Origin of the sequence: Pimelobacter simplex (genome assembly GCF_900114845.1) — a bacterium.
GTDB lineage: Bacteria > Actinomycetota > Actinomycetes > Propionibacteriales > Nocardioidaceae > Nocardioides > Nocardioides simplex.
Genome location: NZ_FOUK01000004.1, coordinates 166,318 through 390,087 on the forward strand (window position 1 = coordinate 166,318; position 223,770 = coordinate 390,087).

226 protein-coding genes, 3 tRNA genes and 2 riboswitches (2 of these 231 cut by a window edge) are annotated in these 223,770 nt (G+C 72.0%); of the genes, 116 read left to right on the forward strand and 113 right to left on the reverse strand.

The window, feature by feature from the left end:
• Together BM223_RS17585 and BM223_RS17590 are read left to right on the forward strand one after the other, a co-directional pair.
• Positions 1 to 352 carry the 3' portion of a TetR/AcrR family transcriptional regulator gene (locus tag BM223_RS17585; protein ID WP_052139173.1) on the forward strand. Its footprint begins 218 nt before the window's first position, so the window shows 352 of its 570 coding nt (coding positions 219–570); the start codon falls outside the window, past its left edge; it ends in the stop codon at positions 350 to 352.
• A gap of 46 nt (positions 353 to 398) precedes the next feature.
• Complete coding sequence (locus BM223_RS17590) at positions 399 to 914, forward strand: hypothetical protein (RefSeq protein WP_141267436.1); 516 nt, start codon at positions 399 to 401, stop codon at positions 912 to 914.
• Between the two features lie 12 nt (positions 915 to 926).
• Here the strand turns inward: BM223_RS17590 and BM223_RS17595 are convergent, their stop codons facing one another.
• From BM223_RS17595 to BM223_RS17635, 9 genes are read right to left on the reverse strand one after another with little or no spacing between them, the layout of a single operon-like run.
• The gene (locus BM223_RS17595; RefSeq protein WP_038682827.1) at positions 927 to 1,154 is read right to left on the reverse strand and encodes a DUF4287 domain-containing protein; all 228 of its coding nucleotides are present in this window, start codon (positions 1,152 to 1,154) and stop codon (positions 927 to 929) included.
• A complete protein-coding gene (locus tag BM223_RS17600) occupies positions 1,151 to 1,804 on the reverse strand; it encodes a GrpB family protein (RefSeq protein ID WP_038682830.1) in 654 nt (217 codons plus the stop codon). Before BM223_RS17600 ends, BM223_RS17595 begins: the two co-directional genes overlap by 4 nt.
• A gap of 9 nt (positions 1,805 to 1,813) precedes the next feature.
• Positions 1,814 to 2,710, reverse strand: a complete 897-nt coding sequence (locus BM223_RS17605; protein WP_038682832.1) for an alpha/beta fold hydrolase — start codon at positions 2,708 to 2,710, stop codon at positions 1,814 to 1,816.
• 2 nt (positions 2,711 to 2,712) lie between these two features.
• A complete protein-coding gene (locus BM223_RS17610; protein WP_038682834.1) occupies positions 2,713 to 3,381 on the reverse strand; it encodes a response regulator in 669 nt (222 codons plus the stop codon).
• Between the two features lie 24 nt (positions 3,382 to 3,405).
• On the reverse strand, positions 3,406 to 4,692 hold the full coding sequence (locus BM223_RS17615; RefSeq protein WP_038682836.1) for a sensor histidine kinase: 1,287 nt from the start codon (positions 4,690 to 4,692) through the stop codon (positions 3,406 to 3,408).
• Positions 4,689 to 5,645 carry an acyltransferase family protein gene (locus BM223_RS17620; RefSeq protein ID WP_038682838.1) on the reverse strand — a complete coding sequence of 319 codons (957 nt, stop codon included), beginning with the start codon at positions 5,643 to 5,645 and terminating at the stop codon, positions 4,689 to 4,691. Before BM223_RS17620 ends, BM223_RS17615 begins: the two co-directional genes overlap by 4 nt.
• Positions 5,642 to 6,598 (reverse strand): D-alanine--D-alanine ligase family protein, encoded by a 957-nt coding sequence (locus BM223_RS17625; protein ID WP_038682840.1) that lies wholly within the window; start codon positions 6,596 to 6,598, stop codon positions 5,642 to 5,644. Before BM223_RS17625 ends, BM223_RS17620 begins: the two co-directional genes overlap by 4 nt.
• Positions 6,595 to 7,752, reverse strand: a complete 1,158-nt coding sequence (alr, locus tag BM223_RS17630) for an alanine racemase (protein ID WP_038682842.1) — start codon at positions 7,750 to 7,752, stop codon at positions 6,595 to 6,597. Before alr ends, BM223_RS17625 begins: the two co-directional genes overlap by 4 nt.
• The gene (locus BM223_RS17635) at positions 7,749 to 8,372 is read right to left on the reverse strand and encodes a M15 family metallopeptidase (RefSeq protein WP_038685655.1); all 624 of its coding nucleotides are present in this window, start codon (positions 8,370 to 8,372) and stop codon (positions 7,749 to 7,751) included. The genes alr and BM223_RS17635 overlap by 4 nt, the downstream gene beginning before the upstream one ends.
• A gap of 132 nt (positions 8,373 to 8,504) precedes the next feature.
• Here BM223_RS17635 and BM223_RS17640 point away from each other — a divergent pair, with 132 nt between their 5' ends.
• Complete coding sequence (locus tag BM223_RS17640) at positions 8,505 to 9,920, forward strand: HNH endonuclease signature motif containing protein (protein WP_052139175.1); 1,416 nt, start codon at positions 8,505 to 8,507, stop codon at positions 9,918 to 9,920.
• 42 nt (positions 9,921 to 9,962) lie between these two features.
• Here the strand turns inward: BM223_RS17640 and BM223_RS17645 are convergent, their stop codons facing one another.
• The 5 genes from BM223_RS17645 to BM223_RS17665 all read right to left on the reverse strand — a co-directional run bounded on the left by BM223_RS17645 (position 9,963) and on the right by BM223_RS17665 (position 16,933).
• On the reverse strand, positions 9,963 to 12,545 hold the full coding sequence (locus tag BM223_RS17645) for a DUF4153 domain-containing protein (protein WP_038682844.1): 2,583 nt from the start codon (positions 12,543 to 12,545) through the stop codon (positions 9,963 to 9,965).
• A complete protein-coding gene (locus BM223_RS17650; RefSeq protein WP_038682845.1) occupies positions 12,542 to 13,240 on the reverse strand; it encodes a response regulator transcription factor in 699 nt (232 codons plus the stop codon). The genes BM223_RS17645 and BM223_RS17650 overlap by 4 nt, the downstream gene beginning before the upstream one ends.
• 115 nt (positions 13,241 to 13,355) lie before the next feature.
• Positions 13,356 to 14,510 (reverse strand): DUF418 domain-containing protein, encoded by a 1,155-nt coding sequence (locus BM223_RS17655; protein ID WP_038682847.1) that lies wholly within the window; start codon positions 14,508 to 14,510, stop codon positions 13,356 to 13,358.
• An 18-nt stretch (positions 14,511 to 14,528) separates the two neighbouring features.
• Positions 14,529 to 15,989 (reverse strand): polysaccharide deacetylase family protein, encoded by a 1,461-nt coding sequence (locus BM223_RS17660; RefSeq protein ID WP_052139176.1) that lies wholly within the window; start codon positions 15,987 to 15,989, stop codon positions 14,529 to 14,531.
• Positions 15,990 to 16,030: 41 nt separating this feature from the next.
• Positions 16,031 to 16,933, reverse strand: coding sequence for a sigma-70 family RNA polymerase sigma factor (locus tag BM223_RS17665; protein WP_038682849.1), 903 nt, complete (start codon positions 16,931 to 16,933; stop codon positions 16,031 to 16,033).
• 176 nt (positions 16,934 to 17,109) lie between these two features.
• Here BM223_RS17665 and BM223_RS17670 point away from each other — a divergent pair, with 176 nt between their 5' ends.
• Positions 17,110 to 17,586 (forward strand): carboxymuconolactone decarboxylase family protein, encoded by a 477-nt coding sequence (locus BM223_RS17670; protein ID WP_038682852.1) that lies wholly within the window; start codon positions 17,110 to 17,112, stop codon positions 17,584 to 17,586.
• A gap of 2 nt (positions 17,587 to 17,588) precedes the next feature.
• On the opposite strand, the gene BM223_RS17675 is transcribed toward BM223_RS17670, so the two are convergent.
• Together BM223_RS17675 and BM223_RS17680 are read right to left on the reverse strand one after the other, a co-directional pair.
• On the reverse strand, positions 17,589 to 18,080 hold the full coding sequence (locus BM223_RS17675) for a GNAT family N-acetyltransferase (RefSeq protein ID WP_038682854.1): 492 nt from the start codon (positions 18,078 to 18,080) through the stop codon (positions 17,589 to 17,591).
• A gap of 26 nt (positions 18,081 to 18,106) precedes the next feature.
• Positions 18,107 to 18,571 carry a MarR family winged helix-turn-helix transcriptional regulator gene (locus tag BM223_RS17680; RefSeq protein ID WP_038682856.1) on the reverse strand — a complete coding sequence of 155 codons (465 nt, stop codon included), beginning with the start codon at positions 18,569 to 18,571 and terminating at the stop codon, positions 18,107 to 18,109.
• An 84-nt stretch (positions 18,572 to 18,655) separates the two neighbouring features.
• Between BM223_RS17680 and BM223_RS17685 the strand changes: the two genes are divergently transcribed.
• Complete coding sequence (locus tag BM223_RS17685) at positions 18,656 to 19,033, forward strand: DoxX family protein (protein WP_038682857.1); 378 nt, start codon at positions 18,656 to 18,658, stop codon at positions 19,031 to 19,033.
• 15 nt (positions 19,034 to 19,048) lie between these two features.
• On the opposite strand, the gene BM223_RS17690 is transcribed toward BM223_RS17685, so the two are convergent.
• On the reverse strand, positions 19,049 to 19,489 hold the full coding sequence (locus BM223_RS17690; protein WP_038682859.1) for an Lrp/AsnC family transcriptional regulator: 441 nt from the start codon (positions 19,487 to 19,489) through the stop codon (positions 19,049 to 19,051).
• A gap of 80 nt (positions 19,490 to 19,569) precedes the next feature.
• Between BM223_RS17690 and BM223_RS17695 the strand changes: the two genes are divergently transcribed.
• Positions 19,570 to 20,253 (forward strand): AzlC family ABC transporter permease, encoded by a 684-nt coding sequence (locus BM223_RS17695; protein ID WP_038682861.1) that lies wholly within the window; start codon positions 19,570 to 19,572, stop codon positions 20,251 to 20,253.
• Complete coding sequence (locus tag BM223_RS17700; RefSeq protein ID WP_038682863.1) at positions 20,246 to 20,569, forward strand: AzlD domain-containing protein; 324 nt, start codon at positions 20,246 to 20,248, stop codon at positions 20,567 to 20,569. The genes BM223_RS17695 and BM223_RS17700 overlap by 8 nt, the downstream gene beginning before the upstream one ends.
• Here BM223_RS17700 and BM223_RS17705 read toward each other — a convergent pair.
• Positions 20,553 to 21,284 carry a TetR/AcrR family transcriptional regulator C-terminal domain-containing protein gene (locus BM223_RS17705; RefSeq protein ID WP_038682865.1) on the reverse strand — a complete coding sequence of 244 codons (732 nt, stop codon included), beginning with the start codon at positions 21,282 to 21,284 and terminating at the stop codon, positions 20,553 to 20,555. The two genes, BM223_RS17700 and BM223_RS17705, sit on opposite strands and share 17 nt — an antisense overlap.
• 103 nt (positions 21,285 to 21,387) lie before the next feature.
• Here BM223_RS17705 and BM223_RS17710 point away from each other — a divergent pair, with 103 nt between their 5' ends.
• Together BM223_RS17710 and BM223_RS17715 are read left to right on the forward strand one after the other, a co-directional pair.
• Entirely contained in the window at positions 21,388 to 21,765 is a 378-nt protein-coding gene (locus BM223_RS17710; protein WP_038682867.1) for a VOC family protein, read from the forward strand.
• A 48-nt stretch (positions 21,766 to 21,813) separates the two neighbouring features.
• A complete protein-coding gene (locus BM223_RS17715) occupies positions 21,814 to 22,218 on the forward strand; it encodes a hypothetical protein (RefSeq protein WP_038682869.1) in 405 nt (134 codons plus the stop codon).
• Here BM223_RS17715 and BM223_RS17720 read toward each other — a convergent pair.
• Both BM223_RS17720 and BM223_RS17725 read right to left on the reverse strand, forming a co-directional pair.
• On the reverse strand, positions 22,170 to 23,192 hold the full coding sequence (locus BM223_RS17720) for a ribonucleotide-diphosphate reductase subunit beta (RefSeq protein ID WP_218030674.1): 1,023 nt from the start codon (positions 23,190 to 23,192) through the stop codon (positions 22,170 to 22,172). The two genes, BM223_RS17715 and BM223_RS17720, sit on opposite strands and share 49 nt — an antisense overlap.
• A complete protein-coding gene (locus BM223_RS17725) occupies positions 23,189 to 25,564 on the reverse strand; it encodes a ribonucleoside-diphosphate reductase subunit alpha (RefSeq protein WP_075018686.1) in 2,376 nt (791 codons plus the stop codon). Before BM223_RS17725 ends, BM223_RS17720 begins: the two co-directional genes overlap by 4 nt.
• 153 nt (positions 25,565 to 25,717) lie before the next feature.
• A riboswitch (cobalamin riboswitch) is annotated at positions 25,718 to 25,934 on the reverse strand.
• A 99-nt stretch (positions 25,935 to 26,033) separates the two neighbouring features.
• Positions 26,034 to 26,232, forward strand: a riboswitch (cobalamin riboswitch).
• Between the two features lie 61 nt (positions 26,233 to 26,293).
• Between BM223_RS17725 and BM223_RS17730 the strand changes: the two genes are divergently transcribed.
• Genes BM223_RS17730 through BM223_RS17745 form a run of 4 tightly spaced genes read left to right on the forward strand, consistent with a single transcriptional unit; the run spans position 26,294 to position 29,802 of the window.
• Positions 26,294 to 27,298 (forward strand): ABC transporter substrate-binding protein, encoded by a 1,005-nt coding sequence (locus BM223_RS17730; protein WP_174249914.1) that lies wholly within the window; start codon positions 26,294 to 26,296, stop codon positions 27,296 to 27,298.
• On the forward strand, positions 27,298 to 28,359 hold the full coding sequence (locus tag BM223_RS17735) for an iron chelate uptake ABC transporter family permease subunit (RefSeq protein WP_052139177.1): 1,062 nt from the start codon (positions 27,298 to 27,300) through the stop codon (positions 28,357 to 28,359). Before BM223_RS17730 ends, BM223_RS17735 begins: the two co-directional genes overlap by 1 nt.
• Entirely contained in the window at positions 28,356 to 29,138 is a 783-nt protein-coding gene (locus BM223_RS17740) for an ABC transporter ATP-binding protein (RefSeq protein ID WP_052139178.1), read from the forward strand. The genes BM223_RS17735 and BM223_RS17740 overlap by 4 nt, the downstream gene beginning before the upstream one ends.
• A complete protein-coding gene (locus tag BM223_RS17745; RefSeq protein WP_200887035.1) occupies positions 29,131 to 29,802 on the forward strand; it encodes a (2Fe-2S) ferredoxin domain-containing protein in 672 nt (223 codons plus the stop codon). Before BM223_RS17740 ends, BM223_RS17745 begins: the two co-directional genes overlap by 8 nt.
• Here the strand turns inward: BM223_RS17745 and BM223_RS17750 are convergent.
• Together BM223_RS17750 and BM223_RS17755 are read right to left on the reverse strand one after the other, a co-directional pair.
• Positions 29,753 to 30,382, reverse strand: a complete 630-nt coding sequence (locus BM223_RS17750) for a 3-oxoacid CoA-transferase subunit B (protein ID WP_038682874.1) — start codon at positions 30,380 to 30,382, stop codon at positions 29,753 to 29,755. The genes BM223_RS17745 and BM223_RS17750 overlap by 50 nt on opposite strands.
• Position 30,383: 1 nt before the next feature.
• A complete protein-coding gene (locus BM223_RS17755) occupies positions 30,384 to 31,148 on the reverse strand; it encodes a CoA transferase subunit A (RefSeq protein WP_038682876.1) in 765 nt (254 codons plus the stop codon).
• Between the two features lie 132 nt (positions 31,149 to 31,280).
• On the opposite strand from BM223_RS17755, the gene BM223_RS17760 reads away from it, so the two are divergent.
• Positions 31,281 to 32,054: an IclR family transcriptional regulator gene (locus BM223_RS17760; RefSeq protein WP_038682878.1), complete on the forward strand. Its 774-nt coding sequence runs from the start codon at positions 31,281 to 31,283 to the stop codon at positions 32,052 to 32,054.
• A 30-nt stretch (positions 32,055 to 32,084) separates the two neighbouring features.
• Positions 32,085 to 32,729, forward strand: coding sequence for a hypothetical protein (locus BM223_RS17765; RefSeq protein ID WP_038682880.1), 645 nt, complete (start codon positions 32,085 to 32,087; stop codon positions 32,727 to 32,729).
• Here the strand turns inward: BM223_RS17765 and BM223_RS17770 are convergent.
• The 13 genes from BM223_RS17770 to BM223_RS17825 form a co-directional block, all read right to left on the reverse strand.
• Complete coding sequence (locus tag BM223_RS17770) at positions 32,726 to 33,742, reverse strand: enoyl-CoA hydratase/isomerase family protein (protein ID WP_052139180.1); 1,017 nt, start codon at positions 33,740 to 33,742, stop codon at positions 32,726 to 32,728. The two genes, BM223_RS17765 and BM223_RS17770, sit on opposite strands and share 4 nt — an antisense overlap.
• Positions 33,739 to 34,002 (reverse strand): hypothetical protein, encoded by a 264-nt coding sequence (locus tag BM223_RS17775; RefSeq protein ID WP_038682882.1) that lies wholly within the window; start codon positions 34,000 to 34,002, stop codon positions 33,739 to 33,741. Before BM223_RS17775 ends, BM223_RS17770 begins: the two co-directional genes overlap by 4 nt.
• Before the next feature lie 44 nt (positions 34,003 to 34,046).
• Positions 34,047 to 34,814 carry a MerR family transcriptional regulator gene (locus tag BM223_RS17780; RefSeq protein WP_038682884.1) on the reverse strand — a complete coding sequence of 256 codons (768 nt, stop codon included), beginning with the start codon at positions 34,812 to 34,814 and terminating at the stop codon, positions 34,047 to 34,049.
• A 4-nt stretch (positions 34,815 to 34,818) separates the two neighbouring features.
• Positions 34,819 to 35,607: an ABC transporter permease gene (locus BM223_RS17785; RefSeq protein ID WP_038682886.1), complete on the reverse strand. Its 789-nt coding sequence runs from the start codon at positions 35,605 to 35,607 to the stop codon at positions 34,819 to 34,821.
• Positions 35,604 to 36,356, reverse strand: a complete 753-nt coding sequence (locus BM223_RS17790; protein WP_075018663.1) for an ABC transporter ATP-binding protein — start codon at positions 36,354 to 36,356, stop codon at positions 35,604 to 35,606. The genes BM223_RS17785 and BM223_RS17790 overlap by 4 nt, the downstream gene beginning before the upstream one ends.
• 53 nt (positions 36,357 to 36,409) lie before the next feature.
• A complete protein-coding gene (locus BM223_RS17795) occupies positions 36,410 to 37,591 on the reverse strand; it encodes a DUF4185 domain-containing protein (protein ID WP_082003867.1) in 1,182 nt (393 codons plus the stop codon).
• A gap of 17 nt (positions 37,592 to 37,608) precedes the next feature.
• Complete coding sequence (locus BM223_RS17800; protein WP_052139181.1) at positions 37,609 to 38,379, reverse strand: M15 family metallopeptidase; 771 nt, start codon at positions 38,377 to 38,379, stop codon at positions 37,609 to 37,611.
• 38 nt (positions 38,380 to 38,417) lie between these two features.
• The gene (locus tag BM223_RS29810; protein WP_082003868.1) at positions 38,418 to 39,767 is read right to left on the reverse strand and encodes an MFS transporter; all 1,350 of its coding nucleotides are present in this window, start codon (positions 39,765 to 39,767) and stop codon (positions 38,418 to 38,420) included.
• Positions 39,698 to 41,038: a YcaO-like family protein gene (locus BM223_RS17810; protein ID WP_038682890.1), complete on the reverse strand. Its 1,341-nt coding sequence runs from the start codon at positions 41,036 to 41,038 to the stop codon at positions 39,698 to 39,700. The genes BM223_RS29810 and BM223_RS17810 overlap by 70 nt, the downstream gene beginning before the upstream one ends.
• The gene (locus tag BM223_RS29105) at positions 41,035 to 42,081 is read right to left on the reverse strand and encodes a CocE/NonD family hydrolase (RefSeq protein WP_052139183.1); all 1,047 of its coding nucleotides are present in this window, start codon (positions 42,079 to 42,081) and stop codon (positions 41,035 to 41,037) included. Before BM223_RS29105 ends, BM223_RS17810 begins: the two co-directional genes overlap by 4 nt.
• Positions 42,078 to 42,764, reverse strand: a complete 687-nt coding sequence (locus tag BM223_RS29110; protein WP_038682891.1) for a hypothetical protein — start codon at positions 42,762 to 42,764, stop codon at positions 42,078 to 42,080. The genes BM223_RS29105 and BM223_RS29110 overlap by 4 nt, the downstream gene beginning before the upstream one ends.
• Positions 42,765 to 42,843: 79 nt before the next feature.
• Positions 42,844 to 42,963, reverse strand: a complete 120-nt coding sequence (gene amiA, locus BM223_RS29815; protein ID WP_240532646.1) for a streptamidine family RiPP — start codon at positions 42,961 to 42,963, stop codon at positions 42,844 to 42,846.
• 82 nt (positions 42,964 to 43,045) lie between these two features.
• Positions 43,046 to 43,993 (reverse strand): ABC transporter substrate-binding protein, encoded by a 948-nt coding sequence (locus BM223_RS17825; RefSeq protein WP_052139184.1) that lies wholly within the window; start codon positions 43,991 to 43,993, stop codon positions 43,046 to 43,048.
• A gap of 82 nt (positions 43,994 to 44,075) precedes the next feature.
• On the opposite strand from BM223_RS17825, the gene BM223_RS17830 reads away from it, so the two are divergent.
• The 8 genes from BM223_RS17830 to chrA are packed head-to-tail and all read left to right on the forward strand — an operon-like array spanning position 44,076 to position 50,512.
• Positions 44,076 to 45,059: a FecCD family ABC transporter permease gene (locus BM223_RS17830; RefSeq protein ID WP_158510245.1), complete on the forward strand. Its 984-nt coding sequence runs from the start codon at positions 44,076 to 44,078 to the stop codon at positions 45,057 to 45,059.
• Entirely contained in the window at positions 45,056 to 46,048 is a 993-nt protein-coding gene (locus BM223_RS17835) for a FecCD family ABC transporter permease (RefSeq protein WP_038682893.1), read from the forward strand. The genes BM223_RS17830 and BM223_RS17835 overlap by 4 nt, the downstream gene beginning before the upstream one ends.
• On the forward strand, positions 46,045 to 46,833 hold the full coding sequence (locus BM223_RS17840; RefSeq protein WP_038682895.1) for an ABC transporter ATP-binding protein: 789 nt from the start codon (positions 46,045 to 46,047) through the stop codon (positions 46,831 to 46,833). Before BM223_RS17835 ends, BM223_RS17840 begins: the two co-directional genes overlap by 4 nt.
• Positions 46,830 to 47,492 (forward strand): nitroreductase family protein, encoded by a 663-nt coding sequence (locus BM223_RS17845; protein WP_052139186.1) that lies wholly within the window; start codon positions 46,830 to 46,832, stop codon positions 47,490 to 47,492. The genes BM223_RS17840 and BM223_RS17845 overlap by 4 nt, the downstream gene beginning before the upstream one ends.
• A gap of 18 nt (positions 47,493 to 47,510) precedes the next feature.
• Positions 47,511 to 47,876: an MmcQ/YjbR family DNA-binding protein gene (locus tag BM223_RS17850; RefSeq protein WP_038682897.1), complete on the forward strand. Its 366-nt coding sequence runs from the start codon at positions 47,511 to 47,513 to the stop codon at positions 47,874 to 47,876.
• Positions 47,877 to 47,898: 22 nt separating this feature from the next.
• Positions 47,899 to 48,399, forward strand: coding sequence for a hypothetical protein (locus BM223_RS17855; protein WP_038682899.1), 501 nt, complete (start codon positions 47,899 to 47,901; stop codon positions 48,397 to 48,399).
• 38 nt (positions 48,400 to 48,437) lie between these two features.
• Entirely contained in the window at positions 48,438 to 49,118 is a 681-nt protein-coding gene (locus BM223_RS17860) for a DUF998 domain-containing protein (RefSeq protein WP_038682901.1), read from the forward strand.
• Between the two features lie 41 nt (positions 49,119 to 49,159).
• On the forward strand, positions 49,160 to 50,512 hold the full coding sequence (chrA, locus tag BM223_RS17865) for a chromate efflux transporter (RefSeq protein ID WP_038682902.1): 1,353 nt from the start codon (positions 49,160 to 49,162) through the stop codon (positions 50,510 to 50,512).
• A gap of 129 nt (positions 50,513 to 50,641) precedes the next feature.
• On the opposite strand, the gene BM223_RS17870 is transcribed toward chrA, so the two are convergent.
• The 3 genes from BM223_RS17870 to dnaB form a co-directional block, all read right to left on the reverse strand.
• Positions 50,642 to 50,917 carry a hypothetical protein gene (locus tag BM223_RS17870; protein WP_038682904.1) on the reverse strand — a complete coding sequence of 92 codons (276 nt, stop codon included), beginning with the start codon at positions 50,915 to 50,917 and terminating at the stop codon, positions 50,642 to 50,644.
• A gap of 83 nt (positions 50,918 to 51,000) precedes the next feature.
• A complete protein-coding gene (locus BM223_RS17875; RefSeq protein WP_038682907.1) occupies positions 51,001 to 51,282 on the reverse strand; it encodes a DUF3892 domain-containing protein in 282 nt (93 codons plus the stop codon).
• Positions 51,283 to 51,567: 285 nt separating this feature from the next.
• Positions 51,568 to 52,977 (reverse strand): replicative DNA helicase, encoded by a 1,410-nt coding sequence (gene dnaB / locus BM223_RS17880; protein WP_038682908.1) that lies wholly within the window; start codon positions 52,975 to 52,977, stop codon positions 51,568 to 51,570.
• A gap of 465 nt (positions 52,978 to 53,442) precedes the next feature.
• Between dnaB and BM223_RS17885 the strand changes: the two genes are divergently transcribed.
• Both BM223_RS17885 and BM223_RS17890 read left to right on the forward strand, forming a co-directional pair.
• Positions 53,443 to 54,816, forward strand: a complete 1,374-nt coding sequence (locus tag BM223_RS17885; protein WP_075018665.1) for an MATE family efflux transporter — start codon at positions 53,443 to 53,445, stop codon at positions 54,814 to 54,816.
• On the forward strand, positions 54,813 to 55,373 hold the full coding sequence (locus tag BM223_RS17890; RefSeq protein WP_038682912.1) for a hypothetical protein: 561 nt from the start codon (positions 54,813 to 54,815) through the stop codon (positions 55,371 to 55,373). The genes BM223_RS17885 and BM223_RS17890 overlap by 4 nt, the downstream gene beginning before the upstream one ends.
• A 9-nt stretch (positions 55,374 to 55,382) precedes the next feature.
• On the opposite strand, the gene BM223_RS29115 is transcribed toward BM223_RS17890, so the two are convergent.
• From BM223_RS29115 to rpsF, 5 genes are all read right to left on the reverse strand, one after another.
• Positions 55,383 to 56,045 carry a hypothetical protein gene (locus BM223_RS29115; RefSeq protein ID WP_158510246.1) on the reverse strand — a complete coding sequence of 221 codons (663 nt, stop codon included), beginning with the start codon at positions 56,043 to 56,045 and terminating at the stop codon, positions 55,383 to 55,385.
• 97 nt (positions 56,046 to 56,142) lie between these two features.
• A complete protein-coding gene (gene rplI / locus BM223_RS17900; RefSeq protein WP_038682916.1) occupies positions 56,143 to 56,589 on the reverse strand; it encodes a 50S ribosomal protein L9 in 447 nt (148 codons plus the stop codon).
• Between the two features lie 29 nt (positions 56,590 to 56,618).
• Positions 56,619 to 56,855 carry a 30S ribosomal protein S18 gene (rpsR, locus tag BM223_RS17905; RefSeq protein WP_038682917.1) on the reverse strand — a complete coding sequence of 79 codons (237 nt, stop codon included), beginning with the start codon at positions 56,853 to 56,855 and terminating at the stop codon, positions 56,619 to 56,621.
• Between the two features lie 70 nt (positions 56,856 to 56,925).
• Entirely contained in the window at positions 56,926 to 57,498 is a 573-nt protein-coding gene (locus BM223_RS17910; protein WP_038682919.1) for a single-stranded DNA-binding protein, read from the reverse strand.
• Between the two features lie 128 nt (positions 57,499 to 57,626).
• Complete coding sequence (gene rpsF, locus BM223_RS17915; protein WP_038682921.1) at positions 57,627 to 57,914, reverse strand: 30S ribosomal protein S6; 288 nt, start codon at positions 57,912 to 57,914, stop codon at positions 57,627 to 57,629.
• A gap of 288 nt (positions 57,915 to 58,202) precedes the next feature.
• On the opposite strand from rpsF, the gene BM223_RS28510 reads away from it, so the two are divergent.
• From BM223_RS28510 to BM223_RS17930, 3 genes are read left to right on the forward strand one after another with little or no spacing between them, the layout of a single operon-like run.
• Complete coding sequence (locus tag BM223_RS28510) at positions 58,203 to 60,515, forward strand: hypothetical protein (RefSeq protein ID WP_038682924.1); 2,313 nt, start codon at positions 58,203 to 58,205, stop codon at positions 60,513 to 60,515.
• Positions 60,516 to 60,562: 47 nt separating this feature from the next.
• Positions 60,563 to 62,170, forward strand: a complete 1,608-nt coding sequence (locus tag BM223_RS28515; protein WP_158510247.1) for a phosphotransferase — start codon at positions 60,563 to 60,565, stop codon at positions 62,168 to 62,170.
• Positions 62,171 to 62,181: 11 nt separating this feature from the next.
• Positions 62,182 to 63,036 (forward strand): S-4TM family putative pore-forming effector, encoded by an 855-nt coding sequence (locus tag BM223_RS17930; RefSeq protein WP_075018666.1) that lies wholly within the window; start codon positions 62,182 to 62,184, stop codon positions 63,034 to 63,036.
• Between the two features lie 14 nt (positions 63,037 to 63,050).
• Here the strand turns inward: BM223_RS17930 and BM223_RS17935 are convergent, their stop codons facing one another.
• On the reverse strand, positions 63,051 to 65,057 hold the full coding sequence (locus BM223_RS17935; RefSeq protein WP_038682931.1) for an FHA domain-containing protein: 2,007 nt from the start codon (positions 65,055 to 65,057) through the stop codon (positions 63,051 to 63,053).
• Positions 65,058 to 65,144: 87 nt separating this feature from the next.
• On the opposite strand from BM223_RS17935, the gene BM223_RS17940 reads away from it, so the two are divergent.
• Positions 65,145 to 65,942, forward strand: a complete 798-nt coding sequence (locus tag BM223_RS17940) for a deoxyribonuclease IV (RefSeq protein ID WP_038682934.1) — start codon at positions 65,145 to 65,147, stop codon at positions 65,940 to 65,942.
• A 38-nt stretch (positions 65,943 to 65,980) separates the two neighbouring features.
• Entirely contained in the window at positions 65,981 to 67,699 is a 1,719-nt protein-coding gene (locus tag BM223_RS29120) for a PQQ-binding-like beta-propeller repeat protein (RefSeq protein ID WP_038682936.1), read from the forward strand.
• Here the strand turns inward: BM223_RS29120 and BM223_RS17950 are convergent.
• The gene (locus BM223_RS17950) at positions 67,696 to 68,091 is read right to left on the reverse strand and encodes a hypothetical protein (protein WP_052139187.1); all 396 of its coding nucleotides are present in this window, start codon (positions 68,089 to 68,091) and stop codon (positions 67,696 to 67,698) included. The two genes, BM223_RS29120 and BM223_RS17950, sit on opposite strands and share 4 nt — an antisense overlap.
• A gap of 70 nt (positions 68,092 to 68,161) precedes the next feature.
• Between BM223_RS17950 and BM223_RS17955 the strand changes: the two genes are divergently transcribed.
• The gene (locus tag BM223_RS17955) at positions 68,162 to 69,292 is read left to right on the forward strand and encodes a lipid II:glycine glycyltransferase FemX (protein WP_038682938.1); all 1,131 of its coding nucleotides are present in this window, start codon (positions 68,162 to 68,164) and stop codon (positions 69,290 to 69,292) included.
• A 1-nt stretch (position 69,293) separates the two neighbouring features.
• Positions 69,294 to 70,370, forward strand: coding sequence for an alanine racemase (locus tag BM223_RS17960; protein ID WP_038682940.1), 1,077 nt, complete (start codon positions 69,294 to 69,296; stop codon positions 70,368 to 70,370).
• A 17-nt stretch (positions 70,371 to 70,387) separates the two neighbouring features.
• Here the strand turns inward: BM223_RS17960 and BM223_RS17965 are convergent, their stop codons facing one another.
• Genes BM223_RS17965 through BM223_RS17985 form a run of 5 tightly spaced genes read right to left on the reverse strand, consistent with a single transcriptional unit; the run spans position 70,388 to position 75,971 of the window.
• Positions 70,388 to 70,861: a hypothetical protein gene (locus BM223_RS17965; RefSeq protein WP_141267434.1), complete on the reverse strand. Its 474-nt coding sequence runs from the start codon at positions 70,859 to 70,861 to the stop codon at positions 70,388 to 70,390.
• Entirely contained in the window at positions 70,861 to 72,273 is a 1,413-nt protein-coding gene (locus BM223_RS17970) for a glycosyltransferase family 87 protein (protein ID WP_052139188.1), read from the reverse strand. Before BM223_RS17970 ends, BM223_RS17965 begins: the two co-directional genes overlap by 1 nt.
• A gap of 3 nt (positions 72,274 to 72,276) precedes the next feature.
• A complete protein-coding gene (locus tag BM223_RS17975; protein WP_082003871.1) occupies positions 72,277 to 74,580 on the reverse strand; it encodes a transglycosylase domain-containing protein in 2,304 nt (767 codons plus the stop codon).
• A 24-nt stretch (positions 74,581 to 74,604) separates the two neighbouring features.
• Entirely contained in the window at positions 74,605 to 75,093 is a 489-nt protein-coding gene (locus tag BM223_RS17980) for a SigE family RNA polymerase sigma factor (protein ID WP_038682943.1), read from the reverse strand.
• Positions 75,090 to 75,971: a hypothetical protein gene (locus BM223_RS17985; protein ID WP_038682946.1), complete on the reverse strand. Its 882-nt coding sequence runs from the start codon at positions 75,969 to 75,971 to the stop codon at positions 75,090 to 75,092. The genes BM223_RS17980 and BM223_RS17985 overlap by 4 nt, the downstream gene beginning before the upstream one ends.
• A gap of 104 nt (positions 75,972 to 76,075) precedes the next feature.
• Between BM223_RS17985 and BM223_RS17990 the strand changes: the two genes are divergently transcribed.
• Both BM223_RS17990 and BM223_RS17995 read left to right on the forward strand, forming a co-directional pair.
• A complete protein-coding gene (locus BM223_RS17990) occupies positions 76,076 to 76,663 on the forward strand; it encodes a PadR family transcriptional regulator (protein WP_038682947.1) in 588 nt (195 codons plus the stop codon).
• Between the two features lie 61 nt (positions 76,664 to 76,724).
• The gene (locus BM223_RS17995) at positions 76,725 to 77,810 is read left to right on the forward strand and encodes an inositol-3-phosphate synthase (protein ID WP_038682950.1); all 1,086 of its coding nucleotides are present in this window, start codon (positions 76,725 to 76,727) and stop codon (positions 77,808 to 77,810) included.
• Between the two features lie 61 nt (positions 77,811 to 77,871).
• Here BM223_RS17995 and BM223_RS18000 read toward each other — a convergent pair whose 3' ends face one another.
• The gene (locus BM223_RS18000; RefSeq protein ID WP_038682952.1) at positions 77,872 to 78,933 is read right to left on the reverse strand and encodes a substrate-binding domain-containing protein; all 1,062 of its coding nucleotides are present in this window, start codon (positions 78,931 to 78,933) and stop codon (positions 77,872 to 77,874) included.
• Between the two features lie 105 nt (positions 78,934 to 79,038).
• Here BM223_RS18000 and BM223_RS18005 point away from each other — a divergent pair, with 105 nt between their 5' ends.
• On the forward strand, positions 79,039 to 79,452 hold the full coding sequence (locus BM223_RS18005; protein WP_052139190.1) for a MarR family winged helix-turn-helix transcriptional regulator: 414 nt from the start codon (positions 79,039 to 79,041) through the stop codon (positions 79,450 to 79,452).
• Between the two features lie 59 nt (positions 79,453 to 79,511).
• Entirely contained in the window at positions 79,512 to 80,720 is a 1,209-nt protein-coding gene (locus BM223_RS18010) for an acetamidase/formamidase family protein (RefSeq protein ID WP_141267433.1), read from the forward strand.
• Positions 80,721 to 80,773: 53 nt separating this feature from the next.
• Here the strand turns inward: BM223_RS18010 and BM223_RS18015 are convergent, their stop codons facing one another.
• The 3 genes from BM223_RS18015 to BM223_RS18025 form a co-directional block, all read right to left on the reverse strand.
• Positions 80,774 to 81,892, reverse strand: a complete 1,119-nt coding sequence (locus BM223_RS18015) for an endonuclease/exonuclease/phosphatase family protein (RefSeq protein ID WP_052139191.1) — start codon at positions 81,890 to 81,892, stop codon at positions 80,774 to 80,776.
• Positions 81,893 to 81,927: 35 nt separating this feature from the next.
• A complete protein-coding gene (locus BM223_RS18020; protein WP_038682954.1) occupies positions 81,928 to 82,416 on the reverse strand; it encodes an SRPBCC family protein in 489 nt (162 codons plus the stop codon).
• A 77-nt stretch (positions 82,417 to 82,493) separates the two neighbouring features.
• Positions 82,494 to 83,897, reverse strand: a complete 1,404-nt coding sequence (locus BM223_RS18025) for a CCA tRNA nucleotidyltransferase (RefSeq protein ID WP_082004051.1) — start codon at positions 83,895 to 83,897, stop codon at positions 82,494 to 82,496.
• Between the two features lie 198 nt (positions 83,898 to 84,095).
• Between BM223_RS18025 and BM223_RS18030 the strand changes: the two genes are divergently transcribed.
• From BM223_RS18030 to trxA, 7 genes are all read left to right on the forward strand, one after another.
• Positions 84,096 to 86,315, forward strand: a complete 2,220-nt coding sequence (locus BM223_RS18030) for a DUF6049 family protein (RefSeq protein ID WP_038682956.1) — start codon at positions 84,096 to 84,098, stop codon at positions 86,313 to 86,315.
• Positions 86,312 to 87,997: a murein biosynthesis integral membrane protein MurJ gene (gene murJ, locus BM223_RS18035; protein ID WP_052139192.1), complete on the forward strand. Its 1,686-nt coding sequence runs from the start codon at positions 86,312 to 86,314 to the stop codon at positions 87,995 to 87,997. The genes BM223_RS18030 and murJ overlap by 4 nt, the downstream gene beginning before the upstream one ends.
• 45 nt (positions 87,998 to 88,042) lie before the next feature.
• Positions 88,043 to 89,965 carry a protein kinase family protein gene (locus BM223_RS18040; protein ID WP_052139193.1) on the forward strand — a complete coding sequence of 641 codons (1,923 nt, stop codon included), beginning with the start codon at positions 88,043 to 88,045 and terminating at the stop codon, positions 89,963 to 89,965.
• Positions 89,955 to 90,638, forward strand: coding sequence for an RNA polymerase sigma factor SigM (gene sigM / locus BM223_RS18045; RefSeq protein ID WP_075018667.1), 684 nt, complete (start codon positions 89,955 to 89,957; stop codon positions 90,636 to 90,638). The genes BM223_RS18040 and sigM overlap by 11 nt, the downstream gene beginning before the upstream one ends.
• 44 nt (positions 90,639 to 90,682) lie before the next feature.
• Positions 90,683 to 91,516: a hypothetical protein gene (locus tag BM223_RS18050; protein ID WP_038682957.1), complete on the forward strand. Its 834-nt coding sequence runs from the start codon at positions 90,683 to 90,685 to the stop codon at positions 91,514 to 91,516.
• 78 nt (positions 91,517 to 91,594) lie between these two features.
• Positions 91,595 to 92,584 (forward strand): thioredoxin-disulfide reductase, encoded by a 990-nt coding sequence (trxB, locus tag BM223_RS18055; RefSeq protein WP_038682959.1) that lies wholly within the window; start codon positions 91,595 to 91,597, stop codon positions 92,582 to 92,584.
• A 48-nt stretch (positions 92,585 to 92,632) separates the two neighbouring features.
• Positions 92,633 to 92,965 carry a thioredoxin gene (gene trxA, locus BM223_RS18060; protein ID WP_038685706.1) on the forward strand — a complete coding sequence of 111 codons (333 nt, stop codon included), beginning with the start codon at positions 92,633 to 92,635 and terminating at the stop codon, positions 92,963 to 92,965.
• Between the two features lie 119 nt (positions 92,966 to 93,084).
• Here trxA and BM223_RS18065 read toward each other — a convergent pair whose 3' ends face one another.
• On the reverse strand, positions 93,085 to 93,744 hold the full coding sequence (locus BM223_RS18065; protein WP_038682961.1) for a GNAT family N-acetyltransferase: 660 nt from the start codon (positions 93,742 to 93,744) through the stop codon (positions 93,085 to 93,087).
• 63 nt (positions 93,745 to 93,807) lie between these two features.
• Here BM223_RS18065 and BM223_RS18070 point away from each other — a divergent pair, with 63 nt between their 5' ends.
• Entirely contained in the window at positions 93,808 to 95,022 is a 1,215-nt protein-coding gene (locus BM223_RS18070; RefSeq protein WP_038682963.1) for a pyridoxal phosphate-dependent aminotransferase, read from the forward strand.
• A gap of 40 nt (positions 95,023 to 95,062) precedes the next feature.
• Positions 95,063 to 95,839, forward strand: a complete 777-nt coding sequence (locus BM223_RS18075; protein WP_038682965.1) for a lysophospholipid acyltransferase family protein — start codon at positions 95,063 to 95,065, stop codon at positions 95,837 to 95,839.
• A gap of 136 nt (positions 95,840 to 95,975) precedes the next feature.
• On the opposite strand, the gene BM223_RS18080 is transcribed toward BM223_RS18075, so the two are convergent.
• The 8 genes from BM223_RS18080 to rpmH form a co-directional block, all read right to left on the reverse strand.
• Positions 95,976 to 97,016 carry a ParB/RepB/Spo0J family partition protein gene (locus BM223_RS18080; protein ID WP_038682967.1) on the reverse strand — a complete coding sequence of 347 codons (1,041 nt, stop codon included), beginning with the start codon at positions 97,014 to 97,016 and terminating at the stop codon, positions 95,976 to 95,978.
• The gene (locus BM223_RS18085; RefSeq protein WP_082004053.1) at positions 97,013 to 97,861 is read right to left on the reverse strand and encodes a ParA family protein; all 849 of its coding nucleotides are present in this window, start codon (positions 97,859 to 97,861) and stop codon (positions 97,013 to 97,015) included. The genes BM223_RS18080 and BM223_RS18085 overlap by 4 nt, the downstream gene beginning before the upstream one ends.
• Before the next feature lie 299 nt (positions 97,862 to 98,160).
• On the reverse strand, positions 98,161 to 98,889 hold the full coding sequence (gene rsmG, locus BM223_RS18090; RefSeq protein WP_038682970.1) for a 16S rRNA (guanine(527)-N(7))-methyltransferase RsmG: 729 nt from the start codon (positions 98,887 to 98,889) through the stop codon (positions 98,161 to 98,163).
• Positions 98,890 to 98,989: 100 nt separating this feature from the next.
• On the reverse strand, positions 98,990 to 99,550 hold the full coding sequence (locus BM223_RS18095) for a Jag family protein (protein WP_200887036.1): 561 nt from the start codon (positions 99,548 to 99,550) through the stop codon (positions 98,990 to 98,992).
• Positions 99,547 to 100,596, reverse strand: a complete 1,050-nt coding sequence (yidC, locus tag BM223_RS18100) for a membrane protein insertase YidC (protein WP_371861521.1) — start codon at positions 100,594 to 100,596, stop codon at positions 99,547 to 99,549. Before yidC ends, BM223_RS18095 begins: the two co-directional genes overlap by 4 nt.
• Positions 100,597 to 100,632: 36 nt before the next feature.
• Entirely contained in the window at positions 100,633 to 100,983 is a 351-nt protein-coding gene (gene yidD / locus BM223_RS28020) for a membrane protein insertion efficiency factor YidD (RefSeq protein WP_082003874.1), read from the reverse strand.
• The gene (gene rnpA, locus BM223_RS18110; RefSeq protein WP_038682972.1) at positions 100,980 to 101,369 is read right to left on the reverse strand and encodes a ribonuclease P protein component; all 390 of its coding nucleotides are present in this window, start codon (positions 101,367 to 101,369) and stop codon (positions 100,980 to 100,982) included. The genes yidD and rnpA overlap by 4 nt, the downstream gene beginning before the upstream one ends.
• A gap of 43 nt (positions 101,370 to 101,412) precedes the next feature.
• The gene (gene rpmH, locus BM223_RS18115) at positions 101,413 to 101,550 is read right to left on the reverse strand and encodes a 50S ribosomal protein L34 (RefSeq protein ID WP_075018668.1); all 138 of its coding nucleotides are present in this window, start codon (positions 101,548 to 101,550) and stop codon (positions 101,413 to 101,415) included.
• A 636-nt stretch (positions 101,551 to 102,186) separates the two neighbouring features.
• On the opposite strand from rpmH, the gene dnaA reads away from it, so the two are divergent.
• The 3 genes from dnaA to gnd all read left to right on the forward strand — a co-directional run bounded on the left by dnaA (position 102,187) and on the right by gnd (position 106,229).
• Positions 102,187 to 103,725, forward strand: coding sequence for a chromosomal replication initiator protein DnaA (dnaA, locus tag BM223_RS18120; protein ID WP_052139195.1), 1,539 nt, complete (start codon positions 102,187 to 102,189; stop codon positions 103,723 to 103,725).
• A gap of 400 nt (positions 103,726 to 104,125) precedes the next feature.
• Positions 104,126 to 105,268, forward strand: a complete 1,143-nt coding sequence (gene dnaN, locus BM223_RS18125; RefSeq protein WP_038675739.1) for a DNA polymerase III subunit beta — start codon at positions 104,126 to 104,128, stop codon at positions 105,266 to 105,268.
• 49 nt (positions 105,269 to 105,317) lie between these two features.
• Complete coding sequence (gene gnd, locus BM223_RS18130) at positions 105,318 to 106,229, forward strand: phosphogluconate dehydrogenase (NAD(+)-dependent, decarboxylating) (RefSeq protein WP_038675741.1); 912 nt, start codon at positions 105,318 to 105,320, stop codon at positions 106,227 to 106,229.
• Here the strand turns inward: gnd and BM223_RS18135 are convergent, their stop codons facing one another.
• Entirely contained in the window at positions 106,230 to 106,643 is a 414-nt protein-coding gene (locus BM223_RS18135; RefSeq protein WP_038675742.1) for a DUF2752 domain-containing protein, read from the reverse strand.
• Positions 106,644 to 106,655: 12 nt separating this feature from the next.
• Complete coding sequence (locus tag BM223_RS18140) at positions 106,656 to 107,108, reverse strand: NINE protein (protein WP_038675744.1); 453 nt, start codon at positions 107,106 to 107,108, stop codon at positions 106,656 to 106,658.
• 87 nt (positions 107,109 to 107,195) lie between these two features.
• Between BM223_RS18140 and recF the strand changes: the two genes are divergently transcribed.
• The 8 genes from recF (at position 107,196) to BM223_RS18180 (ending at position 114,995) form a co-directional block, all read left to right on the forward strand.
• Complete coding sequence (recF, locus tag BM223_RS18145) at positions 107,196 to 108,317, forward strand: DNA replication/repair protein RecF (RefSeq protein WP_038675746.1); 1,122 nt, start codon at positions 107,196 to 107,198, stop codon at positions 108,315 to 108,317.
• Positions 108,310 to 108,930 (forward strand): DciA family protein, encoded by a 621-nt coding sequence (locus BM223_RS18150; protein WP_038675748.1) that lies wholly within the window; start codon positions 108,310 to 108,312, stop codon positions 108,928 to 108,930. The genes recF and BM223_RS18150 overlap by 8 nt, the downstream gene beginning before the upstream one ends.
• A 248-nt stretch (positions 108,931 to 109,178) precedes the next feature.
• Positions 109,179 to 111,293 (forward strand): DNA topoisomerase (ATP-hydrolyzing) subunit B, encoded by a 2,115-nt coding sequence (gene gyrB, locus BM223_RS18155; protein WP_082003469.1) that lies wholly within the window; start codon positions 109,179 to 109,181, stop codon positions 111,291 to 111,293.
• Positions 111,294 to 111,419: 126 nt separating this feature from the next.
• Positions 111,420 to 114,014: a DNA gyrase subunit A gene (gene gyrA, locus BM223_RS18160; RefSeq protein ID WP_235319302.1), complete on the forward strand. Its 2,595-nt coding sequence runs from the start codon at positions 111,420 to 111,422 to the stop codon at positions 114,012 to 114,014.
• Positions 114,014 to 114,535, forward strand: a complete 522-nt coding sequence (locus tag BM223_RS18165) for a DUF3566 domain-containing protein (protein WP_052138054.1) — start codon at positions 114,014 to 114,016, stop codon at positions 114,533 to 114,535. Before gyrA ends, BM223_RS18165 begins: the two co-directional genes overlap by 1 nt.
• 95 nt (positions 114,536 to 114,630) lie before the next feature.
• Positions 114,631 to 114,704: transfer RNA gene (locus BM223_RS18170), tRNA-Ile, on the forward strand.
• A 60-nt stretch (positions 114,705 to 114,764) separates the two neighbouring features.
• A complete protein-coding gene (locus BM223_RS29820; RefSeq protein WP_235319082.1) occupies positions 114,765 to 114,890 on the forward strand; it encodes a DLW-39 family protein in 126 nt (41 codons plus the stop codon).
• Between the two features lie 32 nt (positions 114,891 to 114,922).
• Positions 114,923 to 114,995: transfer RNA gene (locus tag BM223_RS18180), tRNA-Ala, on the forward strand.
• 384 nt (positions 114,996 to 115,379) lie between these two features.
• On the opposite strand, the gene BM223_RS18185 is transcribed toward BM223_RS18180, so the two are convergent.
• Together BM223_RS18185 and BM223_RS18190 are read right to left on the reverse strand one after the other, a co-directional pair.
• Complete coding sequence (locus BM223_RS18185) at positions 115,380 to 115,826, reverse strand: very short patch repair endonuclease (RefSeq protein ID WP_335334110.1); 447 nt, start codon at positions 115,824 to 115,826, stop codon at positions 115,380 to 115,382.
• 2 nt (positions 115,827 to 115,828) lie between these two features.
• Positions 115,829 to 116,707: an NgoMIV family type II restriction endonuclease gene (locus BM223_RS18190; protein WP_200887037.1), complete on the reverse strand. Its 879-nt coding sequence runs from the start codon at positions 116,705 to 116,707 to the stop codon at positions 115,829 to 115,831.
• 97 nt (positions 116,708 to 116,804) lie between these two features.
• On the opposite strand from BM223_RS18190, the gene BM223_RS18195 reads away from it, so the two are divergent.
• Complete coding sequence (locus BM223_RS18195) at positions 116,805 to 117,944, forward strand: DNA cytosine methyltransferase (protein WP_038675755.1); 1,140 nt, start codon at positions 116,805 to 116,807, stop codon at positions 117,942 to 117,944.
• 16 nt (positions 117,945 to 117,960) lie between these two features.
• Here the strand turns inward: BM223_RS18195 and BM223_RS18200 are convergent, their stop codons facing one another.
• Both BM223_RS18200 and BM223_RS18205 read right to left on the reverse strand, forming a co-directional pair.
• Complete coding sequence (locus tag BM223_RS18200) at positions 117,961 to 118,896, reverse strand: NaeI family type II restriction endonuclease (protein ID WP_170222540.1); 936 nt, start codon at positions 118,894 to 118,896, stop codon at positions 117,961 to 117,963.
• Between the two features lie 101 nt (positions 118,897 to 118,997).
• A complete protein-coding gene (locus tag BM223_RS18205; protein WP_082003471.1) occupies positions 118,998 to 120,599 on the reverse strand; it encodes a sigma-70 family RNA polymerase sigma factor in 1,602 nt (533 codons plus the stop codon).
• A 113-nt stretch (positions 120,600 to 120,712) separates the two neighbouring features.
• On the opposite strand from BM223_RS18205, the gene BM223_RS18210 reads away from it, so the two are divergent.
• From BM223_RS18210 to BM223_RS18245, 9 genes are all read left to right on the forward strand, one after another.
• Positions 120,713 to 122,335 (forward strand): nuclease-related domain-containing DEAD/DEAH box helicase, encoded by a 1,623-nt coding sequence (locus BM223_RS18210; protein WP_052138057.1) that lies wholly within the window; start codon positions 120,713 to 120,715, stop codon positions 122,333 to 122,335.
• Positions 122,332 to 125,574: a helicase-related protein gene (locus BM223_RS18215; protein WP_038675758.1), complete on the forward strand. Its 3,243-nt coding sequence runs from the start codon at positions 122,332 to 122,334 to the stop codon at positions 125,572 to 125,574. Before BM223_RS18210 ends, BM223_RS18215 begins: the two co-directional genes overlap by 4 nt.
• Positions 125,574 to 127,445: a DUF1998 domain-containing protein gene (drmB, locus tag BM223_RS18220; RefSeq protein ID WP_038675760.1), complete on the forward strand. Its 1,872-nt coding sequence runs from the start codon at positions 125,574 to 125,576 to the stop codon at positions 127,443 to 127,445. The genes BM223_RS18215 and drmB overlap by 1 nt, the downstream gene beginning before the upstream one ends.
• Positions 127,442 to 128,542: a DEAD/DEAH box helicase gene (locus BM223_RS18225; RefSeq protein WP_038675762.1), complete on the forward strand. Its 1,101-nt coding sequence runs from the start codon at positions 127,442 to 127,444 to the stop codon at positions 128,540 to 128,542. The genes drmB and BM223_RS18225 overlap by 4 nt, the downstream gene beginning before the upstream one ends.
• Complete coding sequence (locus tag BM223_RS18230) at positions 128,539 to 130,326, forward strand: hypothetical protein (protein ID WP_038675764.1); 1,788 nt, start codon at positions 128,539 to 128,541, stop codon at positions 130,324 to 130,326. Before BM223_RS18225 ends, BM223_RS18230 begins: the two co-directional genes overlap by 4 nt.
• 25 nt (positions 130,327 to 130,351) lie before the next feature.
• Positions 130,352 to 130,837, forward strand: coding sequence for a DUF3644 domain-containing protein (locus BM223_RS30195; protein ID WP_335334111.1), 486 nt, complete (start codon positions 130,352 to 130,354; stop codon positions 130,835 to 130,837).
• Between the two features lie 36 nt (positions 130,838 to 130,873).
• Positions 130,874 to 131,269 (forward strand): hypothetical protein, encoded by a 396-nt coding sequence (locus tag BM223_RS29545; RefSeq protein ID WP_200887039.1) that lies wholly within the window; start codon positions 130,874 to 130,876, stop codon positions 131,267 to 131,269.
• Positions 131,270 to 131,410: 141 nt separating this feature from the next.
• Positions 131,411 to 132,061: a hypothetical protein gene (locus BM223_RS18240; protein WP_200887040.1), complete on the forward strand. Its 651-nt coding sequence runs from the start codon at positions 131,411 to 131,413 to the stop codon at positions 132,059 to 132,061.
• Positions 132,062 to 132,166: 105 nt separating this feature from the next.
• Positions 132,167 to 133,369: a hypothetical protein gene (locus BM223_RS18245; RefSeq protein WP_052138059.1), complete on the forward strand. Its 1,203-nt coding sequence runs from the start codon at positions 132,167 to 132,169 to the stop codon at positions 133,367 to 133,369.
• A gap of 60 nt (positions 133,370 to 133,429) precedes the next feature.
• On the opposite strand, the gene BM223_RS18250 is transcribed toward BM223_RS18245, so the two are convergent.
• Positions 133,430 to 133,687, reverse strand: a complete 258-nt coding sequence (locus BM223_RS18250; protein ID WP_141267431.1) for a hypothetical protein — start codon at positions 133,685 to 133,687, stop codon at positions 133,430 to 133,432.
• 919 nt (positions 133,688 to 134,606) lie between these two features.
• Between BM223_RS18250 and BM223_RS18255 the strand changes: the two genes are divergently transcribed.
• Positions 134,607 to 134,990: a hypothetical protein gene (locus BM223_RS18255; RefSeq protein WP_075018670.1), complete on the forward strand. Its 384-nt coding sequence runs from the start codon at positions 134,607 to 134,609 to the stop codon at positions 134,988 to 134,990.
• Between the two features lie 45 nt (positions 134,991 to 135,035).
• Positions 135,036 to 135,755 carry a helix-turn-helix domain-containing protein gene (locus BM223_RS18260; protein WP_038675769.1) on the forward strand — a complete coding sequence of 240 codons (720 nt, stop codon included), beginning with the start codon at positions 135,036 to 135,038 and terminating at the stop codon, positions 135,753 to 135,755.
• Here the strand turns inward: BM223_RS18260 and BM223_RS18265 are convergent.
• The gene (locus BM223_RS18265; RefSeq protein WP_038675771.1) at positions 135,686 to 136,090 is read right to left on the reverse strand and encodes a VOC family protein; all 405 of its coding nucleotides are present in this window, start codon (positions 136,088 to 136,090) and stop codon (positions 135,686 to 135,688) included. The two genes, BM223_RS18260 and BM223_RS18265, sit on opposite strands and share 70 nt — an antisense overlap.
• 131 nt (positions 136,091 to 136,221) lie before the next feature.
• Here BM223_RS18265 and BM223_RS18270 point away from each other — a divergent pair, with 131 nt between their 5' ends.
• The 3 genes from BM223_RS18270 to BM223_RS18280 are packed head-to-tail and all read left to right on the forward strand — an operon-like array spanning position 136,222 to position 138,672.
• A complete protein-coding gene (locus BM223_RS18270) occupies positions 136,222 to 136,908 on the forward strand; it encodes a DUF2306 domain-containing protein (protein ID WP_038675773.1) in 687 nt (228 codons plus the stop codon).
• A gap of 13 nt (positions 136,909 to 136,921) precedes the next feature.
• The gene (locus BM223_RS18275) at positions 136,922 to 138,025 is read left to right on the forward strand and encodes a sensor histidine kinase (RefSeq protein WP_141267430.1); all 1,104 of its coding nucleotides are present in this window, start codon (positions 136,922 to 136,924) and stop codon (positions 138,023 to 138,025) included.
• Positions 138,022 to 138,672 carry a response regulator gene (locus BM223_RS18280; protein ID WP_038675775.1) on the forward strand — a complete coding sequence of 217 codons (651 nt, stop codon included), beginning with the start codon at positions 138,022 to 138,024 and terminating at the stop codon, positions 138,670 to 138,672. Before BM223_RS18275 ends, BM223_RS18280 begins: the two co-directional genes overlap by 4 nt.
• On the opposite strand, the gene BM223_RS18285 is transcribed toward BM223_RS18280, so the two are convergent.
• Positions 138,662 to 139,555, reverse strand: a complete 894-nt coding sequence (locus BM223_RS18285) for an alpha/beta hydrolase (protein ID WP_200887041.1) — start codon at positions 139,553 to 139,555, stop codon at positions 138,662 to 138,664. The genes BM223_RS18280 and BM223_RS18285 overlap by 11 nt on opposite strands.
• An 89-nt stretch (positions 139,556 to 139,644) precedes the next feature.
• Here BM223_RS18285 and egtB point away from each other — a divergent pair, with 89 nt between their 5' ends.
• The 4 genes from egtB (at position 139,645) to BM223_RS18305 (ending at position 144,654) form a co-directional block, all read left to right on the forward strand.
• Entirely contained in the window at positions 139,645 to 140,928 is a 1,284-nt protein-coding gene (gene egtB / locus BM223_RS18290) for an ergothioneine biosynthesis protein EgtB (protein ID WP_038675777.1), read from the forward strand.
• Complete coding sequence (gene egtD / locus BM223_RS18295) at positions 140,925 to 141,902, forward strand: L-histidine N(alpha)-methyltransferase (RefSeq protein ID WP_052138061.1); 978 nt, start codon at positions 140,925 to 140,927, stop codon at positions 141,900 to 141,902. The genes egtB and egtD overlap by 4 nt, the downstream gene beginning before the upstream one ends.
• A 113-nt stretch (positions 141,903 to 142,015) precedes the next feature.
• Positions 142,016 to 143,623: an alpha/beta hydrolase gene (locus tag BM223_RS18300; RefSeq protein WP_052139197.1), complete on the forward strand. Its 1,608-nt coding sequence runs from the start codon at positions 142,016 to 142,018 to the stop codon at positions 143,621 to 143,623.
• A gap of 71 nt (positions 143,624 to 143,694) precedes the next feature.
• The gene (locus tag BM223_RS18305) at positions 143,695 to 144,654 is read left to right on the forward strand and encodes a hypothetical protein (RefSeq protein ID WP_038675779.1); all 960 of its coding nucleotides are present in this window, start codon (positions 143,695 to 143,697) and stop codon (positions 144,652 to 144,654) included.
• Here BM223_RS18305 and BM223_RS18310 read toward each other — a convergent pair.
• The 3 genes from BM223_RS18310 to BM223_RS18320 are packed head-to-tail and all read right to left on the reverse strand — an operon-like array spanning position 144,635 to position 146,828.
• A complete protein-coding gene (locus tag BM223_RS18310) occupies positions 144,635 to 145,429 on the reverse strand; it encodes an MBL fold metallo-hydrolase (protein ID WP_038682995.1) in 795 nt (264 codons plus the stop codon). The genes BM223_RS18305 and BM223_RS18310 overlap by 20 nt on opposite strands.
• Positions 145,430 to 145,440: 11 nt before the next feature.
• Positions 145,441 to 146,100 (reverse strand): sterol desaturase family protein, encoded by a 660-nt coding sequence (locus BM223_RS18315; protein ID WP_038675781.1) that lies wholly within the window; start codon positions 146,098 to 146,100, stop codon positions 145,441 to 145,443.
• Positions 146,097 to 146,828 (reverse strand): FadR/GntR family transcriptional regulator, encoded by a 732-nt coding sequence (locus BM223_RS18320; RefSeq protein ID WP_038675783.1) that lies wholly within the window; start codon positions 146,826 to 146,828, stop codon positions 146,097 to 146,099. Before BM223_RS18320 ends, BM223_RS18315 begins: the two co-directional genes overlap by 4 nt.
• Positions 146,829 to 146,947: 119 nt before the next feature.
• Here BM223_RS18320 and BM223_RS18325 point away from each other — a divergent pair, with 119 nt between their 5' ends.
• A complete protein-coding gene (locus tag BM223_RS18325; protein WP_141267429.1) occupies positions 146,948 to 147,742 on the forward strand; it encodes an SURF1 family protein in 795 nt (264 codons plus the stop codon).
• Complete coding sequence (locus tag BM223_RS18330) at positions 147,739 to 148,074, forward strand: DUF3817 domain-containing protein (protein WP_038675785.1); 336 nt, start codon at positions 147,739 to 147,741, stop codon at positions 148,072 to 148,074. Before BM223_RS18325 ends, BM223_RS18330 begins: the two co-directional genes overlap by 4 nt.
• A gap of 172 nt (positions 148,075 to 148,246) precedes the next feature.
• Here BM223_RS18330 and BM223_RS18335 read toward each other — a convergent pair whose 3' ends face one another.
• The 3 genes from BM223_RS18335 to BM223_RS18340 all read right to left on the reverse strand — a co-directional run bounded on the left by BM223_RS18335 (position 148,247) and on the right by BM223_RS18340 (position 149,836).
• Positions 148,247 to 148,813 carry a hypothetical protein gene (locus BM223_RS18335; protein ID WP_141267428.1) on the reverse strand — a complete coding sequence of 189 codons (567 nt, stop codon included), beginning with the start codon at positions 148,811 to 148,813 and terminating at the stop codon, positions 148,247 to 148,249.
• Positions 148,814 to 148,837: 24 nt separating this feature from the next.
• Entirely contained in the window at positions 148,838 to 149,215 is a 378-nt protein-coding gene (locus tag BM223_RS30095) for a matrixin family metalloprotease (protein ID WP_255319145.1), read from the reverse strand.
• 321 nt (positions 149,216 to 149,536) lie between these two features.
• Positions 149,537 to 149,836, reverse strand: a complete 300-nt coding sequence (locus BM223_RS18340; RefSeq protein WP_038675789.1) for a hypothetical protein — start codon at positions 149,834 to 149,836, stop codon at positions 149,537 to 149,539.
• A 158-nt stretch (positions 149,837 to 149,994) separates the two neighbouring features.
• On the opposite strand from BM223_RS18340, the gene BM223_RS18345 reads away from it, so the two are divergent.
• Together BM223_RS18345 and BM223_RS18350 are read left to right on the forward strand one after the other, a co-directional pair.
• Positions 149,995 to 150,504, forward strand: coding sequence for a peptidylprolyl isomerase (locus tag BM223_RS18345; protein ID WP_038675791.1), 510 nt, complete (start codon positions 149,995 to 149,997; stop codon positions 150,502 to 150,504).
• A gap of 19 nt (positions 150,505 to 150,523) precedes the next feature.
• Positions 150,524 to 151,435, forward strand: coding sequence for a rhomboid family intramembrane serine protease (locus tag BM223_RS18350; RefSeq protein WP_038675794.1), 912 nt, complete (start codon positions 150,524 to 150,526; stop codon positions 151,433 to 151,435).
• Between the two features lie 205 nt (positions 151,436 to 151,640).
• Here the strand turns inward: BM223_RS18350 and BM223_RS18355 are convergent, their stop codons facing one another.
• The gene (locus BM223_RS18355) at positions 151,641 to 152,147 is read right to left on the reverse strand and encodes a cell division protein CrgA (RefSeq protein WP_038675795.1); all 507 of its coding nucleotides are present in this window, start codon (positions 152,145 to 152,147) and stop codon (positions 151,641 to 151,643) included.
• 80 nt (positions 152,148 to 152,227) lie between these two features.
• On the opposite strand from BM223_RS18355, the gene BM223_RS18360 reads away from it, so the two are divergent.
• Entirely contained in the window at positions 152,228 to 153,034 is an 807-nt protein-coding gene (locus BM223_RS18360; RefSeq protein ID WP_038675797.1) for a DUF881 domain-containing protein, read from the forward strand.
• Here BM223_RS18360 and pknB read toward each other — a convergent pair.
• The 7 genes from pknB to BM223_RS18395 are packed head-to-tail and all read right to left on the reverse strand — an operon-like array spanning position 152,964 to position 162,184.
• The gene (pknB, locus tag BM223_RS18365) at positions 152,964 to 154,961 is read right to left on the reverse strand and encodes a Stk1 family PASTA domain-containing Ser/Thr kinase (RefSeq protein WP_052138063.1); all 1,998 of its coding nucleotides are present in this window, start codon (positions 154,959 to 154,961) and stop codon (positions 152,964 to 152,966) included. The genes BM223_RS18360 and pknB overlap by 71 nt on opposite strands.
• Positions 154,958 to 156,487: a serine/threonine-protein kinase gene (locus tag BM223_RS18370; protein WP_052138064.1), complete on the reverse strand. Its 1,530-nt coding sequence runs from the start codon at positions 156,485 to 156,487 to the stop codon at positions 154,958 to 154,960. Before BM223_RS18370 ends, pknB begins: the two co-directional genes overlap by 4 nt.
• A 7-nt stretch (positions 156,488 to 156,494) precedes the next feature.
• On the reverse strand, positions 156,495 to 158,024 hold the full coding sequence (locus BM223_RS18375) for a peptidoglycan D,D-transpeptidase FtsI family protein (protein ID WP_038675799.1): 1,530 nt from the start codon (positions 158,022 to 158,024) through the stop codon (positions 156,495 to 156,497).
• Complete coding sequence (locus BM223_RS18380) at positions 158,021 to 159,385, reverse strand: FtsW/RodA/SpoVE family cell cycle protein (protein ID WP_038683004.1); 1,365 nt, start codon at positions 159,383 to 159,385, stop codon at positions 158,021 to 158,023. The genes BM223_RS18375 and BM223_RS18380 overlap by 4 nt, the downstream gene beginning before the upstream one ends.
• Before the next feature lie 17 nt (positions 159,386 to 159,402).
• The gene (locus BM223_RS18385) at positions 159,403 to 160,974 is read right to left on the reverse strand and encodes a PP2C family protein-serine/threonine phosphatase (protein WP_075018671.1); all 1,572 of its coding nucleotides are present in this window, start codon (positions 160,972 to 160,974) and stop codon (positions 159,403 to 159,405) included.
• A gap of 3 nt (positions 160,975 to 160,977) precedes the next feature.
• Positions 160,978 to 161,442 carry an FHA domain-containing protein FhaB/FipA gene (locus BM223_RS18390; protein WP_038675801.1) on the reverse strand — a complete coding sequence of 155 codons (465 nt, stop codon included), beginning with the start codon at positions 161,440 to 161,442 and terminating at the stop codon, positions 160,978 to 160,980.
• The gene (locus tag BM223_RS18395; RefSeq protein ID WP_038675803.1) at positions 161,435 to 162,184 is read right to left on the reverse strand and encodes an FHA domain-containing protein; all 750 of its coding nucleotides are present in this window, start codon (positions 162,182 to 162,184) and stop codon (positions 161,435 to 161,437) included. The genes BM223_RS18390 and BM223_RS18395 overlap by 8 nt, the downstream gene beginning before the upstream one ends.
• Positions 162,185 to 162,363: 179 nt before the next feature.
• On the opposite strand from BM223_RS18395, the gene BM223_RS18400 reads away from it, so the two are divergent.
• Positions 162,364 to 162,447, forward strand: a tRNA-Leu gene (locus BM223_RS18400).
• A gap of 224 nt (positions 162,448 to 162,671) precedes the next feature.
• Here BM223_RS18400 and BM223_RS18405 read toward each other — a convergent pair.
• Positions 162,672 to 163,025, reverse strand: a complete 354-nt coding sequence (locus BM223_RS18405; protein ID WP_038675805.1) for a hypothetical protein — start codon at positions 163,023 to 163,025, stop codon at positions 162,672 to 162,674.
• A gap of 58 nt (positions 163,026 to 163,083) precedes the next feature.
• Between BM223_RS18405 and BM223_RS29130 the strand changes: the two genes are divergently transcribed.
• Together BM223_RS29130 and dcd are read left to right on the forward strand one after the other, a co-directional pair.
• Positions 163,084 to 163,362, forward strand: a complete 279-nt coding sequence (locus BM223_RS29130) for a hypothetical protein (protein WP_158510145.1) — start codon at positions 163,084 to 163,086, stop codon at positions 163,360 to 163,362.
• Positions 163,322 to 164,389 carry a dCTP deaminase gene (gene dcd, locus BM223_RS18415; protein WP_052138066.1) on the forward strand — a complete coding sequence of 356 codons (1,068 nt, stop codon included), beginning with the start codon at positions 163,322 to 163,324 and terminating at the stop codon, positions 164,387 to 164,389. Before BM223_RS29130 ends, dcd begins: the two co-directional genes overlap by 41 nt.
• Positions 164,390 to 165,026: 637 nt before the next feature.
• Here the strand turns inward: dcd and BM223_RS18420 are convergent.
• From BM223_RS18420 to BM223_RS18445, 6 genes are all read right to left on the reverse strand, one after another.
• Positions 165,027 to 166,196 (reverse strand): mandelate racemase/muconate lactonizing enzyme family protein, encoded by a 1,170-nt coding sequence (locus tag BM223_RS18420; protein WP_038675808.1) that lies wholly within the window; start codon positions 166,194 to 166,196, stop codon positions 165,027 to 165,029.
• 105 nt (positions 166,197 to 166,301) lie between these two features.
• The gene (locus BM223_RS18425; RefSeq protein WP_200887042.1) at positions 166,302 to 166,829 is read right to left on the reverse strand and encodes an HD domain-containing protein; all 528 of its coding nucleotides are present in this window, start codon (positions 166,827 to 166,829) and stop codon (positions 166,302 to 166,304) included.
• A 116-nt stretch (positions 166,830 to 166,945) separates the two neighbouring features.
• Positions 166,946 to 167,803 (reverse strand): ABC transporter permease, encoded by an 858-nt coding sequence (locus BM223_RS18430; RefSeq protein ID WP_200887043.1) that lies wholly within the window; start codon positions 167,801 to 167,803, stop codon positions 166,946 to 166,948.
• A gap of 13 nt (positions 167,804 to 167,816) precedes the next feature.
• Positions 167,817 to 168,623 (reverse strand): ABC transporter ATP-binding protein, encoded by an 807-nt coding sequence (locus BM223_RS18435; protein WP_052138067.1) that lies wholly within the window; start codon positions 168,621 to 168,623, stop codon positions 167,817 to 167,819.
• Positions 168,620 to 169,690 carry an ABC transporter substrate-binding protein gene (locus BM223_RS18440; protein ID WP_200887044.1) on the reverse strand — a complete coding sequence of 357 codons (1,071 nt, stop codon included), beginning with the start codon at positions 169,688 to 169,690 and terminating at the stop codon, positions 168,620 to 168,622. Before BM223_RS18440 ends, BM223_RS18435 begins: the two co-directional genes overlap by 4 nt.
• 530 nt (positions 169,691 to 170,220) lie before the next feature.
• On the reverse strand, positions 170,221 to 171,192 hold the full coding sequence (locus tag BM223_RS18445; protein ID WP_200887045.1) for a DMT family transporter: 972 nt from the start codon (positions 171,190 to 171,192) through the stop codon (positions 170,221 to 170,223).
• A gap of 110 nt (positions 171,193 to 171,302) precedes the next feature.
• Between BM223_RS18445 and BM223_RS18450 the strand changes: the two genes are divergently transcribed.
• A complete protein-coding gene (locus BM223_RS18450) occupies positions 171,303 to 171,779 on the forward strand; it encodes an Lrp/AsnC family transcriptional regulator (protein WP_141267426.1) in 477 nt (158 codons plus the stop codon).
• Between the two features lie 7 nt (positions 171,780 to 171,786).
• Here the strand turns inward: BM223_RS18450 and BM223_RS18455 are convergent, their stop codons facing one another.
• From BM223_RS18455 to BM223_RS18470, 4 genes are read right to left on the reverse strand one after another with little or no spacing between them, the layout of a single operon-like run.
• A complete protein-coding gene (locus tag BM223_RS18455; protein WP_082003473.1) occupies positions 171,787 to 172,218 on the reverse strand; it encodes a DUF2510 domain-containing protein in 432 nt (143 codons plus the stop codon).
• A gap of 47 nt (positions 172,219 to 172,265) precedes the next feature.
• Positions 172,266 to 172,934 carry a lysophospholipid acyltransferase family protein gene (locus BM223_RS18460; RefSeq protein ID WP_038675812.1) on the reverse strand — a complete coding sequence of 223 codons (669 nt, stop codon included), beginning with the start codon at positions 172,932 to 172,934 and terminating at the stop codon, positions 172,266 to 172,268.
• A gap of 35 nt (positions 172,935 to 172,969) precedes the next feature.
• Positions 172,970 to 173,740, reverse strand: coding sequence for an SDR family oxidoreductase (locus BM223_RS18465; protein WP_038675813.1), 771 nt, complete (start codon positions 173,738 to 173,740; stop codon positions 172,970 to 172,972).
• Entirely contained in the window at positions 173,737 to 174,303 is a 567-nt protein-coding gene (locus BM223_RS18470; RefSeq protein WP_038675815.1) for a nuclear transport factor 2 family protein, read from the reverse strand. The genes BM223_RS18465 and BM223_RS18470 overlap by 4 nt, the downstream gene beginning before the upstream one ends.
• Before the next feature lie 87 nt (positions 174,304 to 174,390).
• On the opposite strand from BM223_RS18470, the gene BM223_RS18475 reads away from it, so the two are divergent.
• From BM223_RS18475 to BM223_RS18490, 4 genes are read left to right on the forward strand one after another with little or no spacing between them, the layout of a single operon-like run.
• Positions 174,391 to 175,353: an SDR family oxidoreductase gene (locus BM223_RS18475; protein ID WP_038675817.1), complete on the forward strand. Its 963-nt coding sequence runs from the start codon at positions 174,391 to 174,393 to the stop codon at positions 175,351 to 175,353.
• Between the two features lie 2 nt (positions 175,354 to 175,355).
• Positions 175,356 to 176,912, forward strand: a complete 1,557-nt coding sequence (locus BM223_RS18480) for a long-chain-fatty-acid--CoA ligase (RefSeq protein WP_038675819.1) — start codon at positions 175,356 to 175,358, stop codon at positions 176,910 to 176,912.
• Positions 176,909 to 177,613 carry a VOC family protein gene (locus BM223_RS18485; RefSeq protein ID WP_038675820.1) on the forward strand — a complete coding sequence of 235 codons (705 nt, stop codon included), beginning with the start codon at positions 176,909 to 176,911 and terminating at the stop codon, positions 177,611 to 177,613. Before BM223_RS18480 ends, BM223_RS18485 begins: the two co-directional genes overlap by 4 nt.
• Before the next feature lie 2 nt (positions 177,614 to 177,615).
• Positions 177,616 to 178,005 carry a hotdog family protein gene (locus BM223_RS18490; protein ID WP_038675822.1) on the forward strand — a complete coding sequence of 130 codons (390 nt, stop codon included), beginning with the start codon at positions 177,616 to 177,618 and terminating at the stop codon, positions 178,003 to 178,005.
• Here the strand turns inward: BM223_RS18490 and BM223_RS18495 are convergent.
• On the reverse strand, positions 178,002 to 178,988 hold the full coding sequence (locus tag BM223_RS18495; RefSeq protein WP_075018673.1) for a winged helix-turn-helix transcriptional regulator: 987 nt from the start codon (positions 178,986 to 178,988) through the stop codon (positions 178,002 to 178,004). The two genes, BM223_RS18490 and BM223_RS18495, sit on opposite strands and share 4 nt — an antisense overlap.
• 502 nt (positions 178,989 to 179,490) lie before the next feature.
• On the opposite strand from BM223_RS18495, the gene BM223_RS18500 reads away from it, so the two are divergent.
• The 3 genes from BM223_RS18500 to BM223_RS18510 are packed head-to-tail and all read left to right on the forward strand — an operon-like array spanning position 179,491 to position 183,451.
• Complete coding sequence (locus BM223_RS18500; protein WP_235319084.1) at positions 179,491 to 181,218, forward strand: class I adenylate-forming enzyme family protein; 1,728 nt, start codon at positions 179,491 to 179,493, stop codon at positions 181,216 to 181,218.
• The gene (locus BM223_RS18505) at positions 181,215 to 182,402 is read left to right on the forward strand and encodes a thiolase family protein (protein WP_038675824.1); all 1,188 of its coding nucleotides are present in this window, start codon (positions 181,215 to 181,217) and stop codon (positions 182,400 to 182,402) included. The genes BM223_RS18500 and BM223_RS18505 overlap by 4 nt, the downstream gene beginning before the upstream one ends.
• Positions 182,399 to 183,451 carry an NAD(P)H-dependent amine dehydrogenase family protein gene (locus tag BM223_RS18510; protein WP_038675825.1) on the forward strand — a complete coding sequence of 351 codons (1,053 nt, stop codon included), beginning with the start codon at positions 182,399 to 182,401 and terminating at the stop codon, positions 183,449 to 183,451. The genes BM223_RS18505 and BM223_RS18510 overlap by 4 nt, the downstream gene beginning before the upstream one ends.
• A gap of 3 nt (positions 183,452 to 183,454) precedes the next feature.
• Here BM223_RS18510 and BM223_RS18515 read toward each other — a convergent pair whose 3' ends face one another.
• The 3 genes from BM223_RS18515 to BM223_RS18525 are packed head-to-tail and all read right to left on the reverse strand — an operon-like array spanning position 183,455 to position 186,074.
• Positions 183,455 to 184,315 (reverse strand): acyl-CoA thioesterase, encoded by an 861-nt coding sequence (locus BM223_RS18515; RefSeq protein WP_038675826.1) that lies wholly within the window; start codon positions 184,313 to 184,315, stop codon positions 183,455 to 183,457.
• Entirely contained in the window at positions 184,315 to 185,130 is an 816-nt protein-coding gene (locus BM223_RS18520; RefSeq protein ID WP_038675828.1) for a DUF1295 domain-containing protein, read from the reverse strand. The genes BM223_RS18515 and BM223_RS18520 overlap by 1 nt, the downstream gene beginning before the upstream one ends.
• 35 nt (positions 185,131 to 185,165) lie before the next feature.
• Positions 185,166 to 186,074: an SDR family NAD(P)-dependent oxidoreductase gene (locus BM223_RS18525; RefSeq protein WP_052138070.1), complete on the reverse strand. Its 909-nt coding sequence runs from the start codon at positions 186,072 to 186,074 to the stop codon at positions 185,166 to 185,168.
• A 140-nt stretch (positions 186,075 to 186,214) separates the two neighbouring features.
• Between BM223_RS18525 and BM223_RS18530 the strand changes: the two genes are divergently transcribed.
• Complete coding sequence (locus BM223_RS18530; RefSeq protein WP_038675830.1) at positions 186,215 to 187,438, forward strand: acetyl-CoA acetyltransferase; 1,224 nt, start codon at positions 186,215 to 186,217, stop codon at positions 187,436 to 187,438.
• Positions 187,439 to 187,474: 36 nt separating this feature from the next.
• Positions 187,475 to 188,992, forward strand: coding sequence for a carotenoid oxygenase family protein (locus BM223_RS18535; protein WP_038675831.1), 1,518 nt, complete (start codon positions 187,475 to 187,477; stop codon positions 188,990 to 188,992).
• A 96-nt stretch (positions 188,993 to 189,088) separates the two neighbouring features.
• On the opposite strand, the gene BM223_RS18540 is transcribed toward BM223_RS18535, so the two are convergent.
• Both BM223_RS18540 and BM223_RS18545 read right to left on the reverse strand, forming a co-directional pair.
• Complete coding sequence (locus BM223_RS18540; RefSeq protein WP_038675833.1) at positions 189,089 to 190,021, reverse strand: NAD(P)H-dependent flavin oxidoreductase; 933 nt, start codon at positions 190,019 to 190,021, stop codon at positions 189,089 to 189,091.
• Positions 190,022 to 190,038: 17 nt separating this feature from the next.
• A complete protein-coding gene (locus BM223_RS18545; RefSeq protein ID WP_038675835.1) occupies positions 190,039 to 190,833 on the reverse strand; it encodes an enoyl-CoA hydratase-related protein in 795 nt (264 codons plus the stop codon).
• Positions 190,834 to 190,963: 130 nt separating this feature from the next.
• Between BM223_RS18545 and BM223_RS18550 the strand changes: the two genes are divergently transcribed.
• Genes BM223_RS18550 through BM223_RS18560 form a run of 3 tightly spaced genes read left to right on the forward strand, consistent with a single transcriptional unit; the run spans position 190,964 to position 194,141 of the window.
• Positions 190,964 to 192,631: a class I adenylate-forming enzyme family protein gene (locus tag BM223_RS18550; RefSeq protein WP_038675836.1), complete on the forward strand. Its 1,668-nt coding sequence runs from the start codon at positions 190,964 to 190,966 to the stop codon at positions 192,629 to 192,631.
• The gene (locus BM223_RS18555) at positions 192,631 to 193,362 is read left to right on the forward strand and encodes a VOC family protein (protein WP_038675838.1); all 732 of its coding nucleotides are present in this window, start codon (positions 192,631 to 192,633) and stop codon (positions 193,360 to 193,362) included. Before BM223_RS18550 ends, BM223_RS18555 begins: the two co-directional genes overlap by 1 nt.
• Positions 193,359 to 194,141: an enoyl-CoA hydratase/isomerase family protein gene (locus tag BM223_RS18560; protein ID WP_038675840.1), complete on the forward strand. Its 783-nt coding sequence runs from the start codon at positions 193,359 to 193,361 to the stop codon at positions 194,139 to 194,141. The genes BM223_RS18555 and BM223_RS18560 overlap by 4 nt, the downstream gene beginning before the upstream one ends.
• Here BM223_RS18560 and BM223_RS18565 read toward each other — a convergent pair.
• Positions 194,128 to 195,063, reverse strand: coding sequence for a winged helix-turn-helix transcriptional regulator (locus tag BM223_RS18565; RefSeq protein ID WP_235319085.1), 936 nt, complete (start codon positions 195,061 to 195,063; stop codon positions 194,128 to 194,130). The two genes, BM223_RS18560 and BM223_RS18565, sit on opposite strands and share 14 nt — an antisense overlap.
• Before the next feature lie 174 nt (positions 195,064 to 195,237).
• Here BM223_RS18565 and BM223_RS18570 point away from each other — a divergent pair, with 174 nt between their 5' ends.
• The 5 genes from BM223_RS18570 to BM223_RS18590 are packed head-to-tail and all read left to right on the forward strand — an operon-like array spanning position 195,238 to position 200,003.
• On the forward strand, positions 195,238 to 195,996 hold the full coding sequence (locus tag BM223_RS18570; RefSeq protein WP_052138071.1) for an ABC transporter ATP-binding protein: 759 nt from the start codon (positions 195,238 to 195,240) through the stop codon (positions 195,994 to 195,996).
• Positions 195,993 to 196,709, forward strand: a complete 717-nt coding sequence (locus BM223_RS18575) for an ABC transporter ATP-binding protein (RefSeq protein WP_038675842.1) — start codon at positions 195,993 to 195,995, stop codon at positions 196,707 to 196,709. The genes BM223_RS18570 and BM223_RS18575 overlap by 4 nt, the downstream gene beginning before the upstream one ends.
• Positions 196,710 to 196,720: 11 nt before the next feature.
• Positions 196,721 to 197,620: a branched-chain amino acid ABC transporter permease gene (locus BM223_RS18580; protein WP_038675843.1), complete on the forward strand. Its 900-nt coding sequence runs from the start codon at positions 196,721 to 196,723 to the stop codon at positions 197,618 to 197,620.
• Complete coding sequence (locus tag BM223_RS18585; RefSeq protein WP_075018674.1) at positions 197,617 to 198,705, forward strand: branched-chain amino acid ABC transporter permease; 1,089 nt, start codon at positions 197,617 to 197,619, stop codon at positions 198,703 to 198,705. Before BM223_RS18580 ends, BM223_RS18585 begins: the two co-directional genes overlap by 4 nt.
• A 26-nt stretch (positions 198,706 to 198,731) precedes the next feature.
• Entirely contained in the window at positions 198,732 to 200,003 is a 1,272-nt protein-coding gene (locus BM223_RS18590) for an ABC transporter substrate-binding protein (RefSeq protein ID WP_052138072.1), read from the forward strand.
• Positions 200,004 to 200,224: 221 nt separating this feature from the next.
• Here BM223_RS18590 and BM223_RS18595 read toward each other — a convergent pair whose 3' ends face one another.
• On the reverse strand, positions 200,225 to 201,253 hold the full coding sequence (locus tag BM223_RS18595) for an acyl-CoA dehydrogenase family protein (RefSeq protein ID WP_038675845.1): 1,029 nt from the start codon (positions 201,251 to 201,253) through the stop codon (positions 200,225 to 200,227).
• A gap of 1 nt (position 201,254) precedes the next feature.
• Entirely contained in the window at positions 201,255 to 202,433 is a 1,179-nt protein-coding gene (locus BM223_RS18600) for an acyl-CoA dehydrogenase family protein (protein WP_038675847.1), read from the reverse strand.
• Between the two features lie 123 nt (positions 202,434 to 202,556).
• Here BM223_RS18600 and BM223_RS18605 point away from each other — a divergent pair, with 123 nt between their 5' ends.
• Genes BM223_RS18605 through BM223_RS18615 form a run of 3 tightly spaced genes read left to right on the forward strand, consistent with a single transcriptional unit; the run spans position 202,557 to position 206,030 of the window.
• The gene (locus tag BM223_RS18605) at positions 202,557 to 204,110 is read left to right on the forward strand and encodes an AMP-binding protein (RefSeq protein ID WP_038675848.1); all 1,554 of its coding nucleotides are present in this window, start codon (positions 202,557 to 202,559) and stop codon (positions 204,108 to 204,110) included.
• Entirely contained in the window at positions 204,103 to 204,858 is a 756-nt protein-coding gene (gene fabG / locus BM223_RS18610; RefSeq protein ID WP_038675850.1) for a 3-oxoacyl-ACP reductase FabG, read from the forward strand. Before BM223_RS18605 ends, fabG begins: the two co-directional genes overlap by 8 nt.
• Positions 204,855 to 206,030, forward strand: coding sequence for an acetyl-CoA C-acyltransferase (locus BM223_RS18615; RefSeq protein WP_038675852.1), 1,176 nt, complete (start codon positions 204,855 to 204,857; stop codon positions 206,028 to 206,030). Before fabG ends, BM223_RS18615 begins: the two co-directional genes overlap by 4 nt.
• A 3-nt stretch (positions 206,031 to 206,033) precedes the next feature.
• Here the strand turns inward: BM223_RS18615 and BM223_RS18620 are convergent, their stop codons facing one another.
• Positions 206,034 to 206,522 carry a winged helix-turn-helix transcriptional regulator gene (locus BM223_RS18620; RefSeq protein WP_052138073.1) on the reverse strand — a complete coding sequence of 163 codons (489 nt, stop codon included), beginning with the start codon at positions 206,520 to 206,522 and terminating at the stop codon, positions 206,034 to 206,036.
• A gap of 19 nt (positions 206,523 to 206,541) precedes the next feature.
• Here BM223_RS18620 and BM223_RS18625 point away from each other — a divergent pair, with 19 nt between their 5' ends.
• Positions 206,542 to 207,843, forward strand: a complete 1,302-nt coding sequence (locus BM223_RS18625) for an MFS transporter (RefSeq protein WP_038675854.1) — start codon at positions 206,542 to 206,544, stop codon at positions 207,841 to 207,843.
• Here BM223_RS18625 and BM223_RS18630 read toward each other — a convergent pair.
• Positions 207,802 to 208,488, reverse strand: coding sequence for a hypothetical protein (locus tag BM223_RS18630; protein WP_235319089.1), 687 nt, complete (start codon positions 208,486 to 208,488; stop codon positions 207,802 to 207,804). The genes BM223_RS18625 and BM223_RS18630 overlap by 42 nt on opposite strands.
• 155 nt (positions 208,489 to 208,643) lie before the next feature.
• Between BM223_RS18630 and BM223_RS18635 the strand changes: the two genes are divergently transcribed.
• Positions 208,644 to 209,537, forward strand: a complete 894-nt coding sequence (locus BM223_RS18635) for a choice-of-anchor P family protein (RefSeq protein WP_038675857.1) — start codon at positions 208,644 to 208,646, stop codon at positions 209,535 to 209,537.
• On the opposite strand, the gene BM223_RS18640 is transcribed toward BM223_RS18635, so the two are convergent.
• On the reverse strand, positions 209,527 to 211,680 hold the full coding sequence (locus tag BM223_RS18640; protein WP_038675859.1) for an MMPL family transporter: 2,154 nt from the start codon (positions 211,678 to 211,680) through the stop codon (positions 209,527 to 209,529). The genes BM223_RS18635 and BM223_RS18640 overlap by 11 nt on opposite strands.
• 137 nt (positions 211,681 to 211,817) lie before the next feature.
• On the opposite strand from BM223_RS18640, the gene BM223_RS29135 reads away from it, so the two are divergent.
• The gene (locus BM223_RS29135) at positions 211,818 to 212,978 is read left to right on the forward strand and encodes a sensor histidine kinase (RefSeq protein WP_052138075.1); all 1,161 of its coding nucleotides are present in this window, start codon (positions 211,818 to 211,820) and stop codon (positions 212,976 to 212,978) included.
• A complete protein-coding gene (locus BM223_RS29140) occupies positions 212,942 to 213,583 on the forward strand; it encodes a response regulator (protein WP_038675861.1) in 642 nt (213 codons plus the stop codon). The genes BM223_RS29135 and BM223_RS29140 overlap by 37 nt, the downstream gene beginning before the upstream one ends.
• A gap of 4 nt (positions 213,584 to 213,587) precedes the next feature.
• Here BM223_RS29140 and BM223_RS18655 read toward each other — a convergent pair whose 3' ends face one another.
• Positions 213,588 to 214,280, reverse strand: coding sequence for a hypothetical protein (locus BM223_RS18655; RefSeq protein WP_141267424.1), 693 nt, complete (start codon positions 214,278 to 214,280; stop codon positions 213,588 to 213,590).
• Positions 214,281 to 214,592: 312 nt separating this feature from the next.
• On the opposite strand from BM223_RS18655, the gene BM223_RS18660 reads away from it, so the two are divergent.
• From BM223_RS18660 to BM223_RS18685, 6 genes are read left to right on the forward strand one after another with little or no spacing between them, the layout of a single operon-like run.
• The gene (locus tag BM223_RS18660) at positions 214,593 to 216,284 is read left to right on the forward strand and encodes a sigma-70 family RNA polymerase sigma factor (RefSeq protein WP_052138076.1); all 1,692 of its coding nucleotides are present in this window, start codon (positions 214,593 to 214,595) and stop codon (positions 216,282 to 216,284) included.
• Positions 216,281 to 216,493 carry a hypothetical protein gene (locus BM223_RS18665; RefSeq protein ID WP_038675865.1) on the forward strand — a complete coding sequence of 71 codons (213 nt, stop codon included), beginning with the start codon at positions 216,281 to 216,283 and terminating at the stop codon, positions 216,491 to 216,493. The genes BM223_RS18660 and BM223_RS18665 overlap by 4 nt, the downstream gene beginning before the upstream one ends.
• Positions 216,494 to 216,548: 55 nt before the next feature.
• Positions 216,549 to 217,310: a hypothetical protein gene (locus BM223_RS18670; RefSeq protein WP_038675867.1), complete on the forward strand. Its 762-nt coding sequence runs from the start codon at positions 216,549 to 216,551 to the stop codon at positions 217,308 to 217,310.
• A gap of 58 nt (positions 217,311 to 217,368) precedes the next feature.
• The gene (locus BM223_RS18675; protein ID WP_052138077.1) at positions 217,369 to 217,977 is read left to right on the forward strand and encodes a nitroreductase family protein; all 609 of its coding nucleotides are present in this window, start codon (positions 217,369 to 217,371) and stop codon (positions 217,975 to 217,977) included.
• Between the two features lies 1 nt (position 217,978).
• Positions 217,979 to 218,443, forward strand: coding sequence for a hypothetical protein (locus BM223_RS18680; RefSeq protein WP_038675869.1), 465 nt, complete (start codon positions 217,979 to 217,981; stop codon positions 218,441 to 218,443).
• The gene (locus BM223_RS18685; protein ID WP_038675871.1) at positions 218,440 to 218,919 is read left to right on the forward strand and encodes a glutathione peroxidase; all 480 of its coding nucleotides are present in this window, start codon (positions 218,440 to 218,442) and stop codon (positions 218,917 to 218,919) included. Before BM223_RS18680 ends, BM223_RS18685 begins: the two co-directional genes overlap by 4 nt.
• Positions 218,920 to 218,988: 69 nt before the next feature.
• Here the strand turns inward: BM223_RS18685 and BM223_RS18690 are convergent, their stop codons facing one another.
• From BM223_RS18690 to BM223_RS18700, 3 genes are all read right to left on the reverse strand, one after another.
• Positions 218,989 to 221,271 (reverse strand): MMPL family transporter, encoded by a 2,283-nt coding sequence (locus BM223_RS18690; RefSeq protein WP_038675873.1) that lies wholly within the window; start codon positions 221,269 to 221,271, stop codon positions 218,989 to 218,991.
• Between the two features lie 102 nt (positions 221,272 to 221,373).
• Positions 221,374 to 221,964 carry a TetR/AcrR family transcriptional regulator gene (locus tag BM223_RS18695; protein ID WP_082003477.1) on the reverse strand — a complete coding sequence of 197 codons (591 nt, stop codon included), beginning with the start codon at positions 221,962 to 221,964 and terminating at the stop codon, positions 221,374 to 221,376.
• A gap of 50 nt (positions 221,965 to 222,014) precedes the next feature.
• Positions 222,015 to 222,710, reverse strand: coding sequence for an NAD(P)-dependent oxidoreductase (locus BM223_RS18700; RefSeq protein ID WP_038675875.1), 696 nt, complete (start codon positions 222,708 to 222,710; stop codon positions 222,015 to 222,017).
• 45 nt (positions 222,711 to 222,755) lie between these two features.
• On the opposite strand from BM223_RS18700, the gene BM223_RS18705 reads away from it, so the two are divergent.
• The gene (locus tag BM223_RS18705; protein ID WP_038675876.1) at positions 222,756 to 223,415 is read left to right on the forward strand and encodes a TetR/AcrR family transcriptional regulator; all 660 of its coding nucleotides are present in this window, start codon (positions 222,756 to 222,758) and stop codon (positions 223,413 to 223,415) included.
• Positions 223,416 to 223,495: 80 nt separating this feature from the next.
• Positions 223,496 to 223,770 carry the 5' portion of an NfeD family protein gene (locus BM223_RS18710; RefSeq protein WP_038675878.1) on the forward strand. The gene runs 223 nt beyond the window's last position, so 275 of the gene's 498 nt are visible here — the first part of the coding sequence; the start codon lies at positions 223,496 to 223,498; its stop codon lies beyond the right edge, outside the window.

Here is a 223,770-nt window from a genome sequence, read left to right on the forward strand (position 1 = left end):
CCGCACCGCCGGCGCCCACGAGGACCCGCGGGCCGCGACCGAGGCCGCCATCATCGGCCTCGCCGACCAGGCCGTCACCCACCGCCAGCGCTGGGCCGTGCTCCTCCAGGACGCCGCCGTCGAGGAGTACGTCCGCAACAACCCCGACCACGACGAGCTCTTCACCCGGCTGCGCCTGCTCCTCACCGGCCCGGATCCCACCCCGGGCACCCGGCTCCAGGTCTCCCTCTTCCTCTCCGGCCTGCTCGGGCCCGCGCAGGACCCCAGCTGCGCCGACATCGACGACGACGCGCTGCGCGCGGGCATCGTCCGGGCCGGACGCCGGCTCCTGCTGGCCGACGACGACGCCTGACCTGGCGGGGGGTTGAGCCCGCAGCGAGGCGGGCAGGATCGCGTCCATGACCGCTCCTGAGGCGTTCCCCCCGCCGCCGCCGTACGCTCCCACGCCCGCGCCGACGCCCGGGTCGGCGCCCGTCCCCCGGTCACCCGCCCGGAGCTCGATGGTGCTGCGCCACCTCGCGGGCGCCGTCATCGGGCTGGTCGTCACACCTGTCGGCATCCTGGTGTTCGACTACGGGTCGGGCAAGTACCTCCAGGAGCGCGCCCGCAACTTCGGTGACGCCGCGATCACGGGCAACCTCGTCGTGATGGCCCTCGGCGCCCTGATCCTCCTGGCCGTCGCGGCCAGCGCCCGGCTCTCCGGGCTCGGCCCGGTCCTCGCCGGTCTCGTCTGGGGAGGGCTGCCGTTCGTCTGGTACCTCGTCGACCTGACGGGCTTCTTCAAGCTGTCCCGGGACCTGCCCTCGACGTTCTTCTGGTTCGCCGTGCCGTCGTACCTGTTCCCGCTGGTGGGCGCGCTGCTCGTCGGCGCCGGGCTGGGTGGGCGCTGGCGCGGGACGGTGCGGACGACGTAGCGCCCGCCAGCGTCAGCCGCGGTCCTCGCGCAGGGTGTGCGCGACGAGAGCGTTGGCGTGCCCGTGCCCCAGCGCGTGCTCGGTCTTGAGGAAGGCGACGAGCTCGCCGTGCTTGGCGCTCGCGTAGCCGGGGTGGCTGCGCAGGACCTCCTGCCACGCGGCGATGGGTCGGCCGTACTTCTTCTCGATCGAGGGGAAGTACGACGCGGGGCCGGTGACTGCCTTGGCGGTGTCGCTCATGCCCCTACCGACCCGTCGTCGCCCGCGGACTCATCGGTCAACCCGGTGGCGGCGAACATCCGGGCGTAGATCTCGCGGACCACCCGCTCCTTGCGGGCGTTGTACTGCATCGCGTGCTCGCCGGCGGCAGTCGCGGCATCGGCCGCGGCCCGCTTGGCCTCCGCGTAGCGGGCGCACTCGTCGGGGTTGCCGCGCAGCCAGTCGCGGAACAGCCGGTGCCGGACGACCTCGGGGCTGTCCGGGCCAAACACGTGGAGGTGGCAGGCCGGCAGGCCGGCGTCCGCCCGGGGGCGCAGCAGGCGGTGCTCGAACCACCACGGCTCACGCACCCGCAGCTCGAAGCCGGCGTCCTCGAGCGCCGGCACGTACGACCTCTCGTCGCCAGGGTCGGCCACCACGAGGTCGATGTCGATCACCGGCTTCGCCGGCAGCCCCGGCACCGCGGTCGAGCCGACGTGCTCGATCACCAGTGCTCGCCAGCCGAGCACGCGGGCGACGGTCGCGGCGAGGTCGGCGAACTGGTCGGGCCAGGCGGGGTCGGGCTCGACGACCCGGACGTCCGGGCTCGGCCCGGACCCCGGCACCCACGGCGAGGCGCCCGGCGGCACCGGCGGGTCGTGGAAGGTGACGATGGCGTGGCGGCTGGGCACCGCGTCAGCCTAGGCAGCCGGGCGCGGGGCGGTGTGCCGCGCGATCGCGTCGACCAGCGCCGGCCACAGCTCCGGCGGCCGGTCGTGGCCCATGTCCGGGACGAGCAGCAGCTCGGCCCCCGGCACCAGCGCGGCCGTGCGCCGTCCCCCGCTCGGGTCGATGAGCGTGTCGTCGGTCCCGTGCACCACCAGGGTGGGGACGGCGAGGGTGGCGAGCGCGTCGGCCCGCGACCCCGCGAGGACCATCGCCGCGAGCTGGCGGGGGACGCCGGCCGGGTAGTAGGCGCGGTCCCACGCGGCTCCGGCCAGGTCACGGAGCGCCGCCGCGTCGCCGTACCGGCGCGAGGCCCAGACGAGCTCGCGATCGGCGGAGGCGACGTAGCCCTCGCGGTCGGCCGGCCGCAGGGCGAACAGCGCGGCCTGCGCCTCCGGTGTCGACTGGCCCACCTCGGGCTCTCCGGTCGACGACATCATCGACGTCAGCGTGAGCACCCGCTCGGGCCACTCGATCGCCATGGTCTGCGCGATCATCCCGCCCATCGACGCACCGACGACGTGCGCGCGCTCGATGCCGAGCGCGGTGAGCAGGCCGAGGCCGTCGGCGGCCATGTCCCGCAGCGAGTACGGCGCCATGGCCTGGGCCGCGGCGAGGTCGCCCGTGCTGACGGCGGCGATGAAGGCACCGAGGTCGACGGGCCGGTCGTCGAAGCGTGTCGACAGGCCGCAGTCGCGGTTGTCGTAGCGGATGACGTGGCGACCGCGCGCGGCCAGCAGCCGGCAGAGGTCCTCGTGCCAGGCGATCAGCTGGGCGCCGAAGCCCATCACCAGCAGGACCGGCGGATCGGCGGGGTCGCCGAAGGTGTCGTAGGCGATCGAGACGTCGGAGGAGACCTGGGCGTGCGGCACGCTCAGATTCCTACCAGCCCGTGCTCGTGAGCGAAAACGACTATTTGGACGCGGTCGCGCAGCCCGAGCTTGCGCAGGATCGCACCGACGTGGGTCTTCACCGTCGACTCGCTGAGGAAGACCTGGCCCGCGATCTCCTGGTTCGACAGGCCCTTCGCGACGGCGGCGAAGACCTCGCGCTCCTTGTCGGTCAGCGAGAGGTACGACGACGGCGGGGTCACCGCGGCCTGGAACTGGCTGTCGAGCAGCGTCGACAGGTCGGCCGGCGCGAGCACGGCGTTGCCCGCGTGGACCGTGCGGATCGCGTCGCGCAGCATCACCGGGGTGGTCCCCTTGAGCAGGAACCCGCTGGCGCCGTACCGGATCGCGGCGGCAGCGCGGTCGTCGAGGTTGAAGGTGGTGAGCACGACCACGCGGACCGGGCGCTCCCGGCGGGCCGCACGGTCGGGGAGGAAGATCTGGCGGGTCGCCTCGACGCCGTCCATCTCGGGCATCCGGATGTCCATCAGGACCACGTCGGGCACCAGCTCGTCGACGAGCCGGACCGCCTCGACGCCGTCGGCCGCGGTACCGACGATCGTCATCCCCTCCTGGGCGTTGACGATCACCCGGACGCCCTCGCGGAAGAGCTCCTGGTCGTCGACGAGCAGCACGCGGATCGGTTCGCTCACCGCCCCATCATGGCGGGCGGGGCGTCAGCGGGAGCGCATCGGGACCCACGCCGTGGCGGTGAACGTCGGCGGGTCGGTCCGGCGTCGTACGTCGAGGTGGCCGCCGACCGCCTCGAGCCGGCGCCGCATCCCGTCGAGGCCCTGGCCACCGCCTGCGGTGGCGGTGGGGGCGGCGACGGTCGGCAGCGCGGACGGTGGCGGCGGCGGAGGAGGCGGGACGGCGATCGGCTGGGTCTCGGCGAGAGGGGGCGTCTCCTCGGGGATCGCGTTCCGCACCTCGATCCGCAGGTCGCCCTCCCAGTGCCGCTCGACCAGCACCGGCCGGTCGCGCCGGCCGTGCTTGATGGCGTTGGTCAGCATCTCCTGCAGCACCCGGAAGGCGACCACCCCCAGCTCGGGCGGCAGCGGCTGCGGCGTCCCCACCTCGGTGGTGACCACCTCGTGCCCACTGGCCCGGACCCCTTCGATGAGGCTGTCGAGGTCAGCGTTCCGGGTGACCGGTGCGGCCTGCCCCCGGCCGTTGCTCGCAGTCGACGACAGCACCTGGCGGACGTCGTCGAGGGAGGAGCGCGCGGAGGTGGCGATGTTGGCCATGGTGATCTTGAGGCCCCGGGTGTCGGCGTCCTCGAGGTACTGCGCCGACTCGGCCTGGGCGAGGATCACCGCGAGCGAGTGCCCCACCACGTCGTGGACGTCGCGCGCGAGCTGGGCCTGCTCCTCACGGAGCTGGGCGATCTCCTCGGCCTGGTCGCGCTGCGCCTCGGCGGCGACCTGGGAGCGGCGGGAGTCCTCGGAGCGGGCGGCGAAGCGGAGCGCGAGGCCCAGCAGCCAGGGGGTGGCGAGCAGCGCGATGCCGACGACGGAGCCGATGACCCGCCAGTCGAAGCGGCCGGTGCGGTAGGCGTCGGCCGCGATCCCGTCGATGCCGATGATCTGCAGCGCTTGGTAGAACTCGTAGGGGCTGAGCCACAGCACGGCCACGACGGCGGCGACCGGGACCGACAGCCCGCTCAGCCAGACCGTGGGCATCCGCCCCCAGCGGGCACACCCGAAGGCGACCACGGCGAGCAGCACCTCGGTCAGCATCGGCCGGGTGCCGGTGACCAGCTGGAACAGCGCCGTCATCCACGCCACGGCCAGCGCGAGGGCCGGCTGGGCGCGGGCCAGGCCCACCGCCAGGGCGACGCCCGCGGTGACGGCGACCGCGAGCCACGCGTTGTCGTAGGTGTAGCGGTTGACCTCGGCCATACCGATCACGAACGTGGCCGCGCCGCCGGCAGCGTCCGGCAGCCACCGGGTCACGCGGTTCATGCCGGGACCTCCGCCGCCGCGGACACCGCCCGCCGCCGGTCCGCCCAGCGCTGGACCGGCTGCTCGACGTACCGCCACGACAGGGCGGCCGCCACCAGCGTCAGCAGTGCCGCGGGGAGCGCGGGCAGCCACTGGGCGAGCGGGTAGTTCCAGAGGTAGGCCGCGTAGGACACGGTGCCCAGCGCGACCAGGACGCGCAGCGGCCCGGTCACGGTGGTCCACTGCCGCCAGGCGAGGATCAGGACACCGGTGAGCGCGGCGATGGCCGGACCTCCTGCCAGGTACGTGAGGGCATGTCCCCGCAAGGGAACCACACTCAGCACCGCCAGGACGGCGAGGGCCGCGGGCGCCGCCCAGGCCGGGACGGCGAGCCGGTCGCCGTGCAGCCGGACGGCGGCGCCGACGACGAAGCAGAGCGCCCAGCTGGTGGGCAGGGAGTAGGCGAGATCGGGGTCCTCGGCGAGCCAGGCGGTCGTGGCGAGGCAGGCCAGCACGGTCGCCGCGCCCGCGACGAGAAGCGCCCGGCGCCGGCCCAGGAGCAGGAGGGTGGCCGGCCAGAGCAGGTAGAACTGCTCCTCGGTGGCGAGCGTCCACAGGTGGAAGGTGGCGTCGCTGGCGTGGCCGAACGGGAGGTTGCCCGTCCAGGTCAGTGCCCAGAGCACGGTCCAGCCGAGCTCGTCGCGGTCGCCGAGGGGGTCGAGGAGGAGCGTTACGACCACCACGCCGGCGACCAGCACCACCAGCGGCGGCACCAGCCGGATCGCCCGGCGGGCGTAGAAGTCCCGCAGCCGCGGGCCCTTCTCCAGCACCCCGGTGATCAGGTAGCCCGACAGCGCGAAGAACATCACCACGCCCACGACGCCCGCGCCCGGCGCGATGTCGGGCACCGCGTGGCGCAGGATCACCAGCCCGACCGCGATCCCGCGGAGCAGGTCGAGCCCGTCGATCCTCACCGGTGCGCGCCGCGGACGAGCTCGTCGAGAAGGTCCGGGTAGGGCAGGCCGGCCGCCGCGAACATCCGCGGCGCCTGCGAGTGCTCCGTCATCCCCGGCACCGTGTTGACCTCGTTGAGGACGGGGCCTGCGTCGGTGAGGAAGAAGTCGATCCGGGCCACGCCGGCGCAGCCCAGCGCCTCGTACGCCGTGACGGCGGCGTCCTCGAGCGCCTTGGCGTCCGCCTCCTCGACGGCGGCGGGGATCCGGAAGTCGGCGTGGCCGCCGTACTTGGCGTCGTAGTCGAAGAGGCCGTCGACGACGATCTCCAGCGCGGGCGGGACGAGCAGGCTGCCGTCGGGACGGCGCAGCACGGCGACGTCGATCTCGCGGCCGGTGACGACGTCCTCGACCAGGACCCGGTCGTCGAGCGCGAACGCCGCGTCGAGCGCGGGCCGCAGCGCCGCGGGGCGGTCGACGAGCGTGACGCCCTGGCTCGAGCCGGCGGCGACGGGCTTGACCACGACGGGGTGCGACCACGCGAGGTGCGCGGCGGTGGCGCGGGTGACGAGCCGTCCGGGCGCGGTGGCGAGGCCGACGGCCTGGGCGACGAGCTTGGTCGCCCACTTGTCCATGGCGAGCGCGCCGGGGCGGATGCCGGAGCCGACATAGGGGAGTCCGGCCAGCTCGCACAGCGCGGCCAGGGCGCCGTCCTCGCCGCGGGGTCCGTGCACGACGGGGAAGACGACGTCGCAGCCGCGCAGCACCTGCGCCGCGCCGCTGAGCCCGATCGGGCGCTGCCCGCGGTCGTGCCAGGTGCCGTCGCGGCCGATGGTCAGCGGGACCACCTCGTAGTGCTCGGGGTCGAGCGCCGCCGCGACCGACGCCGCGGAGGCGAGGGAGACGTCGTGCTCGCAGTTCTGCCCCCCGCCGATGACGGCGACCCGGGTGCGGGTTTTCAGGTCGGTCCTCATGCCAGGCTCCTCAGGTGCGGCACCGCGACCGTGCGGCGGGCCACCCGCGCGCCCAGCCCGGTGACGATCTCGTGCTCGATGGTGCCGGCCCATCCGGCCCACTCGGCGACGGTCGGCTCGCCGGCCGTGCCGGGACCGAACACGGTCACCGGCTCCCCCGCCTCCGCGCCGCAGCTGCCGAGGTCGACGACGAGCTGGTCCATCGAGATCCGGCCGACGACGGGACGCCGGGTGCCGCGGACCAGCACCTCGGCGCGGTCCGACGCGACCCGGGGCAGGCCGTCGGCGTAGCCCAGCGGCACCAGCCCCAGGTACGTCGACCCGCCGGTGCGGTGCGCGTGGCCGTAGCCGACGCTCGTCCCGCCGCGCACCCGTCGTATTTGGACGAGGGGGGCGGTGAGCGTCATCGCGGGGGCCAGGGACGTCGTCCGGGACGGGTCGATGCCGACCAGGCCGGCACCGATCCGGCTCATCGTGTGGTGGGTCCGCGGGTCGGTGAGGGTCGCCGCGGTGGCGGCGAGGTGGCGCTGGCGCGGGCGGAGGCCGGCGCCGCGGGCGACCTCGACGGCCCACGCGAAGCGGTTGCGGCCCAAGGAGTTGCAGGCATCGGCCGGGTCGTCGGCGCAGCCCAGGTGGCCCATCACGCCGACCACCTCGACCGCGCCGCACAGCTCGGCCCGCCGCGCGACCCGGCACAGCTCGGGCCAGGCCGCGGGCTCGGCGCCGTCGCGGGCCATGCCGGCGTCGACGTGGAGGTGGATCCGGGTTCGCCCGGGCGCGGCGACGACCGCGCCCAGGTGGGCCGCGCTCGGGACCGCGACCTCGACGTCCTGCGCCGTCGCGGCTGCGAAGTCGGCATCCACCGGGTTGAGCCAGCTCAGCACCGGCGCGACCAGGCCTGCCTCGCGCAGCGGCCACGCCTCGGCCAGGCTCGTCACGCCGAGCCGGGTGGCGCCGTGCGCGAGCGCCGTCCGGGCGACGTCGAGGGCGCCGTGGCCGAAGCCGTCGGCCTTCACCACGGCCATCAGCTCGCCGTGCGTGCGCGCCGCGAGGAGGGCGGTGTTGCGGGCGACCGCGGTGAGGTCGACGCTCAGCTGCGGTCCGGCCACCACGGCCGGTCCGCTCGTCCGGGGCTGCACGGCGACGCCGCTCATGCCGCCACCGCCGCGGACAGCGGCCCGTAGAGCGCGTGCGGAGCACCGGTCGTCAGCGCCCAGTAGCGGTCGCCGTGGCTCCAGTGCCACCACTCCGTCGGGTAGTTGACCAGACCCTGGTCCCCCAGCACCGCGGCGAGCAGGTCCCGGTGCGCCCGCGCGTCGGGCCCGATCCCGGCCGCGGCGAACCAGCAGCGGCCGTCGCTCTGCTCGGGGGTCGCGTCGATCGGCGTACCGAGGTCGAGCTCGTCGCCGAGGACGTCGACCAGGGTCAGGTCCACCGCGGCCCCGGCCACGTGCGGCGCGACCTCGACCGGCGCTACGAACCGGCTGCTCAGCCGGGCCAGCTCCGCGGCGTCGATCCCGGGGTGCAGCGCGCGCAGCTCGCCGTCGTACCGGGCGATGATCGCGCGCTGCTGCTCGACGGGCCGGAAGCCCTCCACCACCCGCAGCCGGACGCCGGCCGGCAGCTGCCGGTCCGCCGCGATCAGCCGCTCGGCGAGGCCGGCGCGCACCAGCGCGCCCGCCGGGGACAGCTCGCGCGGGAGCCGGACCAGCGGCTCCCCGCTCTCGGCCACGGGGACCGCGCACACACGGGGATCGGACAGGAGGATCGTCATGCCGTCCACGCTAGGAAGCGGGGAGGGGTCACCACCTCCGCCTGAGGTGCCGCGGGACGGTCCTCAGGTGCCGCACAGGTCAGTCCTCGGAATCCCTTGACGTTCGAACACATGTTCGAATAGGCTGCGCGCATGACCACCTCCACCGCGCTCGACCAGGCCACCGTCGTGGCCGAGGCCGCGAGCGCGCTGGCGGGTCTCGACCACGACCAGCTCGCGCCGGACGAGGCCGTGCTGGTCGCCGCCGAGATCGCCCGGGCCAAGGCCCTGCTCGACGCCGCCCTCCTCGAGGTGACCGCGCGGCTCGAGGAGACGGCCGCCGTCCAGGACCAGGGCTGGGCCACGACCAAGGACTTCCTCACCCACACCCTCGGCGGCCACAAGGGCAGCGGCGGAGGCCTGGTCCGCGCGACGAAGCAGCTGCGCGAGCTGCCCGACGTGCGCGCCGCGCTCCGCGCCGGCGAGGTCTCCCTCGCCCAGGCGCGCACCGTCGCCACCGAGGTCGGCACGCTGCCCCACGACCCTGAGCTGCGCGCGACCGTCGCCGGCCGCCTGCTCGACCTGGTCCGCACCCAGGGACATGACGCGAGCGACCTGCGGGCGGCCTTCCCCGACGTCGTCCGCGAGGTCGACCCGGAGCGCAGCGCGATCACGCTCGACCTCGCTCGGTCCAAGAACGAGCGCGGCGCCCACCACGCACGCTTCCTCTCCTTCGCCCCCGACCACCTCGGGGGCATGAGGATCCGCGGCTACTGCACGACCGAGGACGCCGAGCGGGTCCTGACCGTCCTGCTCCCGCTGTCCGCGCCGGTCACGACCGAGCCCGAGGCCTGCGGTGGACGCCGCATCCGTCCCGACGACCCGCTGGTCGACGCCGCGGGTCTGCCGTCCCGCCGCACCTGCCCGACTCCCGGCTGCAACCACGACGGTCGCGACCCGCGTGACCACGGGGTCCGCCTGTGGGACGCCCTGGTCGATGCGTGCCACCGGCTGTCGGCCGCCGATCTCCTTCCTCACGATCACGGCGCTCGGCCCCGGGTCGTCGTGACCATCGACCACGCGTTCCTGCGTCACGAGGTCGTCGCCGCCGGACATGCGCCCGCCGGCGATCTCGCCTCCGGGCGCCACCTCTCTGCCGCGGCGGTCCGGCGCCTCGCCTGCGACGCCGAGATCATCCCCGCCGTGCTCGGCTCCGCCAGCCGGGTGCTCGACCTCGGTCGGTCCCAGCGACTCGTCACTCCGGCGCTGTGGCAGGCGCTGGTGCTGCGTGACCGGCACTGCTCCTTCCCGGGGTGCCGTCGGCTGCCCCTCGCCTGCGACGCCCACCACGTCGTCCACTGGGCCGACGGTGGCCGGACCAGCCTCGACAACATGGCTCTGCTCTGCCGGCACCATCACCTGCTCACCCACGAGTCGCCGTGGACGGTGACCATCGACACCGCCACCGGACGGCCCACCTGGACGGGGCCGCCCCGGGTCGGACCGCAGGGGCGGGTCACCGTCGTACCCGCCCGGGCTGGACCGGGGCGGTCACCGCTCGTGGCGTGAGTGGGGGCGTCGCTGCGGCGGCTCGGCCCGGCCCGGACCCGGTCAGTCGCCGGTCGGGCAGGTCCCGATGGCCAGTGGCACCTTCGCCACGTCCCCCAGCGCATCGGAGGCCCGGGACCGGCCGAGGTTCCACTCGAGCCAGTCGTCGTCTGACCGGGTCCAGCCCGACAGCGCGCACGCTCGCTCGGTGGCCGGCAGGTCGGAGAGGACCGGGACGGCGTCGTCCGAGAGGCCGCCGAGGTAGGACCAGTCGACCCGGCCGGTCTCGTGGTAGCGGTCGAGGTTGTGCCGGGCGATCCACGCGTCGGGGTTGACCGCGGCGAGGCCGAGCAGGCCAACCGTCCCGCTGATGAGCGCGAACCGGGGCAGCCAGCCGGCCCTGAGCACGACTCCGGCGGCGATCACGGCGAGGACGAGCAGACCGAGCCAGGCCTCGAAGACGTCGACCAGCAGCCGGAGCCGGGTGAACCCGTAGGCCTCCTGGTAGACGTCCATCCGGTACATCGCGGAGGCGACCACGACGAGCGTCTCGACGCAGAGCGCGCCCAGGGCCACGCGCAACCAGAGCCGGTCGGACGGCGTCTCGCGAGGCGCCTTGCGGGCGGCGACGGCGATCACCAGCAGGGTCAGCGCGGTGGCGACGGTGAGCTGGGCGAAGCCCTGGTGGACGTACTCGGCATACGTGAGGCCGGTGGTGCGGCGCAGGTAGGCGTGGCCGCCGAAGACGACGGTGGCCTGAGCCACCAGGAAGACGGCGAACATGCCGACCACGACCAGCACGGGGGCCAGCCACTCGTAGCGGCGGGCGACCGGGCGGCTGCCGCCACCGACGCCGGCGCCGGCGCTCTCGCGCTCGATCCGCGGTGGGTTGAGGGCGAGGTAGGCCGCTGCGAGGACGGTCCCGCCGACCGCGATCGTCACGAAGCCGCGCAGGACGACGTTCTCGGCGCTGAGGTCGGGCACCACGGCGCCGAACCACTCGGCGACCAGCGCGTCGGCCGAGGCGAAGAGCGCCCCGAAGACGACGAGCCCGAGCGCCGACCAGACGACCGTTCGGACCAGCGCCGCGCCGTGACCGAGACCGGGCAGTGCGCCGAGGGTCCGGCCCAGCCATGGCAGCCCGCGCAGTCCGGCGCCGGGCCACATCAGGCCGGCGAGCAGGAAGCCGCCGAGGCTCCGCCCGCGCGTGACGCCGCAGACGCAGACCCCGGCGCCGGTGAGCAGGCAGAGCACGACGATCCACTCCGCGTCCCGGACGACGGCCGTGCCGGCGAGCAGCACGCACAGCGCGGCGCAGGTCAGCGTGAACGGGTCCCGGCGCTGCGGGCTCGCGGCGAGCACGACGGCACCCGCAGCCAGCAGGACGAGGAAGGTGCCGATGCCGAGGGCGCGCTCCGGCAGGACGAGGCCGCCGAGGAGGCCCGCGCCGAGGGCCCCCGCGAGCAGGCCGACCCGGGCCGGGACGCCGCGCTCGGGCCAGAAGGCGCCCAGCAGGTCGTCGGTCACGGGCACCGGGGCGACGGAGGCCGCCGGCCGGGACCCCGCCGCCGGCGGCGGGGGCGGGGACGGGGGCGTGGGCGGGAGCGTGGGTGCGGACACGGGAACCTCCAGAGGTCGGGGTGCGGGAGCAAGGGGGAGGTCGACGCGGACCCGGGCACCGGTGGTCCCGGGGACGGGGTCGACGAAGCCGATGGAGCCGCCGTGCAGGTCGGTCACCCAGCGGGCGATGGCGAGGCCGAGACCGGTCCCCCCGGTGCCGGCGGACGCGGCGAGGGTGCCGAAGGGCTCGAACACCCGCTCCCGGTCCTCGGCCGGGACGCCGGGCCCGGTGTCGCGGACCTCGAGCAGGTAGCGCTCGCCCTGCGCCCGGGCGGTGACGACGACGGACCCGCCGGCCGGGCTGTGCCGGGACGCGTTGTCGAGCAGGTTGGCGACGAGCTGGTGCAGCCGGGCCGGGTCGGCGGTGACCACGAGGTCCGCAGGGACCACGTGGACGTCGTACTCCACGCCGCGGCCGAGCGCCTCCGCCTCCCCGACGGCATCCGCCAGCAGGACGGCGAGCGGGACCGGCCGGGCCGCGAGCGGGGCGCGACCGGCGTCCACCCGGGCGAGGTCGAGGAGGTCCTCCACGAGGCCGCTCATCCGCTCGGCCTGGGCCAGTGCGGTGCCGAGCGCGTCGAGGTCGCGCGGGCCGACGCCGTCGACCACGTTCTCGAGGACGGCGCGCAGCCCGGCGAGCGGGGTCCGCAGCTCGTGGCTGACGTTGGCGACGAGGTCGCGGCGCTGCTTGTCGACGCCGGCCAGGTCGCGGGCCATCGTGTTGAACGCGCGGGCCAGCTCCCCGACCTCGTCACGCGAGGTGTCGGTGACGCGGACGTCGTAGTCGCCGGTCGCCATCCGCCGCGCCGCCGCGGTCATCTCGCGCAGCGGCGAGGTCATCCCGACGGCGAGCAGCTGAGTGAGGGCGAGCGCGAGCCCCACGGTGACCGGGATGCTCAGCCAGGCCGGGACGCCGCCCGCGCTCCCGATCACGCCGACGGCGGCGGCCAGCGTGGCACTGGCGGCGACGAGGAGGCCGAGCTTGACCTTGATCGAGCGGACGCCGACGAGCGGCTGGGCGCTCACGGCCGGTCGCCGCCGATCTCCAGCGCGTACCCGACCCCGTGCGCGGTGCGGACCAGGTCCGCGCCCACCTTGGCACGCAGCCCCTTCACATGGCTGTCGACCGTGCGGGTGCCGGTCGCGCCGTCCCAGCCCCAGACCTCGGCGAGCAGCTTCTCCCGGGTCACCACGGCGCCCGGGGTCGCGGCGAGGCAGAGCAGGAGGTCGAACTCGGTGGGCGTGAGGCGCACCTCGTCGTCCCCGCGCCACAGCCGCCGCGCGGGGGCGTCGACCCGGAGGTCGCCCAGCTCGAGCGCTCGTCGCCCCGCGAGCTCGGCGGCCCGGTCCACCCGCCGCAGCAGGGCGGCCACCCGGGCGACCAGCTCACGCATCCGGAACGGCTTGGTCAGGTAGTCGTCCGCCCCCACCCCCAGCCCGACGAGCACGTCGGCCTCGTCGGCGCGGGCGGTGAGCATGAGCACGGGCACCGGGCGCTCGGCCTGGATCCGCCGGCAGACCTCGTGACCGTCGTACCCGGGCAGCATCACGTCGAGCAGCACCAGGTCGGGCGCGTGCTCGGCATGGGCGGCGACGGCGCCCGGCCCGTCCCAGGCGCGCAGGACGGCGTACCCCTCGGCGTCGAGGCGGTCGGCCAGCGCCTGGTTGATGACCGGGTCGTCCTCGACGACGAGGACCGTCCGACGGCGCGCGCTCTCCATGCTCCGAGGCTACGAGTGCGCGCGGCCGGGATGCGGGGACGACGTGTGCAGGTTCTGTGCAGATCGCCGGCCGCGCCACCGGCTCAGCAGCTCGGCGGCTCAGCGACTCAGCGACTCAGCGGTAGGTCACCCGCCGGACCAGAACCTCGAACGGCCCGCGCCGCCCGCGCCGGGCCAACCCGTCGGCGAGCAGCACGGACCCGGCCCAGACCGCTGTCGCCAGCAGCGCCGTCGTCGCCACGGTGAGCCGGCCCGAGAGGTCGAGCAGGAACGGCGTGAACAAGATCGCCCACGCCACCGACTGCAGCAGGTAGCAGGTCATCGAGCGCTGCCCCGCCGCCGCGAGCGCACCGACCACCCGGCCCTGCGGCCGGCCCCGCGCCTCGAGCCGCTGGGCCACGAGCGTGACCAGCGCGGCATAGCCGAGGCCGCCCAGCACCCCGGTGGCGTCGTGCAGCGGCCCGATCAGGTCGAGCACGTCGGCGTCCGGCACTCCGGTGACGCCGGCCAGGACCAGCGCCACCGGCTGCGCCCCCAGCACCGCCACGGGTACGCCGACCGCCGCGATCGCGACCAGCGCCCGCCGGGTCTCGGCCGGCCGCTCGAGCAGCCGCCGTCGTCCGGCCCACAGCCCGAGCAGCGCCGGGCACGCGAACCCGAGCGGACCCAGCAGCGCCACGATCGCGAGGCCGACGGGCCGGTCGGTGAGCAGCGTGGCGAGGTCCGGCGGCAGCATCGACGGATCCGGCCGGTCGGTGCTCACCGACGACGAGCCCTCCGAAGGCAGCGCGTTGAGCACGAAGAACAGCGCCGCCGTCACGAGCAGCCACCGGTCGGGCCAGAACACGACCCAGGCGCCCACGAGCAGCAGCGCGCCGTACATAGCGAGGATGTCGCCCACGTAGAAGAACAGCCCGTCGATGAGCCCGACCCCGACCAGCACTGCGGCTCGGCGCCACAGCAGGTGCCGCACCTCCCGCCGCGGCCGGTCCCCCTGGCGGCGGACGATGTGCGCGACGCCGTACCCGAAGAGGAAGCCGAACATCGGGAACGCCCGGCCGTCCACGAAGGTCGAGATCGCCCACGTCACCGCGTGGTCGACCGCGGAGCCCGCGACGGGGAACCCGCCGCGGACCTCCGCGCCGGCACCGAGGAAGTAGTGCGTGTTGGCCAGCGCGATGAACAGCAGCATCCAGCCCCGCGCCAGGTCCGGCCCGAGCGCCCGCGCGGACAGCGCGATCGGCCCGCCGGTGCCGGACGTGGTGGTCACCGGCTCAGTCAACCCTGTTCAGCGCTGGGAGTACGAGCGTCCCGCTTGCGGCGTGCCGAGCAGCTCGCTCACCGTGACCAGGTGGTAGCCCTTGCGCCGCAGCAGCTTGATCACCCGGGGCACCGCGTCGACCGACGTGCGGTGGATGTCGTGCATCAGGATGATCCGCCCCGGCCGGGCGCCGCTGCGGACCTTCGCCAGGATCGGCCGCACCGCGCGGTTCTTCCAGTCGAGCGTGTCGACGCTCCACAGCACCTGGGCGAGCCCCAGGCTGCGCGCGATCCGCAGGACCCGGGCGTCGCTGGCGCCGTACGGCGGCCGGAACAGGGTGGGCTTGTGCCCGGTGACCTGCTCGACCAGGAGCTGGCTGCGGACCAGCTCGCCGCGGATCTTGCGCGGGCGCAGCGTGGTGAGCTGCCGGTGGTCCCAGGTGTGGATGCCGATCTCGTGGCCCTGCCGGGCGACCCGGGCGAGCGTCTCGGGGTAGGTCTGCACCTGCTGGCCGAGGACGAAGAACGTCGCCGGGGCGTCCGCGCGGCGCAGTACCCGCAGCAGCCGGTTGGTGTCGGAGACCGGACCGTCGTCGAAGGTCAGCGCCACGCACTTCACCTTGCGGCAGTTCACCGGCGGGCGCCCCTTGCCGGGAGCACCGGAGGTACCGGAGGTACCGGGGGTGCCGGTAGTGCCCGGCGGCGTGGGCGGGGTCGGCGTCGTGGCGGTGGCCGGCGGGGCGCTCGGCAGGTCCTCGCCGACCGGCTTCTGGCCGACGGCGGCGGCCCGCGCACGCTTGCCGTACGGCGAGAGCAGCGCCTCGGTCGCCGCGTCGTCGAGGACGACCGCGACCACGCCGCTGCTGCCGGGCGCGACGTCGTACTGGGCGAACCGGACGCGCAGCCGGCCGTCGTCGGTGAAGTCGACGTCCGGCGCCCCCTGCCGCAGGCTCGACGACACGAGCGCCGGGTCGACGTCGGGGTCCGCGACGGCCGCGAGCACGGCGGCCTCGAGCGGAGCGGTCCCCCGGACCAGCCCGGCGTTGGCGCGCAGCCGGCCGGAGGTGCGGTCGTACCACCAGGTGCGGCCGGCGGTCTCGCCGTTGGCACCGGCGAACAGGTAGCTCTCGAGCCGGACGCCGACCACCTTGTCGTCGTCCGCGACCAGGCGCCAGGCGATGTTGAGCTCGGGCGCGGCCGTGCCACCGTGCGTGTCGCCGTACTCGGCGGCGAACTCGTCGACCGTCGTCTTCACGTAGCGGTCGAGCGTCTTGCTCAGCCGCTGCGCGTCCCGCACGTGCGGCCAGCTCGCGTGGAAGCGCGGATCGTTCGAGCTCAGCGAGCGCGTCTCCACCTCCGGTTCCGCGTGCCGGTCGCGGGGCGCGGGACGAGCCGCGTCGGCATTGCACGCGGCGAGCGCCGCGACGCAGACGAGCAGCCAGGGGACGAGCAGGCCGGCGTACCGGCGACGGGGGGTGGAGTGACGCACACCCGTGAGACGCTCCAGGTGCGCCGGAGGTTGCCGCGATCTCACGTGCCCGACGCCACACCCGCAGCGCGCACCCGTTCGAGCTGCTCCGGCTCGGTGTACGTCTCGATCTCGACGATCCGCCCCGCCACCACGGTGAACGCCATGACGCTGAACAGCTCGCCGTGCAGCGTGATGACCACACCGGCCTGGCCGTTGACGAGGACCGGGTGGGTGACCCGGTCCGGGTGGGCGAACATCAGGGCGTTGCTCGCGATCCGCTCGGCACCGCGGTAGAGCGCGCCCGAGTCCGAGCGCAGGACGACGTCCGGCGCAAGGACGCCGACCAGCCGGGCGAGATCGCCGTCCCGGGCGGCGGCGAAGAAGGCATCGACGACCTCCCGCTGGCGGCGCGGGTCGTCCGGGTCGGCCGCCGCGGAGCCGCGGACCCGGCGGCGGGCCCGGCTCGCGAGCTGCCGGGTGGCGGCGGGGGTGCGCTCGACGACCGGCGCGATCTCCTCGAAGGGGACGCCGAACAGGTCGTGGAGGACGAACGCGATCCGCTCGGCGGGCCCCAGCTGGTCGAGGACGACGAGCAGCGCCAGGCCGACCGAGTCGGCGAGCAGCGCCTGCTGCTCCGGCTGGTCGAGCCGGTCGGACAGCGGGAGGTCGTCGTCCACGCGGGTGATCACCGGGTCCGGCAGCCGCTCGGCGCGCTCCTCCAGGGAGTCCTCGCGCCGGGTGGCACGCGAGCGGAGCGTGTTGAGCGCGATCCGCCCGACCACCGTCGTCAGCCAGCCGCCCAGGTTGTCGATCTCGGCGGCGTCGCTGCGGTGCAGCCGCAGCCACGCCTCCTGGACGGCGTCCTCGGCCTCGGCCACCGAGCCGAGCACCCGGTAGGCGACCGTGTGCAGGTGGCGGCGGTGCTGCTCGAAGGCCTCGGCCAGGGTGACGTCGTCGTTCACGGGGTTCCTCTCGTCGCGGGGTCACCTCCCTGACCCGCGCGGGAGCGCCAGTGTGACAGCGCCCGCCGCGAGAGATTCTTCGGGCGATCCGGTCACATCCGGGGACCCCCGCGGGTCAGGGACGTCGACAAGCCAGCACGACGCCCATGGCGACCACGACACCCCAGGAGCACGCGATGACCACCGTCCAGCCCCGCATGACCAACCCCGCCCAGGTCCTCCCCGACGCCTTCAAGGGCATCGGCAGCCTGCTGACCGCCGTCGCCAAGGGCGGCGTCCCGACCGCCACGCTCGAGCTGGTCGCCCTGCGCGCCAGCCAGCTCAACGGCTGCAGCGCCTGCGTCCAGGGCCACCTCGAGGCGCTCCAGGGCGCCGGCGAGTCCGTGGACCGCATCGTCGGCGTCGCGACGTGGGGCGAGTCGCCGTACTACGACGAGGCGGAGCGCGCCGCGCTCGCCCTGACCGACGCGCTCACCCGCCTCGCCGACCGCCACGACCCGGTCCCGGACGAGCTGTGGCGCGAGGTGACGAAGCACTACGACGAGAAGCAGGTCTCCGCGCTGATCCTGCAGATCGCGACGCTCAACCTGTTCAACCGGATCAACGTCACCGTCCGCGAGCGGGCCGACCAGCCGAGCTGGAAGCAGGGCTGAGCTCAGGCGCCGGACCACTCCGGGCGCAGCACGCTGTAGAGGTAGAGGTCCCGGTAGGCACCGTCGCGCCACTGCGAGCCGCGCGCGGTGCCCTCACGGGTGAAGCCGGCCTTCTCGAGCGAGCGCTGCTCGGCGTGGTTCGCGACGTCGGTCGCGGCCTCGACCCGGTGCACCGCGGTGTGCCGGAAGAAGAGGTCGACCAGCGCGACCTGGGCCGCGGTGCCGGCGCCGCGGCCCCGGGCCTCCGGGCGCAGCCAGATGCCGATCATCGGGTTGCGGGAGTCCGGCATCGGTCCCCACTGCTGCCAGATCCAGGTGACGTCGCCGAGCAGCACCCCCGCCCCGTCCCGGACGGCGAGCGCCCCCGGCTCGCGCAGCACGGCCGGCGGGGGACCCGATCGCGCCGGTCGCGGCCCGAAGTCGTCGAAGGGCGACTGCCCGCCGCCGAGGTGCGGCAGGTCGGCCTCGGTCACGGGATCCAGCCGGATGTCCATGCCGACGATCGTGGCACGGGGCCGGATCAGCAGTCGCCGACGACCTGGCCGACGACCTTGCGCAGGGCCCGGCGCAGCACCTGCTGCTCCTCGTCGTCGAGGACGTCGATGACGAGCTTGCGCACCTGGGCGACGTGGCCGGGCGCGGCAGCGACCAGGACGTCGTACCCGGCGGGCGTGAGGATCGCGTGGGTGAACCGGCCGTCGCTGGGATCGGGCTCGCGGCGGACCAGGCCGCGCTTCTCCAGGCGCCTCATCAGGTGGGAGAGGCGGGAGAGCTCGGAGCCGGCGAGCAGGGCCAGCCGGCTCATCCGCATGGTGTGCTCGGGCTGGTCGGAGAGGCCGGCCAGGACGTAGTACTCGAGGAAGCTGAGCTCCGCGTCGGCCTGGAGCTGGCTGCCCAGCGCACCGGGCAGGGTGCTCAGCGCGAGGTGCAGGATCTGCCAGGTCTCCAGCTCGTCGGGAGTCAGCCAGTGCGGCTCGTCGGGCATGGTCGCAGTCTAGGTGACTTGAATGTTCAAGCCAATCCGGTCTAGGGTTCCCATGAACATTCAAGTCATCTCAAGGAGCACCTCGTGAATGTCGTCGTCTGGGTCGTCACCGGCCTCCTCGCCGCCCTCTTCCTCATGGCCGGGTCGATGAAGCTGGCCAAGTCCAAGGGGCAGATCCTCGAAGACCCCCGGATGGGCTGGGCCGAGGCCTACTCGCCCGCGATGATCAAGGTCATCGGCGGCGCCGAGGTCCTCGGGGCGCTCGGGCTGGTCCTGCCCGGCGTGCTCGAGATCGCCACCTGGCTGGTCCCCGCCGCCGCCATCGGCCTGGCCGTGATCATGGTGGGCGCGGTGCTCACCCACCTGCGCCGTGGCGAGATGCAGAGCGTCGTGATGAACGTCGTCCTGCTCGCGCTCGCCGTCTTCGTCGCCGTCGAGCGGATCGGCCCGCAGGCCTTCTGAGCCACCGGGCCGGGCTCAGCGCCGGCTCTTGATCGACTTCATGGTCAGTCGCGAGTCGACGCGGCTGATCGCCGGGTCGCCCATGAGCCGGGTGCTGAGCCACTGCTCGTAGGACTCCAGGTCGCGGGTGCGCACCCGGATGAAGTAGTCGGGCAGGCCGAACATCCGGCGGAACTCGACGACCTCGTCCATCGCCGCGGTGCGCTCCTCGAAGGCCTCCACGGTGACCCGGTCCTTGGCCACGATCTCGGCGTGGATGATCACCTCGAAGCCGCGGCCCAGCGCCGCGTGGTCGACGGTGGCGGTGTAGCCGGTGATGATCCCCTCGGCCTCGAGCCGGCGGACCCGGCGCAGGCAGGGGGCCGGGGTGAGGCCGACCCGGTCGGCCAGCTCCTGGTTGCTCAGGCGCCCCTCGCGCTCGAGGAGCTCGATGATGGCGCGATCCAGCGAATCCACGAAAGCATCTTGCGCCATCAGTGCAGGTGCGAGCAATCTTCGCAATCAAAGTGCGCGGCAATTCGCCTAGCGTCGACGTCATGACCCAGCACCTCCGGACGGCGGCCCGCGACGCCGGCGGCGTGTGGGCCGGACTCTTCGCGCTGGGCATCGGCTTCGGCGTCCTGGTCACCGAGCACGGCCTGCCCTGGTGGCTGGCGCCGATCATCTCGGGGGTGGTGTTCGCCGGCTCCGCGGAGTTCGTGCTCGTCGGTCTCGTCGCCGTCGCCGCACCCGTCGCCACGGTCGCGCTGACCACCTTCCTGGTCAACAGCCGGCACCTGTTCTACGGCCTCTCCTTCCCGCTGCACCGGGTCGAGGGTCGCGCGGCCAAGGCGTACAGCGTCTTCGCACTGTGCGACGAGGCGTTCGCGATCCTCACCGCGCGCGGTGCGCGCGAGCTCAACGCGGGCCGGGCCGTGGCCACCCAGCTCGGCATGCACCTGTCGTGGGTGAGCGGCGCGGCCGTCGGCGCCCTGGCCGGGTCCGCCTTCCTGCACGGCCTGCAGGGCGTGGACTTCGTGCTCACCGCGCTGTTCGTCGTCCTCGCCCTGGACGCCTACCGCGACTGCCCCGACCGCCTCGCCCTCGGTACGGCGCTCGGTGCCGCCGTGCTCGCCTGGGCGATCGCGCCCGGCTCGATGCTCCTGGTCGCGCTGAGCGGCTACACCGCCGTGCTCGTGGTCCGGCACTGGTACGCGCCGCGGTCGGTGGAGCATGCCTGAGCCCGGGTACGTCGTCGGCGCGCTCGCCGCCGCGGTCGCGGTCACGGTCGCCCTGCGCGCGCTCCCCTTCGTCGCGAGGGCCGCGGTCAAGGACTCCCCACTCCTCGCCGACCTGGGCCGCTGGATGCCGCTGGGCGCGGTCACCGTGCTCGCCGTCTACGGCCTCACGAGGCTCGACCTGCACGGCGCCGACCGCGGCGCCGGCCCCCTGCTCGGTCTCGTGGTGACCGTCGTCGTCCACCTGTGGCGGCGCAGCCTGCTGCTGAGCATCGTCGCCGGGACGGTGGTCTGCGTGGCAGTCAGCTCCCTGGCCTGAGCGCCGCGAGCCCGTCGAGCGCCCGCTCGAGGGCGAACGACCATGCCGCGGCGGGATCCGCGACATCGCCCATCGCCGCACCGGCCGCCGCCCCCACGCGCTGCGCGAGGGCGAAGTCGTCCCCCAGGTACGCCGACAGCCGGGCGCTCCACTCCGGCCAGTGCGCGGCGAGCTCGCCGGCGCGCGGGTCGGGTCGCGTCGCCCGGGCGGCGGAGCGGACGAGGTCGAGCACGAACGTCAGCGCCGCGTCGCAGGTGACGTCGTCCAGCCCGAGCGGGGCGAAGGCGGCGAGCTCGTGGTCGTACTTGGCGATCGTGCCCGGCCCGAGCGCGGTGCGCTGGTCGGTGACGTCGAGCAGCCACGGGTGCCGGGCGAGCAGCACGTGGTTGGCCTCGGCCACCCGCCGGACCCGGGTCCGCCACCCCGCCCGCCCGTACGACGGGAGCGCCATCCGCGCGTGCGCCGTGTCGGCCATCAGCACCAGCAGGTCGTCGCGGCTGTTGACGTGCGTGTAGACCGACATCGCCGACAGGCCCAGCTCGGCCGCGAGCGTGCGCACCGAGACCGCGGCCAGGCCGTCCGCGTCCGCGTCGGCGAGCGCGATCGCCGCGTCGACCACCTCGGAGGCGCTGACCCGCGCCTTCGGCCCGCGTCGCCCGGACGGCGGCGCGTCAGGGTGGTCGCGCCACAGCAGGTCGACGATCTCGCGCGGCATCGGAATCTCCTCCGGTTCTCGGGAACCCGAGCGCCATCGTAGGCGTTCTCACTCCGTACGCCGCACGGTGTACGCTGTACATAGTTTAACGAGAGGACTGCTCATGCAGATCACCAGCAGCGCGATCTCCCTCAACGTCCCGGACCCCGCGGCCTCGGCCCGGTTCGCCGCCCACCTCGGGTTCACCGAGGAGATGTCGGCCGACGGCTTCATCTCGCTCGGCCACCCCACCGCGGGGATGAACGTCATCTTCCTGCGCACCGGCCTGGCGACCTTCAAGCCGGCTCGCATCGCCGGGGACGCCGGCCAGGGCACCCTCCTCGCCTTCGTCGTCACCGGCCTCGACGCCGAGTTCGAGCGGATCGTGGCGGCGGGCGCCACCGTCGTCACCCCACCCGAGACCGAGCCGTGGGGCGAGCGCTACTGCCAGTTCAGCGACGACAACGGGTTGGTCTGGCAGCTCGTCGAGTGGGTCTCCTGAGTACCCGTACCCTGACGCGGCGCGCCCCGCAGGGGTGAAGGTAGGGGCATGCGCACCCCCCATGCCCTCATCGCCACCGCACGCGTGCTCGCCGCCGCGATCGTCGCCCTGTTCGTCGCCGTCCTCGCTCTCCCGCGGAGCGGGGACGGCGTCGCGATCGCCGCCACCGGCCTGGTCGCGCTCGCGCTGACCGGCATCCTCGTCGTCGGCCACCTCAGCCGCCGCATCCGGACGGCGCCCGCCGTGCTCACCGCGGCCGGCGGGCTGGCGGTCGCCGGCGCCGAGATGTACCTGCACAGCCTGCCCGCCGACGGCGCCGACATCCCCCTGGCCGGGGTGGGGATCCTCTTCCTCGGGCTCGTCGCCCTGGTCGTCGGCGCCGTCGTGCTGCGGGGGCAGCCCGGTCAGAAGTCCTCGTCGAACCCCACCGAGCCGGTCACCCCGACCTGGTAGGCCGAGACCCGCCGCTCGAAGAAGTTCGAGAGCTCCTGGACGTCCTGCAGCTCCATGAACGCCAGCGGGTTGGCCGAGCCGTAGATCGGCTCCAGCCCCAGCCGCTGCATCCGGCGGTCGGCGACGTGCTCCAGGTAGGCGCGCATGTCGGCGGTCGAGAGCCCGGCCACGCCCTGGCCGAGCAGGTCCTCGGCGAACTGCGCCTCGGCGTCCACGCCCTCGACGAGCATCTGCCGGATCTCGGCGGCCATCGCGTCGTCGAACAGGTCCGGCTCCTCCTCGCGCACCGTGTCGACGACGTCGAACGCGAATGCCATGTGCATCGACTCGTCACGGAACACCCAGTTCGTCCCGGACGCCAGCCCGTTGAGCAGCCCGCGCGAGCGCAGGAAGTAGACGTAGGCGAACGCGCCGTAGAAGAACAGCCCCTCGATCACGGCCGCGAAGCAGATCAGGTTGAGCAGGAAGGCGCGCCGGTGCTCGCGGGTCTCGAGCCGGTCCAGCTCGAAGACCCGGTCGATCCACTTGAAGCAGTAGTCGGCCTTGTGCTTGATCGACGGGATGTTGTCGACGGCGGCGAACGCCTCGTGCCGCTCGGCCTCGTCGGGCACGTAGGTGTCGAGCAGGGTCAGGTAGAACTGCACGTGCACCGCCTCCTCGAAGAGCTGGCGGCTCAGGTAGAGCCGGCCCTCCGGGGAGTTGATGTGCTGGTAGAGGTTGAGCACCAGGTTGTTGGCGACGATCGTGTCGCCGGTCGCGAAGAACGCGACCAGCCGCGAGACGAGGTGCCGCTCGGCGTCGGTGAGCCGGCCGAGGTCCTGCAGGTCGGAGTGGAGGTCCACCTCCTCGACCGTCCAGGTGTTCTTGATCGCGTCGCGGTAGCGCTCGTAGAAGTGCGGGTAGCGCATCGGCCGCAGCGTGAGGTTCATGCCCGGGTCGAGCAGCATCCGGGTGGGGGCGTGGTCGGTGGTCACTGGCAGGCCTCGCAGCTCTCGGGGTTCTCGAGGGAGCAGGCGAGCGCTTCCTCCTCGGACGGGACGGTGGCGGCGGCCGGCGTCACCGACACCGTCGCCTGCTGGATGCGCGTCGCGGGACGCGAGCGCAGGTAGTACGTCGTCTTCAGGCCGCTCTTCCAGGCGAAGGCGTACATCGACGACAGCTTCCCGATCGTCGGCGCGGCCAGGAACAGGTTGAGCGACTGGGACTGGTCGATGAAGGCCTGCCGCTCGGCGGCCATCTCGATGAGCGCCTTCTGCGGCAGCTCCCACGCGGTCCGGTAGAGCAGCCGGACGTCGTCGGGCAGGGCCGTGATGCCCTGGACCGAGCCCTCGGCGCGCTTGATCGCCTCGCGTACCTCGGCGGTCCACAGCCCGCGCGCCTTGAGCTCGCGGACCAGCGCGGAGTTCACCTGCAGGAACTCCCCCGACAGGGTCTCGCGCTTGAACAGGTTGGAGACCTGCGGCTCGATGCACTCGTAGCAGCCGGCGATCGAGGCGATGGTCGCGGTCGGCGCGATCGCGACGAGGAGCGAGTTGCGCAGCCCGTACTCGGCCACGCGCGCCTTGAGCGCGGCCCAGCGCTCCGGCTGGGTCACCGTCGCGCCCCACAGGTCGGGGTGCAGGTCCCCGCGCGCGGCGCGCGTCTCGCCGTACGCCGGGTGCGGGCCGTGCTCCTCCGCCAGGTCGCACGAGACCTCGAGCGCGGTCAGGTGGATCTCCTCCGAGATCCGGGTCGACAACGCCTTCGCCTCCGCGGAGTCGAACGGCAGGCCGAGCGCGAAGAAGACGTCCTGCAGGCCCATCAGGCCCAGCCCGACCGGGCGCCAGCGCGGGTTGGACGCCGCCGCCTCGGGGCTCGGGTAGTAGTTGATGTCGATCACCCGGTCCAGGAAGGGCACCGCGGTCCGGACCGTCGCGCGCAGCTTGTCCCAGTCGACGCCCACGCCTCCGCTGGCCGACCCCCCGCTGGTCGAGCTTGTCGAGACCAGGTGCTGCGCCAGGTTCACCGAGCCGAGGTTGCACACCGCGGTCTCCCCGTCGGAGGACACCTCGACGATCTCGGTGCACAGGTTCGACAGGTGCACCACCGGCTGACCCGGTCCCGGGGTGTCGGTGGTCTGGTTGCAGAACCTGTTGGCGGCGTCCTTGAAGGTCATCCAGCCGTTGCCGGTCTGCGCGAGCGTGCGCATCATCTTGGCGTAGAGGTCGCGCGCCCGGACCTGGCGCACGTAGCGACCCTCGGCCTCGATCCGGCGGTAGGCCTCGTCGAACGCCGTCCCCCACAGGTCGGGCAGCTCGGGCGCCTCGTCCGGGTCGACCAGCGACCACGTCTCGTCGGCCTCGACCCGGCGCATGAACTCGTCGGGGATCCAGTGGGCGAGGTTGAGGTTGTGGGTGCGCCGCGCGTCCTCGCCGGTGTTGTCGCGCAGCTCGAGGAACTCCTCGACGTCGGGGTGCCACGGCTCCAGGTAGACGCAGGCCGCACCCTTGCGGCGTCCGCCCTGGTTGACCGCGGCGACCGACGCGTCGAGGGTGCGCAGGAACGGGACGATCCCGTTGGACTGGCCGTTGGTGCCGCGGATCAGCGCCCCGCGCGAGCGGATCCGGGAGAAGGCGATGCCGATGCCGCCGGCGAACTTGCTGAGCTGGGCGACCTGCAGGTAGCGCGCGTAGATCGAGTCGAGCTCGTCGCGCGGGCTGTCGACCAGGTAGCAGGACGACATCTGGGTGTGCCGGGTGCCGGAGTTGAAGAGGGTCGGGCTGCTCGGCAGGTACGCCAGGCTCGCCATCAGCCGGTAGAAGCCGATCGCCTCCTGCGGCGTCCGGGCCAGGCCGCAGGCGACGCGGAGCAGGAAGTACTGCGGCGTCTCGATCACCAGCCGCGACGTCGGGTGGCGCAGCAGGTAGCGGTCGTAGACGGTGCGCAGGCCGAAGTACTCGAAGCGGCGGTCCGCGTCGACGTCGATGGCGAAGTCGAGCTTGCGGGCGTTGTCCTTGACGAAGGCGGCGGTGGCGTCGCCGATCAGCCCCTCGGCGTGGCCGAGCGCCACGGACTGGCTGAAGGAGGCGACGCCCTGGTTGCGCACCTCCTTGTCGACGTAGCCGGACAGCAGCCGCGCGGCCAGCCGGGAGTACGCCGGCTCCTCGCCGATCAGCTCGGCGGCGGTCTGGATCGAGAGCCGGTCCAGCTCGGCGGTGGACGCGCCGTCGTACAGGCCGCTGATGGTGCGGGTGGCGATGCGCATCGGGTCGACGTCGGGCAGGTCGGCCCCGACCCGGTCGACGGCCCGCACGATCTTGGTGACGTCGACCCGCTCGGTATCGCCGTTGCGCTTACGCACGGTCATGGTGGTGCGGGTGGGTGACTCGGTGACGGTCACGGTGCTTCTCCCCTCGGAGTCTGGCTCGCGAGGGGACGACAGCGGGGCGGCGCCGCGCGCGGACGCACGGCACCTGCTCAGCCGTCGGCCTTCCCACGAGGCCTCGGACCACCGCACCCGGCGGGTGCGGTGCGCTGGCAGGTCTTCGGACTCGCGGGCATCTCCTCGAAAGGAGTCCTAGTGGCCGTCGCTTCCCAGGTCGTGCACGTGCGACCCAGTGCTTGGTGACGGCGGTCGTTCCCACTCACCGCTGCGGGGCAGTCCCGGAGTCACACCGGGTTCCCTCTTGCCTCCGCGCCCCTGGGTGGGACGAGGAACCAGCTATGACGACCACCATATGTAGGGGTGCCCCGGATCCGTGGGACCTAGATCTGGGGTGGGCGTGTCGCGCGCGGCCCGGGTGAGATATCCCACCAAGAGCGCACGAGCGGCGCGTGCTAGCGTCCGCAGCGCCAGTCAACTCACACCCGTGAGCAGGGAACCCGGTGCGAATCCGGGACTGACGCGCAGCGGTAAGGGTGACGGGCGGGGCACTGAGCAATCAGGGCAAGCCACTGGATCGGCACGACGTGATCCGGGAAGGCGCTCCGTCCGGCCGATCCCGAGTCCGAAGACCTGCTGGCCGTGGACCCCTGGGTCCGCGACACCCCCGCACCACAGGCTTCGCGCAAGAGCCTCGGACCGAAAAGAGTGACCGTGACGTCGTCCCGTCGTACCCGCTTCCTGCCTGCCCTCGCCGGGCTGGCCGCCCTCCCCCTCGTGCTCGGCGCCTGTGCCGGCGCCCCGGAGGCCGAGGACAAGGGCCCCGCCGCCAGCGGCTACCCCGTCGAGGCATCGAGCTGCGGCTTCACCTCGACCTTCACCGCCGCGCCCGAGCGCGCGGTCACCATGAACCAGGGCGCGACCGAGGTGATGCTCGCGCTCGACCTGTCCGACCGGATGGCGGGGACGGCGTACCTCGACGACGCGGTGCCCGAGAAGTGGGCGCAGGACTACGGCACCGTGAAGGTGCTCTCGGACGAGTACCCCGACAACGAGACGCTCCTGGCCGCGAAGCCGGACTTCGTCTACGCCTCGTACGCCAGCGCGTTCGGGCCCGAGGCCGGCGGCGCGCAGGACGAGCTGACGAAGCTCGGCATCGGCTCCTTCCTCTCGCTCTTCGGCTGCGGCGAGAACAAGCCCAGCGCCGACGTGTCGTTCGCGTCCGTGTGGGACGAGATCGAGATCGTCGCCGACGTCTTCGGCGTGCCCGAGCGGGCCGACGCGCTGGAGAAGGAGCAGCAGGGCGAGCTCGACCGGCTCGCCGCGGCGAAGCCCGGCGCCGGGCTCGACGTGTTCTGGTTCGACTCCGGTGACAAGACGGCGTTCGCCGGCGCGGGTGAGGGCGGCCCGCAGCTGATCCTCGACGCGGTCGGCGCGACCAACATCTTCGCCGACCTCGACGGCGGCTGGGCCGACGTGAGCTGGGAGCGCGTGGTCGAGGCCGACCCCGACGTGATCGTGCTGGCCGACGCGAGCTGGTCCACGGCCGCCGACAAGATCAAGCAGCTCGAGAAGGACCCGGCCCTCAAGGGCCTGCGCGCGGTCAAGGCGAAGAAGTACGTCGTGATCCCGTTCTCGGAGTCGACCCCCGGCGTCCGGCTGGCCGACGGCGCCGTCTCGGTCGGCGAGCAGCTGACCGACCTCGCGCAGCAGGGCTGATGCTGCAGGCGGCCCGGCCGGTGCGCAACCGGCCGGGGACCGGCCTAGCGGCCGGGGCCGCGCTCGCGGTCGTGCTGGTCGCGACCGTGGTCGTGGCGGTGGGCATCGGCTCGGTGCACGTGCCGGCCGGCGACGTGGTGGACGTCGTCCTGCGCCGGCTCGGCGTCCCCGTCGACGGCGTCACGCTGATCGACGACCGGATCGTCTGGCAGCTGCGGATGCCCCGCGTGGTCGGGGCCGCGGCGACCGGGGCGGGGCTGGCCCTGGCCGGCGCCGTCCTGCAGTCACTGACCCGCAACGACCTGGCCGACCCCTACCTGCTCGGCATCTCCGGCGGCGCGTCCGTCGGCGCGGTCGCGGTGATCGTCCTCGGTGTCGGCGTCGGCAGCCTGGGCGGCAGCGCCGCGCTGGGCGCGGCGGCGTTCGTCACCGCGCTCGTCGCGCTGCTGCTCGTGCTCGCGCTCGCGACCGGACGCTCCGGCGACCTGCCGCCCGCGCGGACCGTGCTGGCCGGCGTGGCCGTCGGTCAGATGTGCGCGGCGTTCACCTCGTTCGCGGTGATGATGAGCGGCGACCACGACGCCGCCCGCCGGGTGCTCGCCTGGACCATGGGCTCGCTGGCCGGGGTCCGCTGGCTCGGCGCCGGCGTCCTGGTCGTCGTCGCGCTGGTGGCGCTCGTCGGGATCGTCGCGCACGCCGCGGACCTCGACGCCTTCGCGTTCGGCGACTCCTCGGCGGCCTCGCTCGGCGTCTCGATCCGGCGCACCCGCTGGGTGCTGCTGGTCGGGACGGCGCTGCTGACCGCCTGCCTGGTCGCCTACACCGGGGCGATCGGCTTCGTCGGGCTCGTCGTCCCGCACGTGGTCCGGCTGGTGTGCGGACCCCTGCACCGGCGGCTGCTGCCGCTGAGCGCGCTCGCCGGCGCGGTGCTCATGATCTGGGCCGACACGCTGGCCCGCTCGCTCATCGACGGCCAGGAGATCCCGATCGGGGTGGTGACCGCGGTGCTCGGGGCGCCGCTGTTCGCCTACCTGCTGCGGCGCGAGTCGAGGGCGCGATGAGGCTCGCCGCGCACGGCGTCACCTGGGGCGTCCGGGACCGCACGATCGTCGAGGACATCACGCTCGACTGCCCGGCCGGCTCGGTCACCGGCCTGCTCGGCCCCAACGGGTCGGGCAAGACCACGCTGCTGCACGTGATGGCGGGGCTGCGCCGGCCAGGCGCGGGCACCGTCCGGCTCGGGGACGACGACGTGCACCGGCTCCCCGCCCGGGTCCGGGCCCGGCGGATCGCCGTCCTGGAGCAGCACGCGTCGACGTCGCTCCCGCTGACCGCACGCCAGGTCGTCGAGCTGGGCCGGATCCCGCACCGCGGCCGCTGGCCCGCGGCCCACGACGAGGGCGCCGACCAGGTCGCCGAGGCGATGCGGCGCAGTGGGGTCGACCACCTCGCCGACCAGGACTGGAGCACGCTCTCGGGCGGCGAGCGGCAGCGCGTCCAGCTCGCCCGCGCGCTCAGCCAGGAGCCCGACGTCCTCATGCTCGACGAGCCGACCAACCACCTCGACCTGGCCCACCAGCTCGACCTGCTGGCCACGGTCCGCGCCCTCGGCCGGACGACGGTCGCGGCGCTGCACGACCTCGACCTCGCCGCCGCGTTCTGCGACCGGCTGGTCGTGCTGCGGGCCGGCCGGGTCGTCGCGTCCGGACCGCCGGACGAGGTGCTGACCGCCGACCTGGTCCGCGACGTCTACGGCGTCGAGGCGACCGTCGGGCGGCACGAGCACTCCGGCCGGCTGCACGTCGTGTGGCACGACGGGAGGGTCCGCAGCCATGGCTGAGCCAGGGTCCGCGGTGGTGCTCGTCGTGATGGGCGCCGAGGGGGCACGGCACGCGCCCGAGCTCGACGCGGTGGCGCGGGCGACCGGCGCCACCCTCGCCTACCTGCAGCTGGGCACGCCCAGCCTGGCCGAGGAGCTCGACCGGCTCCACGCCGCCGGGACCACGCGGGTCGAGCTGGTCGGGCTGTCCCTCGGCGCCGCGACGGCGCGGTCGTGGCTGCGCCGGGTGGCCGGGCACTGGCGGCGCGCGCACCCCGAGGTCGAGGTCGTCATCGACGAGCGCGCGGTCACCGGCACCGAGGCGGCGCTGACGTCCTCGGCGTGGGAGGAGGTGCCGGGCCACGCCCGCCAGGTCCTGGTCTGCCGGGGACCGCGCTGCTCGGCGCGCGGCTCGGGCGCCGTGCTGGCGGCCGTCGACGACGAGCTGCGCCGCCAGGGCCTGGGCGACGACGACGTGCTGGTCACCCAGACCGGGTGCCTGTTCCCCTGCAACCAGGCGCCCGTCGTGGTGGTCCACCCCGACGACGCCTGGTACGGCGGGGTCACCGCCGAGTCGGCCCGGGCGATCGTCGTCGACCACCCGGGCGCGACCGGTGCTGCTGGTCCGGCCCGGCTCAGACGAGAACCGGCGGCTCGGTCTTCTCCCGCACCTCGTCCTCGGTGACGCCGGGGGCGAGCTCGACGAGCCGCAGTCCCTCGGGCGTGATGTCGAGGACGCACAGGTCGGTGATGATCCGCTGGACGACGCCCTTGCCCGTGTAGGGCAGGCCGCACTCCTCGACGATCTTGTAGGAGCCGTCGCGGGCGACGTGCTCCATGAGGACGACGACCTTCTTGGCGCCGTGCACCAGGTCCATCGCGCCGCCCATGCCCTTGACCATCTTGCCGGGGATCATCCAGTTGGCGATGTCACCGCGGACCGAGACCTGCATGGCGCCGAGGATCGCGGCGTCGATCTTGCCGCCGCGGATCATCCCGAAGCTGAGCGCGGAGTCGAAGAAGCTGGCGCCGGGGCGGACCGTCACGGTCTCCTTGCCGGCGTTGATCAGGTCGGCGTCGACGTCCTCGTCGGCCGGGTAGGGGCCGACGCCGAGGATGCCGTTCTCGCTCTGGAGCACGAGCTCGACGTCGTCGGGGACGTAGTTGGGCACCAGCGTCGGCAGCCCGATGCCGAGGTTGACGTAGTCGCCGTCGACCAGCTCGGCGGCGGCGCGGGCCGCCATCTCCTCACGTGTCCATGCCATGTCAGCGGACCGTCCTCTTCTCGATGCGCTTGTCGGCCGCCTGCTCGGGGGTGAGCGGGACGACGCGGTGCACGTAGACGCCGGGCAGGTGCACCTGGTTGGGGTCGATGTCGCCGGGCTCGACGAGCTCCTCGACCTCGGCGACCGTGACCCGGCCGGCCATCGCGGCCAGCGGGTTGAAGTTGCGGGCGGAGTCGCGGAAGACGAGGTTGCCGTGCCGGTCGCCCTTCCAGGCGCGGATCAGGCCGAAGTCGCCGACGATCGCCTCCTCGAGGACGAACTCCTGCTCGCCGTCGCGGGTGTCGAACGTCATCACCGGCTTCTGGGGCGAGGTCTTGATGACGTTGCCCTGGTCGTCGTACTTCCAGGGCAGGCCGCCGTCGGCGACCTGGGTGCCGACGCCGGTGCGCGTGTAGAAGGCCGCGATGCCGGAGCCGCCGGCACGCATCCGCTCGGCGAGCGTGCCCTGCGGCGTGAGCTCGACCTCGAGCTCGCCGGAGAGGTACTGGCGCGCGAACTCCTTGTTCTCGCCGACGTACGACGCGACGACGCGCCGCAGCCGCCCGGCCGTGAGCAGCATGCCCAGGCCCCAGTCGTCGACGCCGGCGTTGTTCGAGACCACCTCGAGGTCCTTGACGCCCGCGTCGAGGAGGGCCTGGATGAGCACCGACGGAATGCCGCAGAGCCCGAAGCCGCCGACCGTGAGGGTCGACCCGTCCGGGATGTCGGCGACCGCCTCGGCCGCCGAACCGATCACCTTGTCCATGCCCGCCAGTCAACGGGGCGCGGGGCGCGGGGTCAATGAACGGACGCCGGCCGGCGCCGGATCTCCCGGAGGTCGGCCGCTCGCCGTGGGCGGCGTCCACTGAGTGGACGCCGTCGCGCTAGCCTGGGCGCTGTGGACACCGGACCCAGCGTCGTCGGCCGGGTCGGCAGCCTGCTCCGGGCACTGGCCGCCCGCGAGCCGGACGGCGTCAGCACCACCGCGCTCGCCGCCGCCACCGACCTCCCCCGGGCGACCAGCCACCGGCTGCTGAGCGCGCTGCGCGACGAGGGCCTGGTCGAGCGCGACGAGGCCACCGGCTCCTGGCACCTGGGCCCCGAGTGCTTCCTGCTCGGCGCCGCCGCGACCAGCCGCCACGACATCACTCCCATCGCCCGCGCGACCGTGCTCCGGCTGGCCCGCGAGACCGGTGAGAGCGCGTTCTTCTCGGTGCGCCGTGGTGACGAGACCGTGTGCCTGCTGCGCGAGGACGGCAGCTTCCCGATCCGCTCGCACGTGCTGCACGAGGGCATCCGGTTCCCGCTCGGCGTCGCCTCGGCCGGGCTGGTGCTGCTGGCGTTCCTGGGCGAGCGGGAGCGGACGTCGTACCTGGCCCAGGCGCGGCTCGAGGAGCAGTACGGCGCCGAGCACACCGCCACCCGCCTGCGCTCCCGCATCGACGCGACCCGGTCCACCGGCTACGCCGTGAACCCCGGGCTCATCGTGCCCGGCAGCTGGGGCCTGGGCGCCGCCGTCTTCGACGCGCACGGCGAGGCGCGCTGGGCGCTGAGCCTGACCGGCATCGAGGCCCGGCTCGCCCCACCGCGCCAGCAGGAGCTCGGCGAGCTGCTCCTGCGCGAGGCGCACGCCCTCACCGGTCGGCTGGCGCCGCGACGGGGGCACCGCTGAGCCGGTCCGGGCCGGTGGGAGGCTGGTCGCATGCACGACGACTCCGCGACGACCGGTGAGCGGCTCGCCACCTGGCTCGAGGGCCTCGGCCTCGCCGACCACCTGGCGAACGCCGGGCTGCCGAGCTTCGAGCGCGACCTGGGCGGCCTCGTCCGCTGGCGCGACCCCGGCACCGGCCAGCCGCTGACCGCGGAGCAGCTCGCCGACCTCGACCGGGTCCTGCACCAGGACGGCGACGACCCGGCCCACGCCGTCCCGCTGGCGCTGGTGCAGCTGCGCCGCCGCGCGCAGGTCCGCGCCGCGCTGCTGGCCAGCGCGTGGCACACCTACGCGAGCCTGGCCGCGGTCCGCGGCGCCTCGGAGAACGCGACCCGGTTCGCCGTCCACAAGGCGGCCGAGCGGCACGCGCTGCTCGTCGTCGCGCACGACGGCGGGGTGCTGGTCCCCGCCTTCCAGCTCACCGACGCGGGCGAGCTGCGGCCCGAGCTCGGCGCCGTCCTGGAGCCGCTGCTGGCCGCCCGGATGGACCCGTGGCAGGTGTGGTCCTGGCTCACCCAGCCGGCCGGGCTGCTCGGTGGGGACGTGCCGCACGAGCTGGCGCGGGACGCCGCCGAGGTGGACGTCGTCCGGCACGCGGCCGTGCGGCTGGCCGAGCGGGCGTCGGCGGGCTCCTAGGCGGGGCGGTTCCAGCGGGGTGCGTGGTCCTTGTCGACCAGCACCGCCCGGACCCCCTCGACGAAGTCGTCGCTCGCGATCGTCGTGCGGGCCGCGTCGAGCTCGGCGGCCAGGCACCCGGCCAGGTCGCGCTCGCGGCCCTCGGCGAGGAGCCGTTCGGTGAGCGCGAGGCTCGCGGGAGAGGCGGCGTCGAGGGCGGCGCGGGTCTCCTTCGCCCACTCGCTGTCGAGCTCACCCCGTTCGTCGAGCCTGTCGAGACGCTCCCGCACGCCGGCCAGGTCGGGGGCGCCGAACACCCGGTCGATGTCGGCCCGGGCGGCGGTCAGCGGTCCCGGCCGGTCGAGCACGTCGGCGGGCGCGAGCGAGCGCAGCAGCGTCTCGAGCGGCCCGTCGTGGGCGTCGATGAGCGCCGGGAGGCGGGCCAGGTCGGCGTCGGAGCAGGCGTGGGTGGCGAGGCCGAGGGCCAGCGCGTCGGCGGCGCCGACCCGGGCGCCGGTGAGGCCGAGGTAGCGTCCGACCGCGCCGGGCAGCCGGGGCAGGAAGTGGGTGGCGCCGACGTCGGGGAAGAAGCCGATCTTGGTCTCCGGCATGGCGAAGGAGGCGTTCGGCCCGACCACGCGGAACGGTCCGTGCACGCTCAGGCCCATGCCGCCGCCGAGGCAGAGACCGCCGACGAGCGCCACGACGGGGACCGGGTAGCTGCCGAGGAGCGCGTTGACGGCGTACTCGGTGGTGAAGAAGCGCAGGCTCTCGTCGTGCCGGCCGGCGAGCGTGTTCTCGCGGACCCGGCGGATGTCGCCGCCCGCGCAGAACGCGCGCTCCGAGGCGCTCTCGACGGTGACCGCACGCAGGCCGGGGTCGTGGCGCCACTCCTCGAGGGCGGCGTGGATCCGCTCGACCATGCCGAGCGTGAGCGCGTTGAGGGCGCGGGGGCGGTCGAGCACGATCCGGCCGACGCGGCCGAGCCGCTCGATGCGGACGTCGTCCGGCGAGCCGGTGGGCGAGGCGGTCACCTGATGGGCAGGCCCTGGAGCCGCTCGGCGGTGTCGTTGACCCGGGCGTCGCTGACCCGGGTGCCGCGGCCCGGCAGGCTGCCGGCCTGCCAGTCGCTGACCGTCGAGCGGGCCTCGAGGTCGACGCCCGGGTTGGCGCGGGCGTACTCCGCGACCACCCGCTCGGGGTCGACCCGCTCGCCGTTGACGATCAGCCGGCGGTAGGCGACGAGCTGTCGTACCGGATAGGTCCGCGTGGCGTGTGCAAGATCCCGAGTCACGAGTCCCACGTTAGCGCCCGACCGGCCAGGACGGGAGGTCGTGGTCACTCGATGATCCGCTGCTGGCGGGTCCAGCCGGACCAGCCGCGCTCCTCCATGAGCCGCAGGAGTCGCGGCGCGATCGGCACCAGATCGAGGAAGACCGAGTCGAGAAGGTCCACCAGACTGTCCGGGATCGCGACCTCGTCCCAGGTCGCCTGGTCGCCCTCCTCGGCCTCCTCCAGGCTCTGGGCGAGACGGTCGGCCAGCGCCGGGAGCCGCGGGTCGTCGGGCTCCCACTCGATCGCCCGGCCGAGGTCGCGCAGCAGCTCGTCGGTCTCCGCGTTGTCGAGCTGCGCCTCCTTGAGCGCCATGAACAGCGGCATGTGCTCGGGCACCTGCGCGGCGACGAGGATCCAGGCGTCCCGCTCGCCGGCGATGAGCAGGTCGGAGAAGCCCCGCTTCCGCATCCGGTCGAGGTAGGCGACCGCCTCGGGCGGCAGCGCCAGGTTGTCGCCCGCGGCGAGCTGCGCGATGCGCTCCCGGTGCCGCTGCCGCGCCCGAATCTCGGCCCGCAGCCGCCGGTCGATGTCGGCGACCGCCGCGGCGAACTCCGCCTCCCCCGCCGCGAGCAGCTCGCCCACCCGGGCCAGCGGGACGCCGGCTTCGGCGAGCGTGCGGATCTTGATCAGGTCGGCCACCGCGCGGGCGTCGTAGCGGCGGTAGCCGGAGTGGTCCCGCTCGGGCTCCGGCAGCAGCCCCTTGGCGTGGTAGTGCCGGACAGCACGGACGGTCACCCCGGCGTACGACGCGAGCTCGCCGATGGTCAGCACGGCCTCAGCCTGCCCGAACCTTCGAGAAGAGGCGACGCGACCACGCGAAGCAGAGCACCGTGACGAGCAGGCACCACCCGATCGCCCAGACGGCGTCCGAGCCCGGGTCGCGACCGTCGAGGAAGGCGCGCAGGGTGTCGATGACCGGGGTGAACGGCTGGTGCTCGGCCACCCAGGCCAGGCCGGTCGACATCGAGTCGGTCGGCACGAACGCACTGGACAGGAACGGCATGATCATCAGGAACATCGGGGTGTTGCTCGCCGTCTCCACGCTGCCCGCCGCGAGGCCGAGCGCGACGCACAGCCAGGTCAGCGCGATCGCCAGCAGGGTCAGGATGCCGATCGCGCCGAGCCAACCGGGCACGCCCGCATCGGGCCGGTAGCCCAGCGCCAGCGCGAGCCCGAGCACCACGGTGACCGCGAAGGCGGTCTGGACGACGGCCGCCGCGACGAGCCCGGTGAGCACCGAGGACCTCGCGATCGGCATCGTCCGGAACCGGTCGATGATCCCCTCGGTGGCGTCCTTGGCGGCGTAGATCGCGATGCTCAGCGCCACCGACGAGACGGTGATGACGAGGATCGCGGGGGCGACGTACCCGAGGTAGGCGTCGCGGCCGCCGCCTCCCGGCAGGCCGGCGCCCATGGTGCCGCCGAAGACGTAGACGAACAGCAGCAGGAAGAGCACCGGCTGGGCGATGAGCATGATCGTCAGGGACGGGTAGCGCAGCATGTGCTTGAGGTTGCGGCGCAGCATCGTGCGGGAGTCGCGGACGGCGTAGGCGAGGGTGGTCATCGGACGACCTCCGCCGCGTGGCCGGTGAGCGCGAGGAAGACGTCGTCCAGCGTCTCGCCGCCGGACTGCGCCTTGAGCTCGGCGGGCGTCCCCTCGGCGACCAGCCGGCCGCCGTCCAGGAGGCCGACGGTGTGCGCGAGCTGGTCGGCCTCCTCGAGGTACTGCGTGGTGAGCAGGATCGTGACGCCGTCGGCGACGAGCTCGCGCACGATCTGCCACAGGTCCCGGCGGCTGCGCGGGTCGAGCCCGGTGGTGGGCTCGTCGAGGAAGATCACCTGCGGCCGGCTGACCAGCGTCATCGCCAGGTCGAGGCGCCGCTTCATCCCCCCGGAGTACGTCGCCGCACGCCGGTCGGCGGCCTCGGTCAGCCCGAACCGGGCGAGCTGCTCGTCGACCCGGGCCCGGGCGTCCGGCCTGGACAGGTGCGCGAGATCGGCCATCAGCCGCAGGTTCTCCCGCCCGGTGAGCAGCTCGTCGATCGCCGAGAACTGCCCGGTCAGCCCGATCGAGCGGCGGACCGCGTCGGACCGGGTCCGGACGTCGTGCCCGGCGACCGCGACCGTGCCCGCGTCGGGCGCCAGCAGCGTCGAGCAGATGTTGACCGTGGTGGTCTTGCCGGCCCCGTTGGGGCCGAGGAGGGCGTAGACCGTGCCCGCCGGCACGGTGAGGTCGAGGCCGTCGAGGACGACCTGGTCGCCGTACGCCTTGCGGAGGGCGGCGACCTCGATGGCGGGTGTCGTGAGGTTCATGACGACAGCGTGGAAGGTTGACGCTGCGTCAGGGTCAAGAGGGATCTGCGCGGCTACTGGGGGAGCCGGACCCGAAGGAAGCGCGGCCGGTACCGCCGCGGGTCGTCGCGGACGACGGTGAAGTCGGTGTTGTTCTCGCTGTAGCTGACGACGACGGTGCCCGGCTCGGGCAGCAGGTCCGGGTGGGCCAGCGGGAGGTAGCGCAGCGTGCCCGAGACGGCGTCCGACGGGATCTCGGCGACCGGGGGCGCGGCGACGAAGGGGCCGGTCGGCCCGGGCGCCTGCCAGACGACGAGGTCCCGGCCGAGCACCTCGTCGCGCTTGCTGACGGCGTACCAGCGGTCGCCGTCGTGGAACACGCTCAGCGTCTGCGAGACGCCGCCCCGGCGCGGGATCAGCACCCGGGCCCGGGCCTCGTCCGGCGTCCACGCGCGGCCGTCCCAGAACTCCCAGGCGGTGGGGTCGCCCACCGTCTCCGGCCGGCTCCGGGCGACCCGCAGGTCGAAGCCGGTGCTGACCGCCGCGCGGTCGCGCGAGGTGCCGTAGACGTAGACCCAGCCGTCGTCGATGGCGGTGGCCGCGCCCCACATGGGCCGGCTCGGGTCGACGGTGTCCGGGCCGACGTCGCGCAGCGAGACGAGGTCGGGTGCCTGGCCGGGCAGCACCCGGAAGAGCGCGACGGCCGGCCCCAGGATCTCGAAGTCGAAGACCCCGGACCCCTTGGTCGACCGGACCCGCTGCACGCTGACGCCCACCAGGTCGTAGCCGTCACGGGGGACGCTCGCGATCGACATCGGCCAGTAGCCGACGCCGTCCGGCCGGTCCGGGACGACGGCGCCCCGGTCGCGCGGCAGCACCACCCGGCCGCAGCCGGGTGAGAAGAGCAGCATCGAGTTCCGCACGAACTGCTGACCGTCGAAGTCGGGCCCGCGCAGGGTGTCGCCGAAGACGAACATGCCGCGGCCGTCCTGGAGCCGCACGCTCGCGCCGACGTCCCCGCCCGCGAACGCGACGCTGCCGCGGGTGCGGGTCACGAAGGCGTTGAGCTGGTCGACGGTCGCGAGGTCGCCGGTGGGGATGCACGGCTCGAGGACCGTGGTCGGCTCCTTCGGCGTGAGCGTGAGCCGGTCCGGGCCGGCGGAGCGGTCCGCGTGGTCGAGCGCGAGGCCGGCGCCGACGCCGCCGACGACGAGCACCGCGCCCGTCACCAGCGCCACGGCGGCTCGTCTGCCCATGGAGGCATCCTGCCCGCTCAGGGCGTCCCGACGTACTCCCAGTGCCACGGCTCCGGCCGCGACCCGTGCTCGCGCGCCCAGCCCGGGTTGACCCAGCCGAAGGCGGCGGCGTTCTCGCTCATCCAGAGGTGGGGCGTGGTGCCGAAGCGCTCGATGCCGCCGCACAGGTCGACGGCCACGCCCCAGCCGTGGTTGCTGGTGCCGGGGCGGGCGGCGAGGCCGGGCTTGACGGCGGCCAGGCGCTGCTGGGAGGCGAGGTCGCGGTAGCCGTCGGTCATGCAGAGCTCGGTGCCGAACCGGCGCTCGTACGCCGCGGCGAGGCGGGACCAGGCCGCGGCGGCGTCGCCGCGGAGGAGGAAGCCGTCGGGCAGCGCGCAGAGGTCGTCGGTGGGGATCTGGCCGTTGGGGCTGTCCGAGGTCTGCGGGGTGCGGCGGCAGCCCTCGAGCCAGCCGGGGACCCGGTTCGCCGTCCCGGAGGTGGCGCGGGGGGCGCTGCGGCTGAGCGTGCCGGAGAGGAGCCGCTCGTCGACCTCGCGCTCCCGCTCCCGCGCGCCGGTGCCCGGGCCGTCGAGGTCGGCCGGTGCGGGGCGCGGAGCGCCGAGGGCGGCGGCCGCGGAGGGGGCGTCCTCGTGGTCGCCGAGCAGCGCCGGGGACAGGCTGCCGACGGCGACTGCGGCGAGCGTCGCGCCGGCGGCGAGCGCGGCGCTCCCCCGGTGCGGACGGCGGCGGCGCGGCCGGACGGCCTTGCGGCGACCCGCGGGCGCGCGGTGGCGCGCTTCCGAACCCACCCGTGACTCTCCTTGCGCACCGCGACGACCGACGACTACTAGCGAGGATAGTAATTGCCGCCCAGCGCCTCCGCACGCAGGACGTCGAGCCGGGCGAACCGGGGCACCCCGACGAGCAGCGCGCCGACCAGGCTCGCCAGCAGGCCGAGGGCGGCGGCGCGCAGGGCCCAGGGGGTCCCCGCGGCGCCGGCGACGACGCCCCCGAGCGCGGCGCCGAGCGGGCTGCCGCCCCAGGCGATGAGCCGCGCGGTCGTGTTCACCCGGGACTGCAGGTGGTCGGGGGTGACCACCTGGCGGGTGACGATCCCGTTGACGATGAGCGTCGTCATCGCGAAGTTGAGGACGGCGAGCAGCGGCAGCGCGACCACGACGGTCGAGCTCGCGGCGAGCGCGAGCAGGGCGAGGAGCGCGACGGCGTAGCCGGCGGTCGTGATCAGGCCGACGCCGAGCCGGCGCTGCACCCGGGGCAGGGCCAGGCTCGCGACGAACGTGCCGAGCGCGCCCGCCGCGAACAGCCAGCCCAGCGCTGGGGAGTCCGAGGCGAGGCCGAGCTGCTCGACCCCGACCACCACGAGCAGCCCGGACGTCGCACCGCCGGCCAGGCTCGCCCCGGTCCCGAGGACGGTCAGCCAGCGCACCACCGGCATCGCCCAGAGGTAGCGCAGGCCCTCGCCGACCTCGCGGCCGAGCCGGCGTCCGGGGACGGCGTCCGGGACACTCTCGCTGCCGGGCCACCGCAGCCGCGCGACGACCGCGGCGGCGACCAGGTAGGCGAGCCCGTCGATGCCGAGCACGAGCGCCGGGGAGGTGGTGGTGACGAGGAGGCCCGCGACCAGCGGCCCGACCAGCCCGATCGCCGTCCCCACCGTGACCAGGGTGGACGTCGCCGAGGCGACCCGGTCGCGCCCGACCAGCTGCGGGACCAGCCCGAACGAGGCGGCGTCGGCGAACACGAACAGCGTCGAGATGACGAGCGCGACCCCCAGCAGCTGGGCGAAGGTCAGCACGCCCAGCAGGTCGGCGACCGGGACGGTGAGCAGCGCGAGGCCGCTCGACGCGCCGGTGCCCGCGAGCACCCGGCGGCGGTTCCACCGGTCGGCGAGGGCGCCGGCCGGCAGTCCCACGACGAGGTACGGCGCGGTCTCGGCCGCCGCGATCAGCGCGGTCAGCGTCGCGCTCCCGGTGAGCCGGTAGACGAGGACCGGCAGCGCCACCAGGGTGAGCGCGTTGCCCGCCATGGCGACGGTCCGCGCGGCGAGGAAGCGGCGGTACGTCGGGTCGGTCAGCGCCCCGGTCGACCGCTCGGGCACCGGCTCGGTCACAGGCTCGGCGGGGGCAGCAGGAGCAGCGACTCCGGCGTCGGCGCCCGGCCGGCGACGTCGGTCCACCGCGGCAGCCCGTAGTAGGGGAAGCCCGCCGGGGCGTTGGGGACCAGCCCGCGGGCGCAGACCCGGACCACGCGCAGCGGGGTGAGCGCGATGTCCGGCGTGGTGAGCTCGCAGACGACGACCTCGTGGCCCGCGGCCGCCAGGGCCGCGCGCAGCCCGGACTCGGTGCCGACGGGCAGCGCGTCGAGCCCGACCGTCGTCCCGGGGTCGGTGAACCGGGGCAGCAGCGCGGCCTGCACGGCGGGGTCGAGCCAGACCTGGGCCTGGGCGCCGAGGTCCCGCACGCCCGCGCAGTGCTCCCCGGCGATCGCGAGGTAGTCGCGCTCGGGCCGGTGCGGGAGGTAGAGCCCCTCGGACAGGATCCCGGCCCGCACCGCCTCGAACACCCAGCCGTCCTCGTCGAGCAGGCCCTGGGTGAAGACCCAGCTGTGGATCGCCTCGAGGACCGCCTTGCGCGCCGTCTCGGCCGGGTCGAGCTTGGCGGAGAAGCCGCCGGCGACGATCCCCGTCTCCGGGTCGTGGACGACGGCCGCGACGACGGGCACCCCGAACCACGACGGCAGCGCCAGCAGGTGCACCTCCAGGCGGGAGCCGGCCAGGTCGTCGAGCAGCCCCGGGACGCCGGCCGGGTCGATCCCCGCGGCCGGCAGCCGGAGGTGCCACCACAGGGAGAGGGCGTCGCGCTCGACCAGCTCGAGCAGGCCGCGGCGGGTGGCGTCCGCGACGTCCTGCCCGGTCGCGATGCCGGCGTAGTTCACCGGGTGCAGGAAGGGATCGCGGCGCCGCGACCCGGTGCGCCAGTTGAGGTGGGCCCACGACGCGGGGACGAGCACCGGGCCGTCGTCGCCGCGTCCCTCGACCCAGGCGATCTCGACGTCCTCGGTGAAGCGCGCGAACGGGAAGCCGGGCCGCTCGTGCTGCCAGTCCGTGAAGAACCGCAGGTCGTCGGGGCCGAGCAGCCGGTGGCCCGCCGCGGCGAGCTCGCGGGCGCTGCCCCGGAGCAGGCCGTCGGGGACGTAGTTGCCGCAGTAGCGCTCGACCGCCTCGCCGATCGCCGCGATCCGGGCGCCGTCGAGGTCGTCGAAGGTGGTGCCCAGGGACACCCGGTCGCTCGGCCAGTTGCCGTGCACCCGGGCGTCGGCGACCTCGGCAGTCAGGCCGACGTACGCCGGCGGCATGCCGTCGAGGCGGGGCACCGGGTGCAGTCCGGTGACCAGCCCGAGGTGGGGGTCGACGAGGCTGTCGACGGGGAGGACGGGGAGGGTCGTCATGCGGTGAGCTCCAGGTGGTGGTCGGGGACCCGGCCCGGACGCAGCGCCGGGTGCGCCGGGCGGGCGTAGCGGGGGAAGTCGTCGGCGCCGACCCGCAGCGCGAGCGCGGCGCGCTCGGCGTCGGTGAGGACGAGCGGGCCGAGGGTGATCCGGTCGCCGCGGGCGGCACCGTGCGCGACCTCGCGGGCGGTCCCGTCGGGGGCGCGGACGACGAGCGAGGCGCACCACTGGTCGTCCGCGGCGACGCCGGGCAGCCGCACGGTCGCCAGCGGGGGTGGGTCCGCCCGGGTCGTGCCGTCGCGGTCGACGGTCAGCACGCCGGTGGCCGGGTGTCCCGCGCGCAGGTCGTCGAGCCAGGCCAGGATCCGGGCGGCACGGCGCGCGCCCGCGAGCCAGTGGTCCCACGGCCCCAGGACCAGCCGGGCCGGACCGCCCCAGGCCGACCACAGGTCGACGGTGTCGTGCGCGAAGTAGTCGTCGGTCCCGCCGATGGCGAGCAGCGGGCAGTCGATCCGGGCCACCGCGGCGGCCCGCTCGGCGTCGGTCCGGCGGGCGGCCAGGACGTCGGCCCACGGCCGGCGGACGTCCTGGGCCAGCCACCAGCCGAGCCGCGAGGCGAGCTGGAGGACGCCGCCGCGGGTCCGCGCCGTCTCGCCGAGGCCGAGCGCGGGGACGGCGACGACCACGCCGTCGGGCGCGGCGACCTCCGCCGTCGCGAGCGCCGTCGCGAGCGCCGCGTGGGCACCGTACGACGTGCCCATCAGGACCACGGGCGCCTCCGCCCAGCCCCGCACCCAGGCCAGCAGGTCGGGTCCGTCGGCGCTGCCGTGCTCGGCGTACGGCACGAACTCGCCGGGCGAGGCGTGGCGCCCGCGGACGTCCTGGACGACGAGCCCGATGCCGTGCGCCGTCCAGCCGCGGGCCTCGGCCGCGTGCCCGGCGGCGCCGTACGGCGTGCGGACGACGAGGACCGCCCGCGGTGCGTCGTCCGGCAGCCACCCGAACGTGGCGAGCCCGCCGACGCGCGTGCGCGACGACCTCACCGCGGCGCGGCCGGCACCGGGAGCACGGGGTGCCGCGACGTGGTCAGCGCGACCAGGTCCACCACCACCGCCTCGTAGGGCGCCCGCTCGGGCCGGACCAGCTCGGCAGCCACCTGGACCGCGGCCAGCTCGAGCCCCGCCCCGGCCAGCACCGGCCGGCCCGAGCGGACCCCGACCGCGTCCGGACGGCGGACCACCCGCCGGTCGGTGGCGCGGCGCCCGGTCGCCGCCCGGTGCCGCGCGGCCACCTGGCCGGCGGGGACGGCCGGGGGCGAGAGCACCACGCGGTGCCCGCTCACCCAGCAGGCGGGGGTCGTCGCGGGCAGCGCGGCCGGGAGGACGTCGTCGTCCACGGCCAGCACCGGCGCCCCGCCGGGCCCGAGGTCGGCGCCCATCCGGGTGAGCGCGGCGCGCAGCGCGGCGGCGAGCCGGCCCTCCCCCGCGACCGTCAGGTGCGGGGGGACGACGTCGACCAGGCCGGCGTCCACGAGCGAGCCGAGCGCAGCCCGGGCGCGCGGGGAGTGCGGCTCCCCGCCGTCGACGAGCGCCGCGACGAGCGCGGTGAGCTCGGCCGGGTCGAGGTGGACGTGGTGGTGCGCGTCGCCGGCCAGCAGCACGTGGCCGCCCTCGACGGCGTACAGCGCGACGTCGGGACGCAGGCGGGCGGAGAGGGGGAGGTTCATGGGGCCTTCGGTTCCGGGGTCGGTCCCCCCGCACCCGAGGTGCGCGGGGGGACCGACCGGTGGGACAGCGGACGACGGGTCAGTCGCCCTCGGTGCCCTCGACCTCGTCGAAGGGGTTCTCGACCAGCGCGTTGCTGTGGCCGGCGCTGTGCGTCGAGAGCTGGGCGCGGTGGCTGACGGGGGTGAAGAACTCGTTCATCGGTGTCTCCTTCGGTGGGGGTGCGACCCGCGGATCGGGGCCGCGCCACGGACCGTACCGAAGATGAGAATGATTCTCAATCTTATTTGCGAAGAGTCTTCTCGACCGTGTCGAGCACCAGCCCCAGCGAGCGGGTCCCGCGCCCGGTCGCCCACACCGGGGCCTCGACCTCGACCACCCGGTCCTGCCGGGTCGCGCTCAGCCGGGCCCAGACCGGGTCGCTGGCGAGCCGGTCGCTCAGCGGTTCGGCGTCCGCCGACGCCGAGAACGCCTGGGCGAAGATGACGTCCGGGTCGACCTCGGCGATCTGCTCCACGGCGACGCTCGCGAACGGGTCGTCCCCGGCCGGCCACGGGTAGTCGCTCACCTCGGCCAGCAGCGAGCCGACCGGCGTCTCGACCGAGTCGACGCCGAGGCTGCCCGGCTCGCCGTACATCGAGAGCGTGGTCAGCTCGCTCCGCGACGACGCCGCCGCCGCGACGCGGTCGGTGAAGGCCCGCGCCTTCTCGTCGGCGAGCTCCTCGGTGCCGGTCAGCTCGCCGATCGTGCGCAGGAAGGCCACCGAGTCCCGCCAGGAGCGCGGGTCGACGAGGAGCAGCGGGGCGTGCGCCTCGACCGCGGCCCGCAGCCCGTCCTGGGCGCCGGCCAGGCCGATCACCAGGTCCGGCGTGGCGAGCGCGATGTCCTCGACGTTCTCCTCGCCGAAGCCGCCGGTGATCTCGCGCATGTCGGCGTCCGGGCCGGCGTACCGCTCGTCGCGGGCGAGCGCCTCGCGGTAGGCGACGGGCGTCAGCCCGACCTCGGTCAGCGCGTCGACGCAGATCATCGTGAGGCAGGCGATCCGGTCGACGGGACCGTCGAGGGTGAGCTCGGCACCGGTCGCGTCGGTCAGCGTGATCGGCTCCGCGGACGCGTCGGGCTTGTCGGCCTCGTCCGCCTCGGACGTCCCGCCGCAGGCGGCGAGGAGGCTGACGGCGAGCAGGGCGGCCGGCGCGAGGACGGCGGCTCGGGTGGGGGTGGGTTTGCGCATGGGTTCTCCTGTGGTGGACGATGAGTTGGAAATGATAATCATTCCCGATTGCTCGGTGCGCTCCCGCCCGCACTCACGGACCGTGCTCGTCACGGTCGCGGCCACGGCCCTCGCAGCCGGCTGCCTGCTCGCCGCGCTGTGCCTCGGGCAGCCGAGCGTCGGCCCGGCCGCCGCGCTCGCCGCCGTAACCGACCCGGAGCACCCGCTGCGCGTCGCGGTCGTCGAGGTGCGCCTGCCGCGGGCGCTGCTCGGTCTCGTGGCGGGGGCCGGGCTGGGCGTCGCCGGGCTGCTGCTCCAGGACGCCCTGCGCAACCCGATCGCCGGACCCGAGCTGCTCGGGGTGTCCTCGGGCGCGACCGTCGTCGTCGCCGCGATCGTGGTGCTCGGCCTCGGCGTGCCGCTCGCCCTCCAGCCGTGGCTCGCGCTCGGCGGGGCCCTGCTCGCCGGCGCCCTCGTCCTGCTCGCCATCGGCCGCACCCGCGACCCGGCCCACGTCGTGCTGGTCGGCGCCGCGATGTCGGCCGCCTGCGGGGGCCTGGTCGTGGCGGTCGTCGGGCTCGGCACCCAGGGCAACGTCGTGGTGCTCTTCCGCTACCTGCTCGGCAGCCTCGCCGCACGCGGCTGGCCGCACCTGGAGACCGTCGCCCCGATCGTCGGTGCCGGTCTCGCCGGCGCCTGGCTTCTGCGCCGCCGGATCGAGGCCCTCACGCTCGGCGACGAGGTCGCCGCGGGCCTCGGCGTGCCCGTCGTCCGGACCCGGGTGGCGGCGGTCGGGCTCGCGGCGCTGCTCGCGGCCGCGGTCGCCGCGGCCTGCGGACCGATCGCCTTCGTCGCCCTGCTCGCACCCCACCTGGCCCGCCGGGCGACCGGGACGACGAGCACCCGGCGCGTGCTCCCCCTCGTCGCCGTGGCCGGCGGGCTGCTGCTGGTGGCCGCCGACCTCGCCGCGCGCCGGCTGCTCTACCCCGTCGAGATGCCGGTCGGCATCGCAACCACCCTGGTCGGGGTGCCGGCCCTCCTGCTGCTGCGCCGGCGGCGGCAGCCGCGTCCGGCGGTGACCGGGTGACGCCGTCCGCGCGGGCGGTCGCCGTCGTCGCCGGCGGGCTGCTGGCCGGGCTCGCGCTCGTCCTGGCCCACCTCCTCACCGGCCGCTCCGACCTGCCGGCCGGGGAGGTCGTGCGGGCCCTCGTGGGCCGGTCCGAGCACCCGGCGTACGAGGTGATCGTGCTCGACTACCGGCTGCCCCGGGTGCTCGTCGGGCTCGGGGCCGGCGCCCTGCTCGCGGTCTCCGGCGTGCTCGTCCAGGCCGTGGTCCGCAACCCCCTCGCCGAGCCGGCCACCACGGGCGTCGGCGCGGGTGCGGCCCTCGCGGTCACCGGCACGCTCGTCCTGTGGCCCGGTCACCCGCTCGTCTACCCGGCCGCACTGCTGGGCGCGCTCGCCACCGGCGCCGTCCTGTACGTCGTCGGGCGGCGCTCGTTCGCGGTGGCCGGCGTGCTGCTGGGGGCGGTCCTCGCGGCCGTGACCTCGCTCCTGCTCGTCGTCGACTCGGCCCCGATCGGCGTCGTCCTCCGCTGGCTGGTCGGCTCGCTCAACGCCCGCACCCCGGTGGACTGGGCGCAGCTGTGGCCGTGGCTCGTCGTCGTCCTGCCGGTGGCGTGGCTGCTCGCGTCCCGGCTCAACGTGTGGGCGCTCGGCGAGCCGGCCGCGATCGGGCTGGGCCTCCGCGCCGGGCCGTTCCTGGCCGTCGTCCTGCTGGTCGCCGTCGCCGCCGCGGCGGCCGCGATCGCCGCCGCGGGCGCGGTCGCCTTCGTCGGCCTGGTCGCCCCCCACGTCGGACGGCTCCTCGTCGGCGCCGACCACCGGCTGCTGGTGCCGGTCAGCGCCGTCCTCGGCGCCGTGCTGCTCAGCCTCGCGGACCTCGCCGCGTTCTCGGTGTCGGTGCAGCTGCCCGGGCTGGCCACCGACGTCTCCGGCGTCCCCGTCGGCGCGGTCACCGCGCTGCTGGGCGCCCCCGTCCTGATCAGCCTCGTCCGCAGGGAGAGCCGCCGATGACCACCCACCCCACCGCCGTGCTCGCCGCCCGGGACCTCGCCGCCGGGCACGGCCGGCGGACCGTCGTCCCGGCGCTCACGCTGGACGTCGCGCCGCGCACCGTCACCGCGCTCGTCGGCCCCAACGGCTCGGGCAAGTCGACGCTGCTGATGACGCTGGCCCGGGTGCTCCCCCGCCGCGGCGGCGAGGTGCTCCTCGACGGGCGCCCGATGGGGGCGCACTCCTCGCGCGAGGTCGCCCGGCGGCTCGGCGTGCTGCCGCAGACGGCGGTGGTCCCCACGGGCGCGACGGTCCGCGAGCTGGTCGAGCAGGGCCGCTACCCCCAGCGCGGAGCGTGGGCGATGATGCGCCACCAGGACGACGGCGCGCTGCGCCGCGCCCTCGACCTGACCGGCCTCACCGCGCTCGCCGACCGGCGTCTCGACACGCTCTCCGGGGGCGAGCGGCAGCGGGCCTGGATCGCGATGACGCTCGCCCAGGAGACCGGGATCCTGCTGCTCGACGAGCCCACCACCTATCTCGACGTCCGGCACCAGATCGACCTCATGCGCCTGGTCGAGGCGCTCCGGGACGAGCACGGGATCACCGTCGTGATGGTGCTGCACGACCTCAACCAGGCCGCCCGGCACGCCGACCGGATCGTCGCGCTGCGCGAGGGCCGGGTGCTCGCCGACGGTCCTCCCGGCCAGGTGCTGACCGGCGCGACCCTGCGCGCGGTGTTCGACATCGACGCCGTCGTCCTCGACGACCCGGTGAGCGGCCGGCCGCTGTTCGTCGCCCGGTGAGCGAGCTCGTCCACGCGGTCCACGACGCGCTCAACCGGACCGCCGTCCCACGCACGCCGGAGCCGGACCTGCTCCCCGCCCGGGTGCGCTCGGGCACCCGCGCGCTCCCCGCCCCGCGCGTGCCCGCCGTCGACCTGGCCGCCACGCTGCGTGGCCGGCGCTCGCGCTACGCCTTCGCCGCGGCCCAGCCCGCGCTCGCCGACCTGGCCGCCCTGCTCCGGCTCGGTGCCGGCACCGCACCGCACGCCGGCGGCCTGCCCTCCGTGGTCCCGTACCTCGTCGTGCGCGGGCCCGGCGACCTCGCGCCGGGCGTGCACCGGGCCGACCTGCGGCTGCCGCTGCCCGGCCTGGTCGCGCTGCGCGCCGGCGACCCCACGGCCTACGTCGCGGCCGCGCTCGACCAGCCGGCCTTCGCCACCCGGGTCCCGCTCTGGATCGCGCTCGGCATCGACCTCGGCGCCACCCTCGGCCGCTACCCGCCGCGCCACTACCGGACGCTGCACCTCGACGCCGGCGCCACGCTGCAGAACCTGCTGCTCGTGGCCACCGCGCTCGGACTCGCCGCCTGCCCCGTCATGGGGTACGACGACCGTGCGTGGGGCCGGCTGCTCGACCTGCCCGACGACGTCCTGGTCGCGGGACTGGTGGCGGTCGGCTGATCCGGACACGATGGCCCGGTGGCGACCATCGACGACGTGCTGGCGCTAGGCTCCGAGCTCGAGCGCTCGTACCCGGTCCACGTCCGCCGCCGGCTGAAGTTCCGGGTCGGCCAGATCGTCTACGTCGCGTTCTCGCTCGACGAGCAGGTGATGGGCTTCGCCTTCCCCAAGGACGAGCGCGACGCCCTCGTCGGGGGCGCCCCGGACAAGTTCGCGCTGCCGGCCGCGTCCGACCTGCGCTACTCCTGGGTCCACGCCCACCTCGCCGCGCTCGACCCGGTCGAGGCCCGCGAGCTCGTCGTCGACGCCTGGCGGATGGTCGTCCCCCAGAAGCTCGCGCGCGCCTACGACCTGACCCACCCCCACGGCCCGGGAGAGCCCTGAGTCCACGCCGTAGGATCCCGGCGTGGAGATCCAGCACCTCGTCGACGGCCTGACCCCGCTCCTGCGCGAGCCCGCGGCCGAGGAGGACTTCGCCTACGGGCTGGCCGCCTTCCCGGCCGCCGGCGCCGACGTCATGGTCAACGTCGACCCCGAGCTCGAGGACCGCGACGACGTCGAGGTGCCCGCGCTCGTCGACCGGGTCGCCGCGTTCCTGGCGCTCTCCCCCGAGCAGTGGGACCAGGTCGTCACCCGCACCGTCACCGAGATCGAGGAGGCGGCCGGCGAGGTCGCCGTCCCGGTGGCGCTGCGCGACGACCTCGACCTCACCTCGGTCGTCGTCTTCCTCGACGCCGTGCTGCTCTCGTTCGTCGCGCCGCTGCAGCTGCCCGACGGCGTCGTACGCGTGCAGCTCGACGCGGACCTCGCGTTCGAGGACATCGAGGTGCAGATCGAGGACGGCGTCGAGACCGTCACCTTCGACACCATGGACGACCTGCTCGACCACCTGTCCCAGGACGACTGAGCCCCCGCGGCCAGCCACCGGAGGACTAGCCTTCCCCCATGCGGTGGCGGAGGCCCGAGGTCCTGCTCACGACGGGCGTCCTCGCCGGGGTGCTCTACTCGAACTTCCTCCTCGACGCACTGCTCTCCCGCCGCCACGACTGGTTCGCGGTGGTCAGCGAGCTCGAGATGCCGGGCTACCCCACGGCCACCCTGCTCCGCACGACGGACGTCGTCTGCTCGCTGCTGGTGATCGGCATCGCCGGGGTGCTGTGGACCGCGCGCCGGGCCCGCGGCGCGGAGCGGCTGGCCGCGGCGGCCATGGTGGTGTTCGCGCTCGGGGGGATCGTGGCGGCGCTCGTCCCGCTGCCGTGCCGCCCGGGGGCGTCGTCGTGCCCGGCACCGCGCCAGGTGCTGCAGGACGGCGTCCACGACACCGCCAGCCTCGTCTCCCAGGTCGCCGTCTTCGTCAGCGCCGGTGCCATCGCGCTGGCCCTGCGGACCGAGGGTCCGCGCTGGCTCGTGCGCCACGGCCACGCGACCTTCTGGGTGGGCGGGATCGCCGGCACCGTCCTCCTGGTCACCCTCGACCAGACCCACCCGGGCTCCTGGCAGGCCGGCCTCGTGCAGCGCCTCCAGCTCGCCTGGATGAGCACCTGGATCTACGGCTTCGCCGTCGCCACCGTGGTGGCGAGGTCCCGGGCGGAGCGCCCGGTCAGGAGTGCGGCCGCCACCCCCTGACCTCGTGGAGAGCGCCGCACCGCGCCCGCTAACGTACGAGCGTGGCACGGCACCCCGGCGACGTCGTTCCGCTGCGCGAGGCCGTCCGCACCTGGTTCGCGATCTCGCTGCAGACCTTCGGCGGGCCGGCCGGCCAGATCGCGGTCATGCAGCACAAGCTGGTCGACGAGAAGCGGTGGATCGGCCAGCAGCGGTTCCTGCACGCGCTCAACTACTGCATGCTCCTCCCCGGCCCGGAGGCCCAGCAGCTCGCCATCTACGTCGGCTGGCTGCTCAACGGGACGCTCGGCGGCCTGATCGCGGGCATCCTGTTCGTCCTCCCCGGCGCCATCGCCCTGCTCGCCCTGTCCGCGCTGTACGTCGGCGCCGGGTCGACCGCCGTCGTCACCGGACTCTTCGCCGGCCTGGCGCCGGCGGTGATCGCGATCGTCGTCCAGGCGGTGCACCGGGTCGGCACCCGCGCGCTGCACCATCCCGCCCTGGTCGCGATCGCCGTCGCGTCGTTCGTCGCGCTGACCGGCTTCCGGGTGCCGTTCCCGGCAGTGATCGTCGTCGCCGGCCTGCTCGGCTGGCTGCTCGGCCGGCGGTTCCCGCAGATCGCCCGCGGCAAGGCCCACGGCGCCGCCGCGGACGGCCCCCCTCCCCTGATCAGCGACGACGCCCTGCACCACGACGCCCCCTCCACCGCCCGCGGCGCGAAGGTCCTCGCGCTGGGCCTCGTCCTCTGGTTCACGCCCGTGGCGATCGCCGCCCTCGTGTTCAGCCGCGAGAGCGTCTTCGTCGACCAGGGGCTGTTCTTCTCCGGCGCCGCCGTGGTCACCTTCGGCGGCGCGTACGCCGTCCTCTCGTACGTCGCCCACCAGGCGGTCAACGTCTTCGGCTGGCTCAAGGCCGGCGAGATGGTCCGCGGCCTCGCCCTCGCCGAGACCACCCCCGGCCCGCTGATCATGGTCGTCCAGTTCGTCGCCTTCGTCGGCGCCTACCGCAACCCGGGCTCCCTCGACCCCTGGGTCGCCGCCGTCCTCGCGTCGCTGCTGGTGACCTGGGTGACCTTCGTGCCCTGCTTCCTCTTCATCTTCCTCGGCGCCCCCTACGTCGAGCGCCTGCGCAACAACCACCACCTGACCGCGGCCCTGACCGGGATCACCGCCACCGTGGTCGGCGTGATCGCCAACCTCGCCGTCTTCTTCGCGCTCCACAACCTCTTCGACCGCTCCCGCCGGCTCACCTGGGGCCCCGTGGACGTCGACGTCCCGGTGCTGTCGTCGTGGGACCCGGTCGCCTTCGCCATCACCGCCGTCGCCGTCGCGCTGATCTTCGGGCTGAAGTGGTCGACGCTGCGGACCCTCGGTGCGTGTGCGCTGCTGGGGCTCGCGTCGCTGCTCGTGACCTGAGCTAAGGCACCAGGTTCGAGAAGAGCTCCCGCCCAGCTCATCCAGCGCCGCCTCGTCGCGGGTGAGCCTGACGTAGCGGCTCGCCTCGACGACGAAGGCCCCCGGCTGCGCCGGCTAGAGCCGATGCGGTCAGTCCCAGGTCTCCTTCAACCACTTGCTGCCTCGGTCATCGAACCCACGCCATGCACGCGCGTCACCGGTGACATCGACGACGAGCAATTCGTCCCCACTGTCGATGTGCTTCGCCAGCCGGTCACGGATGTCTGACGCGCTCACGCCGGTCTTCACCAGCCAGGTGGAGTCCAGGTGGTGCCACCAGGCACCCAGGCCCTTGATGGCGTCGATCAGGGCGTCATAGTTCTGCCCGGGTGCATTGAGGTCGTAGGCAATGAGCTTGGTCGACACTTCGATTCCGATCGGTGAGGGGACGACAGTTCGACCCGCTGCCTAGCGCGCCAGCGCACGGGCAGCGAGCCGCACTGGTGGGTTCAGCGCCGAGGCAGGGACAGCAAGTTGTTCGTCCACTGCCCGTCGGCGTAGGTACGCAGGTACTTGGCCCCGACCTGAGGCTTCACAACCCCTACGTCAGCACGGTGGCCAGCGGAGTCCTCGACGTACGCCTTGCCGTTCTGATCCTCGATCCACGACACGACCGCGGACCGCGTGTTGTCCCCGCGCTCTCCAGTACTCGGATTCGTCCACCACAGGTGCACGATGTGCTCGTGGTTCGTCCCGCCCGACAGGCGGATGTCAGTAATACGGATGGCCATGACGGCCCCTTTCGCTCGATGTTGTTACCGGTCAAGCGAGGCCGTAGGCTCCGAACTGCACGACGGTTGCCTAGCAGCCTCTATCGGGACGGGCGCGCCAACGCCCGTCCCGATCTACTTCCAGCACCGTCCTCCTGACCACCCTCGTCGAGGATGTCCCTGTCGGTCAGTGCCAAGAAGAACCCTAGTGATTGCCGCCGACGCGAACCGCCCCCCGTCACACACACTCACGCCTCCGTCACGCCCGGCCTCGCGTCCCTGCTGACATCCAGGCGTCGCACTTCATCAGTGCGCCATGTCGACGAACCGGCTGTAGTGACCCTGGAAGGCCACGACGATGTCGCGGGTGGCGCCGTTGCGGTGCTTGGCGACGATGAGGTCGGCCTCGCCGGGGCGGGTCGACTCCTTCTCGTAGACGTCGTCGCGGTGGAGCAGGACGACCATGTCGGCGTCCTGCTCGATCGAGCCGGACTCGCGGAGGTCGCTGACGGCGGGGCGCTTGTCGGCGCGCTGCTCGGGGCCACGGTTGAGCTGGGAGAGGGCGATGACGGGGATCTCGAGCTCCTTGGCGAGGAGCTTGATCTGGCGGGAGAACTCGGAGACCTCGAGCTGGCGGGACTCGACCTTCTTGCCCGAGCTCATCAGCTGGAGGTAGTCGATCACCATCAGCTTGAGGTCGTGCTTCTGCTTGAGCCGGCGGGCCTTGGCCCGGATCTCGGTCATCGTCATGTTGGGCGAGTCGTCGATGAACATGGGGGCCGCGGAGATCTTGGCGACGTGGCGCGCGAGGCGGTCCCACTCCTCGGTGCCCATCTTGCCGTTGCGGATGTGGTTGAGGGGGATGCGGGCCTCGGCGGAGAGCAGGCGCATGACGATCTCACCGCGCGTCATCTCCAGGCTGAAGAAGGCGGCGGTGAGGTTGTTGTGGATGGCGGCCGCGCGGCAGAAGTCGAGGGCCAGGGTGGACTTGCCCATGGCGGGACGGGCGGCGACGACGATCATCTGGCCGGAGTGGAAGCCGTTGGTGAGCTCGTCGAAGTCGGCGAAGCCGGTCGGCACGCCGTAGATGCCGGCCTCGCGGTTCTCCATCGCCTCGATCTCGTCGAGGACGCCGTCCATGATGTCGGACAGCGGCGCGTAGTCCTCGGACTTGTTGCGGTCGGTGACCTTGTAGATCTCGGACTGGGCCTCGTTGACGATGCCCTCGACCTCGCCCTCGCCCGCGTAGCTGATCTGGACGATCTTGGTGCCCGCGTTGACGAGGCGGCGCAGGATCGCCTTCTCGTAGACGATCTCGGCGTAGAAGCCGGCGTTGGCCGCGATGGGGACGTTGGCCGCCAGCGTGTGCAGGTACGGCGCGCCGCCGATCTTCTGCAGCTCGCCGCGCCGCTGGAGCTCGCCGGCGACGGTGACCATGTCGGCCGGCTCGCCGCGGCTGTAGAGGTCGAGGATCGCCTCGTGGATCGACTCGTGCGCGGGGCGGTAGTAGTCGTTGCCGCGGATGACCTCGACGACGTCGGCGATCGCGTCCTTGGAGATCATCATCGCGCCGAGCACGGACTGCTCGGCGGCGAGGTCCTGCGGCGGGGTGCGCCCGCCCGAGGGCGCCTCGCCCGGGGCGTACGACGCGGGGCCGTCGCCCCAGTCCTGGGGTGGCTCCGCGGTCCAGGACGGCGCGTCGTCCGTGAGGCTCACGGCCTGCTCCCCTCCTGGTCGATCGGTACGGCGGATCGGTGTGCTCGGTCGGTGCCCACCTTGCCGAGGGGGTCCGACACAATGGCGGGCGCCGGTCCCGCACGGCCGTTCTCCGACGGCTCCGAACCGGCAACTTACGGGCCCCGGACGGCCCGGCGAAAGCGGGCTATGCACAAGGGTTGGGGATAACTCGCGGCCGCCCGTGGACGACACGCGGAAACGGTGTGCACGGGCTGGGGAGGAACTTGTGGAGAGACGGGGTGCTCGGCTGTTGAAACCGCGTCTGACCTGCACAAACGCCGTTACACACCTGTGGACGGCGAAAAAGAGCGGTGTGATCCCGTTCACCTTTCAGCCACCTCGGCGTTGCAGGGGGTCCGCCACCGCGACCCAGGGAGCGCCTACCTCAGTGCGCCGGTTTCCACAAGCTGACCCCAGTTATCCACCGACGCCCGCGGGGCGCCCGTGAGCTCCCCCACGCGGACGACGACCGAGCGGCGCGCGCTCGACCGCGAGATCGCCCGGCTGGCGGTCCCCGCCTTCCTCGCGCTCGTCGCCGAGCCGCTGTTCCTGCTCGGCGACGCGGCCGTCGTCGGCCACCTGGGCACCCCCGAGCTGGCCGGCCTCGGCATCGCCGGCACGATCGTGATGACGGTCGTCGGGCTGTGCATCTTCCTCGCCTACGGCACCACCGCCGGGGTCGCCCGCCAGCTCGGCGCCGGTCACCGGACGGCGGCCCTGGCCCAGGGGCTCGACGGCCTCTGGCTGGCCGCCGCCATCGGCGTCCCGGTCACCCTCGCGACGGCGCTGCTGGCCGATCCGCTGGTCGCCCTCTTCGGCGCCTCCCCCGACGTCGTGGAACCCGCGACGACGTACCTGCGGATCGCCGCGCTGGGCCTCACCCCGCTGCTGCTCATCCTGGCCGGCACAGGAGTGCTGCGCGGCCTGCAGGACACCCGGACGCCGCTCGTCGTCGCCGTCCTCGGCAACGTGGCCAACCTGGCGCTCAACGTCCTGCTCGTCTTCGGCGCCGGGCCGGTCCCGCGGATGGGCATCGCCGGCTCCGCGCTCGGCTCGGTGCTCGCCCAGACCGGCATGGCGCTCGCGCTGACCGTCGTCGTGGTCCGGGCCGCCCGCCGGGAGGGCGCTCCCCTGCGCCCGCACCTGCCGGGCGTGCGCGCGGCGGCGCGAGCCGGGGTCCCGCTGATCATCCGGACGCTCACGCTGCGCACCTCGCTGCTCGTCACCACCTACGCCGTCGTGCTGACCGCGACCGACGCCGCCAGCAGCGCCGTCCCGATCGCGACCCACCAGCTCGCGATGACGCTGTGGAGCTTCCTGGCCTACGTCCTCGACGCCATCGCGATCGCCGCCCAGGCGATCACCGGGCGCCACCTCGGGGCCGGGGACGTCGCCGCCACCCGCGCGGTCACCCGGCGGATGCTGGGGTGGGGCGTGGTCGGCGGGATCGTGACCGGCGTGCTCCTCGCCGCCACGAGCCCCTGGCTGGGCGCGCTGTTCACGCCCGACCACGGCGTGCGCGAGGCGCTCGTCCCGGTGCTGCTGGTCGCTGCGGCAGCGCAGCCGGTCGCCGGGGTCGTCTTCGTCCTCGACGGCGTGCTCATCGGCGCCGGCGACGGCCGCTACCTGGCGTACGCCGGCGTGCTGGTCCTGGCCGGATACGCTCCGCTCGTGCTGGTGACGAGTGCCCTGGGCGGCGGCCTGCCCTGGCTGTGGGTGGTGTTCGCCGTCCTGTTCATGGGTGGGCGGATGCTCACCCTGCTCCACCGCGCCGCCGGCGAGCGCTGGCTGGTCACCGGCGCCGGGACGCGCGCGTGAAGCCGCTCCAGGCGGTCGGGCTCGGCCTGGTCCTGCTCGCGCTCGGCCCGACCGACCCGAAGCCGGGCGTCTTCGACCCGCTGCCCGACCCGCTCGGGTGGCTCCTGGTGCTGATCGGCCTGCACGGGCTGGCCGGTTCGCTCGACACGCGCCGGGTGCCGGTGCTGCGCTTCCTCGGCGTGCTGGCGCTGGCCATCTCGGTCGCGCTCGTCGTCCCCGCCGCAGCGCGCTGGGTCGACACCGACCCCTCGCTGGGCTGGGCGGCCGACGTCCCCCGGTTCGCGTTCTTCGCGCTGCTCTGCCACGAGCTCAGCCAGGCCGCGCTGCGCGCCCGCCAGACCGGCGGGGCGAGCACGTTCAGCATGGCCACGCTGCTGCTGCTGTTCGTGCTGGCCGCGCCGCCGCTGGCGTTCGGCGCCGGGTGGACCGGCGTCGGCCCGGCCGGCGAGGCCGCCGCGCAGCTCGGCCAGATCGCGCTGGTCGTGCTCTGCTTCGTCTTCGCCGGACGGACCTGGGCCGGGGCGCCGGCCGAGGCCGCCGACCAGCCCGAGGTCTAGCCGACAGGTCTAGCCCTGCAGGTCGGCCAGGATCTGCTCGGCGAACGCGATCGAGTCGTTGCGCGGGTCGCCCTGGTAGTCGACGCCGTCCTCGTAGTCGAGCTCGATGTCGAGCAGCGCGTCCGCGGTGCAGGCGCGCAGCGTCGCCTCGAGCGGCGGCGCGTCGCTGACCTTCCACCAGCCCTTGGTGGCGCCGGCGATGTCGTCGGCCGGGTCGACGATCGCGCCGACCTCGTTGGGCTGCGGGCAGCCGAAGGTGCCCTTGGTGAAGTCACCGGGTCCGGTCAGCTTCACGGTGATCTCGACCAGGTCCTTGGCCTCGAAGGAGCAGTCGTCGCTCTTCCACGCGCTCCCGCCCTCGCTCGTCGCGCCGCTGCCGTCGTCGGCCGGGCCGACGGTGACGCCGTACGCCCGCGCCACCGCGTCGGAGGTGACGACGTCGCAGGCCGCGGGCAGGGTCGCCGCCGGCGGCGCCGAGGACGGCGCGGCGGAGGTCACGCTCGTGGGCGTCGCGCTCGGCGTGATCGCGCTGGGCGTCGTCGGGGCGTCGCTCGTCGGCTCCGTCGGGGACGACGACGCGTCGGCGTCGGGTCCGTCGCCGTCGTCGCCGCAGGCGGCCAGCGCGGGCGTCAGCAGGAGGAGGGCGGCGGGCAACGTACGGCGAAGGCGCATGGGGAAGGCTCCTGGATCGGGGAAGCTGCGGTGCAGTGGTCCGAAAATAGCCGCGTGGCCGGCCCCGAAGGGACCGGCCACGCGGGTGAAGCCTGGATCAGGCGGGGATCACGTTGAGCGCGACCGCCGCCGAGACCTCGTCGTGCAGCTTGACCGACACGGCGTGGCTGCCCAGCGCCTTGATCGGGTTGCCGAGGACGATGGTCCGCTTGTCGATCGACTCGCCGGCCGCCTCGCCGAGCGCCGCCGCGATGTCGGCAGCGGTGACCGCGCCGAACAGACGGCCGCCCTGGCCCGCCTTCACCTTGACGTCGACCGGGCTGCCCTCGAGCTTGGCCTTGATCTCGGCCGCGTGGGCCTCGTCGCGGACCGCACGCGCACTGCGGGCGGCCTTGATCGAGTCGGCCTGGGCCTGCGCACCGCGGGTCCAGCGGATGCCGAAGCCCCGCGGGATGAGGTAGTTGCGGCCGTAGCCGTCCTTGACCTCCACCACGTCACCCGCGGCGCCGAGGTTCTCGACCTCCTGGGTCAGGATGATCTTCATGTCGTCAGTCTCCTTCTACCCGAGGCGGATCAGCGGCCGGCGGAGGTGTAGGGCAGCAGCGCGACCTCGCGAGCGTTCTTCACCGCGATCGCGATGTCCCGCTGGTGCTGGACGCAGTTGCCGGTCACCCGACGGGCGCGGATCTTGCCGCGGTCGGAGATGAACTTCTTCAGAAGGGCGGTGTCCTTGTAGTCGACACCGGTGGCCTTCTCCTTGCAGAACTGGCAAACCTTCTTCTTCGGCTTGCGGACGACTGCCTTCGCCATTGTGGTGCTCCTCCTCAGAGCCCGGCCGCGTCAGTCCAACGAACGGCCGGAATGGTTGATGTGTTGTTGCTCAGAACGGGGGTTCGTGGTTGGACGAGACGCCCGGCGCGGCCCACGGGTCGTTGGCCGGAGCGCCACCGCCGCCCCCGTAGTTGGATCCGCCACCCTGGTTGCCGCCACCACCGCCGGACGAGCCCCACGGGTCGGCCGCGGGAGCACCGCCACCACCCTGGGGAGCGCCGCCGCCGTAGCCGCCGCCACCGCCGCCGGCCCCACCGCGCGCCGCGCGGTTGACCTTGGCCGTGGCGTAGCGGAGCGCGGGACCGACCTCTTCGACGTCGATCTCCATGGCGGTGCGCTTCTCACCCTCGCGGGTCTCGTACTGCCGCGACTTCAGCCGGCCGGTCACGATCACGCGCATCCCCTTGGTGAGGGACTCGGCGACGTTCTCGGCGTACTGCCGCCAGACCGCGCAGGAGAGGAACAGCGCGTCGCCGTCCTTCCACTCGTTGGTCTGCCGGTCGAAGGTGCGCGGCGTCGACGCGATCCGGAAGTTCGCCACGGCCGCACCCGACGGGGTGAAGCGCAGCTCCGGGTCGTCGACGAGGTTGCCGACGACGGTGATGACGGTCTCGCCTGCCATGGTGATCTCCTGATGAGGGTGGGAACGAACGGCCTAGCCCGGGTCAACCCCGGACGACGGCCCCCATCGTGTCTCGGACCACCGACTTCGGGAAGCGGCAATCCACAGGCACGGATCCTTCGGGTACCTCAGATGGTCGGGCGCAGGACCTTCGTCCGGAGCACCGACTCGTTGAGGGTCAGCTGACGGTCGAACTCGTCGACGGTCGCCGGAGCGGCAGTCAGCTTGATGATCGCGTAGATGCCTTCGGCGTTCTTCTTGATCTCGTACGCCAGGCGGCGCTTGCCCCACACGTCGACGTTGTCGACGGTGCCGCCGTCGTTGCGGACGACGTTCAGGTACTTGTCGAGCGACGGCTGGACCGTCCGCTCGTCGAGGCTCGGGTCGAGGATGACCACGACTTCATAGTTGCGCAAAGCGGTCTCCACCTCCTCTGGACTCAGGCGGCCGCGGACTTTCCGCGGCAGGAGGGCTCTGCTTCTCCGGCTGGTTCGGCCCAGCCGGAAGTACGGCGCCGTGCGGCACCGGACAGGAGAGGTTAACAGCGCGCGGCGGAGGGGGCCGAATCGCGACGGCGCAGGACCGGGATGACAGGTTGAGTTGGCAACTTGTCTAGAGCATTGACATGTCCGGTCAGGCTGCGATTCGATGCGGAACCCCCTCCCGACCCGAGAACGTCCTCGCCGCTGCCCGTTGGAGGAGCGTTGGAACAGCCCGACCGCAGCGACGCGTCCCTCTGGACCGCCTCGGACTACCTGTTGCGCAGCGAGTTCTGCCCGCCGGCGCAGATCCAGGGCGAGCTGGATCGGCTTCGGCTCGCCCACGGCGCAGAGTGGGTCGTGCTGCTCGCCTTCGACGCGGACTCGTTCCTCCGAAACCTGATCTTCGTCTCGACCCGGTCCGCTGAGCACCACGCCGCGATCACGGCGCGGATCAAGACGACCAACTTCAGACGCTGGACGCCGCGAAGCATGTCGGCGTCGGCGGTCCGGGATGCCGTGAGGGCCGAGCTCGTCGCCGAGGCGGCGCCGGTCGACTCGCCGGCTCACGCCGATCGGCTGCCGGGCGAGCGGGTCGGACCCTCCGGTCTGGCGTATTGGCTCGTGTCCGACCAGGAGAGCGCCTCCGGGGCGGCGCTTCGACGCGATTCGGCACCGTTCGCCGACATGCTGAACGGGACGGTCGTCGCGACGATCAGCCGTGACCTCCGTATCGGCCGCCAGGTCCTCAATGCCATGCCGCGCGCCGTGGGGGGTCCCGAGGCGCGGGATGTTCGCGAGGCGCAGGTCAGCGCCTTGGTCGAGCTCGCCCAGGACGTCGCGAGCGCCTCCGACGTCGGCCTCTACCTTGCGGACCGATCGAGCTCCGAGCTGCACCTCGACCCGAGCCACTCCGTGATGCGCGGCGCTGATCTCCCGACCCGGATCCCCTACGGCGACGACGCAGTCCGTGGCGGCGCGCTCGAGGCGCTCGGCCGGTCCTGCTACCGCGAGAGCGCCACCCGGTTGTGGCCGCCGCCGAGCACCCACGGCACGGCGCCAGCCGTCGACAGTCCAGCGCGGAGCTCCGTCGCCTGCCTGGTCATCCCCTACAGCCTGGCCGGACGGTCGATTCCGAACCTCGGCATCCTCGTCGTCCGGCGATCACCGGATCACGGCAGCCAGCACTTCAACAACGTCGAGCTGGCACTCCTCCGCAACGTCGCTCTGCGCCTGGCGTTCGCGCTGAGCCAGATGCGGTTTGACCGGATCGGCAGCCTGCAGGCCGAGCTGACCCGACAGCTGGGAGCAGGCTTCGCCGGCGAGCCGCAGGATGCCAACCGCGACATCAGCGTCGCGGAAGGTGTGCCCTGGGACATCCAGCTGGCGCAACGGGAGCTCACCACTCTGATTCGGCGGGTCCAGGAGGTCACCCAGAGTGCCAGCGTGACGCTGCGCGTCCTCACTCCCGGATGGCAGGACGGCGAGTCTGGACTGGTCCTCCGGCGCTACCTCAGCACCTCGTCGGCCGACGAGTCTCACCAGGACCTTCCGCTCGAGGGCAAAGACGGCAGCGGACGTGCTCGCTGGCGACAGTCTGCGAACACGTTCGCCGCCGTGACCGGGGAGAAGGTCCACCTGTGGGACCTCGACCGTCCACTCGGCCAGCAGTGCCCCAACCTGATCGACCTCGTCCGGGTTCCCGAACGCGCCTCGGTCGGCTCCGAGCTCTGCTTCCCGGTCTACTCCGGGTCGGCGCTCGTCGGCACGATGAACCTGGAGAGCCCGAACGCCGGTGCGTTTCTCGCGGACGAGAGCTCGATCGCGACGTTCGCCGCGCTGGCCGGTACAACGATCTCGGCCACCCGCTCCCAGATCATGCTCGAGACGGTCAACCGATCGTCGACCCTGCGGATGGGCCTCCACGAGGCCTGGAACGTCGACAAGCTGGTGGCGCACCTCGCCGAGGGAGCTCCGCCCGAGACACGCGCAGCGCTGGAAGAGCTGCGGGAGTACGCGCTGCGCCCGCCGGTGGCCCCTCCCCAAGGCGGCCTTCGGGTCAACGGCACGGGGACGGACTTCGGGAGCCTGGTCGAGGACTCGCTCGACAGGCTGCCGATCACCACTCACCCAGGTGTCCGCCTCTACGACAGCCCGCTCGTCGCCGAGGAGGCGATCCCGCCGGTGACGGCGATCCTGGACGAGCTCCTGCGCAATCTCGCCCAGCACGACCATCGCGAACGCCACATCGATCCCGTGGTCGCGGTCAGCGCCCTCGAGCTCGGAGGTCGCGAGCACGCGGTCTTCCGGATCAGGAACGCACCGAAGAACCTGCCCTCTGCACGCTTCCTCGCCCAGGGCTACAACTACCCCTTCTACAAGGATCAGGTGGATCACGCGAGCCTCGGCTGCTACACGGTAGGCAACCTGGCCCGCGGGCTCGGCGGGGGCGCCTTCATGTCGATGGCACCCGACCACACCTTGGTCACGACGGTCTTCCTACCCGCGCACTCGTCGACGAGCCAGGAGCGGCCATGAACACCATCCACGTCCTCGTCGCCGACAACGATCCCGACGTCGAGAAGATGTTCAACCGCCAGCTCGAGGAGTACGAGCTGTCCGCGTCGATCAGCTACACCTACGCCGATTCCGCAGACGCAGCCATCGAGGCCGCACAGGCACAGTTCTTCCACATCGCCTTCATCGACCTCCGACTGAGCGAGCGCGACAAGTCCGAGGACGGGCTCGTCGTGCTCCAGCACGTGGTCGAGAAGTCGCGCGCATGCGTCCCGGTGCTGATGACCCGCTTCGTGAAGGAGAACTTCGCCAAGGTCGCGCACGAGACGACGTCCATGACCGGTGGCCGGATCTACCTCCTGAACAAGTCCGACCAGAACACCGCGCAGTTCCCCACCTTCATCCACAACTTCTTCCAGGATCGTCTCGATGCCCGTTGGACGCCGGACGTCCCTGCCGACGCCGTTGATCTCCTGCTCCGGAAGAACCGCCGAGCGCCGAGCTTCGCCACGCGCGGACGCACCGGCATCGTCCACGAGGTGCGCGACCTGCTCTTCGACCTGTTCGACGAGTCGTCGTCGATGGGAGTCGTCGGTAACGAATTCCGGGTCGACCTCACCACGATGACGCCTGGGCTCAGCTCCTCCATCACGCTGCGCGCTCGTCCCAACTTCGGTCAGGACTCCCAGGGTCGGCAGATCCTCGGCAACAGGTGTGTCGTCAAGATCGGTCCGCGCGACGGCATCCACGACGAAGCCGTGCGATACAACCGCCTCGTCAAGCTCGGGGTGCCGACCGAGTTCCGCGTCGAGCTGATCGGCACTGCACTGGGAGATCTGCTCGGCGCGGTCTGCTACTCCTTCGCCGGGGGCACGGCGAGCGATGACATCGTCTCGTTGGACGACCTCGTGCGTCGCGGCGAGCGTGACGAGGTCGAACGGGTGCTGACCAGCATCTACGGCCGCGACTCGAAGAGCTGGTACGCCATCGCGGGAGCCGACACGGCGATGCAGACCTACTACAAGCGGCAATTCGGCGTCACCACCGCTGACGCCATCGGCGCTCTGCACCAATTCGTCGAGAAGCACCAGCCGGCAGGGGCGTACGTGAGGTCGGCCGGAAAGCTCAACCTCAACGGCTTCACGATGACCCTCCCGCGCGAGAGCGATCTCGGAACGGGCGCGTACTACCGCGCAGGCTCCACCCCGACAAGGTTGATCCACGGAGACCTTCACGGCGGCAACGTCCTCGTCGACGACACCGGCCGCGTGAGCCTGATCGACTACGCGACTGCCGACTTCGGTCCCCGCTTCGCCGATGTCGCCGCCACCCTCGCCACCCTGCGCCTGCAGGTCGCATCCGCAGCCGAGCCGGTGGCGGCAGCGAGCGCGTACCAGGACGAACGGCGCCTGCTGTCACAGCGCGAACTGCGCGAGGAACCGGCCGACCTCTGGTGGGGCCTTTCCCGGGTCGCCGTGCAGAGGGCGAGCGAGAATTTCGAGTCCGACGACGAGCGCGACAGTGCTGCCGCCCTCCGACTCGAGTCGGTGATGACGCAGCTCCACTACGCGCTGAGCATCTTCCCCCTGCCGGTGTGGGACGAGTGGCAGCGCTGGCGCCTGGTGACCTGGATCGCCGCGCTGCACGACTTCGCCTCCAAGGCGGACAAGCGATGACCACTCCGAGCATGCCCGAGATCCGCGCCGCGCAGAACGCGACGGAGAACCTGCGTCTCCAAGCTGCGGCACGACGGCTCTACTCACGGACCAAGCTGCTCGACGGGCTCGGCCTGACCTTCTCGCTCGCGCTCGCCCTCGCGGCGCCGGTGATCGCCAGCATGTCCGACCGGGCGGGACTCTGGGTCGCAGCGCTCGCGGGGGTGTGGCTCTTCGCCAGCCGCCTGGTACTGGCGCCGGTCGCACGCCGAGTCCAGCGAGCGGCCGCCGGAGTTCAGGACTCGTTCGACGCGGCCGTGCTCGGCACCCCCTGCGGCAGGTCGCTCGCCACACCCGCCTCCGGCGAGGAGATCCACGCTGCGACGCGCGAGGTAGACCTGGGTCGCTTCCGGAACTGGTACCCGGCCGAGAGCACGAGTCCGTGGCCCCTCAGCGTCGCGCTGTGCCAGCGAGCCAATGCGGTCTGGGCCCGGCGCCAGCACCGGCTCTACGGACGACTGCTCACCGGAGCAACCGTCGCGGTGACCGCGCTCGGGATCACGGTCGCCATCACGAACGCGCAGAGCCTGCAGACCTATCTGGCCGTCATCCTGCTGCCGTCACTCCCACTGCTCCTCGACGCGAGCGAGCTCGCGGGAGCGCATCGGGCAGCCGCACGGAAGCGGGGGGCGATCGAGGCGGCTCTCGACGAGTTCTGCCGTGCGCCTGACCCCGCCACGGCCAGCGACACCGTCAGCGCCGCGCAGCGCGACCTGCTCGAGCTGCGGAGCCGTGGTCCACTCGTCCCCGACTGGCTGTACCGCCTGGTCGCCCCCCGGTACGACGACGACATGCGCTTCGCGGCGAGGTCGGCGACGACGCCCTGACCGCCGGCAGGCCCCTACCGGAACAGCACCGGGTTCTGGATCGACGTCTCGTCGATCACCAGCACCGCGATGGCCCCGACCAATCCCTCGGGCAGGTCGAGCGAGACGGCGGCGCAGACCTCGCCGGAGCCGAGGCTCCACGCGCCGTCGAGGGAGCCGAGCAGCTCGCCCTCGGGGTTGCGCAGCTCGATGGTGAAGGGCGTGCCGTCCGGGAGGCCGGTGACCGCGAAGTGGGCGTAGAGGCTGGTCGGCAGGGTGACGCCTTCGAGGACCTGGGGGTCGTCGAGGGTGCTGGTGGTGGAGCAGTCGCTGTTGCCGTCGACGCTCCAGCCGGACGGCGCCGCGGTGGCCTGGCCCATCGGGTCGGTGGGGGGCTCCGGCACGTCCTTCAGGTACGGCGACACGTACTCCGGGTCGCCGCCCTTGCGGGCGATCTCGATGATGTCCATGGTCAGGTTGACCGGCCGGATGCGGGCCGAGCCGCCGGTGAAGGCGCCGCCCTCGCCGCTGTCGCCGACGGTGGACTCGGTGACGACGGCGCTGTTGACGCCGATCAGCTCGCCGTCGGTGTTGATCGAGGCGCCGCCGGAGTTGCCGGAGCCGATCCGGATGTCGCTGTCGATCCAGGCGCGGCTGCCGGGGACGGCGGCCTCCTTGAGGAAGGTCGACACGACGCCGCGGGTGACCGTCAGCGCGCGGTCGAGGCCGTCGTCCGAGGCGACGTGGGCGACGGCGGGAAAGCCGAGGGCGGTGAGCTCGTCGCCGGTGCGCAGGTCGTCGCTGTCGCCGAGGGGGAGCGGGTCGGGGAGGGCGGCGAGGTCCTTGTCGTCGACCTTCTCGCCCTCGGCGTCCGCGGTGATCTTGATGACGGCGAGGTCGAGGACGCCGTCGGAGACGATCGGCTCCGCGGAGAACGAGGGGGCGGCGGGCTTGTCGTCCTCGGCCGAGGTGAGCGCGACGAGCAGGCCCGCGGGGTCCTCGGCGGGCGGGACCTGACCCGGCGAGCTCGGCTTGCCGACGTGGGCGTTGGTGAGGATCAGGCCGTCCTCGCTGATGATCGTGCCGGAGCCGGTGTAGAGCGGCTGGCCGGTCGCGTCGACGGCGATGATGAGGACGCTCGCCAGCTTGGCCCGGTCCAGCTCGGCGGTGGTGAGGCCGGCCGCCTGCTCCGGGCGGTCGTTGCCGCCGGGCTCGTCGTCGTCCCCACCCCCGAGGACGACGGCCGCGGTCACGCCGCCGCCGACCAGGACGAGCGCGGCGACGATGCCGCCGACGAGGGCGGCGGTGCGCTTGCGCTTCTTCTTCGCGATGGACTTCTGCGCGACCCCGGCGGCGACGATCGGGACCACCTCGATCTCGGCGCCCGCGGTGGGGTGACCGAGCATGAGCGTGGTGGGTCCTTCCAGCTTGCGCTGGGTGACCCGGTCCTCCTCGAGGAAGGTGCCGGCCGACGAGCGGTCGACGTACCACCAGCCGTCGGGGCGGCCCTCGACCACGCCGTGCAGCCGGGAGACCGACGGGTCGTCGACGACGACCTCGTTGCCCGGGTCGCGCCCGACCCGGACGACGCTGCCGGGCGGGAACCTCTTCGCGTCGCCGCCCGCGCGCACGAGGACGCCGGGCCCGCTGGCGTAGCCGGGGCCGACCGGGCCGGTGCCGGGCAGGACCGTCTGGGCGAGGCCGGCGGGGATGCCCCCGACGTCGATCGTCGACGTCGGGCGGGCCTCCGCGCCGGCCGGCGCGAGCACGAGCTCCTCGCCGTCCGCGGAGCCGAACCGGACCGACGTGCGCGCGGTGATCCGCACCTCGCTGACCCGCGCGCCGTTGAGCCAGGTGCCGCTGCTCGACCCAACGTCGACCAGCACCCAGCCGGTGCCGTCGGAGCGGAGCTCGGCGTGCCGCCGCGAGGCGGTCGGCGTGGTGAGGACGATGTCGGAGCTGAGCTCGCGGCCGATCACGACGACACGCGGCTCCTCGAACGACCAGTGCTGGCCGCTGCCGGAGACGTTGAGGGTGGTCACGACCGGGACGCTAGTCGCCGCAGCGCGCGGTCGCCGTGCGTTTTGCCCAAGAGGGACGCCGTCGGTGCCGCTCTTTACGATGGCGCCATGAGCGAGCTGCGTATCGGTGCCCACGTCGACCAGACCGACCCGATCGCCGAGGCGGCGGCCCGCAAGGCCCCGCTCGTGCAGTTCTTCCTCGGCAACCCGCAGTCCTACAAGGGCCCCGTCCTCGCGTACGACGGCGGCGCCGCGGCCCTGCGCTCGGCGGCCGAGGAGGCCGGCGTCGACCTCTACGTGCACGCGCCGTACCTGATCAACGTGGCCACCACCAACAACCGTCAGCGGATCCCCAGCCGCAAGCTCCTCCAGCAGCACATGGACGCCGCCGCCGAGCTCGGCGCGAAGGGGCTGATCGTGCACGGCGGTCACGTCACCGACGACGACGACCCGGCAAAGGGCTTCGACAACTGGCGCAAGGCGATCGAGGCCACCGACCTCAAGATCCCGCTGCTCATCGAGAACACGGCGGGCGGCACCAACGCGATGACCCGCTACCTCGACCGGATCAAGGGCACCTGGGACGCCATCGCGTCCGCCGAGGGCGCCGACATGGTCGGCTTCTGCCTCGACACCTGCCACGCCCACGCGGGCGGCAACGCGCTCGAGACCATCGTCGACGACGTCCGCGCCATCACCGGCCGGATCGACCTGGTCCACGCCAACGACAGCCGCGACGAGTTCGACTCCGGCGCCGATCGGCACGCCAACTTCGGCGCCGGCCGGATCGACCCCGACCTGCTCGCCCAGGTCGTCCGCGACGCCGGCGCCCCCGTCGTCTGCGAGACGCCCGGCGGGGCCGACGAGCACCTCACCGACTTCGCCTGGCTGCGCGAGCGCCTCTGACCGTTTCCGGGCGGCCTCGCCGGGGGAGGCTGCCCGCCGTGCTGCTCCGCGTCTCGGCCCTGACCACCGCGCTCGTCCTGCTGCTCTCCGCGTGCTCGCACGAGGACGACGGCAAGCGCCCCGCGCCGGCCGAGCGTGAGGTGCTGCCGCTCCAGGTCGCCTGGCAGGTGCCGGTGGACCACGCCTTCGGCGACTCCGACCGGCGCCGTGGCGACGGGCTGTGGACCACCTCCGAGCAGGTGAGCGTCATCGGCGACACCACTGTGACGACGTACGACATCGCCACGGGGGAGCAGCTGTCCCAGGTCCGGCTCCCGGCCAGCGTGTGCGCGGCCTCGCCCGACGTCAACGGCGACGGCATCGGGGTGGTCGCCGTCGGCGCCCGCGAGGACGGCGTCCACGTCACCCACTGCGCGAAGGTCGTCGCCGTCGACACCGTCGCCGGGACGGTCCGCTGGCAGGCGCCGGTGCGCGAGGAGGCCTACCTGAGCGAGATCGCGGTGGGCGCGCGCACCGTCGCGGTCACCGATGCCGCGGCCGGTGCCCGGCGGCTCGACCTCCGCGACGGCACCCGGCTGGCCACGCTCGGCACCGGCGGCTCCAGCGCCGACGGCGTGACCGTGGTGGCGCAGAACGCCGGCAGCACCGCGCTGCAGGTGTTCGAGCAGGACTCCGGCCGGCTCGTGCGGACCCTGCCCAGCACGCGCGCCTACGACGTCGACCTGCTCCTGCCCGGCACCGACCCGGCCCTCGTGGCGATCAACGACGAGAAGGGCTTCTTCTTCCGCGACCTCTCCGGCAAGCGCCCGCGCGCCGTCGGTCGCGGCGCCTCCACCTCGTTCCCCCGGTTCGAGCGGACGGCCGTCGTCGGCGATACCCCCGTCGTCCAGTACGGCGGCGCCGGCGTGGTCGACCGCTGGGACCCGGCGACCCGCCGGCTCGAGCCGCTCACGGTGCTCGAGCCGTCCGAGATCCTGGTCGGCGTCCGCGAGGACCGGCTGATCACGCTCGCCTACGACGGCGACCTGCTCGCCCCCGGCGCCGTCGTCCGCTCCTTCGACCCGGACGACCCGGCCGAGGTGGCCGACCCCGAGGTGCTGGGCACCGTCGAGCGCTCCACCGGCGCCGCCCTCGGCGTCAGCGGTCCGCTCGCCGTGGTCGGCGACCTGCTCCTCGCCGAGACCGACGACGGCCTCACCGCCTTCAAGCTGCGGGCCTCGGGCCGGCCGACCAGCGACTTCCTGCCCGCACCCGCGCCGGCCGCCGTCCCTCCGCGCCAGGTCGCCGACCTGTGCACCGGGCTGACCCCCGCGACGCTGGACCTGCTCGGCTACCGCGGGGCCGGCGCGCCGGTCGGCTGCAGCTACTACGTCCGGGCGGCGAACGACACCGACTACACCCAGCTCCGGATCGCGGCCTTCGCCCAGCAGGGCGAGGGCGAGCTCACCCCGATCGCCCAGGCCGGGGCGCTGTTCGCCAACACCGCCGCCGGCGACGAGGCCGGCGACCAGCCGGTGCTCACCCCGCTCCCCGGGGACGGTGCCGACGGTGACGGCGGTGACGGCGACCTCGGCGACGAGGCCGCACTCGATGCCGGCGCCCGGACCCTCCTGGTGCGGGAGGGCAGCGTCGTCCTGCACCTGCGGATGACCGGAAGCGCACTGGCGCCCGCCGCCCGGCGCGAGGCGCTCACCGCGGTCGCGGGCGACCTGCTCGCCGAGCTGGCGCGCCGGACCGCCTCCGCAGCGACGCCCTAGCCCGCGGACTCCAGCCAGCCGAGGCTGCGGGCGACCTTCTCCAGCCCGGCCAGCAACGCGTCCTGCTCCGCAGGCGAGAGGTCCGCGACGGCCCGGTCGGCGACCGCCTGCACCGGGCCCTCCTGGAGCTCGGCGACGCGGTCGTGGCCGGTCGCGGTGAGCCGGTACTCCGCGCCGTGGTGCTCGACGAGCCCGGCGTCGCCGAGTGCGCGGACGTCGTCCTCGGCGCCGGGGTCGAGCGAGCCCTCGGTGATCGCGCCGAGCGCGAGCCGGCTCAGCACGCGCCACTGCGAGCGGCGCAGCCCGCTCGCCTCGACGGCATCGGCGATCTGCTCCTCGACGAGCCGGTCGAGGGTGGTCAACCAGTAGCCGAGCGGGCGCGGTGCGGTCATGGTCACCCGGTACCCGGCGCCTGCCGCGCCACCCCCGGAGGCCCAGGGCACGACCGATACCCTGGCCCCCATGCCCAGCGTGCGCCCGATCAGTCCGACCGAGCACCGCGACCACCTCGCCGGCCTGCCGTCGGCGAGCTTCCTGCAGACGCCCGGATGGGCGAAGGTGAAGAGCGAGTGGCGCAGCGAGTCGCTCGGCTGGTTCGACGACGCGGGACGGCAGGTGGGGGCCGCGCTGGTGCTCTACCGGCAGCTCCCGAAGGTGAACCGCTCGCTGGCCTACCTGCCCGAGGGGCCGGTCATCGACTGGACCGGCGACGACCTCGCCGGCTGGCTCGACCCGATGGTGCGCCACCTCAGGAAGCAGGGGGCGTTCGCCGTCCGGATCGGGCCGCCCGTCGTCACCCGGCGCTGGACGACGGCCCAGGTCAAGGAGGGCATCGCCGACCCGGGCGTGCGCCTGCTCGGCCAGATCCCGCCCGCCGAGCGGACGCCCGGCGGCGCGCGCGTCGTCGCCCAGCTCCACGAGCTCGGCTGGCGGCACCAGGGGGTCGAGGGTGGCTTCGCCGCGGGCCAGCCGCAGTTCGTCTTCCAGGTGCCGCTGCGCCACCCCGACGGCACGCAGCGCACCGAGGACGAGGTCCTCAAGGGCATGAACCAGCTCTGGCGCCGCAACATCAAGAAGGCCGCCAAGGAGGGCGTCGAGGTGGTCCGCGGCAGCCGCGAGGACCTGCCCGCGTTCCACGAGCTCTACGTGCACACCGCGCAGCGCGACCACTTCACGCCGCGCCCGCTGCGCTACTTCGAGACCATGTACGACGCCCTGTGCGCCGACGACCCCGAGCGGCTCACGCTGTGGCTCGCCCGCCACGACGGCGACCTGGTCGCCTCGACGATCGCGATCCGGGTCGGCGAGCACGCCTGGTACTCCTACGGCGCCTCCTCCACCGAGAAGCGCGAGGTGCGCGGCTCTAACGCCGTCCAGTGGGCGATGATCCGCGACGCCATCGCCGCCGGGGCAGCCGTCTACGACCTGCGCGGGATCACCGAGACCCTCGACGCCGAGGACTCCCACGTCGGGCTCATCCAGTTCAAGGTGGGCACCGGCGGCGAGGCCGTCGAGTACGCCGGCGAGTGGGACCTTCCGATCAACCGGCCGTTGTACAAGGCGTTCCAGCTCTACCTGAAGCGGAGGGGCTGACATGACCCTCACCCTCACCGTCGACGGCCCGCGCTGGCGGGCCCACCTTGAGTCCGTCGCGGCCGCCCACCCGGGTCTGGTGCCGGTCGCCAAGGGCAACGGCTACGGCTTCACGCTCGGCCGGCTGGCCCGCAAGACGCAGTGGCTCGCCGAGCGCGGCCACGACGTCCGCACGCTCGCCGTCGGCACGTACGACGAGCTGCCCGAGGTCGCCCGGCGCTGGGACGGCGACCTGCTCGTCCTCACCCCGTGGCGCCCGTGGGTGCCGCTGCCCGAGCCGGCGCTCGCGCCGCGCCTGGTGCACACGGTCAGCCGGCTCGCCGACCTGCGCGACCTGCTCCACCGCGACCCGTCGGCCCGCATCGTCCTCGAGCGGATGACGTCGATGCGCCGCCACGGCATGGCGGCGCGCGAGCTGTGGGAGGCCGGCGACCTGCTGCGCAAGCACCCCGGCGCCCGGATCGAGGGCCTCGCCCTGCACCTGCCGCTCGGCCAGGGCGGGCACGTCGGCGAGGTCACCCGGCTGGTGAACGACTACGTCGGCGCCGAGATCCCCGCCCGCGGCACGCCGTCGGTCTGGGTCAGCCACCTCACCGACGCCGAGCTGGGCACCCTGCGCGGCCAGTACGGCGACTTCACCTTCCGCCCCCGGATCGGCACCGGCCTGTGGCTCGGCGAGCGCGGCGCGCTCCGGGTCACCGCGACGGTGCTCGACGTCCACCCCGTCGAGCGGGGCGACGCCTTCGGCTACCGCGGCCGGACCGCCCCCAAGTCGGGCCACGTGCTCGTCGTCAGCGGCGGCACCGCCCACGGCATCGGCCTGGAGGCACCGACCGGCGAGCAGTCGATCAAGGCCCGCGCGGCGACGCTCGCGCGCGGCGGTCTCGACGCGGTCGGCTTCGTGCGCTCGCCGTACTCCATCGACGGCAAGCAGCGCCTCTTCGCCGAGCCGCCGCACATGCAGGCCTCGATGCTGTTCGTGCCGCACGGCGCACGGGTCCCCGAGGTCGGCGAGGACGTCGACGTCCGGGTCCGCTACACCGCCACCGCGTTCGACCGGGTCGAGATCACCGGCTGAGGGCCGGCGCGGCCGGATCAGCCGTAGCGCTGGTCCAGCCCGGTCAGCGTCACGCCGTTCTGGCCGGCGTGGGTGACGCCCAGGGGCGCGAGCTCCTCGGCCGCGGCCCGCAGGTCGACGCCGACCGCCTCGGCGGGGTCGGCGGCATCGGTGACGGCGATCAGCCGGAGCGAGCTGATCTCCCAGGGCACGGCGGTCCGGATCGTGCGGACGACGTCGTCCAGCTGCTCGGCGGTGAACGGGTCGGCCGCGTCGGTGACCAGCGTGAACCCCGCCGCGTTGCCGAAGCCATTGGTCCAGCGGTCGGCGTCCTCGACCCGGACCACCCGCGGCACCGCGGCCGGCACCGCCCGGGTGACGTCGCCGAAGTCGACCGGCCGGCCGCGCTTCTCGTCGAGCTCGGTCTTCAGCGCCCCGCAGCCGGTCAGGCCGACGAGGGCCGCCGGCGCCGCTGCGAGGAGTGCCCGCCGGTGCACGGACCCGGTCCGCATCACGCCGCGGTCAGCACGCGCGGCGGCGCGGCGGCACCGACCGGGTCGTGCCGCGGCCGGTAGAGGTCCCGCACGATCACGGCCGCCAGGTAGAGCTCGCCGAGCACCCGGATCGCGATGCCGACCCAGTAGAAGCCCGCGTCGCCCCCGCCGGCCGGGGCCAGGAAGCCGCCCAGGTACCACCAGACCATGCAGAAGTAGACGACCTCGCTCGCCTGCCAGATGATCTGGTCGCGCCAGCGCGGGCGGGCGAGCACGGCCAGCGGCAGCAGCCACAGGACGTACTGCGGCGAGTACACCTTGTTGACCAGCAGGAAGCCGACCACGATCAGGTAGCCGAGCTGGGCCATCCGCGGGACCGTGTCGACGGGCGCCCGGCGTCCCGCGGTCATGCCGATGGCGAACACCCCGAGGCACCAGGCGCCGAACAGGCCCCAGGACCACACGTTGATGGTGTGCGACGAGAAGCCCGCGTCGGCCGCCTGGTCGACGAGCAGCCAGACCGAGCCCAGGTCGGCGGTGCGGTCGGCGTTGAACTTCCAGAACACCTTCCACTGCTCGGCCCCGCTGAGGTACGCCGGAGCGTTGGCGACCGCCCAGGCGGCGACCGCCCACACGGTGGCGATCACGAACCGGCCGATCTGGCGCCGGCGCAGGCAGATCACCAGGAGCGCGCCGAGCAGGAAGAGCGGGTAGAGCTTCACGGCAGTGCCCAGGCCGATCAGCACGCCCGTGAGCACCGGGCGCTCGCGCGACCACGCCCACAGCGCGCCGGCCACCAGGGCGACCGCGAGCAGGTCCCAGTTGATCAGCCCGGTCAGCAGCAGCGTGGGGGAGAGCGCGAACGCGGCGGCGTCCCAGGGCCGCGCCGGGTGGACGCCGGCCAGGAGCCAGACCGAGAGCAGCGCCAGCAGCCCGAAGCCGACGGCGTTGACCAGCAGGAAGATCGTCTGCTCGTCGTCGACCTTCGGGTCGCCGTACAGGTCGCTGACGGGGGAGCGGTAGCGCTCGTCGAGGTCGGGCGAGCCGTTGAGCCAGTGCGTCACCCACGCGGTGCCCCAGGCCCAGTAGGAGATCCCGGCCGGGTACTCCATCGTCTCGTAGCGCGCCCGGGTCTGCTCGTCACCCGAGTACGGCCAGGCCACCTCGGCCAGCCCGCGCGACACGTAGAGCGGGCGCAGGTCGGTGTAGCACATGTGGGAGTAGACCCAGTTCTGGTCCTTGCCCTCCGCGAGCGAGCAGGGCGCCTTCTGCACCATGCCGAGCGCGAACACCGCCGCGGTCAGCAGGAGCAGGACGCGCACCGGCGTCCACCACCGGTGCGGGCGCGCCCGCTCGCCCATCGGGCCGCCGACGACCTCGCTGAGCGCGGCGACGACGCGGTCGTCCCGGGTGGGGTGGACGTGGGTCATGGCTCAGCCGGCGGCGACCGCACGACGGCGCCGGCGCCCACCCCGGCGGCGCTGCGTCGTGCCCTGGCTCCGCCCCGGCGGGGTGCTCGGCCGGGGCTTGAGGATGCCGCCCGGGTTCGTCGTCGGGTCGGTGGGGGTCTCGGTCGGCTGCTCGGTCGTCGGAGGAGCGGTCGTCGGCGGCGCGGTCGGCACCGTCGGCGTGGTCGGCTCCTTCGTCGGCTTCTCGGTCGGCTTGTCCTTCTTCGGCTTGCGCGTCGGCTTCGGGGGCGGCGGCGGAGCCGGGGCGTGCCCGGTGCTCGGCGCCTCGCCGGTCACGTACGCGGCCGGCGGCAGCGACTCGACGTCCTCGCCGTCGAGCGCCTTCTTCATCACCGCGGTCCAGGTGGCCGCGGGGTAGGAGCCGCCGAAGTACGACGGCAGCCAGCCCTTGAGCTCCTCGTTGCCCTTGCCGCGCACGTACATCACGGCCGTGGCGAGCTGCGGCGTGTAGCCGGTGAACCAGGCCGAGGAGACCTCGCCCTTGCCGTTGGTCGCGGTGCCGGTCTTGCCGCCCGCCGGGCGGGCCAGGCCGAGCGCGGCCGAGCCGGAGCCCGCCTTGACCACCTGCTGGAGCGCGTAGCCCACGTCGTCGGAGATGCCCTCGTCGATCGCCCGGTGGTTGGTGACCTTGTGGTCGTAGCGGACCACGCCGTCACGGTCGACGACCTTCTCGATGATGTACGGGTCGGCGGCGACGCCGCGGTTGGCGATCGTCGCGTACCCGTTGGCCATGTTGATCGGGCTCACCGTCTGCGAGCCGAGCGAGACACCGGTGTTGGGCTCGAGCCCGTCGCTGTAGGTCGGGAAGCCGAAGGGCTTGGCGGCCGGCTTCTCCGGCGGGATGCCCATGTCGTTGGCGGTCTCGATGATCTTCTTCGGCCCGTCCGGGATCGCCAGGGTCAGGTCGATGTAGGCGGTGTTGATCGAGTCCTGGGTGGCCTTGATCAGGTTCACCCGGCCGTACGAGTGGTTGCCCTGGTTCTCGAACGGGCGACCCCCGCCGGGCAGGTAGTAGGGCGAGTTGCCGTCGAACGTGTCCTTGAGCTCGAAGCCGGCCTTGATCCCCGCGGCCAGCGCGAACGGCTTGAACGTCGAGCCGGCCTGACCGCCGGCGACGGCCCAGTTGAGCTGGGACTGGAGGTAGTCCTGGCCCGCGTAGATGCCGCGCACCGCGCCGGTGCCCGGCTGCACGGAGGCGACCGCGACGTGGAGCTGCTTGGGGCCGAAGCCCTCGGGACGCTCCTCGGCGACGCCCTCGGCCGCGGCGTTCATCGCCTTGCGGGTGAACGTGGTGGTGACCTGGAGCCCGCCGCCGTTGATCTCCTGCTCGCTGAAGCCGAGCCGGAGCAGGTCCTTGCGGACCATCGTGAGCACGTGGCCGCGCTGGCCGCCGTACTGCGTGGTCTGGCGGATCTTCGGGAACTTGGGGAGCCCCGCGGCGAGGGCCTTGTCGCCCTCGGCGGCGGTGATGGTGTCCATCCCCTGCATGTTCTTGACGATCCGGTCGAAGCGCGCCTGCAGGCGGGCCCGGGCGTTGTCACCGTTGGCCGGGTCGTAGAGCGTCGGGTTGTTGAGGACGGCGGCCAGCACGACGGACTGGCGCAGGTTGAGGTCCTTGGCGTCCCGGTCGAAGTAGGCCCGCGCGGCCGACTGGATGCCGTAGGCGCCGCGGCCGAAGTAGATGGTGTTGAGGTAGCCCTCGAGGATCTTCTTCTTGCTCAGCTGGTTCTTGATCTTGAGCGAGAGGATCGCTTCCTTGACCTTGCGCTTCCAGGTGCGCTCCTGGGTCAGGTAGAGGATCTTCACGTACTGCTGGGTGATGGTCGACGCGCCCTGGGTCGAGTTGCCCTGGGCGTTGCTGAACGCGGCGCGCAGGATGCCCTTGGGGTCGAGACCGTTGTCGGTCCAGAAGGTCTGGTTCTCGGAGGCGACCACCGCGTCCTTGACGGTCTGCGGCATCTCGTCGTAGTCGATCGAGTCACGCTTCTGCACCGCGAACTGGCCCAGCGGGGCCTTGCCGTCGGCGTAGAACACCTGCGTCGTCTCGGTCAGGAACTCCTCGTTGGGGTTCGGGATGTCGATCGACTTGTACGCGAACACGAACGCCCCGACCGCGAGCAGCGCGAGCACCAGGCCGGTGACCAGGCTCCACAGCGTGAACCTCTTGAGCCGCTGCTTCCAGGTGCGCGGCTCGCGCACCTTGCCTGCCTTGGCCGACCGCGAGGAGCGCCCGGAGGCGCCGGCGGACTTGCGTTTTCCCTTCACCACGCACGACAGGGTACGGCGCCGGTGTCAACCGACCCGATTTCCGGTGATCTGCTCACGGAGTGTCGCCAGCGCCCGCGACGAGTGGCTCTTCACCGTCCCCTCGGCCATGCCGAGCTCGGCAGCGGTCTCCGCGACCGACAGCCCGAGCCAGTGCCGGAGCACCACCACGCGGCGCTGCGGCAGCGGCAGCGCCCGGACGGCGGCCAGCAGGTCGGTCCGCTCGTCGGGCGGCAGCCCGGCGCGCGCCGGCGGATCGTGACCGTCGAGCCCGGGCCGCTCTCGGCGCCACGGACGGCGGCGGTCGTCGACGTCCGCGTTGACGATGATCCGCCGGGCGTAGGCGAGCTCGGTGCCGGAGCGGTGCAGCCGCGGCCAGCTGACGTAGAGCTTGGCCAGAGCGGTCTGGAGCACGTCCTCGGCGCGCGACCAGTCGCCGCACACGGCGTACGCGACCCGGCGCAGCAGGACCTGGTGCGCCTCGACGAAGGCGGTGAACTCGGCGTCGCGGCTCACCGCAGGCCCTCACCCGAGGCGTAGCGGTCCCGGGCGTGGGCGAGGAAGGCCGCAAGCGTCGGCTCGTCGAGCAGGTCGGCCTGGTACGGGATGGTGTCGGTCGCGCCGTCGCCCGAGCGCCGGGCCAGCACGAAGTAGGTCAGTCCGTCGACCTCGACCTTGGCGACGGCCGTGGTGTCACCGGGCGCGGCGAAGCCGGGGACGTCCGGGTCGGGCCACTGGCGCAGGATCCGGGCGCCGATGCCGGGCTCCAGGACCGGCCCCGCGCCGGCGAACGACACCAGGTCGACCGGCTGGTCGCCGTTCTGCAGGTCGACCTGGTCGTCGAGCCACTGCTCGAACCGGGCGTACGTCGTCCCGGCCGGGTCCCACGACGCGCCACCACCCGTCCGGGTGTGGTCGAGCAGGTACCAGTAGCGCTGCGTGCCCTTGACCACCACGAGGCCGACCGAGGCCTCCGGGGCGGTCCGGCGCAGCGGGTTGGCGACCTGGCGCTCGATCCGCCAGCCCGGGCGGAGCACCACCCGGCCCGCTTCGTCGTACCCGGCGTGCTGGCCGGGGGTCAGCACCTCCGAGATCCGCTGGGACGGCGGCCCCGGCGCGGTCCCGGTCGCCGTCGCCGTCGCCGTGGCGGACGGCGTCCCGGCGACCGGCGCCCGGTCCGGCGCGGCGTCGGGGCCACCGCCGCCCACGAGCAGGCCGGCGCCCACCGCCAGCGCCCCGACCGCGCTCACCGCGGCGGCGCCCAGGCCGAGGCGCCGGTGCCGCTGCCGGCGCCGGCCGAGTGCCACGTAGGCGCCCGCGGGGCGCGGTGCCGGCTCGCCGGCGTAGCCGGCCTCGAAGGCGGTCGCGATCTGGTCGGTCAGCTCCGGGCTCATGACTCCTCTACGTAACGCGCCGCGGATCGGTTGCGCGAACGCCACCGACACCCTCGATCCATCGAATGTTCACGTTTCGCGGATATATCGCTACGATAGATCGCATGGCACGGCGCGGGGACACCATCGAGCTCGCAGTCCTCGGACTGCTGCACGAGGGACCCATGCACGGCTACGAGCTGCGCAAGCGGCTCAACCTGATGCTCGGATGGGGCCGCCTGCTGTCGTACGGCTCGCTCTACCCGGCGCTGAAGAAGATGCTCCGCGGCAACCTCATCGAGGAGGTCGTCCCGTCGGGTCCCCAGAGCCGGCGGCAGCGGATCGTCTACGCGGTGACCGAGCTGGGCACCGCCGAGTTCTCCCGCCTGATGTCGGAGGTGGGTCCTGCCGCATGGGAGGACGACAACTTCGACATCCGGTTCCGGTTCTTCTCCTCCACCGACATGGAGATCCGCCTGCGCGTCCTCGAAGGACGTCGCTCGCGGCTGCAGGAGCGCCTGGACCGGGTGCAGCGCGAGCTCGCGATGACCCAGAAGGAGGTCGACCGGTACGCCACCGAGCTGCAGCGGCACGGTGTCGAGTCGGTCGAGCGCGAGGTCCGGTGGCTCTCCGACCTCATCAACGCCGAGCGCGGCGCGCAGGGCAACGGCGCCGCCGCTCCCGAGGCGCCGTCGTCGGCGCCCTCCACCTGACAGACACCCCCACCCACCTGAGCAGTCAGCAGTCATGAGTACCAAGGAAGGAACACCCCCAATGGGTTCGGTTCGAGTAGCAATCGCGGGCGTGGGCAACTGCGCCACGTCCCTCATCCAGGGCGTGCAGTACTACCGGGACGCCGATGCCTCGAGCACCGTCCCGGGGCTCATGCACGTCCAGTTCGGCGACTACCACGTCGGTGACGTCCAGTTCGTCGCCGCGTTCGACGTCGACGACAAGAAGGTCGGCAAGGACCTGTCCGAGGCCATCAACGCCTCGGAGAACAACACGATCAAGATCGCCGACGTCCCGACCCTGGGTGTCGAGGTCCAGCGCGGCCCGACGCTCGACGGTCTCGGCAAGTACTACCGGATGACCATCGAGGAGTCGGCCGCCGAGGCGGTCGACGTCGTCCAGGCGCTCAAGGACGCCGAGGTCGACGTGCTCGTCTCCTACCTCCCGGTGGGCTCCGAGGAGGCCGACAAGTTCTACGCCCAGTGCGCGATCGACGCCGGCGTGGCCTTCGTCAACGCCCTCCCCGTCTTCATCGCCTCCGACCCGGTCTGGGCCAAGAAGTTCGAGGACGCCGGCGTCCCGATCGTCGGTGACGACATCAAGTCGCAGGTCGGCGCCACCATCACCCACCGCGTGATGGCGAAGCTGTTCGAGGACCGCGGCGTGACGCTGGACCGCACCTACCAGCTCAACGTCGGCGGCAACATGGACTTCAAGAACATGCTCGAGCGCGAGCGCCTGGAGTCCAAGAAGGTCTCCAAGACCCAGGCCGTCACGTCCAACCTCAACGGCCCGCTGGCCGGCGTGGGTGCCGACGACCGCAACGTGCACATCGGCCCGTCCGACTACGTCGCGTGGCTCGACGACCGCAAGTGGGCCTACGTCCGCCTCGAGGGTCGCGCGTTCGGTGACGTCCCGCTCAACCTCGAGTACAAGCTCGAGGTCTGGGACTCGCCGAACTCGGCCGGCATCATCATCGACGCCGTCCGCGCGGCCAAGATCGCCAAGGACCGCGGCATCGGCGGCCCGATCATCCCCGCGTCGGCGTACCTCATGAAGAGCCCGCCGGTGCAGATCGAGGACACCGAGGGCCGCTCGCAGCTCGAGGCCTTCATCAAGGGCGTCTGAGCACCTCGCTCGTCCCACGACCCCGTGCCCTTCCGGGTGCGGGGTCGTGGCTTTTTCTGCCTCAGGCCGGCGCCAGCGAGGCCAGCACGTCGAACTCGTAGTCGTCGGCCCGGGCGATGTGCACGTCCTGGTACGACGACCCGGCGCCCAGCCGCACCGTGCCGCGCGGTCCGTCGTAGGTGACGCCGTGCTCGGCGATGGCGGCCAGCATCCGGGCCGGGTCGGCGCTGCCGACGGCGCCGGCCGCCGCGGCCAGGGCCAGGATGCCCTCGAAGCAGGACTCGGCGGCGTTGTTGAGCGCCGGGGCGCCCGGCCCGAAGCGGTCGGCGTACGAGCCGGTGAAGTCCATCGCCGATGCGGTCACCAGGCTGTTGAAGTAGGCCGCCGCGACGTAGAGGTCGCGGGTGGCGCCGGCGCCGGAGGCGAGCAGCATGTTCTCCTCCATGAGCGGGCTGAACCGGATCAACCGGTCCTGCAGCCCACCGGCCGCGAACTGCCGGTTGAACAGCACCGCGTCGCGCCCGACCAGGAGCATCACGACGCCCTGGGCGTCGCTGCGGCGCACGTCGTGCAGGACGCCGCGGAAGTCACGGCAGCCGTAGCGGACGAACTCCTCGTGGACGATGTCGAGCCCGGTGGCGCGCGCGTAGTCGCGGATCACCCGGACCGTGCGCCGCGGCCAGACGTAGTCGGCGCCGACCACCGACCAGCGGCGGATGCCGAGGTGCTCACGCAGCCAGGCCAGCCCCGGCGCGACCTGGAAGGACGGCGTCTCGCCCGGGCAGAGCACGGCCTCGCGGTCGGCGCCCTCGTGCAGCGAGGTGTAGACGTACGGGACGCCCAGCCCGGCCAGCACCGGCGCCATGTGCTGGCGCACCGACGAGATGTGCCAGCCGACCACCGCGTGGATCCGGCCGGCGGCGACCGCCGCGGCGGTGCTGTCGCAGAACTGCTCGAGCGGGGCGCCGGCGTCGAGCACCTCGACGTCGACGGGGCGCCCGAGGATGCCGGTGCCCTGGTTGAGCTGGGCGACGGCGAGCTCGGCGACCTTCTCGCAGGAGGGCCCGAAGATCCCGCCGGGACCCTGCAGCGGGATCGCCAGCCCGACGCGGAACGGCTCCACGCGCCACCCCCTCTGTCCGGTCTCGCCGCGGCAATAGCACCGAATGGAATAGTTTGGGAGTATGGAGCGTCGCACCGCACGGGTCAAGGGAGAGGGGACGCACTGATGGCAGCCACACTCGGGGAGCTCGCCAGCCTGCTCATCGGCCGCGCCTCGCGGCTGGAGCGGGCGATCGGCGCCGCGCTCTCCGGCACCCCTCTCGGCGCACCGCACTGGCTGGTGCTGACCGCCCTGCACGGCCGCGCCGACGGCGCCACGATGAGCGACGTCGCGCAGGTCGTCAGCCTGCCGGCGGCCACGCTGACGCGCAGCGTCGACCGGCTCGTCGACCACGCCCTGGTGCACCGCACGCTCGACGGCGCCGACCGGCGCCGGGTCCTGGTCGGACTGACCGACCGCGGCCGCACGACGTACGACGAGCACCGGGCCGCCGTCGAGGCGGCGCTGGCCGCCGAGCTCGACGCGCTCGCCGGCTGGGAGCGCGAGGCGCTGCGGGGGCTGCTCGCCCGCACCCCTTGATTTACTTCCAAATGGAAGTAATGTGCTCCGCGTCACCCCCGACGAACGGAGCCTCAGCCATGTCCAACACCACCGACTTCACCCGGTCCGGCGTCTCCCGCTTCCCCGACCGCGACCTCGGCGTCCCGCGCTTCCGCTGCGAGGTCGGCGTCCCGCTGGCCGAGCAGAAGCACCTCGGCCACAACCGCTGGCACCCCGACATCCCGCCGCTCATCGAGGTCGGCCTCGGGGACGAGCTGATCCTCGAGAGCGGCGGCTACGACGACTACCAGCTCCGCGACGTCGACGACGACCAGGACATCCACGCCTTCGACCTGACCCGGACCCACCCGCTGACCGGGCCGGTGAAGGTCGACGGGGTCAAGGCCGGCGACCTGCTCGTCGTCGACATCCTCGACGTCCAGCCGCTCTCCGGCATCGGCTACTCCAACATCCTGCCGGGCATGGGCGGACCGCTCGCGGCGGACTTCCCCGACGGCTACAAGACCGTCTGGGACCTGCACGGCCTGTTCGCGACCAGCCGGCAGATCCCGGGCGTGGAGATCCCGGCGATCAGCCACCCCGGGATCATCGGCGTCGCCCCCTCGCACGACCTGCTGCGCACGTGGAACGAGCGCGAGGACCCGTTCATCGCCGACGGCCTCGCCGCCCCGCGCGCCGACGCCCGCGACACCGCGGTGCTGCGCGACCTCGAGGGGGAGGAGTGGGCCCGGGTCGCCGAGACGGCCGCGCGCACCATCCCGCCGCGCGAGAACGGCGGCAACATGGACATCAAGAACCTCTCCCGCGGCTCCCGGGTCTACTTCCCGGTCTTCGTCGACGGCGCGCTCTTCTCCAGCGGCGACTTCCACTTCGCCGAGGGCGACGGCGAGATCACCTGGAACGCCATCGAGATGGACGGCGTCGGCTGGTACCGCTTCGGCGTGATCAAGGACGGCATGGCCCGCTACGGCGTCCGGACACCGATGTTCCGGCCCTCACCTGTCGACCCGCAGTTCGGCACCCGGTACCTGTCCTTCACCGGCCTCTCCGCCGGCGGCAAGGAGCAGCGCTACCTCGACACGACCATGGCGGTGACCCAGGTGGTGGAGCAGGCGATCGAGTACCTCGGGAAGTTCGGCTACAGCCCGGAGCAGGCCTACACGATCATCTCGGTGGCGCCGTGCGAGATGCACGTGGGCGGCGTGGTCGACATCCCCAATGCGGCCGTGGTGCTGAAGATCCCGCTCGACATCTTCGACCAGGACATCCTCCCGCAGCCGAAGTAGCCCTCGCCGCGACGGGACGGACCCGGGTCGGGTCAGGTCAGGTCGGGGTCGGGCTACTCGCCGATCTTGAAGCAGCCGAGCTCCTTGCGGAACTCGACCCGGGTCCACACCGCGCGGTGGTCGGAGATCGCCGAGCGCAGCACCGCCGACTGCAGCGGCGTGAACCAGCCGTCGTGCAGGACGTAGTCGATCCGGTTGCGCGGGGCGCGCGCCGGGACGGTGTTCCCCGACCCGGTGCCGACCGCCCAGACGTCGCCGAGGCCGGCCGTGCGCAGCACCTGCAGGGGCGCCGTCCCGGGGCCGGCGTTGAGGTCGCCGCCGAAGATCTTGGGGTTCGGGTCGGCCGCCAGGATCTGCACGGTGGCGCGCGCCTGCGCCATCCGGGCGGTGCCGGCGCCCTGGTCGAAGTGCGTCGAGTAGACGCTGATGGTCGTCCCGTCGACGTTGATCGCCGCGTGCAGCAGGCCCCGCTGCTCGCGCCCGCCGGCGACCGGCAGGAGGGTGTTGCGCCACGTGGTCACCGGGAACCGGGACAGGATCGCGTTCCCGATCGGCCCGGAGCGGCCGCTGCGCTGGTTGCCGCCGTAGACCCAGTTCAGACCGGTCGCCTCGCCGAGCGCCTCGGCCTGGCGGATGCCGCCGGTGCGCGAGCGGCCCTCGTCGACCTCCTGGAGCAGGACGACGTCCGCCTTCCAGGAGGTGATCTCCTTGGCGATCGCGCGCAGGTCGACCCGCTCCTCGGGCGTCGCCGCGTGGTGGATGTTGAACGAGAGCACCGTCAGCGGCCGCTTCAGCGGGGCCGACGGGCACAGCGACGACGGGATGCTCGGCAGCGGCGGCAGCGGCTCGCCCCGGGTCGGCTCGTAGCCCGACGACGGGGGAGCGGGGACCGTGGTCGCCTCGCTGCCGCTCCCGGGGCCGGCGCCGGGCGGCTGCGCCGGGTCGTGCGCACCCTGGACGACGAACACGATCCCGACCACCAGCAGCACCACGACCGCCGCCGCCACCGTCGCCACCTGGACCGCCGGGCTCGCCCCGGGGGCGGCCTTGGGTGGCGCTGGCTTGGGTGGCGCCGGCTGGGGCTGGGGCTCGTCGGGAGCGGGCTCGTCGGCGGCGGGCTCGTCGGCGGCGGGCTCGTCGCTGTCCGGCTCCGGCGGACCCTCGTCGTTCACGGGGCTATTCAACCGGGCCGGCGGTCAGGACCGGATCAGGCCGGGGTCTCGGCCTCGGCCTTGATCCGCTCGAGGGTCTGCCGGATGCCGCGGCGCAGCTCGTCGGTGAAGCCGTCCTGGCCGCCGAGCACGATCTTGGTCAGCACCATCGAGAGCCCGGACACGCCGTCCGGGGTCTCCCGGCGCTCGGTGAGCCGGGTGCCGCCGTCGGCGGTGGGCTCGAGCTCGAAGGACCACACCGTCCGGTTCTCCTTGATCCGGAAGGCGAAGTCACCGGGCGTCGTCGCCGTCGGCGGCTGGAAGCGGACCACCTTGCCGCCGGTGGGCCAGCGCTTGATGCCCTGCTTGTTGAGGTTGCTGAAGCTCGCGCCCAGCTTGACCACCCCACCCTTGACGGTGGACTTCACCACCTGCGGGCTGCGCCGGGACATCGCGGGGATGTCGGTGACCAGGCTCCACACCTTGTCGGTGGGCGCGGCGATCTCGATCGAGTCCTCGATCAGCTTCTCGTACGTGTCGGCCATGGCCGGACGCTACCCGCAAGTAGCAGACCGACGGTATGTGAGCCGCGCCACAGATCCGCCGAGCAGCCCCGACGACGTCAGTCCCGCGCGGCCCACCACTCCCGCAGCGCCGCGGCGGCGTCCTCGGGAGCCATCGGCCCGTTGTCGAGCCGCAGGTCGAGCAGGAACCGGTAGGCCTGGCCGACCTCGCGGCCGGGGCCGATGCCGAGGATCTCCATGATCTGGTTGCCGTCGAGGTCGGGCCGCAGGGCGGCGAGCTCCTCCTCGGCGGCCAGGCGGTCGATCCGGGCCTCCAGGTCGTCGTAGGTACGGCGGAGCCGGTCGGCCTTGCGCTTGTTGCGGGTGGTGCAGTCGGCGCGGGTGAGCACGTGCAGGCGCTCGAGCTGGTCGCCGGCGTCGCGGACGTAGCGGCGGACGGCGGAGTCGGTCCACTCGCCGGAGCCGTAGCCGTGGAAGCGCAGGTGCAGCTCGACCAGGTCGCCGACGGCGTCGGTCTGGTCGTTGGAGAAGCGGAGCGCCTTCATCCGCTTGCGGGTGAGCTTGGCGCCCACGACGTCGTGGTGGTGGAAGGTGACGACGCCGTCGTCCTGGAAGCGGCGGGTCCGCGGCTTGCCGACGTCGTGCATGAGCGCGGCGAAGCGGGAGACGAAGTCGGGGCCCTCGGGGAGGCCGGCGCGGGCGGCGAGGCGCGGCTCGAGGTCGATCGCCTGCTCCAGCACGGTCAGGGTGTGCTCGTAGACGTCCTTGTGGCGGTGGTGCTCGTCGCGCTCCAGCTTGAGCGCCGGCAGCTCGGGCAGCACGTGGTCGGCGAGCCCGGTGTCGACGAGGAGCGCCAGGCCGAGACGGGGGTGGGGGGCGCAGATCAGCTTGACCAGCTCGTCGCGCACCCGCTCGGCGGAGATGATGTCGATCCGGCCGGCCATCTCGGTCATCGCCCGGACGACGTCCGGGTCGACGGTGAAGCCGAGCTGCGCGGCGAAGCGCGCGGCCCGCATCATCCGCAGCGGGTCGTCGGAGAAGGACTGCTCGGGGGTGCCGGGGGTCCGCAGCACCCGGTGGGCGAGGTCGACGACGCCGCCGAACGGGTCCTCGAGCTCGCGGCCGGGCAGCCGCACCGCCATCGCATTGACGGTGAAGTCGCGCCGTCCCAGGTCGCCGGCCAGGCTGTCGCCGTACTTGACCTGCGGCTTGCGGCTGTGGGGGTCGTAGGCCTCGGAGCGGTACGTCGTCACCTCGACGACCCAGTCGCCCTTGCGGCAGCCGATGGTGCCGAAGTCGCGCCCCATGTCCCACCAGGCGTCGCCCCAGGCCTTGAGGATCTTGTCGGTCTCGTCGGGCAGTGCCGAGGTGGTGAAGTCGAGGTCGTTGGAGCGCCGTCCGAGCATCGCGTCGCGCACCGGGCCACCGACCAGGGCCAGCTCGTGGCCGGCCGCGGCGAAGCGGGCGCCGAGGTCGTCGATGACCGGGGCGATCCGGTCCATCTCGGCGGCGACCGCGGCCTGCACGTCGACCAGCCGCAGGGGCGCGCCCGGCTCGCCCGGGGCGGGCTGCGGCGTGGGGTCGTCGGAGGCGTCGGTCACGGGCCGCAAGTCTAGGGCGGAGAGTCCAGGCCGGGACCCACAGGTGGTCCCACTACCCTCGGGACCGTGGTCCGCCCTTCCTCACGCCTGCTCCGAGGCGTGGCGACCCTGCTCCTGATGGCGCCGGCCGGCGTCGCCGCGGCCCCCGCGCCGAGCGCGTCGGCGACCCCCGGCACCAAGGCGTACGACGCCCCGCTCGAGGTCACCATCGACGACCTGGCGCCGGGAGTGCTGCCCCGCACCGGGCCGATCACCGTCTCCGGAACGGTCACCAACGTCGACCTCGAGGAGTGGACCCACATCCGCCTCTACCCGATGTTCGGCGCCTGCGCCTCGTGCGCCCCGCAGATGACGACCGAGGCCGAGCTCGCCACCGCGTCCGGCAGCGACCCCGAGGCGTTCGTGGGCGAGCGCTACACGCAGAGCCCGGTGGCGCGCGCCGACATCGGCACGCTCGGTCCCGGCGAGACGCTGCGCTACTCCTTCAAGATCCCGCAGCAGGTGCTGCGCAGCGCGATCCCGTCGCCCCGGCCGGGCGTCTACTGGTTCGGCGTCCACGCGCTGGGGGCGAGCACGTCGGTCGGCGACGACGACAAGGCCGACGGCCGGGCCCGGACCTTCCTTCCCTACCTGCCGCCGTCGACCGACGCGCGCATCGACGCCGCGGTCGTCGTCCCGCTGCGCGGCCGGATCGCGCACGCCGCCGACGGCGAGCTCGGCCGGACCGTCGCCTGGGAGCAGGCGCTCTCGCAGGAGGGGACGCTCGGCGGGCCGCTCGCGTTCGGCTCCGCCCGCGGCACCGACCCGGTCACCTGGCTGCTCGACCCGGCGCTGCCCGACGCCGTCGCCCAGCTGGCCCTGGGCAACCCGACCCGCGAGGTCGAGCCGGTCGCTCCCGACGACGAGCCGTCCAGCAGCGACGACCCCACCGACGACGAGAGCCCGTCGGGCGACGCCGGCGAGGGCGGGGACGACGCTGCCGAGGTCGGCGGCGCGACGCTCGACCCGGACAGCCCGGTGGTCGCCGCCGCCGAGACCTGGCTGCGCCAGGCGCGCAGCGCGCTCACCGGCGGCACCGTCGCGCTCCTCCCGTACGGCGACCCGGACCTGGCCGGCGCCGCCAGCACGCTGCCCGACCTGTACGAGACCGCCCGCGAGCACAGCTCGCCCACGCTGGCCGCCTGGGACATCGAGGGCACCCCCGTCGTCGGCGCGCCCAACGGCTACCTCGACGCCGACGCCATCCGCAAGGTCGACGACGGCGCGGTGCTGCTGCTCGGCGACCAGATGTTCCCCGAGGAGACGTTCTCCGGGCGCGCCCCCGTCGGCGGCCTGGTCGGCAACCGGCCGGTCGTGGTGACCAGCGCCGGCGCTGCCCGCGGCGGTCCCGGCCCGGACCCGGCGCAGGCACCCGTCGCGCTGCGCCAGCGGCTGCTGAGCGAGGCCGTCGTCCGGGTGCTCGCGGCCGGCGCCGACGAGGACCCCGAGCCGATCACCGTCGTCGTCCCGGCCAGCATCGACGCCGCGGGCGCCCGCTCCTTCTGGGCCGGGCTCGACGACCAGCCGTGGCTCAACCTCGTCGACCTGCCCTCCCTGGTGAGCTCCGGCAGCGCGAGCGGCGGCACCGCGCAGGACCGCCAGGTCGACCCCGACGAGCTGTCCTACCCCGACGGCCAGCGCGACGCCGAGGTCCCGCCGTCGGTCTTCGCCGAGGCCGGCGCGCTGATCCGCTCCGGGCGGACGCTGCAGAGCATCCTCGGCAAGGACTACGCCATCGGCGACACCCTGGTCGGCGAGGCGCTCACCGGGACCTCGTACGACGTGCGCGACGACGTCGACGCCGGACCGCGCCTGGCCCGCTCCCGCGAGTGGGTCGACGAGCGGCTCGACGGCGTGACCCTCGACGCGCCCCAGGGCGTCACCCTGTCGAGCACCTCGGGCAGCTTCAACATCGCGGTGCGCAACACCCTCGACCAGCCGGTCACCGTCCGGATCGAGGCGAGCACCGACCGCGAGGCGACGATCAAGGCCGCGAACCCGATCGTGCTGCCGGCCAACAGCCGCGCCTCGGTGCCGATCAGCGCGGACATGAGGGGGCCCGGCGTCCACAACGTCCGGCTCCGGCTCACCGACGCCGACGGCAACCCGCTCGGCACCGAGGACGAGCTCCCGATCCGCTCGGGCCAGGTCGGCGTCGTGATCTGGGTGATCATGGGCACCGGCGCCGGCATCCTCTTCATCGCCATCGCCATCCGGCTGGTCCGCCGCTTCCGCCGCCGTGGGGAGGCCGAGCCCGCGGACGCCGGGGCCACCGCATGAGCGACGACAGCACCACCGGCGAGCAGCGCCGGATCCTCGCCAACACCGCGGTGATGGCGGCCGGCACGGTCGTCTCGCGGCTCAGCGGCTTCGTCCGGCTGACCCTGCTCGCCGCCGCGCTCGGCGTGGGCCTGCACGCGGACATCTTCACGGTGGCCAACACCGTGCCCAACATGCTCTACATCCTGCTGGCCGGCGGCGTCTTCAACGCGGTGCTCGTGCCCCAGCTGGTGCGCTCGATGAAGAACGACGCCGACGGGGGAGCGGCGTACATCAACCGGGTGGTCACGCTCGCCGGGCTCTTCCTCGGCATCGTCACCGTGCTGCTGGTGGTGGCCGCGCCGCTGGTCATGCGGCTGATGCTCAACAGCGACTTCAACGGCCCCGAGCTGGCCGCGCAGCGGCAGTCGGCGATCGACTTCGCCCGCTACTGCCTGCCGCAGGTCTTCTTCTACGGCATGTTCGTGCTGGTCGGGCAGGTGCTCAACGCCCGCAACCGGTTCGGCCCCATGATGTGGGCGCCGATCGCCAACAACGTGATCTCGGTGGCGGTCATCGGCGCCTACCTGTGGATCTACGGCCCGGCCACGGCCGCCCAGCAGCGCGGCGCGTTCAGCACCGACCAGGAGCTGCTGCTCGGCATCGGCTCCACCGTCGGCATCGCCGCCCAGCTGCTCATCCTGATCCCGTACCTGCGGGCCGCGGGCGTGCGCTACCGCCCGCGCTTCGACTTCCGCGGCGTCGGCCTGGGCCACACGCTGCACCTGGGCATCTGGACCGTCCTGTTCGTCGTCGCCAACCAGATCGCGTACGTCGTCGTGGTCCGGCTCGCCTCGGGCGGCAGCGCGGGCGCCGCGGACGGCACCGGCATCACCATCTACTCCGGCGTGATGCTGCTGGTGATGGTGCCGCACTCGGTCATCACCGTCTCCCTGGCCACCGCGATCCTGCCCCGCCTCTCGGCCGCGGCCGCCGCCGGCGACATGGGCCGGCTCGCCACGACGCTGAGCAGCACGATGCGCACGGCGCTCGCTGTCGTCGTCCCGTTCGCGGCGCTGCTGCCCTCGATCGCGCTGCCCCTGGCCCAGGTCGTGTGGGGGCACGGCGCGAGCGCGGCGAGCTACTACCGCTTCGAGTCGTCGATGGTGCTCTTCGGCTTCGCCGTCGTCGCGTTCACCGTGCACTACCTGGTGCTGCGCGGCTTCTACGCCCTCGAGCTCAACCGGCTCGTCTTCTTCGTGCAGTGCGCGGTCGCCGCGACCAACATCTCGCTCGCGCTGCTCTTCGTCTCCCGGGTCGACCCGTGGGACACCGCGCCCATGCTCGTCCTCGCCTACGGCGGCGCCTACACGGTCGGCGCCCTCATCTCCACGCTCGTCCTGGTCCGCCGGCTGCGCCGCGGTGGCGCGCCGTCCACGGTCCGTCCCTGGCTCGGGTACGCCGGGCGGCTGCTCGGCGTCGCGGTGATCGTCTTCGCCGTGGCCCGGTTCCTCGACATCGTCGTCACCGACACCGTCGTCGAGCTCGTCGGGACCGACCCGCACTGGGCCTTCGCGGCGCTCGAGGTGGCCGTGGTGAGCATCGGTGCGGGCGGGACGCTGCTCGGCGCGGCCCGGCTCCTGCACCTCGACGAGGTGACGTCGGTGGCCGGCACGGTCCTGGGGCGGCTGCGGCGGGGCTAGGGTGACTAGTGTCCTCTCACGAGGAGCGATCACGAGGGGGATCGAGTGGCGACGTCGACGCGGTCGGGGGATGTCCTCGCCGGCCGCTACCGGTTGATCGACCTGCTGAGTGAGAGCGGCGGCGGGCGATTCTGGCGTGCCCACGACAACGTCCTCGAGCGCTTCGTCGCGCTCCACGTCATCGCCGAGGACGACGACCGCGCGGTCGGCCTGGTCGAGGCGGCGCGGATCTCCGCGCGGGTGCTCGACCCGCGCATCCTGCGCGTCCTCGACGCCGAGGAGGAGCAGGGCCGCTGCTTCGTGGTCAACGAGTGGGGGACCGGCATCTCCCTCGACATCCTCGTCACCCACGCCGGCCCGCTCGACCCGCGCCGCGCGGCCTGGCTGGTCGCCGACGTGGCCGGCGCGCTGGCCAAGGCCCACGCCGCTGGGGTGACCCATGGCCGGCTCAACCCCGAGAACGTCCTCATCGACCGCTACGGCTCGGTCCGGATCATCGGCATGTGCGTCGACGCCGCGCTCCACGGGCTCTCGCCCGGCGACGTGCGCAGCGACCTCGAGGACCTCGGCGGGCTGCTCTACTGCGCGCTCACCGGCACCTGGCCCGGCCCGTCCGGGTCGATCGTGCCCGCCGCCCCCCGCGAGAGCGGCGTCTTCCTCAGCCCGCGGCAGGTGGTGGCCGGCGTCCCCAAGCCGCTCGACCTGCTCTGGCGCGAGTTCGACTGCCGCAGCATCCACGGCCGCCGGCTGCTCGGCGCCGAGCACCCCGACGTCAGCTCGGCCGAGGCGATCGCTGCCGAGCTGCTCGCCTTCGTCGGCGACCCCACGGGGATGCCCGAGGCGCTGGCGCGCGCCGTCCCGGCCATCAACGAGCTGCGCCCGGTCTGGCTGCCGGCGCTCGCCGATCCGCTGCCCCACGACTCCTCGCGCGACGACCTCCCCGTCGTACCGGACGAAATGGTCGCCGCCGAGCCCGATGAGCAACCAGATCGTCCGGTACGACGGGAGCCGGCCGAGCCCCCGATCGCCGACGTCGACGACGGCCCGCCCATCCCGCTCGTCACCGAGCTGCCCACCGAGGCCGGGATGCCGGTCTTCGACGACGACGACGTCTCCTGGCTGCGCACCCGCAGCACGCCGCCGCCCCCACCGCCGCCGTTCGAGGAGCCGCCCGAGCGGCCGCTGTTCGCGCCCGACCCGCCCGGCGGCGCCCGCCGTCCGCGGATCGCGCCGGTGCCCTCCGAGGCGCCGGTCCCCGTGGGAGCCACCGACTACTGGCCGTGGGAGACCGGCGGCGGCGGGGGAGCCGGCGCCGACGACGACACCGCCGAGGACGAGCGCGTCCCCGGCCGCAGCTGGCTGCGGCTGGCGATGGCGGTCGGCCTGGCCGTGCTGCTGCTCGTCGCGGTCGCGATCGCCTTCAACCTCGGCCGTGGCCGGACCGCCCTGGGCGGCGACCCCGACGCCGACCGCACCCCCAGCGAGACCGCCAGCGCGACGACCGCGCCCGGCACCGTGCTGCCGGTGGCCAAGATCCGCGACTTCGACCCGCTCGGCACCGACGGCGGCGAGGAGAACCCCGACAGCGTCGGCAACGCCATCGACGGCGACCCGGCCACCACCTGGCGGACCTCGACCTACACCGACCAGCTCGGCCCCCGCGCACCCGCGCTCAAGCCCGGCGTCGGCCTGCTGCTCGACCTCGGCAAGGTCCACACCCTGCGCTCGGTCGACATCCGCGCGACCCCGGGCGAGGCGACCGTCTCCCTCTACGCGTACGACGACCCGCCGGCCCAGGCGCCGACCGGCGACCCGGTGGCGACCACCACAGGATCGGGCCGGCTGAGCCTGACCCCGAGCACCACGACGGCCCGGGGCCGCTACCTTGTCCTCTGGTGGACGGTGTTGCCCGCGGTCGACGGGGGCTTCCGGGCAGAGACAGCTGAGGTGGTGGTCCGTGGCGAGTGAGCTGTCGGACGCCGATCTCCTCTCCGCCCACGTCACGGGCGATCCCGATGCGTTCGGCCTGCTCTTCGCCCGGCACCGCGACCGGCTCTGGGCCGTCGCGCTGCGCACCTGCGGTCACCCCGAGGTCGCCGCCGACGGGCTCCAGGAGGGCGTCGCCGCCGCGTTCCGGCGCGCGGACTCGTTCCGCGGCGAGGCGGCCGTGACCACCTGGCTGCACCGGATCGTCGTCAACGCCTGCCTCGACCGGCTCCGCGCCGAGAAGGTACGGCGGGCAGAGCCGCTCCCCGACGACCTCGACGAGGCCGGCCGGGCGCCGCGCGCGACCGTCGGCACCGAGCTCGACCCTGCCGAGCAGGAGCTGGTCGCCGAGCGCCGGCGGCAGGTGCTCGATGCCCTCGCCACCCTGCCCGCCGCGCAGCGCGCGGCCGTCGTCCTGGTCGACATGGAGGGCTACTCCGTCGCCGAGGTCGCCCAGATCCTCGAGTGCGCCGAGGGCACGGTCAAGAGCCGCTGCTCGCGGGGCCGGGCGCGGCTCGCCGTCCTGCTGGCGCCGCTGCTCGGCGACGACGACGTGACCACGCCCACCCGGCCGAGCGGGAACCCTCCCGCCCCGCCGGACGTCGGACCGATGACCTCGCGCGGACCACCCGCCGGCACCGCCACCGTCGACTGACCCGCGCCCGGTCCCCTCCGGACCCACCAGCAACGAGAGCCCCGATGACCGACACCCCCGAGCACGACCCGCCGCTGAGCCCCGCTCAGGAGGCCGCGGTCCGGCGCGCCCTGGCCGAGGCCGGCGGCCCCGAGCCGATGCCCGACGAGGTCGCCGGCCGGCTCGACGCGGTGATCGCCGGGCTGTCCGCCGAGCGCACCGGCAGCGCGCTCCCGCCGGGGGGCGTGCCCGAGAACCACCCCGAGGCGCCGGCCGTCATCCCGCTCGACCCGGCCGCGCGCCGCCGTCGTACCCGGGCCCGGGTGCTGCTGGGCGCCGCCGCGGCGGTCGCCGTCGTTGCCGTCGGGGTCGGCATCGCCAACGACCACGGGGTCGGCGCCGACGACTCGGCCGCCACCGCCGACCAGCTCTCCGAGAAGGACCCGGCCCGCTCCGCCGAGGGCGCGGGGTCGGCCGACTCCCCCAACGCGGTGCAGGACGCCGACCCGAGTGCCCCCGCCTACGGCTCCCAGGGCGACCTGGGCTCGACGTCCACGCTCGAGAGCCAGGCCGGCGCGACGCCGCGCCGGGTGCCCACCGACGAACCGCTGCGCACCGTCCGGGTCGACCGGCTGCGCGAGGACCTGATGGCGCTGCAGCGGGTCACGCTGCCCGCCGCCGCGGCCGCCGACTACACGGGCACCACGCTCGCCGTGCCCCCGGACTTCCTGTGCGCGGAGGCCTCCTACGGGCCCGGCCAGCTGGTCGGCGTCCGGTACGACGGCAAGCCGGCCGTGGTCGCCTTCCGCGCGCCGGTGGGCTCGACCCAGGAGGCCGAGGTGCTCGCCTGCGGCACCGGCGACGTCCTGCGCTCGATGACGCTGGCCACCCAGGACTGAGCCCCGCTGGAGCGCGGGAATGCCGGCGCCTACCATCGGGTTTGCTCAAGAGCCGTCTTTCCTCTGCCTGGGAGTCCCATGTCCGAGTCCGCTGTGACCACCACCGAGCCCCGCAACGTCATCGTCGTCGGGTCCGGTCCCTCCGGCTACACCGCAGCGATCTACGCCGCGCGGGCGCAGCTGAACCCCCTCGTCTTCGAGGGCTCGGTCACCGCCGGCGGTGCGCTGATGAACACCACCGAGGTCGAGAACTTCCCCGGCTTCCGCGACGGCATCCAGGGTCCGGCCCTGATGGACGAGATGCGGGCCCAGGCCGAGCGCTTCGGCGCCGAGCTGATCGCCGACGACATCGTCGAGGTCGACCTCACCGGTGACATCAAGGTCGTCAAGACCGCCACCGACACCTACACCGCCCGCGCGGTGATCCTGGCGACCGGCTCGGGCTACCGCAAGCTCGACCTGCCCAACGAGGAGAAGCTCTCCGGCCGCGGCGTCTCCTACTGCGCGACCTGCGACGGCTTCTTCTTCCGCGAGCAGCACATCGCCGTGGTCGGCGGCGGCGACTCCGCCGTCGAGGAGGCGACCTTCCTGACCCGCTTCGGCTCCAAGGTCTCCCTGATCGTGCGCCGCGACGAGCTGCGCGCCTCGAAGATCATGCAGGAGCGCGCCTTCGCCGACCCCAAGCTCGAGATCATCTGGAACTCGGTCGTCGACACCATCAACGGCGACGACTCCCTCGCCTCGCTGACCCTGAGCGACACGGTCACCGGCGAGAAGTCCGAGCTGCCCGCGACCGGCCTCTTCGTCGCCATCGGCCACATCCCGCGCTCCGAGCTGCTCGTGGGCCAGGTCGACCTCGACGACAACGGCTACGTGCTCGTCCGGCCCGGCTCGACGGCGACCAACATCCCCGGCGTCTTCGCCGCGGGCGACCTGGTCGACCACACCTACCGCCAGGCGATCACCGCCGCCGGCACCGGCTGCTCGGCCGCCCTCGACGCGGAGCGCTACCTCGCCGAGGTGGCCCACGTCGCCGCGACGGCGGGGAATGTCCCGGCCGACGCGTAGGTTCTACCACCAGACTTCACGTTCACCAGATCCGAAGGGGTGCCCACCGTGGCCGACAACATCTCCGCCGTGACCGACGCCGAGTTCGACGCGCAGGTCCTCAAGTCCGACAAGCCCGTCCTCGTGGACTTCTGGGCCGAGTGGTGCGGCCCGTGCCGCCAGGTCGCCCCGATCCTCGACGAGATCGCCGGCGCGCACGGCGACAAGATCAGCTTCTACAAGCTGAACGTCGACGAGAACCCCGTCACCCCGGCGTCCTACCGGGTCACCGGCATCCCGACGATCAACGTCTACCAGGGCGGCGAGGTCGTCAAGACCATCGTCGGCGCCCGCCCCAAGGCCGCCATCCTCAAGGAGCTCGACGAGTTCATCAACGTCTGACGGGCCGAGCGTGTCTCCGGCGTAGGGAGAGGCAGCAAGCTGCCGATCACGCCTCCCGACACGCTGCCGGCCAAGTGATCCTCGGCTGAGCCTGGCTCTCCACCACGAACCCCCGGTCCTCAGGGCCGGGGGTTCCGTGCTTCCCGGGGCGCCGCAGGCGTCGGCTTGGGCTGCGGGCGCCGGACGACGCCGACCAGGCGCTCCCAGGCGGCCTCCACCTCACCGCGCCAGGTGACGAGCGAGCGCAGCTCCATCCGCATCCGGGGGGTGACCGGGTGCGCGCGGTGGGTCTTGAAGCCCACCCGGGCCAGGAACGGACCCGGCACCACGCAGTCCGTCGTCCCGCGGCGGGAGCGGCCGGTGCGGGCGAACGCCTCGACCGCGCGCAGCCCCTCGCGGCCCACCAGGTCGCGGGCCATGCCCTGCACGAGGAGCCGGCCGAGCCCGCCGCCGGTGTGCTCCGGCCGGATCCAGGCCGTGGTGAGCAGCACGGCGTCGCTCGAGACGGGCGCCGTCGGGAACGCCGCGACCCCGGGCACAAAGGCGGCGGGTGCGTAGGTCAGGTAGCCGACCGGGCGCCCGTCGACGAGCACCACCCGGCCGCACGAGCCCCACTCGCGCAGCACCTCGGAGACCCAGGCCTCCTTCTCGCGGGCCCGGGCCTCGTGGTCGAGCTGGTCGCGGTGCACCGGGTCGCGCTCCCAGAACAGGCAGCTGCGGCACGGCGCGTCGAGCGCGTCGAGCAGGTCGAGCGTCAAGGGGACCGTGGTCCGAGCCACACCTGATGCTACGCCGGGAAGACGAGAGAAAATCCCTGGCGCGGACCTGGAACAATGAGGTTCGTGCGCAAGATCCGCCAGAGCAAGAAGCTCCGCAACGTCCGCTACGACGTCCGGGGACCGATCCTCGTCGAGGCCCAGCGCCTCGAGGCAGAGGGTCACAAGATCCTCAAGCTCAACATCGGCAATCCCGCACCCTTCGGCTTCGAGGCACCCGAGGCGATCGTCGCCGACATGGTGCACAACCTGCCCGACGCCCAGGGCTACTCCGACTCGCGCGGCATCTACTCGGCCCGCACCGCCGTGGCGCAGTACTACCAGTCGCGCGGCCTGAAGGACGTCGCCGTCGAGGACGTCTTCATCGGCAACGGCGTCTCCGAGATGATCTCGATGGTGCTCCAGGCCTTCCTCGACGACGGCAACGAGATCCTCGTCCCCGCGCCGGACTACCCGCTGTGGACGGGCGCCGTCTCGCTGTCCGGCGGCACCCCCGTGCACTACCGGTGCGACGAGGAGAACGGCTGGATGCCGGACCTCGCTGACATCGAGTCCAAGATCACCGAGAACACGCACGGCATCGTCATCATCAACCCCAACAACCCCACGGGTGCCGTCTACAGCAAGGAGATGGTGGCCGCGCTGGTCGACATCGCCCGGCGCCACGACCTCGTCGTCTTCTCCGACGAGATCTACGAGAAGATCCTCTTCGACGACGCGGTGCACCACCACGCGGCCCAGGCGGCCGGCAGCGACGTCCTCTGCCTCACGTTCAGCGGCCTGTCCAAGGCCTACCGCGTCTGCGGCTACCGGGCCGGCTGGGTGATGGTCTCCGGGCCGCAGGAGCTCGCCGAGGACTTCCTCGAGGGCCTCACCACGCTCTCGAACATGCGCATGTGCGCCAACGTCCCCGCGCAGCACGCCATCCAGACCGCGCTCGGCGGCTACCAGTCGATCAACGAGCTGATCGTGCCCGGCGGCCGCTTCTACGAGCAGGCGATGCTCGCCGACAAGCTGCTCAACGAGATCCCGGGCGTCACCTCGGTGCGCCCCCGCGGCGCGCTCTACTGCTTCCCGCGGCTCGACCCGGAGATGTACCCCATCGACGACGACGAGAGCTTCGTCATCGAGCTGCTGCGCGCCAAGAAGATCCTGGTCACCCACGGCACCGGGTTCAACTGGTTCGACACCGACCACTTCCGGCTGGTGACGCTGCCCGACGTCGACGTCCTCGAAGAGGCCATCGGCCGGATCGCCGACTTCCTCGCCACCCGGCGCTGACACACTGGGCCCACCGACTTCCCGTCCGAGAGGCCCACCGATGCTCGACATCACCTATCCGCCCGTCATCGTCACCGCCAAGGTGCTCTTCAAGCTGATGCGCCAGCGGGTCGTCGTCACCGGCTCGGAGTCGGTGCCGCGCAAGGGCGGCGCGCTCCTGGCGATCAACCACACGGGCTACGTCGACTTCATCTACGCCGGCGCGGGGGCCGAGCCGCGCAAGCGCCTGGTCCGGTTCATGATCAAGAAGGAGATGATGGACGCCCCTGGCGTCGGTCACCTGCTGCGCTCCTTCCACCACATCCGCGTCGACCGGGCCTCCGGCGTGCAGTCGATGAAGGACGCACTGGCCTACCTCGAGGCCGGCGAGGTCGTGGGCATCTACCCCGAGGCGACCATCTCCCGCTCCTTCGAGATCAAGGAGCTCAAGTCGGGCGCGGCCCGGATCGCCACCGACGCCGGCGTCCCGCTGATCCCGGTCATCGTGTGGGGCGCCCACCGGCTGATGACCAAGGACCACCCGCGCGACTTCTCCCGCTCGCCCAAGACGATCGTGGTCAAGGTCGGCGAGCCGATCACCCCGACCGGCGACGTCACCGCCGACACCGCGACCCTGCGCGCCGCGATGCAGCAGATGCTCGACGAGGTCATCGCCGACTACCCCGAGGACGAGAAGAAGCCCGGCTCCTGGTGGATCCCCGCCCGCTTCGGCGGCGGCGCCCCCACGCCCGAGGAGGCCGACAAGCTCGACCGCGAGGAGCTGCGCGCCCGAGCCGCCCGCCGGGCCGCCAAGGCCGCGGAGAAGAAGAAGTCCTGACCCCGGCCTCGCGTTGTTTCCCGTGAAACAACGCACTGTCGATCTGTCGCCCTAGCGACAAGGCGACATGTCGTTTTGTCGACAAAGCCGGAGCGCCCCGGTACGCATCGCGTACCGGGGCGCTGTCGCGTGGTGCTCAGATCGGGCGGTCCGCCCGGTTGCGCGGGTCGATCAGGTCGACGATGCGCTGCAGGTCGCCGGTGTTGGCGAACTCGATGGAGATCCGGCCCTTGGCCTTGCCCAGGTCGATCTTGACCCGGGTCTCGAGCCGGTCGCCCAGCCGCTCGGAGATCTCGCTCAGGCCCGGCGCCTTGGGCTTGGCGCGGCGCGGGGTCGGGGCCGGCGTGCCGGTGCCGTCGCCGACCGCCACGATCTCCTCGAGGCCGCGCACCGAGATGCCCTCGGCGACGACGCGCTGGGCGAGCCGGTCCTGCTGCTCGGCGTCCCCGACGCCCAGGAGGGCGCGGGCGTGACCGGCGGACAGGATGCCCGCAGCGACCCGGCGCTGGACCGCGGGGGAGAGCTTGAGCAGCCGCAGCGTGTTGCTGATCTGGGGCCGGGAGCGGCCGATCCGCTGGGCGAGCTGGTCGTGGGTGCAGGAGAAGTCCTCGAGCAGCTGCTGGTAGGCCGCGGCCTCCTCGAGCGGGTTGAGGTTGCTGCGGTGCAGGTTCTCGAGCAGCGCGTCGCGCAGCATGTCGGTGTCGTCGGTCTCGCGGACGATCGCGGGGATCGTGGCGAGCCCGGCCTCCTGGGTCGCGCGCCAGCGGCGCTCACCCATCACCAGCTCGTACGACGACGGGCCGGTCCGGCGGACCACGACGGGCTGGAGGAGGCCGATCTCCTTGATGGAGTGGACCAGCTCGGCCATCGCCTCCTCGTCGAAGACGGTCCGCGGGTTCACCGCATTGGGCCGGATCTCCCCGACCGGCAGCTCGGCGAAGTAGGCGCCCTCGACGGCCTGCAGACCCGAATCTTCGATCTGAGCGCCGTTCCCGGTGCCGGTGGACCCCAGGTCCGCCGATGCGCTGGGAGGCGCTCCAGCGGAAAGGTCCGCATGCTGGTCGCCTGAGTTGACACCGTTGTCATTCGTCCCGGCGGGAGCGGGCGCCGGCGGCGCGGTCGGGATCAGTGACCCGAGACCGCGGCCGAGACCCCGTCGGGGGGCTCCGGCGTTCACGAGAGGCTCCCGCGGACGACGATCTCGCGCGCCGCCTCGAGGTAGCTGAGGGCCCCCGGGGAGCCCGGGTCGTAGGTCATCACGGTCTGCCCGTACGACGGCGCCTCCGAGACGCGCACCGAGCGCGGGATGGCCGTCTTGAGCACCTGGTCGCCGAAGTGCTCGCGCACCTCGCTCGCCACGCCCGACGCGAGCCGGGTCCGGGCGTCGAACATGGTGAGCACGATCGTCGAGACCGCGAGGTCGGGGTTGAGGTGCGCGCGCACCATGTCGACCGTCGAGAGGAGCTGGCCGAGCCCCTCGAGCGCGTAGTACTCCGCCTGGATCGGGATGAGCATCTCCGCGCCCGCGACGAGCGCGTTGAGCGTGAGCAGGCCGAGCGAGGGCGGGCAGTCGATGAAGACGTAGTCGAAGCGCTCCTCGCCGACCGCCTCGGCCGTGCCGATGCGGGGGTGGGCGTCGAGTGCCTTCTTGAGCCGCTGCTCGCGGGCCACGACGCTGACGAGCTCGATCTCGGCGCCGGCCAGGTCGATGGTCGCCGGGACCACCCAGAGACCGCTGGCGTCGGGGCAGGGCTGCACCAGGTCGGCGATCGCGACGCCGTCGACGAGCAGCTCGTACGACGACGGGGTGCCCTGGCGGTGCTCGATGTTGAGCGCCGTGGAGGCATTGCCCTGGGGGTCGAGGTCGATGACGAGGACCCGCTGGCCGAGCTGGGTCAGCGCGGCCGCGAGGTTGACCGTCGAGGTGGTCTTGCCGACGCCACCCTTCTGGTTGGCGACCACGAAGACCCGGGTCTCGCCGGGTCGGCTGAGCTGCTCCTGCGGGATGCCTGCGCGGACCATCACCGTGGCCTGGGCGGCCCGCGCGAGCGGGGTCAGGTCGTTGTCCTCGGCCGCGGCCCGCTCGGCGAGCTGGGCTGCCGTCAGGGGTGCCGTGGAGGACGGCGGGGGAGGAGCGTCGTCCGTTTCACGTGAAACGTCGTGGGTCGCCTCGGCGCCGGTTTCACGTGAAACGCCTCCCTCGGGCTCCGTCGCCGTCAGGGAGCCGCCCTGTGGATAACCACCCCCGGTCTGTGGAGACTCACGCTCAGCACTGCCCTCTGGACCGGTGGAAAACCCAGGACCGGGACCCAACGAGTCGCTCACGACTTCCTCCTCTTCTTCTTCGTGGCGCCACGCCCCGACCCCCGAGGATCGCGCTGACCACGAAGCGGCAACGATACGCGGGCCGGATCGGCCCACGACAGACGGACGATGCGGATCGGCTCGACCGCGCCCTCGGCGGCGAGCTCACGACCCAGCTCCTCGATCACGGCCGGCGTGCAGCCGAGCCGGTCCAGCACGGGCCGGGCGGCGGCCACCTCGTCCTCGGCGCTCGTCCCCTTCATCGCGAGCAGCGCGCCCTCAGGGGCGACGAGCGGCATGCACCAGGTGGCGAGCTTGTCGAGCGCGGCGACCGCGCGGGCGGTGACGACGTCGAAGGTGGCGGTCCCGTGGACCGCGTCCGCACGACCGCGGACGACGGTGACGTTCGTGAGGCCGAGGCGGTCCACGACCTCCTCGAGGAAGGTGGTCCGGCGCAGCAGCGGCTCGATCAGCGTGACCCGCACGTCGGGGCGGGCGATGGCGAGAACCAGGCCGGGCAGGCCCGCTCCGGACCCGACGTCGGCAACCGAGGCGTCGGCGGGCAGGGCGGCGGCCAGCAGGCCGCAGTTGATCAGGTGGCGCTCCCAGAGCCGGGGCGTCTCGCGGGGGCCGATCAGACCGCGCACGACCCCGTCGGTCGCGAGCAGCTCGGCGTACTCCAGCACGAGCGGGAGGCGGTCGGCGGAGAAGACCTCCGCCAGGACCGCCGGGGGAGCAGGCAGCACCCCCGGGCCCGCACGGTCCTCATCGTCAGGACCGGGGGACACCGGGGGTGCAGTGTCGTCGTGTTTCACGTGAAACGTCGACTCGTACGGACCGGGACGCTCAGGCGTCCGCGGGCAGCACGACGACGTAGCGGCGCGGCTCGACGCCCGCGGACTCCGAGCGAAGTCCGGCGGCGGCGACGGCGTCGTGCACGATCTTGCGCTCGAAGGGCGACATCGGCTCGAGCGAGACCGGCTCGCCCGAGGCGGCGACGGCCGCAGCGGTCTCGGAGCCCAGCACGGTGAGCCGCGAGCGCTTGTCGGCGCGGTAGCCGGAGATGTCGAGCATCAGCCGGGAGCGCTCGCCGGTCTCGCGGTAGACCGCGAGCCGGGTCAGCTCCTGCAGCGCCTCGAGCACCTTGCCGTCCTGGCCGACCAGCTGGGAGAGCTCGGCGCCGACGATGGAGACCGCCGCGCGGTCCGCCTCGACGTCGATGTCGAGGTCGCCGTCGAGGTCGGCGATGTCGAGGAGCTCCTCGAGGTAGTCGGCCGCGATGTCGCCCTCCTGCTCCAGGCGGGACACCTGGTCACCGTCGCCGTCGGCCGCCTCGGCGGCGGGGGCCTCGGTCTGGTCCTCGGTGTCGATCGCGGTGTCGGTCTCGGTCTCGATCTCGGCGCTCACTTGGTGTCTCCCTGCTCGTTCGGGTTCTCGTCGGTCCCCTCGGTCGGCGACTGGCTCGCCGTCCCGCCGGGGTTGTTCGGGGTGCCGCCGCCGCTGCCGCCCGCGACGGGAGTCCGCGGACCGCCCTTGCGCTGGGACCGGCTCTGCCGCTTGGGCTGCTGGCGCGTCGAGGGACGCACCTCGACCTCGGGACGCTCCTCGACCGCGGTCTCGGTACTGGCGTGCCCGTGCCGGGCCGCCTTGGCCTTGTCGCGGGCCACCTTGGCGTCGAAGGCCGGCGTGCCGGGGGCGGGGTTGTTGCGGATGACGTAGAACTGCTGGCTCATGGTCCACAGGTTCGACGTGGTCCAGTAGAGGAGGACGCCGACCGGGAACGCCACACCACCGAGGCCGAAGGCCACCGGGAGGATGTAGAGCAGCATCTTCTGCTGCTGGGCGTAGGGACCGCTCATCGCCTCGGCGGGCATGTTCTTGGCCATCAGCTGGCGCTGGGTGGTGAAGGTGGTCGCGGTCATCGCGAGCACCAGGATCAGGGCGACCACCATGACCAGACCGTTGGGGTCGTCGCCCCAGGTCCGCGAGCCCCAGAAGGAGTCGGCCAGCGGGATCTTGCCGAAGATCTCGGACTGGCCGAACTCACGGGCCCGGTCGGCGTCGAGGAAGCCGTGCGGCTTGCCGGTCTTGGCGGCCTGGTCGAGCAGCCGGAAGAGGGCGAAGAAGATCGGCATCTGCAGCAGGATCGGCAAGCACGACGCGAACGGGTTGGTGCCCGCCTCGCGGTAGAGCTTCATCGTCTCCTCGGCCAGCTTCTGCCGGTCGTGGCCGTACTTCTTCTGCAGCTCCTTGACCTTCGGCTGCAGCATCTGCATGTTGCGGCTGGACTTGATCTGCTTGACGAAGAGTGGGATCAGGGCCGCCCGGATGACCAGGGTGAGGCCGATGATCGACAGCGCCCACGACAGGCCGCCCTCGGGGTCGAGGACCAGGCTGAGCAGCTCGTGCCAGCCGATGAGCACCGCCGAGATGATGTAGTACAGCGGCACCATGATGAAGTGGCCGATGTCGCCGATGAATCCCACGGATCAGGCTCCTTGCTGGGAGTGGCCGCCGGCGACGGTCGCCGGGCGGAAGTCAGGGGCGCGCTCGGCGCCGGGGTCGAGCTCGGACTCGGACTCGTTCGCGGCCGCGGTGTCATCCGCGGGGGAGGAGCCCCGGGTCCGCCGCGGCGGGACGTGGTCGACGCCGCCCGGTGCCCAGGGGTGGCAGCGCAGCAGCCGCCGGATCGCGAGCCAGGTGCCCTTGATCGCGCCGTGCACCCGCAGCGCCTCGACGGCGTACGCCGAGCAGGAGGGGTAGTAGCGGCAGGACGGGCCCAGGAACGGGCTGACCACCAGCTGGTAGCCCCGCACCAGGCCGATCAACAGCCACTTCATCGAGCCTCCCGCTGCTCCGCGCGCACGCGGTCCAGACAACGGTCGAGATCGTCCAGCAGTTCCGGGTACGACGCCGCGGCCGCGGGCGGCTGCGCCCGGACGACGAGCACGGACCGGTCCGGCAGCGCCGTCACCCGCTCGCGCATCGCGTGCCGCAGGCGGCGCTTGACCCGGTTGCGGACCACCGCGCCGCCGACCGCCTTGCTCACCACGAAGCCGATCTGGACCGGCGCCGGATCGGGCGCGCCCCCGGACATGCCGGAAACCTGCTGCTCCGCAGGGAGCAGCAGGTGGGCGACGAGGGTGCGCGATCCCGCACGACGGCCGCGACGGCTGGCGACCCGGAAGAGCTCCGGGTCGGTCAGCCGGTGGCCTGCAGCGAGCACGTCAGCCCCACGGGAACCGCTGGGCGGACACGCTGGTCCGTCCTCAGACGGACAGGCTCGAGCGGCCCTTCCGGCGACGGTTCGCCAGGATGGCGCGACCGGCGCGGGTGCGCATCCGCAGTCGGAAACCGTGCACCTTGTGACGGCGACGGTTGTTGGGCTGGTACGTCCGCTTGCTCACGAATCGGCCTCTCAAATACAGGTACGGGAAGGGTCGTGCCGGCAGCCTCCAGCGCGCCCCGATCGGGGGCCCGCCCAGCACGTCGGCCGGCACCGCGCAGCCACGACGACCCCACGAGGAGCAGGAAGGTCGTGGACATGCGGCACCGGTCGACACCGGCTGACCGATCAACGGTACGCGGAGCCCGGATCGGGGGTCAAACCGACGGGCCCTCGAGCACGCCTTCTGTGATGCATCTCCACCAGGAGTCACAACCTGTGGATGACAGGTTGATCCACAGGCACCACGGCGGTTAGGTTCGACCGATCCGGGTTTCCCCGCCGGTTCCGACCGCCCCCCTCGGCCACCGCCGGGCAGGCTCCCACCACCACTCGGGATCCTGCCGCTGACCTGCGGAAACGTCCGCCGGAGAAGGCATCGGAACGACCTCGGTGCCGCATCACCAGCCCGGTGATGCAAATGTTCACAACCTGTGGACAAACTTGTGGAGCCAGCCCCGGCCACCGCCGGTCCACCGCCCACCAGCAGCCACCACGAACGAGAGGGAGAGGCGTGACCGGCAACCCGGATCAGCCCCAGGACGAGACCGATACCCCCGCCCCGGACATCCCTCCCGTCGACCCGGCCACCGCGCGCCTGGTCCACGAGTGGACCGCGGTGGTCGGCGACCTGCAGACCCACCAGCGCGCCTGGCTCCAGGCCAGCCGGCCGGTCACCCTCCACGGCACCACCGCGATCGTCGCGGTGCCCGACGACTTCACCCGCAAGCGCCTCGAGGGGCGGTTGCGCGGCGAGCTCGAGGACGCCCTCACCGAGCGTTTCGGCCACGACGTCCAGCTCGCGGTGACCGTGGACGCCTCCTTGCGCCACGAGCTCGGTGCCGAGTCGGCGTCGTACGACGACGGCCCGGCCTACGACCCGCCCACTTACGACGCCCCGGCCTACGAGCGCCCCCGCGCCGAGACCGACGGCGACGCGATCCACCCCGACCGCGCGGATCGACAAGTCGCCATGTCGACAAATCCACCTGTCGACACGTCGACTCCCGGCGCCCCGGCCGCCGCCGTCCCCCCGATGCCCGGGCTGCCCGACCTCGGCGCCGCGAGCAGCGCGGGCCCGTCGACGACGCCGGCCGGCGAGGCGCGGCTCAACCCCAAGTACACGTTCGAGACCTTCGTCATCGGCTCGTCCAACCGCTTCCCCCACGCGGCCGCGGTCGCGGTGAGTGAGGCACCCGGGCGCAGCTACAACCCGCTGCTGGTCTACGGCGAGTCCGGCCTCGGCAAGACCCACCTGCTCCACGCGATCGGTCACTACGTCCGGACCATCTACGCCGGCTCCAAGGTGCGCTACGTCTCCAGCGAGGAGTTCACCAACGAGTTCATCAACGCGATCCGCGACGACCGCCAGGACCGGTTCAAGCGGAAGTACCGCGACATCGACGTGCTGCTCATCGACGACATCCAATTCCTCGAGGGCAAGACGCAGACCCAGGAAGAGTTCTTCCACACCTTCAACACGCTCCACAACGCGAACAAGCAGATCGTGCTCACCTCCGACCGCCCGCCCAAGCGGCTCGAGGCGCTCGAGGACCGGCTGCGCAACCGGTTCGAGTGGGGCCTGATCACCGACGTCCAGCCGCCCGACCTCGAGACCCGGATCGCGATCCTGCGCAAGAAGGCCGCGATGGACCGGCTCACCGCGCCCTCCGACGTCCTCGAGTTCATCGCCTCGAAGATCCAGACCAACATCCGCGAGCTCGAGGGCGCCCTGATCCGGGTGACGGCGTTCGCCAACCTCAACCGGCAGGACGTCGACATGACGCTCGCCGAGATCGTGCTCAAGGACCTCATCCCCGAGGGCGGCGAGCCGGAGATCACCGCCTCGCTGATCATCGCCCAGACCGCGGCGTACTTCGGGCTCTCGATCGACGAGCTGACCGGGCCCAGCCGCGGCCGGCACCTGGTGATGGCCCGGCAGATCGCGATGTACCTGTGCCGCGAGCTGACCGGCCTCTCGCTGCCCAAGATCGGCGCCCAGTTCGGCAACCGCGACCACACCACCGTCATGTACGCCGAGCGGAAGATCAACCAGCTCCTCGGTGAGCGGCGTGCGGTCTTCAACCAGGTCAGCGAGCTCACCAACCGGGTGAAGATGCAGGCCCGGCAGAGCTGAGCCGGGGGTCGTGGGCCCGGTGCACCGACGGCAGTTTCACCGCCTAGGCGGTGAAACTGCCCTGTGGACAGAGGCGGTGAAATTGTGAGAACTACACGGGGAGGATTCCGTGGAGCCACGAGGACGCCCCTCCACAACGCCCCCGCCGTCCACACCCGGACCTTGTCGTCCCGATTTCGTCCACAGCCTTCATCCACCGGCAAAACCGCCGCTCACCTGCGCAAACGCCGGTTCTCCACAGTTTCCACCGCCGCTATGACCACTCCCTGACGACCTGCATCCCTCGATCGCCGGAACTCCTCCGAGCTCCCTTCCTGTGGATCGATCCCTCCCCGTGCCGACGTCACCGACGACGTGGCAGGATGCAACTCCCACCCAACTCGTGAAGAGGTAGGACGACGTGAAGTTCCGTGTCGAACGCGATGTGCTCGCTGACGCCGTCGCCTGGGCAGCGCGCAGCCTGCCCGTCCGACCGAGCGCGCCGGTGCTCGCCGGACTGCTCATCGAGGCCGGCCACGACGGCCTGGTGCTCTCCACGTTCGACTACGAGACCTCCGCTCGCGCCACCCTCACCGCCGAGGTGAACGACGAGGGCAAGGCGCTGGTCAGCGGCCGGCTGCTCGCCGACATCTGCCGCAGCCTGCCCAACAAGCCCGTCGAGCTGGCGCTCGACGGCGCCCGGGTCTCGCTGACCTGCGGCTCCTCGCGCTTCTCGCTGCAGACGATGCCGGTCGAGGACTACCCCTCGATCCCCGAGATGCCGGCCGCGACGGGCACCGTGCCCAGCGACGCCTTTGCCCACGCGGTCGCCCAGGCGGTCACCGCCGCCGGTCGCGACGACATGCTGCCGGTGCTGACCGGCGTCCGGCTCGAGATCGAGGGCGACACGATCGCGCTCCTCGCCACCGACCGCTTCCGGCTCTCCCAGCGCGAGCTGGCCTGGAACCCGGGCACCCCCGACGCCACCGTCGCCGCCCTGGTCCCGGCCAAGGTGCTCGGCGACACGGCCAAGTCGCTCACCGCCGGCCCCGAGGTGACCATCGCGCTGTCGGCGTCCGGCTCCGGCGACGGGATCATCGGCTTCGAGGGCACCGGCCCCGGCGGCGTCCGGCGGACGACGACCCGGCTGCTCGACGGCGAGTTCCCCAAGGTCCGCAGCCTGTTCCCCTCCGAGAAGCTGACGGTCGCCAAGATCGACCGCCAGGAGCTCATCGAGTCGGTCAAGCGCGTCTCGCTCGTCGCCGACCGCAACACCGCCGTCCAGCTGAGCTTCCGCGACGGCGCGCTCATCCTCGACGCCGGCTCGGGCGACGACGCCCAGGCCTCCGAGTCGGTGGCCGCCGAGATCGACGGCGACGACCTGGTCACCGGCTTCAACCCGAACTTCCTGCTCGACGGGCTCGGCGCGATCGACGAGGCGGTCGTCGAGCTCGCGTTCACCCAGGCCTCCAAGCCGGTCGTCATCAGCGGCACCGGCGACGCGGCGGCCGACGAGGGCGGCAGCTTCCGCTACCTGCTGATGCCGCGCCGCCTGCTGAGCTGAGCCCACCGCACCCACCGCCACCAACCCCGCGACCAGAGGGAGATGCGCCATGCACATCGGACTCGTAGGACTCGGAAAGATGGGTGGCAACATGCGCACCCGGTTGCGCAACGCCGGCCACACCGTGGTCGGATACGACCGCAACCCGGACCTCGCCGACGTCCCCGACCTGGCGGCGATGGTCGAGGCGCTGCCCGCGCCCAAGGTGGTGTGGGTGATGGTGCCGGCCGGTGACCCGACCCGGTCGACGATCGCCGAGCTGCGCGAGCTGCTCGGCGAAGGCGACCTGGTCGTCGACGGCGGCAACTCCAAGTACACCGACGATGCCGTCAACGCCGCCTCGCTCGCCGAGAAGGGCATCGGCTTCGTCGACTGCGGCGTCTCCGGCGGCGTGTGGGGGCTCGAGAACGGCTACGCCCTCATGTGCGGCGGCGCGCCGGACGACGTCGCCAAGGTGCAGCCCGCCTTCGACTCCCTCAAGCCCGACGACGGCGGGTTCGTCCACGCCGGCCCGACGCCGGGCGCCGGGCACTTCGCCAAGATGGTCCACAACGGCATCGAGTACGCGATGATGCAGGCCTACGCCGAGGGCTGGGAGCTGCTCGAGAAGGTCGACCTCGTCGAGAACGTGCCCGACGTCTTCGACTCGTGGCGCCACGGCACGGTGATCCGGTCCTGGCTGCTCGACCTGCTCACCGAGGCGATCCAGGACGACCAGCACCTCGACAAGCTGCGCGGCTACGCCGACGACTCCGGCGAGGGTCGGTGGACCGTCGAGGCCGCGATCGACAACGCCGTGCCGATGCACGTCATCGCCTCGTCGCTGTTCGCCCGCTTCACCTCGCGCCAGGACGACAGCCCGGCGATGAAGGCGATCGCGGCGATGCGCAACCAGTTCGGCGGCCACGCGGTGCACACCGAGCCGCCGCCGGGCGGCGAGGCGAACCCGGCCGGTGCCTGACTAGACCGCCAGCACCGCGCGGACCACGGCGAAGCCGAGCCACGCGGCCAGCACGGCGATCGCGAGCGGTCGCCGGACCAGCCGGTCGAGCGACGGCGGCGGCGTCCGGCGCACCCGCGCGCGGACCACGGCGACGGCCAGCGCGACGACGACCAGCGCGAGCACGATCCCGAACGGGTTGGCCGCGACGCCGTCGCGCCACCAGCCGTGGGAGAGGTAGACCCAGGAACGGGTCAGGCCGCAGCCGGGGCACGGCAGGCCGGTGAGACGACGGAACGGGCAGATCACCGGCCCGTCCTCGATGTGCTCGGGCGAGAGCAAGAAGCTCGCCCCGAGCGCGACGACCCCGGCGGCCGCGAGCACCTCGGTGCTCGCGATCCGCCGGGAGGTCGTCGGTTGCTGCGTGGTGGTCACCTCACACCAACGTCAGCGGAGCGGACGGCCCTGGGCGTCGGGGATCTTGCGGAGCAGGACCAGGACCAGGTCGATGATCGCCCAGATGCCGAGGCCGCCGCAGGTAAGCAGCTTGGCCACGCCCAGGCCGGTGTAGCCCAGGTAGAAGCGGTCGACGCCGAAGGTGCCGGTCAGCCACGACAGCAGGACCGTGGTCAGCCACTCCTTATCGGAGAACAGACCGGGGACGTCCTTGGCGAGCACGTAGTTCTGCGACTCCGCGGTGCGCACGGCCGTGTCGGACTTGATCTGCCCGGAGACGGCCATCTGGGCGAGCTGTCCGAACTCGATCGGACCCTGCTCCTGGCCGAGGTAGTTGATGTAGAACGGGCCGGCCGGGGCGCCGTAGCCGCCGGGAACGCCCGGCGCGCCGTAGCCCGGAGGGGGACCGCCGTACGGCGGGGGAGGGGTGGGTGGTTGCGTCATGCCGGTCAGCCTAGGGTGATCCAGCCCGGTCCAAACCCGATCGCGGTGACAATCGGGGAGAATCGGATCACGGGAGGAGGTGGACCGGTGCACGTGGCGCACCTGACGCTGCACGACTTCCGCTCGTACGCCGACATCGACGTCGCGCTCGAGCCTGGGGTCACCGCCTTCGTCGGGAGCAACGGGCAGGGCAAGACCAACCTCGTCGAGGCGGTCGACTACCTCTCGCGGCTCTCCTCCCACCGGGTCGCCACCGACGCCCCGCTGATCCGGGCCGGTGCCGACCAGGCGATCGTGCGCGCCGCGGTGGTCCGCGACGGCCGGACGGCGGTCCTCGAGGTCGAGCTCAACCCGGGCCGCGCCAACCGGGCCCGGATCAACCGCTCCCCGCTCTCCCGCGCCCGGGACCTGGCGGGCATCGTGCGCACCGTCGTCTTCAGCCCCGAGGACCTCGCCCTCGTCAAGGGCGACCCGGGCCAGCGCCGGCGCTTCCTCGACGACCTGCTCGTGCTCCGCACCCCCCGCTACGCCGGCGTCCTCGCCGACTACGAGCGCGTCCTCAAGCAGCGCAACACCCTGCTCAAGACGCTCTACGCCGCGCGCGGATCCTCGCGCGAGGCGGCGCTGGCCACGCTCGCGGTCTGGGACGACCATCTCGTCGCCACCGGCAGCGAGCTGCTCGGCGCGCGCCGGGCGCTGACCACCGACCTGGCGCCGTACGTCGGGAAGGCGTACGAGGCGGTGGCCCGCGGCGCCTCGCGCGACGACGCCCGGATCGAGTACCAGGCGACCGTCCCCGAGCCGACCCCCGAGGCCTTCCGGGCCGAGCTCGAGCGCCGGCAGGGCGACGAGATCGGGCGCGGGCTGACCCTGGTCGGCCCGCACCGCGACGACGTGCTGCTCACCCTCGGGCCCGGCGACGACCAGCGGCTGCCGGTGCGCGGCTACGCCAGCCACGGTGAGTCGTGGTCGTTCGCGCTCGCGCTGCGGCTGGCGTCGTACGACCTGCTGCGCGCCGACGGCGACGACCCGATCCTCGTCCTCGACGACGTCTTCGCCGAGCTCGACGCCGACCGGCGGGTCCAGCTCGCCGCGCTCGTTGCCGGCGCGGAGCAGGTGCTGGTCACCGCCGCGGTGGCGGCCGACGTCCCCGAGCAGCTGAGCGGCGCGACCTTCCACGTGGCGGCCGGCGAGGTGACCCGTGGCTGAGCCGGACGAGCCCGCCGAGGCCACCGATCCTCCCGAGCCCAACGAGCCCACCGAGGCGCACCGCGCCGACGGTCTCGACCTGGCCCGGGCCCAGATGCTCGGCACCGCCGGGTCGAGCACCACGCCCGCGGCCCGCCGTCCCCGGCGCAGCGGCAGCGGCAGCGGCAGCGGTGGTGGCAGCGGCGCGACCGGCTGGACCCCGCGCGGCCGGAGGGTGCGCGGCGAGGCCCAGCTGAGCAGCGCCTACCCCGACGGCCGCGACCCCCAGGGCCTCGGTCCCGAGCTCGGCCGGCTCATCGACGACCGCGGCTGGGCGCTCGACCTGCAGGTCCGCGGGGTGTTCGCGCGCTGGGCCGAGATCGTCGGTGCCGAGATCGGCGCCCACTCGACGCCGGAGTCCCTGGTCGACGGCGTCCTCGTCGTCCGCACCGACTCGACGGCGTGGGCCACCCAGCTCAAGCTCCTCGCGGCCACCGTGGTCAAGCGCCTCAACGAGGAGCTCGGCCACGGCACGGTGACCGTCGTCGAGGTGCTCGGCCCGCACGCGCCCAGCTGGAAGCACGGCCGCCGCAAGGCGCCGGGCAGCCGTGGGCCGCGCGACACCTACGGCTGAACCAGACCTCCCGGGGCGCCCGCCGACGTACGGGGACCCGTCCGCCCCCCTGTTCGGCGCTCCGATCGCCGTTTACGGGCCGTCCAGAGGCACTTTTCAGCAGCTGACCCCCGTTTCGACACGCGCGAAGCGTGTCTGCAGGCCCTCAGAAGGCTAGAATCGACAACTGGGCCGGGAATGCGTCTCGGGACGCCTGACTCGGCCTTCGCCATGCTCCCGGCAGGCGGTTCGTATGTCGATCAAAGTGAATGAGGTCCCGCGTGTCCACTGACGACCAGTCCCCTGAGGTCGTGTCCGAGGTCTCCGCGACGCTGCCGGAGTACGACGCCTCCGCCATCCAGGTCCTCGAGGGTCTCGAGGCGGTCCGCAAGCGACCCGGCATGTACATCGGCTCCACCGGTGAGCGCGGCCTGCACCACCTGATCTGGGAGATCGTCGACAACGCGGTCGACGAGGCGCTCGCCGGCTACTGCGACACCATCAAGGTGACGCTCAACCCCGACGGTTCGGTGAGCGTGTCCGACAACGGGCGCGGCATCCCCACCGACACCGCCCCCGGCCAGGAGCTGCCCGCCGCGACGCTGGCGCTGACCGTGCTCCACGCCGGCGGCAAGTTCGGCGGCGGCGGCTACAAGGTCTCCGGCGGTCTGCACGGCGTCGGCTCGTCGGTGGTCAACGCGCTCTCGACCAAGCTGCGCCTGGAGATCAAGAACCGCGGCTACCTGTGGGAGCAGGACTTCTCCCTCGGCGTCCCTGACTTCGACCTGCGCCAGGTCCGGCCCCTCGAGGACGGCGAGCGTACGGGGACGACGGTCACCTGGTTCGCCTCGCCCGAGATCTTCGAGACCACCGACTACACGCTCGAGACGATCTCGACCCGCTTCCGCGAGATGGCCTTCCTCAACAAGGGCCTGCGCATCGAGCTGCGCGACGCCCGGCCCAAGGCCGAGGACCTCGCCGACGCCGTCGAGGACGGCACCGTCGACGAGACCGCCGGCGTCGCCGTGGCGGCGTCCGCGGTGCACGCGGTCGACGTCGACGGGCACAAGGCGCTCGAGCAGGTCTTCCAGTACGAGCGCGGCCTGGCCGACTACGTCGACTTCCTCAACCGCAGCAAGACGCCGATCAGCTCGATCATCGCGTTCGAGGACCAGACCTCCGACGACGCGGCCAACCCGATGAGCCTCGAGATCGCGATGCAGTGGCAGGCGTCGTCGTACAACGAGTCGGTGCACACCTTCGCCAACACGATCAACACCCCCGAGGGCGGCACGCACGAAGAGGGCTTCCGCGCCGCGCTCACCTCGCTGGTCAACCGGTGGGGCGAGGAGTGGGGCCTGATCAAGAAGAAGGAGGACCGGCTGACCGGTGACGACATCCGCGAGGGTCTCACCGCGATCATCAGCCTGAAGATCTCCGAGCCGCAGTTCGAGGGCCAGACGAAGGCCAAGCTCGGCAACACCGAGGCCAAGGGCTTCGTGCAGTCGGCGGTCAACGACGAGCTCGGTGCCTGGTTGGAGCAGAACCCCAACGAGGGCAAGGAGATCATCCGCAAGGCGCAGGCCGCGGCCACCGCGCGGATCGCCGCGCGCAAGGCGCGTGACCTGGCCCGCAACCGCAAGGGCCTGCTCGGCGGCGGCGGCCTGCCCGGCAAGCTGCGCGACTGCAGCTCGCGCAACCCCGAGGAGTGCGAGGTCTTCATCGTCGAGGGCGACTCGGCGGGCGGCTCCGCGGTGATGGGCCGCGACAACCGGATCCAGGCGATCCTCCCGATCCGCGGCAAGATCCTCAACGTCGAGAAGGCGCGCATCGACAAGGTCCTGGCCAACCAGGAGGTGCAGGCGATCATCTCGGCGCTCGGCACGGGCGTCCACGAGGAGTTCGGCCTCGAGAAGCTGCGCTACCACAAGATCGTGCTGATGGCCGACGCCGACGTCGACGGCCACCACATCAACACGCTGCTGCTGACCCTGCTGTTCCGCTTCATGCGTCCGCTGATCGAGGCCGGCCACGTCTACCTCGCCCAGCCGCCGCTCTACCGGATCAAGTGGAACAAGCCGCACGAGCACGAGTTCGTCTACTCCGACGCCGAGCGCGACGCGATGATCCGCGACGGGCTCGAGCAGGGCAAGAAGCTGCCGAAGGACGCTCCGATCCAGCGGTACAAGGGTCTGGGCGAGATGAACGCCGACGAGCTGTGGGACACCACCCTCGACCCCGACCAGCGCGTGCTGCTGCAGGTGACGCTGGAGGACGCGGCCCAGGCCGACGAGATCTTCTCGATCCTGATGGGGGAGGACGTCGAGCAGCGGCGCTCCTTCATCCAGCGCAACGCGAAAGATGTCCGATTCCTCGATATCTGAGTTTCTAGCAGATTCCTTAGATATCGATAGATCGAGCCAGAGAGAGCAATCGTGACTGAAACCCAGAGCAACCTCGGCGACGGAGACGGCGGCGGACGCGTCCAGGCCGTCGACCTCCAGGAGTCGATGAAGCGCTCCTACATCGACTACGCCATGGCGGTCATCGTCGGGCGCGCGCTGCCCGACGTCCGCGACGGGCTCAAGCCCGTGCACCGGCGCGTCCTCTACGCCATGTACGACGGCGGCTACCGCCCCGACCGCGGCTTCAACAAGTGCGCCCGCGTCGTCGGCGACGTGATGGGTAACTACCACCCCCACGGCGACTCCGCGATCTACGACACCCTCGTGCGCCTCGCGCAGCCGTGGGTGATGCGCAACCCGCTCGTCGCCGGCCAGGGCAACTTCGGCTCGCCGGGCAACGACCCCGCCGCGGCCATGCGGTACACCGAGTGCCGGATGGCGCCGCTGGCCATGGAGATGGTCCGCGACATCGACCGCGAGACGGTCGACATGACGCCGAACTACGACGGCAAGACCGAGGAGCCGACGATCCTGCCGGCCCGGTTCCCGAACCTGCTGGTCAACGGCTCCGCCGGCATCGCGGTCGGCATGGCCACCAACATCCCGCCGCACAACCTGCGCGAGGTCGCCGAGGGCGCCGTCTGGGCGCTCGAGCACCCCGACGCCTCCCGCGAGGAGCTGCAGGACGCGCTGATCGAGCGGATCAAGGGCCCCGACTTCCCCAACGGCGCGCTCATCGTCGGCCGCGAGGGCATCGAGCAGGCCTACCGCACCGGCCGCGGCTCGATCACCCAGCGCGCGATCATCGAGGTCGACGAGGAGAAGTCGGGCCGCACCGTGCTCGTCATCACCGACCTGCCCTACATGGTCAACCCCGACAGCCTGCTGATGAAGATCGCCGAGCTGGCCGACGCCGGCAAGGTGCAGGGCATCGCCGACGTCCGCAACGAGACGTCCTCGCGCGTGGGCCAGCGGATCGTCGTCGTCCTCAAGCGCGACGCCGTCGCCCGCGTCGTCCTCAACAACCTGCTCAAGCACACCGAGCTGCAGACGAACTTCTCGGCCAACATGCTGGCGCTGGTCGACGGCGTCCCGCGCACGCTGAGCGTCGACCAGTTCATCAGCAACTGGGTCGAGCACCAGATCGAGGTCATCCGGCGTCGTACCGAGTACCTCCTGCGCGAGGCCGAGGCCCGGGCCCACATCCTGCGCGGTCTGGCCAAGGCGCTCGACATGCTCGACGACGTCATCGCCCTCATCCGGCGCTCGCCCGAGGTCGACGACGCCCGCCGCGGCCTGATCGAGCTGCTCGACATCGACGAGCTCCAGGCCAACGCCATCCTCGACATGCAGCTGCGGCGCCTGGCCGCCCTCGAGCGGCAGAAGATCATCGACGAGCTGGCCAAGATCGAGGCCGAGATCGCCGACCTCAAGGACATCCTCGCCAACGTCAGCCGCCAGCGGCGGATCGTCATCGAGGAGCTCAACGGCATCGTCGAGAAGTACGGCGACGACCGTCGTACCCAGATCATCGCGGCCGCCGGCGACATGTCGATGGAGGACCTGATCCCCGACGAGGACCAGGTCGTCTCCATCACCCGCGGCGGCTACGCCAAGCGGACGCGCGCCGACCAGTACCGCACCCAGAAGCGCGGCGGCAAGGGCGTCCGCGGCGCCTCGCTGCGCGGCGACGACGTGGTGGACCACTTCATCTCCACCACCAGCCACCACTGGCTGCTGTTCTTCACCACCGCCGGCCGGGTCTACCGGACCAAGGTCTACAACCTGCCCGAGGCCTCCCGCGACGCGAAGGGCGGCCACGTCGCCGGCCTGCTGTCGTTCCAGCCCGACGAGTCGATCGCCCAGGTGCTCGCGATCCGCGACTACGAGCAGGCGCCGTACCTGGTGCTCGCCACGCGCAGCGGCCTGGTCAAGAAGACCCGCCTCGGCGACTACAACAGCCCGCGCCAGGCCGGCGTCATCGCGATCAACTTCCGCGACGACGACGACGAGCTGATCGGCGCCGAGCTGGTCGACAGCGAGGACCACATCCTGCTCGTCTCCCGCAAGGGCCAGGCCATCCGCTTCCCCGCGGACGACAGCCAGCTGCGCCCGATGGGCCGCGCGACGTCCGGCGTGACCGGCATGAAGTTCCGCGACGGCGACGCCCTGCTCTCGATGGCCGTCATCCGCGCCGCCGACATCGCCCACGAGGAGTCCGACGCCGACGTCCAGTACGTCTTCACCATCACCGACGGCGGCTTCGCCAAGCGGACCCGGATCTCCGAGTACCGCCTCCAGTCGCGCGGCGGCATCGGCATCAAGGCGATGGCCCTGGCCAACGAGGACCGTGGCGTCCTGGTCGGCGCCTTCATCGTCGTCGACGGCGACGAGATCCTCTCCATCACCCAGTCCGGCCAGGTCGTCCGCAGCCCCATCAACGACGACTTCCGCCCCACCGGCCGCTCCACCCAGGGCGTGAAGTTCGTCAGCCCCAAGAAGGGCGACGCCGTCGCCGTCGTCGCCCGCTCCGTCGAGGCGAAGGACGCCGACGAGGACGAGGCGGCCGAGGGTGCTCCCGAGGCCGGTGCCGAGGGGGCTGCTGAGGCGGGTGCCGAGGCGACGGAATCGCCCGTTCAGGGTTCGGATGCCACAATCGTGGAATCGGACGCGGACGAGTCCGGGGAGAGTGAGAGCTGATGACCGAGCGCGTCGAGGACACCGTGATCCGACCGGCGGCCGAGGGTGGCCGGCCGGCGGGCGCAGCGTCCCCGACCCACCCGGCCCCCACCACCCCGCCGCCCGCCCCGGGCGCCACCGACGCCCCGGCCGCCGCCCGCGGCCGGGCCCCGCGCCGGGCCCGCCTGCGCCTCACCCGGGTCGACCCCTGGTCGGTGATGAAGACGTCGTTCCTGCTCTCCATCGCCTTCGCCGTCGTCACCGTGGTCGCCGTCGCGATGGTCTGGCAGGTCCTCGGCGCCGCCGGCGTCTGGGACTCGATCAACTCGACCATCAAGGAGGGCATCGGCGGCAAGGACGTCGAGTCCTTCCGGATCGAGGACTACCTCGGCACCAGCCGCGTGCTCGGCTTCACCATGCTCGTGGCCGCCATCGACGTCGTCCTCATCACCGCAGCGGCCACCCTCACCGCCTTCCTCTACAACATGTCCGCCGCCCTCCTCGGCGGCGTCGAGATCACCCTCGCCGAGGACGGCAACTGACCACCCGCCCCGTTTTGTCCCCGGCGAACCGCCTCCGGTAGTGTCTGTCCTCGGCTTGCTGCCGAGGGGCTTCCACCCAGAGCGGCTCGCCACCCGGGCCTATAGCTCAGACGGTTAGAGCACCACACTGATAATGTGGGGGTCAGAGGTTCAAGTCCTCTTAGGCCCACAGCAAGCCCCGGCCGCGCATCCCGCGGACCGGGGCTTCTTGGGAAGAAGGAGCGAAGCAGTGAAGAAGATTCTTCTCGCGGTCCTCGCCGCGGCCGGCGTCGTCATCGCCGGCAAGAAGCTCCAGGAGAGCAAGGCCGAGCAGGCCCTCTGGGCCGAGGCCACCGACACGCTCCCGAAGAACTGAATCACCCGCCCGGCCGTCGTACGGCTGGGCTGGGGGCCTTGGCGCAATTGGTAGCGCACCTGCTTTGCAAGCAGGGGGTTAGGGGTTCGAGTCCCCTAGGCTCCACTGGAGAAGCCGCAGGTCAGCCTGCGGCTACTTTCATTTGTAGAGTGGTCTGGTTCGGTTCGGGATCACTGGCTAGGGGAAGATCGTCACCGAACAGGCATGGCTACGTTTGAGAACATGTTCGTCGACGCCTCGCTGTTCGGGACGATCCCGCTGACTCGGCACCCACCGCTGACAAGCCATAGGTAGGTCCGACCTGGCAGATCGACGCTCTCCGGGCAGCCCTGGACCGATGTGGCGTCGCGACCATGGATGACCGCTACAGGCGCCTCGGCGTCGAGATCGTCGGCCGTCCCGTCACGGTTCTGAAGGACCTCACTGCGCTGAAGCCGGGCTGCATCTGGTCGAGCCCAAGTACTTGGGATGCGGTCAAATCTGCGGCGGCTAGCGATCAGAACTCTCGTCCTCTGGCTCGTCGTCCTCGCGAGGCCGAAGCGTCGCGAGGATCCGAGCGACAACGAGCTCCGGAGGGTCGTGTTCCCACGCCCGGAGAACAGTCCATCCGGCCTCGAGGAGCAGCTCGTCGGTGTTGGCGTCACGCGCCCGGTTGCTTAAGACCTTGTCAGCCCAGAAGGCAGCGTTCGTCCTCGCGACGGTGTGATGCTCGGGGCAGCCATGCCAGAAGCAGCCGTCGACGAACACGGCTATCTTCGCTCGCGTGAACACGAGATCTGCCCGCCGATTGAGGTTCGGAATCGGTCGGAAGTCGACGCGATAGCGCAGGCCCGCCGCATGAGCGGCTCGCCGTACAGCGAGCTCGGGCTTGGTGTCACGCCCACGATTGGCCTGCATCCCTCGCCGCACGCCGTCTGATGAAGCCCAACCCGACACGGTCAGAGTCTCTCGGCGTGCGCAACAAGTTCGTCGTAGTCGCGGACGCGCCGTTGCTCGACGAGACGGTTGAACACCGCCACGATGCGTTGGGACGTTCTGTCGGTCTTTCGGCCGTAGACGTCATCGACGGCAGCTTGCAGCGCGGGCAGATGCAGGTGGTAGACGCAGTCGACGTCCCCGGAACCGCCTCCCAGAAGGTTGAGCATGTACGGCCGAGGCTCCATCGTCACTGCTGCGAAGTGGGGCATGCGACCGCGACGGAGTGCAGAGAGCTTCGCGCCCTGAGATCTACAGTCTTGGGCGCGGTCAGTGCGCAGCGACCAATTGAGCGACAGGCCGATCTCGAGCTCGGGCAGGCGGGGCCGCTGATCCTGTGCGACGGCGACGTCCAGCTTCAGAAGCGATTCCGTTCCAATCTCGGCCAGGGCTGTCTGCCGAGCCTCGACCTCAGCCGAGGTCGCCCTCTCCACGTCCTCGATGAGTTGCTCGAGCCGGGTGACGGCGGCCGGCGGAGCAATGACCCGCTTCCTTGCTTCCGCCGTCAGGCGTCGCCAGGCCTTCTCGTACGCCGCAGACGGTTCGACGGCAATGTCAGCGAGGGCACCCACGTGGCGATACTGCTGGAAGGTGTTCACCACGCCTTCGGGAGCAACAAGCAGTCCGTGACCCGAGGCACTCAGCCGCGCCGCGAGGTCCGCAGCCACCCTCTGAGCGAACGGCAGTCCTGTCTCGTCCTGTCCAGGGGTGTCCCGCCGAACGCCGAGAGCGTCGAACAGAGCGAATCCCAGTGCGACGGAATCGGACTTGGTCTTGTCCGATGTGTTCGGCTTGCCGTGGTCGCGGTAACCGCACAGGTCCTTGGCGAATGGGGCTGGCACAGATGTGACCCTAGCTCCGGAGCAACGGACCACCCTCTCCACGTCCCACATCGGCGTTGCTTCCGGAAATGTCGGCCCTCGAACGTACGATCGAGCCATGACCACCGCCAAGCCCACTACCATCGACCTGTTCGCCGGGTGCGGAGGCATGACGGTCGGGTTCGCTGATGAAGGCTTTCAGCCGGTTCTGGCGGTCGAGTGGGACCGCTACGCTGCGGCGACCTACGCCGCGAACTGGGGCGAGGATCACGTCATCCCCGGCGACATCGCTGAGGTGGCGAAGAACCAGATCCCGGTCGCCGACGTCATCATCGGTGGCCCGCCGTGCCAGGGGTTCTCCAACCTGGGTCTGAAGCGCCTCGACGATCCGCGTAACCAGCTCTGGCGCGAGTACGTGCGCTTCATCAGGACCGCGAAGCCGCAGGTTTTCGTGATCGAGAACGTCGACAGGTTCGCGAAGTCGCCCGAGTTCGCGATGCTCCAGGCGGAGATCGATCACGGGCTGCTGAAGAACTACGAGATCTCCTACGGCGTCCTCAACGCCGCCGATTACGGCGTCTCGCAACGGCGACGACGCACGATCATCATCGGCTCACGTGTCGGCAGGATCGAGTTGCCGGAGCCGACACATGCTCGTGAGGCGGCCTCGGGCCTGAAGCCCTGGCGCACCGTTCGTGACCGAATCGAGGGGCTTCCCGCACGTCCTGACACCACGGAGCTTCCGCAGTCGGTGACCTCCTTCTTCGGCGAGCCGATGCCCGGGGTGTTCAAGGGTCTCGACATCCACTTCCGTCGAGACCCGCGTCAGCTGTCCCTCGACCGGTACTCGTACGTTCCGCCGGGCGGCGGCCGCTTCGACGTTCCGCCCGAGTTGTTGCCTCGTTGCTGGCGAGAGAAGGCCACCGGCACCACGGACGTCATGGGCCGAATGCGCTGGGACTTCCCGTCGCACACCATTCGTACGGAGTTCTTCAAGCCGGAGAAGGGTTCCTACCTGCACCCGCAGTGGGAGGCCGGCGTCCAGGACCGTCGTGAGGAGCGCCTGTACGTGCGGGGCAATCCACGCAAGTCGGTGAACCGCGTCGTCACCCACTACGAGGCGTCATTGATCCAGGACTTCCCGGAGGCCTACCAGTGGGTCGGACCGAAGATCGCGATCGCCAAGCAGATCGGCAACGCTGTACCGTCCGGCCTGGCTCGGGCGATCGCTCGACACATCAAGCCCTACATCGCCTGAACCCTCAGTTGCGGCGTCAGCCGCCGGTTCGCTCCATCATGGCCTTGGCGGCTTCGTAGTCTTCGCCCAGCGTTTTCGGACGGACTGCGACCCAGGCGTCACCTGACAGGTCGAAGCCATGTTTCTGCGCCAGTTCGCGCTGAGGCGTCCAGGTCCCCATCAGTACGACCAGCTCGTGGTTGAAGAAGACGTCTGGCTTCGCCTGTCGCGCGCGTCGCAAAGGGTCTTTAGCCATTGCGGCGACGGTCTCGATTGCTACTCGCGGGATGACCACCTCCGGCAGGTAGCCGAAGAGTGACGTCACCCTTCGCTTGATGCCTACCCGAGCAGCGAATACGACATCGAGCTGCTCGGGACTGAGGTCCTTCAGGGGGTTCCGCGGGAGCGGTGTCCAGCCCAGCACAGGGATGCCGTACTCGTCGCGTGCGTCAGCGCGGATCGTGCGCTTCGAGTCCTGGTTCTGACCCTCGTTCAGCCATCGCCTGTGAGTACGCATCAAGAACACCCTGAAGCGATCTCTCCGCGAATCGACCTGGGTCAGGAGACAGATCTCGCACTGGCCCTCACGCGGGATGGCCCAGTTGCCACCGATGGTCGCCTTCAACTCGACGGGGATGCCGACGATCGTGGTGTCGAGCGGCCGTTCCTTGGGCAGCCCGAACGCCTCGAGGATTCGGTATTGGAGCTTCACGCCTACGGTCCGCCGCTCGTCCGAATCGACCTCGGGGGAGTCGAGGTCGAATCGGAAGGTCCGAGCGCCGTCGAGAACGTACTCGATGGCTTCGACAACTGCGCCCGTCATCAGCTGCCCGACGGGGGTGCTCCTCAGCCAGGCGAGGACCTGCTGCACTTCGACATCGTCGTCCGGGTGCAGGATCTGGTGCACGACACCAGTGCGATCCGAAATGCACTCGTCGCCGGGTTGAGCAAGCGGCGGCTGTTCGCGAGGCACCATAGGAACCTATCGGCAAGACCACCCGCGCATGCCCAAAATAGCAGCAGCGGACGCGTCAGGCGGCGTGACGAGCCGGTTCGTGGGCCCACGTTCGCCGGCTAAAGGTCCTCAAACATCCAATGGGGGATGTCAGGAAGTACCTTCGGGTGACTGGAACCGCCGCTGGGGGCCGACGGTGAACGCTCCGCGCTGCGAGTCGGCTGCGCCAGGGCGGCCCTTGTCTGGTCCTGCGCATGGCCGAGCTCGGCGCGCTCGATCCTTCGAGCCTCGCCACCACACCGCGGACAGGTCCAGGACTCTGGCACGGTGGCCGCAATATGGAGCGTGAGATCGAACGTGTGGAACTGCCAGCACCGATACCAGACCGCTTGACGAGGGGCGTATTCGCTGGGCTCATATGCGAGTACCTGCCCCGCGACGTAGCTCCCGCGATAGTCCTTGAGGACCTTGCTCCTGGACGGATGCTCCAGCTTGAGCATCGTCTTTTCCTGGATCTGGCGGACTCGCTCACGGGTCACGCCGTAGACCTTGCCGATCTCTTCGAGCGTCTTCTCCTGACCATCGGTAAGTCCGAACCGCATCGAGATGACTCCGGCTTCGCGCTCGCTCAATGTGTCCAGCACGGCATGGAGCTGCTCCTGTAGGAAGACGAACTCGAGTTCGTGAACCGGATTGAAGCTGTCGTCCCCGAGGTCAAGCAGATCGCCAAGTGTGGCCTCGCCCTCCGGACTAACAGGCAGGTCCAGTGAGAGGGGCTCGAACCGGCCCAGTCGGATTGCTTCGCGAACCTGATCGTCCGTGAAACCGGTGGCGAGTGCGAGCGCATGGACCGAGGGCGGTTCTCCGTCCACGGTCAGGCGGTCACGAGTGCGCCAGACCTTCTGAAGGCGCTCGACCATGTGAACTGGGAATCGGATCAGACGTGCGTGGTCGGCGATTCCGCGAGTGATCGACTGACGGATCCACCAGGTCGCGTACGTCGAGAACTTGAAGCCGGCCGTCGGGTCGAACTTCTCCACAGCGCGGATCAGACCGAGAAATCCGAACTGGGCCAGGTCTTCGTAGGCCATGCCCGTCGCGGGGTACTTCTGCGAGATCTTGTGTACCAGTCGCTGGTTGTGCAGGAAGAGCGCCTCGGCTGCATGCCGCGCTTCGCCGGTGAGTTCCCCGAAGACCACATCGCTGGTAACCGCGCGTGCGCCACCACGCATCAGCAGCGCGAGTCCGACCTCGAGCTCCGCCGTGAGGAGCCGCTTGTGGCGCTGGCGTTCCGAGATGAGGGCGTCGGTCGACAGCAGTCGCCGGGCCGCGGCGAGTGCGGCCGCGCGGTGATCACTTCCACTCGCCGCGAGAGCCTCGTTACTGCGAGGCATTGCTGGCGGTGTTGTGACATCCGCCCGTGCGGTTTCACCAATCCAACTCGCTTTCGAGATCCCCGCGGCCGTTGCCTCTGAATCGGCGCGCGTCGGCTGTGGGTGGGCGGCTTCGCTGAGCGCTCCAACTTCAGGCGACTCCGCAGGCGCATCCTCGGTGATAGCGACGCCGACCTTCGCGAGCATCCGTTCGACGTCCGCACGGACCGATTCGGCGGGGACGGATCCCGCGCTCAGGACGCGTTCCAGGCGTGAGCGTCGGAGTTCGTCGTCACGGATCAGCGGTCGTAGCCGTGCCAGCACGTGTCCGACGTACTCGAGATCCACGCCCAGCGCCCTCCTTTCTATTCACCGGTGATCCTTGTGTCTCTCAATCTAGGGACGGGGTCCGACAGTTTCCGGCAGGATGTCACGCGGCGTATGGAGCGGGGAGCAGTTCGATGAAGATGGTTCCGCCAGAACTCGGCGCGGAGGAGGTCACCACCTCCGAACGCCGGGTATTTGAGGCCTTGGCGTGCAGCCCGCTCAGCGGTGCTGCATTGCACTCGCTGAACTTGCCGGACCACGAATACAAGCTGACGGCCGAGCTCGACTTCGTGCTGATCCTCGACGACCTGATCCTCGCGGTCGAGGTCAAGGGCGGGCAGGTCTCGTGCCGAGATGGTTTATGGACTTACAGCGACCGGGCCGGACACCGCCGGACGTCCCGCGAAGGTCCGTTCAAGCAGGTTCAGACCGCGATGTATGCCCTGCGGGAGCGTCTGAAGGAGCGCCTCGGCATCGAGATCAACGACGTGGCGTTCGGTTATCTCGTCATCACGCCGGACGTAGATCTTGCGGGCAGTTTCGAGTGGGACGAGGAGACCCACTGCGGCAGAGGGCCGTTCAACCGCGGCATTGAGAAGGCGGTCGATCGAGCGCGCAGATACTGGCTCGGCAAGCAGCCGAACAAGTTTCCGATCGGCAAGGAACTGAACGCTCGGATCATGCAGGATCTTCGGCCATCGTTCGACCGCTCACCGCTTCTCGACGCTCGGGCAACCATCCTCGACGCGGCGATGGTCCGCCTGACCGATGAGCAATACGCCCGGCTCGACCTGATCAGTGATGAGCCCAGGGTCATCTGCAGCGGCGGTGCCGGTACCGGCAAGACCTTCCTCGCGGCAGAGGTGGCGCGTCGGCAGTCGCTCCTCGGTCAGCGGGTGCTTTTTGCCTGCCGGAGCGAGGTACTGGCGGCGTTCGCATCGCGGATGCTCGCAGGGACAGCGGTCGAGGTCAGGGCGGCTTCGCAGTTGGGCTATGTGACGCCCTATGACGTGCTCGTGGTCGACGAGGCGCAGGACCTCATGACCTTCGAAAGCCTGGAGGATCTGGAGCAGGCGGTTGTCGGCGGCTGGGCGGACGGCCGCTGGACAATGTTCCTCGATCAGAACAGCCAGGCACACCTGTACGGCGACTTCGACCCAGACGCCTTGGCCTACGTCCAGTCGTTCGGACCGGTGAAGCCGTCGCTCAAGTTCAACTGCCGGAACACTCGTGAGATTGCCTTCCAGACCAGGGCATACACCGGCGCCGACACCGGAGTGGCAGCCGCCGGCACCGGCCCCGAGGTCGTCTTCGTCGCGGTCGACGACCAGGAGGCCGAGCTGGCCGCCCTTGAGAAGCACCTGCGTTCCCTCGCGGAGCAAGAGGTAGCCCAGGAGCACATCACCATCGTGTCGCTGCGGGGCGACTGGGAGACCTCGGTCGCCAAGAGTCTTCGTGCTGCTCGGAAAGGACGCCTGACGCAGATGTCGCCGGCCCTCGCCTCGGTGTGGCCCGGTGGAGGCATGACCTGGTCATCTGCCGTGGACATCAAGGGGATGGAGAACCGTTTCGTCTGCGTGGTCGACATCGACTCAGTCGCCACTCAGACAGAGCTGGATCTCCTGTACGTCGCCCTGAGCCGCCCGCGGGCGGGTCTCTGGGTGGCGACCTCGCCCCAGGTCACGGAGCAGCTCGGCGAGCTGTTAAAGCAGCACCTCGACGGTGCAATGGACGCATACAAGAAGGCAGCCGTATGACCGACCTGACTCAGACCAGAGACGACTTCGTGGCCTACGTCAGGCGGCAGCTCGTCGGCCCCTTCGACGGGCCGGCAGAGATCATCTTCGATCCGCCGAACCGGCGTTACCTCATGGGCATCCTGTTCCCGCGTCAGGTCGCCTTCGAGGGCTACGTGGAGGCCGAAGGCGAGGAGCGCGACGAGACCTCCGTCACCGACACGGGCGAAGAGAGTCAGTTCAGCGACGACCCGGTCTCGGCGGCCAACGACTTCCTGCCTGCCTCTCAGGGGCTGTCGTTCTTCACGACGGCGCCTGAGCTCACCGTGCGGGCCCGTGCCGCCGAGTACGAGACGCTCACTGGCGCCGTCGCCGAAGAGGCGCTCAAGGAACTGTCGGTTCAGGGTCGGGCGACGGAGGAACTCGAGGAAGAAGATCCACGGCAGAAGGCCAAGGGCTCCTCGAGGATCTGGCGTCGCCACCAGTTGGATGAGGCCACCGTCAAGGTGAGCGCCACCGACAAGGAGCCCACCAAGGTCTGGGGCGACAAGGCAGAGGTGCATGTCCGCTGGCGCAGCTACCCGCATGGCTCGCTGGTCACGATCACACTGGTCAACGCGCGCAAGGCGGATGACGAACGGCCGGAGCGTCACTGGGACGACATGCTCATGCAGGTCGAGTTCGACGTGACGGTGCCGGCTGGTTTCCAGGTGCTGGAGTACCCGAGCGTTGCACTGGCATCTCATGATCCTGAAGAAGACGAGCTCCGCCTGATCCACCGCGACGCCAAGGTCTACGCGATCGGGCATGGGTGCTCCCCAGAGTGGTCGACCACTGACGGCGTCGTGTCCGCGGTGCGGTCCGAGGTGATGCCGTCGCACGTCGTGCCGCGGGTCAGTGCCGACGGTGACGCTGCGCAGGCGTTAGACGTCGCCTGGCTGGCCGACGAGGCGATCTCGGCGGATGTCCTGCAAGCCGAGCTGAACGCGTTCATCGATCCGTACGAGGACTGGATCGGCAAGGTCACGAAGAAGGCAGCCGGACTCGACGAGCACTATCGGGGAGCCACTACCTCGATCATTCAACGTCTGGAGCGTGCACTGGAGCGCATGCGCGACGGGGCCCGCGTCTTCACGGACCACCCAGACCGGGTCAAGGTCCTCCAAGCATTCCGTCTGGCCAATCGCGCGATGCTGATCCAGATGCGCCACAGCCAGAAGGACATGGCGGGCTCTCGCCGACCGCTCGGCGCGGCTCCCGACATGCCCACGACATACGGGCCGGGCGCGAGCTGGCGACCTTTCCAGCTCGGCTTCTTCCTGACGACGCTGCGTGGCCTGGTCGACGACCAGCACGACGATCGCGAGGTCGTCGACCTGATCTGGTTCCCGACCGGTGGAGGCAAAACCGAGGCCTATCTGCTCGTCGCGGCGTTCGAGATCTTCCGTCGCCGCTTGGTGCTCGGTGACACGGGGGGTGGCACTGCCGTCGTCAGTCGGTACACGCTGTCGCTCTTGACCGCCGATCAGTTCAAGCGCACGGCTTCCACCACGGCCGCGTGCGAGTACCTGCGCCGCCAGCGCCCCGATCTGGGCGACGAGCCGATCTCGGTCGGACTCTGGGTCGGCAAAGCGACATCGCCCAACAGGTATGCCAAGGCACGTGAGCGCTTCGAGGAGTTGCGGGATGCCGGCGAGACGGACGAGCGGTTCCTGCTCGACCGCTGCCCCTGGTGCGGCACCGAGATCGTCCCGCGCGAGCACCGTGAGGACGACGCCCTCTACGGAATCACGTCGACCGACCGCTCATTCGCGTTCAATTGCCCGTCGACCAAGTGCGAGTTCCACGAGCAGATCCCGGTGCAGGTCATCGACGACGGACTCTACGACGCGCCCCCGACGTTCCTGCTGGGGACGGTCGACAAGTTCGCGCAGCTCGCGTGGGTGGCCGAGTCCGGTGTGCTGTTCGGTCGTAGCGCAGGAAACCGCCCGCCGACCCTGGTCATTCAGGACGAGTTGCACCTGCTGACTGGACCGCTCGGCACCACCGTCGGTCTGTACGAGGCCGCGATCAATCTGCTGTGCGAGGTCGATGGCCGTCCGCCGAAGGTCATCTCAAGCACGGCGACGATCAGGCGCGCCTCCGCGCAGATCATGGGCCTCTTCGGGCGGCAGGTCGACCTGTTCCCGCCGTCGGGAATCGACGCCGACAATTCCTACTTCGCACGTCCCGACGAGGAGACACCGGGGCGGCTCTACGTCGGCATGATGGCGCAGGGTCACACATCAGACACTGCCGTCGTGCATTCCGGCACGGCGCTGCTGCAGGCGCCGGTGGATCTTGGTCTGTCAGGGGACGCCCAAGACGCCTACTGGACCGTGGTGGCATACCACAGCTCGCTCCGTGAGCTCGGCCGAACCGTCACCATCGCGCGCGACGATATCAATGCCCGACTGGGCAGCCTGGTCGTCGGCCGGCCCCGCCGCGAGTACGACGTCGAGGAGCTGTCGTCGTCTGTGCCGCGTGCCTTGCAACCCCGCTTGTTGGAGCGCCTCAATCTCCCGGTGTCGAGCGGCTCGGTGATCGACTTCCTCGCCAGCACCAACATGTTGTCGGTCGGTGTCGATGTTTCGCGTCTCGGTCTGATGCTTGTGAACGGGCAGCCCAAGGCGACGGCCGAGTACATCCAGGCCACCAGCCGAGTCGGTCGCTCGACGGCTCCGGGTCTGGTCTTCGGGCTATTCCGCTCAACCAAGCCGCGCGATCGCTCGCACTACGAGAATTTCCGTGCCTTCCACTCGGCGCTGTATCGCCACGTGGAGCCCACGAGCGTGACGCCGTACTCGCCACCGTCGCGTGACCGCGCTCTCCACGCCGCACTGGTCATCCTGGCCCGCCATCGCCTGGGCATGCAGTCGGACGGGAGCGCGGGCAAGATCCTGGACCGACGGTCTGAGGTCGAGCACATGGCCGCCAAGCTGGTCGACGTCGTCGAGCGCGTCGAGCCCCGTGAGAAGCAGGGCGCCCAGCAGTACCTCGACCACTTCATCGAGGACTGGGTCGAGCGCGCTGAACGGGCCGACGAGGAGAGCAAGCTTCTGTACTACGAGCCCAACGGCAAGGGTCAGATCAACCTGATCCGTCCGTTCAACACCAAGGCGGTCGGCTGGCAGACGCTCGGATCGATGCGCAACGTGGACATGGAGTCGCTCATCGAGGTCGCGCGCAGCGGCGGCGGCCCGGCCGCCAAGGGGGATTGATGCAACGCAAGATTCGGCAGTCGCAGACCATCGTCCCATTCGGTGTCGGCGCCATCTTCGATCTCCAAGGTGAGTCGTTAGTCGCGTGTGACACCTTCCGCTGGGGTCCGCGCGGTGAACGGATCCAGAGTGATCGACTCGCCGCTGTCCTCGGTGTGTCGGAGTTTCGCGCCGCACCGGCCGTCGCCAGTAACGCTTGGGCTGCTCCGTCCGCAGGTGTGCCTTACGCCCGCTTCCCAGCGTGGCTGTTCTGCCAGAGGTGCCGACGCATGACCCGCTGGTCGCGGGCGCTCGAGCAATCGGACAAGGCGCCGACCTGCGGAAGCTGTCCCGGCAAGAAGCAGCTTGTGCCCATGCGCTGGATCCAGATCTGCCCGAACGGGCATATGGACGATCTGGACTGGAAGCGATGGGCGCACTCACGCAACACCAACCCCGAAGCGCGGCAGTGCCAGAAGGACAACCTGTTCTTCGAGTCCGTCTCGGGCAAGGGAGCCGGTGGTCTCGACACGCTCCAGGTCCACTGCCACAGCTGCCACAGCCGACGGAACCTGATGGGCATCACGAGCAAGGGATCGCTCAAGTCGATCGGCGTGACCTGCATCGGCCGGCAGCCCTGGCAGCGCTGGGACGAACGCGCGGACTGCGACGAGGTGCCGCTGGCAGTCCAGCGGGGCGCTTCCAACGTCTACTTCCCACTGGTGCACTCGTCGATCGAGATCCCCAACGCCTCACGGGCAGACTCCCAGAGCGAGAAAGCCCTCGCGATCAAGGCGGACGACTTCTTCCGGCCTCTGCTGGGCGTCAACGAGGACGCCCCGATGTTCGACATGATGGTCGAGACCCTGGCCAAGGCGCACGACATCACGCCTGAGTACGTCAAGGGCCTGGTCCGTGACGAGAAGCAGCGTGAGGCTGGCAAGGCCACCACAGTCGACGCGACGCCGGGTGACCTCCTGGGAGAGGAATGGGCTGCCTTCCTGACGGAGCTCGACAACTCCGACGACCCGCACTTCCGTACCCGGCACGTCGACCTTGTGCAAACCAAGACCAAGGTCACCTCGCTCCTGGCTGATCGCCTCGACAAGGTGGTGCTGGCCGACCGTCTCCGCGAAGTGCGAGCCCTCGAGGGGTTCCATCGGGTCACCCCGGCGGGTAGCGACAAGCTGGTGCCCGTGGCACTCAACCACAAGGCCACGGTCGACTGGCTGCCCGCCATCGACGTGCGCGGCGAGGGCATCTTCCTTTCGCTGGACGAGGGACGCCTGGCTGTCTGGGAAGAGCAGGGCGCAGTTCGTGATCGCGTCCTGGAGCTGGAGAAGCGCCTCAACGCGTCGTTCATGGAACCGCGACTGCGTGAACGGACCGGCCCCATTCTGGCGCCCCGGTACGTCCTGCTGCACACGCTCGCCCACCTGCTGATTCGTCGGCTGGCGTTCGAGTCCGGCTATGCCGCCACAAGTCTCCGCGAGCGCATCTACGCCCGGAGTGCGGCGGATCCAGGCGGCGCTTCCAAGCAGGCGGGCATCCTGATCTACACCGCCGCCGGGGACTCGGAAGGCACGCTGGGCGGTCTGGTGCGCCAGGGTGAGCCGCCGCAGCTGCAGGGCACAGTGCTGGAAGCCCTGCAGGACGCCATGTGGTGTTCGTCCGATCCGCTCTGCAGCGAGAACCTTGCCTCGACGTTCGCCAGCCTCAACTTCGCGGCCTGTCACGCCTGCACCCTGGTCGCAGAGACGAGCTGCGAAAGCGGCAACTACCTCCTCGACCGGGTCCTCGTCGTTGGGAGTGGCAAGGTGCCCGGCTTCTTCCAGGATGTGCTCGACGCAGCCGTCGAAGCAGCCGGAGAAGGGATCCGAGGGATCTCGTGAGACTGCCGGCTTTCGAGGACCTCTCCAAAGAGCAGGACCTCATCTACAACCTCGACTTGGATGGCAACTACCTCGTCTCCGGCCCACCGGGCACGGGCAAGTCGGTCATGGCGCTCTACCGAGCGCAGGTGCTGACCTTCGACGACCGTGAGCCGGCCCTGCTGATGTACAACAACGTGCTCCAGCAGTACACCGCGCAGGCGGCCGACACCCTCGAAGTCGCCGGCTTCGTGCGGACTTTCCACAGCTGGATCTGGCAATTCTGGCGCGAGCACTTCAAGCAGCAGCCACCGACGCTGGAGGGCAACTCCTATGCGCACGACTGGGCTGAGATGACCCGCCAGTTCTTCGCGTCGCCACCAGACCCCGGCACCCTCGCCGACCTCCTCGTCGACGAGGGGCAGGATCTGTCGCTCGGTTTCTTCCGGCTGACGCGATTCTTCACGAAGAACATCACCGTCTTTGCTGACGAGAACCAGCAGCTGTCAGAGCAGAACACGACTCTCGACGAGATCGCGAAGGCCATCAGCGCCGACGAGCAACTCGAACTGAAGCGGAATTACCGCAACACGGCTGAGATCGCTGCAGTGGCAGCGAAGTTCTACTCGGGCACACCCACGGGCATCCCAGCGTTGCCGACTCGGCACGGTGAGAAGCCGACCTTGCGCCGGTACGACTCGGACGCCGACCTGGCCGACTTCGTCGCACGCTACGTCAAGGCGCGCAACAACCTGACGATCGGCATCGCCTGCGAGAACAAGCGAATGCAATTCCGACTGCTGCGCCTCCTTGAGGAGCGCAAGTTGCCGGTGCCAGTGCAGATGTACGCCTCGGGTGACAAGCAGCACAAGACGCTCGACTTCGATGTCCCCGCCGTGACCATCGTGAACTTCCGTTCGCTCAAGGGCCTTGAGTTCGACACGCTCTTCGTGCCCGAGCTGCAGCAGCACTCCGCTGACCCGACGTCGGCGGCAACGAGGATGATGTTCTACGTGGTTATGTCCCGCGCTAGGGACGAGCTGCATCTTTCTTACAGCGGTAGTGGGGGACTTCCGCCGATCCTCAGCGACGTGAAAGGCCTGGTGCGCGGACTGTGACCGAGGACGATCAACTTCCATTCGATGGTCCGAGCGACGAACAGCAGAACCAGCCCACGCTCAACGCCCGGGACACGTCCGCCGAGGCGGATGTCGCGTCGAGCGCCAGGGATCGTGACGACCACTCCGACGAGTCGGTGGAAGTGAATGCGCCAGCGTCAGAGGAACCAATCGCCGATCGATCCGAGCAGCCGCCGACGCCTGGGGAGTACGACGTCGCGGCGCAGCCGTCCGCGTCCGGGACCGTCCTGACTGGGACGAGCGAGTCATCCGCTACCGGCGCCGCGGTGAGCGAGTCTGCCGTTCCCGCTCAGACGCGCTACTTCCTGACCAACCGGATGAACCTCAACGGCATTCTGAGTTCCCGGCTCGTGGCGCCCCGCGAGTCGTTCCAGAAGTACTACACCGATCTTCTTCAGCAGACACCCGGCTGGGTTCCACTTCTCCGAGACGCACCGACCCCTGCGCAGATCGAAACGGTGACCAGCGAACGGGGCGCAGGCGCACCGGTGCTGGTGGAGTTCCCGCTCGATGTCCTCGGGAAGGTGAGGTCGGACGCCCCGGTTGTCTACGTGCCCGCGGTCGCCTTGTCAGAGGCCGTGGCGATCCACCTTCCGTCCGAGCGAGACCTACGCGAGCACCGCGCTCGCGGCTACAGCAACGTCCATCCGCACGACCAGCTCCTGCGAGTGACGCCCGAGCTGTTCCAGTCGGACGCCTCGGATGTAATCACTCTCAGCCCGGCGAGCCCGGCAGCTGCTGTCGACTGGCGCAGTGTCGACCGAATCCGTGGAGCCATCAACGCCGCGTTCGCATCGGTCAGTTCCGGCGAGCAGCTGGTTCTTGCGGCTGCGCTGCTCGGCGCCACCAAACTGCCGGCCGCCGTGAGTGTGCCCGCGTGGTTCGGATGGCTCGATCTCGACGATCACGCCGCCCCCGATGCTCGCCCCGAGCCCGACAACACGCGGCCGGACCACGTCGGGTTCAGGGCGGCCTATGACGTCCTGGGCGACCGAGACGTAAGCGAGGCATGGAGCCCAAATGAGGTGCTCGACGCAGTGGAGAGCCGCGTCCGCGAGGCCGGCTTGGCCGACGACGCGGCCGACGCGATGGTCCAGAACCTCGCCCGCGTGCGCTCGATCGTCAACGTCGAGGTCGACTTCGAGCCGTTCCGGCCGTCGGCCCGCGCTCTCGTCAGTGCCAAGGCGCTGCTCCTGGTTCTCCTGCGACAGGAACTCGATCAACTGCTCGGCTGGCCGGACGATGAGACTGGGGCTGACGACGTCACACGGGTCCTGGCAGCTGCTCTCGCTGGCCGGCTCCGCGGCCTGGCACGGGAATCGACTGAGCTGCGCTCGCTGGCGTTGGACGATCTGACCGCTGCGTGGGCAGTCCGCGTGGCTCACGGAGGACCGGCGTCGCTCGGAAAGGCACAGCTTGTCGCCAACAGTCGCGGCACCTCGCTGAAGATCAACGGCGTCGAGGTGGCCTCGCAGGGCGCCCTGTTGCCGGACCTGGTGTCGAAGTACCAGAAGACCGCGGAAGCAAAGAAGGAGTCACTCCGCATCAAGGTCTCCCGAGCGATGGGATGGCCGGTCGAGCACAGGGTGCGGATTCCAGCCGGCGCCTCGGTAGAGACAGACGAAGCTCTCATCACGATCGCAACGTCGCACGAGGTTGTCATGGACGTCGCCATCGACGAGGACGGTTTCGTTCACCGCCTCGAATCGCTAACGGGTGGCGAACGGCGACGCGCTGCGGAGGCGTTCGCAGCTCGGCGGTAGACCGACTGGACCGCACGGCCGCGAGGTGTCGCGTGGTCGCCACGCACCCTTGCCGCCATCGGGTGACAGTCGTTGTCCGTGGCGTGCTGCGCAGCGTGCTGGAACGACGAAGAGGCCTATCTGGAGGAGGCCGCAGCTCGATGAGTGCGCCGTACGTGTCAACAAGCGCCTCGCCGACAACTCGCTCTCGGCGATGCTGTCGGCGGTGGAGATCTACAACAAGCCGCAGATGACTTATCGCGACGAGGTCACCGTGATGCTCGTCGTGAACGCCTGGGAGCTGGCCCTCAATGCGACCCTGCGCCAGAAGAACCGCTCGATCTTCCATGCCAAGCAGCGTGGCGAGCGCTACCTGTCGATCGGGATCGACCACGCGCTCGGGCGCGTCACCGCAAACAACCTCCGGCCCGCTGACATCGACGGCCCTGCCGTGACGGCGACATCAAGGCGCTCACCGAGTACCGCGACCGCGCAATCCACCTTTACAACGCGAAGGATCTTGGCGCGGTGATCTATCCCTTCCTGCACGCAGGACTCGGGCGGTGACATGACGCGAGTCGCCACGGTCTACGACATCAACATGCAGTCCGTGAAGAAGATGTCGAGTGCGGACCTCGTCGTGGCGGTGTCGCCGACCGCAGACGGTCAGGTGGCGGTTCAAAGGACCGATCCGAACCAGACCCATCCGTACAGCGTTACTGAGCTGCTTAACAAGGTGAATGCGAAGCGAAAGGGGCGCAAGCTCACCAGCTACGACATCCAGGCGATCTGCTGGAAGGAGTCCCTGCGCGGCAACGCAAGGTACGCCTGGAAGCACAGCAACGGTGCCTCGCACGTGTGGTCCGGCGACGCGCTTTCGTACTTGGCATCGCTCTCCGACGAGCGCTACGACGAGGTTCGTACGAAGTACGGAGCTCACCTTCGGACCAAGGCCAGCAAGTGAGCATGCGGACCGACCTCTTCTCCGCGAGCTGGGCGGGTGGATCGGCTGGCGGACTTAACGAACCCGTGTGACGGGGACCCGGAAAGTGTCGGTGGTTACACCTAGCCTCTCGGCCAGGACCGCGAGAGAAGGAACCCGGACATGTCAGATCGCGTCGACGAAGCGCTCAAGCATCGCTACATCTACCTCCCGCGCGGTACGGATAAGGACACACTCGGTCTCGGCAAGCAGCTTGCGCTCGTGCTCGCCCGACGTCACGGCGCGCGGCTGACCGTCGTCACGGTCCAGAAGAACGGCGCCACCCATCATCCCGAACTGGCGAAACAGACCATCGTGACGGAGCGCAGCGGCAGCGTCGATGACGGCGGGGTCGTCCTCGCATGGTGTCCGCGCCACAAGACGATGGAGAAGCTGCACCACTTGAAGAAGAGCGTCGTCGTGCTCGTGGAGTGGATCCCAGGCGAGATGGAGGCCTGGGCCAAGCTCAACCAGGCCTACAACGTCGTCACGGGTGAGGTAATGGACGTTGCTTTGAGCGACCAGGCCACCCAGATCCTCGAGAGCATCGTGCGCGAGGGGTACAAGGGTTGGACCGACAGCATCTCCGAGCCGATGGTGCGCAGCTGGCTCGACGACCTCGCCGCTCTCGGCGAATACGACCGTGATCTGGTGCTTGCCTACGCGAGGCAGACGAAGTACGAGGCGAGCATCGAGCGCCTGGAAAAGATCATCGACAAGTTCACAGCGAGCCGAGGTGTCGCGCCCGACACTTCCCGTCGGTGGGAGTTGTGATCAGCCTTCGCCGCGCGGGCAGGAAGTGTCCCCGGTCGCCAGGGAATCTCCGTTGCCTTGCGCCGAGTCCGGATACGCTCGTGCCGCCGAAGGGAGAGCGTCGGGGTGTCTAGCGAAATCGAGTTGGCTAGTGACGGCGAGGGCGTCGTTGTTGTTGGCGATCGCGGAACCGTCGCGCGGTTTCTGGATGGAGCGGGTCTTGTCGAGCAGGCCCGCGAGTTCGCATTGGGCAAGCTCAGCATCACGCTCCGGGCGGGCTCTGACCTCGCCGAGGTGGCGTCCGGCATCGCGGAGCAGTCGGCGATGTACCTAAAGCTCACTCCTGAGTCCGCCCAGGCACTCAAGGACGCGGGTGGTCTCATGAAGACCAAGACCGGAGGCGTCAGCCACGCCATGCTTGGAGACCCCGGCCGAATCGGAAAGTGGCTTCAGGTGGAGGACGGGCCAGCGTCGTTGTTGACAAACCCTGCGGTCCTCTCCGGCGTCGGCGGCCTCATGAGCCAGCTCGCCCAGCAGGCCGAGGCGCAGGAGCTCAAGGCGCTGCTCCTCAGGATTGACGCCAAGCTCGATGACGTGCGACGCGATCAACGCGACGAGGTGCTCGCAAAGGTGGACCGCGCGGCTGTAGCCATCGAAGAAGCCATGACCATCCACGACCACGGCGGGGACCCCAAGACGCTGTGGACGAAGGTCAGCGGCGAGTCAGCCACAATCCTGGAAGTTCAGAACCGAGCCCTCCTCAAGCTGGGTGCGCTCGCGGAGAAGGTGCCGGACCTCAACCGACCCGGCCAGATCAAGAAGACGATGCGCGAACTCGAGCAGGAAGTGGGCTTGCAGCTCTCGATCCTGGCCCGGTGCTTCGAGTTGCAAGACCAGTTTCGGGTGGTCGAGCTCGACTTCGTGCTGGCTACGGCGCCCGAGAGCCTGGACGGACACCGCAGAGGTGTCGCCGAAGCCCGGGAGAACCGGAGAGCGAGCGTTCTGGAGACCACCGCACGACTCATGAGTCAACTGACAGCAGCGGGCGGAGTTGCGAATGACAACGTTCTCCTGCACTCGAGGGCGGTCAGCTCAGTCTTCGGATCGCTCGACAGGATCGGGGTGAGTGTCGACGAGTTCCATGCACCGTTGAGCATCGCTGCGACGGAACGTGCCTCCTTAACCGCGACCCCGTGGCGCGCCGCCCTGCGCGATTCGGCTCAGGTCAAGACGGCTGCGACCGAGGTGGGTCAGAAGGCAGCGGTCGTTGTTGGCGGGATCGCGCTGGTTGCTGTCGGCAAGGAGAAGTTTTCGAAGCCGGAAGCCTAATGTCGAACGGCCGCGAGCGATCCGAAGGCGTTGCTGACTCCCGTGCCGCGATGATGGGTCCTACAGAATTGATCTCCGACAACGTGACGTCCCGCAGCGGCATTGCGCCGAAGTGGGGAGGATCCGGCTCTCCAGCAGTGTGCGGTAGCCACGCATCGTGGCGGGCCGCAGACCGCGCTCGACGACGTACTGCTCGGCAAAGGAACCGACCGTGCTCCTCGCTTGCTCGCGCTCCCGGCTGGCCGCGGCGGCCTTGCGGTACTCCGGCGGACTCCACTCGTCGCGGTCGATCAGGGATCGCTCGCTGGCCAGCCACATCTCCGCATCCATCTTGGTCCGGAAGTTCCGGGAGGCCTCGTACCGTCCGGCATCGCGTACCTGGCCCGGTAGGACGGCCCGGTCGCGCCGTTGCGTCGTTCGAGCTCGCCAAAGCCTCGCCGTCGTGTCATTGCAGGTCCGTCCCGAGAGCGGCGAGGGAACGACCGTTCTAGTTAACCCCCCTGCCTTGGCAGCAGCACCATGGGGCTACTAGGGGGAAACGATGTCCGTTCTGGTCCTCGACCGTACTTCTCTGACCTGCGGTGGCACGCTCAGATCGACGAGTTTCCTGGTGCTCCGAGGCAGTTTGCAAGCAGGGGGTTAGGGGATTCGAACCCCCTGCCCCCTGCTGCCCCGGTGGCGCTACCACCGCAGTGGTGGAACTAGGTCCGAGAGCGCGGTCGGCTGACCGATTGGGCCCGGGCGCAGCGACGTAGTGCGCAAGATCGACGGACGCGCCGTCTTGCCCGCCGTGATGCGGCTGCCCGGTGCGGATCGCACAGTGTCTCCTTCAGCCCGTCGACGCGACGGGTCCGACCCAGGCGTCCGCACACCTCGCAGGTCCTCGCCGATGCGCTCATCGCGCTCCGGATGGCCATCTCAAACGGCCTGCGGGCACACACGTCAGAACTTGGTCTGGCCTCGTAGACGAGGCGTCCGCGGTCGCGACCGACGTACAGAAGCACGTAGTGCGGGTCGATCGTGGCCAAGGCGTTGTCGAGGCCTTCGATCAGGTCGTGCCAGCCTGCCCCGCACTCGATCGAGGCCGGCGCCTCCTCGATCCGCTCAGCGATCGCCTTAAGAGAGGCCATGGCACGTCCTTTCGAGTGGCTCCCAGTTTGGAAACTACGCTATAAATGGAAGAGCGTCAACGGTGGGTGTCGGCGTCTTCGCAGATCGTGCCTCCTAGGTTGGGGGGGTGCCGAAGCCGCGAACCACGATGCCTCGCCTGTTCCTCGAGCACCCGGACCTGTTCGGGCGCCCGGGCGACGTCCGCTGGCGCCAGCCCGCCTCTGCGGATGAGTACATCGGCCTGCGCGCTGCCGAGCTCCAGCACCACCTCTCGCTCGTCGTAGCTGATCGCGCTCGCACTTCCGGAGAACCGAACGGGCGGCTAGAGGAGCGTTCGGGGTTGGCTGCCGGCCGCCTGAGCAAGCTGCTTCGCGGTCATGGCCAGATGACGTTCCGTGACGTCATGGCAATTGAGGGAGCGCTCGGCCCGGTGCTCGCGGTGTTGGACTACCAACGGGTTCAGATTGAAGATGCGGTGCTACGGGAGCGGTTCACCGGCGAAGCCGTGTAGCAGGCGGCGCATTCAGATCTGTCGCCGTCCTGCCATCCTGACCCCATGTACGACGAGTCGCCGCTCACCCACGGCGCCGCTCTCTGGCAGTCGTACGACGCTCGCGCGGCGGTGATCCCCGCCGACGGCTGTGTCGACCTGATCCTGCGCGGCGACGCGGTCGACGTGGCGGGGCCGTCGACGCGGTGGATCGCGACGCTCGGCGACAGTCCGATCGGCACGCTCGGGGTGCGGCTGGCGCCGGGGACGGCGTGGAGGGCACTGAGGGTGGACCTGGCGGAGGTCAGTGACCAGCTCGTGCCGCTCGACGCCCTCGTCAGCCAGCACGAGGTGCGGCGGTGGCGGGAGGTGCTGCTGCGGACCCGGACGACGACGACCCCCGCGGGTGAGCTGGTCGAGGCCGAGCTGCGGCCGGCCGAGGCCTGGACCGGTGCCGCGAGGTTCCATGCGGCGAGGGCGGCCACTGCGGAGGACGTGGCGCGGGAACTCGGCTGGTCCGAGCGGACGTTCAGGCGCCAGATGCAGCGCAGCTTCGGGTACGGCTACGCGACCCTCGTCCGGATCCGCCGCGCCCAGCACGCCCACCGCCTGCTGACCGGCGGCACGACGCCCGCCGCCGCAGCGGCCGACGCAGGCTACGCCGACCAGCCGCACCTCTCCCGCGAGCTCCGCCGCCTCGCGGGGGTCAGCCCGGCTCAGCTCGTGGGGGCAAGCAGGGCGAACAGCTCCACCGAGTTCCCGTCCGGGTCGAGCAGCGTCGCGTAGCGCTGCCCCCAGAAGGCGTCCCAGGGGGCGATGTGGCCGGTGTGGCCGGCCGCGACCATGGCGGCGTACGTCGTGTCGACGGCGGCCGGCGTCTCCTGGTCGAAGGCGAGGGCGATCCGGTGCCCACCCGTCGGTACGACATAGGAGGGGTCGAAGCCGCGGATGGTGTCGACGGTGTCCCAGGCGAGGGCGGTGCCGTTCTCGAGCTGGGCGTCGACGTGGGGGGAGGCGGGGTCGACGTCGTCCGGGATCGGGACGCCGAGGTCGCGGTAGAACGCGAGCGAGGCGGTGAGGTCCTGGGTGACGATGCCGATGAAGCCGAGTCGGAGAGCCATGCCGGCCACGCTACGGGCGCGCACCGACGGCAGTCGTGAACAGAACGGCCACGCGCCTACCCGCCCTGGGGTACGCCGACCTCCCCGTCAGCGGGGACGTCCGGCCGGCCCGGCACCGCGAGGGTGGAGCCATGACCGCCACGCTCCCCACCCGTGAACCCACCAGGAGCCCCGGAGACAAGGGGTGGTGGGCGTGGTTCGCCCTCAGCTCGCTGGCGATCACCGTGCTCGCCGTCGGTCCCTACGCCACCGCCTCGCTCGCCCAGCTCAGCGCCGACGACCACGGCGTCGCGAGCAACTACGCCGACCGCGCGGCGTTCTTCCAGGCCGCGCTCTACGTCCACGCCGGTGCCGCCGGGTTGGCGCTGCTGCTGTCCCCCCTCCAGTTCGCAGCCCGCATCCGGCGCAGTAAGCCCCGCGTCCACCGCACCGTCGGCAAGGTCGTCCTCGCCGCGATCGCCGTGGCGGGCGTGGCCGGGCTGGTGCTGTCGTTCGTCAACGAGGCCGGCCTCATCGGGGTGATGGGCTTCGGCGGGCTGGCGCTCGCCTGGCTGGGATCGGCGACCTGCGCCTACCGGGCCGCCCGGCACCGCGACTTCACCGCCCACCGGCGGTGGGCGGTCCGCACCTTCGCCCTCACGTACGCCGGCGTGACGCTGCGGCTGCAGACGATCGTGTTCGTCTCGCTCCAGGTCGCGTTCGGTGCCGACGCGGCGGATGCCTTCGACCGGGCCTACTACGTCGTGACGTTCTCGTGCTGGGTCCCCAACCTGCTCGTCGCCGAGTGGTACCTGCGCCGCGCCGGCCGCGCCAGGTGATTCACTCGTGCGCGTGCTGAACCGCCTGCTGCCGCTGCTCGCGGTGGCCTATGCGGCGGTCGCGCTCACCGACCTGCTCAGCCGGACGACGCGTCCCGCCGCCGAGCTCGCGGTCGGGGTCGCCGGGACGCTGGTGCTGAGCGCGACCATGGTCCTCGCGCCACGCGTCCCCCTGGCCGCGCTGCTCACCGCGGGCGCGACGATCACGATCGAGTCGGCCGTGCACGCGGACGTCGCGATCTCACCGGCCGCGACACTCGTCAGCATCTTCGCGGTCGGCCGCCTCGCCGACCGGCGCCGCGCGCTGGTCGGCCTGGCCGCGGCGATCGCCAGCGTCCTGGGCTACTACGCCTTCAGCCCGCCGGGGTCGCCGGCCGAGCTCGTCTCCACCCTGGCCGCGTACGGCGCCTTCTGGGCGGTCGCGTACGCCTGGGCGCGGCGCGACGAGGAGGCCGAGCGGGCGCGACGCGCGGACCGGGCGCTGCTGCTGGCCGAGCTGCGGACCCAGATGGCGCGCGACCTGCACGACATCGCCGGGCACACTCTCAACGTGGTCGTCGTGCACGCCGGGGCCGCCCGGCTCTCGCTCGACGCCGCCCCGGACACCAGCCGCGCGCTCCTCCGCCAGATCGAGAGCGTCGGGACCGACGCGCTCGGCGACCTCGACGACGCCCTCGGCATGCTGGGCGAGCCCGCCGCCGAGCTGCGGCCGACGACGGTGGGCCTGGCCGATCTCCCCGCACTTGTACGGCGCTTCGCCGGCTCCGGCGTCGACGTCACCCTCACCGTCGGGCTCGCGACCGACGCCGAGGCCCAGGGCAGGACGGAGCGCGAGGCCTACCGGATCGTCCAGGAGGCGCTCACCAACGTCCTCAAGCACGCGGCCCCCTGCACCGTCCGGGTCGAGGTCGTCACCGACGGCGGCGACCTCGTCGTCACCGTCACCGACGACGGCAGCGGCCCCGAGCCGGACTGGGCGCCGGGCCGCGGGATCGCCGGCATGCGTGAGCGTGCGGCGCGCCTGGGCGGCACCGCCGAGGCCGGCCCGGACCCCGAGCAGCGCGGCTTCCGGGTCCGCGCCCGCCTGCCGCTCACCGCACCGGACCGGCGGCCATGACGACCCGCGTCCTCATCGCCGACGACGACGCCCTGCTCCGCGCGGGGCTCGCTGTCGTCGTCGGCACCGATCCCGGGCTCGCGCTGGTCGGTGAGGCAGCCGACGGTCTGGACGCCGTCCGGCTCACCCAGGAGCACCGGCCTGACGTCGTCCTGATGGACGTCCGGATGCCCGGGGTCGACGGCATCGAGGCGACCCGCCGGATCGTCGCGAGCGGCAGTCCCGCACGGGTGCTCGTGCTCACCACCTTCGCCGACGACGACTACGTCGCCCAGGCGCTGCGGGCCGGGGCGTCCGGCTTCCTGCTCAAGCGGGTCGCGCCGGAGCGGCTGCTGGAGGCGATCCGCACCGTCGCGCAGGGCGACGCGCTGCTCGACCCCGCCGTCACCCGCGCGGTCGTCGCCCGCTCGCTGACTGCCGTACCGACCACGGCGGACCCACGTCTCGTCGCCGCCCTCACCGAGCGCGAGCGCGAGGTGCTCGCGCTGGTCGGGGAGGGCCGGTCCAACCCGGAGATCGCGGCGCTGCTGACCCTCGCCGAGTCGACCGTGCAGACCCACGTGAAGCGGATCCTGGCCAAGCTCGGCGCCCGGGACCGCGCCCAGGCGGTGGTCGTCGCCTACCGCAGCGGCCTCGTCAGTCCGTGAACGTGCCCTCGATGAAGGCCAGCACCCTCTGCTCCAGGGCCGGCCCCGTGCCGGGCGCGCCGAGCATGTCGGTCCCGTGGAAGCCGCTCGGGTCGATGACGAGCTCCTTGTCCGCCGCGGCCGAGGCCTTGTGGACGACGCGGACCTGCTCCTCGACCGCTCCGTCCATGTCGCCGGGAGAGACGACGAACAGGCTGGGTGCGGTGATCCTCTTGACCGCGCGGGGGCTGTTCAGCCCGCCGCACCAGGCCGGCGAGGACATGTTGAGCAGCCCGACGAGCCGCTCCCTCACGCCGTCGCGGGCGCCGACCACCGCGCTCGCCGTCCCGCCGCAGGAGGCGCCACCCAGGAAGACCCGCTCGGCACCCTGGCGCTCCAGCTCGGCGAGGGCGGCCTCGGTGTCGCGCTCGATGTGCTCGTTGTCGGGCGTGCCCTCCGAGGCACCGTGGTTGCGGTACTCGGGCAGCACGACGAGGTAGCCGTCGGCGGCGAGCCGGCGCGCCAGGCCGAGGAACGAGCAGATGTAGTAGCCCTGCTCGTGCGAGAGCAGGACGCCCTTGGTGCCGCTGCCGAGCACCAGCGTCGACAGGTGGACGCCGTCGCTCGTGGTGAGTGTCGTGGCGTGCCGGCGCAGGGAGGGCGGCACGCAGCGGTTGACGAGGTAGCCGCCCGGCGTGCGCACGGTGCGGTCGGGCACGGACGAGCGGTAGCGCGCCGGCGGCAGCGGCGTCACGGTGGGCGCCTCGGAGCCCGGCGCTCCCGAGGACGGCGCTCCCGAGGCCCGCGTCGGCGGGGCGTCGACCTCCGGGTCCGCCGTACCCGAGCACCCGACGAGCACCAGGAGAGGCAGGGCGGCCAGCAGGTGCATCAGGCGCCGGGTCACGCCGGAAGTCTAGGAGTGCGTGTGAACATCTCCTGACGCCTGCCCCGGGCCCCTGGGCATTGTCGGTGGTCCGGCCTACTGTCGAATCCATGACCGTTACCCAGTGGACGGCAGATGCTCTCCTGACGCGGTACGACGAGGTGCGCGGGCACACCGAGCGGCTGGCCGCGCCGCTGTCGCCCGAGGACCAGACCGTCCAGTCGATGCCCGACGTGTCGCCCACGAAGTGGCACCGGGCGCACGTGACGTGGTTCTTCGAGACGTTCGTGCTGGCCGACAACGAGGCGGGCTTCGCGCCGTACCAGGACCAGTACTGGTTCCTGTTCAACAGCTACTACGAGGCCGTCGGGCCGCGCTACAACCGCGCCGAGCGCGGGGTGATCAGCCGTCCGGGGGCGCACGACGTCGGGCGCTACCGCGGCAACGTCGACGAGCGCTTCCGCACCCTCGTCGACGGCCTCGACCAGGGCAGCCTCGACAAGCTGGCCGGCACGATCGAGCTCGGCTTCCACCACGAGCAGCAGCACCAGGAGCTGCTCCTCATGGACATCAAGCACGTGCTCTCGCTCAACCCCCTCCAGCCGGTCTACGCCGGCGCCCCGGCCGAGCGCAGCGAGCCCGACGGGCTCGGCTGGGTCGACGTCGAGGGCGGGCTGGTCGAGATCGGGCACCGGGACGCCGGCTTCTCGTTCGACAACGAGCTGCCGCCGCACCAGGTGTGGCTCGAGCCGTTCCGGATGGCCGACCGGCTCGTCACCAACGGCGAGTGGCTCGCGTTCATGGCCGACGGCGGCTACCGGCGTCCCGAGCTGTGGCTCTCCGACGGGTGGGCGCAGGTCAAGACCCACGGCTGGGCGGCGCCGTTCTACTGGATCGAGCTCGACGGGGTGTGGTTCGAGCACACGCTGCACGGCACGTTCCCGGTCGACCCCGGGCTGCCGGTGAGCCACGTCAGCCACTACGAGGCCGACGCCTACGCCGCGTGGGCCGGCAAGCGGCTGCCCACCGAGGCCGAGTGGGAGCACGCCGTCCGCAGCGACGACGCGCAGGCCGAGGTCGCCGGCAACCTCGCCGACACCGAGACCTACCACCCGCGCGCCGCCGGGCCGAGCACCGGCCGGCTGCGCCAGGTCTACGGCGACTGCTGGGAGTGGACGTCGTCGGCGTACCTGCCCTACCCCGGCTTCCACCCCGCCGCGGGCGCGATCGGCGAGTACAACGGCAAGTTCATGTCGAACCAGATGGTGCTGCGCGGCGGCTGCGCGCTGACGCCGCCGGGCCACGCGCGCGCCAGCTACCGCAACTTCTTCCCACCGGGCGCGCGGTGGGCGCTGAGCGGGGTCCGGCTCGCCGACGGCGGGGTGCGCGCATGAGCCACCGCGAGCCCGAGGTGACCGTGCTGCTGGCGCCCGACTGGGCCAGCGGCAGCCTCGCCGACGACGTCCGCCGGGGCCTGACCCGGCACCCGCGCACCCTCCCGCCCCGCTGGCTCTACGACGACCACGGGTCCGCGCTCTTCGACCAGATCACCCGGCTGCCGGAGTACTACCCCTTCGCGGCCGAGCGCGCGATCCTCGAGACCCACGCCGACGAGATCGTCACCGCGAGCGGCGCGACCTCGCTCATCGAGCTCGGCAGCGGCACCAGCGAGAAGACCCGGTTGCTGCTCGACGCCTTCACCCGGTCCGGGCAGCTGACCCGCTTCGCGCCGGTCGACGTCTCCGAGGCCACGCTGCGCGAGGCCGCCGACCAGATCGCCGAGCGCTATCCCGATCTCGAGGTGGCGGCGGTGGTCGGCGACTTCACCCTCCACCTGGCCCAGCTGCCGGCCGGCGGACGACGCATGGTCGCCTTCCTCGGCGGCACCATCGGCAACCTCTACCTCGAGGAGCGGCGGGCGTTCCTCGGTGCCGTCGCCGACGTCCTCGAGCCCGGCGACTCGCTGCTGCTCGGCACCGACCTGGTCAAGAGCGCCGACCGCCTGATCGCGGCCTACGACGACGCGCAGGGCGTCACCGAGGAGTTCGTCCGCAACGCCCTCGTCGTCGTCAACCGCGAGCTCGGCGGCGACTTCGACCCCGCCGCGTTCTCCTACGTGCCCTTCTGGGACCCGCACATGGAGCGGATGGACCTGCGGCTGCGCGCCGAGGTCCCCCAGCGGGTCACGATCCCGGGTGCCGAGCTGGTCCTCGACCTCGCGGTCGGCGAGGAGATCCGGATCGAGATCTCGTCGAAGTTCCGGGTCAGCCGGATCGCGGCCGAGCTCGAGGGCGCTGGGCTCGGGGTGGCCCGGGTCTGGACCGACGCCGCGGGCGACTTCGCGCTGACTCTTGCGGTCAAGTCCTGAACCCACCGCAATTTTTCCCGGGATTGGGTATGGACGCGGACCCGGTGGAGGAGGCAAGGTCGGTCGGGTGCCGGGTCGTCCCCGGCCGCTTCTCACTCGGAGGGATGAACCACGTGAAGAGATCACTCACGATCCTCGCCTCGCTCGCGGTGGGCGCCGCGGTGCTGGTGCCGACGGCCAGCAGCACGGCCGCGCCGGCAGCGAGGACGACGGCGACGGGCGCGGCCGGCGCCGCCGAGCGGGCGCCGCTGGTCTGGGGCGCGTGCGAGAGCGAGCGCCTGCAGAACGCGGGCGCCCAGTGCGCGATGCTCACGGTGCCGCTCGACTACGCCAAGCCGGCGGGCAAGAAGATCAAGATCGCCGTCAGCCGGGTGCTGCACACCGATGCCGACTACAAGGGCATGATCGCGGTCAACCCGGGCGGACCGGGCGGCTCCGGCCTCGGCCTGGCGACGCTGGGTGGCGCGATCCCCAACGGCGTCGGCGCGAAGTACGACTGGTACGGCTTCGACCCACGCGGTGTCGGCAGCAGCGAGCCCGCGCTCAGCTGCAACCCGAACTACAAGGGAGCCGGCTTCAACCGGCCCAACTACGTGCCGACCAAGCCGTCGATCATGAGCTGGTGGCGCAAGGTGACGCGCAATTACGCCAAGGCGTGCGGCAAGGCCGACGCCCGACGCCTGCTCAACCACATGAAGACCACCGACGTGGCGCGCGACCTCGACAGCCTGCGCAAGGCGGTCGGCCAGAAGAAGCTCAACTACTACGGCTTCTCCTACGGCACCTACCTCGGCCAGGTCTACGCGACCCTGTTCCCGAAGCGGGTCGGCCGGTTCGTGTGGGACGGCGTCCTCAACGCCAAGAACGCCTTCTACAAGGCCAACCTCGAGCAGAACGTCCAGTTCGACAAGAACATGAACGTCTACTTCCGCTGGCTCGCCAAGAACAACGCGACCTACCACCTCGGCAGCGACTGGAAGGCCATCAAGAAGGGCTACTACAAGCTCCGCAAGAAGCTCGACCGCACGCCCGCGGCGGGCGGCAAGCTCGGCCCCGACGAGCTGGACGACGTGATGCTGGGCGCCGGCTACTACGTCTACGGCTGGGCCGAGATCGGTGCGGCGTACGCCAAGCTGGTCCGCACCGGTGACGGTGCCGACGTCCTCGCCCAGTACGCCGGTCCCGGCGACGACAACGGCTTCGCGGTCTACAACGGCGTGCAGTGCACCGACGCGAAGTGGCCCGGCTGGCAGAAGACCAAGGCCGACGCGTGGCGGATCCACCGCAAGCACCCGTTCCTGACGTGGGGGAACACCTGGTACAACGCGCCCTGCCTCAACTGGCCGGCCAAGTCCCGCAAGGCCTTCGCGGTCAGCGGCAAGAAGGTGAAGTCGCGCATCCTGCTCATCGGTGAGACCCGGGACGCGGCGACCGTGTTCACCGGTGCCCTCGCCACGCGGCAGGCGTTCCCGTCGTCGTACCTGATCGAGGGCGTGGGCGGGACGACGCACTCGGGCTCGCTGTCCGGGATCGCGTGCACCGACAACCTGGTGGCGAGCTACCTCGACACCGGCAAGCTGCCGGCGCGCAAGCCCGGCAAGCGCAGCGACCGCAAGTGCGACCCGGTCCCGCCGCCGCCGGCGTCGACCGGATCGGAGCGCCGCAGCGGGGCCGACGGCTTCCGCGACCTCCTGATCGAGGCGCAGCTGATCGGCCGCTGATCCACCTCACCCCAGGGGCGTCGACGCGAGATGTCGGCGCCCCTGGGTGCTTCTCTGGCAAGATCTGGCTGGTGAGGGGCATCCGGGTCGGCGCGGCGCTCGCCGGTGTGGTCCTCCTGGCCGCGTGCAGCAGCGACCCGAAGCCCGTCTACCAGCGCTCCCCGGAGCCCCGGGCCGAGGTCAGCGAGTACGACGGCTCGCAGGAGCCCTCGGCCGCGGTGCTGGCGCTCGTGCCCACCGCCGCGACCACCCTCGCGGTCACCGACTTCGACCAGCTCCGCCTGGTCCTCGGCTTCGGCACGCTCAAGGGCTCGAGCCCGGCGCCGGAGCGGGAGCGCTTCTGGCGCCAGGTGCCGCGCACCGCGAGCCTGTCCACCGGTCTGCTGCGCCCGGTGGAGGCCCAGCTGCGCGAGCGCTTCGGCTTCGGCCAGGACGACGTTGCCTGGGAGGCGACCTACTCCGGCGGCGGCGCCGAGGGCTGGGTGCTGGCGTTCCACGGCGACCTCGCGATGGCCTCGGTACGACGGGCGGTCGGGGCCGGCGTCGGGCCGCTGCGCGGCGCGGTGGTCGACGCCGACCACCGGCTGGTCACGTCCGCGACCCCACCGGACGCGGCGCAGTCGTGGGGGGCCGAGCCGGACCTGGTCGCGCTGACCGGCGGCGAGGCGGTGGCCACCTACCTGCAGCGGGGCTGCGATCCCTTCGACACCGTCTTCGGTGCGGGCATGCAGGCCCAGCTGGCCGCGGCGCCTGCGGCGGCCCTCGACAGCCTCGACCCGCTCGACGCGTACTCGGTCGCGCTCGGCACCGAGCTGGTCACGGCGCGCCTCGGCGAGAACCGGTCCGACGCCTTCGAGCGGGCCCGGCTGGCCGACGTGATGCCGCCGACGAAGCCCGACTTCGGGTTGGTGATGAGCCGGGCGGTGGCCGACCCGGCGAGCGGCCGGATCGGCTACGTGCTCGCCGACCCGGCGGCCGCGGCGCGGCTCACCCGGACCCACCACCTGCCGTTCACGGTGTGCCCGGGCTGATCTCCGTGCGCAGGGCGTCGTACTGCGCCTTGTCGTGGGCGCAGATCACGGTGACCTCGCCGGACCGCCCCTGGGCGAGCTCCTGCAGCCGGGCCAGGTTGTCGAGCCGGCGCCGGTTGTCGACCGCCATCAGCCGCTGGAACGCGGTCAGCGAGGCGGGGCAGCGGGCCGGCACGTCGAGCTGCCCGCCGTGGAAGAAGGCGTCGCCCGCGTGGAGCAGCCAGGTGCCGTCGTCGCGGCGGACGGCGACGCCTGCGTGCCCGCGGGTGTGGCCGGGCAGCGGGATGATGAGGACGTCGTCGTCGAGCGCGGTCACCGACGCGAAGCCGAACCACGCGTCGGAGCCCTCGGTGTGCGGCGTCCAGCGCGGGCCGTGCGCCCACTGGCCGGCGACGTAGCGCGCCTTCTCGCGCGCGGTCGGGGTCGTCGCGGCGGCGTGCTCGCGGGCGTGGACGTGGACCCGCGCCTGCGGGAAGTCGCCGATCCCGCCGGCGTGGTCGAGGTCGAGGTGGGTGAGCACGATGTCGGTGACGTCGGACGGCGCGAAGCCGCGCGCCTTGACCTGGGCCAGCGCGGTCTCGGCCGGGTCGAGGTCGGGACGGACGGTGAGCAGGAAGGGACGCCCGAGCCGCCGGCGCCGGGCCAGGTCCTCGGTACCGAAGCCGGTGTCGACCAGGGCCAGGCCGTCCGGGCGCTCGAGGAGCAGCACGTGGGCGACCATGGTCGGCCCGAGGGCCGGGCGCATGGTCGCGCAGTTGAGGTGGTGGATCCGCACGCCCTGCATCCTCACACGCTTCCGTGCAGGTTGCGGGCGGTCGGCGAGGTCGGGACGGTGCTCGGGTCGGGCGCGGTGCCGAACAGGCGGTCCGCCGTCCCGGCGGAGGTGACGGTGAACCAGTAGTGCTCGCTCTTGAAGTGGTGCAGGCGGTGGTGGCGCCAGATCCGGCGGTACCAGGCGGAGCGCGGCCGGTAGTCGCTGTGGAGCAGGTAGTGCGTCCACTCGTAGGCCGACTTGATCGCGTAGATCGCCACGAGCAGCGAGAACATCGCGGTCGGCGTGGGGGTGACCAGCCAGGCGAGGGCGGTCCAGGCGGGTGCCAGCCACAGCTGGACCTGCCAGGGGATGAAGACGAGCGGGAGGGCGCGCGGGTCGGCGTGGTGCGCCCGGTGCTTGCGGGCGAGCAGCGGGTCGAGGGTCAGCCCGGCGACCCGGCGCGGGCGCCAGTGCAGGATGCAGACGTGGACGACCCACTCGACGACGGGCAGGACGGCGACCAGGCCGACGGGGATCGCCAGCTCCCACCACGAGCCGGCGCCGGCCAGCACCCGGCCCGTGATCGCGGCGACCAGGCAGGTGCCGAGCAGGTAGGGGCTCGGGTGCCGCCAGAACTCGGCGTGCACCTCGGCCAGCGACGGGCTGGAGGTCCGGCGCTCGACGGTGCTCACTGCTCGGCCTCCGACGTCTCGAGCGCCGCGAAGGCGGTGAGCAGTGCCTCGGCGGTCGGCGTCAGGACCCGGCTCGCGGCGGCGCGCGCGGTCTGCGCGTCACCGGCCCGGATCGCCGCGGCGAGCAGCCGGTAGGGCTCGACCTGGCCGACCTCGTCGGCGAGGACCGCGGCCAGCGCGGGGAGCGCCGGCTCGTACGCCGTGCGCAGGCTGTTGTACATGAGCCGGAAGACGAGCGAGTCGGCGCCGTCGACCAGCAGGTCCCAGTAGTCGAGGGCGAGCTCCTGCCAGGCGATGGCGTCGGCCGTCGCCGTCATCCGGTCGATCACCTCGTCGAGCCCCGCGGCCAGGCCCGGCCCCCCGCGGGTCGCGGCCAGGGCCGCGATCCCGGGGCCCACCTCAGCCCGGGCCTCGATGACGCTGCGCCCGATCGCCGCGTCGAGGCGGCCGCCGCGCACGAGCAGCCGCGGGAGCAGGTCGAGGCCGGCCGCCCGCCGGAAGTCGCGCACCGTCGTCGCGCCCCCGTGCCGGACCTCGACCAGGCCGGTCTGGGCGATCCGCTGCAGCGCCTCGCGCACGGCGGGCCGGGAGATGCCGAGCACCTCGGCCAGGCGGCGCTCGCTCGGCAGCGGCTCGCCGGCGACGAGATCGCCGTCGACGACGCCGTCGAGGAGCTGGTCGAAGACCTCGTCGGAGACCGAGCGGCGGGTGACAGGGCGCAGGGGCATGGCCGCCACGCTAGGCGGCGGCGGCCAAGTGGTCAAGTGGTAAGACCAGTTGCGATCGGTGGTGGGGAACTGAGCAGCCCGCCGCCGCCCGCGGTGGGACCGGCTCGTACCCTGCAGGGGTGGTGCGGTGGTGGAGCGTGCGGATGTGGGGGGCCCACCTGCTCGGCCTGCTCTGCGTCAGCATCGCGGTCGGCATGGGCGTGTGGCAGTACGACGCCTGGCAGACCCGGCGCGCGGCCGAGCGGGTCGACCTGACGAAGTCCGACCCGGTCCCGATCACGAAGGTGATCGGCCCCGACGACCCGTTCCCCACCGCCGGCCTGGGCCGCCCGGTCGACGTCCGCGGGACCTTCCTGCCGGGGGGCACCGTCCTGGTCGCCGACCGGCCCAGCGACGACGGGCGCTCCGGCGCCTGGCTGGTCACCCCGCTGACCGTCGGCGACGCGGCCGCCCCCGCCGTCCCGGTGGTGCGCGGGTGGGTCCCCGACGGCACCGACCCGGCCTCGCTGCCGGCGCCGCCCACCGGCGAGGTCGCCGTCCTCGGCTGGCTGCAGCCGCCCGAGAGCAGCGGTCCGGTCGACGACGACCCGAACGACGACGTCCTGCCGGTGCTGCGGATCGCCGACCTGGTCCAGCGCGTCGACCAGGACCTCTACGGCGCCTACGTCATCGCCGAGGAGCCGCTGCCGTCCGACGCGGCGGCCGGCGTCGACCACGCGACCCTCGACCAGCTCCCGCAGGCGAGCCGGTTCACCGCGCTGCGCAACATCCTCTACGCGATCGAGTGGTGGGTCTTCGCCGCCTTCGCGGCCTTCATCTGGTTCCGCTATGTGCGCGACGCCACGGCCGAGCCGGACCTCGAGGAGGCCGACGCCGAGGACGCCGGGGACGACGCCGTACCCTCGAAGCCGTGACCAAGCTCTTCAACGTCTACCGCGTGCTCGCGCTCGTGGTCGGCGTGCTGCTCGTCGTCGGCACCCTCGGCTCGCTGCTGAAGTACCTGCTCGAGGACGGCTCCACCCTGCAGCAGCTCGGCGACGACCTGACGCCGATCTGGCTCGTGCACGGGTGGATCTACATCGTGTACGTCGTCGTGGCGTTCCTGCTCAGCCAGAAGGCGCGCTGGAGCATCCCGCAGCTGCTGCTGATGCTCGTCGCCGGGCTGATCCCCGGGCTCATCTTCTGGGTCGAGCACCGCGTGGCCGTCCGCCTGCGCGAGGACCACCCGGAGCTCGCCCGCAGCTAGCGCGTGGCTCCCAAGTCCGCCGTAGGGCCGTGTGGCCCGCGCACCGCGCGGGCGCGGCTGGTGAGGTTGGACGGTCGAAGGCCGCGGTCGTGGGGAGCCGCGGTTGTTCTCATCAGGTGCCGTCTTGAGCGGTCACTGCTGCGGAGACAACCGGTCGCCGAGGCGCCAGCGTTCAGAGCAGGCTTCGGATGTCCCTGAGGGAGTCGATGACGGCCGGGATCGCGTCCTCGCCCCGTGACTTCCGATCGAGTTGGCCGGTCGAATCGACCTGATAGACGCCCGCGCCCCCAGGGACGACCCATTCGCCGGTCGGCTTTCCGCGTTCCCATTCGAACGGGGTGAGGAACAGGACGTAGTCCTCGCCCTCGACGAGCGCGGGCGGCACCTCCGATTCCTGATCGGGAGCGGTGATCATCCGGACAACGAGCTGCTTGTCCGCCGTGCCCTTGAGGAAGTCGAGGACCTCGACGGTCACTGAGGTGGCTGGCACCGGTGCCGCCCCTGCTTGGTCCGCGGGGACCTCTTTGGCAGTGCCCGGGACGACCCGTACCTTCGCGATGACCGGTACGTCTTTCACCAGGTCCTCAAGTGAGGTGTAGGTCTTCACACGGCTGACCTGGATCCGGGGAGCGGTCTGGCCAGACTCAGGACTTGCGACGGGCGCTTCGGACTCAAGCCCGCATCCTGCGATGGCAAGGCTCAGGACGGCCGTGGCAGCCACTTTCACTGCGGAGTTCATGAGATCTCCCTTGGCCTCGGGCCGCTAGTAGATGAAGTTGATGCCGTCGGCCTGTGGCTTGACGTGATTGCAGACGAAGTAGCGGCTCGAGGAGGTGTACATGATCGGCTGGGTGGCGCAGTTGGATCCCCCGGCATGGCCGAGACCCAACGCGTGGCCGATCTCGTGCACAGCCACCTGTCGCCGTCCGGTTGAGCTGTAGTCAGCTGTGCAGTACCGGTTGTAGTCGGTCTTCGACGGATCAGTCTGTGTTCCGGTTCCACACCAGGTGTGGCTGGGCGAGCACGTCGACTGATGGCCGCGGGCCAGAGCAGGACGTCTGCTCTCCCGGTGTGCCCGAAGCCCAGGGTTCGAGCCGGCCGTCGACTGATGTGCGACTTCAGCGCGTGGGCGTGCCGGCACGCATTGAGGGGGTTCGTCGACCAGCTGCGCCAGGCCTGAGCTGCCGTCCCAGATCCGCCCCGGACCGGCGGGGCGGATCTGGGACCTAGCGGGCAGCAGGTCGCCGACACGCGCAGAGGGCTGGAGTACTGGTGGGCGAGGCCTCGAACCTGCCAGTGATCACGGAACGGTCGCGACTTCACGCCGTCCGAGGGCGGCACTAGCGGCGCGGTCTGCTCCCCCCGAACATCGGCCAGGACTCGTCGCGAGGCATGCCAGTGTCAGGCAGCACTACCTGCTGCGCTGCCAGTCGGAGTCTCACGCTAGGCCGAGCGGCCCTGCTCAGCCCTGCTGCGGCTCCTCCGGGAGCGGGTCGGTCAGCGGGTCCGGCGCGCTCGCCGGCTCCGGTGCGTTGTCGACCGCGCGCGGGTCGACGGCCTGCGGCTCGGGGGCCGGGTCCGGCGACGGCACCGGCGGGGGCGTGGGCACGGGCGGCGCGGGGGGCGTCGTCGTCCCGGCGGGCTCGGGGGCGGACTGCCACAGCGAGGCGTCGTCGGCGCCACCGGCCTGCAGCTTCTTGGCGATCGTGGCGACGAGCGCGCCCAGCGCTCCGAGCACCACCAGCTTCTTCAGCTTCTTCATCCCGAGCTCTCCTTCGACCAGTGTGCGCGGCCCGGACGGGCCGTTCCTCCATCCCACCATGGCACGGGACCGGTGCCGGGCACGAGGTCAGTAGGATCGAGGGCGTCCGCATCACCGATGCACCACTCACCCCGATCAGCCGGAGACGAGGCACTTCCATGGCAGCGCAGCAGGCCGTCCTCAAGACCAACAAGGGCGACATCACGCTCAACCTGTTCCCGAACCACGCACCTGAGACGGTCGCGAACTTCACCGGCCTCGCCAGCGGCGAGAAGGCGTACGACGCCGGCAACGGCGCGACCGGTCCGTTCTACGACGGCCTGACCTTCCACCGGGTCATCCCGGGCTTCATGATCCAGGGCGGCTGCCCGCTCGGCACCGGCACCGGCGGCCCGGGCTACCAGTTCAAGGACGAGCCGCACCCCGAGCTCGTCTTCGACAAGCCCTACCTGCTCGCCATGGCCAACGCCGGCCCGGGCACCAACGGCTCGCAGTTCTTCATCACCGTCGGCGCGACCACGTGGCTGAACTTCAAGCACACCATCTTCGGTGAGGTCGCCGACCAGGCCGGCCGCGACGTCGTCGACGCGATCGCCGCCGTCCCGACCGCGGCGGGCGACCGTCCCGTCGAGCCGGTCGTCATCGAGTCCGTCGAGCTCGTCGGCTGACGCTCTCCGCGAACCCACGATGAGCACCCCTCCGGTCGGAGTGCCGACCTGCTACCGGCACTCCGACCGCGAGACCTACATCCGCTGCCAGCGCTGCGAACGTCCCATCTGCCCGGACTGCATGCGCGACGCCTCGGTCGGCTTCCAGTGCCCCGAGTGCGTGGCCGAGGGCCAGCGCTCGGTGCGCCAGGCCAAGACGGCGTACGGCGGCGTGATCTCGGCGAACCCGGGGACGACCTCGCTGGTGCTCATCGCGATCAATGTCGTCGTCTGGGTGGCGATCGTCGCCTCCGGCGGCAGTGACAGCCTGCTGGCCAGCTGGCTGGAGGTGCACCTGTGGGGCATCTGCCAGGACGGCGACGTCGGCTTCTACGCGACCCAGCAGGTCTGCGACGCCGGCGCCAACGCCACCTGGATCCCGGGTCTGAAGGAGGGGGCCTGGTGGCAGCTGGTCACCGGCTCCTTCGTCCACGTCCAGCCGTGGCACATCGGCATGAACATGCTCGCCCTCTGGTCGCTCGGCCCGCTCGTCGAGGGGCTGCTGGGCCGGGTCCGGTATGTCGTCCTGTACCTCCTGGCCAGCGCGGCCAGCGCCCTGTCGGTCTACTGGCTCGGGAGCGAGTTCAGCATCACCGTCGGCGCCTCAGGTGCCATCTTCGGCCTGCTCGGCGCCTCCTTGGTCGCCGGCTGGAAGTCCGGCGCCGACCTCTCCGTCTTCCGCACGACGATCGTGCTGGCGGTCATCATCAGCATCATCCCCGGGGTCTCCTGGCAGGGCCACCTCGGCGGCTTCGTCGGCGGCGCGCTCGCCGCCGCGATCCTCGCCTTCGCCCCGCGCGGCCGGCACCGGGCGCTCGTCCAGGCCGCCGGGCTGAGCCTGCTCGGCGCCGTCGTCCTCGCCGGGACGCTGCTGCGCACCCTCACCCTCTGACCCGCGGCGGCGACCGGCCGACCGGGTGACCGGGGAGACCCGGGGTCGATTTCCCCAGGTTTCTCCACCGCTGTGGATGAATGACACCCGTGTAGTTCTCCCCAGCTGTGGAGAAACCTGGGGGTAACCGGGTGGGAAAACGAGCGCCGCGCCGGTGCCCGGAGGGGCGACCGGCGCGGCGGCGGCTGCGCGGGGTGGGGCGGGCCTACTCCCAGCGGGTGGCGAAGGCGAAGCCGACGGCCATGAAGCCGATGCCGACGAACAGGTTCTTCTGCCCGAGGTCGGTCATGATCGGGATGTCGGACGGGTCGTTGCCGGTGAGGAAGATGTAGAAGACGCAGATCCACAGCAGGCCGATCAGGAAGCAGCCGAGCATGCCGACCACGACGCCGCGGCCGCGGCCGAGCGGGGTCTTGGGGTGCGCCGAGAAGATCAGGCCCGCGAAGAACAGCAGGAAGCCGATCAGGTAGTTCTTGCCCTCGAGGTCCTGGAGGAACGACGGGCCGCCGGCCGGGTTGGGCTTGCCCTTGGCGTTGATGCTGCCGAAGCCGTCGGTGGGCCGCACGCCGAAGTAGTAGTACAGGATCCAGGCGATGCCACCGAGGATGAGCAGCAGGGCGATGGCGAACCGCAGGCTCATCACCGGGCCGCGGTCGGGGTCGCCGAAGACCTCGCGCTCCTTGCGCTTCGACAGGCGGGTCGGCTTGGCCACAGGGGGCTCCTCGTTGAGACTCGGTGGCCGCACGCTCGCCCCTGCGGGCGCGCGCTCGACCAGTGGTGGACACTGTCAGTATGACGGGTAGCCACGCCGGAGGTACGACGGGCCGCCGAACCGGGTCCGGCCGGCGCTCCCTGGGGTGGCGGATCGGGACGCCGGTGGTGGCCGTCCTCAGCGGCAGCCTGCTCGCCGTCTCGGCCACCAACAGCGAGGGAACCGACCTGCGTCCGGGCCGCTACACCGACCTCGCGGGACTGGTCGAGGGCGAGGCGGCGAACTACCGCACGGTCGAGGACCGGTTCAACGACCTCTCCGACGAGGTGGAGCGGCTCAGCGCCGGGGTCAAGGACAAGAGCGTCGACCGGGCCCGGGGCGAGGTCGCCCAGCTGCGCGACCCGGCCGGGATGACGCCCCACGCGGGTCCGGGCCTGCAGATCACGCTCTCCGACGCGCCCGAGGACCTCGTCGACGACGCGGTCGAGCGCAACAAGCACGTCGAGCCCGAGAAGCGGCTCAACCTGAACCGGTTCGTCGTCCACCAGCAGGACATCCAGGCCGTGGTCAACGCCCTGTGGAACGGCGGCGCCAGCGCGGTCACCATCGCCGGCCAGCGCGTCATCTCCACGACGGGCATCAAGTGCGAGGGCAACGCCGTCCAGCTCCAGGGCGTGCCCTACCCGCAGCCCTACGTCATCGAGGCCGTCGGCGACCCGTCGGCGCTCTACGGCAGCGTGTCGTCCGACCCGATCGTCTCGGGCTACCGCACCGACTCCGAGAACCCGCAGATCGGGATCGGTTGGTCGCTCGACCTCAAGGAGCGGGTCGAGGCGCCGGCGTACGACGGCGTCGTCGACCTGCAGTACGCGAAGCCGCTCCGCTAGCGGCCGGCGGCAGCGCCGGCACCCGGCCGGCGCCCTGCCCCGGAGCCGGGTCGAGGGGGTTGAGCGGGTCGGTACCTGCGGCGACCTCCTGGCCGTCGCTGATGCCGTCGCCGTCGGTGTCCGGGTTGGTCGGGTCGGTGCCGCGGGTCGCCTCGTCCTCGTCGGAGAGCCCGTCGCCGTCGGTGTCGGTCGGCGTGGTCGGCGGCGGCGCCTCGTAGATCGAGATGAAGATGTAGACCCGGTTGCCCTGGTCGAGCGGCTCGCCGGGGGCGGGGTCCTGCTCGGTGACCCGGCCCTTCTTCTGGCTCGAGTCGTCGGCGGAGGCGTCGCGCACGACGGGCTCGAAGCCGGCGTCCTTGATCGCCTTGACCGCCTCGGCCTGCTTGAGGCCGACCAGCTTCGGGACCTCCTCGGGGCCGTCGGAGATGCACAGCTCGACGGTCGCGTCCTTCTCGATCATCGTGTTGGCCGGCGGGACCTGCTCGACGACGGTGCCCTTCTCGTCGTCGGTGTCGCACTCGCGCTCGGTGATGTTGCGGCGCAGGATGCCTTGGGCGAGGAGCGTCTGGATCGCTTCCTTCTTGGGCATCTTGACCACCGACTGCAGCGCGAACTGGCCGGGGCCGATCGAGACGACGAGGTTGATCTTGGTGTCGGGCGCGACGTAGTCGTCGCCCGCGGGATCCTGCTCGATCACCTGCCCGGCCTCGATCGTGTCGTCGTTGCGGACGCTGACTGTGCCGACCTGGAGGCCGGCCTCGCCGATGGCGCTGCGGGCGTCCTCCTCGCTCATCCGCACGACGTTCGGCACCCGCTTGTCGGTGGGGGTGTCGTCGAAGAGCCGCGGCCACACGAGGTAGGCCGTCGCGATGATCGCCGCAATGAGCAGCCCGAGCACGACCCAGAGGCCGACCTTGCTGCGCTGCTCGTCGTCGCGGGCGGGCGGCAGCGGCGGGCGGATCGCCGTCTCGCCCGGTCCGGGCGGCGGCGGGGTCGGCGGGACGGCGGCGGTGGCGCCGGTCGCCCCGGGGACGACGGCCTGGACCGGCCGGCCGGCCAGGTAGCGCTCGATGTCGGCGCGCATCTGCGCGGCGGACTGGTAGCGGTCCTCGACCCGCTTGGCGAGCGACTTCATCACGATGGCGTCGATCTCGGGGGTGAGGTCGTCCTCGTGCTGCGACGGCGGGACGGCGGGCTCGCGCACGTGCTGGTAGGCGACCGCGACGGGGGAGTCGCCGACGAACGGCGGCCGTCCGGTGAGGAGCTCGTAGAGCAGGCAGCCGGCGGAGTAGACGTCGGAGCGGGAGTCGACGGTCTCGCCGCGCGCCTGCTCGGGGGAGAGGTACTGGGCGGTGCCGACGACGGCCGCGGTCTGGGTCATCGACGACTGGGCGTCGCTCATCGCGCGGGCGATGCCGAAGTCCATCACCTTGATGTCACCCGACGGCGTGAGCATCACGTTGCCGGGCTTGATGTCGCGGTGGATGATCCCCGCGCGGTGGCTGTAGTCGAGCGCGGAGAGCACGCCGCTCGTGATCTCGAGCGCGCGCTCGGGCAGGATCTTGCGCCCCTCGCGAAGGATGTCGCGCAGCGTCCGGCCGGCGACGTGCTCCATCACGATGTAGGGGACGACCTCGGTGCTGCCGTCGGGCTGCGCGGTGCGCTCCTCGCCGGTGTCGTAGACGGCGACGATCGCGGGGTGGTTGAGCGAGGCCGACGACTGTGCCTCACGGCGGAAGCGCGCCTGGAAGGTGGGGTCGCTGGCAAGGTCGGAGCGCAGTCGCTTGACCGCCACGACCCGGCCGAGGCGGGTGTCGGTGCCCTTGCGGACCTCCGCCATGCCGCCACGGCCCAGCAGCTCGCCGAGCTCGTACCGCCCGCCGACGACGGGCCGGCCCGAGCCGGGTTCGGTCGGGGGAGTGCTCATTCCGTACCTCTCGGAAGGGTCAGCGGGCTGCTGGTGTCGGTGGGGGTGCCGGTGTCGGTCGGCTCGGTGCTCGGAGCCTCCGGCTCGCCCCAGTAGTAGACGACGATCCGGTCGCCCTGGTTGAGCTCACCGTTGGGTGAGAAGCGCGACACGGTGCCGGCGTCGCACGAGCCGTCGTTGGGCTGGCTGTCCTGCTCCCAGCTGACCCGGAGCCCGAGGGCCCGCAGGTCGGAGACCGCGTCCTGGTAGCTCTTGAAGCAGGTGTACTGGTCCTGGTCGACCTCGACCGAGGTGTCCTCGGTGGTCGCCTCGGTGGTCGGCTCCGGGGGAGTGGTCGGCTCGGTGGGGGTGTCCTCGGTGGTCTGCTCGGTCGTGGGCGTCGTCGGCGGCGGGGTGGTCTCCCCGGTCGGCTCGTCGTCACCCCCGCGGCCGAGGAGGATCGCGGCGACCGCGATCGCCGCGACGACCAGGAGGATCACCGCGATGGCGATCGGCCACGGCGACTTGCGGCGCTCCTCGCCCGGGTCGTCGCCGGCGTAGGCGGCCGGGGAGTCGAGGCGGCGCATCGGCTCGGCGGGCGTGCGCGGGCCGGGCACCGGCACCGGGACCGGCGGGACCACGCCGGTGAGCACCTGGGTGCCGTCGTCGTCACCGAGCGGCGCGCCCACGGCGCCCGCGGCGCCCGCGACGGACGGGTCGCGCAGGGCGGCAGCGAAGGCCGCGCCGTCGGCGTACCGCTCGGCGGGCTCCTTGGCGAGCGCCCGGCGGACGACGGCCGCGAGCGGTCCGGGGATGCTCGGCGGCAGCTGCGGCACCGGCTGCTGCAGGTGCGCGAGCGCGGTGGCGACGGGCGTCTCGGCCTCGAACGGACGGCGTCCGGTCAGGCACTCGAAGGTCACCACGCCGAGCGAGTAGACGTCGGAGGCGGGCGTCGACGGGTTGCCGCGCGCCTGCTCGGGGCTGAGGTACTGCGGCGTCCCCATCACGGAGCCGGTGCGGGTCAGCGCGACCGAGTCGGCCGCGCGGGCGATGCCGAAGTCGGTGATCTTGACCGTGCGGTCGGCCGTGACGAGGAGGTTGGCGGGCTTGACGTCGCGGTGCACGATGCCGGCCCGGTGGGCCACGCCGAGCGCGTCGGCGGCCTGCGCCATCAGGTCCTGGACGACGGCGACGTCGAGCGTGCGGCCGCTGTTGCGCGCGCCGGCGAGCAGGGTCGAGAGCGGCTGGCCGTCGACCAGCTCCATCACCAGGTACGGCGGGTGGCTCTCGTCGTCGCCGGCGCCGTAGTCGTAGACGCCCGCGATGCCCGGGTGGTGCAGTGCCGCGGCGCTGCGTGCCTCGCCGTCGAAGCGCGTGCGGAACATCGGGTCGTGGGCGTACTCGGCCTTGAGCACCTTGACCGCGACCGGCCGGTTGAGCCGGGTGTCGGTCGCGCGCCAGACGACCCCCATGCCGCCGGTGGCGATCATGGAGTCGAGTCGGTAGCGACCGGCCTGGTCGGCGTACCTGCCCTGGACGTCGTTCACGCGTGACTCACTTCTTCAGCACCGCTTCCATGACTGCCTTGGCGATCGGGCCGCCGAGCTGGCCGCCGGCGATCTCGTCGCACGCCCGGTCGGGCGCCTCCTCGATCATGACGGCCACCGCGACCTCGGCGTTGTCCGCCGGCGCGTACGAGACGAACCACGCGTACGGCGGCTTGCCGCCCGCGGAGCACCGGGTCGAGGTGCGCTGCGCCGTACCGGTCTTGCCGGCCACCTTGACGCCGGAGATGGCGGCGGGCGAGGCGGTGCCGTTGTCGACGACCGAGACGAGCAGGTCGGTCAGCTCGCGCGCGGTCTGCGGCGACACGGCGTCGCTGAGCTTGTCGGGCTCGGTGGTGCGCAGGACGTCGAAGCCGGCGGTCTGCACCTGCTCGACCAGGTAGGGCCGCATGAGCGTGCCCTGGTTGGCGATCGCGGCGGTGACCATCGCCATCTGCAGCGGCGTCGACTGCACCTCGAACTGGCCGATGCCGGTCTGCGCGGTCTCGGCGTCGCTGAGCTCGCGGGTGCCGCCGCCGTCCTTGTCGCTGAGGGGGATGCCGGTCGGGTAGACCGACTGGGCCTGACCCTTGAGGTCGAGGAGGTAGTTGCTGTTGAAGCCGAACTTCTCGGCCTGGTCGCGCATCTTCTCGGGGCCGACCTCGACCGCGAGGTGCGCGAACGTGGTGTTGCACGACCAGTCGAGCGCCGTGGCGAACGAGATCTTGCTCGGGTTGCACTGGCTGCGGCCGTCGTTGCCGATCGTCCGCGTGGTCCCCGGCGGCTGGTACGACGAGCCGGCCGGCACCTGGTCGTCGCCGTGGTACTTGCCGCTCTCGATCGCCGCGGCCGCGGTGACCAGCTTGAACGTGGATCCGGGGAAGAGCCGGGTCTGGATCGCGCGGTTGACGAGCGGGTCGCGGGGGTCCTTGTCGAGCTGCTCGTAGGCCGCCGCCGCGCTCTTGGAGTCGTGGGTGGCCAGCTCGTTGGGGTCGTACGACGGGTAGGACGCCATCGCCAGCACCCGCCCGGTCTTGGGCTGGATCGCCACGACCGAGCCCTCGCCGCGCGGGCCGAGCGTGTCGCGCAGCCCCTCGAAGGCGGCCTTCTGCGCCGCGGCGTTGAGCGTCAGCACGACGTTGCCGCCCTGGGTCTGGTCGCCCTTGAGCAGGTCGACGAGCCGGGTCACGAACAGCTGGGGGTCCTCGCCGGTGAGCACGGCGTTCTGGCTGCGCTCGATGCCGGTCTGGCTGCCGAGCTGGAGGTAGCCGGTGACCGGCGCGAACATCCGGGCGCCCGAGGACGGGTAGACGCGCAGGTACTTGTACTGGTCGTCGGAGGGCTTGCTCGTCGCGACGGGCTCGTCGCCCACCAGGATCTGACCGCGCTCGCGGCTGAACGACGCCTCGGCGACGCGCGCGTTGCGCGGGTCGGTGTTGTAGTCCTCGGCCTTCCAGAACTGCACGTAGGTCACGTTCGCCATCAGGGCGAGGAACAGGAACATGCAGAAGATCGAGACGGTGCGGATCGGCTTGTTCATCGCGGCACCACCTTCACGACCTGGGTGGCCTGCTCGTCGGGGTCGTCGGCGTCGGCGGTCAGGTCGGGCAGCGGGCGCCGGGCCTGGTCGGAGATGCGGAGCAGGATCGCGACGATCACCCAGTTGGCGACGAGCGACGATCCGCCGTACGACAGGAAGGGTGTGGTGAGGCCGGTCAGCGGGATCAGCCGGGTCACCCCCCCGACCACGACGAAGACCTGGAGCGCGAACACCGCGGCGAGGCCGGTGGCGACGAGCTTGCCGAAGCCGTCGCGCGAGATCAGCGCGGCCCGCAGGGCCCGCTCGACGACGAGGCCGTAGAGGAGCAGGACGGCGATGACAGCGGTGAGGCCGAGCTCCTCACCGATCGCGGCGAGGATGAAGTCGGACTCGACGTACGGCACCCGCTGGGGCATGCCCTCGCCGAGACCGCGGCCCACGAGGCCGCCCCACGCGAAGCCGTAGAGCGCCTGGACGAGCTGGTAGCCGTTGCCGTTGGGGTCGGCGAACGGGTCGAGCCAGATGTCGACCCGGTTCTGCACGTGGGCGAAGATCCGGAAGGCGACGGTCGCGCCGCCGAAGAAGAGCAGGCCGCCGACCACCAGCCAGCCGGGTCGCTCGGTGGCGACGTAGAGCATGATCAGGAAGAGGCCGAAGAACAGCAGGCTCGAGCCCAGGTCGCGCTGCAGCACGAGGATGCCGAGGCTGACCACCCACATCATGAGGATCGGGCCCAGGTCGCGGCCGCGGGGCAGGTCGACGAAGACCACGCGGCGCCCGGCGAGCGCGAGCGCGTCGCGGTGCACGACCAGGTAGCCGGCGAACGTGATGACGAGCAGCAGCTTGGCGACCTCGCCGGGCTGGAAGCTGAACGGGCCGAGCGAGATCCAGATCTTCGCGCCGTTGATGGACGTCCCGAGGCCCGGGATCATCGGCAGGATCAGCAGCACGATGGCGGCCAGGCCCGACGTGTAGGTGAAGCGCGCGAGCAGGCGGTGGTCGGGCAGCGCGATCAGGGTGCCGATGAAGAGGGCGACGCCGAGCGTCATCCAGGTCAGCTGCTGGCTCGCCAGGCCCGTGTCGCGGGCCAGGTCGATGCGGTGGATGATCGCCAGGCCGAGGCCGTTGAGGGCCGCGACCACGGGGAGCAGCACCGGGTCGGCGTACGGGGCGACGAGGCGGACGGCGACGTGGGCGCCGACCACGAGGATGGCCAGCCAGCCGCCGTACCCGAGGAGGTTGGTGGGGACCTCGCCGTCGACGCCGAGGCCGACCGCGGCGTAGGCGCCGATCCCGACGACGAGCGCCAGGATCAGCAGGAAGAGCTCCGCACCCCGCCGGCGGCGGTGCACGAAGCCCATCAGGGCGGAGTTGGCGCTCACGAACCGCCACCGGGCGTGACGCTGGTCAGGTCGGCGGCACCGCCCTGGGTGGACGGCGCGGCCGGCGCCTCGGAGTCCGAGCCGGGCGCGGTGGTCGTCGGGCTGGTGGTCGTCTCGGTCGGGTCCGTCGCGTCGGTCGTGTCGGTCGGGTCGGTGGCCGGGTCGCTCTGGCGGGCGTTGGCGCCGATCCGGGTGACCTCGTCGCGGGCGCCCTCGAAGCTGTCGAAGGTCATGTCGCCGTCGCGGATCTGCTCCTGGGTGGAGTCCCGCAGCTGCTCGATCTGCAGGTCGGAGACCTGGTAGACGTTCGACAGGCCCGGCACGTTGACCCCGCGGTAGATGACGACGTGGCCGTCGTCCTCGCCGATGTAGTACTGCTGCTGGCTCCACCAGTACGCCGTCCCGACGGCGATCCAGGCGAGGCCCAGCACGACGGCGGCGGCCAGCAGCCGGCGCGCCCACACGAAGCGGGGCGGCGGCTGGGGGGCGTAGCGCAGCGTCTCGGCGTCGAGCGGCGGGTCGGCCGGGATGGCGTGGTCGATGCCCTCGGGGATCTCGGCCGCCACCGGCTCGAGCTCGCCCGTGTCGCCGGAGCGGTGCCCGCGGAACAGCGCGCGCGGACGGCGCCGGCCCAGGTCGGCGGCGGCGCCGACGACCATCGGCTCGAGCGGGGCGGGCAGGTCGGCGGGCGACTCGGCGGCCGTGGCGGCCGGGTCGACGACGTCGGCGACCACGCAGGTGACGTTGTCGGAGCTGCCGGCGTCGAGGCTGGCGCGGACCAGCTCGATGGCGGCGAACTCCGGCGAGCCGTCGGAGAGCAGCTCGGTGATCCGGTCGTCCTCGAGGACGCCGCACGCGCCGTCGCTGCACAGGAAGAGCCGGTCGCCGGCGACGAGCTCGAGCGCGAACAGGTCGGGCTCCACCTCGTGCAGGCCGTCGAGCGCCTTGAGGATGAGGTTGCGGTGCGGGTGCACCCGGGCCTCGGCCTCGGTGATCCGGCCCTCGTCGATGAGGCTCTGCACGAAGGTGTGGTCGTTGGTGAGCTGGGACAGCTCGCCGTCGCGCAGCAGGTAGGCGCGGGAGTCGCCGACGTGGCCGACCGCGAGCCGGTTGCCGTCGAAGAGGGCGACCGTGGCCGTCGTGCTGGTGCCGTTGAGGGCGGGGTCGTGGTCGACCTGCGCGCCGATGGCGTTGTGCGCCTCGTGGATGCCGTCGTTGACCCGGTCGATCACGTCGGCCGAGCCGGGCGGCTCGTCGAGCTGGCGCAGCTCGCCGATCGCGGTGCTCGACGCGATGTCACCGCGGGCCGCGCCGCCGACGCCGTCGCACACGGCGAGCAGCCACGGTCCGGCGTACCCGGAGTCCTGGTTGTCCTTGCGGACCCGGCCCACGTCGGAGACCGCGGAGAAGCGCAGCTGCAGCAGCGGCCGGGCCGCCGGGGTGGGCACGTCGACCGTCTCGGGGGGTCCCTCGGTCGTCGCCGCCGCCTCGGTCGGGGCGTCGGGCCGCGTGCCGCTGAGCTCGTCCGGGGCCATCGCGTCGGAGGAGTCGTTGCCGGGTTCGGACATGCCCTACTTCCTCAGCTCCACGATGGTCTTCCCGATCCGGATCTGCGAGCCCAGGCCCACCGGGACCGGCTGGGTGAGCCGCTGGCTGCCGAGATAGGTGCCGTTGGTGGAGCCGAGGTCCTCGACGTACCACTGGCCGCCGGAGGACACGATCCGCGCGTGCCGGGTGGAGACGTAGTCGTCGTCCAGCCGGATGGCCGCGTCGTTGCCGCGCCCGATCAGGATCGGCGCCTGCGACAGGTCGGCGGTGATGCCGGTGTTGACGCCCTGGACGACGGCGACCTGCGTGGGCTGACCACGGCGGGGCGACGACGTCTTGGGGGGCTTCGGCTGCTTGCCGGGCGCGGCCGGCGCCGGGACCCGCGCCCCGAACATGTCGGAGCGGATCACCGAGATCGCCGAGAGCACGAAGATCCACAGGATCGCGAGGTACGCGATCCTGACCAGGAACAGGGTCAGCTCAGACAACGTCCACCTCTCGGTCCGCCTCCTGGAGCAGCCGCAGCACGAGCGACGTGTGCCCGATCTGCACCCGCGACCCGTCACGCAGCGTCGCCCGCGCGACCTTCTGCCCGTCGACCCGGATGCCGTTGGTCGAGCCCATGTCGTGGACCTCGACGTGCACCGGACCCTCGCCCGGCGCCATCCCGGCCGCCTGCTCCGTCGTGATCAGGAACTCCGCGTGCCGCCGGCTCACCCCGGGATCGTTGATCCGCAGGTCCGCCTCGCTGCCGCGACCGACCACCAGGCCCGGCGCCTGCAGCGGGTGCTGCGTGCCGTTGACCTCGAGGACCGCCCGCGTGCGCTGCCCGCCACCCCGCCGGGAGTGCCCCGTGACCGCCGCCTCCGCCTGGCTCCGCACCCGGAACCGCCCGGTCCCCAGGTCGTCCGCGGACTCGAACCCGATCCGGATCGGCCCCGGGAAGACGTACGACTGCAGCTCCGCGTGCTCCGTCAGCTGCTCGCCCAGCTCACCGGCCAGCGTCGAGTCGTACGGCGAGAGCCGCTCGAGGTCACCCTCGGAGAGCTCCACCACGAAGCTGTTCGGCACCAGCCGCCGCTGCCGCGACAGCACCTGCGCCTTGTTGTCGAGCTCCCTCTGGAGGGCCGCCGCGATCTCCACCGGCTGGACGGCACTGCGGAACGTGCGCGCGAACACGCCCGAGATCGCCTGCTCGAGCTTCTGCTCGAAGCGCTGCAGTCCCCCCACGTCCCTGCCCTCCTCTCGCACGGCTCGCTCGACTGGTCCCTCCGGACGAATCACTCGATCGTATCGGTGAGCCCCCTGTCGCCCCGGGACCTTCACCCTCTCACCGGCCCGTCGCCGTGGTCGTCGTGGCCTGGTTTTGGGTGCGGCGGCCGGACTGGGCTAACCTTGCGGGGCTTCACGCGCGAGTGGCGGAATAGGCAGACGCGCACGGTTCAGGTCCGTGTGTCCGAAAGGACGTGGGGGTTCAACTCCCCCCTCGCGCACGTTAAGCAAAGTGGCCCCTGACCAGCCAAGACGGCTGTCAGGGGCCACTAGCGTTTTTGGCTCTGTCCGCTCCTGTCCACATGGGTTGTGTCGGACCTGCACGGCAGCATCGCAGCAGCGAGACAGGAGCAAGCCGTGCCGAACCCACGAAAGCGCACCAGCGCCACCACTGGACGCACCACCTCGCAGGTCCGCTTCCGCCCTGGCGGCATCAACGGAGGGCCTAGCTCGGAAGTTCGGCGCTGGTTACTGTCGCCTCCGCCAGTAATGCCAACTGGAGGCCAAGTGCGTCACCGATGGCGGCGAACGCCGCCCAGAACGGCGATTCCAGAACTGAGTAGTAGTGCCGGCGACCGTCCTCGAACATCGTGAGCATCCCGTGTGCCATGAAGCCCTCGATCTCCTTGGATACGCCGCTGTGAGCTTCGCCGAAGACGATCATCGCTCGCTGGGCCTCGCCGAGATAGAACGGCTGCCCTTGGCGCGCGAGGATCCAGCACGCGAGGGCAACGCGGAGAGGGCGGCCGAACAGATCTTTCGCGGCTGCCTTCTGCGTGTCTCCCCAGGAACTTGTCACGAGCCTCTAGATTCTAGATTGATGATGATCGGGCTAGTCGAACTGAGGGGTGATGAAGATGAGCGAAGAGCGCTATAAAGGGGCGATGGTGTACGACGAGCCGCTCACGATCTTGTTCACCGACTCGACTGGCGTCAACCGCGAGCGCTCCGTGATCCCTCAGCGAGTCTGGTTCGGCTGCACCGAATGGTACCCGCAGGAGCAGTGGTTGCTGGATGCCTACGACACCGAGCGACACGTTGTCAGGAGCTTCTCCCTCGCCGCGATCCACGGCTTCGAGGGTCATACTGACCTCCGTGTACCTCACGGATCAGCAGATCACTGCGCGGCTGGCTGAGCTTCAGCTTGAGGCCGACGATCTGGCTGACCCGTTCGACCCGCAGCAGATTGGCCCGTGTTCGATCGATCTTCGCCTGTCTCGCATCTACTGGCTCCCGCGAGCGCGTTCGCACTGGAGGTTCGGGCGGCCGCCGGCGATCGACCTTAACCTGGGTCAGCTGATGGAACTTAACCCGAGCCGTGGATGGCGCCGCGTCGAGGCTAAGCCGCAGGACAGCATCACGATTAAGCCCGGCCAACTGGTCCTGGCCCGCACGTCTGAACGCTTCCACGTGCCCAGCGACTGCGCGGCGGCGCTTGAAGGGCGGAGCAGCTTCGCGCGCCTTGGACTCTCGATCCATGCCGCCGGCGGATTCATCAACCCCGGCTACACAGGCCGCATGCCGCTCACTCTGTTCAACCAGAGCCCCTTCACGCTGCGGATCCCCGTAGGCACGCCCCTGTGCCAGTTGATGTTCATCAAGCTCAAGGAGGCACCCAAAGCCGACTACGCGCAGTTGAACGACAGGAAGTACCGGGACGACTACGGCGGTCCCTCCTACTGGTGGCGCGACGAAGCCATGCGACGACTGCGCGATCGCGCGGCTGGTGCGAAGCTGGGACCGCGCGTCTTCGACGAACTCGACGAGCTGTTCGCGAAGGATGAGCCCGACATTGGCGTCTACGAACGCCTCGAGACTCACATCTCGAAGCGCGGCAGCCTGACATACGGCACCGCCGACGAGCTCCTCTCCTCGTTCAGCGAGCGTGAACAGCGCCGAGAGTTGGTGGCGAAGATCGGCATCTATAGCGCTCGCGCGGCTCTGCCGCTTGCCCTCGGCGCCGCCATTCCCTACTGGGCTTTCACGGAGCACGTAAGCAAGGTCGTGGCGCTCCTCGCCGCCCTCGCCTGTGTGCTCGCCGGGCTCGTGACCCTGTGGGGGGTCTACCAGCCCGTGCCGAACTACCTGACGAAGGATCGTCTTCGGAAGCTTCAGGCGGCAGGGACTTCCAGGCCAACTCCCAGCCAGCCGACCGCGCCCTGATCGGTAGGGCCAGCAATGGCGATGCTGGCCGGCGGCTGACCGAAGGAGGTCGTGATCAGGCGCCCCAGGCGCCCCAGGCGCTGTCCGACTCCGCGCGCAGGGACGGGGTACCCCACCAGCGCCGCAACCCCTCGACGATGACCGGGTCAGGTCGAGTTCGAGTGCGCTCGCGTGGACGCCGTGCTCGACCATCCGCTCCGCCGCGGAGTATTCCGCTGGGGTGATGATGACTTGGGCCGCGTACTCCCACGCCCGGCGTTCGCTGAAGATGGTCGAGCAGCGTCGTTGCAAACGTGGTGGGCGAACTCGTGCGCCAGGCCGGGCATGAGTTGGTGGAGAGTGGGGGTCGAGTTGAGTTCGATGCGCCGGCGGCGCTGGAGGTACTGACATGCCGGAGAGGCCCGAGGTCGACGTACTCGATCGTTAACCCGTGCTCGGCGCAGGTCAAGCAGCCATGCGAAGCGCTGCTGATTCATCGCTGAGTCGTGCTGACCTGACGCCTCCGTTCTCCGGCTCCCGCCCGTGAGCTCGGGCGTGGCCCAGATCGTGCAAGAGGGACGGACGCAACGTGTGTACCGCGTACATGCAGCAACCGTCAGCAAGGATCTAGAATTGTCGACAGCCGAGAAGCCGCAGGTCAGACGTTGCCTTGTGACCAGTCGGTCCAAGCCGCAGTGCTGGCCGGCACCTCGATGTCGAGGACCCGCGTGGAGCGCCCGGCCAGTGCGGCCTCATCCACCTCGATGCCCAGCCCCGGCCCCGTCGGCACCGCGAACGCACCCCCGTCCAGGTGCTCGAGGGTGAAGGGGTTCGCGTCGAGGATCTCGTGCCACGGCTCCGCCATCGAGTAGGGGAACTCCACCAGGCGCAGGGTCGTGAGGGCGCTGGAGGCGTGCAGGTTCGCGGCGAAGGCGACGGGACCGGCGGCCGAGTGCGGCATCACCGGGACACCGGCCCGCTCGGCGATCTCCCCGATCCGCACCATCTCGAGCAGCCCTCCGGAGGTGGCCGGGTCCGGCTGGAGGACGTCGGCACGCCCGTCCCTGATGGCGCGGTCGTAGTCCCCCGCCATGCCGAAGTGCTCGCCGTACCCGATCGCCACCGCCGACTGATCCACCAGCCGTTGCACGCCCAGGTGCCGCTCCTGGGGGAGGGGCTCCTCGAACATCGAGACCCCCAGGTCGGCCAGGGCCCGGCTGACGCGCAGGGCCGTGTCCAGGCTGTAGTGCTCGGTGCCGTCCACGAAGATGTCGACCGCCGGCCCCAGTCGATCGCGCACCTGAGCCAGGGTCGCCAGGTCCGTGCGCCAGTCCAGCCCCAGCCGGAGCTTCACCGCACTCACCCCCCTCGCCAGCCAGGGCTCGAGGTGGTGCACGTGCCAGTCGGCATCGCCCTGGAAGAGGAAGTGGCTGGAGGCGTAGACCCCGAGTCGCTCCCGGTGGCCGCCCAGCATGCTGCGCACGCTGAGCCCGTCCCGGCGACCCACCGCGTCCCACAGGGCCATCTCCACCGCGCTCACGGCGTGGCCGACCGGCCCGGCGAGCCCGGGGCGGCGTCGCAGCTCCGCCTTCAGCAGACCGGCGACCTGGGGCACCGAGACCAGGCCCGGTCGTCCCAGCAGCGGCGCCAGCACGTCCTGCACGATCGTGCGCAGCAGGCCGGGATGGGCGAACCCGTACCCGTCGCTCGCCTCGCCGAATCCCGTCACTCCCTGGTCGAGTCGCACCCGCACCATGGCGTGCGGCAACCCGTCGAACTCGAAGTCGTACACACGCAGGTCCTCGACCCTGAACGCAGGCAACGACATCTCCCCTCCTCCACTCCGGTTCGTGATGAACGAGCTCCCCGGCGGCACGCGCCCGGGGGCGGCAGGTGGGGCGGGACCGGCTGGAGCCGGCCCCGACCCCACCGGTCAGAACGAGTTCCTGCGGGACAGGATCTTGTGCACCAGCGGCTCGAAGTGCTCCAGTGGCGCACTCGTGTAGTCCGGGTCGAAGGCGGCCTGGTCGTACTTGAAGCAGAACTCCTCGGTGTACTCGAAGTACTCGGAGCCACGGAACTTCTCCCGGGTGTTGCGGTCCCACCCGAGGTGGTGCCAGAAGTAGTACCCCTGGAAGACGTCGTGGTTGGCGACCATCCAGTGGTTCGCCTCGGAGACGAACGGCTTCAGGATCGCCGCGGCGATGTCGGGGTGGTTGGCCGGAGCCATCACGTCCCCGATGTCGTGCAGCAGCGCGCAGAGGATGTACTCCTCGTCCCGACCGTCTGCCTCGGCGCGGGTGGCCGTCTGCAGGGAGTGCTCGAGCCGGGTGATCGGGAACTCGCCCTTGGCGTCCCCCAGGGTCCGCAACATCTGCAGGGCGTGCTCGGGCACCTTGCTCTGCTCGGTCGCCCAGCCCGGCGTGATGAGGTCCCAGTCCTCCTTCGTGGACTCGATCATGCTGGTGAACTTCACTCCAGGTTTCACAACGAACACCTTTCTTCTCTCACTCATCTGTGGACTCTTGAACGTCACTGCCGGCCGCCCGTCTGCGCGGGCCCGGGCCGGCTCCGGCACTACTTGGGGGCGCGGCCGTGGTTGTCCCACCACAGGATCCGACGGCGCAGCAGCGTCAACGCGGCGACGAAGAGCAGGCCGAGCACGCAGAACATCGAGATCCCGGCCCAGGTCACTTCGAGGTTCGCCTGGGATGCGGCGATGGAGACCATGGCTCCCAGTCCGGCCGCCTCTCCAGCAGCCACGAACTCGGCGACCGCGGCCCCGATGATGGCGAAGGGGATGGCGATCCTCAGCCCGGCGAAGAAGTAGGGCATGCTCCCCGGGAACCGCAGCCTCCAGAAGATCTCCCACCTGCTCGCGTCGACCACCCGGAGCACGTCCAGCGTGCCCGGGTCCACGGCCCTGAGCCCGGCCAGCGAGTTGATCAGGATCGGGAAGATCGCCACGATGATGGTGACGATGTACTTGGGCAGCATCCCGAATCCGAAGGCCACCACCAGCGCCGGAGCGATCGCGATGACCGGGGTCACCATGATGACCATCACCACCGGCATGAGAGCGCGTTCCAGGATCTTGAACTCGCACATCAGAACGGCCAGGAGATAACCCAGGACGATGGCCGCGCCGCCTCCCACGGCCACCTCTTTCAGGGTGACCAGGAGGTTGTTCCAGTAGGCGCTCGGGTCGTTGGTGATGCTCTCGGCGATATTTCCCAGGGGCGGGATGACGAAGGGGTTCGAGTGGGCCACGTACTCCCAGGCGATCCCCAGCGCCACGAAGGTGACCAGGGGTGGAACCCACAGTCCGAAACGCCAGCGCGCCCAGGCAGAGACCTTGGGAACCGCACTCTTCACGGGCTTTCCGGCGGCCTTCTCGGCACGTGGTCGACGCGTCTGCTCCAGCTCCATGGTCATGCTGGATGCCTTCTCAGTCCTGGGCATTCTTCATCACCCTCCTCAGCCCCTCGCGGATTCGGATCTCGTACTCACGGAACTGCGGACTCAGGAACACCGATTCGTCCCGGGGCCGGGGCAGGTCGATCTCGGTGATCTCGGCGATGCGTCCCGGTCGAGCCGCCATCAGCACCACGCGGTCCGAGAGGAGGATCGCCTCGGGTACCGAGTGCGTGATGAACATGACCGAGCGCCGGTTGGACTGCCAGAAGTCCAGGAGCCCGAGTCGTTGCTGGTCTCGCGTGATCTCGTCCAGGGCCGAGAACGGCTCGTCCATGAGCAGGACGGGCGGGTCGAACACGAAGGCGCGGGCGATCGCGACGCGCTGCTGCATGCCGCCGGACAGCTGCCGCGGGTACTTGCGCAGGTCCTTGCCCAGGCCGAAGGAGGTGAGCAGCTCGTCGACGTCCAGCAGGTTGCGGCCCGCGTTGGCAGCGGTGTTCACCTGCGTGGGCAGCAGGACGTTGTCGCGCACCGAGCGCCAGGGCAGCAGGGCCGGGGTCTGCGGCACCAGTCCCATCGCCTTGTGGCGGATCGCCTGGGGAACTGCCTCGCCGTTGATCGCGACCGAGCCCTCGTCGGCATCCAGGAGGCCGGCGATGATGCGCAGCAGCGTGGACTTCCCGCAGCCGCTGGGGCCGATCACCGAGACGAACTCGCCCGGGGCGATGCGCAGGTCGACGTCATCGAGAACCGTGACCGGTTGGCCCCGGACGCCGAACCTCTTGGTGACTCCTCGGGCCAGGACCTCGGCACCTGTGGTGGTCAGCGCCGCGTTCATTCGCCGGGCCAGATCAGCACGTCGTCGGCGTCGTACAAGTCCGTGACCAGGTCGAAGTCGACCACGGTGTCGAGGTCCGGGATGTCCTTCACGTCGCTGAACTCCCGGGTCAGCGCAGCGGCTGCCTCCCACTCGTCGCGGGTGTGGGCGCCCAGCGGCTTGACCGTGCTGTCCCGGATCCACTGCGACTCCACGGCCCAGGTTCGCCTCTGCTGGTCCAGCGGGAAGGAGTCGCCCTGGTTGTCCTCGCCGGCCAGCTCGGTCACGTGCTCCACGCACGTGTCCTCGTTGTCCAGGCAGTACTGGAGCGCCTTCAAGGTGGCCCGCATGAAGTCGGCGGCGGTGTCCCGGTGCTCCTTCAGGAAGGTCGAGTTCACCTCCATCACGCTGTAGGTGCTCTCGACGCCTGCGTCGGCCGGCAGGAACTCGCTGAACTCGATGCCCTGGTCCTTGAGGCTGGCGCACTGGCTCGACGCGTAGGCGATCTCGGCGTCGATCGTGCCGCGGGTGACGATGGTCGGGTCGTAGTTGGTGATCTTGGTGAACTTCACCTTGTCCAGGTCGACGCCGGCCTTGGCGAGCTGGGCCCGGGCGACCGGGGCGACCTGGGTGAAGTAGCCGAGCCGCTTGCCCTCCAGGTCCTTGAGGGTCTTGATGTCCTTATTGGCCAGGATGCAGTGGGGGTCGGTGGTGCCGTAGGTCGCCACGGCGGTGATGTTGTCGGCGTTCGCCACGGTGTCCAGGACGCTGGGCGCCGAACCCACGGAGGTGAACTGGGCCTTGTTGGCGTTGACCAGCTGCTGGCCCGACGCACCGGCGGTGTTCATCTCGACGTCGAGGCACAGGGCGTCGTAGTAGCCCAGGTCCCGCGCCATGAAGACGTCCATGATCGAGCCGCTGGCGGCGTAGCTGTAGGACGAGATGTAGGTGATCTTCCCGGCATCCTTGTTCCGCTGGCATGCCGCGTCGTCGGGGGCGTAGCCCGCGATGTCGGCCACGCCCTCCACCGGCTGGCGGGCCGACTTGTCGCCGGCGTCGGAGTCCGAACCACACGCGCTGATGGTCAATCCGAGAACAACGGTCAATCCGCTGAGCACAAACTTCGAAAAGGGCTTCATCGTTCCTCACTTGTAGGCAGCGATCGGATTTCTTGGGTCGCCAAAAGAGGCTCGCGCCCCGGAATCAGGGCGACACGAATCGACGTCGCGGGAACGACGTCGAATCAGAGAGGGGGTGTCGCGCTCTCACCAACGGCCGACGAGGGCCCGCCGCTGAGTGGCGGGTGCGACCCAGGGGAGATGAGTCGCAGCAGATGGTGAGGTATTCGGATCGACTCCTTTCTGACGTAGCGTCCGTCACGCGCGATTCATGGCGTGCATCGAACGGGTGGATACGTCAGCAGAAGGTCGGCCATCGGGGCACTCGGCATCACCGTGACCGTCGATCTACATCTCGACCGCTTGCAGAACCTCATTCACGTCAAGCGATACGCCATGTTGACATGTGAGATATCTCCTGTCAACGATTTCCGTTGCCCCTGGCGGTCGCTCGAAATGCGACCCTTTCGCCCGCGGCGGACCGTCGCACTCGGCGGGAGCTAGGGCCGGGCCTCGGCGGCGTGCACCAGGGCCACGGGAGCGGGTAGTGGGCCGCGCGCGGCCGGCCAGGCCGCTCGGGTGGTCCGCGGTACCGGTGGCGTCCGGTTGAAGACGTGGACGCCCGCCACCACCAGTGCCAGTGCGACGACCATGCCGCCGCCGAGGGTCTCGCCGAACAGCGGGACGGCCGCGAGCGCGGTGAGGACCGGGCTGAGCGCGCCGCCGACCGCGGCGACGCTGCTGCCGAGGACGCGGACGGCGTGGACGTAGCAGAGCGTGGAGAGCAGCCCGGTCCCGACGCCCTGCAGGACGACGAACCCCAGCACGTCGCCCACCCGGACCTCGCCCGGCGAGGTCAGCAGGTGCGCGGGCACCGCGCCGGTGAGCGCGAGCGCGAGGCCGCCGAGCGCCGAGATCGCGCAGACCGTGACGACGACCTCGAGAGGCGCCAGCCCGGTCCGCTGCAGGCCCAGCGTGTAGAACGCCCAGATGCCGCCGGCGGAGACCAGCAGCACGATGCCGGTCGCGCCGCCGTCGGTGCCGACCAGGGTCGCGCTGGCGAGGATGCCCGCGACGATCGCCCCCAGGGCGAGGAGGCCGCGGGCGGGGACCCGCTGGCGGCGGACGAGCAGGAGGGTCACGAAGAGCGGCACGGTGCCGGGGACGAGGAGGCCGGTCAGGCCGGCGTTGGTCAGGCCGGCGCCGAGGGCCATGACGAGGTAGTGCGGCAGGCCGCCGGCGAGCAGGAGCAGCAGGGTCGTCGTCCGCTCGCGGGCGAGGGCGCGGACGGTGCGCGGCACCAACGGCGCCAGGACGACGAGCGGCACCAGGAAGCGGATCAGTGCCGCGTCGGTGTCGGTGAGGCTCGACGTTCCGATCGCGCGCGAGGAGAGCGCGAACGACGACCACAGCACCACCGTCATCGCCAGCGCGGCGTACCCCGTCGTCCTCGCACCGCTCTCGCGCACCACGTTGCTCGCCCTCTCGTCGATCCGACCTGCGAGCAACGATAGGGAAATCGGCGAGGCTTACGATTGCCAATCGTGCCCCGATTCCGGCGATCTGTAGCAGAATCTGCCACGTGACCACCCTGGACGACATCGACCGCCACATCCTCCTGGAGCTCCAGCTCGACGGACGCCTCAGCAACCAGGAGCTCGCCGACCGGGTCGGCCTCTCGCCGTCCCCGTGCCTGCGCCGGGTCCGGGCGCTCGAGCAGGCGGGCGTCATCACCGGCTACCGCGCCGTGGTCTCCCCCGAGGCGGTCGGCCTCAGCATCACCGCGTTCGTCCGGCTCACCCTGTCGCTGCACGGCGCCGACGTCGTCGACGCGGTCGAGGAGCAGCTGCGCGGGGTCCCCCAGATCGTCGAGGCCTACCTCCTCGCCGGCGACCAGGACTACCTGGTCAAGGTCGTCGTCCCGTCGTTCGCGGCGTACGAGGACTTCGTCCGGGAGCGGCTGCGTGGCATCCCGTCGCTCGCCTCGATCGAGACCACCTTCGCCTTCGGGACGACGAAGCCGGTCTCGCCGCTGCCGGTGGACTATCCGGTCGGCTGAGCGGCGGCTACGGCTGGTTGAGGATGTTGCCGATCTCCTGGCGTCGCTCGTCGAGCTGCTGCTCGACCGAGAATCCGGTGATGATCGCCCCGATTGCGATGAGGACGCAGATGGCCCGTGCCCACCCGGGGATCGTCTTGACCACCCAGGTGACGAAGGACGCCGCGACGCAGAGCGCTACACCCGTCCACACGATCCCGCTGCCCGACATGACCGACACCGATTGCTGGCTCAGGATGCCGCCGCCGACGGAGGCGGCGACGACGAGGGCGGTGATGACCTGTTTCGAGGAGCCCGCGTCCATGGCGTGCGGCGGGAGGGAGGTGAGGGGTGCGACGTTGTCGGTCCACCTCTCGCCGTCCCAATAGCGCTGGGTGCTGGTCATCTCGGGATCCGGGTACCAGCCGGGCGGCACGACGCGCGGCGCCTGTTCATCCATGGCAGCAGGCTAGGGGCGTGTCGGAGGCCCCGCAGGAGATCGGCGGCTCAGGCCTCGACGGGCCGGTCGTTGTAGACGCCCGCCTCGTCCTGCCCGGTGAGCGCCTGGATCGCGGCCATGATCTCGTCGGTCGCCTCGCGCCGCGCCCGTCCCGGCGCGACCCCCTCGAACCGCCCGGTGAAGTCGAGCGGCGCGCCGAACCGCACCGTCACCTTGGCCAGGCGCGGCCAGCGGGCGTCGACGGGCTGCAGCTCGTCGGTCCCGATCAGGCCCACCGGGACGACGGGCACGCCGGCGGTGAGCGCGAGCTGCGCGACGCCGGTGCGCCCGCGGTAGAGACGCCCGTCCCGCGAGCGGGTGCCCTCGGGGTAGATGCCGAAGGCGTCCCCGCGGCCGAGGACGTCGAGGGCGACGTCGAGCGAGTTGAGCGCGGCGCGGGTGTCGCTGCGGTCGACCGGCACCATGCCGAGTCCCTCGAACCACGCCTTGCTGAGCCGGCCCCGGATCCCGGACCCGGTGAAGTACTCGGCCTTGGCCAGAAAGACGACCTTGCGCGGCGCCACGATCGGGATCACCACGCTGTCGGCGAAGCTCAGGTGGTTGCTCGCGAGCAGCACCGCGCCGGAGGCCGGCACGTTCTCGATGCCCTCGACGCGCGGCCGCCAGGCCGCACGAGCGAGCGGCGGGACGACGGAGTGGAGGACCTCGTAGAGCACGGGGTCAGCCTAGGGCCGGTGCTCCCGGCGCCGGCTCACGCCTTCGTCGACAGCGACGCCGCGTGCAGCAGCTTCCCCAGCCCCCGCTCGTACCGCACCGGGTCGAGCGCCAGCCGCGCCCGCGACTCGACGGCCATCCGGTCGGTGTCGCACGTCCACTCGCCCCGTGCCATCGCGCGCAGGCCGACGGACGCGATGTCGCGCGGCTGCTCCTTGGTGCCGTCGACGTGGGCGGCCATCCGGGTGTCGACCGAGCCGACGATGAGGGAGGTGACGGTGATGCCGTGGGGCTCGAGCTCGGCGCGGGCGATGCCGCCGAGGGAGAGGGCGGCGGCCTTGGAGGGGGAGTAGCCGCCCATGAAGGGGGTGGGGGCGATCGCGGCGACCGAGAGGACGTTGACGATCGAGCCGCCGCCCTGGGCCGCGAGGACGGGGGCGAAGGCGCGGGTGAGGGCGAGGGGGGCGAAGTAGTTGACCTCCATCTCGCGGCGGGCGACCGCGGCGTCGTCGGTCTCGACGAGGCGGTGGTTGCCGAAGTAGCCGGCGTTGTTGACGAGGACGTTCACGTCGGTGCACGCGGCGGCGGCCGCGGCGATGTCGTCGGCCGACGTCACCTCCAGCCGGACGACGCGCGCGCCGGTGGCGGCCAGCTCGGGGGTGATGTCGTCCGGGTCGCGGACGCCGGCGTAGACGGTGGCGGCACCGCGGGCGAGGGCCTCCTCGACGAAGGCGAGGCCGATGCCGCGGTTGGCGCCGGTGACGAGGATGCGGGCGCCCTCGACGCGGGCCCCCTTCAGGGTGCTCATGCGTGGGCCTCCGGGGCGAGCGAGTCGGCGTACAGGACGTCGTCGGGGTGCTTGGCGCTGCGACGCAGCGGGCTGTCGGGGCCGGCGATCAGGCCGAACGCCCAGCCCTCGGTGCGGTCCATGTCGTGGTTCCACTCCCAGCGCAGGACGCGGTGCCGGATGCCCCAGCGGCCGTCCTCGCGGGCGAACTCGTCGACGATCCGGGCGGCGGTGAGGGTGTCGCCGACACCCCCGTCGGGACGGCGCACCCGGGCGAAGGCGAGGACGTACGACTCGACCCGCGCGGTGTCGGCGTCCTCGGGGGGCAGCTCGACGAGCACGTTGGTCGTGAAGTGGGTGGTGACCGCGCGGGGGTGGGTGAGGGCGTCCGCGACGGAGGCGAGGTAGTCGGTCGCCGGGCCGACGAAGAGGCCGCCGTGGTCCTCGGTGGCGCCGGGCAGGTAGCAGCCGGCGACGGTCGCCAGGTCGCCGCGGTCGATGCCCCGCATGTAGCGGACGACGACCTCCTGGATCTCCTGCTTGTCGAGCAGGACCGCCAGTCGGGTGGGTTCGGAAGGGCTCATCGGGGACCTCTCGGGGATCGTTGACCACTAACTCTGTTTGCGATAGTAATGGCTGTCACAGCGCCGCGCGAGACGGATGGAGCACCGATGGACAACCTGCAGCTCGACGCCGAGGTGGCGGCCGACGACACGACCGGCTTCAGCCGGCTCGGCTACGAGAAGCGCCGGCCCACGTGGGACGACACCGACATGGCGCACGTCGCCGGCAAGACGGTCGTCGTCACCGGGTCCACCGCCGGGCTGGGCCGCGCGGCGGCCGAGGAGCTGGCCCGGCTCGGTGCGCACGTCGTGGTGATGGGCCGTGATCGGGCGCGGACCGAGGCCGCGGCGCGGGAGATCCAGGAGGCCGGCGGCAACGGCGCCGTCGAGGCCGTCACCTGCGACCTCGCGTCGCTCGCCTCGGTCCGGGCCACCGCGGCCGAGCTGCTGGAGCGGTTCCCGCGCATCGACGTCCTCGTCAACAACGCCGGCGGCATGCAGGACGAGCGGCTCCTGTCGGTCGACGGCGTCGAGCTGACCTGGGCGACCAACATGGTCGGGCCCTACCTGCTGACCGAGCTGCTCCTCGACCGGATCGTCGCCTCCGCGCCGTCCCGGATCATCGAGATGACGTCGGGCGGCGCGTACAGCCAGCGCATCGACCTCGGCGACCTGACCGGTGCGAACGAGGTCTTCGACCCCAAGGCCGTCTACTCGCGCACCAAGCGCGCGCAGATCATCGTGACCGAGGAGCGCGCCGCGCAGCTCGCCGACGCCGGCGTGGTCTGCCACGTCACCCACCCCGGCTGGGCGTCCACGCCCGGCCTGCTCGAGAGCGCCTCGATGGACAGCTTCGTGCGCCGCTTCGGCGACGTGCTGCGGACCGCGGCCCAGGGCGCGGACACCGCCGTCTGGCTGGCCTCCGCCGACGAGCCGGCCCGCAGCTCGGGGCAGTTCTGGCACGACCGGCGTCCTCGCGAGACCCACCGCACCGAGGCCACCCGGGAGACGCCCGAGGAGCGCAGCGCCCTCATCGCGACCCTGCGCCGCGTCACCGGCCTGGACCGCTGAGCATGGACTCCGTCGCGGACATGGTCCGCCGCGCGGCCGCCGCCCACCCCGGCGATCCCGCTATCGTCGGCGAGGGCCGGCCGGTGACCTTCGGCGAGCTCGACACCCGGTCCAGCCGGGTCGCGGCGGGCCTCGTCGCGCTCGGTCTCGTCGAGGGCGACCGCGTCGCCTACCTCGCGCGCAACGCCACCGAGTACTGGGAGCTCTTCTTCGGCGCGGCCAAGGCCGGCGTCGCGCTCGTCCCGCTCAACTTCCGGCTCTCCGCGAGCGAGATCGAGTGGATCCTCGGGGACGCCGACCCGGCAGTCGTCGTCGCCGAGGAGCACCTCGCCGACCTCGTCCCCCCGGCGTACGACGGGCACCGTCTCGTCTTCGCCCAGGGCGACGCGACGCCGACGGCCCGCCCCGGCTGGCAGGCGTTCGAGGACTGGCTCGGCACCCACCCGGCGACCGACCCGCACCGCGAGGTGACCGGCGACGGCCTGCTCACCCTCATCTACTCGTCGGGCACGACCGGGCGGCCCAAGGGCGTCATGACCACGGTCGCGAGCATGCTGTGGGCGGTCGAGGCGTTCAGCGCGCAGTTCGACGCCGGCCGCGACGCCGTCAGCCTGGTGCCGACGCCGTACTACCACGTGGCGGCGGGCGGCTGGTCGCTCCTCGCGCTCAACGCCGGCGGCCGGATCGTGCAGTTCACCGAGGTGACGCCGCAGAACATCCTCGGCCAGCTGGTGGGCCACCGCGCGACCCACGTGATCATGGTGCCGACGCTGATGCAGCTCTTCATCAGCAGCCCCGAGGCCTCGGCCGCCGACTACTCCAGCGTCCGCTGCGTCGTGTACGGCGGCTCGCCGATCTCGGAGACCGTCATGGTGGGCGCGCAGGAGATGTTCGGTGCGGACCTGGCGCAGAGCTACGGGCTCACCGAGACGATCGGCGTCACCACGGTGCTGGCGCCGGCCGACCACGTCGTCGGCCCGGACAGCAAGCTGCGCTCGGCCGGGCGCGCGGTGCCCGGCATCGAGCTGCGGATCGTCGACCCCGACACGGGTGCGGACCTCCCGGCCGGCGCGGTCGGCGAGATCTGCGCGCGCGGGCCGTCGGTGACGGCGGGCTACTGGCGGCGTCCCGACGAGACGGCCGCGGCGTTCTGGCCCGGCGGCTGGTTCCGCACCGGAGACGCCGGCTACCGGGACGAGGACGGCTACGTCTTCATCATGGACCGGATCAAGGACCTCCTCATGTCCGGCGGCGAGAACATCTACCCGGCCGAGGTGGAGAACGCGATCATGGCGCACCCCGCCGTCCAGGAGGTCGCGGTGATCGGCGTCCCCTCGGAGAAGTGGGGCGAGACGCCGCTCGCGGTCGTCGTCCCCCGGGCCGGGGCGACGATCGACGGCGCCGAGCTGATCGCGTTCACCCGCGAGCGGCTCGCCCACTACAAGTGCCCGACCGCGGTCGAGGTCGTCGCCGCACTGCCCCGCAACCCGTCGGGGAAGGTGCTCAAGAGAGAGCTGCGGGCCCCCTGGTGGGCCGGCCACGAGAGGAGTGTCGGATGACGCACTGGTCGATCCTGCGCCAGGTGGTGCTGGGTGTGGAGGACGTCGAGGTGGCGGCCAAGGAGGTCCGCGAGGAGCTCGGTCTGGGGGCGGGCTTCGAGGACCCGATGCTCGCCGACATCGGACTGGCCGACCACACCATCCGGGTCGGCCCGGTCGCCCACCTCGAGCTCGTCGCGCCGCTGCACGCGGACGTGTCGATCGCGCAGTGGCTGGCCAAGGGCGGCGGTCCGGGCGGCTACTGCCTCTCGATCCAGGTCTCCGACGTCGACGAGCGCGCGGCGGCGGCCGAGCGCCTCGGCATCCGCCTGGTCGCGGACCTTCCGGTCGACGGGCACCGCGTCGTCCAGCTGCACCCGGCGGACATGGGCCTGCTCGTCGAGCTCGACGGCATCGCCGACCCGGACGTGTGGTTCTGGGACGCCATCGAGGTGCCCGAGCCCGCGGCGCCGCAGGTGGTCGACGTCCTCGCGGTGGAGATGTCATCGCCGGACCCGCAGGCCCAGGCCGAGCGGTGGAGCGCAGTGTTCGACGTCCCCCTCGAGGAGGTGGACGGGACGCCGCAGCTGCGCCTCGGCGAGCGCGTCGTGCGCTTCGTCGCGGGCGAGCGCAAGACGTTCACGGCGGTCGACCTGGCCGCGGCGCCCGGCGTCGCGCCGCGGACCGTCCAGCTGAGCGGGGTCGAGGTGCGGGTCCGCTGAGCGTGCGGGTCTTCACCCGGGTCGAGGAGCTCGCCGGCGCGGTCGGCGAGCACCTCGGCCACTCGGACTGGGTGGTCGTCGACCGCGCGCGCCTCGACGGGTTCGCCGCCGCCACCGGGACGACGGACTACCTCGCGCTGACCCTGGTGCCGCTGCTGAGCGCGCAGGTGCACGACTTCCGCGGCTTCTCGATGGGCGTCAACTACGGCTGCGACCGGGTCCGCTTCCCGGCGCCGTTGTCGCCCGGCGCGCGGGTCCGGGCCGGCGTCGAGGTGACGGCGGTCGAGGCGTTCGGCGCCGGCGTCCAGGTGCGCACGACGGTGACGATCGAGCGCGAGCACGCGGACCAGCCGGTGTGTGTGGCCGAGACGATCGCCTACCTGGTGCCCTAGCTCTCGGGGGTCGTCCCCGCGGCGCTCGGCACGGAGCCGAGCTCGATCTGCGCGCCGGTGAGCGTCTCGCCGCACTGGTCGCACACGAGGACGCCGTGGAAGGCGCTCCCGCACGCGGGATGCTTGATCTCGATGGCCGGTCCGTCCGGCGAGCCCACCCAGCGCTCGGACCACTCGATCGTCGTCGCGATCACGGGGAAGACCGCCAGGCCCTTCTCGGTGAGCCGGTACTCGGCCCAGTCGGGCCGCGTCGCCGTCCGCACCTGCTCGAGGATGCCCCGCTCGCACAGCGCGCTCAGCCGGTCGGCCAGCAGCCCCGGCGGGACGCCGAGCAGCGTCTGGAAGTCGGTGAACCGGTGCACCCGCAGGAAGGCCGCGCCGACCAGCGCCGACGACCACCGGTTGCCGAAGACCGCCATCGTGTCGGGGTAGAAGCTGTGGTCGACCGCCGTCCCCCGCGAGCCGGACCGGCGTCGCGTCGTCGTCTCGGGCACCGACTCACGCCATCCCCCCGTCGGCCCCCACGCGGCCCGCAGGTCGCGCGCCGTGACCGGCTGCCGGCAGTGCCCGCAGGTGAGGACGGGCGCGAAGTCCTTGCCGCACGCCCGGTGGTGCATCGGCGGCGTCTCGTACGAGTGGTGCGACACCCACGCCAGCTCCCACCCCCAGATCGACGTCAGGATCGGCCACGTCGAGCGCCCCCGCTCGGTCAGCACGTACTCCGAGCGCGGCGGGCGCTCGGAGTACATCCGCTTCTCGATCAGCCCCTCGCGGACCAGGGTGTCGAGCCGGTTGGTGAGCACGGCATGGGAGATCGGCAGCTGGGCGCGGAACTCGGAGTACTTGCTGCGCCCCAGCAGCGCCAGGCGCAGCAGGAACAGCGACCACTCGTCGCCGAGCAGACCGAAGCCACGGGAGAGCGAGTTCGAGCCGGGCCGGTGAGGGGGGACCGAGTGGTCCGCGGTCGGGTCGGCGGCGGGCACCGGAGCAGGATACGACCCGGGGGGTCGGGCGTCCTGGTGGGTCGGGGCGCGAAGTGGGTGGGTTGCGGGTGCGAGGTGGGTGGGTTGCGGGTGCGAGGTGCGACCTGGTGCTCGTGTTCGGTAGTGGGTGGGCCTGCCGGGTGAGCTGGGTTGCGGTGGCGGCCGCGCTTGGCCGGCCGTCTCCCGCCGTCAAGGCCCTCGCTTCGCTCGTCCGCTGCGCGGCGGGCTTCGCCCGGCCTTGACTGCGGGGCCCTGACGGCCGGCTTTGCGGCGCGGGTTGCCGGCACGGACTTCGTCCGCGCCGCCGCTACGCGGCCGCCACCTCGGCTTCGCCTTCGGCCTCTCGGTTGCCGGTTTCCCCGCTGCGACTACTCCCGGGAGCCGGAGGGGCAAGCGTCCGTTGAGTAACTCTGTTTGTTGCAGTAACCTGCCTCACACAGCGCAGCGCCCCGGCCCTCGGGTGAGCCGGCCCGCCCCGACCCGACCAAGGAGAACGAGCAACGTGAGCGTGACCGTCGTCAAGGGCCTCCATCCGCAGGAGCGGGTCGAGGAGTTCGTCTCCCGGGGCTGGTGGACCGACGAGACCGGGGACGGGCTGTTCCGGACCCGGGTCGCGGCCCACCCGGACCGCCTCGCGATCGTCGATCCGGCCAACCGGCAGGACCTGGTCGGCTCCGCGCCGCGTCGGCTCACCTGGCGCGACCTGGACGGCGAGGTCACCCACCTCGCAGCCCGCCTCCTCGAGCTCGGGGTGACGGCGGGCGACGTGGTCGGCGTCCAGCTGCCCAACACCGCCGAGCTGGCGGAGGTCTACCTCGCAGCATGGACGATCGGGGCGGCGGTGTCGCCGCTGGCGATGCAGTACCGCGAGCACGAGGTCGTCACCATGGCGAGCGCGGCGGGGATGAAGGTGCTCGTCACCGCCGAGCGCTTCGGCGACCGGGCGATGGCGGCCGAGGCCGTCGCCGCTCAGACGCGCATCCCGAGCCTCGCCGCCGTCCTCGCGTACGGCGCCGAGCTCACCGCCGCGAGCAGCGTCGAGGGCGCGGTGGTCGTCGTCCCCCAGGCCGCGTCCGACGCGGACCGCCGGGCGGTCGAGCAGCACCGCGACCAGCACCCCAGCGACCCCAACCGGCTCGCCACGATCTGCTGGACGTCGGGCACGGAGAGCGCGCCCAAGGGCGTGATGCGCGCGCACTACGACTGGATGCTCTTCTCGTGGTGCACGGTCGACGCGCCGCGCATCGTCGAGGACGACGTCATCCTCAACACCTTCCCGATCATCAACATGGCCGGCATCAACGGGATGCTGCTGCCCTGGCTGCGGACCGGCGCGACGATGGTCCAGCACCACCCGTTCGACATGACGACGTTCTTCGCGCAGATCGCGCAGGAGCGGGTCACCTACACGCTCGCGCCGCCCGCGCTGCTGTGGATGCTGCTCAACAACGAGGAGCTGCTCGCGAAGATCGACCTGTCGAGCGTCACCCGGATCGGCTCCGGCTCGGCGCCGCTGCAGCCGGCGATGGTGCACGGGTGGCAGGAGCGGCACGGGATCGGGATCATCAACTTCTTCGGCTCCAACGAGGGCATCTGCCTGCTGTCGAGCCTCGAGGACTTCCCCGACCCGGACGACCGCGCGCAGTACTTCCCGCGCTACGGCCACCACGGCACGTCCTGGACGGGCAATGCGGCCGAGTGGACGCGGATCAAGCTCGTCGACCAGTCCACCGGCGAGGAGGTCACCGAGCCCGGCCGGCCCGGTGAGCTGTTCATCGGCGGACCCCAGCTCTTCGCCGGGTACGTCGGCGGGGCGCGGCTCGCCGACCTCCTCGACGACGACGGCATGCTCCGCACCGGCGACATCTTCGAGATCGCCGGCGACGACGACCAGTTCCTCAAGTACGTCGACCGCTCCAAGGACATGGTCATCCGGGGTGGCATGAACATCGCCCCCGCCGAGCTCGAGGGTCTCGTCGCGCAGCACCCCGCGGTCGCCGAGGTCGCGATCATCGGCGACCCCGACGAGATGCTGGGGGAGCGGGTCGCGGCCGTCGTGGCGCTGCGGCCCGACGCGACGCTGACGCTGGACGAGCTGGTCGAGTTCCTGCGCGGCCACAAGATCGCCAGCTACAAGCTGCCCGAGCGGCTGGAGGTGCGCGACGCGCTGCCGCGCAACCCGGTCGGCAAGCTCCTCAAGCGCGAGCTGCGGCAGGAGGTCGCCCGATGACCGAGGCCTACGTCTACGACGCCGTCCGCACGCCCCGCGGCCGGGTCCGCAAGGACGGCGGCACGCTCGCCGGCGTCCCGGCGTACGAGCTGTTCGCGGGCCTGCTCACCGAGCTCGCCGACCGCGGCGTCCCGCCCGAGGCGGTCGACGACATCGTCGCCGGGGTCAGCACGATCCACGGCGAGCAGGCGGCCGACGTCCCGCGGATGGCGGTGATGAAGGCCGGCTGGCCCGACACCACGCCCGCCGGGATGGTCTCCCGGATGTGCACCTCCGGGCTCGACGCGCTCGCCACCGGTGCCGCGCAGGTGAAGGCCGGGATGGCCGAGCTGGTGGTCGCGGGCGGCGCCGAGTCGATGTCGCGGGTTCCGATGTTCAGCGACCGTCCGGCCTTCGCGCTGGACGAGGAGCTCGGCGAGCTCACCGGCTTCGTGACCATCGGCGTCTCCGCCGACCTGACCGCCGCCAAGCACGGCTTCTCGCGCACCGAGCTCGACGCCTGGGCGGTGCGCTCCCACGAGCGCGCGGCCGCGGCCGAGCCGGGCCGCCACGTCGTCCCCGTCCGGCAGGACGGCGTCGTCCTGCTCGACCGCGACGAGGGCGCCCGCGCCGGGACGACGCTCGAGGGCCTCGCGCAGATGTCCCCCCTGTTCGGCGACGACCCCCTGTGGGCGCGCGTGGAGCGCCGGTTCCCCGGATTCACCCGTCCGGCCGAGGGTCTGCACACCGTCGCCACCGCGCCGCAGCTGTGCGACGGCGCCTCGGCCGCGGTGATCGGCTCCGAGCGTGTGGCCGAGTACCTGGGCCGCCCGCCGGTCGGTCGGATCGTCAGCTGGGCCCACACCGCCGTCCGCTCGCCCGGTCTCGACGGCACCGTCGAGGCCGCGCGCCTGGCGCTGAAGCGCGCTGGGATCGCCGCGAGCGACGTCGACGTCGCCGAGCTCAACGAGTCGTTCTCGGTGACGCCGCTGCTGCTCGTGCGCGAGCTCGGCCTCGACCCGGAGCGGGTCAACATCGAGGGCGGCGCGGTCGCCGTCGGGCACCCGCTCGGCGCGAGCGGCGGCATCATCCTCGCCAACGCGCTCGACCTGCTCGCCCGGCGCGAGGGCCGCTACGGCCTGCTCGTCATCCCGGCGGCGCTCGGCGTCTCGATGGCCATGGTCGTGGAGAGGACCGCACGATGACCTACCGCGTGGTGCAGTGGGCGACCGGCGCGATGGGCAAGGCCGCGCTGCGCTCGATGATCGACCACCCGGGCGTCGACGTCGTCGGCGTCTACGTCTACGGCGCGGGCAAGGTCGGCCGGGACGCCGGCGAGCTCGCGAACCGCGCACCTACGGGGGTCCTGGCGACGAACGACGTCGACGAGATCCTCGCGCTGAAGGCGGACGTCGTCGTCCACGCGGGCCGGCTCGGCCCCTACGGCAGCCACGACGACGACCTGGTGCGGATCCTCGCGTCGGGCAGCAACGTGATCAGCATCAACGGCTACAGCCACCCCGAGCACTGGGGCGGCGAGCGGCTCGCGCGGCTGCAGAAGGCCTGCCAGGAGGGCGGTTCCTCGCTGATGGGCGCCGGCCTCAACCCGGGGTTCATCGCCGAGCAGGTCGCCACCGTCGCCACCAGCGTGTGCCTGTCGGTCGACCACATCGAGATCGTCGAGGCGGCCGACGCCTCGGAGGTCCGCAACCCGGCCTACCTGTTCGACGCCCTCGGCTTCGGCGCCGACCCGGCGTCCGTCGACCCGAACGACCTGTCCTGGGGCCCGGTCTCGTCCCTCAACGGGATGTACGAGGAGACGCTCTCCGCGGTCGCCCACCGGCTCGGCATGACCCTCGACCGGGTCGAGTCCGACCACGTCGTCCACGCGACGGCGCGCGACCTCGAGGTCCCCGCCGGCGTCATCCCGGCCGGGACGATCGGCCACACCAACTGGCGCTGGCACGCGATCGTGGACGGCGAGCGCCGGCTCACCATGTCGATCCACTGGTACGTCGACCGCAGCCACCTCGACGACGCCGAGCCGCCGCTGTGGCGGGTCGACGTGACCGGGCACCCCGGCGTCCGGATCGCGATCGACATGGTCAAGCACCCCGACGACCTCAGCCGGATGGGCGCCGAGCAGTACGGCCTCGCCGGCCAGGTGATCAACGGCCTGCCGTTCGTGGTCGCGGCCGAGCCAGGAGTCCTGACCCGGCCGCTCGCCACGCCCTTCCGTGCTGACTACGCCTAGCGACTACGCCTGACGGCGCAGCAGCGCCTGCTGCGTCACGTGGCAGACCGCCGCGCCGTCGGCGGTGAACGCCGTTGCCTGGACCAGCGCCCGGGAGGCGTGCGCCATCGGCGTCACGTGCTCCCACATCAGCCAGTCGTCGGCGCGGAAGTCGCCCTGGAACCACATCGCGTGGTCGAGCGAGACCGCCCACCAGTCGCGAGCGAAGGTGTTCTCCATGCCGACCGCGAGCCCCTGGGGGGTGACCGCGGTCGACATCAGCATCAGGTCGCTCTGGTAGCCCGCGGCGGCGATGTGGAAGAGCCGGTCGTCGGGCAGCTCGTCGGTGGCGCGCATCCACACGTGGACCGGCGGTGCGGCCGAGTGCGCGGCGTGAGCGGCCGGGTCGACGTCGCCGACCCGGACCTCGACGCTGTCCATGCCGTCCCACATCGCGCTCAGGCCGCCGTCGGCCTCGGCCAGCTCGGCGAACGGCGGCGAGTCGTGGGGGGCCCGGGTCTGCGGGGCCGGACGCTGGTGCGCGATGCCGTCGTCGACGACGCCGCCGGTGACGGTCGAGACGCAGAGCAGCCGGTCGCCCTGCTGCACCTCGACCCGGATCGTGGCCTGCTGGCGCCCCGCCCGCACGACTTCGGCCGCGAGCGTGAGCGGCTCGTCGTGACGTCCGGCCCGCAGGAACGACGTGTACGACGAGTGGATCGTCTTGTCGTCGCCGAGCGCGCGTCCGGCCGCGACGAGCGTCTGCCCGACGAGCTGGCCGCCGAAGAGCTGCGGCAGGCCGAGGTTGTCGGACGCGGTGGTCCACCGCAGCTCCCCGACCTCGGTGAGGTCGAGGAGCCCGGCGAGCTTGGACGTCGTCCGCATCAGCCGGCCCGGACCCGGCGCGGCGGCATCGGGAAGAAGCCGCTGGTGCGCTCGAGGTAGGCGGCGTACGCGTCGCCCTTGCTGCGCAGCATCCGCCGCTCCAGCAGGGCCTTTCCGCTGTAGCGCAGCAGCAGGACGGTCATGATCACCGGCGAGAGCACGGTGACCAGGCCGATCGGGTGGCCGAGCGCGAGCAGCCAGAGTGCCGCCCACACGCAGGAGTCCCCGAAGTAGTTGGGGTGCCGGGTCCACGCCCACAGGCCGCGGTCCATGACCTTGCCCTGGTTGGCGGGGTCCGCCTTGAACCGGGTGAGCTGCCAGTCGCCGATCGACTCGAAGCCGAAGCCGACCACCCAGACCGCGATCGCGAGCGCGCCGAGCACGCCGAGCGCGGCGTCCTCGTACATCGCGACCTGCACGGGGAGCGAGACCAACCACATCAGGACGCCCTGCAGGCCGTAGATCTTGCGCACGAGGAACACCACGAGGTTGCCCTCCTGGTGGCGCATCAGCGCGGTGTAGCGGGGGTCCTCGCCGTGGCCGAGGTTGCGCTTGCCGATGTAGAAGCCGAGGCGCAGGCCCCAGATCGCCGTCAGCAGCAGGACGACGAGACGCCGGGTGTCGTCGCCGTCCGAGCCGGACGAGACCAGGTAGCTGACCGCCGCGACGACGACGAAGCCCGGCCCCCAGACGATGTCGATGATCGACTGGTTCTTGATCAGGCACGCGACCGCCATGACGATCGCCATGACGGCGACGACGGCGCCCGCGCTGACGGCGAGGTTGAGGGCGAGATCGCCCCAGGGGTAGGACATGTGGGGTTTCCTTCGGTGGAGTGGGGGATCCGCGCTCAGACGAGGTCGGCGGCGAAGTCCTGGAAGGCGGCCTGCGCCTCGGGGAACGTGCGCCGCTCGCCGGCCCGGCTGCGGTCGACGAGGGCGACGAGCTCCTCGGGGGCGATCTCGGTGCCGGGGAAGCGCACGGTCGCGCCCTCGGCGGTCTCGCCGATCCGGATGCCGTCGGCCGCCGCGACGATGGTGGTGCCGTTGAGCGCGCACCGCGGGTCGACGAGGGCGGTCGCGACGGGGGCGACCTTCTCGGACGTGAGCAGGTCGGCATAGCGCCCGTCCATGTTGGTCTCCGTCATCTGCGTGGTCGCGTAGGGGAGCAGGACGTTGGTGTGGACGCCCTTCGGGGCGCCCTCGGCGGCTGCGGTCTTGGCGAGCGCGATCACCGCGCCCTTGCTCGCGGCGTACGCCGACACGGTGGTCTCGCCGTGGAGCCCGGCCGTCGAGGCGACCATGAGGATCCGGCCGCGCCCGGCCTCGCGCATGACCCGCGCGGCCTCGGAGGTCACGAGCACGGTGCCGAGCACGTTGACGTCGAGAACCTGCCGGAAGTTCTCCGGGGTGGTCTTGTGGAACATCTGCGGGTTGCTGATGCCGGCGCTGGTGATCACGCTGTCGAGGCGGCCCCAGGTGTCGAGCGCGAGGGCGACCATGGAGCGGGCGGAGTCGGGGTCCTCGACCGCGCCGTGGTGCGCGATCGCCGTCCCGCCGGCAGCGGTGATCTCGGCGACCACGTGGTCGGCCGGGCCACGACCGTCGGCGTCGACCTGGCGGTTGCGGTTGTTGACGACCACGCGGGCGCCGCGGCGGGCGAGGTCGAGCGCGAAGGCGCGGCCCAGGCCCTTCCCGCCGCCGGTCACGATGGCGACCTGGTCGGCCCAGACGTCCTCGGGCTGCGTCGATCCGTTCACGTTCGGGTGTCCTCTCGGGGGCGATTCACGGCGATGTCGTGCGGTTCGGGGACGCTTCTTCCCTAGAACCTCTGTTAGTTGTAGTGTGAACGGGACGCTGTGGCAAGCGCCCTGCGCAAAGACGTGAGGAGATGAGGCGGATGAGCCTGCGGACGACGGACGTGTGGGTGCTGGGCGGCTACCAGTCGGACTTCGCACGCAACCTGCACCGCGAGGGCAAGGACTTCGCCGACCTGGCCTCCGAGGTCGTCGACGCGACCCTCGCGGCCGCCGGCGTCGACGCCGAGCAGATCGGCGTCATCCACGTCGGCAACGCGTTCGGGCAGCTCTTCACGCACCAGGGACACCTCGGCGCGATGCCCGCCACCGTCCACCCCGGCCTCTGGGGCGTCCCCGCCGCGCGGCACGAGGCGGCTTGCGCGTCCGGCAGCATCGCCGTCCTCGGGGCGATGGCGGACCTGCGGGCCGGCAACTACGACGTCGCGCTCGTGCTCGGTCTCGAGCTCGAGAAGACCGTCGGCGGCGACGAGGCCGCGCGCCACCTCGGCGCGGCCGCGTGGACCGGGCACGAGGGCGAGGACGCCTCGTTCATGTGGCCCTACATGTTCGACAAGGTCATCGACGAGTACGACGCCCGCTACGGCATCGACCAGGCCCACCTCTCGCGCATCGCCGAGATCAACTTCGCCAACGCGCGCCGCAACCCCAACGCCCAGACCCGCGGCTGGGACGTCCCCGACCTCGGCCCGGCCGGCGACCCGGCCGACAACCCGTCGGTCGAGGGCCGCGTGCGCCGCTTCGACTGCAGCCAGATCACCGACGGCGGCGCGGGCGTCGTCCTGGTGTCGGACGCGTTCCTGGCCCGCAACCCGGGCCTGCGCCCGATCGCCCGGATCGCCGGCTGGGGGCACACCACCGTCGGCCTCGACATCCAGCAGAAGCTCACGCGGGCGGAGGGTCAGCCGTACGTCATGCCGCACCTGCGCCAGGCCGTGCTGTCGGCCTTCGACCGCGCGCAGGTCCGCCTCGACGACGTCGACGCGCTCGAGACCCACGACTGCTTCACGCCCAGCGAGTACATCGCGATCGACCACATCGGCCTCACCGAGCCGGGCGAGTCCTGGAAGGCGGTCGAGAACGGCGACATCGAGCTCGGCGGCCGGTTCCCGATCAACCCCAGCGGCGGGCTCATCGGCGGCGGGCACCCGGTCGGGGCGTCCGGCGTGCGGATGCTGCTCGACGCGGGCAAGCAGGTCAGCGGGACCGCCGGCGACTACCAGGTCGACGGCGCCGACACCGTGGCCACGCTCAACTTCGGCGGCTCGACCGCCACCACCGTCAGCCTCGTCGTCACGGCGAGCTGACCCCCTAGACACTCCCCCGACGAGAGGAAGCACACTGTGGATGTCGAGCTGATCGGCCGGGTCCTGTCGACGTTGCCCGAGGACGACGACCACCCCTACCGGACCGGTCCCTGGCGGCCGCAGACCGACGAGTGGAGCACCGACGACCTCGAGGTCGTCGAGGGCCAGATCCCCACCGACCTCGACGGGCTCTACCTGCGCAACACCGAGAACCCGGTGCACCCGGCGAAGAAGTTCTACCACCCGTTCGACGGCGACGGGATGGTCCACGTCGTCGGCTTCCGCGACGGCAAGGCGTTCTACCGCAACCGGTTCATCCGCACTGACGGGCTGCAGGCCGAGATCGACTCGGGACGCGCCCTGTGGGCGGGGATCTCGGAGTCGCCGTCCCTCAGCGAGCGCACCGACGGCTGGGGCGCGCGGCAGCGGATGAAGGACGCATCGAGCACGGACGTCGTCGTCCACCGGGGGGTCGCGCTGACGAGCTTCTACCAGTGCGGCGACCTCTACCGGATGGACCCGTTCTCGCTGCAGACGCTCGGCAAGGAGAGCTGGAACGGGCACTTCCCGTTCGACTGGGGCGTCTCCGCGCACCCGAAGGTCGACGAGCGCACCGGCGAGATGCTGTTCTTCAACTACAGCAAGGAGGCGCCGCACATGAAGTACGGCGTCGTCGACGAGAACAACGACCTCGTCCACTACGTCGACGTCCCGCTGCCGGGACCGCGGCTCCCGCACGACATGGCGTTCACCGAGAACTACGCGATCCTCAACGACTTCCCCCTGTTCTGGGACGAGAACCTGCTCCAGAAGGGCGTCCACGCGCCCCGCTTCCACCGCGACCTGCCCTCGCGCCTCGGCGTCATCCCGCGGCGCGGCGACACCTCGCAGATCCGCTGGTTCGAGGCGGAGTCGACGTACGTGCTGCACTTCGTGAACGCCTACGAGGACGGCGACGAGATCGTCCTCGACGGCTTCTTCCAGGGCGAGCCCGAGCCGAAGGACATCCCCGAGGGCGACCGCTGGGAGCGCGCCTTCCGCTTCCTCGCCCTCGACCGCCTCCAGGCCCGCCTGCACCGCTGGCGCCTCAACCTGCGCACCGGGCTGGTGAAGGAGGAGCAGCTCAGCGACACCATCACCGAGTTCGGGATGATGAACGGCGCGCACATCGGCCAGGAGTACCGCTACGCCTACGCCGCGACCGGCAAGCCCGGCTGGTTCCTCTTCGACGGCCTCGTCCGGCACGACCTCAAGGACGGGACCGAGGAGCGGTACGGCTTCGGCGACGGCGTCTACGGCAGCGAGACCGCCATGGCCCCGCGGGTCGGCTCGACCGCCGAGGACGACGGCTACCTCGTCACCCTCACCACCGACATGAACCAGGACGCCTCCTTCTGCCTGGTCTTCGACGCCGCCCGCGTCGCGGACGGGCCGGTGTGCAAGCTGAAGCTCCCCCAGCGGATCTCCAGCGGCACCCACTCCACCTGGGCCGCCGGCGACGAGCTCCGCCGCTGGCGGACCACCGACACCGCCGCCGAGGCCGTCGGACTCTGACCCCCTCCCGCCGAAGTGCGTGGGTTGCGGGTCCGAAGTCGGCCGCAACCCCCTTACTTCGGACCCGCAACCGGCGTACTTCGGCGGGGGGGAGCGTCAGGCCGAGGTCAGCCGGGCGAGGCGGCCGGCGGCGGCGTCGTACTCCTTGGCCAGGCGGTCGACGACGTCGGCGACGGGCTCGACGGCGCGGATGGTCTGCAGGCCCTGGCCGGCGGCCCAGAGGTCCTTCCATCGGGTGGCGTTCCCGGACGACGAGTCGTAGTCCCGCGCGGTGGGCTTGACCAGGGTGTCCGGGTCGATGCCGTTGGCGAGCAGGCTCGGCCGCAGCCAGGACGCCGGCGTCCCGGTGATGCCGTCGGTGACGATCAGGTCGTCGGGGCCGTGCTCGACGACCATCTGCTTGTAGGCGTCGGGGGCGAGGCTCTCGCTGGTGGCGAGGAAGCGGGTGCCCATGTAGACGAGGTTCGCTCCGGCGGCGACCGCGCCGGCGATGCCGGCGCCGTCGGTGATCCCGCCGCCGACCGTGACGAGGCCGTCGAAGAAGTCGCGCACCGCCGAGATGAAGGCGAAGGGCGACATCATCCCGGTGTGGCCCCCCGCGCCGGCGGAGACGCAGGCGAGACCGTCGGCTCCCGCGGCGACGGCCTTGCGCGCGAGGTTGATGTTGACGACGTCGGCGATCACGGTGCCGCCGTACTCCTTGACCGTCTCGATCGCGGGGATCGGGGAGCCGAGGGCGGTGATGACCAGCGACGGCTGGTACTCCGCGACGAGGCGGAGGTCGTCGGCCAGGCGGGTGTTGGTCCGGTGGGTGACGAGGTTGAGGGCCCAGGGGGCGCTGTCGGTGCCGGCGAGCTGGTCGGTGATCGTGCCCATCCAGGTGTCGAGGTCCTCGACGGTGCGGCAGTTGGGGCTCGGGAACGAGCCGATCACCCCCGAGCGGCAGGCGGCGACGACGAGGTCGGGCCCGGAGATCAGGAACATCGGCGCCGCGACGACGGGCAGCCGGAGGTGGTCGAACGTGGTCATGGTGGTGGTGCCTCGTCTCAGTGGGTGGGGTCGATCCGCAGGCCGGGGAAGGCCGGGGGACGTCGTTCGAGCAGGCTGTCGAGGCCCTCGCGGAACTCCGCCGACCCGAGGACGGCGTCGAGCGTGGCGTCCACGCGCGTCACCGCCTCCTCGATCCGCGGCAGCCAGGGCGCCAGCAGCGCCTGCTTCATGGTCATCAGGGACGTCGGCGCGCACGTCGCCGCGATCCGCTCGGCCAGCTCGGTCGCCTGCGCCAGGGGGTTCTCGCTGACCGACGTCACGACGCCGAGCCGGAGCGCCTCGTCACCGCTGAAGGTGCGGGCGGTGAGCAGCAGCTCGGCGGCCGCCGCATCGCCGGCAACGCGGGTGAGCAGGGGGACCATCCCGTGCATAGGGGGAAGGGCGCGCTTGGCGAACGCCGTGGTGAAGCGGGTGTCGGGGGCGGCGATCCGCAGGTCGCACAGCAGCGCCTGGGCCAGGCCGACGCCCGCGCACATGCCGCTGATCGCGGCGATCATCGGCTTCGGCACGAGCGCGGGGTACCACTCGGGCTGCTCGATGAGCGCCATCGCGGGGTTCGTCGTCCCGGTCTCGGAGTAGCGGCTGAGCGCCTCGGTGTCGGCGCCCGGGCAGAAGGTGTCGCCGGCGCCGGTCACCACGATCACCCGCACGTCCGGGTCGGCGGCGAGCTCCTCCAGCGCGGTGAAGTACGCCGCCTGCATCCCGACGGTCCAGGCGTTGTGCCGCTCGGGCCGGTTGAGGGTCACCCGGGCGACGCCCGCCTGGGTGGGTGCGACGAGGACGTCGGTCATCTGGCTCTCCGATCTGGTGCTGTCGAAAACGTACCTAAATGACTCGGATGAGCGCCAGAGCCTCGCACAGACAAGATTTCTGTCACTTTCGATCTAGTAGTTCCGCGCTGTCGATCGTAGACTGCGACGCGTGGAGCTCTACGACGAGGACCGACGTGCCGCGTTCGTCGCCGACGGCTGGTGGACCGGCATCACCTGGAGCGGGCTGGTCGAGCGCTGGGCGCGCGAGCGGCCCGAGCGCCCGTCCCTGGCCGACGCGGTCAACCGCGAGAGCTTCCTGAGCGGCGCCCCGCGCGAGCTGACCTGGGCTCAGGTCGACGACGAGGTGCGCGCGATCGCCGCCACCCTCCACGCCCGAGGCGTACGACGCGGCAGCGTGGTCGCCGTGCAGCTCCCCAACTGCGTCGAGCTCCCCCTCGTCATGGTCGCGATCGCCCGCCTGGGTGCGGTGGTCTCGCCGTTCCCCGTGCAGTACCGCCGCCACGAGCTCGAGCGGATGTGCACGCTCGCCGGTGCCGAGGTCTTCGTCACCGCCGAGCAGGCCGTCGGCCGTCCGCTCGCCGCCGAGGCTCGCGAGCTGGTCCCGACGGTCGTCACCATCGACGACATCGCTCCCACCGCGCCCCAGCAGGACCAGGCGGATGCCTACGCCGCGAGCCTCGACCTCACCTCCGCCGACCTGGTCACCATCGTGTGGACCTCCGGCACCGAGGGCCTGCCCAAGGGCGTCCCGCGCGGGTACGGCGACTGGGAGGTCCTCGGCACCGCGACCTCGCAGTCCCCCCGCCTCACCGGTGACGACGTCCTGCTCAACCCGTTCCCCATGGTCAACGGCGGCGGCCTGGCCGGGATGTTCCTGCCCTGGCTGCTCCACGGCACCTTCCTCGTCCAGCACCACCCGTTCGACATCGAGACGTTCTGCGCGCAGGTCGAGCGACACGGCGTCACCTACACGTGCGCCCCGCCGCCGGTCCTCAACGCGCTCGTCTCCGACGGCGCCCCGGACCGCGACCTCTCCAGCCTGCGCGCGGTCTCGTCCGGCTCGGCCCCCCTGTCGGGCTGGATGATCGACGCCTGGGAGCGCGGCCGCGGGGTCGAGGTACTCAACCTGTTCGGCTCCAACGAGGGCGGCATGCTCTTCGCCGAGCCCGAGACGGTGCCCGACCCGGCCCAGCGCGGGCGCCTCTTCCCGCGTTACGGAGTGCCCGGCATGCCCTACCGGACGGCGGTCGCCGCCGCCATGCGCAGCCGCCTGGTCGACCTGACCACCGGCGAGGAGGTCACCGAGCCCGGCCAGGCCGGCGAGCTGCGGCTGCAGGGTCCCGCGATCTTCTCGGGCTACCTCGGCCGCGGCCGCGAGGGCTTCGACGACGACGGCTGGTTCTGCACCGGCGACGTCTTCGAGATCAGCGCCGAGAACGCCGACCTGCTCGTGCACGTCGACCGGGCCAAGGACCTGGTGATCCGCGGCGGCTTCAAGATCTCCGCCGCCGAGATCGAGAACCTCCTCGTCGCCGATCCCCGGGTCGCGGAGGTCGCTGCGGTCGGCATGCCCGACCCCGACCTCGGCGAGCGCCTGTGCGTGTACGTCGTCCCCGCCGATCCCGCGGCCCCGCCACCCACCCTCGACGACATGATCGCCGTCGTGCGCGCCGCGGACGTCGCGAAGTTCAAGTGGCCCGAGCGCCTCGAGATCGTCGACGCCCTGCCCCGCAACGCGATCGGCAAGGTCCTCAAGCGCGAGCTGCGCACCCGGTTGCAGCCCACCCCCACCCCGCCGGAACGGAGCACCGTCTGATGTCCCACCCCCGCCTGCGGCAGGTCGTCCTGATCACCGCCGATCTCGACTCCGCCCTCACCCGGGCCCGCGACGTGCTCGGCTTCGGGACCGGCGTCCGGGACGAGGCCGAGATGGCGAAGCTCGGCTTCGAGCACGAGGTGCTGACCCTCGCCGACACGTTCGTCGAGATCGTCGCGCCCCTCGACCCGGAGTCGTCGTTCGGCCAGCTCGTGCGGCGCAACGGCGACGGCGGCTACATGGCCGTCGTCCAGGTGCCCGACCTGCAGGGCGTCGTCGACACGGCGGCCGCGATCGGGGTCACGCCGGTGATCCACCAGGACTACGAGGGTCACCGGATCAGCCAGTGGCACCCCAAGCACCTCGGAACGCTGGCCGAGCTCGACCAGATCGAGCCCGCCGAGACCTGGCACTTCGCTCCCGCGGTCTTCGAGAACAAGGCGCAGGGTCCGGGCGGCGACATCGTCGCGTGCACCATCGCGACCCCGGATCCCCAGCAGGTGGCGGGGAATTGGGCGACCATGCTCGGCCTCGACGTAGGGGAGGCAGACATCGTCCTGCGCCTGCCCGGCGAGGAGATCCGCTTCGTGGCATCGGGGGACGGCCCCCGCGGCCTGGTCGCCGTCGACCTGGTCGCCCTCGACCCGGCCCGCGCCGGCGAGGTCATCGAGCTGTGCGGCGTCCGCTTCACCCTCGTCCCGGCGCCGACCCGGCAGGGGGAGGACGCATGAGCGAGCACGTCCACTACGACGTCGACGAGGGCGTCGCGACGATCACCATCGACCGCCCGGAGAAGCGCAACGCGCTCTCCTACGCGATGTACGACGCGATCCGCGACGGCGTCGCCCGAGCGGAGGCCGACCCGGAGGTGCGCGCGATCGTGCTGACCGGCGTACCTGGGCAGTTCTCGGCCGGCACCGACCTGAGCCAGCTCGAGAAGGTCGAGACCGAGACCCGCCCCGAGGACCGTGGCGAGCACTCCGACGGCCGGCACTGGTTCCTGTGGTCGTGCACCAAGCCGGTGATCGCCGCCGTGGACGGCCCGTGCGCGGGCGTCGCGGTGGAGTTCGCGACCCAGGCCGACTTCCGGATCGCCTCGACCCGGGCGCGGTTCTCGTGGATCTTCGTGCAGCGCGGCCTGATCCCCGACCAGGGCGTCGGCACCTGGGTGCTGCCGCAGCTCATCGGCGCGCAGTGGGCGAAGCGGCTGATCTTCTCCGGCGAGTTCGTCGACGCCGCGCAGGCCCGCGACATCGGCTTCGTGATGGACGTCGTCGAGCCCGAGCAGCTGCCGCAGGCGGCGCGTGAGCTCGCGCTGGCGGTGTCGTCCGGCTCGCCGTTCGCACTGCGCCGCGCGAAGGCGCTGATCAACGACGGCGCCTCGCGCACCCGCGACGAGCACCTGCAGGCGCACGTCGTCGCGCTCACCGAGTGCGAGCAGTCCGAGGACCACCGCGAGGGCGTCGCCGCCTTCTTCGAGCGACGGCCCGCGCGGTTCACAGGTCGCTGATCGCGCCCTCGAAGCGGATCTGGTCCCGCTCGATCACGCCGTTGCAGGCGTTGCAGGTGTACTGCGGGACCAGCTCCGCACCGCACGTCGTGTGGGTCAGCGACAGCCCGGACCGGCCGTCGGACGCGACCCACTGCTGAGCCCAGTGGTTGATGGTGGTGGTGACCTCCCAGAAGTCCAGCGCCTTGGGGGTCAGCCGGTACTCGGTGCGCTTGCTGCCCTCGATCGCGTCCTGCGACATCAGGCCGCCCTCGACGAACAGGTTGAGCCGCTGGGTCAGCGTGACCGGCGAGATCTGCAGCTTGGTCTGGAAGTCGTTGAACCGGCGCGACCCGGTGAACGCGTCGGAGAGCAGGAAGGTCGACCAGCGGTCGCCCAGCACGCCGGTGGCGTCGATCGGCGTCGTCATCGACGGCGAGCGCCGCGACCGCTTCTGGTGGGTGTCGACGTGCAGCCGCTCGTCGACCTGGCCGGCGGTGTCGCGGATGCCGACGCCGATCGCGCCGCACACCGCGCAGCCGAAGACCGGCCGGGTGAGGTGACCGCAGGGCAGGTGCCGCAGGTGCATGTGCGCGTCGCGGTGCTGGTGCCCCGCCCAGCGCCGGTCCCAGACCCACAGCGCGACCAGGATCGGCCACAGCGCGCGCCCCGACTCGGTGAGCAGGTACTCCTTGCGCGGCGGGTTCTGCTGGTACTCCTCGGTGTAGAGGATGTCGTGCTCGATGAGGACGGTGAGCCGGCGCGAGAGCACCGGGTCGGAGATCGCGAGCGACGTGCGGATGTCCTGGAAGCGCCGGCGCCCGGAGAACACGAGCATCACGATGCGCAGCGTCCACATGTCGCCGAGCAGTGCGAGCGCCGTGCCGAGAGGGGACACCTCGGGTGCGTCGTCGACGTCGCGTTCGCTCTCGCTTGGTGTCACGGGGAGTGACGCTACATCGTTAGTGAAAGTTACAGAAGATGCGTCATCACTTCTATTGACGGAGTGACTCCTGCGCCGCCATAGTGTCTCCATCCCTGGCGACAGGTGATCGGGGTCACAGCCTTCTCGGGCCCGAGGAAAGCACGAAAGATTCGGCTAGGAAAGGTACATCTGATGCTGAGGGTGGAAGGCGTGGTGCTCCGCTTCGGAGGACTCACCGCACTCGACGAGGTCACCTTCTCGGTCGGGGACAACGAGATCTGCGGCCTGATCGGGCCCAACGGAGCGGGCAAGACCTCCCTGTTCAACTGCGTGACCCGCGTGTACCAGCCCAGCGCCGGCACCATCACGTACGACGACCGCGACCTGCTGGCCCTGCGCCGGCACCAGGTGGTCCGTGCCGGCGTGGCGCGGACCTTCCAGAACCTGGCGCTGTGGCCCTCGCGCACCGTCCTCGAGAACGTCGTCGTCGGCGCCCACGCCCGCTCCGTGCCCCACCTGCTGCCCTCGCTCGTCGGCTGGCCGGGCGCGCTGCGGCGCACCCGGGCGATCGAGGGCGAGGCCTGGGCGCTGCTCGAGCGCTTCGACCTGGTCGACGTCGCGCACCACCCGGCGCGGGGCCTGCCCTTCGGGACGCTCAAGCGCGTCGAGCTGGCCCGGGCGCTGCTCAGCCGGCCGCGGCTGCTGCTCCTCGACGAGCCGGCCGGTGGCCTGACCCATGCCGAGGTCGCCGAGCTCGGCGGGCTGATCCGCGAGCTGCGCGACGAGCTCGGGTTCAGCGCCCTGCTGGTCGAGCACCACATGGGCCTGGTGATGGGCGTCTCCGACCACGTCGTCGCGATGGACCACGGCGCGACGATCGCCGACGGCTCCCCGACCGACGTCCAGCGCGACCCGGCCGTGATCGCCGCCTACCTCGGGAGGGCCGCATGAGCGCCGTCCTGGAGGCCCGCGACCTGGTCGCCGGGTACGGCGGCCTCACGGTCCTGCGCGAGGTGTCGGTCAGCGTCGACCCGAGCGAGGTCGTCGTCGTCCTCGGCGCCAACGGCGCGGGCAAGTCGACGCTGCTGAGCGCCCTGTCGGGCCAGCTGCCCCTCACCGGCGGTCAGCTGCTCGTCGACGGCACGCCGGTGCGCAACGCCCGTCCCGACGTCATGCTCGCCAAGGGCGTCAGCCTCGTGCCGCAGGGCCGCGGCACGCTCACCGGCCTGTCGGTGATGGACAACCTGCGGCTCGGCGCGGTCACCCGCAAGGACAAGGCCGAGGTCGGCACCGACATCGACCGCTGGTTCACCGTCTTCCCGCGGCTCGCCGAGCGCCGCGACCAGGTCGCCGGCACGCTGTCCGGAGGCGAGCAGCAGATGCTCGCCGTGGCCCGGGCCATGATGAGCCGGCCCCGCCTGCTGCTGTGCGACGAGATCAGCCTCGGCCTCGCGCCCGTCGTGGTGCAGGAGCTCTTCGTGACGCTCGCCGAGGTCAACCGCGAACTCGGCACCGCCCTGCTCCTCGTCGAGCAGAACGCCGAGCTGGCGCTCGAGATCGCCTCCCGCGTCTACCTCCTCGAGGTCGGCGAGGTCGGCGCGAGCGGCTCCGCGGAGTCGTTCCGCGACGACAACAGCATCCGTGCCGCGTACCTGGGCTACTGAGGAGGGAACCCATGGACATCTTCTTGTCGCGACTGTTCGCGGGCACCACGTCGGGCGCGGTCTACGTGCTGATCGCGCTGTGCCTGGTGATGGTCTTCCGCAGCTCGTCCACGATCAACTTCGCCCAGGGCGAGTTCGCGCTCTTCACGTCGTACGTCACCTGGTGGCTGGCGGGCAAGGGCGTCAACATCTGGCTGGCCGTCGTCCCGGCCATCCTGATCGGCTTCCTGATGGGCGCGCTGGCCGAGCGCTGGCTGGTCCGTCCGGTGCGCAAGCGGGACGAGACGGCCGTGCTCATCGTCGGTCTGGCCCTGTTCACCGGGCTCAACGGCCTCAGCGGCTGGATCTGGGGGTCGGACGAGAAGCCGTTCCCGCGGATGCTGCCGACCGGTGAGGACACCTACATCGACATCGCCGGTGCCCGGCTGCACTACGACACGATCCTCATCGTCGCCATCATGGCCGCGGTCGTCGCCGGGCTCACGCTGTTCTTCAACAAGACGAGCATCGGCCTGCAGATGCGGGCGGTCGCCACGAACCCCGACTCCGCGGCCCTGTGCGGCGTCCGCGTCGGACGGGTGCTCACGCTCTCGTGGGGGATGTCGGCCGCCGTCGGCGCGCTGGCCGGACCGCTGCTCGTCCCCCTCGTGCCGCCCGGGCAGCTCGGCCTCTCGTCGATGTTCCCGGTCCTGATCTTCGCCACCGCCGCGGCCCTCCTGGGCGGGCTCGACAGCATCAAGGGCGCCGTCGTCGGCGGCCTGGCGCTGGGCATCGGGCTCGCCATGGTCAACGGCTACGTCACCTTCCTCGGCGGCTCGATGTCGCTGACCTCGGCCCTCGTCGTCATCGTCGCCGTCCTGCTGGTGAAGCCCACCGGCCTGTTCGGCGCCCGTCGTCTGGAGCGGGTATGAAACTCCCTGTCATCGTCGAGCGCGGCACCACGCCGTACCGCGCGATCCTCGCCGCCGTCGTGGCGGCCGGCGTCCTCGCCGCCCTGTGGGGCAGCGGCCTCGAGCCCTTCGAGCAGGGCCAGGTCACCCGGTTCATGATCTACGCGGTCGCGATCGCGGGGCTCAACGTCGCCACCGGGTACGTCGGGCTGCTCTCGGTCGGGCACTCGGCCTTCCTCGGCATGGGCGCGTTCACGACCGGCATCCTGGTCGTGCACCAGGGCTGGGAGCCGTGGGCGACCATCCCCGCCGCGTTCGGCGTCTGCCTCGTCGCCGGCCTGCTCGTCGGCCTGCCCGCGCTGCGCATCAAGGGGCTCTACCTCGCGATGGTGACACTGGCCTTCGCGGTCGCCTTCCCCGAGCTGGTCGCCCGCTTCGACGGGCTGACCGGCGGGTCCAGCGGCATGAACATCCCGCGGCTGTCGATGCGGCCGCCGGAGTGGTCGGGCTTCACGCTCGGCGAGAAGGACCAGTGGCTCTACTGGCTCGGCGTCGTCGTGCTCGCGCTCACCCTCTACGTGACCCACTGCCTGACCCGCAGCCGCTACGGGCTGGCGATGGCGGCGGTCCGTGAGAACGAGATCGCGGCGTCGTCGTCCGGGATCAACATCGCGGTCGTCAAGACGCTGATGTTCGGCCTCTCGGGCGGCATCACCGGCGCCGCGGGTGCACTCTTCGCGATCTACATGGGCACGCTGTTCGCCGAGGGGTCCTTCACCCTGATGGCCGGCATCACCCTGCTCATCGGCCTCGTCATCGGCGGCGAGCGCACGATCTTCGGGCCGATCATCGGTGCCGCGTGCGTCGTCTACATCCCGTACTACACGTCGTCGATCGGGCAGGGCCAGGGCTCCGCGGTTCTCTTCGCGGTGATCCTGCTGCTCGTCATCTTCCTCGCCCCCTCGGGCATCGCCGGCGCCCTCGGGTCGCTGGTCAACCGATTCGTCGTGGTGCGCGCGGCTCGGCCGCGCACCGCGCCGCCGTCCCGAACCGGGCCGGCCGTCTCCTCCGCAGAACCCGAGCGCGGACCCGTCCTCGCTCCGTGAACACCGGAAACCAGAAAGGCAGTGCAATGACCGCACTCAAGCGATCCCGAGCCCGCTCCCTCGCGGCGGCTTCGGGACTGGCCCTCTGCCTCGCGCTCACCGCGTGCAACAGCGCCGCGGACGACGACAGCGGCGGCAGCTCGGCCGGAGGCGTCAACCTCGACGACTGCCCGGACCCGGGTGCGGTCGAGAAGGAGATCAAGGACGAGATCACCCTCGGCTACAGCGCGCCGCTGTCCGGCCCGGTCGCCGGTGTCGTCGAGGTGTCCTCGCGCGGCTTCAAGGCCCGGATCGAGGCCGCCAACGCCGCGGGCGGCATCAACGGCGTCCCGATCAAGATCGAGTACCTCGACGACGCCTTCTCGCCCGACAAGGCGAAGGCCAACGTCACCCAGTTCATCGAGAAGATGGACGTCGACATCCTCAACACCTTCGGTGCCGGTCAGGTCGGCGCGATGGCCGACGACCAGAACGCCGCGTGCGTGCCGCTGCTCTACCCGAGCTCGAGCGACCCGAAGTACCTCGACATGAAGAACTACCCGTGGACGGTGCAGTTCCTGCCGTCGGCGTCGGCGGAGACCGCCGTCCTGGTGCACCTGATCCAGGAGAAGGTGCCGGACGCCGTCGTCGGCGTCGCGGAGAACGAGACCGCCAGCGGCAAGGCGCAGAGCGAGGCCTTCCAGGAGGCCGCGAAGGAGGCGGGGCTCGAGATCAAGCTCGTCACCTCCGACACCGACCCGAACGCGGCCGCGACCGCGCTCAAGGAGGCCGGCGCCACGGTCGTCTACCACGCCGGCGTGGTCGGCACCTGCGGTGCGTTCGACACCGCCCGCGGCCGGATCGGCTACGAGCCCGAGCTCGTCGTCGCCGCCAGCAACTGCGCCAACGCGGCGGAGTACCTCGCGTCCGGCGACGCCGCCGACGGCGTGACGATCCTGCGCTACTACAAGGACCCTGCCGACCCGGCGCTCAAGGACGACGCCGCCGTCAAGGAGTACCTCGACGCCCTCGGCGACGCCGACGACCCGTCGAACTCCATCACCGTCGCCGGCTGGCTCCAGGCCGACCTCCTGGTCAACACCCTCCAGCAGGCCGCCGACTCCGACGCCGGCCTCAGCCAGCTCGGCATCATCGAGGCCGCCCGTGACCAGGACTACGCCTCGCCCATCCTGATCGACGGCATCCACTGGCTCAGCACCTCGGACCGCCCCGCGGGCGTGAACGGCTTCGAGCCGATCTCGTGGAGCACCGCCGAGAAGCGCTTCGTCTCCGCCGGGGACGTCGTCCCGGCCAAGTGAGGCGCTGACCTCGCACCCCACGAGAAGGGCCCCCGCCACCGAACCCGGTGGCGGGGGCCCTTCGTCCTGCGCGAAGTGCGCGGGTTGCGGGCCCGAAGTACGCGGGTTGCGGGTCCGAAGTACGCCGGTTGCGGGTGCGAGGACTGACAGCTCGTCAGTTCTCGCACCCGCAAGTGGCGCACTTCGCGCCCGCAACCTCCCGACTTCGTGGGGCGGGAAGGTCAGCGGAGGAGCTCGACCGCGCCGTGGTCGCCGAGGCCCGCAGCCAGTCGATGCAGGTGGAAGCCGGTGTCGCCCCAGAGGTGCTCGATGACCTCGAGGCGGGCGGTGACGTAGCCGATGGCGTGCTCGTCGGTCATGCCGATGCCGCCGTGCAGCTGGATCGCCTCCTGGCCGATCAGCCGGCCGGCGCGGCCGGTCTGCACCTTGAGGCGCGACGCGACCGCGGGGTCGACGACGTCCTCGGCCAGGCACGCCGTCGCGTACAGGACGGCGCTGCGGGCCAGCTCGAGCGCGACGTAGGCGTCGGCGGCGCGGTGGGTAAGGGCCTGGAACGACGCCAGCGGTACGCCGAACTGGTGCCGGGTCCGGAGGTAGGCGACGGTCCGCTCGAGGGCGTCCTCCATCGCGCCCAGCGCCTCGGCGCCGTACGCCGTCACGGCGCGGACGCTCGCCGCCGTGAGCAGCTCATCCGCATGAGGGGGTGCGGCCAGGAGGGTCGCGGGGGTGCGGTCCAGGTCGATCCGCGCCGTGGGGGAGCGGTCGTGCGAGAGGTAGGAGTGGATCGCCGCGTCCGCGGGGTCGACAACGAACAGGCCCAGCCCCTCGGGGCCGGTTGCGGAGACGACCAGGAGGTCGGCCGCGGCGCCGTGCAGGACGGGCTCCTTGGTGCCGGTCAGCCGCCAGGTGCCGCCGGTGGGCTCGGGCTCGGCGCGGACGCCGGCGCCGGGGTGCCAGCGGCGGCCGGGCTCGTCGTGGGCCAGGACGACGAGCCGGTCGGCCGGCCCGGGGAGCAGGGAGCCGCCCACCACCCCCTCGACGTACGGCGTCCGGGCCCCGGCGCGGCCGAGCGCGCGGGCCACGACGAAGACGTCCGCGAAGGTGCCGCCGGCGCCGCCGTCGGCCTCGGGGACGCCGAGCCCGAGCAGGCCCATCTCGGCGAGGCCGGCCCAGGCGTCGGGAGCGGTGGCGAGCATCCGGGTGACCGCGCGCTCGAGGTCGTCCTGCTCGGGGGTGAGGGTCAGGTCCATGTCAGAGTCCCAGCACGTTCTTGGCGATGATGGTGCGCTGGATCTCGTTGGCTCCGCCGTAGATCGAGACCTTGCGCATGTTCAGGTGCTGCAGGGCCGAGCGGCGCTCCCAGGCGCCCGCACCCGTGCGCTCGGACGGCGTGCCGGTCGCGGTCGAGCCGGGCCCGGCGAGGTCCATGGTCAGCTCGGCGACGAGCTGCTGGAGGTGGGTGCCCTGCAGCTTGAGCACCGAGGACGCCGGCTGCGGCTGCCCGTCGCTCGACCCCGCGGCGACGCGCAGCGCGGTGAGCTCGAGCGCGGCGAGGGAGGCCTCCGCCTCCGCGATCCGGACGGCGAGCAGCGGGTCGTCGACGAGCTGGCTGCCGTCGTCCTGGCGGGCGAGCGCGTGCTCCTTCACGAGGGCCAGGCGCAGCTTGGTCGCGCCGATCTGGGCGACGTTGACCCGCTCGTTGCCGAGCAGGAACTTCGCGTAGGACCAGCCCTCGTGGGGGGTGCCGACGAGCTGGTCGGCCGGCACCCGGACGTCGTCGAAGAAGACCTCGTTGACCTCGGCCTCGCCGTCGATCATCCGGATCGGCCGGACGGTGATGCCCGGCGTCGCGAGGTCGACCAGCAGGAACGAGATGCCCTGCTGCCGCTTCGGTGCGTCGGGGTCGGTGCGGACGAGGCAGAAGATCCAGTCCGCCCAGTGCGCGAGGCTGGTCCACGTCTTCTGGCCGTTGACGACGTACTCGTCGCCGTCGCGGACGGCGGTCGTGCGCAGCGCGGCGAGGTCGGAGCCGGCATCCGGCTCGGAGAAGCCCTGGCACCAGAAGATGTCGAGGGCGGCCGTAGGGGGAAGGAAGCGCCGCTTCTGCTCCTCGGTCCCGAAGGCCGCGATGACCGGCCCGACGAGACCGGTGTTCGGGCTGAGCGGCGGGAAGACCGCGGCGCGGTGCATCTCCTCGGCCCACAGGTGGTGCTGCAGCGGCGTCCAGTCGCGTCCGCCCCAGGCGAGCGGCCAGTCGGGGACGGCGAGCCCGGCGCGGTGCAGGATCCGGTGGGTCTCCACGATCACGTCGCGGTCGAGCGGGGCGCCGTGCGCCACGGGCTCGCGCAGCTCCCACGGCACCTGGGTCTCGAAGAACTCCCGCAGCTCCTGCCGGAAGGCGGCGAGCTCGGGGGACAGGGCAAGCCTCATGGCGTCATTGAAGCGTGCTCGTGAGTGACTGTCTACCGGATAGTGAATTGGACAGAGGCTCAGGCTTGAGCGAGTTTTGACGCACCTCTTCCTCGATGTCGCTGTTGTAGTTAGCATGCCGCCATGAGCAACCCGAGCATGCACGCGGCGCGCCATCCCGACAAGCCGGCGGTGATCCTCGCCGAGACCGGCGCCACGCTCACCTACGGCGAGCTCGACCGGGAGTCGATGCAGCTCGCCCAGGCCTTCCGCGCGGCCGGGCTGCGTCCCGGCGACCACGTCGCCTCGGCGGTCGCCAACCACCTGCGCAACCCGGTCGTCTACTGGGCCGCGATGCGGGCGGGGCTCTACTACACGCCGATCAACACCTACCTGACCGATGCCGAGGCGCGCTTCATCGTCGACAACTGCGGCGCCCGCGCGGTCGTCGTCGACGGCCGGCTCGACGCGCTCGCGGCCGGCCTGGCCGACCTCGACCTCCCGCTGCGGATCAGCCTCGACGTCGCGCTGCCCGGCTTCGACGAGCTGGCCACCGTGCTCGACCGGCACCCCGCCGTACCGGTCGACGAGGACGTGCTCGGCGCCTCGATGGTCTACAGCTCGGGCAGCACCGGCCGGCCCAAGGGGATCAAGCGCCCGCTCGCGGCGCGCACCTACGCCGAGGGCAACGTCCCGCTGCTCGAGTTCGCCCGCACGGCGTACGACGTCGGGACCGACACCGTGAACCTCAGCCCGGCCCCGCTCTACCACGCCGCGCCGAACTCGTTCGCGAGCGCGGTCCTCGGCCTGGGCGGCACGCTGCTGCTGATGGAGCGCTTCGACGCGTCGGCGTTCCTCGACGCGGTCGGCCGCTACCGCGCGACCCACGCGCTCGTCGTACCGACCATGTTCGTGCGGCTGCTCCGCCTTCCCGAGGCCGAGCGTGCGGCGGCGGACCTGTCGTCGCTGCGCTTCGCGATGCACGGCGCGAGCCCCTGCCCGGTGCCGGTGAAGCGGGCGATGATCGACTGGTGGGGCCCGGTGATCATGGAGTACTACGCCGGCAGCGAGGACAACGGCTCGACGGTCATCACCTCGCAGGAGTGGCTCGCCCACCCGGGCTCGGTGGGCCGGGCGTTCGGCTCCGCCGTGATCCACATCTGCGGCCCTGACGGGGCGGAGCTCCCGACCGGCCAGGACGGCGTCGTCTACTTCGAGACGCCGGGCGGGCTGCCCGCCTTCGAGTACCACGGCGAGCCCGACAAGACCGACTCCACCCGGCACCCGGTGCACCGCGGCTGGAGCACGCTCGGCGACGTCGGCCACCTCGACGCCGAGGGCTACCTCTACCTGACCGACCGCACCGACTACATGATCATCTCCGGCGGGGTGAACATCTCGCCGCAGGAGATCGAGGACGTCATCTCCGCGCACCCGCAGGTGCTCGACGTCGCCGTGTTCGGCGTGCCGAACGAGGAGTTCGGCGAGGAGGTCAAGGCGGTCGTCGAGCTCGACCCCGAGGCCGAGGCGGCGGGGATCGACGACGAGATCCGCGCCTTCGTGCGCGACCGGCTCGCCCGGCACAAGGTTCCCCGCACCGTCGACGTCATCGACGTGATGCCCCGATCGCCCGCCGGCAAGCTCTACAAGCGGCAGCTGCGCGAGCGCTACCTGAAGGAGACCCCCACCCATGGCTGAGCAGCGCACCGCCATCGTCACCGGAGCGGCCCGCGGCATCGGCCGCGCGATCGCCGAGCGGCTGGCCGGCGACGGCCTCGCCGTCGCGGTCGTCGACCTCGACGAGGCCGCCTGCGCCGACGCGGTCTCCGCGATCCGTGCAGCGGGCGGCCGGGCCCTCGCCGTCGGCGGCGACGTGGCCGACCCCGACAGCGTCGGGACGACGGTCGAGCGGGTCGCCGCCGAGCTCGGCGCCCCGACGGTGCTGGTCAACAACGCCGGGATCATCCGCGACAACCTGCTCCACAAGATGTCGCTCGACGACTGGGAGGCGGTCATGGGCGTGCACCTGCGCGGTGCCTTCCTGATGACCCAGGCCTGCCTTCCGGCCATGCGCGAGGCGGGTTTCGGCCGCGTGGTGAACATGTCGAGCGGCTCGGCCCTCGGCAACCGCGGCCAGGCCAACTACTCGTCGGCCAAGGCCGGGCTCCAGGGCTTCACCAAGACGCTCGCGATCGAGCTCGGCCCGTCGGGCGTGACCGTCAACGCGATCGCGCCGGGCTTCATCCAGACCGAGATGACCGTCGCCACCGCCGAGCGGATGGGCTTCGAGTTCGACGACTTCGTCGCCAAGTACGCCGACCAGATCCCGGTCCGCCGCGTCGGGCAGCCCGACGACGTGGCCCACGCGACGTCGTACCTGGTGAGTGAGGGGGCGGGCTACGTGTCGGGCCAGGTCCTCTACGTCGCCGGCGGTCCGCTGGGATGAGCGCCCTCGCGCCCGACGACGTGGTGATCGTCGCGACCGCCCGGACCCCGATCGGCCGCGCCCACAAGGGATCGCTGCGCGACGTCCGCCCCGACGACCTGGGCGGCTTCGCGGTCCGCGCGGTGCTCGACCAGTTGCCCGCGCTCGACCCGGCCACGGTGGACGACGTGGTGATCGGCTGCGCGGTGCCCGAGGGCCAGCAGGGCTTCGGGATCGCCCGCGCAGTGGGCCTTCTCGCCGGGCTGCCGGTCTCGGTGCCGGGGCTGACCGTGAGCCGCGCGTGCGCGTCGTCCCTCCAGGCGATCCGGTCGGGGGCGCACTCGATCGCCGCCGGTGAGGCCGACGTCGTCATCGCAGGGGGAGTCGAGAGCGTCTCGAAGGTCCCGGTGCCGCTCGGGTACGACGACCTCAACCCGCGCCTGTCCGACCCCACCGCCGACGGCTTCGTCACGGACCTCTACTCGTCGATGCTGCAGACCGCCGAGAACGTCGCCCACCGCCACGCCGTCACGCGCGAGCGGATGGACGAGTACGCCGCCCTCTCCCAGGCCCGCGCGGCCGCGGCCCGCGCCGACGGCTTCTTCGCCCGCGAGATCACGCCCTTCCCCCTCGCCGACGGCACCCTCGCCACCGAGGACGACTCGCCGCGGCCCGGCACGACGTACGAGACGCTCGCGGCGCTCGCCCCCGTCCTCGGCCCCGACGGCACCGTCACCGCCGGCAACTCCTGCCCGCTCAACGACGGCGCCGCCGCCGTCGCCCTCATGTCCGCCCGCCGCGCGGAGACGCTCGGCCTCCCACCGCTGGCGCGGATCGTCGCGTCCACGGTGACCGGGCTCGAGCCGTCCCACATGGGGGTGGGCCCGATCGCCGCCGTCGCGCGGCTGCTCGAGACGACCGGTCACGTGATCGGGGACATCGACGTCATCGAGCTCAACGAGGCCTTCGCCGCGCAGGTCCTCGCCGTCGTCGACGCTCTCGGCATCGACGTCGACCGCCAGCTCAACCCCTACGGCGGCGCGATCGCGCTCGGGCACCCCTTCGGGATGACCGGCGCCCGGATCATGACGACGCTGCTGCACGGGCTGGCCGAGCGGGACCAGGAGCTCGGGATCGAGACGATGTGCATCGGTGGGGGGATGGGGATGGCAATGCTGGTGCAGCGGTTGTGAGGCTCAGCCGCCCGCCGGGCGCAACCGGTGCTCCGCCGCCAACCACGGCTTGACCCACGTCATGTCCTCGGGCCGCAGCGGCTCACCGCACGCCGAGCAGGTCTCGGCCTGCGTGGTCTCGTGCCCGCAGGTCTCGTGGCGCAGCGTCATGTGCGCGCCGCCGTCGGGCTCGGTGGTGTGCCGCTCCCCCCAGATGGCGAGCTGCTGGAGCAGGGGGAGGAGGTCAGCGGCGGCGTCGGTGGCGACGTAGCGCTGGCGGGTGCGGCCGCCGCGCTCGTAGTCGACGGTGGTGAGCAGGCCGGCCTCGCGCATGGTGCGCAGGCGGCGGCTGAGGACGGCCTCGGAGATGCCGAGGTTGTCGCGGAGCTGCTCGAAGCGGCCCGTGCCGTGCAGGACGTCGCGGACGATGAGGAGGATCCACGGGTCGCCGAGGACGTCGAGCGAGCGGCGGACCGGGCAGAGCTCGGTCGACCAGTCGGAGCGCAGCGCCATGCGTGCTAGCGTACCCGCCGTGACTTCGTTCAAGAAAGTCAGCCGCGTGCACCCGGCCTGGGCGGTGGCGGCGGTGGTGTTCCTGGCGCTGATCGGGGCGGCAGGATTCCGGGCCGCGCCGGGGGCGCTGATGGTCCCGCTGCACGACGAGTTCGGGTGGTCGACGAGCGTCATGTCGCTCGCGGTCAGCATCAACCTGCTCCTCTTCGGACTGACCGCGCCGTTCGCGGCGGCGCTGATGGACAGCTTCGGCATCCGGTACGTCGTCGCGGCCGCCCTCACGCTCGTCGCGCTCGGGGCCGGCGGCAGCGTGCTGATGACGGCGTCGTGGCAGCTGCTGGTGTGCTGGGGCGTCCTGATCGGCCTGGGCACCGGATCGATGGCGCTCGTGCTGGCGGCGACGATCGCGAACCGCTGGTTCGAGCAGCGTCGCGGCCTGGTCATGGGCGTGCTGACGGCGGGCTCGGCGACCGGGCAGCTCGTCTTCCTGCCGGTGGTCGCGAGCCTGGCCGAGCACGCCGGCTGGCGCCCGGCGTCGCTGGTGATCGCGGCGGCGGCGCTGGCCGTCGTCCCGGTGGTGTGGCTGGTGGTCCGCGACCACCCCGAGGACCGCGGCGTCGCCCCCTACGGCGCCGCGCCCGGCTGGACGGCCCCGCCCCGTGTCGCCGGCGGCGCGACCCGGCGCGCTCTCGAGGGCCTCGCGTACGCCGCCCGGCACCGCGCCTTCTGGGCGCTCGCGGTCGCCTTCGCCATCTGCGGCGCCACCACCAACGGCCTGATCGGCATCCACTTCATCCCGTCGGCCCACGACCACGGCATGTCGAGCACGACGGCCGCGGCGCTCCTCGCCGCCGTCGGGATCTTCGACATCGCCGGTACCATCGCCTCCGGCTGGCTCACCGACAAGTTCGACCCCCGGATCCTGCTCCTGGCCTACTACACCTTCCGCGGCCTCGGCCTCCTCCTGCTCCCTTCGCTGCTCGCGGACAGCGTGCACCCGAGCATGGTGCTGTTCATCGTGATCTACGGCCTCGACTGGGTCGCCACGGTGCCGCCGACGGCCACGCTGTGCCGGGAGATCTTCGGCGAGCGCGGGACCATCGTGTTCGGCTGGGTCTTCGCGGCGCACCAGCTCGGTGCGGCGGTCGCGGCGCTGGGGGCGGGCGTGATCCGGGACCACCTCGGCAGCTACACCTATGCCTGGTGGGCGGGGGCGGCGCTGTGCGCGGTCGCGGCGGTGCTGTCGGTCGTCGTCCGGCCGGCGGGGGAGGGGCAGCCCTCAGGGCAGCAGCGTGCGCCCCTGCCAGAGTCCGTGCTCTGACAACGGCCGGAACCGCAGGAACGCCGACTCGTGGTGGAACTCCCGCCGCCGCTGCTCCGCCATCGCCACCGCATGGGTCGGGGCCTCGGCGACGGACGGGTCGCGGCCGTGGACCATCGAGGTCATCTCGCGGACGCTGCGCCAGATCGAGAACGTCGAGAACGTGCGCGGTGGTCGTACGGCAGCGGTGGCGAAGACCGCGGCTGGGTGGCCGGCGACGAGGCGCTCGACGGGCTTGCCGAGGCGGAGGAAGCGGGGGAGCTCGGGGAGCCGGAGGCGGGCGAGGGTGACGGCGACGGCGGGCTCGTCGGGGTCCCAGTCGCCGGCGCGCTGGGGGAGGGGCCCGAGGGCGGCGACGGCGCCGAAGCGGCGCAGGTACTGCAGGCGCACGTGCCAGCCGCCGGCCAGGCGGCGGCCGAGGGGGTCGCGGTCGAGGTAGCGGTCGAGCGCGTCGGCGTCGTCCCAGGTGGCGAAGACGGCGAGGCGGCGCACCTGGAAGCGCTCCAGGGAGACGGTCGGGGCGCCGAGCCGCATCATCGCGAGGCACTCCGCGTGCCGCAGCCCCGGGACGGCGGACGGCGGGCGCACCAGGGTCCGCGCGGTCACGGTCGGGGGCAGCTCGGCGAGGTGGAAGGAGTGCAGCACCCGGCACATTGAACCAGCCTGGTGCGCCGGGGTCGGCCGGAGAAATCGGCATTTTGCGCACGTCTCGGCGCTCTCCCGCGCCCGGGCCCGGGATGTGTCGTTGCTCACCCCAGAGGCGCGGGTCTTCGACTCGCGCGACCACGAGGGAGATCGAGATGAGCAAGAGTCGTGCGGGTGCGATCGGCGCCCTGGTCCTGGTCGGGGTGGGCTCGCTGACGCTGGCCGGCGGGGGCGATCCGAGCTACGCGGCGGGCGCGCCGTCGTCGGCCTACGGGCTGGCCGCGACGGGGCTGATCCCCATCGACGCGGTCCCCTCCGTCGTCTCGTACGACGGCGAGCCGGTCACCGACGCGCTCGCCGAGGTGCCCGACAACCCGCTGCTGTCGGCGTCCGCGTTCGCGGTGAGCGCCCAGAACGGCCGGGCGTCCTCGGGGGTGGTCGACCTCGCGGTGGGCCGCGGGGTGCTGTCCCAGCTGCCCGACGACCTGGCCGAGCAGCTCCAGCCGGTGTGCGACCAGCTGGGCCAGGTCGACTTCGACGACGTCACCGACGACGTCGGCAATTTCGTCATCGACCCGCTGCAGGACGCGCTCAACGAGGGCACCGCCGACTCCCCGATCGACCTCGGCGCGATCACCGCGCTCGACTTCTCCGCCCTGGTCCCCGGCGACCTGACCGGCCTGTGCGACGTGCTCGACGGCGGCTCGCTCGTCTCGGCCGACGCGGTCGAGGCCTCCTGCACCGGCCGGCGGGGCGCGATCGAGATCGTCAACCTGCGGGCCCTGGGCCTGCCGATGGAGGTCGACACCAGCGAGGCCGGCTCGTCCGCCGAGATCCCGGGCGTGGTCAAGGTGACCGTCAACCGGCAGACGCAGCGCGCCGACGGCACCTTCACCGTCGACGCGCTGGTCGTGAACCTCTTCGGTCAGCAGGAGGTCGTGGTCGCCTCGGCCACCTGCGGCGAGGTGATCGTGGGACGCGGGCCCGGTGACGGCAACCCCGCTCCGAGCCCGACCCCGGTGCCGGGCGACCTGCCGGTCACCGGCTGACGGGCAGCAGCTCGCCGTCGGCCGAGGTCCAGGTGGTCGGCCCGGTCGCGGTCACCTCGCCGGGGACCGGACGACCGCGCCGCGGCCAGGCCCGCTCGCCCAGCAGCACGAGCACCGCCGGCAGCACGACCAGCCGGATGACGGTGGCGTCGATGAGGATCGCGGCGGCCAGGCCGACGCCCATCATCTTCATCTCCATCATCGAGAGCGTCGCGAAGATCGCGAAGACCGACACCATCACCGCCGCGGCGCTGGTGATCACGCCCGCGGTGTCGGCGATCCCGCGGTGCACGGCTGTGCGGGCCGGCATCCCGCCGTCGACCAGCTCGCGGATCCGGCTGAGCACGAAGACGTGGTAGTCCATCGACAGCCCGACCAGGACGACGAGGACGAACACCGGGATCCAGTCGATGACGAAGCCGGGACTGGTGAAGTCGAGCAGCCCGGCCCCGACGCCGTGCTGGAAGACGAGCGACAGCAGGCCGAAGGCGACGCCGACCGAGGTCAGGTTGAGCACCGTCGAGACCAGGCCGAGCAGCACGCTGCGGAACGCCAGCACCATCATCACCAGGGTCAGCAGCAGCACGATCCCCAGCAGGATCGGCATCCGGTCGCCCTGCTTGGTGGCGTGGTCGAGGGACGCCGCCGCGTCGCCGCCGACCGCCCACGAGACGCCCGGCCCGAGCGGGGCGAGCGCGTCCGGCACGTCGTGGTCGCGCAGCCGCTCGATCGCCCGCGCCGCGCGGTCGTCGGACTCCTCGTAGGGCAGGGGCACGGTGAGCACCGACGTCCGCCCGTCGGTCGAGGTCCGCACCTCGCCGCCCAGGGTCCGCAGCCGCGGGGTCACGGCCGCCGCGTCGGCACCGCTGACGACGACCTGCGCCGACGTGCCCTCCGCGGGGAAGGCCGTGGTGATCGTCCGCAGGGTCTGCACGACCGGGATGTCGCGCGGCAGCGTCTCGGCGCTGGCCTGGTGGGTCTTCATCGTCAGCGCCGGGACGGCGAGCGCGGCGAGGGCGAGCCCGGACACCACGAGCGCCACCACCGGGTGCCGGACGACGGGCCCCAGCAGCCGGCCGCTGATGGTGCCGGTGCGCACGCGGCGGGTGAGCCGCCACAGCAGCGGGACCCGCGGCCGGTCGACCCAGCGGCCGAGCTTGACGAGCAGCGCCGGCAGCACGGTGATCGAGCCGAGGACGGCGACCGCCACGACCAGGATCGCGCCGGTGGCCAGCGAGTTGAAGGTGACGTCGGTGAGCACGAAGAGGGCCGCGAGCGAGGCGATCACGGCACCACCGGAGACGAGGATCGCGTGGCCCGAGGTCTCCGCGGCGATCGAGACGGCGTCGAGCGTCGAGCGTCCGGCGGCGCGCTCCTGGCGCTCGCGCTTGAGGTAGAAGAGCGAGTAGTCCACGCCCACGGCCATGCCGATGAGCACGATCATCGAGTACACGGTCGGCTCGGCCGGCACGAGGTACGAGATCGGCCCGGTGATCCCGATGGTCGCGGCGACACTGGTCGCGGCGAGCAGCACGGGCAGCCCGGCGGCGATGAGGGCGCCGAAGGCGAGCAGCATCAGCACGAGCGTGATCGGCAGGCTGACGAGCTCCGCCGAGGCCAGGTCCTCGCCCACGCGGTCGTCGATCGCGTCGCCGATGGTGACGTCGCCGGCCTGCTCGACCCGCAGGTCGGGGTGCGCCTTCTGCACGGCGGCGGTCGCGTCGAGCAGCGGGGCGGCGTCGATGTCGTCGGCGGTGAGCGCGACCGGCACGAGCAGTGCCGTCCCGTCCGCGCTCGGGACGACGTCCCCGACCCCGGCGACGCCGTCGAGGCCCGCCATCCGGTCGGCCACCTCGCTCGCGGCGGCGCGCGCCTCGGCGGCGTCGAGCCCACCGCTGCGGGCACCGATGAGGACGTTCTCGGTGGGCGGCGCATCGAGGTCGGCCTGCTCCATCAGCGCGGCCGCGCGGCCGGACTCGCCGATCCGGTAGTCGGCGTCGGCGACCTCGTTGGTGGGGACGGTCGCCGACAGGCCGACCGCGATGACGACGAACGCCAGCCAGGCGCCGATCGCCCGCCACGGATGGGTGGCGCTCCAGCGGGCGGCCCGGGAAGGCAGACCGCTCAGGGGAATGCGTGACATGGAAGCTCCTACGGGGGGGTGGAGGACGTGCCCTCAAGGCTGTCGCCGCGAGCGCCCCCGGTCAGGGGTGGAGCGACCCGAGCCGGAGTGGTGCCTGCACCACTGCGCGCGCAGCGCGGGCCGGGGAGAATCGGGGGGTGAGCAACCGCTTCCCCGAGCCCGACGTCGACGCCCGTGCCGGGCGTCTCGAGACCACGGGGTACGCCGCGCTGCACGTCCTCCTCTTCGTCCCCGTCGTGGTGACCTTCGTGCTGGTGGTGGTGAGCGCCGTGCTGGTCGCGGTGTGGGTGGGCATCGCCCTGCTGCTGCTCTTCGTCCCGCTGATGCGCGCGCTGGTGCAGGCGCACCGCTGGATGTCGGGCCGGATCCTCGGCGCGCCGACCACGGCGCCGTACGCGCCGCTGCCGGGTGGCCTGCTCGCCAACCTGCGCACCCAGGCGGCCGACCCGATGACCTGGCGCGACCTGCTCTGGATGCTGTGGGCGATGACCTTCGGCTTCGTGGTCTCGCTGCTCTCGCTCGTCCTCTTCCTCGGCGTGGTCACCCTCCCGATCTGGTGGTACGGCGTCGGCCCGCTGATGCGCGCCCGGGCCTCGGTCGACCGGGCGCTGCTCACGGTCGGGCGCACCGAGCGCCTGGAGCAGCGGGTCGAGGCGCTGACCCGTTCCCGTGCGGTCGTCGTCGACCACTCCGCCGCCGAGCTGCGCCGGATCGAGCGCGACCTCCACGACGGCCCGCAGGCCCGGCTGGCGGCCGTGTCGCTCAGCCTGGGCCTGGCCGACGACCTCTTCGACACCGACCCGGAGGCCGCACGCCGGCTCCTCAACGACGCCCGCGGGACGTCGTCCACCGCGCTCGGCGAGCTGCGCGACGTCGTCCGCGGCATCCACCCGCCGGTGCTGGCCGACCGCGGCCTGGCCGGGGCTGTGGCCGCCCTGGCGATCGACATGGCGGTGCCGGTCGAGCTCGCGCTCGACGTGCCGGACCGGCTGCCGGCGCCGGTCGAGTCGGCCGTCTACTTCACCGTCGCCGAGTGCCTGGCCAACACCGCGAAGCACTCCGCCGCCGACCAGTCCTGGGTCAGCCTGACCCATGCCGACGGCGTGCTGCGCGGCGAGGTCGGCGACGACGGGCGCGGGGGCGCCGACCCGCGCCGGGGGTCCGGGCTTCCGGGGATCGCCGCCCGTCTGGCAGCCTTCGACGGCACCCTCACGGTCTCCAGTCCGGCGGGTGGCCCGACCGTCGTGAGCTGGGAGGTTCCGTGCGCATCGTCCTCGCCGAAGACCATGCCCTCCTGAGGGCGGGCCTGACCCAGCTCCTCGAGGCGAAGGGCTTCGAGGTCGTGGCGGCGGTCGACAACCTCGCCGACCTCGAGCAGGCGCTCGCCGACCCCGCCGCCGAGGCCGCCGTGGTCGACGTGCGGATGCCGCCGACGTTCACCGACGAGGGGCTGCGCGCGGCGATCGACGTGCGCGGCCGGCGTCCCGGCTTCCCGGTGCTCGTGCTCTCGCAGTACGTCGAGCAGCTCTACGCCCGCGAGCTGCTGGCCTCGGGCGAGGGCGCGGTCGGCTACCTCCTCAAGGACCGGGTCTCCGACGTCGGGGAGTTCGTCGAGGCGCTGCACCGGGTGGCCGACGGCGGCACGGTGCTCGACCCGTCGGTCGTCGCGGCGGTCCTGGAGCGGCGCAAGGACACCCCGGTCGACCGGCTCACCGAGCGCGAGCGCGAGGTGCTCGCGCTGATGGCCGAGGGCCGCGCCAACGCCGGCATCGCACAGGCGCTCGTGGTCACCGAGAAGGCCGTGGCCAAGCACATCAACAGCATCTTCGCGAAGCTCGACCTGCCAGCCGACACCGACGACCACCGCCGGGTGCGCGCGGTGCTGGAGTGGCTGCGGTTCTGAGCTCCTAGCGGGCCAGCTCGTCGAGGAGGAGCCGCGCGGCGTCCGCGTCGGCGGGCAGCGCCTCGGTCCAGGTCCGGCAGCGCCCGCCGCTGGGGGAGAGGGCGAGCCGCCGGTCCACCTCGGCCGCGGCCGCGGCGAGGTGCTGGCTCAGCTCGTCGGTCCGCCGGCCCAGGGCGACGAGCCGGCGCGGGTGCACCTCGGCCGGCGGGGCGCAGTCGGGCAGCGCCGTGCGCAGCGCCTCGGCCGCCGCGGCCCGGCGCAGCGCTCCCTCGAGCCCGCCGAAGGCGTCGTCGACGTCCCCGCGCACGGCGGGCAGCTCGAGGACGAGGAGGACGTGGCTGTGCGCGACGTCGGGATCGGCCAGCAGCCCGTCGCCGGCGGCGCGGTAGAGGCCGGCGACCTCGGACCGCAGGTGCGGGACGCTCCCCAGCCCGGTGACCGGGTCGGCGCAGGCGAGGGTCGGGAACAGCCGCTCGAGGGCCGCGCCCCAGCCCAGCGCGGCGTGCCGCACGAGCGCCGGCGGGGCGGCGCCGCCGTCGACCGCCCGGCAGACGTCGTCGAGGGCGTCCAGGCAGGCGCCGAGCCCGTCGCCGGCGGTGGCGCACGCCTTGCCGAACGCGGTGGCGGCGCCGCTCTGCCCGGTCCCCCGGAGGAGCGCGTCCGTGAGCGCGCGGGCGGCCGGCGACACGTCATGCACGGGCAGGCCCTCCGCGGTGGTCGGGAAAGGAGATGTCGGGCGCCCTCCCTCCAGGCGCCCGACATCTCTCGGACACCGCTGGGCGGGGCTGCTTATGCGAGTGGCCGACCGGGTCCGGTCAGCCGGTGTGCAGAAAGTCACGTGGAGGCCCGTAAGGAAGTGCCTGCTGTGGTGTCCAGAGGTTGGCAGCACTGTGTGCTGCTCCCCCTGATGAGAAGGAAGTCCTGTGTCCCCCTGGTCCGTCCGCCCATTCCTGCTAGTCCTTTGGGACCAGTCGGGATATCTGGCGCCGTCCTCAGACGTTGCATCGGCATGACCGCTCATCTGGTCGACCCGGTCCAGGACGGCGACCCCGTCCTGCTGAGTCGTGTCCGCGCCGGTGACCCCGACGCCTACGCCCTGCTGTTCCGCCGGCACCGCGCCTCCGCGACCGCCTTCGCGGGCCGTCTCGCGGGGCCGAGCCATGCCGACGACCTCGTCGCCGAGGCCTTCACCAAGGTCTACGACGCGCTGCAGCGCGACCTGGGTCCCACCATCTCGTTCCGCTCCTACCTGCTGACCGCGATCCGCAGCGTCTGGAGCAACACCGTCCGCACCGAGCGCCGCTACGACCTGGTCGAGGACTACGAGACCCTCCCGCCGAACGACGCGCTCACGCTCACCGACGACCCCGACGGCCGCTTCGACAACCACGCCGTGGGCGAGGCCTTCCGCAGCCTCCCGGAGCGCTGGCAGGCGGTGCTCTGGTACACCGCCGTCGAGGGACTCCCGCAGAGCGAGGTCGCCCTCTACCTCGGCATCAAGCCCAATGCGGTCGCCGCGCTCGCCTTCCGGGCCCGGGAGGGACTGCGCCAGGCCTACCTCTCGGCGCACCTCAACGGCGCCGGCGCGAGCGCCACGCCCGACTGCGCGACCTGGCAGCCGCTGCTGCCCGGCTACGCGCGCGGCGCGGTCGACAAGCGCAAGCGGCCCGGTCTCGAGGCGCACCTCGACGGCTGCCTGTCCTGCACCACCGCGCTGGCCGACCTCAGCGACGTCAACAACCGCCTCGGCGCGCTCCTGGTGCCGGCCGTGCTCGGCACCGGGGTGCTGGGGCTGCCGGGTCTGTCCGGGCTCTGGGCCGGGATCACCGGCGCCACGGCGGCCACGGGGGCCACCACCGGCGCCACCACCGGGGTCGTGGCCGGGCTGGGCAAGCTGGCCGGGCTCGGCAAGAACGGGCTGCTCACCACGGCCGCGGCGACCGTCGCGGCCGGGGTCGTGGGCGCCGCGATCGTCGTCCCGGTGCTGGTCGGCAGCTCCGACGACGCGCCCGCCGCCGGCGCCCGGCCGAGCACGTCGTCGAGCGCGGCGCCCAGCGACGCGAGCGCGACGACGCCGATGCGGACCCCGCCGCTCGTGCCACCGCCGCCGCCGGCGCCCGTGCCGCCGCCGTCCGAGGCCGCGACGCCGTCCAGCTCGGCGGCGAGCCCGCTGCCGCCCGCGCCCGTCCCGACGTCGAAGCCGAGCCGGGATCCCAGTGCGACCCGGGAGCAGCCGACGCCGACCCCCACGCCGACGCCCACGCCGACGCCCACGCCGACCCCCACGCCGACCCCGACGCCGACCGAGCCCGCGTTCTCCGACGACATCGCCCTGGGGACGCCGAGCGCGGTCCCGTCCGGCACGCTCGGCGACAGCCACGTCGAGCTGACGCTGCCGGTGTCGAACCTGCGGCCCGAGGCCACGGTCACCGTCGTGCTCGGCCAGATCGTGCTCTTCCCGGTGCTGATGAGCGACGGCTGGCAGTGCCACGGGGCGCTCACCGGGCTCAGCGAGACCACGGTCGAGTGCCGGTGGACCGGCGGCGAGACGGCCGCGGGCTCCCTGGTCCTCGGCATCCTGGTCACGACCCCCCTGCCGGTGACCGCCACGGTCACCCAGGCGCCGGGGGTCACCGACCCGGTGCCCGGCAACGACACCGCCTCGATCGTCCTCGAGCCGACCTCCCCCGCCGTCCCGTGACCCCGGGCTGGCTCTTCGACCAGCTGGCCCGGATCGAGGTGGAGCTCCTCGACGAGCCGCACATCCTGGTCTGCACCGACGTGACGACGGGCGCGACGACGTACCTCGGCCCGTTCGGCAGCGCGTACCTGGCCATGGCCGGCCTGGAGGAGTGCGAGCAGAATCTCGGGGTCTGCTGCTCGATGGCGCCACTCTTTCCGGCGAGCTGAGCAAATTCCCGGTGAATCCGCCGCACCGCGGCAAGTGAGCGCCTAGGGTGCCGCGATGGGCTGGAAGGACATCGCGAAGCTCGGCAAGGACTGGGCCGAGGCGAAGAAGACCGAGCTGCTCACCACCGACAACCAGCGGCGCGAGCAGGCCCGGGGTGACCTCGAGGACGTCGAGCGGGCCTCGCAGACCGAGGCGGTGACCTCGTTCCTCGAGCACGCGCTGCCCGAGGAGTGGTCCCGCCGGGTGACGGCGGCGCGCCCCGAGAACGTCGCCGCCCGGGCCGAGGCCGCTGACGCGGCCGCCGCCACCGAGCGGCGCGAGCGCCTCGCCATGCAGGCCACCGGTCTGGTCCGGCTGAGCATCTCCGGCGGCGAGCAGGGCGAGCTCGACCTCGCACTGCCCGTCAGCGTCGAGGAGCGCGACGGCGGCGAGCCGTACGACGACGGACCGCCCCCGCTCGACTGGCTGGTCGTGCGCGTCGAGTCCGCCGAGCCGGTCGGCTTCGGCACCACCACCCTCACCGAGCTGTCGCTGGCGGTGCCGGCCTACACGGGCCCGGGCCGCTACGACCTGGTCGACCTGATGCGCCGCGGCGAGGCCGGTGAGATCGGCTGGTGGGAGGTGCTCGACACCTACCTCGCGCGCGACGCCGAGGCCGACGACTGCACCTGGTACCCCGACCTGTCCGGCGCCGCGGGTGCCGCCTGGGTCGAGGTCGGCGACGGCGAGATCACCCTCGACCTGCCGCTGCAGTCGGCGGTGTGCGCGGTCCGGCTGCGCGGGACGGTGCGCTGGGAGGACCAGCCGGCGAGCTGATCGACCGGAGCACCGGACGGCCCGCGCGCCGGCGCGCGCCGCCGTAGATACTCGACCCATGAACCCGGTCGAGATCGCCGAGCCTCTCCGGTCGCGCTGGAGCCCGAGCGTCTTCGACGCCGCGCACGTGCTGACCGACACCGACATCACCCGGCTGCTCGAGGCGGCCCAGTGGGCGCCGAGCTCGGGCAACCGCCAGCCGTGGCGCTACGTCGTCGCGCCGCGGGGCAGCGCCCAGCACCAGGCGCTCGTGCCGCACCTCAGCCGGGGCAACTCCGGCTGGGTGCCGCGGGCGTCGGTGGTCTTCCTGTCCGTGGTCGAGCTCGGCCAGGACGGCGTCGAGCTGAGCGACGTCCTGATCCCGGCGCACGACGTCGGCCAGGCGTCCGCGCACCTCACGCTGCAGGCCCAGGCGATGGGCCTGCACGCCCACCAGTTCGGCGGCTTCGACCACGACGGCGCCGCCGCGGCACTCGGGATCCCCGACACCGCGCGGCTCCTCGCCGGCATCGCCGTCGGCGTGCGCGGCAACCCGGCCGAGGTCTCCGAGCGCGACGCCGAGCGCGACCACCGCGAGCGGCACCGCCGCCCCCTCGACGAGACCGCCTACGAGCGGTGGGGCGTGACCTGGCCCGGCCTGGCGCCGTCGGGCCCCACGGTCGCCTGACGTGCGGGGCGGGCGCGGGTCCGTCGCGGTCCTGCTGCTCCTCGCGGTGGTGGTCAACCTGCCGCTGCTGCACCAGGCGTGGCAGCACCGCCAGCTCGACCGGGACGGTCGCGACGTCACCGCCGAGGTGACCGACGCCGACGTGCTCCGGGCCGACAGCGCCGACCCCGTGTACGTCGTCCGGTTCCGGCTGCCGGAGTCCGTCGACCCCACCGGTCAGACCTGGCCCGCCGACGTCGATCGCGCCATCTACGACCACGCGGAGCGGACCCAGGAGCTCGCCGTCCGGGTGCTTCCGGGCAAGCCCGGCACCCAGCAGGTCGCCGGCGCGACGGGCAGCTCGCTCGGGTACGTCGTCATCGGGGTCGTCGACGCCATCGTGCTCGCGCTCGGCCTGCTCCTGTGGGCGCACCGGCGCCGCGGACGCGACGACGATCGCGACGAACCTGCCACACTGGCCGGGTGACCAACCTCCACGACTTCGCCGCGACCGGGATCGACGGCCAGGAGATCGACCTGTCGTCGTACGACGGTTCGGTGGTCCTGGTCGTCAACACCGCCTCCAAGTGCGGCTTCACCCCCCAGTACCAGGGCCTCCAGGAGCTCCACGACACCTACGGCGAGCGCGGCTTCACCGTGCTCGGCTTCCCGTGCGACCAGTTCGCGCACCAGGAGCCCGGGACCGACGACGAGATCGCCGCCTTCTGCGAGCGCAACTACGGCGTGAGCTTCCCGATGTTCGCCAAGGTCGAGGTCAACGGCAAGGGCGCGCACCCGCTCTACCGCTGGCTGAAGGACCAGAAGGGCGGCCTGATCGGCGGCGCCATCAAGTGGAACTTCACGAAGTTCCTGATCGGCCGCGACGGCACCGTCCTCGACCGCTACGCGCCGACCACCGAGCCGGCCAAGATCTCCGGCGACATCGAGCAGGCCCTGGCCTGACCCCGGGAGCACGACGACGGGGCCGCCCCAGCCTGCGCTGGGACGGCCCCGTCGTACGTGCGGGTCGGGTCAGACCCCGGCCAGCTCGCGCTCGGTCTCGACGTGCACCGGCGCCGAGTCGCGCTCGAGCGACTCGCCCTCGACGTCGACGTTCGGCAGGATCCGGTCGAGCCAGGCCGGCAGCCACCAGGCCTTGTCGCCGAGGAGGTAGAGCACGGCCGGGATCAGGATCATCCGGACGATGAAGGCGTCGAAGATGATCGAGGCGGCGAGTGCGAAGCCCATCGACTTGACCACGGCGTCGTCCTCGAGGATGAAGCCGGAGAAGACGGCGATCATGATCGAGGCGGCGGCGGTGACGACGCGGGCGCTGTTGCGGAAGCCGTCGACGACGGCCTCGTGCATGGGCAGCCCGTGGACGTGCGCCTCGCGCATCCGGGTCACCAGGAACACCTGGTAGTCCATCGCCAGGCCGAACACCACGCCGATCAGGAAGATCGGCATGAAGCTCACGATCGGCTGGCCCTCGAAGAGGCCGAGCGCGCCCTCCTGGAAGATCGCGACCGTCGCGCCGAGCGTCGCCAGCACCGAGAGCAGGAAGCCCAGGGTGGCGGTGAGCGGGACCAGGATCGAGCGGAACACCAGCACCAGCAGGATGAACGCCAGGCCGATGACGACAGCCAGGTAGATCGGCAGTGCGCCGTTGAGGCGGTCCGAGACGTCGGTGGTGATCGCGGTCAGGCCGGTCACGCCGACGACGGTGCCGGTCGAGCGCTCGATGCCGCTCTGGCCGTCGCGCAGCGCGTCGAGCAGGTCGAGCGTCTCGGGCTCGTCCGGCCCGGAGGACGGGGTCACCTGGATCATCGCGCCCGTGCCTGTGCCGGTCGGCTGGCCGTCGTCGCCGGTGGGGGCGTTGGTGATGACGAGGTCGGCGCTCTTGACGTCGTCCTGGCCGGCGGCCCACGCGGTGACGTCGTCGAACGCCTTCTGGCGCTGGGCGTCGTCGGCGATCTTGCGGCCGTCGACGACGAGCAGCAGCGGCCCCTCGCGACCGGGGCCGAACGCGTCGGTGATCAGGTCGGACGCCTTGCGCTGCGTGGTGTCCGGAGCGGCGGTGCTGTCGGTCGGGAACGCGAGGTACATCTGGCTGATCGGCGCGGCGAGCGCACCGAGCAGGATGACGACACCGAGCACCCAGGCGACGGGCGCCCGGGCGATCAGCTTCGCCCAGCGCACGCCGTTGTTGTGGATCCGGCCGTGCTCGTCCCGCTTCGGGTTGTACTTGCGGACCTGGCCGCGGAACGCCCAGGACTTGGTCAGGCCGAGCAGTGCGGGCAGGAGGGTCAGCGCCACGAGCACCGCGATGAACACGGTGGCGGCGGCCGCGAGGCCCATCGCCGTCAGGAACGGGATCCGGACGACGGCCAGCGCGGAGAGCGCGATGAGGACCGTGAGGCCGGCGAACACCACGGCGGAGCCCGCCGTGCCGACGGCGATGCCGGCCGCGTGCGCGCGGTCCTTGGTGTGGTGCAGCTCGGTCCGGTAGCGGGCGAGGATGAAGAGGGTGTAGTCGATGCCGACCGCGAGGCCGATCATCGTGGCCAGCATCGGCGTGCTGGAGCCTATGTTCATCAGCGCGGTCATCGCGGTGATGCCGGTCATGCCGAGCCCGACGCCGAAGATCGCGTTGATCAGCGGCATGCCGGCGGCGATGAGGGAGCCGAAGGTGAGCACCAGCACGACGAGTGCGATGAGCAGGCCGAACAGCTCGGCGGTGCCGCCGGGCGGGGTCATGACCGCCATGCCGGGACCGTTGGCCTCGGCGACGAGGCCGGTCTCGTCGGTGGTCTTGTCGAGGAGCTTCTCGAGGTCCTCGACGGTCGCGACCTTCAGGTCGGCGGGGGAGTCGACGTCCCACTCGAAGGAGAGCGTGCCGACCGTGCCGTCCTCGGAGAGCGTGGAGAACGCGGCCGGGGCACCCTCGGGCGCCGGGGCCGGCGGGACCAGGCCCGGGTTCTCGTCACCGGCCTGCGGCAGCGACGGGACGGCCTTGATCAGGCCGTCGATCGCCGACTGGTAGGCGGGCTCGTCGAGGGTGTGCCCCTTCGGCGCGGCGACGACGATGGTGACCGTCGCGTCGTCGAAGGCGTCCCCGGACTGGGGGAAGAGCTCCTTCTGGATGTCCGCGGCCTTCTCCGACGGGATGCCGGGGATGGTGAACTCGTCGGACATCGGCTTCGAGAAGGCGGCGGCGAGACTGCCGACGATGACCGCGAGAAGCAGCCATCCGGCGATGAAGAACGGCCACCGCCGATAGGCGGTCGATCCGATCCGGTAGAGCAGGCGGGCCATGTGAGGTCTCCTGGGTGTCTCCTGCGCCGGGGTCTCCAGGCAGGGGTGGGGGCGGGGGAAGGTGGTGCGGTCGAGCGGGTGCTGCGTCAGATGATCGAGTGATCAGGCGAGAGCGGTTCGGGCGTCGGCGATCGTCGCGTCGAAGTGCTCGGTGAAGGTGTGGCCCGGGTCGGCCGAGGTGCGGTCGAGGGCGTGGTCGAAGAAGGTGAGCAGCAGCTTGAGCAGCAGGCGGGCCTGCTGGGCCGGGAAGTCGTCGCCCTCGCGCTGCCGGACGCACTCGACCAGGCCGGTGGCGGCCTCCTCGAGCCGGTTGTGGACGAGGACGAGGAGGCGGCTGTCCTTGACGATGGCCTCGCGCATCAAGGTGATGAGCTGGTCGTCGCCGGTGCGGTCCTTGATCGCCTCGTGGGCGAGCAGGATGAGGTCGTCGAAGAGCCGGCCGCTCGGTCCGCCGGCCACGAAGGCGTCGACGTGCTCGGGATCGACCTCGATGCCCGGGCCCAGGACGACGTCGGCCTTGCCGTCGAAGTAGTTGAACACCGTGCGGCGGGACACGTCGGCCGCGACGGCGAGGTCGTCGATGGTCCAGCCGTCGAAGCCCTTGTCGACAGTCAGCTGCAGCCCGCACTGCTGGAGGCGGAGCGCGGTCAGGAGCCGCTTGGCCTCACGCCGGTTGGTGCACACTTCGGGCATGAGTGCATCTTTGCACTCCTCTGGCGACAAGTGCAACTTTGTGACGGCCGTCACGTCGGGTCGGTCGCCGCGTGCTCCCGTGCGGACGCCGTCCCCCGGCCGACGATCGCGGGCGCCTCGTGGACGAGCGTGTCGTCGGTGAGCGCGGCGACCATGAAGAGCGCGTAGTCGGTGCGCATGGTCAGGTTGCTCGCGAGCAGCGGGTCGCCGACGTGGCGCGCCCAGACTGGGAGCCCCTCGGAGGGGCCCTCGGCCAGGTCGCTGCCCCGGACGACGGTCCACGCCGTGTCGCTGGCGAAGACCCGGTCGCAGGCCCGGACCTGGTCGTCGATGTCGGCGAACCGGACGGCCCGGGCCACGACCGTCATCACCCGGACCATCGCCCGGAACCGCCGGGTGTAGCGGTCGCCGTCGCCGCGGGTGATGTGCCAGCCGCAGGAGAAGACGAGCCGGGCGCCCGGCTCGGCGTGGTCGAGCACCGCCTGGGCGGTGCCGCTGGCGTAGTCGTGCACGCCGAACGGCACGAGCACGGTGAGGACGCCGTCGCAGCCGGCGAGGGCCCGGGCGACGGCCGCCCGGTCGTCGGTGCGCCCGGGGACGACGGTGATCCGGTCGGCGAGGTCGGCCAGCTTGCCGACGCTCTCGGGGCGGCACACCACCGTGACGTCGTACCCGCGCTCGAGGCAGTGACCGATGAGGTGGCGGCCGAGCTTGCCGGAGCCTCCGATGATGCCGACCTTACGCATGTAAGGGAACGTAGCACGCGGCCTTACGGGTGTAAAGTGCCGCGGGTGCCGCCCCGCTCCCCGTCCCGGACCCCGCTCTCGCCCCAGCGGATCGTCGTCGCCGCGGTCGAGGTCGCCGACCGCGACGGGCTGGGCGCGGTGAGCATGCGCAACGTGGGCAAGGCCCTGGGCGTCGAGGCGATGTCGCTCTACCACCACGTGGCCGGCAAGGAGGCGCTGCTCGACGCCCTCGTCGAGTGGGTCTTCGCCGGCATCGACCTGCCCGAACCCGGCGAGCCCTGGCGCCCGGCGATGCGTCGGCGCGCGGCGTCGGCCCGGGACCGGCTGGCCGCACACCCGTGGGCGGTCGGGCTGATCGAGTCGCGCAGCGCGCCCGGCCCCACGCTGCTGCGCCACCACGACGCCGTCCTCGGCAGCCTGCGCGCGGGTGGCTTTCCGGTCGCCGACGCGGCGCACGCCTTCTCGGTGATCGACGCCTACGTCTACGGCTTCGTGGTCACCGAGGTGAACCTGCCGTTCGACTCGCAGGCCGAGGTCGCCGACATCGCCGCCGCGATGATGGAGACGATGCCCGAGGGGGACTACCCGCACCTCACCGAGCTGATCGTGAGCCACGCGCTGCAGCCGGGCTACGACCACACGAGCGAGTTCGGCTTCGGGCTCGACCTGATCCTCGACGGCCTCGCCCGGCTCGTGGAGGCCTGAGCGGCCGCGCGGTTTGCCGACGTGCTGTCCGGATACGATCCCCGGACCCCCCTCGTCCTTCGGAGCCCACGGAGCCCTCGTTGACCGTCTTCCTCGTCCTCGGCATCGCCGGACTCGTCGTCCTCGCCCTGTCGCTGGTCGCCGGTGACCTCTTCGACGGCGCCTTCCAGGCGCTCGAGGCCGACTGGATCTCGACGGCCGCGATCGGCGGCTTCGTCTCCGCCTTCGGCTTCGGCGGCGCCGCGTCCGACGGCGCGGGCCTGCCGCTGCCGGTCTCGCTGGCGATCGGCACCGGCGCGGGCGTCGTCGTCGCCTGGTTCGCCTGGTGGCTGACCCGGCTGGTCAAGGACGGCCC

Excerpts from the sequence above, each read along its gene's own strand:
- BM223_RS18520 (WP_038675828.1), bottom strand. The coding sequence starts at position 185,130 with ATGTCCTACCCCTGGGGCGATCTCGCCCTCAACCTCGCCGTCAGCGCG.
- BM223_RS29545 (WP_200887039.1), top strand. The coding sequence starts at position 130,874 with ATGACGCGAGTCGCCACGGTCTACGACATCAACATGCAGTCCGTGAAG.
- BM223_RS17840 (WP_038682895.1), top strand. The coding sequence starts at position 46,045 with ATGACCACCCACCCCACCGCCGTGCTCGCCGCCCGGGACCTCGCCGCC.
- BM223_RS17680 (WP_038682856.1), bottom strand. The coding sequence starts at position 18,571 with ATGCCCGACGAGCCGCACTGGCTGACTCCCGACGAGCTGGAGACCTGG.
- BM223_RS18010 (WP_141267433.1), top strand. The coding sequence starts at position 79,512 with ATGTCCAACACCACCGACTTCACCCGGTCCGGCGTCTCCCGCTTCCCC.
- BM223_RS18540 (WP_038675833.1), bottom strand. The coding sequence starts at position 190,021 with ATGACCACGTTCGACCACCTCCGGCTGCCCGTCGTCGCGGCGCCGATG.
- BM223_RS18545 (WP_038675835.1), bottom strand. The coding sequence starts at position 190,833 with ATGACCGACGTCCTCGTCGCACCCACCCAGGCGGGCGTCGCCCGGGTG.
- BM223_RS18350 (WP_038675794.1), top strand. The coding sequence starts at position 150,524 with ATGAGCACCCCTCCGGTCGGAGTGCCGACCTGCTACCGGCACTCCGAC.
- BM223_RS17795 (WP_082003867.1), bottom strand. The coding sequence starts at position 37,591 with ATGGGCAGACGAGCCGCCGTGGCGCTGGTGACGGGCGCGGTGCTCGTC.
- BM223_RS17955 (WP_038682938.1), top strand. The coding sequence starts at position 68,162 with ATGCCCAGCGTGCGCCCGATCAGTCCGACCGAGCACCGCGACCACCTC.
- BM223_RS18085 (WP_082004053.1), bottom strand. The coding sequence starts at position 97,861 with ATGGTCCGCGCAGGCATCCCGCAGGAGCAGCTCAGCCGACCCGGCGAG.
- BM223_RS17970 (WP_052139188.1), bottom strand. The coding sequence starts at position 72,273 with ATGACCCACGTCCACCCCACCCGGGACGACCGCGTCGTCGCCGCGCTC.
- BM223_RS18555 (WP_038675838.1), top strand. The coding sequence starts at position 192,631 with ATGTCCCACCCCCGCCTGCGGCAGGTCGTCCTGATCACCGCCGATCTC.
- BM223_RS18340 (WP_038675789.1), bottom strand. The coding sequence starts at position 149,836 with ATGAAGAAGCTGAAGAAGCTGGTGGTGCTCGGAGCGCTGGGCGCGCTC.
- BM223_RS17950 (WP_052139187.1), bottom strand. The coding sequence starts at position 68,091 with ATGACCGCACCGCGCCCGCTCGGCTACTGGTTGACCACCCTCGACCGG.
- yidD (WP_082003874.1), bottom strand. The coding sequence starts at position 100,983 with ATGAAGTGGCTGTTGATCGGCCTGGTGCGGGGCTACCAGCTGGTGGTC.
- BM223_RS18280 (WP_038675775.1), top strand. The coding sequence starts at position 138,022 with ATGACGACCCGCGTCCTCATCGCCGACGACGACGCCCTGCTCCGCGCG.
- BM223_RS17995 (WP_038682950.1), top strand. The coding sequence starts at position 76,725 with ATGGGTTCGGTTCGAGTAGCAATCGCGGGCGTGGGCAACTGCGCCACG.
- BM223_RS18505 (WP_038675824.1), top strand. The coding sequence starts at position 181,215 with ATGACCGAGGCCTACGTCTACGACGCCGTCCGCACGCCCCGCGGCCGG.
- alr (WP_038682842.1), bottom strand. The coding sequence starts at position 7,752 with ATGAGCGGCGTCGCCGTGCAGCCCCGGACGAGCGGACCGGCCGTGGTG.
- BM223_RS17940 (WP_038682934.1), top strand. The coding sequence starts at position 65,145 with ATGAGCGAGCTGCGTATCGGTGCCCACGTCGACCAGACCGACCCGATC.
- BM223_RS17675 (WP_038682854.1), bottom strand. The coding sequence starts at position 18,080 with ATGGACATCCGGCTGGATCCCGTGACCGAGGCCGACCTGCCGCACCTC.
- BM223_RS18600 (WP_038675847.1), bottom strand. The coding sequence starts at position 202,433 with ATGAGGCTTGCCCTGTCCCCCGAGCTCGCCGCCTTCCGGCAGGAGCTG.
- BM223_RS17640 (WP_052139175.1), top strand. The coding sequence starts at position 8,505 with ATGACCACCTCCACCGCGCTCGACCAGGCCACCGTCGTGGCCGAGGCC.
- BM223_RS17810 (WP_038682890.1), bottom strand. The coding sequence starts at position 41,038 with ATGACGACCCTCCCCGTCCTCCCCGTCGACAGCCTCGTCGACCCCCAC.
- BM223_RS18695 (WP_082003477.1), bottom strand. The coding sequence starts at position 221,964 with ATGCCCGAAGTGTGCACCAACCGGCGTGAGGCCAAGCGGCTCCTGACC.
- BM223_RS18335 (WP_141267428.1), bottom strand. The coding sequence starts at position 148,813 with ATGAACTCCGCAGTGAAAGTGGCTGCCACGGCCGTCCTGAGCCTTGCC.
- BM223_RS18345 (WP_038675791.1), top strand. The coding sequence starts at position 149,995 with ATGGCAGCGCAGCAGGCCGTCCTCAAGACCAACAAGGGCGACATCACG.
- BM223_RS17765 (WP_038682880.1), top strand. The coding sequence starts at position 32,085 with ATGCACGACGACTCCGCGACGACCGGTGAGCGGCTCGCCACCTGGCTC.
- BM223_RS18465 (WP_038675813.1), bottom strand. The coding sequence starts at position 173,740 with ATGAGCACCCTGAAGGGGGCCCGCGTCGAGGGCGCCCGCATCCTCGTC.
- BM223_RS18575 (WP_038675842.1), top strand. The coding sequence starts at position 195,993 with ATGAGCGCCGTCCTGGAGGCCCGCGACCTGGTCGCCGGGTACGGCGGC.
- BM223_RS18140 (WP_038675744.1), bottom strand. The coding sequence starts at position 107,108 with ATGACGCAACCACCCACCCCTCCCCCGCCGTACGGCGGTCCCCCTCCG.
- BM223_RS18195 (WP_038675755.1), top strand. The coding sequence starts at position 116,805 with ATGACCACCGCCAAGCCCACTACCATCGACCTGTTCGCCGGGTGCGGA.
- BM223_RS17635 (WP_038685655.1), bottom strand. The coding sequence starts at position 8,372 with ATGACGATCCTCCTGTCCGATCCCCGTGTGTGCGCGGTCCCCGTGGCC.
- BM223_RS18380 (WP_038683004.1), bottom strand. The coding sequence starts at position 159,385 with ATGGGCTTCGTGCACCGCCGCCGGCGGGGTGCGGAGCTCTTCCTGCTG.
- BM223_RS18215 (WP_038675758.1), top strand. The coding sequence starts at position 122,332 with ATGACCGACCTGACTCAGACCAGAGACGACTTCGTGGCCTACGTCAGG.
- BM223_RS18700 (WP_038675875.1), bottom strand. The coding sequence starts at position 222,710 with ATGCGTAAGGTCGGCATCATCGGAGGCTCCGGCAAGCTCGGCCGCCAC.
- trxB (WP_038682959.1), top strand. The coding sequence starts at position 91,595 with ATGTCCGAGTCCGCTGTGACCACCACCGAGCCCCGCAACGTCATCGTC.
- BM223_RS18435 (WP_052138067.1), bottom strand. The coding sequence starts at position 168,623 with ATGAACGCGGCGCTGACCACCACAGGTGCCGAGGTCCTGGCCCGAGGA.
- BM223_RS17985 (WP_038682946.1), bottom strand. The coding sequence starts at position 75,971 with ATGAGCCCGGAGCTGACCGACCAGATCGCGACCGCCTTCGAGGCCGGC.
- BM223_RS18660 (WP_052138076.1), top strand. The coding sequence starts at position 214,593 with ATGACCGCTCATCTGGTCGACCCGGTCCAGGACGGCGACCCCGTCCTG.
- BM223_RS18570 (WP_052138071.1), top strand. The coding sequence starts at position 195,238 with ATGCTGAGGGTGGAAGGCGTGGTGCTCCGCTTCGGAGGACTCACCGCA.
- BM223_RS18210 (WP_052138057.1), top strand. The coding sequence starts at position 120,713 with ATGAAGATGGTTCCGCCAGAACTCGGCGCGGAGGAGGTCACCACCTCC.
- BM223_RS18430 (WP_200887043.1), bottom strand. The coding sequence starts at position 167,803 with ATGACCATGGAGCTGGAGCAGACGCGTCGACCACGTGCCGAGAAGGCC.
- BM223_RS18250 (WP_141267431.1), bottom strand. The coding sequence starts at position 133,687 with ATGTGGCTGGCCAGCGAGCGATCCCTGATCGACCGCGACGAGTGGAGT.
- BM223_RS18475 (WP_038675817.1), top strand. The coding sequence starts at position 174,391 with ATGGACAACCTGCAGCTCGACGCCGAGGTGGCGGCCGACGACACGACC.
- BM223_RS18670 (WP_038675867.1), top strand. The coding sequence starts at position 216,549 with ATGGGCTGGAAGGACATCGCGAAGCTCGGCAAGGACTGGGCCGAGGCG.
- BM223_RS28515 (WP_158510247.1), top strand. The coding sequence starts at position 60,563 with ATGTTCAACCGCCAGCTCGAGGAGTACGAGCTGTCCGCGTCGATCAGC.
- BM223_RS17965 (WP_141267434.1), bottom strand. The coding sequence starts at position 70,861 with ATGCGGACCGGGTCCGTGCACCGGCGGGCACTCCTCGCAGCGGCGCCG.
- BM223_RS17725 (WP_075018686.1), bottom strand. The coding sequence starts at position 25,564 with ATGACCGTGCGTAAGCGCAACGGCGATACCGAGCGGGTCGACGTCACC.
- BM223_RS17705 (WP_038682865.1), bottom strand. The coding sequence starts at position 21,284 with ATGCCGCGCGAGATCGTCGACCTGCTGTGGCGCGACCACCCTGACGCG.
- BM223_RS17700 (WP_038682863.1), top strand. The coding sequence starts at position 20,246 with ATGCCTGAGCCCGGGTACGTCGTCGGCGCGCTCGCCGCCGCGGTCGCG.
- egtD (WP_052138061.1), top strand. The coding sequence starts at position 140,925 with ATGAGCCACCGCGAGCCCGAGGTGACCGTGCTGCTGGCGCCCGACTGG.
- amiA (WP_240532646.1), bottom strand. The coding sequence starts at position 42,963 with ATGAACGAGTTCTTCACCCCCGTCAGCCACCGCGCCCAGCTCTCGACG.
- BM223_RS18425 (WP_200887042.1), bottom strand. The coding sequence starts at position 166,829 with ATGATCGAGTCCACGAAGGAGGACTGGGACCTCATCACGCCGGGCTGG.
- BM223_RS17825 (WP_052139184.1), bottom strand. The coding sequence starts at position 43,993 with ATGCGCAAACCCACCCCCACCCGAGCCGCCGTCCTCGCGCCGGCCGCC.
- BM223_RS17785 (WP_038682886.1), bottom strand. The coding sequence starts at position 35,607 with ATGACCACCCTCGCCTACGCCGTCCGCGACTCCCGCACGATGCTGCGC.
- BM223_RS17710 (WP_038682867.1), top strand. The coding sequence starts at position 21,388 with ATGCAGATCACCAGCAGCGCGATCTCCCTCAACGTCCCGGACCCCGCG.
- BM223_RS29130 (WP_158510145.1), top strand. The coding sequence starts at position 163,084 with ATGAGCGAAGAGCGCTATAAAGGGGCGATGGTGTACGACGAGCCGCTC.
- BM223_RS18580 (WP_038675843.1), top strand. The coding sequence starts at position 196,721 with ATGGACATCTTCTTGTCGCGACTGTTCGCGGGCACCACGTCGGGCGCG.
- BM223_RS18640 (WP_038675859.1), bottom strand. The coding sequence starts at position 211,680 with ATGTCACGCATTCCCCTGAGCGGTCTGCCTTCCCGGGCCGCCCGCTGG.
- BM223_RS18025 (WP_082004051.1), bottom strand. The coding sequence starts at position 83,897 with ATGGACCGGATCGCCCCGGTCATCGACGACCTCGGCGCCCGCTTCGCC.
- BM223_RS17590 (WP_141267436.1), top strand. The coding sequence starts at position 399 with ATGACCGCTCCTGAGGCGTTCCCCCCGCCGCCGCCGTACGCTCCCACG.
- BM223_RS17745 (WP_200887035.1), top strand. The coding sequence starts at position 29,131 with ATGGCTGAGCCAGGGTCCGCGGTGGTGCTCGTCGTGATGGGCGCCGAG.
- BM223_RS17875 (WP_038682907.1), bottom strand. The coding sequence starts at position 51,282 with ATGGCCATCCGTATTACTGACATCCGCCTGTCGGGCGGGACGAACCAC.
- BM223_RS18375 (WP_038675799.1), bottom strand. The coding sequence starts at position 158,024 with ATGAACAAGCCGATCCGCACCGTCTCGATCTTCTGCATGTTCCTGTTC.
- BM223_RS18635 (WP_038675857.1), top strand. The coding sequence starts at position 208,644 with ATGAGCAAGAGTCGTGCGGGTGCGATCGGCGCCCTGGTCCTGGTCGGG.
- BM223_RS18385 (WP_075018671.1), bottom strand. The coding sequence starts at position 160,974 with ATGTCCGAACCCGGCAACGACTCCTCCGACGCGATGGCCCCGGACGAG.
- BM223_RS18360 (WP_038675797.1), top strand. The coding sequence starts at position 152,228 with ATGACGGGTAGCCACGCCGGAGGTACGACGGGCCGCCGAACCGGGTCC.
- BM223_RS17615 (WP_038682836.1), bottom strand. The coding sequence starts at position 4,692 with ATGAACCGCGTGACCCGGTGGCTGCCGGACGCTGCCGGCGGCGCGGCC.
- BM223_RS17990 (WP_038682947.1), top strand. The coding sequence starts at position 76,076 with ATGGCACGGCGCGGGGACACCATCGAGCTCGCAGTCCTCGGACTGCTG.
- BM223_RS18470 (WP_038675815.1), bottom strand. The coding sequence starts at position 174,303 with ATGAGCCCTTCCGAACCCACCCGACTGGCGGTCCTGCTCGACAAGCAG.
- BM223_RS18620 (WP_052138073.1), bottom strand. The coding sequence starts at position 206,522 with ATGGCGCTGCGCTCCGACTGGTCGACCGAGCTCTGCCCGGTCCGCCGC.
- BM223_RS18050 (WP_038682957.1), top strand. The coding sequence starts at position 90,683 with ATGACCGACACCCCCGAGCACGACCCGCCGCTGAGCCCCGCTCAGGAG.
- BM223_RS18005 (WP_052139190.1), top strand. The coding sequence starts at position 79,039 with ATGGCAGCCACACTCGGGGAGCTCGCCAGCCTGCTCATCGGCCGCGCC.
- murJ (WP_052139192.1), top strand. The coding sequence starts at position 86,312 with ATGAGCGACGACAGCACCACCGGCGAGCAGCGCCGGATCCTCGCCAAC.
- BM223_RS17715 (WP_038682869.1), top strand. The coding sequence starts at position 21,814 with ATGCGCACCCCCCATGCCCTCATCGCCACCGCACGCGTGCTCGCCGCC.
- BM223_RS17860 (WP_038682901.1), top strand. The coding sequence starts at position 48,438 with ATGCGGTGGCGGAGGCCCGAGGTCCTGCTCACGACGGGCGTCCTCGCC.
- gyrA (WP_235319302.1), top strand. The coding sequence starts at position 111,420 with ATGAAGCGCTCCTACATCGACTACGCCATGGCGGTCATCGTCGGGCGC.
- BM223_RS17790 (WP_075018663.1), bottom strand. The coding sequence starts at position 36,356 with ATGAACCTCACGACACCCGCCATCGAGGTCGCCGCCCTCCGCAAGGCG.
- BM223_RS17625 (WP_038682840.1), bottom strand. The coding sequence starts at position 6,598 with ATGAGGACCGACCTGAAAACCCGCACCCGGGTCGCCGTCATCGGCGGG.
- yidC (WP_371861521.1), bottom strand. The coding sequence starts at position 100,596 with ATGGTGCCGCTGTACTACATCATCTCGGCGGTGCTCATCGGCTGGCAC.
- BM223_RS18515 (WP_038675826.1), bottom strand. The coding sequence starts at position 184,315 with ATGCGGACGACGTCCAAGCTCGCCGGGCTCCTCGACCTCACCGAGGTC.
- fabG (WP_038675850.1), top strand. The coding sequence starts at position 204,103 with ATGGCTGAGCAGCGCACCGCCATCGTCACCGGAGCGGCCCGCGGCATC.
- BM223_RS17960 (WP_038682940.1), top strand. The coding sequence starts at position 69,294 with ATGACCCTCACCCTCACCGTCGACGGCCCGCGCTGGCGGGCCCACCTT.
- BM223_RS18590 (WP_052138072.1), top strand. The coding sequence starts at position 198,732 with ATGACCGCACTCAAGCGATCCCGAGCCCGCTCCCTCGCGGCGGCTTCG.
- BM223_RS18265 (WP_038675771.1), bottom strand. The coding sequence starts at position 136,090 with ATGGCTCTCCGACTCGGCTTCATCGGCATCGTCACCCAGGACCTCACC.
- BM223_RS18585 (WP_075018674.1), top strand. The coding sequence starts at position 197,617 with ATGAAACTCCCTGTCATCGTCGAGCGCGGCACCACGCCGTACCGCGCG.
- BM223_RS17750 (WP_038682874.1), bottom strand. The coding sequence starts at position 30,382 with ATGGCATGGACACGTGAGGAGATGGCGGCCCGCGCCGCCGCCGAGCTG.
- rpsR (WP_038682917.1), bottom strand. The coding sequence starts at position 56,855 with ATGGCGAAGGCAGTCGTCCGCAAGCCGAAGAAGAAGGTTTGCCAGTTC.
- BM223_RS17735 (WP_052139177.1), top strand. The coding sequence starts at position 27,298 with ATGCTGCAGGCGGCCCGGCCGGTGCGCAACCGGCCGGGGACCGGCCTA.
- BM223_RS29115 (WP_158510246.1), bottom strand. The coding sequence starts at position 56,045 with ATGCGCCTTCGCCGTACGTTGCCCGCCGCCCTCCTCCTGCTGACGCCC.
- gyrB (WP_082003469.1), top strand. The coding sequence starts at position 109,179 with ATGAGGTCCCGCGTGTCCACTGACGACCAGTCCCCTGAGGTCGTGTCC.
- BM223_RS29110 (WP_038682891.1), bottom strand. The coding sequence starts at position 42,764 with ATGAACCTCCCCCTCTCCGCCCGCCTGCGTCCCGACGTCGCGCTGTAC.
- BM223_RS18270 (WP_038675773.1), top strand. The coding sequence starts at position 136,222 with ATGACCGCCACGCTCCCCACCCGTGAACCCACCAGGAGCCCCGGAGAC.
- BM223_RS17740 (WP_052139178.1), top strand. The coding sequence starts at position 28,356 with ATGAGGCTCGCCGCGCACGGCGTCACCTGGGGCGTCCGGGACCGCACG.
- BM223_RS18690 (WP_038675873.1), bottom strand. The coding sequence starts at position 221,271 with ATGGCCCGCCTGCTCTACCGGATCGGATCGACCGCCTATCGGCGGTGG.
- BM223_RS17670 (WP_038682852.1), top strand. The coding sequence starts at position 17,110 with ATGACCACCGTCCAGCCCCGCATGACCAACCCCGCCCAGGTCCTCCCC.
- BM223_RS18605 (WP_038675848.1), top strand. The coding sequence starts at position 202,557 with ATGAGCAACCCGAGCATGCACGCGGCGCGCCATCCCGACAAGCCGGCG.
- gnd (WP_038675741.1), top strand. The coding sequence starts at position 105,318 with ATGCACATCGGACTCGTAGGACTCGGAAAGATGGGTGGCAACATGCGC.
- BM223_RS17930 (WP_075018666.1), top strand. The coding sequence starts at position 62,182 with ATGCCCGAGATCCGCGCCGCGCAGAACGCGACGGAGAACCTGCGTCTC.
- BM223_RS17910 (WP_038682919.1), bottom strand. The coding sequence starts at position 57,498 with ATGGCAGGCGAGACCGTCATCACCGTCGTCGGCAACCTCGTCGACGAC.
- pknB (WP_052138063.1), bottom strand. The coding sequence starts at position 154,961 with ATGAGCACTCCCCCGACCGAACCCGGCTCGGGCCGGCCCGTCGTCGGC.
- BM223_RS17650 (WP_038682845.1), bottom strand. The coding sequence starts at position 13,240 with ATGGAGAGCGCGCGCCGTCGGACGGTCCTCGTCGTCGAGGACGACCCG.
- BM223_RS18320 (WP_038675783.1), bottom strand. The coding sequence starts at position 146,828 with ATGCCCCTGCGCCCTGTCACCCGCCGCTCGGTCTCCGACGAGGTCTTC.
- BM223_RS18165 (WP_052138054.1), top strand. The coding sequence starts at position 114,014 with ATGACCGAGCGCGTCGAGGACACCGTGATCCGACCGGCGGCCGAGGGT.
- BM223_RS18480 (WP_038675819.1), top strand. The coding sequence starts at position 175,356 with ATGGACTCCGTCGCGGACATGGTCCGCCGCGCGGCCGCCGCCCACCCC.
- BM223_RS17755 (WP_038682876.1), bottom strand. The coding sequence starts at position 31,148 with ATGGACAAGGTGATCGGTTCGGCGGCCGAGGCGGTCGCCGACATCCCG.
- BM223_RS18455 (WP_082003473.1), bottom strand. The coding sequence starts at position 172,218 with ATGGATGAACAGGCGCCGCGCGTCGTGCCGCCCGGCTGGTACCCGGAT.
- BM223_RS18020 (WP_038682954.1), bottom strand. The coding sequence starts at position 82,416 with ATGGCCGACACGTACGAGAAGCTGATCGAGGACTCGATCGAGATCGCC.
- BM223_RS18615 (WP_038675852.1), top strand. The coding sequence starts at position 204,855 with ATGAGCGCCCTCGCGCCCGACGACGTGGTGATCGTCGCGACCGCCCGG.
- BM223_RS18675 (WP_052138077.1), top strand. The coding sequence starts at position 217,369 with ATGAACCCGGTCGAGATCGCCGAGCCTCTCCGGTCGCGCTGGAGCCCG.
- BM223_RS18560 (WP_038675840.1), top strand. The coding sequence starts at position 193,359 with ATGAGCGAGCACGTCCACTACGACGTCGACGAGGGCGTCGCGACGATC.
- egtB (WP_038675777.1), top strand. The coding sequence starts at position 139,645 with ATGACCGTTACCCAGTGGACGGCAGATGCTCTCCTGACGCGGTACGAC.
- BM223_RS18530 (WP_038675830.1), top strand. The coding sequence starts at position 186,215 with ATGAGCCTGCGGACGACGGACGTGTGGGTGCTGGGCGGCTACCAGTCG.
- BM223_RS17695 (WP_038682861.1), top strand. The coding sequence starts at position 19,570 with ATGACCCAGCACCTCCGGACGGCGGCCCGCGACGCCGGCGGCGTGTGG.
- BM223_RS18420 (WP_038675808.1), bottom strand. The coding sequence starts at position 166,196 with ATGTCGTTGCCTGCGTTCAGGGTCGAGGACCTGCGTGTGTACGACTTC.
- drmB (WP_038675760.1), top strand. The coding sequence starts at position 125,574 with ATGCAACGCAAGATTCGGCAGTCGCAGACCATCGTCCCATTCGGTGTC.
- BM223_RS18485 (WP_038675820.1), top strand. The coding sequence starts at position 176,909 with ATGACGCACTGGTCGATCCTGCGCCAGGTGGTGCTGGGTGTGGAGGAC.
- BM223_RS18075 (WP_038682965.1), top strand. The coding sequence starts at position 95,063 with ATGCTCGACATCACCTATCCGCCCGTCATCGTCACCGCCAAGGTGCTC.
- BM223_RS18240 (WP_200887040.1), top strand. The coding sequence starts at position 131,411 with ATGTCAGATCGCGTCGACGAAGCGCTCAAGCATCGCTACATCTACCTC.
- BM223_RS18260 (WP_038675769.1), top strand. The coding sequence starts at position 135,036 with ATGTACGACGAGTCGCCGCTCACCCACGGCGCCGCTCTCTGGCAGTCG.
- BM223_RS18595 (WP_038675845.1), bottom strand. The coding sequence starts at position 201,253 with ATGGACCTGACCCTCACCCCCGAGCAGGACGACCTCGAGCGCGCGGTC.
- BM223_RS18510 (WP_038675825.1), top strand. The coding sequence starts at position 182,399 with ATGACCTACCGCGTGGTGCAGTGGGCGACCGGCGCGATGGGCAAGGCC.
- BM223_RS17595 (WP_038682827.1), bottom strand. The coding sequence starts at position 1,154 with ATGAGCGACACCGCCAAGGCAGTCACCGGCCCCGCGTCGTACTTCCCC.
- rplI (WP_038682916.1), bottom strand. The coding sequence starts at position 56,589 with ATGAAGATCATCCTGACCCAGGAGGTCGAGAACCTCGGCGCCGCGGGT.